The following is a 230,686-nucleotide window of genomic DNA, read 5'->3' on the forward strand; positions in this document are numbered from 1 at the left end:
ACCGCTTAGGTCAATTTTTATTATTTTCACTGTCTACTTGACAGGGTGCAGTTCAACCAAAGGGAGTTTGTCAGCATTAGGAATTTTTATAGAATAAATTTTAGAAGTTCTTATTGCAGCGAATCAGCATAAGAAGCATTATATAGCATTTTTATATTTGTTTAATCTTATGTGTTTTATTAGGATAAATGGTATAATTAGTATATAAAGAGCTGCAATTTTCTTATATTATGAATTAAAACAATAAATAATTTAAAGGAGTAGAAAATACGATGAATACATCAAGTATATTTTTACTGTTTATTTTTGCAATAACATTGCATAATGCAGAAGAAGCAATTTGGTTGCCAGAGTGGTCAAAATATGCACAAAAATTTCATAAACAAGTGAGCAGAGATGAATTTTGCTTTGCTGTATTAATAATTACAATATTAGCATATTTAGCAACGGGTTTATTTATGATTTTTCCTGAAATCGTAATATTAAAATATTTTTTCTTTGGTTTTATGGGATCAATGATAATTAATGTTATTTTTCCGCATTTGGTTTCATGTATTGTATTAAAAAAGTATTCCCCGGGATTGATTACAGGAGTTTCTCTTATAATACCATTCAATAGTTTAATCATAGCTTTTTCATTAAATAATAAGATTATTAATTTTAGTGAAATAATTATATCCACAGTTGTGGTTGGTGCATTCTTATTAATGTTAATATTTGTTTTACCAAAGGTAGGTAGAAAATTAATTGATTATAAATAAATTAGTAGGTAGTAGTTTATAGTTGAAACTTGATATGGAGGGAAATTCACATATGAAAAATATTGTAGTAACTGAAAGAAAACCATCAGTTGAAGAATATATTCAGTTAAGAAATTCTGTTGGCTGGAAAATATTACAGTATGATAAAATTGAAAAAGGGTTGGATAATTCAATTTACTGTGTTTGCGTGGAAGATCAAGGTAATATAATAGGATTGGGTAGAATTGTTGGAGATGGTGGAACAGTTTTTTACATACAAGACATAATGGTTTTACCATCATATCAGAAGCAAAAGATTGGTACATTAATTATGAGGAAACTGATGGATTATATTGATGATAATTGTATAGATGATGCCATTGTTGGTCTGATTGCAATAAGTGAACTTGATAAGTTCTATAAAGAATTTGGGTTTACACATAACCAGAATAATCGTTTTTACAGATATGATGCTTAAGGATTATGAATAGTTCGCACTTTATTTATTATAACTTAATTATGGGGGGAGATTATAATGGATGAATGGGAATCTTTTAAAGAAGGATTAAGAATTATAAAAGAGAAATTCAAACCAATATTTATAGGAATAATGGTTTTTGTTTTAGGTTTACTCATTAGTGTACTTATAACAGATTCATATAGTCATGATAGTAGTGATACTGAAATAATTTTATATGGAATTTTTTATCTAAGCAGCGTTATAGCTGTTTGTACATCAATAATAGTAAAAACAATAAAAAATAAAGATTCATAAATACTTCTTATTTGTTTATGATAAATAGTTTTTTCACTTATAAATTTCTAAAAAGATAATTTAGTTTCTCAAATGGAGAGCTAAGCATGCAGTGAAGCTGCTCCAGAAAAAGTCGCTATTTCACTACATACTTAGCTCTTTTATATCTTCTCAGAATTATATAAATGATGTTTATTTCACAATATATGAAAAGCACGTATTATTATCATTTATATAGTCTTAGCAAAAATTATTTCCAAAGGTTCATTTTCTAATAGTAAGCTGCCTGAGTCTTTATATCCTAATTTTCTATAAAAATGTTGTGCCTGTTCATTTGATAAAGTGGATGTCATAACTAAATCATAGCTTTTACTTTTCATTTCGCTTTCCCAAAAAGCAACTAACTTCTTTCCAAACCCCTTATACCTATAATCCTCATCAACATAAAGCATATTCATAAACGGAGTATTATCCCAAAAGTAATTATATCTTAGCCAGCCAATATTTTTATTATTATCTTTTATAATGATAATTTCTTTATTTTCTATTTTAGCTTGTATTAATTCTTTTGATATATGTTTATCATTATCAAATATATATTGAAAATGTATTCCTCTTGCATACTCAATTTCCATTCGTTCGCCTCACTTTTCATATTGTAATGTTACGCGAAAAATGATAGATATTAATGTTGCGTAATATCATACCAGTATGTACTAAATTATAGTTCGTTTTTATACTGATTATAACATTAACCTCAATGGAATTTGTATGATTAAGTAAAGATTGCTTATTTTCTCTAGATTACTATGTATAGCATCAATAGGTTGAAGTATGACATTAAAATATTGTGAACAAGGGAAGGAGTTATGGTACTATTAACGAATTGTCTAATTAGTATAATATTAATTAACAGTAAAGTATAGAAGGGGAAATGGAGGGGATTAGAATTAATATTTTTAAAAAAGTAGTCAGTGTATTTGTAATCATGCTTTTATTTGTCAGCATCACTGCTTGTCAAACAACTAAAAAGAATTCTGAGGATTCTATTGGAGGAATAGTTGAATTTAATGATGAAGAGTATATATATTATAAAATATTTGATGAAGTATTTGATAATGCTAAAAAAACTCAAGATGAATTAAGTGTTACATTGTCAAGCCTTAAAATTATTAATGGTAAAATTAATGGAAAATCAGAAGATATAATGGTTATAACTATGGTTATATATAATGATTCTGATTCTACTAAATATATAGAACCTAATAAGGGATTCATTGTTAATAGAGATAATGAGAAAATAAATGCTAGCTTGATTAATAGCGATAATATCAATGGGGGGATAAAATCAAAAGATTTAAAAGATGTAAATGTAGTATTCCCAATGGCTCCAGAAGTTTTAGATGGTGAAAATAGCTTTAAATACATTATAGATGCACCTAAAGATGAAAATATGAATAAATTAGGAGAAGCATTGGAGTTTGAGATAAAAAAAGCAATGCCAATTAAGTTTGATAGTAAAGGAAATGTTATAGGTGATTAGTATGGCGAAGTGGAATAAGAAGCAAAATTATGAATTGACATAGAAAATCCTTTCAAGGAGGATGTTTATAAATAATAAAAAGACTAATAAGGAAATTAATTTATTTGAGGAACAGTTAGATGAAATTAAGGAATATCAAAAGAACGCTTTTAATCCTGGTCATTATGTAGGAACAGGAAGAGTTAATTTAGCCACAAAAAATTTATTTAAATCATCTAAGGTACTTATAACCACAGGAATTATATTTTTAGTTCCAGCAATATACAATATAATAAAAAATTTTAATATAGTTACATTGTTAAGCCAAACTATGCAGATAATTATAGGATGTGCATTAATTTTTGGAGGCTTTATAAGGCTGCGTAGAAAAAAGCATTAAAATTTTTAATCTTTTATAATCCATAAATTTTCCTTACTTAGTTTATAGTAAAGTGTTTTTATATTTATATATTGTAGAAATTACTAGAGAAATTTCATCTAGCATGAAGATTGTCAAGAATACTACACAAATAAAACAGTTGATTTCTATGAACATTTTTTCAAAATTCATTTGGTGTTTTATATTGAGGCGATGAACGCATTTTATACTCCGACCTATTATTTTATGGAAAGTCACATTAATTATGCCACTTATATATAGCTTACCTTTATAGATTTTTATTTCGGTAATATCAGCACACGGAAATAATTAAACAAAAATACAGTTGGATAAAGATACTATGGAACTTAGATATAACCAAGGCCCTTATTCTTTATTATGTAAAAAAATGTATTTTGAATTTATATAGTGTATAATTAAATAAATGAATAATTGTAATTTAAATCTAAATTAATTTTAAACAAAGGGGGCAATTATTGTGGGAAGTTTTGGTATTGTAGGGTCTCTTGGTATTTTGGGGATTATTAAAGAACTATTAGAATGTTTAGTTTATATATCAGCAATTATTGTATTATTCAAAGCATCACAGGCATTAAGTATATATATTAATAAAAATTCAAGATAGATTTCCATGCTGCAATCCATTATTTTAAACTTCTAAATTTATATTGTTATTGTTATAAATCAGTTTTTAAATTTTTAATCTTCTCCACAAAAAAGAACTAAGTACATAGTTAAGTTGAGCGGGGGGTTGGGGGGGCCCTTCTTACCATGTACTTAGTTTCTTTATTTTTATAATTATTAACTATAAATAATTCATAGGGGGTATGAACTATTTACAGTAAAATTATCATTGTAATTTTATCCGATGACTACCATCCGTAATACTCCCATCGCACTCTGTGAAAGCGATTCACATAAAATCAAAGATTTTAGTTCTCTGCTTTTCTACAAGTGGGAGATATTAGAACTCTTGAGCTTCAGCGATTTAGAGTTCTTATGCTGTGCATAACGGATGCTACATCCCTGGATAAGTTCTTCTAAGTTTCAGTTGGAGTAAGTATTCCTTTTAAGCAAACTCCATCTGAAGCTAAGAATCACTTGATACTTAGATTTTATTTTGCTTCACTAGCAGCTTTTAGTATAGCATTATAGTTAGGTTGTTCGGTTATTTCATCTAAGTATTCTACATAAACTATTTTGTTAGTACTATCCACAACGAAAGCTGCTCTTGTAAGTAGTCCCAGTTCCTTTATATATGTTCCATAGCTTTTGCCAACTAATCTATCTTTATAATCAGATAATGTAGTTACATTTTTTATTCCATGAGCTGCGCACCATCTGGATTGTGCAAATGGTAAATCCATGGATATAGTATATATAGATACATTTGGAATTGAAGTAGCTTTTGAATTAAAAGTTCTTGTTTCCAAGTCACAAACAGGGGTGTCTATGGAAGGAACTGTTAAAATTATTCTAACTCCTTTTGTATCTTTAAAATAAACATCTTTTAAATCATTATTTGTAGCGGTAAAGTCTGGTGCAACATCACCAACTTTTACTTGTTCACCTACAAGGTTTAATGGATTGCCGTCAAATTTTATTGTCATGTTAATTACCTCCTAAAGTGAAATTGTTATTAATTAATAACAATTATTTATTAATATTATAATATCACATATAAATAATATTTTCAATAGCTTTGATAAATATACCATTTACGTATATAATGTTATTAAATATATAGGATAATATTAATATGTACATAGAACATTATTAATATGTGTGCGTAATATTAATAAAAGCTAATGAGAAGGTGGTAAAATTATGAAAAAATATATAGTGACTATATTATTGATAGTAGTTGTATCCTTAGGGATAACCTACAAATATATTAATAGCAAAGAAGTAAAGGTAAGTAAAAATTCTATAGAGTTAAGTGAAGATAAGAGGAAAGAGTTGAATAATTATTTCACTCTTTTTGTAAAATATAAATTAGAAGATTTTAAAGAGAATTCATTAACAGATGAAAATGCTATAAATTTCGCTGTAGCATATAATTTTGATAATAATTTTGAAAAGTTTTCTGTATATAAAGAAAAATGTTGTGCTTATATAGACCAAAAATATATCGAGGATACGGTAAATGAATTTTTCGGAAAAAAAGTAGAAAAACATTTCACCACTCCAAAGTATGAATTTATAGATAATAAATATATTGCTCCTCTTGCTAGTGGAGGGAGTTATAATTTTGTAAAAGTTAAAGAAATGGTAGAGGAAGATGGTAAGGTAACGGCGTATTTAGATATATATCATGCTGACGGAAGCTTTATCGGGGATATTAATGATACAGAAGAGGAATGGGAAAAAGGAGAAGGTGAAGTGCCAGAACTTATTGGGAAAAAGAAGGCCTTGATGAAAGATGGTAAATTGCTAGGATTTGAAAATTATTAATATAGGTTAGAATTGGATAGTGGAGAGTTGGTAATTATAATAAATGAAGAGTTAAAAGTAAAAAGTGAGGAGTAAAGGAAGGGATTTAGATGAGTAAGAGAATAGTTATAATAGGTGGTGTAGCAGGTGGAACCACAGCGGCAACTCAGGCTAGAAGAAATGATAGGGATGCAGAAATAATTATATATGATAGAGATAAAGACATTTCTTATTCAGGATGTAGTCTTCCATATTATATAGGAAAAATTGTTAATACAAGAAGAGAGATTGTACCAAGAGATAGCAAATACTTTAAAGAGAAATTTAATGTAGATGTGAAGATATTGCATGAAGTAACTTCTATAGACTCTAAAAATAAAAAGGTAAGTGTAAGGAATTTATCCACAGGGGAAGAGTTTGAAGATCACTATGATAAGCTTGTTATAGCTACAGGAGCTTCACCTTTTATACCTAACAAGGAATGGATGGAGAAAGACAATGTATTTATTTTAAGAAACGTCCAAAGTGCGGATAATATAAAAAAGTATATAGAAGAAAAAAATCCTAAGAAAGCTTTAATAATAGGTACGGGATTTATAGGCATGGAATTATGCGAAAACTTAACCGAAATAGGAATAGATGTAACCATGGTGGAGCTTAAGGATCAAGTCATGCCAGCCTTAGATAAAGATATGGCTCATAGAATAGAAGAGTATGTAAAAGAAAAGGGAGTAACAGTATATACAGGAGAAGAAGTAAAGAGCCTGCTTGGAGAAAAGTCAGTTAAAAAAGTTGTAACTGATAAAAGAGCTATAGATACAGACATGGTTATACTTTCAATTGGGATAAGAGCTAATGTGGACTTGGCACTTAATGCTGGAGTAGATATTGGAAAAACCAAAGGAATAATGGTAAATGAAAAAATGGAAACTAATGTGGAAGATATATATGCGGCAGGGGATTGTGCGGAAATTTATTCATTGATACATGAAGACTATGTTTACAGACCTCTTGGAACTACTGCAAATAAGATGGGAAGAATAGCAGGAAAAAATATCACAGGGGAAGACCTATCCTATGAAGGAATTCTTTCTACAGGTATATTTAAAATATTTGATAAGACAGTAGCTTTTCTTGGAATGAACCAAAGGGAAGCGGAGGCTTTAGGGAAAAAAGTAGATATTCATTATGTAAAGACCTATAATAAACCACCTTTTATGTCTGGAGCTTCCATTATGTATATAAAAATAATGGTGGAAAAAGAAAGTGAAAAGATATTAGGAATTCAAATAGTTGGAGGAGAGGGAGTAGATAAGACAATAGATACTTATGCAGCAGCTATAACCTTTGGAGCAAGAAAAAGAGATTTAGCGTTAATCGATTTATCCTATTCTCCACCCTATTCAACAGTTAACAGTCCAGTTATCCAATCAGGGGTAATTATGGAGGGAAGTTTAGAATAGCAGCAAAAACTCAACCAAATTAAAGAAGTTTAATTTAGTTGAGTTTTTTATTAATTGCACCTCAATAGAATCTTCTATAACATTAAATATTATTTATAACAATATATTCAATTGATGTAATAAAGTTTAAAGAGATTATTAACATTTACCATCCTTAAGCAATATAATTAACTATAGAAGCTTTTAGGAGGAGCATATGGTTACTACAAAAAGAATTATAATAGGGGCATTTCTTATCTGTTTATCAGTAATATTTCAACTTACACCGGTTTTGTTCTCGGAGATTTTTGTATTCCTCACTGTTTTAAGTGGATTTCCCATGTATGTAATCTCAAAGATTAGTCCTAAAGTTGGGGTGATGGCATATGCAATTTCTGCGCTCGTAATTTTATGTTTAAGTGTACATGAAAGCATATTCTTTTTATGTACAAATGGTATAGTAGGCCTTTCTCTTGGAGCCACCAGCTATTATACAAATAAAAAACTGCCCATAGTTGTTATAGCGTCTATTACATTAACATTCACATTGAGCATTATTAATTTCATAATAGGCGTTCCTGTATTTGGAGTGAAAATACCCTTTTCTATATTCATACAATTAGGAATTTTTTTCGCATTTGCTATAATATATAACAGTATTTACCTTCGTATTTCGAAGTTTTTATTTAAAATAATAAATAAGCATTATAAAGAGTAATAATAAAATAAAAAATAATTTTAAAATCATAAGTTCATAGAGCTAGGCTGAAATAGTATCGGCCTAGTTTTTTATGCGCTATAAACCCATAAGCCTAGCATTACATTCGATATTGTTAGAAAATTATAAAAATACTGAAAAAAATATTGAATTATCTTTAATAGGATGATATAATTTTATCAGGATGTTACAAAAGACAATATAGTGAGCATATGTAACAGGGAGGGATTGAATGGCGAATTATAACAATCGAGAGTTGATAAAAGTTGCATACTACTACTATAAAAAAGGATTAACACAGGCTGAAATAGCAGAAAAAATGGCTATGTCTAGACAAAGAGTAAATAGATTATTAAAAAAAGCCATCAATGAAAATATAGTTCAAATTCAAATTATAGATATAGACAAATATAATTTGGAGTTGGAGACTAAGTTAGAAGAAAAGTTTAATTTAACACAAAGTGTAGTTATTTCTGCTATGGATGAGAAAAACATAACTAGTAGCCTAGGGATAGCAGGAGCTGAATATTTAGAAAAGCTGATTGTAAAAGATGATGTTATAGGAGTAACCTGGGGCAAAACATTATCAGAGGTAGCTAATAGATTATCATATAATAATAAGTTAGAGACCCCAGTTGTTCAACTGATAGGAGGAATGGATATAGCATTTACTGCTCTACAGCCTGATGAAATCACTAGAACTATAGCAGAAAAGCTAGGAGGAAAACCTTATTTATTATATGCTCCAGCTATTGTAGAAAATAAAGAAACTAAATCTGCAATTATGTCTGATAAAAGTTTAAAAACTACTTTTGAAAATATGGAACAATGTAACATCATAATAGCGGGTATAGGAGAATTGAGCACAAATAATACTTTATATAAGCAAACACAATTCAATGAAAAATACATAGAGCATCTTCTATCACGCCAATGTGTTGGGGATATTGGATTTAGATGGTACAACGAAAATGGTGAAATTGTAGAGCATGACTATAAAGATAAAACTATAGGCTATGACATACTCGAAAATAAAAGCAATGCATTGGTCATAGGAATAGCAGGGGGAGAAAGTAAGTATAAAGCTATTTTAGGAGCACTGAAAGGAAACTATTTAGATGTGTTAATTACTGACAGTGATATGGCTAAGCGATTAATTGAAGAATAAATAATAAATAATATTAAGAGAGAAGGGATATATTTGATATTTAAAGAAGAAAGAGAACTGGTTATAGAATACGGTAAAAAATTAATTGAAAGTAATCTAACTAAAGGGACAGGAGGTAATATTAGCGTTTTCATAAGGGATAAAAAATTGATGGCTATAACTCCAAGTGGAATTGACTATTTTAAACTTAAGCCAGAGGATATTTTGATTATGGACCTTAATGGCAATGTAGTTGATGGAAGCAAAAAACCATCTAGCGAATACTCAATGCACAAAATTTTTTATGAAAAAAGAGAAGATATTAATGCAGTAGTCCATGTTCATTCAATGTATTCAGCGGTTTTATCTTGTATGAATTGGGAACTGCCAGCAGTGCATTATCTAGTTGCAATTTCAGGGGGACGAAATGTAAGATGTGCAGAATACGCAACTTTTGGAACTGAGGAGCTTGCTATAAATGCATTTGAAGGGATGAAAGATAGATATGCTGTTTTTCTAGCTAATCATGGGTTATTGACAGGGGCAAAAGATTTACCTAATGCTTTCAACAAAGCAGAAGAAATTGAATATTGTGCAGAAATATATTATAGAACAAAAACTTTAGGAGAGGCTAAAATACTTTCAGATAATGAGATGGACAAAATGTTAGGGTTGTTTCAAAATTATGGGCAAGTAAAACGATAAAAAATAAAGATTAAAATTTGGGGGTATACATAATGGATAAAAAAAGCAATTTTTTAGGGTTAGTACCTTTAGTATTTTTCTTGGCATTATTTATGGGGACGGGAATTACAACAGGGGATTTTACTAATATGCCTTTATTATTAGCACTTATTTTTGCATCGGGTTTTGCTTTATTATTTGATAAAAAAGGGGAAAAGACATCATTAAACGATAAGATTGATATATTTTCAAAAGCTGGAGGGGAACCGACTATCATATTAATGGTTGTGGTTTTCTTACTGGCAGGAGCTTTTTATTCAATTGCAGATGCAATGGGGGCTGTAAGTTCCATAGTAAATTTAGGGTTAAGTGTTTTACCAAGAAATATGCTATTACCAGGTATATTTATGGTTGGATGTACTCTTTCATTTGCCATGGGAACTTCCATGGGGACCATAAGTGCCTTAGCACCTATAGGTGTAGGGATAGCAGAACAGACAGGCATTGGCTTGCCTTTAGTTTTAGGAACTGTAATAGGTAGTGCAATGTTTGGGGACAATCTATCCTTCATCTCAGATACAACAATAGCAGCTATAAGAACTCAGGGAGTAGAACCAAGAGACAAATTTAAAGCTAATTTCTTAATTGTTTTACCTGCTGTTATTATCACTTTAATAACATTATCATTTTTGTCCACTGGAAATGCTGAATTAGCTACTTACGAATATTCATTAGTAAGAATAATTCCTTACGTAGCAATTATTGTTAGTGCGCTCATTGGTGTAAACGTTATGCTAGTTTTAGGAATAGGTATAGGTAGTGGAGCAATCATAGGACTAGCAATGGGTAGCTTTAATATGGTTGAACTTTTTCAAGTATTACATAGAGGAATGGTATGGATGGAGGACTTAGCTATAATCGCCATTGTAGTAGGAGGATTAGTTGGGCTTATGAGTCACTATGGCGGTCTTGACTACTTACTAGAAAAGGTTACATCTAAGGTAAAAACAAAAAAAGGAGCGGAGATGGGCATAGCTGCTTTAGTAAGTGTAATAGACGTAGCTACAACTAACAACACAATATCTATTATTACAGCAGGCCCATTAGCAAAAGATTTATCAAAAGAATATGATATAGACCCAAGAAGAACTGCAAGTATTTTAGATATATTCTCATCTGCTTTCCAAGGCTTAATTCCATATGGAGGACAATTATTATTAGCTGCAGGAATTGGGAAAATATCACCAATGGAAATTGTACCATTTTCAATATATTCATTTTTAATCATTATTTTTGGTCTATTAGCTATTATATTCGATCTTCCAAAATTAAAATCTAAAGATAATAAAAATGATTTAACCATAAAAGGTTAATACTAGGCATATAGAGCTAGAAGTCTTTGGGAGTTCTGGCTCTATAGTTTATAATATAATTGGTAGTTTAAAACAAATTAGAAAGGCGGAAATTTATGGACAGAGTAGATAAAGATTTAGCTTTCATGCTTAGATATGAAAACGTAGCTTGGTATGATGGCGGTAAAGTAAAAATATTAGATAGAAGGATTTATCCAACAGAAGTAAAATTTGTTACATGCAATACCTATGAAGAAGTTGCAAAGGCTATTAAAGACATGGTAACTCAAAGTGCCGGTCCTTATACAGCGGCAGGCATGGGGATGGCTTTAGCTGCATATGAATGTAGAGAACTATCATCTAAGGATCAAATTGATTATTTAGAAAAAGCTGCTTATAAATTGGCAAATGCAAGACCTACAACAGCAAATAGAATGACATTAGTGGTTGAAGGATGCTTAGAAGCTGCAAAAATAGCTATGCAAAATGGGCAAAAAGTTGATGAGGCAATTTTTCAGCATACTGTTAAATCCATGAACAATCGCTATTCAAGGATTGGTGAGGTAGCAAAATATCTAGTAGATATGTTCCCGCAAAATGGTAACATAATGACACAATGCTTTGGGGAAACTATCGTTGGTATGATGCTAAAAGAAGCAAAAAATCAAAATAAAAATATTAAACTGTTTTGCCCAGAAACTAGACCATATTTACAAGGAGCTAGACTTACTGCAAGTGTAGCATGTGACCAAGGTTTTGATGTCACTGTAATTACAGATAATATGCCTGCATTTACTATGCAAAATAAAAATATAGATGTATTTACATCAGCAGCGGACTCTATTTGTTTAGATGGTCATATAGTAAACAAGATAGGAACATTACAAATAGCTATAGTAGCTAAATATTTCGGTATTCCATACTTTGTAACAGGTATTCCTGATAGAGATCGTGAGAGTATTTCACAGGTTAAAATTGAGGAAAGAGATCCGAGTCTAGTATTAGAATTTAGGGGTATTAAGAATACTATGAAGGGAGTTAAGGGATATTATCCATCCTTTGATATTACTCCTCCTCATTTAGTAAGCGGTGTAGTTACAGATAAGGGAATATTTAATCCTTATGACTTGCATAGATACTTTCAGTCCAAGGTAGAAAACTATTATTAAATTATAAAATGCAATTATAAAATGAAGTATAAGGGGTTGATGTCTTGTCTAGATTTAATTCACATTTTAAAATGGAAACGGAAGATGCCATACTCTATGCAAGAGAAAAATTAGATATGTTCCATGAGGATGCTAAGCTTGAAGTAGAGGAGATAGGGGATGGAAATATAAATTATGTATTCAAAGTTTGGGATGTGGACACTAAAAAATCAGTTATAATAAAGCATGCTGATATTTTCCTTAGATCTTCAGGGCGTGAGTTAGATGTGGATAGAAATAGAATAGAAGCAGAAGTGTTGATGTTGCAAGGAGATTTAGCACCCACACTAGTTCCAAAAGTATATAAATATGATCCTACAATGTGTGCTCTATCAATGGAGGACATATCTGATCACGGCAATTTAAGAAAAGAACTATTACAAAGAAAAACATTTCCATTACTTGCAGATCACATAACTACTTTTATTGTGAACACACTTTTGCCAACAACAGATTTAGTTATGGATTCAGGAGAAAAGAAGGATAATGTTAAAAGATATATCAATAAAGATCTTTGCAAAATATCAGAGGATCTAGTATTTACAGAGCCCTTTATAGATTATAAAGGTAGAAATATTGTGTTAGAAGAAAATATGGAGTTTGTAAAAAAACAACTGTATGAAGATAAAGAGTTAATACTAGAGGCAGGAAAACTTAAAAACAATTTTATGAATAATTCACAAGCTTTAATCCATGGGGATTTACATTCAGGTTCTATTTTTGTAAAAGAAGATTCAACTAAAGTACTAGACCCGGAGTTTGCGTTTTATGGACCTATTGGTTATGATTTAGGAAATGTAATAGGAAATTTATTTTTCGCATGGGTAAATGCTTATGTAACTGAAGAAAAGAAGGAAACAGAAGAATTTATAACATGGATTGAAAAAACCATAGAGGATATTTTAGAGCTGTTTAAGGAAAAATTCATAAAAAAATATAAAGAAATAGTGGCAGATGTAATGGCAAAAGAAGAATATTATATGGATTGGTATTTGGATTCTATACTATCGGATACAGCAGGACAAGCTGGTCTTGAAATTATTAGAAGAGTGGTAGGAGATTCAAAGGTTTTGGATATTACAAGTATTGGTGATATAGATAAAAGAATTAGGGCTGAAAGAATATTAATACTTTCTGCTAAAACTTTTATAAAAGATAGAGAGAAATTTAAAACAGGTAAAAAATATGTAGAGATCTTTAATAGCAATATGTATTAAAGATATACACATATACACATATAAACATATGGATGAAGTAAGAAAAATATTTGAAATGGCAAAATGATATTTTAAAGCTAGATATTAATAAAACTTATTAATATCTAGCTTTTTTTATTTAAGCTTAACATTGACACAGCATAGTGGTGAAAGTACACTTTAGGTGAAAGTAAAAGAAAATGGCAGGAATAAATAATAATTAACCACTATAAAGGGAAAAATATTAAATATTACTAGGTAGCATTATAATGAAAGTTTGGAGGCTTTGGCATGAAGACGAGAGCTATGGAAAGAAACTTTAGGAAAATAAAAAATGAAGCAGCCCATATTGAAGGGTTAGTAAAGAATACAAAGAATATAAATGGATTATGGGAACAGGAAGCAGCAGTAAGAAAAAAGCTAAAGCATTTAAGAGAATTTAAAGGGCAAGGTTTAAGAGATTTTGATAAGGTATACAATAGATATTTAGAAATATTGGAGAATGTATCTGAAAAATTAATTCAGGATTACAATAGAAAAAACAAAACAGATTTTACTTTTCATGAAATAGTTAAGAGCAATTATGAGGGGTATATAAAATCAGGAGTTATGAGCATTTTAATAACTCATCATATACCTAAACTTATATTTAAGCAGTTTGATGAAATATTTCCTGAAAATCCTAAAGATGAATATGAAGAGGCTAGAAGACTTCAAAGAAAATTTTATCTTCATCTAGGGGAAACAAATACAGGAAAAACTTATAATGCAATGGAAAGACTAAAGGAAGTTAAAAAAGGAATATATCTTTCTCCACTTAGAATATTAGCCCTTGAGAATTTTGAAAAATTAAATAGGGAAGGGGTTAAGTGCAATTTAATCACTGGGGAAGAGGAGATATTAGTAGAAGATGCTACTCACATTTCATGTACAATAGAAAAATTGAATTTAAAAGAGGAATATGACTTAGCTATAATCGATGAGATACAAATGATAGATGATGATTCTAGAGGAGCTGCTTGGAGTAGAGCGGTTTTAGGATTAAAGTGTAAAGAAATACATATTTGTGGAGCTATAAATGCCAAAGAAATTTTAGAAGAAATAATGGAAGATTGTTATGATACCTATGAGATTAAAGAGTATAAAAGGAATGTACCTCTCCAAATTGAGGATAGAGGATTTTCCTATAGTGACGTACAATCAGGAGATGCCTTAGTAGTGTTTTCTAAAAAGAGAGTGCTACAGTTAGCCTATCATTATGCAGATTTAGGTATAAAGGCCAGCTTAATATATGGAGATTTACCTCCAGAAGTAAGAAGAAAGCAATATGAACAATTTATAAATAAAGAAACAAATATACTTATAACAACAGATGCCATAGGCATGGGAGTAAATCTTCCTATAAGAAGAATAGTCTTCATGGATATTAAAAAGTTTGATGGAGAACAGGTAAGGTATTTAACTTCTCAAGAAGTTAAGCAAATTGGAGGAAGAGCAGGTAGAAAGGGTATATATGAAGTTGGGTACTTAACTTCTTTTGGTAACGCTCAAAGTTTTATTGAAGACATGATAAATAGTGAGGACAAAGTTATTGACACAGGAGTGGTAGGCCCTAGCGAAGCCATATTAAAAATTGAAAATCTATCCTTAAGGGAAAAGTTAGCTCTATGGAGCACCAGAAAAGAAAAAACTCCTTATTATAGAAAAATGGATATAAGTGAGTATTTGATAATACTCGATAGCATAAAGTCATATAAATTGGATCAAAACACAGAATGGCAAACTTTAAGAATACCATTTGATGTGACTACTTCAGATATAATGGAACAGTTTTTGAATTATATGGATGAATTATTTATAGCTAAAAGAAAAGACATAACTAAGCCTAGAATAAAGTTTAAAGCCCTCTATGAACTAGAACTTTATTATCAAAAGATAAATCTTTACTATTCTTTTTCAAAAGTATTCAATCTTCCTTTTGATGAAGAATGGGTATATGATGAAAGGCTAAAGGTTAGTGAGGAGATAAATGAGATATTACTCACGATATAGTAAAAAGAAAATATAAACACTATGATATAATTTAAATTAAAAGCATAAATAAGGGGATGGATATACAGTGGGCATAATTGATTATATATTTAAGCTTGATGTTGAACTTCGACTAAAAGGGGTGTATTATCCTGGGGAGGATAATAATCTATTTTTGGATGATAGTTGGTGCGATTATATAGGAGAAAAAATTGACTATGTATTAGGTGACTCCATTAATCTTAGAGGAGGAACAGTAGAGATAAAAAATAAATATTATAAATATCAGTGGTTAAATGAAAAGGATGGTGTAAGTTTATACTTAAGTAAAGAACCAATATTAAGGGAATTTTATGAGGAGATAATCAATTATATACCAGAAGGAATTCAAATTTTTGATAAGAATGGATATTTTTTAAACTCCAATTCTGCTAGTGAGATATTGCAAAATTATAATAAGGATGAGTTTAAGGGAAAGCATTTATTAGACATTTATGATTTAACAGAGGATTTTAGTACAGTTTTATCCGTGTTACGGACTAACAAACCTGTTGTTAATCGTTGTGATCGATTTAAAATGAGAAATGGTAAGGTTTTAACTACTATTAATTCTGGTTATCCCGTAAAAGTACATAATAACTTATATGGTGCTGTTGTTATAGAGAGCGATTTATCTGTACTTAACAAAATTAGAAATCGTTCATTAAATCTAGAAGCTTATATAAAAGATGAGCAACCTATTTATGAATATGAATTGTATACTTTTGATGATATAATACATTCTTCTCAAAAAATTAGTGAACTTATTCACTTTTCTAAAAAGGTTTCGCTAACAAATTCTAGTATTTTGATTATAGGGGGAACGGGAACGGGAAAAGAGCTTGTGGCTCAAAGTATACATAGTTTTAGCCCTAGAAGGCATAAACCCTTTATTGATGTAAATTGCAGTGCTGTACCAAGTAATCTATTTGAGAGCATGTTCTTTGGAACTGAGAAAGGAGCTTTCACAGGGAGTATTAATAAAGAAGGATTTTTTGAGATGGCAGATGGAGGAACTCTTTTTTTAGATGAAATTAATTCTATTAGTGTTGATATGCAAGCTAAGCTTTTAAGAGTACTTCAAGAAAAAAGATTTCAAAGAGTTGGAGGAAGTAAATATATAAAATGCGATGTTAGAATAATTACCGCGGCAAATGAAAATCTTTCTGATCTAATGGAGAAACAACAATTTCGTAGGGATTTTTATTATAGAATTTCTACGATTAAAATAGATATTCCACCTTTGATGGAAAGAAAAGAAGATATACCTTCATTAGTTCAGCATTTTTTAAATATGCTATGTAAAGAATATGATGGGAAAAAAATATCTATTGATGAAAAAACCATAGATGTATTGATGGAATACAATTGGCCAGGAAATGTAAGAGAGCTTCAAAACGCAATTGAATATGCTTTTAATAAAGTTATAGAAGATAAAAATTATATAGAAATTGAAAATTTACCAGATTATCTTCATTCATCAGAAAAAGGAGTAAGCATAAAAAGCCAATATTATAATGAAAAATATACTAGAGAAGTAGTAACAGAAGTATTAGAAAAAAGAATGGAAAAATTAGAGAAAGAGATAATAAAGGAAGTTCTGAACTTTAACAATGGAAACATAACAAAAAGTGCAAAGGAACTAGGACTTAGTAGACAAAGCCTACAATATAGAATTAAAAAATTGAATATTTAAAATATAGGGAAACATGAAAATACAGAAAAATATAAGATAATATAGAAAAATATGAATAAAATATAAGAGAACATGATGAAAAATAAGATGAAATGCAAAAAGATTTTGCAGGTGCTAAATAATTTGGCACCTTTTTTCATGTTTTTAAAAGAGATTATTTACAAAAGTGCAAAATAATTTTGCAGAGTAATAATTTAAAATAGTTTAATTGTTCATGCATAACTGAAAATTGTGACTTTAAACGTTATATCTACCATCTATGAAGTTAATATTTATTTGGCATTAGATTTGCTATAGATATAAGTACCGTTAAGCAAAAATGTAAGGGGGAAGGTATATGTTAAAAGAAAGTTATGAAAAAAAGACACGTAATGGAAAAGAGATACGTAAAGGAGTGTTTTTACCATCTTTTATTGTGGTAGGAAGTGCAGCTTTATTAGGGATTGTTAACAATAAACTATTAACGGATGTCGCTAAAGGCACTTTTACATGGTCTCTTAGAAATTTTGGATGGTTATATCAGCTTATATCTATTGTGGCGGTTATATTTGCTGTAGCAGTTACATTTTCAAAGCTCGGAAATATACGTTTTGGAGGGGCAGATGCAAAACCAAAGTTTCCATTTTTAACATGGTTTGCTATGGCTCTTACTGGAGGAATTGCCACAGGTCTTGTTACTTACGGAGTTAATGAGCCTATAATTTATTTTGGCAATATATATGGTGAAATGGCACAAACAGGAGTAGAGCCAGGGACTGCATCGGCAGCACTTTATGCCATCGCTCGTTCTTTCTATAATTGGTCATTTATACCTTATGCCATGTATTCGTTATCAGGATTAGCGGTCGCTTATATGTATTTTAACAAAAAGAAACCATTATCTGTAACAGCTACACTAATCCCATTATTCGGAGAAAAGGTAACTAAAGGGATTTGGGCAAATATTATTGATACTTTATCACTTTTAGCCATAGCTTTAGGATTAGCTTCTTCCCTTGGAGCTGGACTTGCATTGGTTGGCTCTGGAATAGAGATTGCCTATGGAATTAAACAAGGGGTAGTTTTATGGTTAGTATTAGCAATAGTTATAACAGCTACATTTACGGTTGCTTCATTTCTAGGCATGGATAAAGGTATTAAATGGCTAGCGACCTTAAACTCAAAGATATTTTATGTATTGTTAGCATTTCTTTTCATTGTTGGACCTACAGTTTACATATGTAGAACTTCTACAGCTGGATTAGGATATTGGCTTCAGAACTTTTGGAACTGGGGACTTGACTCAGGTAATGTAGGTGGAGAAGCGCTAGTAATGTGGTGGACATTATATGACTGGGCTATATGGATCGCTTATGCACCATTGATGGGTATATTTTTAGCTATTATTTCATATGGAAGAACAATTCGTGAATATATGGTAATCAATTGGATACTTCCTTCAACTTTTGGATTTGTTTGGTTTGCAATTTGGGGTTCAACAGCACTGCACTGGCAACAAACAGGAGTAGTAGACTTAGTTTCCACCATAAAAGAAAGCGGAGCGGTAGCTGCATTATGGACATTCTTGCAGCATATGCCACTAGGAAAGTTGCTCATACCAATTGTTATGTTAACCCTTATAATTTCCTTTGCTACTTCTGCTGATGCCATGACCACTACTATTGCATCTTTATGTACAAGAAATATGGAGCATGATGAGGAACCTCCTACTTGGCAGAAAATTCTTTGGGGTGTTTCAATTGGAGCAATTTCATTTTTTATGGTAGCTTATGGTGGAGGAGCCCAAGGAGTTGATGGTGTTAAATATCTTGCAGCAGCAGGCGGCTTTATGGTGCTATTTATATTTGTGCTACAAGTAATATCTGCTATTAAAATGTTTTTCATTGATAAGATAGAGGAGTAATTTTTAAAAAGGGAGGAAGGAATGTTGTCAGATATAATATATGCTAAAAAAATAGAAAAAGTAATTTTAGGAGACAAAATAAGTATAGAAGAATTAGTTGCAGTTGCCCGTTTTGGTGCTAAGGTAGAGTTTTCAGAAGCCTATTATGAAAGGGTAAAAAGGTCAAGAAACTTGGTGGAGAAATGGATTGAAGAAGGACGTGTGATGTATGGAATCACTACAGGTTTTGGAGCACTTTGCACTGAAGTTATATCACCAGAAGATACGGCAAAGCTACAAAAAAACATTATTTTATCCCATTCAACCTCTGTAGGAGAACCTTTGTCTATTGAGCAAGTGCGTGCAACTATGTTGATGGTATTACAAAATGTGGGGCAAGGCTACTCAGGAGCATGCATTGAGACCATGGAGATGTATAAAGAGTTTTTAAATAGAGGGCTTACTCCCTTTGCACCAAAAGAAGGTTCGGTAGGGTACCTTTGTCCTGAAGCTCATATGGCATTAGTATTGATTGGAGAAGGTAGGGCATATGTTGATGGAGAATTAATGTCATCTAAAGAAGCTTTAAATAAGTGTTCTTTATCCCCAATATCATTGTCTGCTAAAGAGGGTTTAGTACTTGTTTCTGGAACAACTAGTGTTACGGCTATTGGATCATTAGCATTGTATGATATGATTAACTCATCGAAAACTGCGGATATAATTGGATCAATGGCTTTAGAGGTACTTAAAGGAACCACTAAAGCATTTGACAATCGTTTAATGAGTGTTAGACCACATGAAGAACAATGCAATACAGCTAAAAATACAAGAAAAATACTAGAGGATTCAGAAATAATAAGGCATTATGAAGGTTATCGCGTGCAAGATGCTCTATCATTAAGGTGCATACCACAGGTTCATGGAGCGGCAAAAAAGACTCTTAAGGATGCTTTAAAAGTTATTGAAATAGAAATGAACTCTTGCTGCGACAACCCAATAATATGGCAAGAAGATGATGATGGAGAGGCACTTTCAGGATGCAATGCAGACTCTGCCTATGTGGGTATAGAAATGGACTCTGCCTGCATTGCAGCTACAATGATTGCGAAAATGTCAGAACGCAGAAACAATAGAATGATAGATGGAAACCTTTCAGAATATCCTTGGTTTCTTATAAAGAAACCAGGACTTAATTCTGGATTAATGATACCTCAATATACACAAGTGGGACTTATAAACGATATGAAAATTTTATCACATCCAGCTACGGTGGACGGTATACCTACCTGTGGAAATCAAGAGGATTATGTGGCTATGGGATATAATGCCTGCAAAAAGTCTTCACAAATAGCAGATAAGCTTGAATATGTTTTAGCAATTGAACTTTTATCTGTATTTCAAGCTCACCAATTTGTTGAAGAAAATCTTTTGCCGAGTACTGCTACAAAATCAGTTTTAGATGAGATCGCTCTTACTGTGCCAATAATGGAAGAAGATATATATCTTTATCCACATATTAATACCTTAAAGGATTTAATACATTCAGGGAAAATTCTTGAATTAGTAGAAGAAAAGGTTGGGAGGTTAGAGTAAATTATGAGGGTGAAAATAGATATTGGAAAAATATTTTTAACACCTCCATACGAAATGGGTGAGCGCATTACATTATTTCTTATGTTAGTAATTACTTTCATAATATTTTTTACGCCGTTAAAATTTTCAAAGATGTCACCTTTTGAAGCAGCAATAATAGCAGCATTTCCATCCCTATCAATTTCTTGGGGTTGGATTGTACTCCTTAGATCCATTTTTAAGAAAAAGAAGTATTGCAAAGGTTAAAAATATAACATAAAGAGAGAAATAAGTTGTGTTATATATTACCCAGGAAATATCAAAATATTTAATGAATAAATATTATATTTTTTCGCAAAATAATATTACCTCAACAAAATAAAGGAAGGAGAGGTAATTATGGAGGAAAAAAATAAAATTGTAAAAGTAAAAAAGAACACAGATGGAGATATAACTGACGTAATGCTTAGTAATGGGTCAGTATATCCAATAAAGGAAGCCATATCTATGACTAGAAATGAAATGATTGAGGGAGTAAACGTAGGAAAAGCTAAGAATGGAAGAGAATTTTTGAGAAGCAATCCTAACGGAACAGAAAATGATAATTTAGATCAGCTTCCAACTTTTTAATAATAAATAACTTTTAGTAAAGTTAAATAATAGAAAAACTAGGTTAATTAATTAACAATATTAATTTGCCTAGTTTTTTATTTTTAACAAATTAATTTAAAAAACTAGCATTATTAAAGGCTCTTTTATGAAAATTTAATTTTGAAAAGTTAGTTTTTTAATGAAAAAATTAAAATTGCTAATAATTTTATATTAAAGCTAGTTATAGGGTGTAAAATTTAGAGAATCTACGAGCGAATAAGCTAAATTTTAATAATTAGTCGATACAATCCATAGTTGACATGGAGTTAATAATAGACTGCTTTATTTACTGAAATTCAGCTGTTAATATATATATCATGTCTAAATTTTATAATAGATGCTGTCATTAAATATTGAATTTTAAGGATAAGCTCATAGACATATTTTAGCTAAAATTAAGATGTTTTATTAAGGTTTACGTGAGGTATACCTAATGCTACATAAGTGTGGGAAAAGAGGTGGTGTGTTTGGAGAAAGCAATAGAAAGTTTAATAGCTTTAGATCAAGAAGTAGAAAGTTATTTAGAGATTAAGGAAAGAGAAATTGTTCAAAGAAGAGATGACATAAGTAAAAAAGCAGAACAAATGTGGAAAGATGCTGAAGAGGAATTGAAAACTTTAAAAAATAGTAAATTGGAAGAATATGAAAGAAGGACTAATGAAAGTAGATTGACTATAAAAAAAGAACTAGAAGAAAAATCTATGCAGGCTAAGAGTAAATATAAAGCCATTAAAAATTCATTAGTGGAGTATTCTATAAATTATATTATTAATTCCTCCAAGGGGGAATAGATATGGGAAGTATAACTAGATATGCTGCTATTAATTCTAAGTTAAAAGCTATGGAAAGAAGGTTTTTAACAAAGGAACAATATAAAAAAATTATTAAAAGTGCAAATTACGAAGAAACTATAAGTTACATAAAGGATGAAACTTTATATGGGAAAATAATAAATAGTTATAATTTGGAGAAAGTTGATGAAGAAAATATTCAGTATATTCTAACAAAAGATTATATTAAGAATTTTCATAGTATATCAAGTTTTTTCAATGGTGAATATAAAAAATTGTTTAATATTATTTTTATGAAGTTTCAATTTGAGGATTTAATATTGATCCTTAGAGGAAAGTACACAGGAAGAAAATATACAGATGAAAACTCGTTAATAACCTATGATAGTCCATTAAATAAGATGAACTTTGAAAAGATTATATCTTCAAAGGACATAAATGAAGCGATTTCAATGTTAAAAGACAATAGATGCTATAAATATCTTCATGGAGGATTGGATCCTTTAGATGAAGAATTTTTGTTTCGTCTAGAAGTTTCTTTAGATTATATATACTATGTTGAGCTTATGAAAGCCTTGGATAATGTTGATAAAGAGGACAAAGCTATAATAAATAAGATAATCGGAAGTTATATAGATTTATTAAACATTCAATTTATTTATAGAGCTAAAAAATATTATAAGTTGAGTTCAGAGGAGATATTAAACCACACAATACCTAATGGTTTTAATATAAATATAAATAAATTAAAAAGGCTATGCTATCATAAGAATCTTGAGGAGCTTCAAGATATACTATCAGATACAAAGTATAAAGATTTATTTAAATATGGAGTGGAAGAGGACTATTTAACAGAGAAATATATTTCATCTTATATTAAAAAGATGCTATTGAAATATAAAAAGGAGCATAAAAACAACATAGGGACGGTAATTGCATATTTAGAACTGTCATTATTTGAAATAAAAGACATTATATCTCTGTTAGAAGCTAAAAGATATTGTATAAAAGATGAAGAATTATTAAGCTATATAAGTTTTACTATTGATTGAGAGGTGAGTTTATGGCAATCGAAAAAATGATGATGATTAATATGGTAGCCCCCGTAAATAATATGGACGCGGTAACCAAAAATGTAGTGCTTACAGGAATGTTCCATCCAATTAACGCACTAGAAGAAATCAACAGTGGAAATTTTAAAATATCTACAACAGAAGATAATCTAGACACTTTAATAGATGTAAACTATGTAAGATCCTATTCTGAAAAAAGAGACTACTCAAAGATAAACAAAGAAATAAACAATATATCACAAATCCTTCAAAATCGTGATAATAAAGATGAGAAATTTAAAAATTTAATTTTTGATTATAGCCAATTACAAAATAGTGTAGAGGAAATATCAGATAAATATAGGGAATTGCATGAAGAACTTACAGCTATTAGAGTTAGAAATGAAGAGCTAGAACAATATAAAAATAATCTTAAATATATATCAGAACTGGACATCCCTATGGAGCATTTTTCAAAATTAAAGAATTTTGAAATGCAGCTATATAAAATCAATGATGAAAAGTTAAACATGATGAAAACTAATTATGAAAATATACCTGCCATAGTTAATAAGATTTATAAAGGTAATGGTTATACAGTAATAATGGTTTTAACTATAAAAGAATTGAAAATAGACTCAGATAGAATACTAAATTCTTTAAATTGTGAAAAGATATCTCTTCCTATGGATTACGAAGGAAATCCAAGTGAAGTAATGGAAAAGATAAATGAAGAATTAAAAGAAGTGAGCAGTAAGATGGCTATTTTAGAAAAAAATATAGATGAGTTTTACAATGAAAATCAACAAGACATAGAGGTTATGGTGGAAAGCTTCGATTTAGAAAAAAGCTCAGCTAAATTAAAAGAATATGTAGCCTATAGTAACGAATTTTTCTATTTATCTGGATGGGTTCCTAAGAGTTCATTAAAAAACTTTGAAGAAAAAATTAAAGGTGTGGATAAAAGAATAATTATATTAGAAAAAAAAACTGAAGATATGAAGGAAGACCTGAGACCGCCGACCAAATTAAAAAATAATTTTTTGGTAAAGCCCTTTGAAATGATGGTTAATATGTATGGTGTGCCTAGCTATGAGGAGTCAGACCCAACTACTTTTTTAGCCTTGACTTATATGATAATGTTCGGAGCTATGTTTGGGGATGTTGGACAAGGAGCTATATTGTTTTTAGCAGGCTTACTTATGAAATATAAGATGAATAATAATACTGCAGGAGGTATATTACAAAGATTAGGTATTACTTCTACAATATTTGGATTCTTATATGGAAGTATATTTGGATTTGAACATGTTATAAAACCTTTATTAATAAGCCCAATGGAAAATATTGAAACAGTGCTTATTGCTGCTATTATATTTGGTTGTGGAATCTTACTTGTAGGTTTTATATATGGAATTATAAATAGTTTTAAAAATAAGAACTTAGAAGAAGGTCTTTTTGGACATAATGGATTGGCAGGTATGGCTTTTTATGTGTTGCTTTTACTATTTGCTTATTCAACAATAACATCAAAGCACATTGTGAATAATGGAGTTTTGATAGTTTTATTAGTAATCTTAATGGCTGTAATGGTGTTAAAACAACCTTTAACAAATCTTCTAAGGAAAAAAGGTTTTACATTTTCAGAAAAAAAATCAGACTATTTTATTGAAAATGGATTTGGTGCTTTAGAGACTCTTTTAAGTATGTTTTCAAATACTTTATCTTTTATAAGAGTTGGCGCCTTTGTATTAAATCACGTAGGTTTGTTTATAGCTTTCTCAGCTTTGGCTAATATGATGAGTAACTCTGCTGGAAGTATATTTATGTATATACTAGGCAATGTGATAATAATAATTTTAGAAGGCCTTATAGTTCTCATACAGGGATTAAGACTTGAATACTACGAATTATTTAGTAAGTACTACGATGGCTCAGGATTAGAATTTAAACCTATAACTATTAATAATGGAGAGTATATTTAGGAGGTAATATAGATGATATATGTATTAATGATTACTTTTGTAATTGCAATTGGAACTATAACTTATGGATTTGTACAAAAATCAAAGGAAGATATAGAAGGAAAGATCAAGATTAAAAAGGCTTTGAAAATAAATTTATCTACGTTTATACCAGCAATAAGTGCAGCTTTAATATTTATGATTCCTAACATTGCACATGCAGCTGGAGAAGCAAGTTTAGGAACAGCTACTGGATTAGGATATATAGCAGCAGCACTATGTACAGGACTTGCAACAATTGGTGCAGGATATGCGGTTGGAGCCGTTGGTTCATCAGCATTAGGAGCGGTATCAGAAGATCCTTCAATACTTGGTAAAACTTTAATATATGTTGGACTTGCAGAAGGTATAGCTATTTACGGTCTTATAATTTCCATAATGATATTATCTAAGATTTAATCTTTATTCTAGATATTTAGATATTTAGATCTCAGATGTTAGATTTTTAGATGTTATATGGATATATATTAGATAACTAGATGATTAGAGGTAGATAATATGAAAATGTATTTAATAAGCGATAATGTAGACACTTTAGTTGGTCTTAAAATTGCAGGCATAGATGGAGAGATTGTACACAATAAAGAAGAAGCTATAAAATGTGTAGAAGAGGTTAGGAGTAACAAAGAGATTGGCATTATAGTAATCACAGAGAAGGCTATGGAAATGATGCCTGAAAAAATTAGTGAACTTAAACTTTCAAAATATTTGCCTCTAATAGTTGAAATTCCAGATAGAAATGGAAGCAAAAAAGAAAAGGATAGGATTTTAAACTATATAAAAGAGGCCATAGGTATAAAGATTTGAGGTGAGAATCAGTGGTTACTATAGAAGATAAAATTAATCTATTTTCAAAAATAATGCAGGATAAGGTTAATGAAAAAATTAATGCTAAACTTGAAGCGGTAAAAAAGGAAGAGGAAGAAGTATTCACAAAAGAAGAAAAATCTATAAAAGAATATAAAGAAAAAACTTCTAAAGATATACAAAGAAAATGCAATTCGATGTACGAGCAGGAAGTATCTAAGGCTACCTTTGATAAACAAGAAGAGTTGACAAATTTAAAAGAAGCTATGATAAGAGAAACCTTATATGAGATAAAAAATAGATTGAAGGAATTTATTAATTCCGATAACTATGAAGAGTATATATTTTCAAGACTTAATGAAACTTTAGAAGATATGAAGGATGGAGAGAGTGCATTCGTATATTTTAATAATGAGGATTTATTAAGATTTGAGGATAAGCTAGCTAAATATGCCCTAGGAAAAAATATTGAGATAAGTAATAGCTCTGTGAATATTTTAGGGGGATATATAGTAGAGGATAAATTAAAAAGATTTAGAGTGGATTGTAGTTTAGATAGTAGCATTGAAGAATGCATTGAGGAAATAGGAATTAAAATAACAGATATATTCATGTAGATAAAGGAGTGGTTCTATTGGATAGTCTAGTAGGAACTATTGTAAGTATAAACGGTCCTGTTATTAAAGGAAAGAACATGGCCAAGTTTAAAATGAGAGAAATGGTAATGGTAGGGCATAAAAAGCTCATAGGAGAAATAATTGCATTAGAAAAAGATTTGGCTATAGTACAGGTTTATGAAGAAACTTCAGGATTAAAAGTAGGAGAAGAAATCCTTTCTACTGGAATGCCACTTTCTTTAAAATTAGGGCCAGGAATTATTGGAAATATATTTGATGGTATACAAAGACCCCTAAATAAAATAAATGAGATTTCCTATGGATTTATAAAAGAAGGAATTGGACTTATATCCATAGATGAAAAAAAGGAATGGCATGTGGATGTAGTCGCTAAAATAGGAGATATCTTAAAAGAAGGGGACATTTATGGAGAAGTACAGGAAACAAATATAATAAAGCATAGATTAATGGTGCCTCCAGGAGTAAAGGGAGAAGTAATTAAAGTTAAGGAAAGCGGTTCATATAATATAGAAGAAAAAATTGTTACTCTAAAGGACGGAGAAATTACTCGTGAACTAAGCTTATATCAAAGATGGCCTGTTAGAACTCCAAGACCTATTAAGAAAAGAAAAATATTAAGTAAACCTCTTGTTACAGGACAAAGGATATTAGACATGTTCTTTCCTATAGCTAAAGGGGGAACCGTTGCTATACCAGGAGGATTTGGAACAGGTAAAACTATGACACAGCATCAGTTAGCAAAATGGTCTGATGCGGATATAATAGTTTACATTGGTTGCGGTGAAAGAGGAAATGAAATGACAGAGGTTTTAGAGGATTTCCCAAAACTTATAGACCCAAAGACCAATACTTCCTTGATGAATAGAACGGTTTTAATAGCTAATACTTCTGATATGCCTGTTGCAGCAAGAGAAGCTTCTATATATACGGGTATAACTATAGCAGAATATTTTAGAGATATGGGATATAACGTGGCTATTATGGCAGACTCCACTTCCCGTTGGGCAGAGGCTTTAAGAGAGATATCAGGAAGACTTGAAGAAATGCCTGCAGAAGAAGGATATCCAGCTTATTTACCTTCAAGGATAGCAGAATTTTATGAGAGAGCGGGATTTGTAGAAAATTTAAATGGTAGTGAAGGTTCTGTTACAGTTATTGGTGCTGTTTCCCCAGCAGGAGCGGATTTTTCTGAACCTGTAACTCAAAATACTAAAAGATTTGTTAGTGCCTTTCTAGGATTAGATAAAAAACTTGCCTATGCAAGACACTATCCTGCTATAAACTGGTTATCAAGCTATAGTGGCTATACACCAATGCTTAAGGATTGGTATGAAGAAAATGTATCCTCTGAATTTATAGATTTGAGAAGCAAGATGTTAAAAATATTATTTGAAGAAAATAAGCTTCAAGAAATTGTTAAGCTCGTTGGAGAAGACGTTTTGCCAGATGATCAGAGACTTATTTTAGAAGCTGCTAAAATATTAAAAGTAGGGTTCTTGCAGCAAAATGCTTATCACGATGTGGATACCTATGTGCCAATTGAAAAACAGTTTAAAATGTTAAAAGTAATAGAATTATTCTATGACAAGGCATATCAATGTGTAAAAATAGGAGTTCCTATCTCAAAAATTAGGGATGGAGAAATCTTCGGAGAAATGATTAAAATGAAATATAATATACCAAATGATGATTTTTCAGGCTTCGATAAAATAGAAGAAAAAATATCTTTATATTATGAAGAGCTAATGAAAAAATATAGACAATAGCAAGGGAGGGGAAAGTAGTGAAAAAGGAATATTTAGTATTAGACAGAGTACAAGGTCCCTTGATTGTGCTATCCGGGGTTGAAGGAGTTTCTTATGATGAAATTGTGCAGATAAAGGTGGAAAATGGAGAGAGTAAAAAAGGAAAAGTAGTTCAATTAGATGGAGATAAAGCTATAATCCAGATTTTTGAATCTACTGCAGGAATATCCCTTCACAATACTGCGGTTTCTTTCAGCGGAAGACCTTTAGAGATAAGTCTTTCAAAAGAAATTTTAGGTAGAGAATTTAGTGGTATAGGTAAACCTATAGATGGCAGAGGAGAAATATATAGCACTAAAAAATATAATGTAAATGGAAGGCCTATTAACCCCGTTGCTCGTAAATATCCAAGAAATTTCATTCAAACAGGAATTTCCTCTATAGATTGTTTATCTACATTAATAAGAGGACAAAAGCTTCCTATATTTTCGGGGAATGGTATTCCTCATAATGAATTAGCTGCTCAAATAGTAAGGCAAGCTCATATAGGAAGTGATTCAGAGGAGAAATTTGCAGTAGTTTTTGCTGCCATGGGTATAAAACATGATGACAAGGAGTTCTTTAGAAAAAGCTTTGAAGAGGCTGGGGTAATGGATAGATTAGTGATGTTTACTAATTTAGCAGATGACCCTATAGTAGAAAGAATAATAACTCCTAGAGCAGCTCTTACTGCAGCGGAATATTTAGCTTTTGAAGAAGGAATGCACATATTAGTTATAATGACGGACATAACTAACTATTGTGAAGCATTAAGAGAGTTATCCTCATCAAGAGAAGAAGTGCCTAGTAGAAAGGGTTATCCAGGATATCTTTATTCTGACTTAGCTTCTCTTTATGAAAGAGCAGGTATGATGAAGGATAGAAAAGGTTCTATAACTCAGTTGCCAATTTTAACTATGCCAAATGATGATATAACACATCCGATACCTGATTTAACTGGATATATAACTGAAGGACAGGTTGTTTTAAGCAAAGATATTTCTGGAAGAGGTATATATCCTCCTGTAGATATTCTTCCTTCTTTATCAAGATTGATGAAGGACGGTATAGGAGAAGGATACACTAGAGGGGACCATGCAGAGGTATCAAACCAGTTATTTGCTAGTTACTCTTATGTGCAAGATGTAATAGCCTTAGCTCAAGTTATAGGAGAGGATGAACTATCTTCTGTGGATAAGATATATATGGATTTTGGAAAAGAATTTGAAGGAAAGTTTTTAAATCAAGGATTTGATGAAAATAGAGATATAGTTAGAACTTTAGAGTTAGCATGGGAGATACTATCTATTCTACCTGAAAATGAATTAGATAGAATAAGCCCTGAAATTGTAAGAAAGTATTATAGGGGTGGTAAGTAATGCTTAACATCGCTCCAACTAAAGCAAACTTAATAAGTGCAAAAAGTTCTCTGGAGTTCTCCCAAAAAGGATTTGAACTCTTAGATAAAAAAAGAAATGTACTAATAAGAGAGCTAATGTCATATGTGGATTTGGCGAAGGAACTGCAGGATAAAATTAATGCTTCCTTTAACGAAGCCTATGAAGCCTTAAAAAAAGCCAACATAACCATGGGGCTAAAGGAAGTTCAAGAAGTAGCATCCACAATACCTGAGGCTATGGATTATGAAGTTATTTTTAAATCCGTTATGGGGGTTGAAGTTCCTATAATAAAATATGAAGAAAAAGATATAATACCAAGATACAGTATTTATAAAACCAATTCTACTATGGATGCAGCCTATATTAAGTTCAATGAAATTAGGTACTTGATTTATATGCTTGGTCAAGTTGAAAATGCCGTTTATAGATTGGCAATTGAGGTTAAAAAAACTCAAAAGAGAGCCAATGCATTAGAAAATATTCAAATACCTAAGTTTAAAGAAATAATTAAAGACATAAGTGGAGTGCTAGAAGAAAAGGAAAGAGAAGATTTCTTCAGACTTAAAGTAGTGAAAAAAAGAAAGCAAGAGTAAGCATTATTTACTATTTCAAAAATTATATAATTTAGAGTCTTATAAAAATATAAACTCTGTGTTATAATGAAAATGTAAAGAAATTATATTTTATCTAAGAATGAAAGCCGCATCGAGGTAATACTTGATGTGGTTTTTATTTTTTTGTAGAAATTTATAAATGTGAAAACAATTTAGATTTTGGATGAGGAAATCATAGAAGTATTATTAACTAAGATGGCTAAAAGAGAAAAAATAATATATGATTATTATATTGTGAAAATATCCAATATCTTGATAATAACTTTAAGGGGAGATATATCATGATTGCTAAAAAAGTACTTAATATTGATAATACAGATGTTTTCTTAAGTCCATTAAAGATATATAAAGATAAAGTTATATTATATTCTTCGGATAGCCTTTATTCATATTATGAAAAGAAACTTTATACGATATCAGAAAATGTACTTTCTGTTTTATATGATAATGATTTTGTAGAATTAAATACAATAATTTATACTGATATAAGTAAAATAAATGATAAATATACTTTGTTAATAAAGGAATATATGTGTGATACAGAAGAAGTAAAAGTTATTTCTCAAACGGGTATTTATACTAATACTATAGATGAACTATATGATTTAGAGAGTAGAGGGAAAATGTATTTTTATCATTTAAATGATAACTATATACTATTTGGATACAATATTTCTGATGATTATAATACATATGTAAATGTATTATATGACATAGAAAATAGTGAAAAGATTATTCTAAATAAAATTGATTTTAGAATAAGAAGAAGCTATTTAGTAGAATTTAATGATAAAAAACTTTTGGTATTAGAAAAAAATGATTTAGATAGATGGGACAGAAAGATTGCATTCTTTTATAGATCAGCTAATAATATGGATTTACAGGTACATGAATCATTATTAATGTTAATAGATTTAGATGATATCTTAATTAAGGACAAACTTATTAATGAAGAAATTATAGAGCGTTCATTTGTAAATAAAATGAGCAATTATATAGGCTATTGTGATATGAATATATTTTATGAATTGATTGATTTTAAAGCAGATACAAACAGGATAGTAAAATATAATATAATCAGTAAAGAAAAAGAATATATTAATATTAAATCACAATATGATGCGTATATACGATTTAATGGTAAGGATTTTTATATAATAGAAGATAATAAAATTCAATTTTTAAATTATAATAAAAATATTGAATTAGATACTGGACGCATTATATGGAACCAATTTATTGATAATGAACATTTTATAATTTCACAAGTTAAGCTAGATAACCATAATAACTGTAGTTATACTAGTTACATATATGACAACAAAAATTCCAAATCTAAATTATTTTCTGGATCTGTCTATTATATGGAACACAGTGATATATTAGTTAATATAAAAAATATAAATTTATGAATGAGGTTTTTTATTCTGGGGGAGATAAGTATATAATGGGAGGAGCGTATTTTTTTAACGCGACGTCATTATGTACTTAGCTCCCCTTTTGGATACTAAATTATTTCTCGATAAATTTACCATTGGGAAATGAATTTAGGGTTTCAACAAATCCAAAATGCTATGCAATGCTTTTTATGCTGATTCGCTGCAATAAGAACTTCTAAAATTTATTTTATTAATCAATTTCTAAGAATTTGCTAAAAGTGCAATTGAAGAAATAATGAGTAATAAAAAAATCCAGCCTATCCAATTATATTTTTCATTTTTTGAAATATATAAAAAGATAGACCCTATGAAACACAAAGGAATGCCTATTAAAATTACTTTACCAAAATTAGTATAAATACTTTGAATTACTATTAAAATAAAACCTATAAGACAAAGCATACTTAGTATAAAAAAGAATTTTTCTTTTTTTTTCATAATTTATTCTCCTTTTAAAAATTTTTCTATCTCTTTTAATTCCTCTATTATATTGTATAATAATTTCAATAATTAGGAAACCTATTTTGGAATTTTTAGGAAGTGGTAGATTTTATAAAACAAGTAATAAGTAAAATTTTAAAAACTATATTAAAATTTCAAAAGATAATGTTTATTATTTTGATCAAGAAGCGGCTTCGCTATATGCTTAGCTCCCCTTTGGTACATATAATTATCTTTGTAGAAACTTATAAATGTGAAAACAATTTACCATAATATATATTTGAAAATACATTTGTAAACAATAAAGGAACTGAGTATATAGTGGGAGGAGCGCCTTTTTTGAAGCGACGTCACTATGTACTTAGTTCCTATTTTGGATACTCATTGTTTTTGTAGAAACCTATAAATTGGAATCTAATGTGTCATAACTCAACTCTGAAAATATATTTGCAAAACTCAAAAGAGCTAAGTATGTAGTAAAAAAGCGACTTTTTCTGGAGCAGCTTTACTACGTACTTAGCTCTATGTTTGGAAACTAAATTCTAAATATATTAGTGAAACATTATAATTATCTAGAAGTCTCTTTATCAGACCTAGAAGAATTTAAACTTCCATCCCATTTTTCAACATTCGATCTCATTTTCAATAAAATATCATCTGCTTTTTCTTTAGGTATTTTACCTTCATCAACTTTTTTCTTAATTTTCTCAGTTTTATTTTTTATAATAATTTCTCTGACTTCTTTTTCGCTTAAACCTTTCTTTTCTTTAGCAATATCAAATAGTGTTTTACCTGATTCCTTTGCAGAACGAATATCTTCAATAGTTAGCCCTAATTCCTTCATAGTGGTTGGATCAATAAAGTTTCTGTGCTTATTTTTATATTTTGTTTCTTCGCAGTCTTTTTTATCTTTGCAATCCCTTTTATCTCTGGAATCTTCAATTTTTTTCTCAGGATTTTTTGTTTCATTTGAATCAGGGTTTGATAAAGCAAAGGTTGTGGAACTTATTCCAAGTGATATGCAAAGACCTAATGCTGCAAATTTTTTAAAGTTTTTTATAATCATTTTGCTGACCTCCCTAATATTTTTTTAGACCTTTAGCATTTATTATTATGTGCATAAAAGTAGATAAATAAATATGTAAAATTTGATAATCTTTTTGATTTTGTAACATAGGTTACCGATTTAAAGTAGATTAGTTTGGTATAATTTAAATTATGAAAGGGACAAGTTAACGAAAGAAAAGCAAACAAAGGTATAAATAAATAAAGTATAAATAAATAAGACAAAAATAATAAAATTATAAATATGGAGGAATGAATAATGAGTATGTTTTGTTATCAATGTCAAGAAGCAGCAGGATGTAAGGGCTGCACAATAAAAGGTGTTTGTGGAAAAGACGAAAATTTAGCAAAAGCTCAAGATTTATTAATATATGTAGTAAAAGGAATAGCAGTATATGCTTCAAAGGGAAGAGAAGTTGGAATAGTTAATGAAGAAGTAGATACTTTTGTAATGGAAAGTTTATTTGCTACAATAACTAATGCAAACTTTGACAGAAATGTATTTATTGAAAGAATCAAAGAAGGCTTAAAACTAAGAGAAGAGTTAAAGCAAGAGCTTATCAAAGTTGGTGTGAGCCTAGAAAACTCAAATGCCAATGAAAATTGGTTAAATAAGATGCTTTCATTTGTAGGATTCAAAAAAGAAGAAGAATCCAAGTTACCAGATGCGGCTACTTGGTTTGCTGATAATATAGAAGAATTTAATGCTAAAGCAGAAACAGTTGGAGTATTAGCAACTAAAAATGAAGATGTAAGATCATTAAGAGAACTTATAACATACGGATTAAAAGGATTAGCTGCATATGTTGAGCATGCTCACAATTTAGGATACAGAAATAATGAAATATTTGGATTTATGCATAAAGCATTAGCGGCAACGTTAGACGACACTTTAACAGTAGATGAGTTAGTAGCTCTAACTTTAGAAACAGGTAAATATGGAGTAGAAGGTATGGCTATACTTGATAAAGCTAATACTGAAAGCTACGGACATCCAGAACTTACAAAGGTTAATATTGGAGTTAGAAATAATCCAGCAATATTGATAAGTGGACATGATTTAAGAGATTTAGAACAATTATTAAAGCAAACAGAAGGAACTGGAGTAGACGTTTATACACACAGCGAAATGCTTCCAGCTCACTACTACCCAGCATTCAAGAAATATTCACACTTTGCAGGAAACTATGGAAATGCTTGGTGGAAACAAGCTGAAGAATTTGAAAAATTCAATGGACCAATCCTTATGACAACAAACTGTCTAGTTCCACCTAAGGCTTCATATAAAGATAGAGTTTACACAACAGGTGTAGTTGGATTTGATGGATTAAAGCATATAGATGCTAATGAAAAAGGTGAAAAAGACTTCTCAGTTATAATAGAACATGCAAAGAAATGTGCTTCTCCAATTGAAATAGAAAAAGGAGAGATCATAGGAGGATTTGCTCATAACCAAGTATTTGCATTAGCTGATAAGGTTGTAGATGCAGTTAAGAGTGGTGCTATAAAGAAATTCTTCGTTATGGCTGGATGTGATGGAAGAGCTAAGAGCAGAAACTACTACACAGAATTTGCTGAAAAACTTCCAAAGGATACAGTAATCCTAACAGCAGGATGTGCTAAGTATAAATACAATAAATTAAACTTAGGAGACATTGGAGGAATTCCAAGAGTATTGGATGCAGGTCAATGTAATGACTCATACTCCTTAGCTTTAATAGCGTTGAAATTAAAAGAAGTATTTGGATTAGATGATGTAAATGAGCTACCAATAGCTTACAATATAGCTTGGTATGAACAAAAGGCTGTTATAGTATTACTTGCATTACTACACTTAGGAGTAAAGAATATTCACCTAGGACCAACTCTACCAGCATTCCTATCTCCAAATGTGGCTAATGTTTTAGTAGAAAACTTTGGAATAGGCGGAATAACAAACGTAGAAGATGACATGAAGATGTTCTTAGGAGAATAATTATCAAGCTGTTAAAATCATATAGTAAATAGTAGACTATAGAAGAGAGTGCTTTGTAATATAAAGTCTTAAATAAGAGTCTTAGATAAAATTATTAAATAGAAGTATTAAATAAAAGGATGGGTGTAAAACCTATCCTTTTATTGCTATTTATTACTGGATAGTACAAATTAGCAACCACATTTAATGTTGTATTTTCAATGTCAGTATAGTAAAATGGTGTTTAAAAGTGAATTGTTGGCGTTAAAGAAAAATGATGAGAAAGAGGGTAGAAAAATGGGTATAACATTACAAAAAGGTCAAAAAGTGGATTTAACAAAGTCTAATCCTGGATTAAAAAAAGTTTTAGTAGGACTTGGTTGGGATGTAAATAAATATGATGGAGGTTCTGACTTTGATTTAGATGCTGCTGCTTTTCTGTTAGATAATTCAGGAAGAGTAAACAGTGATCAAGACTTTGTTTTCTATAATAATACTAATCACCCATCAGGAGGAGTTATACATATGGGAGATAATCTCACTGGACAAGGTGATGGTGATGATGAACAAATTAAAATTGAACTTAGCAATGTTCCAGCAGAAATTATGAAAATAGATTTTACTGTTACTATACATGATGCTGAAGCTAGAAAACAAAACTTCGGACAAGTTTCCAACGCGTACATAAGAGTTCTCAATGGTGAAACTGGAGAAGAGTTAATTAGATATGACCTTGGAGAAGATTTTAGTATTGAAACAGCAGTGGTTGTAGCTGAACTATATAGAAATGGTTCTGAATGGAAGTTTAATGCAATCGGTAGCGGATTTCAAGGTGGATTAGCTGCTCTTTGTAAAAACTTTGGAATAAATGTTTAAGTTTATAAATTAAGTGTACTTTATTAATAATGAGAAAGAGGGTTGAGTTGTATGGCGATTACTTTACAAAAGGGTCAAAAGGTTGATTTAACAAAAGGGAATGCTAACCTAGTAAAAGTTACGGTAGGATTAGGCTGGGATACTAATAAGTATGATGGCACTGCGGCTTTCGATTTAGATGCAGCTGCATTCTTACTTGGACCTTCTGGTAAGGTAAATAATGATGAAGACTTTGTTTTTTATAATAATTTAAAGCATCATAGTGATTCAGTTACTCACATGGGTGATAACTTAACTGGAGAAGGGGACGGAGATGATGAGCAGATCATCATAGATTTAAGCAAAGTACCTAGTAACATTGATAAAATAGCTTTTACAGTTACTATTCATGAAGCTGAGGCTAGAAGACAAAACTTTGGACAAGTATCAAACTCATATATAAGACTTTTTAGAGAAGAGACTGGTGAAGAGCTTATTAGATATGACTTGGGAGAAGATTTTAGTGTTGAAACAGCAGTGGTTGTAGGGGAACTATATAGATATGGTTCTGAGTGGAAATTCAATGCAATAGGAAGTGGATTTAAGGGAGGACTTAGAGCTCTTTGCTTAAATTTTGGAATTAACGTTTAATATGATTTGGAAATATAAGTAAGAAAGGGAGATTTAAGTGGGCATAAGTTTAGAAAAAGGACAAAGAGTTGACTTGGTGAAAAATGGTGACAGCATATCTAAAGTAATGGTAGGATTAGGTTGGGATCCAGTTTCTCAAAATAAAGGAAAAGGATTTTTTGCATCAATTTTCGGAGGCGGTAGCGGTAGCGGTTATAATATAGATTGTGATGCTTCCATACTTATGTTAGATGAAAATGATAAATTAAGGTCTATGGAGAACTTAATTTATTTTGGAAATTTAAAAAGCAAATGTGGAAGCGTTAGGCATACAGGAGATAACTTGACAGGAGAAGGGGACGGCGATGATGAACAAATACTTGTAGATTTATCAAGAATTCCTCAGCACATAAATAAGTTGGTTTTTGTAGTTAATATTTATGATTGTATAAAAAGAGCACAAGACTTTGGAATGATTAAAAATGCATACATTCGCGTGGTTAATTCTGCAAATAAGCAGGAGATGGTAAAATATAATTTATCAGATAATTATTCTGGAAAAACTGCTCTTATTACAGGGGAGATGTACAGACATAGTGGTGGATGGAAGTTTGTTGCTGTTGGAGAAGGAACAAATGATGCTTCTTTAAAAGCTATTTCTCAAAAATATATTTAATATAAATGTTTTAAGAAAGATATAATTATGCATTTGTAATTATATCTTCTTCTGTTTAAATTTACCATATATAAGTGTCAAAATAGTTTTTTGAAACCAATATATTACTGAAAGAGGTGAAGGACCTATGAAATATTTCAAAGAAAAACCTTCTGATGTATTAAAAAAATTAAATGTAAAAGAGGAAGAGGGTTTATCAAAAAAGGAAGCAAAAGATAGATTAGAAAAGTATGGGCCGAATGAATTTGCAAAACAAGAAGAGGGTTCCATATGGGACGATATTAAAGAGGCATTATCTGAGACTATGATGGTTATTCTTTTAATAGCAGCAGGAATAAGTGCTCTTGTTGGGGAAGTTCATGATGCCATCGGTATAGTATGTGCTGTGGCAATTGGAATTACAGTAGGAATTGTAACAGAAGGAAAATCTAAAAAAGCAGCAGACGCTTTATCAAAACTTACAGAAAATATATCTGTAAAGGTGCTTAGAGACGGAGAAATAGTTGAAATAACTAAAAGTGAGCTAGTACCTGGAGATATAGTTTTTGTTGAAACTGGAGATATGATACCAGCAGATGGTAGACTAATTGAAACTTTAGAATTAAAAGTAAGAGAAGACATGCTTACTGGTGAATCAGATGATGTAAGCAAAAATGCAGAAGCAATTGTTAAAATGGAGAATGTTAAAGGTAAGGATAATACTACTGTAGTTCAAGATCCTGTGCCCGCAAAACAAATCAATATGGTATTTGGTGGTACATTAGTTGCCTATGGAAGAGGTAAATTTGTAGTTACTGTAACTGGCGATAGTTCAGAAATGGGAAGAATTGCACAGAATCTAGAAGAAAGTGATTTAGAGACACCACTGCAAGCAAAGCTAGGTAAACTAGGTGGAACCATTTCAAAGTTATCTAGTGGTATATCACTAGCACTGTTCATAATAATGTTTGCAAAGATGGTTATAGGAAAGACTTTACAAGTTGATACTAGTGGAATATTGCCTTTCTTAAATTCAATAGATCCTGTTAAAAAGGCATTTATAGTTTGTATTGCATTGATCGTTGCAGCAGTACCTGAAGGGCTGCCAACTATGATCAATATAACATTAGCAATAACAATGCAAAAAATGGCTAAGATAAATGCTTTGGTAACAAAAAAAGAAGCATGTGAAACTATAGGTTCCGTTAGCGTAATATGTTCTGATAAAACAGGAACATTAACACAGAACAGAATGACAGTAGAAAAAGTATATATAAATGGTGATTATGTAAGCGAACATGAAATAGAACATACTAGCTACTTCCTTGAAAACTGTTTAATAAATTCCACTGCGGATTTAAAGTTTGAAGGAGAAGATGTTAAATATTTAGGTAGTGCTACTGAATGTGCGTTGCTTCTTCACCACAGAGACCATGATTATATAAAAAATAGAAAATCTGCACAAATCATTAATCAAATACCTTTTAGTTCAAAAACTAAGAAAATGGTTACTGTAGTAAATTCTGATGATGAAATGTGCACTGTACTAACTAAGGGAGCTCCTGAAATAATATTAGAGAACTGTCAGTATGAAATTATAAATAATGAGGGAGTAAGAATTACCACTGAAAGAAGAAAAGTAATATTAGAAGAAATAGAAAAGCTTCAAAAACAATCTATGCGTGTACTTGGTTTTGGCTATAAAATGGTTAACGAAGAAGTGGCTATGAGTACTGAAGCTGGTGTGATTGATAGCGGACTTATTTTTACTGGTTTTGTTGGAATTAGAGATCCATTAAGACAAGATGTTAAAGATGCTGTTTTAACTGCCAGAAAAGCAGGAGTAGAAACTAAGATGCTTACAGGTGACAATATAAATACAGCCATTGCAATAGGTGAGGATTTAGGATTGTTAAAAGACGGCAAAAGAGCTATTGAAGCAACTTATATTGATACTCTATCTGATGAGGAATTAAGAAAAGAAATAAAAGATATTTCTATTGTTGCAAGATCAAAACCTGATACTAAAATGAGAATAGTTGAAGCACTACAAGCTAATGGAGAAGTAATTGCAGTTACAGGAGACGGTATTAACGATGCTCCAGCACTTACTAAAGCAGATGTTGGTATTGCTATGGGTATAGCGGGAACAGAGGTTAGTAAAAATGCTGCAGACATAATATTAACCGACGATAGTTTCAGCACAATAGTTCAAGGTATTAAGTGGGGACGTGGAATCTATGAGAACTTCCAAAGATTTATACAGTTCCAGATTACAGTAAATATTGTAGCATTTTTAACTGCGATATTATCAGTTATATTTGACTTTGAAATGCCATTTACGACAATACAATTGCTATGGGTAAATATCATCATGGATGGACCACCAGCATTATCATTGGGATTAGAGGCAGTAAGAGAAAAGGTTCTTGATAGAAAACCTACAAACAGAGGTGCAAATATAATTACTAAATCTATGTTTACTACTATGATTTTAAATGCATCATATATTACTGCAATACTATTGATTCAAATGAAGTTTAATATCCTTGGTGCATCTACAGTTGTCAATGTTGAAGGTGCCAGTGAAATGGAGACAGTTTTATTTGGTATATTTGCTTTTAGCGCATTATTCAATGCCTTTAACTGTAGAGAATTTGGATTGGATAGCATAATACCAAACTTTACGAAGAATACTATTGCCCTTAAAGTAATAGCTGTTACAGCAATAGTTCAAATTGTTATTACAGAACTATTTTCAGGTTTCTTCAATGCAGTACCATTAAGTGCTGGTATGTGGATTAAGATAATTGGTTTATCTGCATTAGTGGTAGTTGTAAATGAAGTAGTAAAAGCTGTACTAAGATTATCTACAGGCTCAAAGAATAAAGATGCAGATGCTTCCGTTGGAATATAAATTAATATATTAATCTATAAAAAATAACCATGGGTTTTCCTATGGTTATTTTTTATAGATGTAAATTAAGATACTAGCTTAAGTATATTTTTAAGAAACTCTTCACTGGAAAGCAGCCCTTGCTCTTTAGTGAAGTAAATATTGTCATGCATAGCTAATTTATCTTTATATAAGTTTTGTAGTTCTCCATGAAAAGGAACAATTCCGTACATTGAATTATGGAGCATAGGTAAATCTAAAAATGAATCACCAGCAGAAATAATCTGATTTTCATTTTCTATGGTCATAATATACTCTAGAGGAGCCCACTTATTAATAAACTTAGGTATAATATATACCTTTTTATTATTTCTAGTTGCAATATAGCCATGTTCATTGGCTAAGGAAACAAGCCTATGGAAGTCTTCAGAATTTATAAAATCGCTTTTTAAAACCGCATATAAGAATAAGTCGTCACAACAACGATAAGATTTTATATAGTTACTATCTAGGAAGAAACTACATAGTTTAATCAAATCCTTTGGAGAAATTAGAGTCTTCATTTTAGAAGATATTATTTCCTTCCACTTTAAATCTATTTCACCATTTTTTAATATAATACCGCCGTTGGCTACTACAGCGTATTTTACAGGTATGGTTTCATGGAAAATTGATATTCTTTTATATTGTTCAAGAGATCTAGTAGTAGTGGGAATAAATAATAATTTTTCATTAATCAAACTTAATAATTTTATAGAGTTTATCGTCATATGAGAAATGTTTTTATCATCTTTCCTCTCCACAGGTATTACATTTATCATATGTGGCTCTAAAAAAAAGTTTGAATATATAAGAGTTCTATCTAAATCAGAAGCAAAAATCACTTAATCACATCCTTAAACATCCTTAGCTTAATTATAGGTCGCTTAAGCCTTTAGATTTTATTATACCACAGCAAGAATAGGACATATCTTTATAGACTTCTATAGGAACATTTCTTTCCTCAGCAAGCTTTATTATATGTTTTAAATTAGGGTTTGTAGTGGAATCTACCAGTACCTTCCAAGGAATTCTTCTTAATAGTACTCTAGTTGTTTCACCTACACCTGGCTTTATAAGATTTATATTATCTATTTTAAAGAGCTCTTGTATTTTAGCCACATCTTGGAGACCTCTATAATTAGCGGTTTCAACTTTATTATTTAGTAGGGTGATATGATTATGGAGTTCAGGGTTATTGCATACTGTGCCAAATTCTTCAGTTATGGTATCGATAAAGAAGTTGGATACATCTATGTCTGCCCAATCTTTGTAAAATTTAGCTCCATGAAAATCATCCTTTGAAATAATTTTTTCGCTGCAGACAGTTCTACTCATTAAGCCTGAAACCGTAGAATTTAAGCATGCACTTGGTATTAAGAAATCCTCCCTAGTTGCATAGGTAGTGGAACAATGGGCAGGATCTGAAAGTACTGCAAGGTCTCCATTAAGTTTTATTCCATACTCTTTATATAAATCTTCACAGGCATCTATTAAAGTGTTTTGTATGACACCTTTACCTGTCCAACCATCTATAAATTGAAGCTGAGCATCAGGGTGATTTTTAAATATATAGAAAAGAGCATTTTTATCTATGCCTTTATCTCTTATTATTGAGATACTGTAATGTGGAAGAGTTAAATTATATTTTAACTCAATATAGCGTTTAACAAGTATACCAATAGGAGTACCTGCTCTAGCAAGAGAAACTAATACAAGATTATTTCCTCTTTTATTAATTATTCTTTCACTTAATATAGCTACATATCCTGCAAGGACATTTTTGTTCTCTTCTAGAGTATTGTAGAATATATCCATATACTCCTTAGTAGGATGATATTCAATAGGAAGCATTTCAGAATAGTGTACTCCTCTTCCAATTGCATTTTCTCTAATTTCATTGCTTTGTTCAGTAATAAGTCCTGTAATTTCCTTTAATAAAAATATAACATCCTCACTAGAGTAACTTCCTGATAAAAAAACTTTATCTGTAATCAAATTACCAACTCCCCCTATCATATAGATTGCCAACTTACAAACACAATTTCTTTTATATTAAAATAGCTAAAAATCCTTTTAAACTCTTCTTTTTTTCTTTCATCTATAGGTTTTTCTGTAAAGAAAAAAACCTGGCTGTAAAAGTCTTTAGGTATATTATATAAATAATTTAATATATGATCATCATCAATACTATTAAATGAAACTTTATTTTCTATTGCATAGTTTGTGAAGTCTCTGGGGAAAATTGGGCTTCTAGTAGTGGAATGAAAATATACTTTTTCACCTAGCTCTGCACTTATCATGCAAGGAATGTAAATAAATTCTCCAGAACCTAGGCATAGGCATCTTCCATCTCCTCTTTCCTTTCTCAATAAAGTAGAAGCTTCTTTAATTTCCTCCATTAATGACATTTGATCATCATAATCTATGCTAAATCTTCCTGTGTAGGGATGAAAGCCTTCTATTAATTCAGAGTTTTTAAATATTATATCTTTATGTAAAATAGAATGACTCTTAGGAACTTCAATTGTTGGATCAACTTGGCTTATTTCACCTTTTTTTATGCAATTAACAGTACCTTTAATTAAAGAACATACCCTCACATCTAAATCCTTTAACTCCTCAAACATATTAATATGCTCTTCCGTTCTCCAATCTAATATGGAGATAATACCAAAGGACTTTTTTGGAAGATTTTTTATTAGATTTAATGAGGTTTTTCCTGTAGTCAGCTCATCATCAATCAATACGATATCATCAAATTCATTAAACAGGTTAGAGTTTTTAGGGAAAATAACATGATCTGTAGCATGAGAATGTTCTTCTTTAAATAAAAAACTAGATGGAATACTGGTTATATTCTCTCTAGTAGTGTGTATGTATGTGGCATTGGAAAAGTTATTAAATATAGCTTGCGCAATGCCAGTTGCTGTTTCTGCAAAACCAATAAATAGGGTTTTATTATTTAATTTTAGCTTTTCATCTGCAATTGATAATGCTGACTCTATTACAGCTAAGTTTGAAGGAGGTAGGGGCTTATCTAAACTACTTAAAGAGGATAATTCTTGCAAGTAGTTTAAAGCTTGTATCAAAATATCTGTATCAGGACTAACTACGCCCTCACGTTCTTCTAACCATAACCTCGCTAAAATTGCACCTGATAATTTAAGTGCATTTGGATGAATAGGTATATGTTTCCCTATAATTTTGCTAACAAATATAAAGTCTCTTTTTACATTTTTTCTTAAAGCCACTTTAAAAAGATTGTCCATTGAGATATTATACTTTGTTTTATGAATATTTAATAATATCTCTAAATTATTATCTATAGGAATTCTTATTTGCGTATCTGACAATGTCTTTGTATGATTTACCATCATTTAAAACCCCCATAACACTTGATGTTAATAATGTTTCTTGCGCCCATTTTAAGTGAGGCTTTACTTCATTCATTTTATTGGAATAAGAACTTTTTATAACACCATCACTAATAGAATTAGCGATGGATTGTGCATCAAGAAAATCTTCCTTAGATACAGCATATAAGGCATTTACAATATTTACTTGATTAGGATGGATTACTGTTTTGCCAAATAAACCATTTACTTTATCTAAGAGAACTTCTCGGACTAACCCGCTGCAATCTAAGTCCTGTGGAATATCATAATACTCATAAACAGGACCTGAAATAACATAATTGTCTCTTTTAAATATATTTAAAATATCAGATATACAATCTCTAATAACAGATAGGTCATAAATTGTACAATTTCTACTACGACGTAAACTAAATATACCCGAAAGATCTGTTCCACCCAAGCGTATATTTAGTATTAATTTTTTATAGAAATCTAAAAGAGTTTTTATTTTAAGCAATTCTAGCACTCTTTTTTCTGAAAATATTATATCTGGTGTTTCAAGAATAGGCATTATGTATAAATGTTTATTATTTTTATCATTGTATTTTTTTAGTGTTTGGAGATGCTTTTCACCTTCCACTATATCAAATTTAGGTAAAACGAAACCACAGAGTCCTAATAGGGCTGAACTGTTAAGTAGCATTAGGAATTGATTATAGCTCCTAGTTCGTATAAATATCATTGGAAGTTTGTCCATAAAATTTTCATCTGTTTTACTATAAGCTTCTATTTCTTCAAAAAGTTTTAGCACATTGTTTTCCGCCTCAGCTAAAAGATTGGTAGAAACGGAATCTTCTAAGCAAATTACTACAGTACGAGAGTTCGTAAAAAGAATATCTTTTAAAAGATTTTCTCTAATAGCTCCCATATATAAGGTAGCCCCCATAGCATGGGAAAGAAGTTCTTTACTTGAATATAATCCATATTCAATAGGTTGCCTAAAAAAAAATTCATTATTGTCATCTATAAAGCTAAAATACCTCATATTAAATTCCTCTCTAAAGTTATTTATGTATTAATTTATAGTTTCAGATGAAGTTTGCTTATAATGTAATATTATCAATAATTATTTTAGAGCAAATCTTGTAGAAATGGTTGTTAAAATAGTATATCATAGATCATTATATTTAATGTAATAACAATATTTGTATTAAAATAATGTTATTATACAATATTGGATATATATAGTCAAATAATTGCAAATACAATGAATTAAGCCTTAGAGATACATGAAATTATGTATCTTTTTTATCCGATGACTAGCATCCGTAATACTCCCATAACGGATGCTACGTCTGGATAAGTTCTTCCCCTAAAGGATAAGGATTTCTAAGAAGCAAAGCTTCTAAGAACTCTCTTAATAACCTTCAGTTGGAGTAAGTATTCCTTTTAAGCAAACTCCATCTGAAGCTAAGAATCACTTGATATCTAATAATTAATAATTCATTAATGAAATTTTAAGAAATCCCAAAGCTGAAATTAAGAAATATATATTAAGATTATTATTATAAAACAAAATTTAAAATAATAGGCGGGTAATCTAATGAAAAAAGCTAAAGAATTATTAAATAAGTATAAATCCATGATTATATTAATTATGTCACTTCTATTCTTCATGACGCTGGGATATATATTTAGGAAAGAATTGGAGTATATGTTTAATGTATTAAGAGACCAAAAACAAATTAAAGAATTTATTACTTCCTTTGGTTCAGGAGCTAAAATTGTATTTATTATATTACAAATAGCTCAAGTTGTAATATTCATAATACCTGGAGAAATTATACAAACTGCTGGAGGATATATTTTTGGAACTGTAAGGGGAACCATATTTTCTATAATTGGTATTAGCATAGGAGCTACAATTTTGTTTTTACTTACTAAGAAATATAAAGAAAAACTAGTGGATAAACTTATCCCCAATAGTATTAAAACAAAATTTGAAAAAATACTTAATTGTAAAAAGATAAATTTAATAGTGTTTTTAATATACTTATTGCCTGGTATACCCAAGGATGGATTAACTTTTTTATGTGCATTGACTAAAATGAATCTAAAGGATTTTATCTTATATTCAAGTTTGGGTAGGATGCCCGCCTTAGTAGTATCTTGTTATTATGGTCAAAGTTTAGCTTTAGGAAATAAATCTATGATAATCATAGGAACCATTATAATATTGATGATTTTTCTAATTGGAGTAATATTTAAAGAAGCCATATTTAAAAGCTTAGAAAAGGTGAATTAAAATCATATTAAACTCTAATTACATGTTCATATACTAAAGTTTCTAAAAGTACAAGTACCAAGTGGAGAGAAATTTTTATTTGTTAAAGACCCTAATGGAGTTGAAATTGAGGTTATAGAAGGTTAAGCTATTAGCTCAAAATTAAAGATTTTGGATTCCTGCTTAGGTGAGAAATAACAACTACTAAGTTTACAGATAAGTTCCAGTAATAAAAGAAATTTGCTACTATGGTAAATTTCTTTTACCATATATATTTGTATAATTTTACTAAAAGTTTTTTTAGATTTAATATAGTACTAATAATACAATGTAATATATAATGTAAATATGTTTATCCGATGACTACCATCCTTAATACTCCCATAACGGATGTTACGTCCCTGGATAAGTTCTTCTAAGTTTCAGTTGGAGTAAGTATTCCTTTTAAGCAAACGCCATCTGAAGCTAAGAATCACTTGATATTGAAGGAGGATTTTTAAATGGGAATATTTGATGGATTAATGGGTAATGCTTCAGAAGTAACTATAGAGAATGTAGAAAAGGAATATTCAAGAATATTATCTCCTAGTGAAAGAGTTGAAAAAGCATATAGATTGATTAGAGATATGTTTATATTTACAAATAAAAGATTGATTATAGTGGACAAGCAAGGTGTTACAGGAAAGAAAACTGAGTATCATTCAATTCCATATAGAGCTATAACTCATTTTAGCATAGAAACTGCAGGACATTTTGACTTGGATGCAGAGCTAAAAATATGGATATCAGGTACACAAATGCCAATAGAAAAGCAATTCAATAGAAGCTTAAATATTTATGAGCTTCAAAGCGTACTAGCGGAATATGTTTTAGGATAAATTAATAGAAATTTAAATTTATGGAATAAACAGCCTATGTAAGAGTAATGATTACATAGGCTGTTTTTATTTTTTTACTTTTAGAATAGATTACTAGCTTATATTTTTAGATAATGTAAAATTAAGGAATATATGCTACAATTTAAATGGGGTGATGAAGTGAGAATAACAGAAGGGATGCAAATTTTAATCTTTGGAAATATATTATTATTTTGCTCTATACTTACTGGTACATATGAAATAAATGCTAGAGGTAAAATGCTGTTAACAACAAAGCATAAGAAGTATCCTACTATTATGACTAGTTTTCTAATATTAATGAGTGTATTTTTAATGCGCCACTTTATACATTATTTAAAATATAGAGAAACAGATTGGGATGAATTAATGAAAATTATTCTTTATTTGCAAATAGGTATTTATAATATTATCATAAAAAAACATTCTTTGGGAATAAGAGAAGGAGGGATATCAATAGGAAATGATAGAACCTCTACTTTTTATAAATGGGATAAAATTAAAAATCATCAATGGATAGACGAAAATAAAATAAAATTTGAAATTTTAGGATTTAGAAACTCAGTTATTGATCAAGAATTTGAAGTGGAAGTTGAACAGAGAAAAGAGGTAGAAAAACTGATTGGGAGATATATCAGTGAGAATTAATAGCTATAAAAGTTAAGTAATATAAAAATTACTAAATTGTAAGATTGTAAAATTTATTGTAAGAGCCATGATATGGAGTGATAAATGAAAGATATGTATAATTTTACTATAATGATGAAAAGATATTTATAAAAGAGATATAAATAGATATCTTAATTATAGGGAGGATACATTCATGAATTATAGAAAATTATTCCTTTTATTCATGGGGTTTTCGGTAATAATGGTTGGGTTTTATGCTTTTTATGTTTCGTAAAATAGAAATTGGATAAAATTTTGTCGCAACTTTTAAAGCTTATAAAATTTTAGAATTACAATAAAAAATTTAAAATGCTATGCAATGCTTCTTATGCCGTCTTGCTGCAATAAGAACTTCTAAAATTTATTTTATAAAAATCCCTAATGCTGACAAACTCCCTTTGGTCAAACATGTGCAGCATCTTAATGGTATCTTTCTAAAATAAATTAAGAATTTCTAGATTTTGCTCAAATGCATAGGGCGCACCACATAGCATTTTTAAAGTTTCACACAATGAAATCATATATAGAAATATTTGATAAAAAAATTTGTTGCATATTATATTAAGGTTTAATATCTAAAAGAATTGATAATTTAGTTACAAATGTTTTATTTAAATACATCCTATGTTAAATATAAGATACTCTTCTACTACAAACTTTTTCTTTAAACATTTGTAAAATATAAAAGAGCTAAGTATGTAGTGAAATAGCGACTTTTTCTGGAGCGGCTTCACTACGTGCTTAGCTCTTTATTTGATAAACTAAATTATCATTGTAGAAATTTATAATTGAGAAATCAACTTGAGAGATTTAATTATTATTCTCTTCACTTTTTAAATAAATAGTTAAATGACTAAATATAATCATATACTTTACAAAAGAACATATGTTCGATATAATAAATACATAATATGCTAAAAGAGGAGATGCGTAATGTTAACTAAAAAGGAAGAGAGAGTATTGAATACTATAAAGAGATACATAGATGATAATAAAATACCACCAACTATTAGAGAATTAGCTTATATATTGGAATTAAAATCAACTTCTACTGTGAGTGATTATTTAGAACGATTAGAGAATAAGGGGTACATTGAAAGAATAGAGCGGTCACCTAGGTCCATTAAAATAATAGATTGGAACAAAAACCATTAAAAATGAAAAAACTACATAAAGAATATAATATATTCTACCAGAATACAAAATACACCCTCAACAAAGGGTGTATCCGATTGAGTTATGGATTTCAGATAAGAGACGGTAAAAAAACTATTATCTTCAGTAGAGAATGAAGGCATATATCTAGTATGTGCGATTTTATCAAAAATATACCTTGATTGGTAAACAGCTATCTAAAAGTTTAAGTATTTTCTTAAATTAATCAGCACTTGTACAACCACTTATATAGTGAATATGTCCATCTACAAGAGTTACTTTAGTTTGAAAGTAATGATAATGACATCCACCGGGTAAAGCGATTGCCGGACCTGTTTTAGTGGTATAACTATGCTCATGACCGTCATTAAAGGTTGTAATACCTTCCATGCAATGATTATGCGGTACTCCAGTTGCAGCTTTATTAGTGACTCCACCATAGTGATGAATATGGCCTTGATTGTATGTTGTTGCACCTGAGTAAGCGTGAGAATGTTGTGGCATTGAAATTCCTCCAAGTTTATTTATACATAAATAATATATGCTGTTTTAACTATAATGTTACTATTTGGAAAATGCAAGAGGTGTGAGGATATGAAGAATGATAGGAACTAAGCAAATAGAAGTAGATATATAAATAAATATAACTGCAGAAAAGACTGCAGTTATATTTGTGTACTTTATTATAAATGGTACTTATCTAAAGAATCATCATCTCATATGGTGAAAATGATGATGAACGTGATGATGGAAAATATGGCGACCACGGCGGCGACGGCGACCACGAGGATCATCGAAAGCTGGATCTAAAAATGATCTATACATATCGTTATCGTCACATTCCATACTACTATGCATCATGTGATGAGGTGATGGGTTAGAATGCATCATGTGATAAGGCATCATGTGTGGCCAACACATATGAGGACAAAAATTTATCATAAGACACTTTTTACATTTCTCATGTTTATGACCTTTATGGCCTTTACGATCTTCGTGATGTTTATGGCAATCACTGCGCATTTCAACAGAATCCTGATTTAAAATTTCGTCATTGTTTCTGAAATACATTTACATTCCTCCAGATAAATTAAATACATAGTAATATAGTATTCATGTGTAAGAAAATGGTTACCAATTTTTGAAACAAGGAAATAAAAATTATAAATTTCAATTTTATCCGATGACTACCATCCGTAATACTCCCATCGCACTCTATGAAAGCGATTCACATAAAATCAAAAATTTTGGTTCTCTGCTTTTCTATAAGTGGGAGATATTAGAACTTTTGAGCTTCAGCGATTTAGAGTTCTTATGCTGTGCATAACGGATGCTACGTCCCTGGATAAGTTCTTCCCCTAAAGGATAAGGATTTCTAAGAAGCAAAGCTTCTAAGAACTCTCTTAATAACCTTCAGTTGGAGTAAGTATTCCTTTTAAGCAAACTCCATATGAAGCTAAGAATCATTTGATATGATATAAGATGCATTTAATCTGAAGGTAATAAGAATTAGTAGGAAATGCAAAAGGCAACCTCTATTAATAGAAGTTGCCCTCCAGTCTACTTAAGCCAGGAGGATATTATCACTCCTAGCGTTAGACTAGCTATCCATACAACAATATCCCATGCATTTTTATGAAGAGGTTTTAGGTCTATTTTGACTATTTTATAATGCACAGAAAGTGTAAATATGGATAGTGCACAAAGACCTACTGTCAGATGCTTCATTATAATTCCCCCTTTTAAATAATTGCTTAATTATTTATCAGGCGTGTATAAATTAGCATCTTTTGCAAACGCATTTTTAATCTTTAGTAGGATATTTAAATTATTGACAAAGCTACATAGATTATTCACTTAAAATACAAGGCATTAATATTTTAATTTACAATCTAAAAAAATGAGAAGAAGGAATAAATTTTTTATAGAATGAATATAGATTTTATGGGAGGGGATATTTATGTATGGTGAATTACCAAATGTGACAATAGCATATATTTCGGGCAAAGAAGATAACTATAAAATGAATAAAGATGAGATCGAAGAACTTATTAAATGGTTAAGAGATACTGAAGATGAAAAATTATTTGAATATAAAATAGGTTTATATATGTTCTTTATTAATAAAAAAACTATAGCAAATGTTACTATAAGATGGTAAAAGATCGTAAAATATAAAAATTAGCTCCTAAATTAAATACTTAAATATATCTAATGCCGAAATGGTAGAAGGGTATCATATCACAAAAACATATTAAAAAAAGGTCATCATATGACAGTGAAAAATTTTAAAGCACTTACTAAATAAAACTAGTAGGTGCTTTTATTGTGCCTAAAAAATGTTAAAAGAATAGAAACTGCCAAAGCAGTTCCTATTCTTTATCTATCTATTTAGCTGGATTTATAAACATTTGAGTCCAATAGTATGTTCCATTAGAACTCTTAGCTAGTCCAACTCCTATTTCAGTGAAAGATTTATTTAATATGTTAGCTTTATGTCCTGGTGAATTCATCCATCCATCCATAACTTCTTTAGCTGTACGCTGTCCATAAGCTATGTTTTCACCTGCTGCAGAGTAGTTTATCCCAAACTTTTTCATCATGTCAAATGGTGATCCATAAGTTGGTGATGTATGTGAAAAATAGTTTTTATCAATCATATCTTGAGATTTAACTCTTGCTACTTTTGAAAGTTCTCCGTTAGCTTTAAGTGCTGGTAAATTAGCTTTTGCTCTTTCTGCATTAACAAGTGTAATTACTTCTTGTTCGAATGCACTTATGCTTGAATTATTGTTATTTGTCTCAGAATTTGTGTTTCCACTATTATTTGTATTGTTGTTATTGTTTGTGTTATTGTTGTTGTTTGCATTGTTGTTATTGTTTACGTTGTTATTTGAGTTTTGCTCTTTACAGTTAGTATTACCATTAGTAGTCTTGTTTACCTCTTTGCTACCGTTAGACTGATTCTTTGCACAATTAGCATTAATTTTGCTCAAGTCTATTTTGTATTTAGATGCAATTGAAGTAATGTTTTTAATTGCAGGAGTTGAGCGATTAAGACCTTGTGCAGATACGAATTGTATGTTAGACATTGTTATAACTGTAGTAAGCACTGAAGTAGCCATAAGTTTTCTTATGGAAGATTTATTCATTGTAACACCCACCTTAAAATATTTTTTTAAAAGTTAACAATTTGTATTATACGCCAGGTAGGGTGGACAAGTCCAAGGTATTGTTATGGGAAAAGGTCAAATTTCTCCCACCTCTTTTAAAAATTTAGAAAAGGAGGCATACATTTGAATCTTACATATTGGTAAGATTAGTCTTTCTCTTTGTAAGTAAAGTGACATGGAGTGGGCAATAAGAGTGAAGTATAATGGTAACATGGCATGCTAGAGCGAAACTTCATAAATAAGTAAAACTTTTTATACATAGAGCTTTATTTATAAGTTTATCTTACAGGAAAAACTAGATATGAAAAATAGTAAAATTTATGGAAGGTTTATGAGGATACAGTAAGGATTGGTAGATAGCTGTGTATGAAAATAAGTGTGTATATAAGATATTAAAGGGAGAGATAGGTATGGAAATATTAAAGGTGGAAAACTTAAGTAAAATATATGGTAAAGGAAGTAATAAAGTAGAGGCTCTTAAAAATGTAAATTTATCTGTTACAAAGGGAGAATTTGTGGCTATTGTTGGTGCATCTGGTTCAGGAAAAAGTACTTTACTTCACCTTTTAGGGGGACTAGATAGACCTACTAACGGAAAAGTAATTATAGATGGAGAAAGCATTTACAATTATAAAGAAGAAAAGCTTGCAATATTTAGAAGAAGAAAAATAGGCTTTGTATTTCAATTTTTCAATTTAATACCGGTTTTAGATGTAGAAGAGAATATAGCTCTTCCAGCCTTATTAGATAAAGATAAAATAGATAAGAAATATTTAGGTGAGCTTATAGAAATACTTGGGCTTAAAGATAGAAAAAAGCACTTACCTTCAGAGCTATCAGGGGGACAACAACAAAGAGTTTCAATAGGTAGAGCGCTACTTAATAAGCCATCTATAATACTTGCTGATGAACCCACTGGAAACCTAGATAGTAAAAATTCAAAAGAAGTTATTGAACTATTAAAGTTTACTGCAAGAAAATATAATCAAACATTAATACTTATAACCCATGATGTTAATTTAGCTTCTATGGCAGATAGAATAATTACTATTGCAGACGGGGAAATAACTTCGGATAAAAATTTGAAAAGTAACTAGGGGGTGAAGGCATGATAACTAATTATAACCAGCTTACAGGAAAATATTTAAAAGGGAATAAGAAAAGAACTATACTTACCATTATCGGAATAATTTTATCTATTGCATTGATATCTTCCATTGGACTTTTCTTGAAAGGGCTGCAGGATTTACAGATAGAAGACATGAAGAGAACATATGGCTCCTATCATGTAGCATATGAAGATGTAAATGAAAGCTTAGCTCTAAAGCTGAGGAATAACCCTAAGATTTCTAGGAGCGGAATGTATAGAATTGGTGAGGAAATGGCATTTAAAGATTTACCTATAGAGGAGGTAGTAGCAACAGATGCAGCCCTTGAACTAACACCATATAGAATTAAAGAAGGTAAGTTTCCAAATGGGCCTGAAGAAGTGGCAGCGGAAAAATGGGTATTAGATTTTATAGACAATAATATTAAAATTGGAGATAAAATTAAGATTGAAGATAAAGAGTATAAGCTAGTAGGTATACTTGAGGATGTTATGAAAAATCAAATGGATTTTAAAGGGATGCTGCTAAGGAAAGAAGATAAGGTGGAAACAGAGGGAGCTACTATGCTTGTGGAGATAAATCCAAAAGCAAACTTAAAAAAAGCAGTAAAAGAATTAAGAGAATTAGTACCAGAAGGAAAGGCTATAGAAAATGCATATCTACTAGAAATGCAGGGTGCTGGAGGATTTAACTCAAGCTTAGGAGGACTTTATATAACTGTTGCAATAATAATTGGAATAGTTGTAATAGCAACTATAGCTGTAATATATAATGCATTTTATATAAGCGTAGTAGAAAGAATAAAACAATTTGGCCTTTTAAGGGCAGTAGGTGCAACACCAAAACAAATTAGAAATATAGTATTTAGAGAAGCAACTATATTAGCATTGATTGGTATACCAATTGGATTATTATGTGGTGTCATAGCTATATATGGTATTGGTATAGCCTTTGATTTACTTGCTAAGGATATGTTTGGATCAGTACCATTAAAATTTTCAATATCACCTAAAGTCTTAGGAATAAGTGCATTATTAGGATTAGTAACCATATATATATCCGCATTTATACCAGCACATTTTGCAGGAAAGCTTTCACCACTTTTAGCCATAAGCAGTAGAAACTCAATAACTAAAGAAAATATTAAAAGAAGAAAAAGCTTAATTATAGGGACATTATTTGGTTTTGAAGGAGCACTAGCTTCTAAAAATATAAAAAGAAATAAAAAGAGATATAGAGCAACAATTTTTTCTATAGCAATCAGTGTGATTTTATTTATTACCTTTAAATCTTTCATGGATATGTCATTAAATGTAGGAAGTGATCTTAATGAATCTTCAAAAACTAGTTTTTCAATAGTAAGGGATGAAGAAGCCACTATAAATAATCTTGCCATTGATGAGGGAATAATAAAGGATTTAAAAGGGTTAAGTTCTGTAGATAAAGTTTACGGAGTTTATAGTAATTATGATTTTCTTTCTGTTATAGATAAAAATAAAGAGAATAAGGATGTTCAAAATATTGAGGGGATTTATGAAGATATAAAATTAGATGGTGTAGACAAAACCCTTATGAGATCTTCTATGGCAATTTATGATGATGAAGCATTAGAAGCGTCTAAAAAATATTTGAAAAGCGGAAGTATTGATAAAGAAAAATTAAATAAGGAAAATGGCGTAATATTGATTGACAAGAATAGAGTGTATAATAGTGAGACACAAAATAGCTTTTATGGCCCCGTTGCAAATATGAAGGTTGGGGATGAAATTGAACTTCAATATGTAAACCCAGATAAATATGATTTAGAGTTTGGAAAAGGTAAAGTAAAAAAGGTTAAGATAGTGGCAATTTTAGAAAATGATCCCTTTAATTTTAGAGGAAGCCAACAGGGATTAAAGATGGTAACTACAGAGGAAGTAGGTAAAAAATTAACGGAATTAAAAGAAATAAAGCCTATAAATTTAAATATAATATCAAAAAATGATAAAAGTGATAAAAATGTAGAAAAAGCCAAAGGGGAAATAGAAAGAGTCATAAAATCCAATCCTTCATTGAGAATGATAAATCATATAGACGCTAATGCAAAAGGTAATTCAGCAGTATTAATGGTAAAGATATTGCTATATGGATTTGTTATAGTGGTGTCTTTAATCAGCAGCGTAAATATTGTAAACACTTTAACTACAAATATCATATTGAGAAAAAGGGAGTTTGGTACTTTAAAAGCCATAGGATTAACCCAAAGTGGATTGAAGAAAATGATAATACTAGAAGGGTTTTTATATGGTATAGTGGGTACAATTTATGGATCTATCATAGGTTCTGGACTATCTTACGCAATGTTTGGGGGTATGTCTAGTGTAAGAGAGTTTGGTTGGAAAATACCTTGGAATGCAATAGGCATTGCAGGAATAGCAGCTTTGATAATTGGATATATATCAGTGCTTGCTCCACTTAGAAGAATAGAAAAAGAAAATGTAATTGAAGCTATAAGGGAAGAGTTTTAGATGAAAAATAGGATGCAAAACTATTTATATCAAATTGATTTCTCAATTGTAAGTTTCTAGAAAAGCAATTAGGTATCAAAAAATGGGAACTGAGATACATAGTAACGTCGCGTCACAAAAAGGCGCTCCTCCCACTATATACCTCATTTCCCTTGTGTTTTACAGATGTATTTTTAAAAGTTATAAGTTTTTACAAAAATAATTGGGGTTTCAAAATATAGAGCTAAGCACATAGTGAAACTGCTTCAATAAAAAGTCGTTATTTCACTACATGCTTAGCTCCTTTTGACTTACAAATATATTTTCAGGATTGTAAGTCTCTACAAGAATAATTTAATATCCAAAGGGGAGCTAAGTACATAATGATGTCGCGTCACAAAAGGTGCTCCTTCCATTATATACTTAGCTCCCTTATGTCTTAAAAATATTTAAAGAACTTAGTTGAACTTTAACATAGGATGTAAATAACTTATTTCTATGAATCTATTGTTTTAAACCTAAAAATGCTATCTTTTATCTAAGCAAGGGTTAATATATAATTAGTAAGAGGTGAAATATATGAATAGATTATTATTAGTTGAAGATGATGAATCCTTGGCCCTTGGAATAGAATTTACTTTAAAGGACGAAGGATATGAAGTTATAAGAACTTTTACTGTTGAGGATACAAAGAAGTTATTGAATAGTGAGGATTTTAGTTTAATTATATTAGATATAAATTTACCAGATGGCAGTGGGTACGACTTATGTAAATTTATAAGAAAAAGTAGTGATGTGCCCATAATATTTTTAACTGCTTGCGATGATGAAGTTAACATAGTTTTAGGGCTGGAAATAGGGGGAGATGACTACATAACAAAGCCCTTTAGGGTAAGGGAGTTGCTCTCTAGAATAAAGGCATTGATAAGAAGGAATTCTAAGAATATGGTGACTGGAACGAAGCTGAGAAGCGGTAATATATTAGTAGATACATCCACAGCAATAGTAAAGAAAAACGAAGAAAATATAACACTTACTTCCCAGGAATATAAATTACTGTTAGTTTTTATAAACAAACCACATATTTTAATGAAAAGAGAGCATATATTAACAGAATTATTAGAGGGAGAAGAGCCTTTTTTTGACGAAAATACTTTATCTGTTTATATAAAAAGAATAAGAGAAAAAATAGAAGATAATCCTAAAGAACCTGATTTCATAGTTACTCAAAGAGGGATGGGGTATAAGTGGAACATGGATGTAATTAAGGAGTAGATTATTATGAAGGAGTATTTTATTAATCCAGAGCTTAAAAAAAGCTCTGTTGTTTTAGTGTCTTTAATGAGTGTGTTTTTAATTATTTCATGCTTTGTGTTAAAATATCATCACCATCAGTTAAAAGAAGATTATGTGAAGAGCTTAGGGGCAATTGCTGCAAGGGTAATAGAAAAGGACCCTGATTTAGAAAAAGAGATTATGCCTCTTATTGTAAGGGAAGCATCAGAAGAAGAGATGGATAAAGGAAAGGCTATTTTAATTCAGTATGGAGTGAGCAAGAATTTAGAAAACCAGTTTTTCCCTTATATAAATAAAACTATACAGAAAAATAACTACTATACTATATTTATATTTATTGTCATGATAGCTACAATATTTATAATCAACTATTTTCAACATATATCCATTTATAAAAAAATTAGAAGATTAACATTAGGTGCAAAAAAAGTAATAGATGGAGAGTATGATATAGCCATTGAAGAAGATAAGGAAGGGGATTTTTCTAAACTTGCTACCTCCTTTAATTCTATGAGAGAAATAATTAGAAATAATTTAGAGCAATTACAAAATGAAAAAGAGTTTTTAGTAAATTTATTGTCGGATATATCCCATCAATTAAAAACTCCTCTTTCCTCTATGATAGTATATAATGATATAATGTTAAAAAAAGATTTGACTAAAGAACAAAGAGAAGTCTTTTTAGTGAATAATCAAAACCAACTTAATAGAATGGAATGGTTAATTAAAAGTATACTAAAACTAGCTAAGTTAGATGCCAATGCAATAGAGTTCCATAAAGAAAATTTAAGTTTAAATGATACATTAAATGATTCTTTAGAGGCTTTAGAAAGCAAGGCTTTAGAGAAGGAATTAACCATTAATATTATTGAAAAAGAAGATATGTTTTTTCTCCACGACAAACTATGGGTTGAGGAGGCTTTAATTAACATTATTAAAAACAGCATAGAACATAGTCCAAAGAGTGGAGAAATAACCATTGAGCTATCAGAAAATCTCGTTTACAGAAGAGTTGCAATAGCAGATAAGGGAGAAGGTATAAGAGAAGAGGATTTACCTAATATCTTCAAAAGGTTTTACAAAGGAAAAACTTCAAAGAAAACTGATTCTGTAGGTATTGGACTTGCTTTAGCAAAGTCTATCATAGAATCTCATAATGGAACTATAGAAGTAAAAAGTACCACGGACGTAGGAACTACTTTTATTGTGAGTTTTTTTAAATATTAGCAAAAAGTTTTTATAGGATAAATACATTTTATTCAAAATAATGATATAATTACTATATAAAACAAGTGTAATTTAGTAACTAATCCTTTTAGAGGATAAAGTAAAGATTATTGATATTTCATGTATATAGAAAGGCTTGAAATTTATATGGAAAATTATAAGATAACAAAATTAAGTGATTTAGATAAAACCTATATTGATAAAACAGTGGAACTTTTTGTTGATGGATTTCACAATGTAATAACTATCTCAGAGGATAAAGAAATATTGCGTCAACTATTTCGCTCTGCAATAATTCCCCATATGTTTTATGTTTGCCTTCATGGTGAAGAAGTAATAGGGCTTTTGGGATATGGGAATAATGAAAAGCGTGCTGTTTATTTCAATAAAGAAATATGTAAAAAGATTTTTGGGAAATTAAAGGGTAGTGTGGTTTGTTGGCAGATGAATATGATTATGGGGCGACCTGCGGTAAAAGGAGAAACAGAGGGTTATATCGACTTTCTTACTACTCATGTAAACTATAGAGGGAAAGGTATTGCTACACAACTTATCGCTTATATATGTAAAGACATGAATTATGAAAGCTATTCTTTGGAAGTTCTTAGTACTAATGTGAATGCAAAAAAACTCTATGAAAATCTTGGATTTGAAACAGAAAAAATTAATAAAAATATTTTTGTAAGGTTGGGTGGACTAGGTTCAGTGATAGAGATGAAAAAATATATAAATAAAAATTAAGGGAAGTCTAGAAAAAATAGACTTCCCTTAAAAATATCATATTATCAATATTGTTATAAAAAACATCCTAAAATAAATATATTAAATCTTGAATTTATTTAGTTCACTTTCTAACTCTTTTACTACTTCTTTAAGGTTATCGGCTTGGGATACAAATTGCTCCATAGTTGCCGCCACTTCTTCTGTTGAAGCTGTAACTTCTTCTGTTCCTGCAGCATTTTCTTCAGATATTGCAGATATATTTTCCATTTGGCTGATTATGTTTACTTTGTTCTCTTCTAAGTTCAATGTGAGATTTTTAATTCCAGAAACCTTCTCTGTAATAACTCGCATTGATTTAAGTATATCATTAAATATTTCTTCTGTTTCTTTAACAGAGGATTCTTGTGCTTGTACAGATTTCTCTGATTTATTCATAGCCATAACAGCCTCTTTTGATTTTTGTTGCATTTCATTTATTATTTCTTTTATTTCTTTGGCGGAATCTCTTGATTGCTCTGCTAGTTTTCTTATTTCTTCTGCTACTACGGAAAATCCTTTTCCAGATTCCCCTGCTCTTGCCGCTTCAATAGCTGCATTTAAAGCAAGTAGGTTGGTTTGCTCCGTTATATTTGTAATAGTTTCTGTGATGGCATTAATATGTTCTGCACTATTATTAACTTCCCCAACTATTTTACTAACTTCTAGAGAAGAATTAAGAGTTTCTTTTGACTTTTCAGTAAGATCCTCAACAATAACTAATCCAGTATTAGTAATATCATTAGTTTTACCTACTATTGAATCCACTTCTATAGTGTAGTGGTTTATATTACTTATTTTATCAGAAAGATCATTAATAGCGAGAGAACCTTCCTCTGTGCTTTTAGCCTGTTCAGAGGTGCCAGTAGAAATTTCTTGCATAGTTGAAGCCATGCCATTAATAGCTTCAGAAGTCTCATCAGCTATTTTGACAAAGCTATCTGAGGTTTCTAAAACTGCTATTGAAGATTTTTCAGCATTTCTTATTAAATTTGAAATACTAGCTATCATTTCATTAAAACTAGCTGCTAACATTGAAAATTCATCTTTAGTACTTATAAATACATTTGCAGTTAAATCTCCTCTAGAGGCCTTTTCCATTGAATCTTTAATTTTAACGATGTTCTTTACAAATCCTCTAGTTATGAATATAGAGACTAAAATACAAATTAAAGTGCAAAGTGTAACTAAAAATAAAGTAGTGTTTTTTAATGTGTTAACGTCAGATAAAAATTCACTTTCATCTAATGTACACATTAATCTCCAGCCTGTTTTTAGATTAGTATTGTAAATACCTATTTTATTTGAATTGTTGTATTCGTACTCTACAACACCATCAGTTTTATAAGAGACATCTTCCCAGAAACTTTGCTTAGTTACTTCATCTGTACCTATAATTTCAGTATCTGGATGAGCCAGCATAACTCCATCAGGATTAAAGATAAATACATACCCTTCTTTACCTATTTTAGTTTGAGAAAGCTTATTTGAAATTTTCTCCGCATCTAAATCTATAGAAATTACCCCAACAAGCTTGCCATCTTTTTCCACGGTTTTTGAAATAGATATTACTATTTTACCTGTTATCACATCATTATATGGTTCACAATAAGTTACTCTTCCTTTATTTTTCACAGCATCAGAATACCAGTGCCTTGATGTTGGGTCAAAATCTGCCGAGAGATTATCATTAGGATATTGGAAGAATTTTTTCGATACTGTTCCAAAATAAACTCCAATAATATCATCATTTGCTGTAGCTACATTTTCTAATAAATAATTTAGAAAGGGAGCATATTCTGGATTTTCCTCTATGCTCGTAAAATCTATATTCTCAGATAACATATTTAATTGAGTTTCAAATTTATCAAAATAATTATCTAATCCTCTATTTACCTCCGACAATGTTTGCTGAGAGGTGATTTTAAAATTATCTTCTAAAACAGAATAGGATTTTTTATAGGATAAAAACCCCGATATGTATAGAGGGACTATACATAATATAATTATAATTGATGTTAATTTAAATCCGATGTTGTTTAAATTAAATTTCGATTTGTTGCTATGTTTTTTTATCATACATTACCTCCTATGTTAAATATGGATACTAGGAAATTATACCATCATATAACAATTATGTTAATACGCTAGTATTAAATTAGCACATATAAAAATATATTTTCATATAATAAATTTAATAGTAATTAATGGGAATGTTTATGTTATGAATTATGAATATCACTTGGTAAATAAGGTGAAGAAACATATGCCTCCTAATGCTAAAATTCTATCCATATCCATGGAAGATGCTAGAGGTGATATGGGAAAAATAATAGTTATGTACCAATTGGACGGGGAGGATTATATTGCTATTTTAGAAAACCCTCTAAAGGAGTACTACAATAATGCTTTAGAGGTTAATATGGATAAGAAATATCAAAGAAATATAGAGGGGTTATATCCCGCATCAGTTAAAACATTAAGAGGTACAAAGTGGGGATATATAAGAGATAGTGGAAAATTAGCTATCAATCCTATATACGATAATGCTAATGCTTTTCAAGAAAATGGCCTTGCAGTTGTAGGTTTAAATGGTGTTTTTGGGATTATTAATAGAGCAGGTGACTATATTGTAGAGCCTAAATATGGTTTTATAGGAGAATTTCATGAGGGGCGCTCAGTGGTAATAGATAGAGAAGATTTTAAAGTAATTGATGAAAAAGGGAGAGTAATAACAAATAAAGCATATAATTACATGTCAAACTATAGAGAGGGAAGAGCTGTATTTGCAAATGCAGATAGCAGTGGTAAATACGTTTACGGATATTTAGATTTAGAAGGAAGGGAAGTAATTCCTGCTAAATATGAAGATGCTAGTGACTTTAATGATGGAAAGGCTGTAGTAAAATTAAGAGAAGGGGAATATGCCCTTATAAATAAATTTGGAAATATAATAAACACTTATAAGTATGCTTTTGTTGGTAATTTAGGAGATGGTCGGTTAGCTTTTCAAATTACTATGGGTGGTAATTATGGATATATAGATATAAATGGAAAAGTTGTAATAGAGCCTAAATATTCTATAGCACTTCCATTTCATGAGGGCAGAGCTATAGTAAATATTTCACAGGATTATGTTAATAAGTATGGGGTAATAGATAAGAGAGGGGATTATATAATCAAAGCTGAGCATAATGATATTATTGACTTGGGAGAAGACAGGTATGCCGTAGGAAAGGCAATCAATCCAGAAGAGCCTTTTATGGGATCAAAATACGCCATTGCTTGTGTTTATGGAAAATTCTTTACTAATTTTATTTATAATAGCGTTACACAATATAAGAGGGGAATAGCTTCTGCAACTAATGATCAATATACTTTCTTCATAGATAGAAGTGGGAATGTAGTAAGGACTTTACCAGGAGTAAGAGGAGCAGGGACTTTAGAACTGCTAAATGATTTAATAAAAGCTAATATAGACTATAGACTATTGTATTTAAATAGGGAAGGGAATATTATTTGGCAGCAAAATGAAATTATACAATTGAATGATCGATATAAAGTAAGAGAAGAAAAGTATAAACCAAATAAAGACTACCTAGTTTATTATCCACAGGTTATGGGGATGACAAATAAAGAAGCAGAGATTAAAGTAAATGACAAATTAAAAGAATTGTCAGCAGTTAAACCTATAGATGCAAATGTTCAGTTGGATTACACCTACTACGGTGACTTTGAAATTGAATTTTTTAAAAAGAATTTATTAGTTCTTCAACTTACAGGGTATATCTATCATTTTGGTGCTGCCCACGGAATGCCAAGCAAAAACTATCCACATATTGATTTAGTATCGGGAAGATTTTATGAATTAAAGGATTTATTCAAAAAAGATAGCGATTATGTAAAAGTATTGAGCGATATTATAGGTGAGCAAATAAAGAACAAGCCAGAGTATTCTTATGTATTTCCAGGGACTTACAAAGGAATAAGACCTGATCAACCTTTTTATGTAGATGAAAATTCATTATATATTTATTTTGAGCCCTATGAAATAGCACCATATGCAGCAGGATTTCCAACTTTTAAAATACCTTATAATGAAATAATGAATATTATCGATACTAATGGTGACTTTTGGAAATCATATCATTAAATTATAATTCAAGGATATATGAAATTTAATATAATATTTAAAGCATTGTATTTTAAATATTACATTAAAATATTAAAAGGACCAATTTCTTATAAAATAAGCAATTGGTCCTTTTAGTTGATTTGGGTAATGAGTGAGATCTATTTTACATTGTAATGATTTTAATCATCATCCATATCGCAGAAGGCTTTCATATTTGGCATTTCATGCATAGGTCTTGTTTCTTTCATAGGTTTCATTTCATGCATAGGTTTTGTTTCTTTCATAGGTTTCATTTCATGCATATGATGCATAGATTCCATATGGCCCGTGTGCATTGGGTGCATCATATTCATGCCGCCCATATGCATTGGGTGCATCATATTCATGCCGCCCATATGCATTGGGTGCATCATAGGCATGCAGCACATATGCATTGGGTGCATCATAGGCATGCAGCACATATGCATTGGATGCATCATATGCATACCGCCCATATGCATTGGGTGCATCATATGCATACCGCCCATATGCATTGGATGCATCATATTCATACCAGACATATGCATTGGGTCCTCAGGATCCATGCCCCACATACCCATTGGGTCCATTTCATCCATAGGATCCATACCCCACATATCCATTGGATCCATTTCATCCATAGGATCCATACCCCACATACTCATTGGATCCATGGATTCCATGCCCCACATGCTCATTGGGTCCATAGATTCCATGCCCCACATACTCATTGGGTCCATAGGATCCATTTCAGATAGAGGCATTATTTTATGCATACCACATACTGGGCACATAGGTCTCTTTTTATGCTCAGGTTTTACTTCCTTTTTTTCCTTTGGACACATAGATTCCATTCCGTGCATACCAGATTTTGCAGAGTCCCTAAAATAGTTATCATAATTATTCATTAATACACCTCGTGAATTTATTTACTACACTGTTATTTTATGCTGTTATTCCAGATTTTGTTACTTATCATTGCATTTAATTAAAATATAAATTTACAATAGAGAAATAAATTAAGAATTTCTAGATTTTGCTCAAATGCATAGTGCACATTATATAGCATTTTTAAGTTTTGACAATAAGTTAAGAAAAATAAGTATTTAGTTAAATAAATTATTTATATCCTATATTGAGTGTAACATTTTATTTTATCGCTAACTTTTCACTTAAATATTTGAAAACCATAAAAGAGCTAAACATATAGTGAAATAGCGACTTTTTCCGGAGCGGCTTCACTACATGCTTAGCTCTTTATTTGTGAAACTAAATTATATCTGTAGAAACTTACAATTGTAAAACCAATTTCATATAGATAATTTAGTGCCATAATTTTTTGAATTCATGTGCATCATATAACCCTAACTAAATTATTTGTCACACAAATCTTTGCAGAAAAGGTCTTTTCTAAACCATTATCAAACAATATAGTTATAAAATCTCCAGACTTTATTATTATTTTTCCTTCTCCAAAGGATTTATGATTTACAGTAACTCCTTCTTTCATAGACTTAATTATACTATCTCTTAGAGCTCTGTCTTCAATTCCTTCTAATATTTTTTCAGGAAGTATTTTTTTAAGCAGGCTTGGTTTTTCAAAGGTTGATACTATTTTAGATAACCTATAGATAAAGGGAGAGGGGTTACAATTCTTATTATTTCTATTTTGAGGACTTAATAAATATAGTTTTTTTCTTGCTCTAGTGATTCCCACATAAGCCAATCTAACCTCTTCATTATAAGAGGAGAAATCTCCTTCATTCTTTTTTATTATGCTCTCACTAGTGGGGATTATATCAGCAGACATATCAATACAATAACAGGTATCAAACTCTAATCCTTTAGCGGAGTGAAAGGTGGTTAAGGTTAGGGCATTTTTATATTTATTTTTATTAGAAGACTCCATATTTTCTCTTATAAAGTCTAATTTGCCCTCTATTTCATCGATGCTAGTTAATTCTGAACATAGAGATTTTAAGGTGTTTAGCAGGGTGTTTATAGTATCCATGCTATAATTAAATTTTTTAGCATAATCCTTTAAATATTCCATATAATTAAGGTCATATAATATAAAGTCTATAGCCTTTACTGGAGCTAAGGTTTTAAGGGTATTGAAATTTTCCTCTAAAGTCTTTAATCTTTGCTTATTATATTCAGTTGAGGCGTTTTCCATAAGGGATTGAAAGATATTTTTACCTAATAAGATATCTCTGTAGAGATTTTCAATCTGATCTTTTTTTACATAGCTTTTCATTTTAAAATATATTTTTTCAAAGCAGTCTACGTTCTGCAAGTCGTTGGATAGACTACAAAAGGTCAATATATCTTTTATAATCCAACTATTAAAAAATGTAGAAGCATTATCTTTTATATAATAAGGAATGCCTTCACCGATTAATCTATCTATTATTAAAATTGAAGATAGATTATTTCTATATAATAGCGCTACTTCTGTAAGAGTATTTTCTTTTTTTATTCTACTTATTATGTAATCCACTTGGTCAAATTCATCTTTAGGATAAGTAATTTTTATACTTATTCCTTCTTCGTTTTCAGTGTATAAATTTTTATTAAATCTTTTATGATTTTCTTTTATAAATTCATTAGCAACCTTGACGATTTTTTTAGTACTTCTAAAATTTTTGTTCATAAAAAGTATTTTAGATTCTTCGCCGAAATGAGTTTTAAAATTTAATAACTGATCAACTTCAGCTCCACGCCAACTATATATGCTTTGATCATCGTCACCTACGATACATATATTTTTGTTTTTATTTAGCATGAGTTTTAATATTTGAAATTGTAATACCGATGTATCTTGAGCCTCATCTAAGAGAATATAGTCATATTTACTTTTATAAAAATTCAATATTTTTTCATTGTTCTTTAGTATCTCATAGCATTTTAAAAGCATTAAATCAAAATCTATAAAATTATTTCTTTGAAGTGTTTTAATATAGTCTTTATATATTTCTAAAGCCTTTGGTACAGGAAGCTCATCTTCATTAATTGAATTTGTGTTTATCATTTTATTTATTAAAAAGCTAATGTAGCTACATAATTCTTCTAACTTATCTTCGTTTATATAGTCTTTGTTATGCTTAAAATATAAATTTCTAAGTAGTTTATTTTTACTTATGGGAGAATCATTGCTTTCGATAAGAGTATATTTAGTATTTATGTAACGAGAATAATCCATTATAACCCTATAAGCAAAGCTGTGGATAGTTGAAAAATTAACTTTTTCAGAAACCACATCTCCAAAAAACTTATGAAATCTTTCGTTCATATCCCTGGCAGAGGCTCTGCTAAAGCTTAATGCTAGTATTCTGTTTGGGGAAACTTTGTGATTTATTATTAAATTGCCTATTCTACTTATTAATGTAGCGGTTTTGCCTGCCCCTGGTACAGCTATTACGGCTACAGGGCCATCTATGTTAAAAACTACTTGTTTTTGTTCCTCAGTTAATTTCAAATTACAATTCTTTTCTAAAAAATTTACATAGCCTTCATTAATTATTTTTAAAACCTCCCTAGAATATGATAGGCTATATTATATCATAAAACAGTGGAGGGGCAAAATAAGGGACGGAATAATGGATAAAATAAAAAAATATTTTTTGAAACAATTTGTGGAGATAGTTTGTCTAATTAGTGAAATAAAAAAATACAGTCTAATTTTATAGATCTATAATTTAAGTTGCAAGGAAGTGATGAAGCTGGTAAAGATTTTTAACAAAACCATCGATGGAGATAAAGAAAATTTTAATATATTAATTCAGGATAGAAAAGAGCACATATATAAAATAGCTTATAGTTATGTAAATAATGTAGATGATGCCTTAGATATAGTTCAAGACGTAATCTATAAGGCACTAACATCTATGGATACCTTAAAAAATCCTCAGTATTGTAATACTTGGCTGACAAGAATTACAATAAATTGTTCCATAAATCATTTAAGAAAGTTTAAAAAAATTGTCTATATGGATGAAAGTAATATTGAAGGTATAGATACAGATTCAGCTAATAGAGAAGAAGTAATGGATCTGCGAAGGGAACTTGAAAAATTAGACGTAAAATATAAAACAGTAATAATATTAAAGTATTTTGAGGATATGACCTTAAATGAAATTTCACAAGTTTTAAATTTGCCTATAAATACAGTCAAGACCCGTTTATACCGTGCACTGGAGAAACTAAAAATAAATCTTAAGGAGGCAGATTTGGATGAACAATAAAATAGATGACTTAAAGAAAGTTTATGAAGAAATAGAAATCCCTAATAATCTAGATGAAGTGGTTAATAATGCTTTAAAAAATGGAGGAGATAAAATGAGTAAAGAAAAAGTAAATAGAAAATGGATAAAAGGGGCAGGAATTGCAGCCGCTGTAATAGTTATTTTCACAATAAGCGTAAACACTATGCCTGTATTTGCAAACTCATTAATAAATATACCTGGAGTAGGACAATTAGTTAAGGTGCTTCAGTTTAATGATGGAAAAGGAGCAGGCGGAAAAATAACAGATGGATCAGATGTGAATGCTATAAGGATTAAATCTAATAAAGATAGTGAAAGTATAATAATTAATTTTGCTCAAGATAAGGGAGCTTCCAGTACAGCACCAAGCTATGAAATAGACTATAAAAATAATCCGTATACTATGACATTTACAATAAGTGGAGCAAGAGAACTAAATGCTGAACAATATTTTGAGGGCTTGAAAGAAAGCAAATATATATATGATGTTTATAAACTTATGACACTTGATGATTCAATGGTTAGATTTACAGTGGTATTTAATAAACCTATTAAATATGAAGTAAAAGAATATAAAGACCCTGCTTATTTAGAAGTTGATTTAAAAGAGGATACACTTAAAGGCGAAACTATGTACTCTGTAAGAACTGAATCACAGCCTTTTGGTGAAGGAATTGGCATAACAGAAGAAATTTTATTTGAAGAAAACGGAAAGAGAATGTTAAAAGATTTAAATGGAACATTCTGCATAGAAGTAGGACTTTATAATTCTAAAGAAGAAGCAGAAAAGAGACTTGAAGAAGTTAAAGGCAAGTATGGCTCAAACTTAAATTTCTTTATAGAAGAAAGAATGGGAGAAGAAGCTCCAAATTCTCTTAACTAACTTATAGTTGAATTTTAACCTTAACTATAAAAAAAGATTCTAGTATGAACAAAGGCTACCAGAGTGGGGAACTGGTAGCCTTTATTTTAATTCTTTTTAATTTACAATAAACACAAATTATGGTGGAATTCATATTATACTACTAGTTATAAATATAAAGGAGACAAATATTTATGTTTTATTGTCCTTATGCATATAGGTGTAACAATCGGAATTATAGAGTCAACGGTACAAACTCTCACTTTAGAATATTCAATGCATCTCCAAATGCAGGACCTGTAGATGTTTATGTTAATGATAATCCCACTATAATGAATTTAGCGTATAAAGAGGTATCTAGGTATATTGCCGGTCCTCCAGGAAACTACAATATAAAAATATATCCTGCAGGACAGACTACAAGTCCAATAATAAATACAACTTTACCTATTCCACAAGATACTATTTTCAATGTAGCACTTATTGGAATGCCACCTAATATAACCCTTTATCCCATTCCAGAGCCACTTAGATCCGAAAATTTTGGAGTGCCCTGCATAAGATTCGTTCACTTATCTCCAAATGCACCTGGAATGGACGTAACATTTTCAGATGGTAGTAAAATATTTAGTGATGTTAATTATAAAGATTTTACACAATATGCCTGCATCCCATCAGGAACATATACCATACAATTAAGACCAAGCGGTACAAACAATATAGTTGCAACTATTCCTAATGTTAAATTAGATGCTAATAATTTTTATACTATTTATGCCGTTGGTCTGTCTGGAGGAACTCCACCTTTAGTAGGCATACTAGTTACAGAACCAAGATAATATATTTTAGTGAAGGTATTATTCAAAATACCTTCTTTTTTAAATTTTTAAAATTAACATTAACATACAGGCTTTACGTCCATTTCCACTTATTAATTAATTTATATAGGTAAAGATAAATAGTAAGATATAATTTATCTTTAAAATAAATAAAATTGAGGGTGGATGAATTGAAGAAGAAAAGATTATCTATAGTATTACTTTTTGTTATTATATTTAATTTTATATGTTCTTTAGCGGTTGAAGATGTAAAAGCTGCTGATGTGGATGCAAGCCAAAATAAAAAAGTTATATACTTAACCTTTGATGATGGACCTAGCGTTGTAACAGAAACAGTTTTAGACATATTAAAAGAAAATGATGTGAAGGCTACTTTTTTTCTAATAGGTAATCAAATTGAAGGCTATGAAGACATGGTAAGAAGAATAAATAAGGAAGGGCACAGTATAGGACTTCATTCATATACTCATAATTTTAAAAAAATATATTCTAATAAAGAGAATTTTATAAAAGAAATGCATGATAGTAGAGATGAAATAAAAAAGGTTGCAGATGTTTCCACTAATATATTAAGATTCCCTGGAGGTAGTAGCAAACGTCTAAATGATGAGATGTTAGAATTATTGCATAGCTGTAACTTCAAAATATATGACTGGAATATGTGTGTTTCTGACGGAATAAAACCCAAGACACCGCCAAATAAATTATTTGAAGAAGCTACAAAGGGGAAGACAAAACCTAATCCAATTATATTACTCATGCATTGTGATTATATGCATAAAAATACCTGTAAGGCATTACCTATGATAATAAATTATTATAAAAAACAAGGATATGAATTTAGAGTAATTGATGAAGACACTCCTGAATGTTATTTTCCTTATAAAAAGGCTGTTTCTTGATTGTTTTATGGAGTGAAGAGTTAAAAGTTAAAAGTGAAGAATAAAGGATAGAATTCCCTTGTAGGGAATTCTTAAATTTTATAATTTAGAAATTTCTAGTGGAATTTTATCCATAATTTTTCATTCTTAACTTTTCAATTTTCACTGAAGAAAAATTGCGTCGCAATTTTAATTTACGTTATACCATCCTCTAGAATGCATCGCATTAAATAGAGTTTCTGCATGTTCTTGCTCTTCTTTTTGAATATGTTGAAGCTGCCTTCTTATGTTAGGATCTACAGATTCTAATACTGCAGTGTTATAAGAACTTGATACATGTTTTTCTGTAGATAGTGCGTCGTTTAATAATTGAGCATCGGTAATTCCAAGATTTTGTTGAATAGCAGACTGATCTCCATTAGGAGGAGTGTAGCTATCAAATATGTTCTGAGGAGTTATGTTGCTTCCTTGTAGCATTCCTTTAAGAGTATTTGCATGCTCATGTTCTTTATTAGCTAAATCCGTAAACATTTGTTTTAACTGAGAATCGGTAGCCATAGAAGCATATTGCTCATATTTTCTTATACATAAATACTCCGCATTTAAGTTATCTTCTATTAGCATTTTTTCTTTATTAGTAAGTGCCATAATTTAAAACCCCTTTCTTTAATATAAATTAGTTATAGTATTCCTATAAATAGGAAATATATTTATATTTGTAAGGATTTTTTTATAATGAATATTGATGGCTAAAATAATTGTTTGGTAATTTTTATATGCACATTCCATCCACAATAATATCTATAACTCTATCTATTACAAAAGGATAGATTTCTTCGCCAATTTCTTCTTTGGAGTATACTAAAATAAAAAGGGAACGGAGTATTCCAACTATTACTTCAGGATTTTCATTTATTAGCTTTCCTTCATTTTGCCATTTCTCTATGAATAATAAACCAGATTCTTTATCTTTGCAAAAATGCTCTTCCACTCTTTCTTTTGGAAGTTTTCTTAGCAAAAGATCCATTTCCTGTCTTTCATTAAGTTGCTTAAGAAATTCATTGTCATCAACATATTTTAAACATTCTTTAAGAAAAGCTTTGAAACTTTCTTTAGAAGATTTATTTGATTGGAGCATTTTTTTAATTAATTCCTCTCTAAATCCTTCTTCTCTTTCTAAAATTTCAAAATACAGTTCTTCTTTTGACTTAAAAAAGCTATAAAAGGTTCCTTTACCTATGTCGCAGCTCTGGACAATATCATCTATGCTGGTCTTTTTTAAACCGTAAACAGTAAAAAGCTGTTTTCCCTTGGTTATAATATCTTCTTTTATTCTTTCTCTTTCTTCCAAAGTAAATCTTCCCATATTTCCTCCTTTATAATATTTTTATCCGATGACTACCATCCGTAATACTCCCATCTTCTACAAGTGAGAGATAACGGATGCTACGTCCCTGGATAAGTTCTTCTAAGTTTCAGCTGGAGTAAGTATTCCTTTTAAGCAAACTCCATCTGAACCTAAGAATCACTTGATTAAATTCTTAATACTGAATCATTCTTTAATGAGGGAGATCAATGTAAATCTTTGATTTCTTATTTATAGTTTACATTACGAAAAGAATATGTCAATAAAAATCACAACTATATGACTATATATATTGTTTTAGTCATATAGTTGTGATAATCTATTCATATAAAGTAATTATTAGGTCATGAGAAAAAATTTACGTGGACTTTAGTTTAAATAATTTAAGGGGGGAAAATTTATGATAGAGGTTAAGAATTTAAATTTCACCTATGGAAAGGGTTCTAAAAACTCTTCAATATTAAAGGATATAAACTTCACCATAAATAAAGGGGAGATATTTGGTTTTTTAGGACCTTCTGGTGCTGGGAAAAGTACTACTCAAAAAATAATAATAGGTATACTTAAGAATTATTTAGGAAGTGTAAAAGTAATGGGAAAAGAAGTGAGGGATGTGAAGGAGGATTATTACGAAAAGATAGGAGTTTCATTTGAACTTCCAAATCTTTATACTAAGTTCACAGCCAGTGAAAACCTATCTTATTTTAGGGGGATGTATAATGGGGAGACAGAAGATATAAATAAACTTTTAGCTATGGTGAATTTAGAGAATTATTCTAATAAAAAGGTTAGCGATTTTTCAAAAGGAATGAAAATGAGATTAAACTTTTGTAGAGCTTTTTTAAATAATCCAGAGATAATATTTTTAGATGAACCAACCTCAGGGCTAGATCCTCTCAATGCTAAAAATATTAAGGATATAGTCCTTCAAAAGAAAGAAGAAGGTAAGACTATATTTTTAACTACTCATAATATGAATGTGGCAGAGGAACTTTGTGATAGAATTGCATTTATAGTAGATGGGAGGATAAAGTTAATTGATTCTCCTAGAGAATTAAAAATTAAAAGAGGAAGCAAAAATATAAAAGTTGAGTATAAAGAAGATGGAATAATTAAAGAAGAAGTTTTTACTATGGATGACATAGGGTATAATAATGACTTTTTAAAAACTATTAAAGAAAAAAAGGTAGAGAGAATTTGTACCATGGAAGCTACCTTAGAGGATATTTTCATAGAAGTTACAGGGAGGAGCTTATCATGAGAATTCTAAATTCTATATTTTATGATATAAAATTTCAAATAAAGCATGGATTTTATTCTGCATACATTATTGTAAGTATTTTTTATATAGGTATTTTAAAATATATTCCTCAGATTATTAACAAAAGGGTAGGGACACTTATTATTTTTTCTGATCCCAGTGTTCTTGGAGCATTATTTATGGGAGGAATTTTCTTGCTTGAAAGAGATCAAAATACTCTAGAGAGTTTGTTTGTAACTCCTTTTAGAGTAGAGGAATATATAATATCTAAAGTTATTTCTCTTACTATAATATCTGTACTTTCTAGTAGCTTTATAGTTTTTACTACCTATGGATTTAATATGAATTTAATAGCTTTTTTCTTAGGAGTTATCATTACTTCTAGTTTTTATACTTTACTAGGATTGATTATTGTAGCTTATTCTAAAAACTTGAATAATTATCTTTTAAACTCATGTATTATTACAATTTTTATTCTTCCCGTAGTTGAGTATTTAGACCTATATTCAACTCCTATATTTTATTTACTTCCAGGGAAAGCATCTCTCCAACTTATAAATGGAGCTTTTTTTGGAATTTCAAATTTAAACTTTCTTTACTCCATAGTTTTACTAGTTTCATGGTCTGTTATAGCCTATTTAGTAGCCATAAGGGTATTTAATAGAAAAGTTATATTAAAAATAGGGGGATAAAATAATATGTATAGAATGAAAAAGTTAATTATAGGAGACATAAAAAATATAACAAGAGACTCCTTATTGATAGTAACTGTTCTAGCCCCCATATTGTTAGCTCTTTTTATTAAGTTTTTCGTACCATTAGTAAATTCAATGCTATATGAAAAGATGGGATTTAAACTATCCCCTTACTATAATATCATTATGGGCACAGCTCTTATGTTAATTCCTATGATTATAGGGTGTATGGCGGGATTTATTCTTTTAGAAGACAAAGATGAGAATATATTATCCTATTTTGAGGTTACTCCACTTAGAAAAAAAGGTTATTTAATATATAGATTGACTAGCCCCATAATATTAAGTGTATTTTTATCTGTTTTTCTATTTTACGTTTCAAATCTTATAAAGATAAATTTTATAAAAATTATTTTAATTATAGTTATAGCTTCCATGGAGGCTCCAATTATAACTCTCATATTGGGTAGCATTGCAGAGAATAGAGTGGAAGGACTGGCTTTATCGAAGCTAATTGGAATATTTTTTGCCTTGCCAATAATTTTTAGTTTAGTAAATATAAAATATAAATGGTTACTAGGATTTTTTCCAACCTATTGGATACCTAAAATGTTAAATGAAAATTTGTATAGCAGCCTAGATTTTGTTTTATATATGATGGCGGCATTTTTAATTCATGCAATATATATTTTAGTATTTGGGAATAAATTTATAAGGGAAAGATAATTATCATATAGTCTGAATGGAAAATAGTGTTGTTTAAAAAAGAAAAGGATAATAAAAAAGAGAAAGAACTGGTTATATAAATAATTGTGTTGAAAATAATCGAAAACTGTGATAGCATAACCATATTAATATTGTTAAAATGAAAATATTTATAACTTTCAAAAGAAAGGAAGTATTTAATGAGAGACTTTGATATATTTATCGACTCGTGTAGTGATTTACCAATAAAATATGTTGAAGAAAAACGATTACAATTTGCAAGATTAACTTGCAGCTACAATGGACAAACTTATTATGATGATTTTGGACAAAGTTTATCTCATAAACAGTTTTTTGATGATGTGAGAAATGGAGAAGTTCCATTGACTTCACAACCTAGCGTGAATGAATTTTATCAAAAGTTCAAAGAAATCGTAGACGCTGGGAAAGATATTTTATATATTTGTGTTTCAACAGGATTAAGTGGAACGGAAAATAGTGCTACCATAGCTAGAGATATGATATTAGATGAAAAACCTGAAGTTAGAATTTCTATTGTAAATGTATTAACTGCTTCTCTTGGACAAGGTATTATGGTAATGAAGGCCTTTCAAATGAAAGAAGAAGGAAAATCCATGGATGAAATTGTAGATTATATAGAATCAAACAAACAAAGACTTAACACTTTCATGACAGTAGATGATTTACACCACTTAAAAAGAGGGGGAAGGTTATCCTCAGCAGCTGCAATCATTGGAATAATTCTTCATGTGAAACCTATGCTTATGATAGATGTTGAAGGAAAAGTTTCAGTAATTGGGAAGGCAAGAGGAAGAAAAAAATCTATTAGTAAATTAGCGGAATTAGTAATAGAAAGAATAGAAAATCCAGAAGAACAAATCATAGGAATATGTCATGGCGATTCCATTGAGGAAGCATTGAAGTTAAAAGAAATTATTTTAGAAAAGATAAAAGTAAAAGATGTAATAATAAACTTTACAGGACCAGCAGTAGGAACCCATGGTGGACCAGGAAATTTAGCAGTGTTTTTTATGGGAAAAGATAGAAGCGACATATAAATATATTATATATAATATAAGAAATATATAAAAAATGTGGAACAAATCGTTCCACATTTTCTTATTTTCTACTTCTAGTAGAAACTTCTATATTAACTTTTCTTCCGCATAATTTCTTTCCAGAACATGTTCTAATTAAAGTATCCACATCATCTTCAACTATATCAACAAAGGAGAATTTATCTAACAAATCGATGTCTCCTACAGATTCCTTATAAATATTTGCTTCTTTATTAAAGAATTGAAGTAAAAGTTTTGGATTAAGTTTATCTTTACGTCCCACATTTATGAATAATCTAACATAGCTAGATTTAGCGCCAATGCTTTGTTCTGTATAGTCAAAGCTTACTTCGTTTTGATATACCATACTCATTAGTGCTGCAGCAACATCTACAAGATTATAATCGTCATCAAGTTCTGTAGCAAGTGGGATAAATCTTTTGAAAGTATCTCCTTCTAAAATATCTTTAACGTTATCTAATATGTGACCATATTTAACATTGAAGATATCGTCAATAGTAGGAATATCTTTTCTTTTAATTTTGCCTTTAGTAGCCTTCTCAATTTGTTTAAGTACAGAGTATTCTCTTGCAGTAACAAGGGTGTAAGCTGTACCAGTTTTATTAGCTCTTCCTGTTCTTCCTATTCTGTGAACATAGGATTCAGTATCCTGAGGAAGATCGTAGTTTATAACGTGAGTTACATTTTCAACATCTATACCTCTTGCTGCTACATCAGTTGCTACAAGGAAATCAAGGGCTTCATCTTTAAACTTCTTTAAAGTGTTAAGTCTTTGGCTCTGATTCATATCTCCATGCATACCTTCAACGTTGTAGCCTCTTCTTTGCATAGATTCAACTAATTCATCTACGCCTCTTTTAGTTTTACAGAAGATTATAGAAGTATCTGGTTCATCTACGTCAAGAATTCTGCATAAGGATTCAAATCTATCCTTTTGTTTTATTTCATAGTAGTATTGATCTACAGTAGAAACTGTCATAGTATTTTTCACAATAGATACATGTTTTGCATCAGGCTTCATGTATTTTGAAGCTATTTTCTTTATTGGGCCTGGCATAGTTGCAGAAAATAATAGAGTATGTCTGTCGCTATTACAGTTGTTTATTATCTCTTCAATATCTTCTACAAATCCCATATTTAGCATTTCATCTGCTTCATCTAATACAAGGAATTGAATTTCATCTAGGTCTAATACTCCACGTCTTATAAGGTCAAGCACTCTTCCAGGAGTACCAACTATTATATCAATACCTTTTTTTATTGCTCTAATCTGTCTATCGATGGACTGGCCACCGTATATAGGAAGCATTCTTATCCTTGTGTGTTTAGCAATACGTACTAATTCCTCGTTAACTTGAATAGCAAGCTCTCTTGTAGGAGTAAGTACAAGTCCTTTGATAACGTTGTTTTCTTTAATAAGACCATTTAACATTGGGGCACCAAAAGCAAGGGTTTTTCCTGTACCTGTCTGCGCCTGGCCGATTACATCATTTCCTTCTAAAACTACAGGAATAACCTGTGCTTGAATTTGTGATGGCTCCTCGAAGCCCATATCTTCTATTCCCTTAAGTATTTGTTCATTAAGTCCTAGTTCATAAAATTTAGTGTTGTTCATATATTTTTCTTCCTCCAATAGTAAATCAATTTATTTTAATATAGCATTATCCGTTTAACAATATATAAAATAAATATTATAATAATACGATAATCTCTTTTTTATTTTAACCATTTTTCATAAAGTGATTCCTAGTTTCAAATGAAGTTTGCTTATAATAGATATTTACCCCATTTGAAGCGTAGAAGACTTATACAAGAGTTTAGCAGTTATTGTCTCCCACTTAAGCAGTGAGCTAAAATCTTTGATTTTCTGCCAATCCCTTACTTTTCATTAGCGAAAAGTTTCGTTTTAATAGCTATGAGTTGTTAGAACTGCTTAGCTATCGAATAAAATAATTAAGTATTGATGTATTTTATAAGGCATGAAAAGAACATAAAAAGAGAGGGATACTATTGTAAAACCCTCTCTTTAATATATCGACTCTATATTTTGTTCTACAGATTTATCTATATTCAAAGTCTTTTAAATGATAGGGGATACCCTAATATAGGGCTTACTATATGTAATGATAATAATCCATTACATAGTTTACACTTTATTATAATACAATATGTCAATATTAACAAGCATAGATATAATAGTCCTACTTTTCTGAAAAATATTACTTTCTGTTAAAGCTACATAAAGAATGGTGGAACAAATAGAAAAATAGTGTAATATGGTATAATAGGAGATGTGTAAATAATATTATAAAATGTGGGGGAAGAGCATTGAAGAGATTTTTAAAATTATGTGTAGTTTTATTAATGATATTTTTAGTATGGTTGGTGTTTTATAAAAGGTCTTCTTCAGCAGTAACCTTAAATTTAAAAGAAAATGAAGAAAAAAATATGAATTTAGCTATATCTGAATATGTTTTAAATAGCTATTTTAACTGGTCTAATGTAGAGGATAAGACGAAATTTGAAGCTCATAAGATTTATGGATTAGAGGAAAAGGGAAAAGAAATATACGCTTATGGATATGTGATGTTTTTTGCCTATGATTTTTCTAAAGAGATAGATAAAAACAAAGAAATGGAAGAAGAGGCTGGAGGGTGTAACCCTATAGTCTTCATAATAGAAAAGAATGGGGAGGAATATTCCGTTAAAGGGCATTTAGAGCCGGAGGATGGCGTAGAGTATTTACCTTCCATAAAAAAAATATTTCCACCTAAATATGCAGATATAATATTAGATGAAGTGGTTATACAAAAAGAGTTGAAAGATAATATACTAGAGCAAGTAAGAAAGTATAAGAAGTAGGAAATATTAAATTATAATAGATAAAGCTTAAAGACCTGTGAAAAACTATCACAGGTCTTTGTATTTACTCTTTATAGGCAAATTTCATATGAAACTAGAAATCATTTCATTCTAAGGATCTATCAATATCTTCAAAGCCTTTCTTAAACCACAGTGGAATTCCTTTAAACAAGGCTTTAGATTCTTGTCCGCTTTCAACTACTAATCTTTTAAACCTTGTAACGCTCATGGACAAAGAATTAACGCTTAAGAGACCTATATTATTAATTGAAGGATTAAGCTTCACCACATGTTCTCCATCAATGCATTCCTCAGGAGAGGTAATGGTTAAAAATTTTCTACAATTGAAGGGTCTTACTGGATAAATGGTGCAAGTTTTTTCTTCAGATAAAAAAATACAAGGAAGTTTTTTATTTAAATAATGAAGAGCGTGCTCATTATTTTCTTCCATGTCCAAAGTGGTAGGCATTATAGGTGCTACCTTATTTATTTTATTTTTTAAAAGATCTATTTTATCCTCTGAAAAATTAGCCTGTACATATTCTCTTATAAGTTCAGCTTCAATGGCACTGCAATCTACATAAAGACAACAGCAATGACCACAACCTTTTTGGCAGGAGGCATATTTTTCAAACTGCTTGTTTCCTTCATCATAGATCTCGTAAATCTCTTTTAATAGTTTTTTCCCATTAGATAGGCTTAGTTCATTTTCATGTATTTCCTCAATTAATGTAGAAGCCATTTCATCATATATTTTATCATTCTCAGCCTCAGAGTATATCATGTTTTCCCCTAAATAATTTTTGCCGAGGCTTTTAAACTTTTGTTTAACCAAAAAAATCACCGCCTCGCAAGATTATATTATAAATCCAGTTTTTTTACAAGGCATTATTACCAAAATTGTATGATGAATTGAATAAATAGAAAATATTAGGAATTAAATGGTATGACGGGCATTAAATTGAAAGTTTATATTTTAATTGAAAGATTATATTTTAATTGCAAGTTTATATTTTAATGGCTAAAATTCTTAAAAAATTATTAAAGTTCTTCTTATATCAATACATTTATATAATTAAGTTGTAAAATGTAAATTACATGCTTATATCATAAAATAGGAGAAGGATTAATATATGAAGAAAATAATTATAGGTTTTATGGCAATTTCTACATTTATATATGGTCAATTTAATTGGCTAAAAGTAAGTCAATACAAAATAGCATCAGATAAAATAGGGGATGAATTTGATGGTTTTAAAATAGTGCAGTTATCGGATCTACATAGTAAAGAATTTGGAAAAAACAACAATAACCTTATAAGAAAAATTAAAAAACTAAATCCAGATATTGTAGTAACCACTGGGGATATGCACAATTCGAAAAATGATGATGGTGAAGTCTTTTATAACTTGGCTAAGGACTTGTCAAAAGACTATAAAATATATTATATTGTAGGCAACCATGAGCAAGTATCAAAGATTACAAGAAAAGAAAGTGAAGGCAATAAAGACAATAATTATTTAGGGAAATTAAAAGAGCTTGGGGTAATAGTATTAGATAATGATAAGGCTGAGATAGAAAGAAAGGGTAAAAAAATTAATCTTTATGGATTGGAGATCCCTCTAAGGTTTTATAAGAGCAAAGATACTGCTACTTATTCTGGGGATAAGCCCTATGAGAAATCAAATGTGGAAAAAGCCATAGGAAAAAGCAGCAAGGAGAATTTTAATATATTACTTGCCCATAATCCAATATATTTTCCTGTGTACAGCGATTGGGGAGCGGATTTAACTTTATCAGGGCACACTCATGGTGGCATTATTAGAATTCCTTTTAAAGGAGGACTTCTATCACCAGAAAGAACATTCTTCCCTGAATATGATGGAGGAGAATTTGAGTTAAATGGGTCTAAAATCATAGTAAACAGAGGACTTGGAAATGACACAATAAAACTAAGAATATTTAATAGACCAGAAATATCAGTTATAACTTTGAAATCTAGTAAAAATTAAAAATAAAAATCAACAAAGCATATGTTTAAAAGCATATGCTTTTAAACATAATTTTAATATTGAATTTATAACCTATCTGTTATATAATATATATAACAGATATAACATATCTGATAAATATAAGGAATTCAGAATTCAGAATTCAAAGGATGTGATATTTTGATTAAGATATTATCCGATAGTGAAACTCCCATATATCTTCAATTAAAAAATGAAATCATTAAAGCTATTGCAAGAGGTGAGCTAGAAGATGGAGAGGCTCTTCCATCTATTAGGGATTTAAGTGTAGATATTGGAGTAAATCTTCATACTATCAATAAGACTTATAATCTTTTAAAAGATGAAGGTTATTTGGTGATAGATAGAAGAAAAGGTGCTATGGTTAGCATTAATAAGGATAAAAAAGAGGATTTTATAAACTCCATAGATGAGGAGTTAGAGGTTTTTTTATCTAGATGTATTTGTAAAGAGCTTAGTAAAGAAGAACTAATCAAGCTAATCCATGATAAATATAATGATATTAAAGGGGAGGTGATTTTGTGAAATTAGAAATTTGGATATTTGTAAGTACGATGATATTAGTGTACATTCCTCTTTTGGTTATACAGAGTTTTTCTCAAAGAGCTGTTTTTTATGGAGTTAGAATTCCACTAGGTTTTGAGAAAAAAGAGGAATTGATAAAGGAAGATAAAAATTATAAAAGAAATTTAAATATATGCTTTTTAATAACTACTCTTTTAAGCATATTAATGATGATTAAAATAAGTGAAGAGTATTCTCCTATTGTACTTTTAGGTGGCACGTTCTTATTTATTCTTGAGAGCAGCTGGTGTTTTTATATAGCTAATAAAAGAGTAAAAGCTATTAAAAAAAGAGAAAATTGGGGAGAACTATTGACGAAGGAAAAAGTAGTAGTGGTAGATATAAAAGCTAAAACTAGAAGTTATGAAAAGTTGAGCAACTGGTATTTTGCCCCTCCAATTTTATTATTTCTAACAGTGCTTTTTATGGCCCTAAGAAACTGGAAAGAAGTAGATCTTGTGGGGCTGATAATATTCCCTTTCACGATAATTATAATGTTCTATAGTTTCTTATCTATTAACAAATCAAAGCAGAACTTAAACGGTGGAAATGTTGAGGATATAAGATTTCAAAATGTGAAGTTTAGAAGAGTAATGGGAATATTTATAATTATAATCACCTATGCTATATCCATACTTTTCACTGCGACAAGTTTAGGCAGTATGAATTTAATCTCTCCTATAAAAGAATCTATTATTATAATAAGCATGAGCGCATTTACCATAATTTTATCATTTGCGGTGATGATATATAGTTATAAAGTTGGTCAAGGAGGAAAGAATATTCCACTAGAGAAAGATGGACAGGATAAAGAAAAATTAATTATTAATAGAGAAGATGATGATAATTATATTTGGGGCATGATTTATTATAATCCTGAGGATCCAGCCCTTTTTATAGAAAAGAGAGCAGGAGTAGGTTGGACTATAAATGTTGCACGTCCTATGGGAAAGGTAGCTATGGCCATTACAACATTATTGATAGTAGGCTCTCTTGGAATGGTGATCTATACATCCACTTCCATGAATGTTAATTTACAAGTAAAAGAACAGGTTGTGTCTATTAAAGGTATGTACTCTGAAAATATAGATAGGGAAGATATAGTGGAATTAACCTTTGAAGAATCCCTTCCACCAATAACTATGAAGCAAAATGGAGGGGCAATTGGAAACAAAAAGGTAGGATACTTTAGAACAAAAGCTGGAGAAAAAGTTAAGCTATTTATAGAAGATGACAAAGATCCAGTGGTTAAAATAGTTACAAAGGAAAGAACTATTTATATAAACTATAAAGAGGGCAGCAGAACGGAAGAACTCTTTAACGGATTAAAAGATTTACAAAATGGAAAGTAAGAATTAAAAAACTATCCTCATCCATGGAATAAAACATTGATGAGGATAGTTTTTTTATATCTATTCTATTTAACTTTAACTAGTAGATAAAATTCAAAGCCTTTACTATTAATTTCTCCAATGGAATCATTTTTACTGCCGGAGATATGCTGAAAAACAATCTTAACCTTAATTTTATCGTTTTCCTCTATGAAGGCCATTTCATTCTCAGGTACCCTGATCTCTTTATCACTAGTATTATATTTAGAGACTAAATTATTTGCAAAATCCTCTAGGTTCTTTTTATAAATTTCATTACCTAAATAGGTCATCTTTATAGTAGAGCTTCCAAGATCATAAATGGCATCAATATCCTTAAATGATAGGATATCCCTGTCGTATAGACCATTCATATCAAAGATATAATCATAGCCTTTAATGTCTAAAACCCCTTGTGAACGGCTTCTAATATAAAAATATTGATCAGGAGACTCATTAAATGGACCTTCATAGGAAAAGCCAAAGACTTTGTCCATATCCTTTAGCTTAAAATTTTCAGGAAGATGTTTGAGATCTTTATAGCTATGGTTTCTATGAAAATAACTAAGAATACTACTTATATTGGCCTTATCTTCTTTTGAAACATTCTTAGAAGTATTTATATTTCCATCAGTTAACATATTGTTTTGCATAAGAATTTTTTCGAATCTATGTCTTTGACTGTATTTTGATAGTGAATAACTGCTAACTGGTCCAAAGACTGAAATAAGAGTAATGAACGCAAGGCTCACAGGGATTAATATATTTCTAAGTTTTTTGGAAAAAGAAAAATAAATCATAACAGAAAAAATCCAAAGGCCAAGTATAACTACAAAATATCTAGGTTCAGTAATTCCATAGGCATTTATTCTAATACCCATAGATATGAACATCATTACTATAAGAGGAAGCAAAATTTTAGGCGCAAGCTTTAAAAATTTATTAGCCCAGCTGCTTTCATCTTTTATTGGAGTTATGAAGAATAATGCTATGGTCACAATTACTGAATACCATAGAACAAGATGGGAAACTAGTCCTATTGGCCAGGTCACGGTGACTATAATTTTCCCGAAATAAATATAAAGTATTATGGTGTAGGCTGTGAGCAGTGGCATTACAATGTATAAAATAAGTATCCTTAAAAGTTTTGGATATGATTTTAAAGTAAGCTTACTATCCTTTAATGGTATCACTGAAAGAAAGTAGGATACTGCAAATATAAAAACTACAAAAAGCCAAGTGTAGTAATAAACCTTACCTAGAACTTTTATTCCAAGAAGCTTATCTATGGAAAATAAAATTGCTGAAAGTCCAGCGTAAAGAACCACAGAATATAATAGGGTGGTAAAAAATGCAGAAACTAAAACAATAACATACATTTCAAAGTCCGGTTTTTCAGGGAAATAAGGTATGAACAAAAATCCCATATACAAAGCCAAATTTACTGCAATATATCTTGTGGTAGGTACCATTCCCATAGCATTCGGCAGCAAAAATAAATAGTAAAGAACTAATAATAATGCGGAAGCTCCATAGCCAATAAAAAGCTTATAGGTATTTTCCTCATTCCTTTTTTCAAAGAATAACTTTATAAAAAGGGAAAGGGGAATACCTAGGGATAAAACCATTGCTATTCTGCTTAGAGTATTTTCAATAGGACTAAGCTCATGTATGGATATGAGCAAAGCTAAAATAGAAACTGAAAGCAATATGGTAAAAGGAAATCTTTTAATGCTTAAATACAGATTGGATAGCATGTTTCTAAAGTATTTCACAAGCTTCATAACTAATTTTCCTCCTTAATATAAATTTTACGTGGAAATTGATAATAGAGGCTGATAATACATTAATATAAGTCTTTAATATAAATTGATAATACAAATTTAATATCAATTTTAAATTAGATTTACTCTAGTAGATTAATTATAATCTGTACTATGTCATTGCTCAAGTTGAGATTTTTTATAGTTTGTCTTGAAGTTCAAATTGGGATGCTAAATAAAGTGTCTCGTTGACACCTTAATAAAGGAATGCTACTATTATGCTATACGATATATCGCGTAACATAATAGTTTTTGCGTAATAAATGGAAGGTGATAAAATGTCAGAAATTCAAAGAACACCAATGACTGAGGCTATGTATTATGTACTTCTTGCTTTATGTGAGCCACTTCATGGTTACGCAGTTATGGAGGAAGTTAAAAATATTTCTAATGGAAGAGTTGTTATGGGACCAGGTACACTTTATGGGATTTTAACCCGTATGGAAAAAGAAAAACTAATTACTCTTGAGGAATCCGATGGAAGGCGAAAAATATATGCACTTACTTCAAGTGGGTATGAAGCTTTAAAGCAAGAATATTTAAGGCTTTCTAAAATGGTGGATGATGGCAAAATATTATTTGAAAAGGGAGATAGCCATGAAACATAGAATAAAGAAAAAATTCTTATGGTTAGATGTATGGAATATTGAAGAGCAGGAGGCATGGTTTTCGGACATGGCCTCTCAAGGGTGGAAGCTAATTTCCACTGATGGATGGTATGCCAAGTTTGAAAAATGTGAACCAGAAAAAGTAAATTATCGTTGTGATGTGTTTAAGCTAAAGGATGGCGGCGAAAATAACCCCATTGAATTATACAAGGAAGCAGGATGGGAATACGTAGCTTCTCGTAGGCTAGTTCATATATTTAGAACCAATGAAGATGCAAACATAGTTGAAATTCATACTGACCCTAATGAACAAGCAGAAACCCTATCTATACTAAAGAAAAATATAACTAGAATGGGAATAGCTGTTATATTCTTATCAATGCTTATTATATTAATAACTCTAGCTAGCATACGAATCGATCCTGTAGATAATTATCTTAATAATAAATTTATAGAAGTTATAGCAGTGGTGCTTGCTTCCATGTATATAAGTATTAGCATGATTACTGGTATTGTTCACATGTATAAACTTATGAGAAAATTAAAATCTGGAAGCCTCTTTGAACACAGAATAGAATATAAAAGGAAAATAAATAAAAATAGAATTATTGGAATCATCGTTAACAGCATAATCTTGCTATGGGTGATTTCTAACTTTGGAATGCTTATAGGAGTAATAACAAAAGATAGATTTCCTGCTATACCAGAAAAGGAGATACCTGTTATTAAAATGTCAGATATAATGGATGAAACTACTTATATTAAGAAAGTAGATCCATATGAAAATAAAGGTGATGGATTAAATTATTATATAGTTAATAGCAGCTTACTTGTACCTAAGCAGTATGAACTAAATGAAAATGTTGAAGTTCCAGGTGTTATGTGGGAAGACGAGAGTGGTATATACAGCCCATCTATATACTCTTATGCTTATGAAACCAGAGGAGAATGGGTTGCTAAAGGGTTGGCAAAAGAATTATTAAAAAAATATGATTACTATTCAAAAGAAGGCTATAGATATGTACAAGATAGCGAATTTGATGATTTATGGATTGGAGAAGAAGAGTTTAGCTGCACTTTTATTGGAAGAAAGGGAAAAAATCTTTATCGTGTAGTATATTACGGCATAGAGCCTGTTGAAAAAATTATAGAATTAGTTTTAGATAAGGTAGAGAACCAATGAAAAGATTAAAAAAAATATGAATTAGTTAATATTGGTGAGTAGTATGTCAAGAGATAGTAAATTGGAGATAGCTGAATATTTATCTTAGGTTGTTGATAAACATTATTTATTAACAGCCTTTAATCTTTTATAGAATTATATATATAAAATTTAATAGCAGATCTACATCCAATATTTATAAAAGTTTAAATACTTTTTCAGCTTCAACTTCTAAACCTTTAAACATATATTATAATTAGAGTATAAAGTAAAATTTATTGCTTAAAAGTAAATTTTATACAGGGGGGGTTCTATGTTTGAAGAGCTGAATAAAAATATTGCCAGTGCAAAAGAGAAATTAAGAAGAAAAGAAGAATTAAAAGATCTTTTACAGGAAACTAAGGAAGATTTAAATATACAGATGACTAAAAAGAAGGAGCTTTATGAAATTTTACAAAAGGAAGAAAAAGAGGTTGAAAAGCCTGAATCATCAATCATTGTAGGATTGCGTTATTCTATGTTGGGGGGGGAACAACAGCAACTTGGAAAAGAAAGTCAGGAATGCCTAAGCGTTAGATATGATGAGTGCTGTAGTTTAATTGCTACCTTAGAAAAGAAAATAACCTCTTATAATGAAGAACTAAATGAGTATGTTAATCTAGAGTTAGAGTATGAGAAATTGATGGAAAATAAAAAAAGATTAATTCTACAAGGTGATGATCTAAAGGCTAAAGAATTAATAAAGCTTACAGAAAAAATTCAGGATTTAAAATCTAATATTGAAGAAACAAAGGAAGTCATAAATGCTGGAGAAAAAGTTAGAGAGGCATTAGAAAGGGTTGTATCATCTTTAAAGAGTGCGAAAGATCGGGAACAATGTGACATACTTGGTGGAGGAGTTATAGCTACAGCGGAGAAACACTCCAAAATAAATGACGCTAAAAGCCATGTTTATGAAGTACAAAGGCTTCTTGAAATATTCATAAGAGAGTTATCTGATGCAAAATTATCCTCGAATATGGATATAAACATAGTATTCTTTGAAAAATTTGCAGACTATTTCTTCGATAGAGTTATGTTTGATTGGGTTGTACAATCGAATATAAACGATTGTTTTAATAATGCATATGATACCTCTAATAATCTAAAAAGATTATTAAGCACATTAGAAGGAACCCTTAATAGTTTTGAGGGAGAGTTAAGGACTACGGAAGATGAGATTAAAAGAATTGTTGAAGAGAAGTGTTAAATGAATAAAAATTGTTTTGCTTCATGATTTAAAAATCCTGTACAATTACAATATGGTAAGGAGTATGTCAAGAGATAGTAAATTGGAGATAGATGAATATTTGTCCTAGGCTGTTGATAACCATTGTTTATTAGCAGCCTTTAATTTTTGTAGAATTATATATAAAGTTTAAAGGAGATCTACATCCAATATTTATAAAGGTTCAAATACTTTTTTTGAACTTCTAAGCCTTTAAATATATATATTATAATTAGAGTATAAAGTAAAACTTATTGCTTAAAAGTAAATTTTATATAAGGGGGACTTTCCGTGTTTGAAGAACTGAATAAAAATATTGCCGATGCAAAAGAAAAGCTGACAAGAAAAGAAAAGTTAAAAAATATTTTACAGAGAGCTAAGGAAAATTTAAATACACAAATGACTAAAAAGAAGGAGCTTCATAAAATTTTACAAAATGAAGAAAAAGATGCTAAAAGGCTTGAATCATTTTTAAAAGATATAGAACAGCAACTTGAAAAAAAAAGGCAGGAATACCTAAGGGCTAAACTTAGATATGATGAGTGCTGTAGTTTAATTGCTACTTTAGAAAAGGAAACAATCTCTTATAATGAAGAACTAAATGACTATGTTAATATAGAGTTAGAGTATAAGGAATTGATGAAAAAGAAGAAAAGATTAATTCTACAAGGTGATGATCTAGATTCTAAAGAATTAATAAAGCTTACAGACAAAGTTCAGGATTTAAAATCTAATATTAAAGAAACAAAGGAAGCCATAAATGCAGGAGAAAAAGTTAGAGAGGCATTAGAAAGGGTTTTATCTTCGTTAAAGAGTGCAAAGGGTTGGGAACAATGTGACATACTTGGTGGAGGATTTGTAGCTACAGCGGCGAAACACTCCAAAATAGATGATGCTAAAAGTCATGTTCATGAAGTTCAAAGGCTTTTTGAAATATTCAAAAGAGAGTTATCTAATGTAAAATTATCCTCAGATATGGATATAAATATAGGATCTTTTGAAAAATTTGCAGACTATTTCTTCGATGGACTTATATTCGATTGGGTTGTACAATCCAAAATAAATGATTCTTTAGATAATGTATATGATACCTCTAATAATCTAAAAGGATTATTAAGCACATTGGAAAGAAATCTTGATAGTTTTGAGGGAGAGTTAAAGACTGCGGAAGATGAGATTAAAAGAATTGTTGAGGAGAAGTGTTAAATGAATAAAAATTGTTTTGTTTCATGGAGTGGAGGAAAGGATTCTTGTCTTGCTTTGTATAAAGGTATGGAACAGGGATATAATGTTAAAAAAATGTTTACTATGTTCAGTATGGAAAATGATATAAGTTCAGCTCATAGGCTAAAGGAAAATGTTATTAAAGCACAAGCTTCAGCACTTGGAATTGAACATTCAGTAGGGAAAGCTCTATTTGATGATTATGAAGAAATATTTATTTCTAATCTTAGGTCATTTAAAGGACAGGGTATAGACTACGGAATTTTTGGTGACATTGATATAGATGAGCATAAGAAATGGGAAGACAAAGTATGTGAAAAAGCGTCCATTACTTCAATTTTACCCTTATGGCAAAGAAATAGAATAGATATAGTAAAGGAATTTTTAGATTTAGGATTTAAAGCAAAGATAGTAGTAGTTAATAAAACAATGATAGATGTTAAATTTTTAGGACAAGATTTAAGTTATTCGCTGATGAAAGAAATTCAGGAATGTGGTGCAGACCCCTGTGGCGAAAATGGCGAATATCATACAGTGGTATATGATGGTCCAATATTTAAAAATCCTGTGCATTTACAATATGGTGAGGAAATAGTACCCGTTGGGGAGCATTGGGTTCAAATTCAGGTAAGATAGTGGTGAGGAAAGAATTTTGCGAAGGTAAAATTCTTTCCTTATGAAATTATTAAGTTCAAACATAAATATAAAATTTTCGACAAAAGCTTGACAAAATAGTTTATTCCTAGTAAAATATAAATCGTTGCCACACATGTTGCTTTAACGACATGTTGCTATTATATTGGGATGTCGCCAAGCGGTAAGGCACGGGACTTTGACTCCCGCATTCGTAGGTTCGAATCCTGCCATCCCAGCCATGAGAACTATTATTTTAGATTTGAAATCTGAGATAATGGTTTTTTTATTTTTATAGAAATTTAATCTTGATATTTTGTTTTTTAAATAGAGAGCTAAGTATATAATGAAGCCGCTTCAAAAGAAGTGGTTATTTCACTAAATGCTTAGCTTTTTTAGTTTTTGCAAATATAATTGTGTATTCAAAATACTTATCTCCCTTATGTTTTACAAAAATATTTTTAGATTTTGGTTATGACATATTAGTTTTCGATTTATAAGTTTTTACAGAGATAAGTTGGTTTCACAAATGTGGATCCAGGTATGTAGTAAAGCCGCTCCGAAAAAAGTCGCTATTTTACTACATACCTGGATCTTTTATTTTTACAGTATCTAAAATTCCAAAAACTAAGTATCAAACATATAACCTGTTTTAGAGAAAAGATCAGAAGTTTTCTTAAGTGAATGAAAAAGTGTATTATATGCGAATTTAGATATATCAGTAGTTTAGACTAGATTTTATTTCGATATTTACAAATTAGGAAAATGCCTGGGAAAATTTTAAGAAAATGTAGCAAAATCAATAGTTTTAGTAATATAATGGAAATAGAATATAATTTTAGTACACATGTATAATGTGAAGTTAAAATATGGAGGTTGAATACAATGAATAATTTAAAGCTAAATAAAACGAATAAAACACTTTTTAGTAGCCAAGCATATAAGCGCCTAAGTAAAATTATTCTTATAATATATGGTTTATTCATGTTGATGTATGCGTTTAGAGAGAATTTATATAAATTAAATAATCAATATATTACTCTATTCGCATGGACAGCACCAAATCTTATTCCCAGTTTCATTTTTACATTAATAGGTATATTTTATGTAGTTCCTATGTTATTTAAAGCTACTGACGTAATTAATAATTCTAAGTTTATATGGTTAATTAATGTGCTTAATATGATTATTTTTGCACTTATAGAATATCTTCATGTAATTTTCAAAGTAGGTGTATGGGATAACAAAGATATGGTTGCTTCTTTAATTGGTATTGTAATTGCTACAATTGTTTACTTTAAATTCAGAAAGTTTTTTGTTAGTTAAGTGTAGGAAGTAAAAGGTTGAATCATAACATAGGATGTATTTAAATTACTTGAAATGAGCAGGGTTCATAAGGAAGTAACTACTGGAAACCAAAAAAATTAGATAGACAGCTAACGGATGGGTAATGTAAGTATAAGGATACCAAATTGTGGTATCCTTATTTTATGACAATTATACGCTTGACATCAGAATAAATGGTGATATAATTGTAACATAAAGTGATATAATTATCACACGGAAGGAGATAGATTATGCTATACAAAACCAGTGTTAAACCTTGGATGGGAGTATCGGGCTTGCTTGGGTTTTTAGGATTTTTATATTTTCCTCTTAACGAGCCAGTTTTTCTAGCGTTTTTTTCTTTCTTTGGATTCTTTTCATTTTACTGGGAAGGGAAGTTGGCAAAAGAATTACCAGATGAACGACTTTATGAAAATCAACAGAAGGCTTCAAAAATTGCATTCCGATTAGGATTTGCTATTATAGTTGTAAGTATGGTACTAATCGGGAATTTTTGGGGGAGCAAAGAACCAGCTAAAGCATATGCTTTACTCAACGCCGTCATAGCAGTCACGTTTGCAATTTCATTAAATCTCTCTACTTATCTTGCTTATAAATTTGACAAGGATGAGTGAGGGGATGAGTGAGTTCAGGTCTGAATTAAAAAAATATCGTCAACTGGCGGGGCTAACACAAGACGAGTTAGCGGCATTAGTGGACGTGCGTCGGGAAACCATAGTCCGATTGGAAAAAGGAAAGTACAATCCTTCTTTGAAATTGGCGGTTAGTATTTCAAGAGCAGTAAAAACACCTATTGAAGATATATTTATCTTTGAGGATTTAGAGTGATAAAGATTTTTTATTAACCTGCCAGACGGCAAAGAAAAAAACCGTCATTTGGCAGACGATACCTTGCAGTGGAATATAATAAATACACCCAAACGACGGGTTAATAAAGGCCGTCGTTTTCTATTTTCATGGAAGGATTAATAATAACATTTTTAACGCCATCATCGCCTCTGTTATACATATCTTTAATAAAATCAATGTATTTGCGTATCGAGTATTTAACATAGGATGTAAATAATTTATTTAACTAAATATTTATTTCTATGAGTTCATTATGCAAAACTTTAAAATGTTATGTAATGTGTCCTATGCATTTGAGTGAAATCTAGAAATTCTTAATTGATTTTAGAAATATACCGTTAAGATGCTGTACATGTTTGGACAAAAGAGTTAAGATTTAAAAGTTAAAAGTGAAGAGTAAAGGATGGAATTCCCACATTTCAACACGGCGATGAAAAAGGAATGTTTGAATTTGGTAGTTCTACTGTTGCTATGTTGTTTCAAAAAGACACAATAGCAATTGACGATGCTGTCTATAAGAGTATACAGCAAAATAAAGAAACCATTGTTAAAATGGGATATAAAATCGGAGAAAAAGCTGTGCATGGAAAGGAGAGAATGCAATGAGTATCGGAGGAATGGTTTTAGGTTTTATTTTTTTAGTTTCTTTTTACGGGGGCATGAACTTTTATATCGGGAGAAGGATATTTCAGGGGCTTACGTTTCTTTTCCCACATATAAATGGGTTAATATACGCTAGTGTATACATATTTATTGCGTTATCGCTGATATTGGGTTATTTGCCGTTACCCTCTAGCATTAAAGGAGTAATGAGTTGGATAGGATCGCATTGGATGGGTATTTTTGTATATCTGTTAATGCTATTTCTCGTGGCGGACTTACTTATATTGCTCGGAAGTATAATAAAGATAATTCCAAACCCGATAGCACAGAGCATCCGCTTTTATGCGGGATTGATTGTGATTTTGTTAACTACAGGCTTAGTTAGTTATGGTATATATAACGCAAATCAGATTAAATACGTTTCCTATGATGTTCAAATAAAAGAAACTACTTTATCAGATGACATGAAAATAGTCCTGATAAGCGATTTACATTTAGGAGCCATAAATTCAGAAAAACGTCTTGGTAGCATGGTTCAGGGTATCAATAATTTGGAACCTGATCTTGTGTGTATAGTAGGAGATATTTTTAACGATGATTATAATGCTATACATAATCCTGATGAAGCAATTGATTTGCTTAAAAGTATTACGGCAACATACGGCGTATATGCCTCTCTAGGAAATCATGACGGTGGAAACACATTCAACGAAATGCTTAGTTTCCTTGATCAAAGCAATATAAAGCTCCTTAATGATGAATACGTAATTATTGATGAGCGGCTGGTTCTTTTAGGACGGGTAGACCCGTCACCAATTGGAGGATTTGGAGAACTAACAAGGAAAGAGATTAAAGAAACCATTGCTTCGCTGGACGCAAATATGCCCATTGTCGTTATGGATCATAATCCTTCAAATATTGAACAGTACGGTGGAGAAGTTGATTTAATACTTGCCGGACATACGCACAGAGGTCAGATATTTCCGGGCAGCTTGATAACAAACGCCATGTTTGTTGTAGATTATGGACATTACCAAAAGGATGCCGACAGCCCCCATGTTATAGTTACGTCGGGCGTTAGTACTTGGGGGATGCCAATGCGGGTTGGTACGAATAATGAAATTGTAAGTATCTTGTTGCATTAGAACGGAAGACTGCTGTATATAGGCTGGTAACAATACTTGCCTATAGATGCTTATAATAAATATAAATAATACTTCCATGCGACAAATAAAAAAAGCCGCATTGTGGCAGAAATTCTTCTAGAGAGCTAAGTATATAGTGAAGTTGATTTTTCACTACATGCTCAGCTCTCTTATATTTTACAATAGAAAACATCCCAACCGATTTTAGTATCGAAGCTGCTTATAATCCAATAAAATCAATGGCTCTACTGCTATAATCAAAATAAGAAATGTTGATTTTGCAGTGGTTGAACCATAACATAGTATGTATTTAAATGAATTAATATAGGGTGTAATGTCTACTATCTATCTAATGCATCTGAATAATAAGTCTCGTCATATAGTATATCCCTTAAATATCCACTATTTGTGAAAGTTACATAAGCTTGTACTATTCCACCTATGCTTATTTCTACTCTCCTAGGTGAGTTCACCTTTCTGTGTTTATATGCGCTCCCTTGTATTGCTGTAGAAAATTCTCTACCTGAAACTAAATGATAGAACATTGTTCCATCAAAATTTACAGGGGAACCATTTTCAGTATAAACATGAGAATCTCCTAGTGATACAATTTTATAAGGAGAACTAGAACCTGAATATAAAAGACCTACTATAACTTGTGGTTGTATATGGTACGTTCTATAATACTTGCCTTTAAATTTAATTCCGTCCATTGCAAATATAGAGTACCTTATAGTTGGTCTATTTTCTTGTAATGACTGTAATTTTAAGTTTTCTTCATGATTTTTTTTGAATTCTTCAATATCTTTTATTTCATAGTCATTATTTTCTACATACATTAGTATTTCTTCGTATGAATAAGTTTTTTCAATTGGTAAAGTATCTAGTTCTTTAATCGGTATAGGTTGTATTGAAGTATTTACCTCCTGAGTAAAAGTTGAATTTGGTAATAATATCAAAACAATTAAAAACACTGAAGTAAATTTAATTACTCTTTTCATTTCTATTCTCCTTGTTTTTAAATTGATTAGTTATGTTTGTATATAGCATATCATAGGAGCAAATAATAAATTGTCAAATGTCGTCAAAATGTTTAAGAAAAATTATTTAAATGAAGTACTCAGAAGTTCTTATTGAAGCGAATCAGCATAAGAAACATTATGTAGCATTTTTTATTTGCTGAAATTCATATATTGGCTTAGCAGCTATAAGTTCTCTACAAAGATATTTTAGTTTTCAAAATATAGAGCTAAGCATATAGTGAACCGCTCCAATAAAGAGTCATTATTTCCCTACATACTTAGCTCTTTTATGTTTAACAAATCTATTCTAAAGTTTTTTATAAAATTAATCCCATTATTACATAGCATACTACTGCAATACCGCCACTAAGCAGTGCATAGGGAAATTGTGTTTTGAAGTGTGAATAAAGATCTGTTCCAGAAGACATTGCAGATAAAATTGTAGTATCTGACATTGGTGAGCAGTGATCACCAAAAATTCCTCCTGAAACTACTGCACCTATTGCTAACATTATGTTTGAGTCCATAGAAACTGCCATTGGAATTGCAATTGGCATCATTATTGAAAAAGTACCCCAACTTGTCCCCGTGCTAAATGCCATAATTGAACCAAGTACAAAGATGATTGCAGGACCAAAGGCACCGCTGATTTTTCCTTCAACAAGGCTTGCTAAATATGCGCCTGTACCCAGGGCAGAAATAGTTCTGCCGATTGTGAAAGCAAGGGCGAGAAGCATTACTAGTGGAAGCATGTCTCCAATGCCTCTATAAACATATTCACTAAATTGCTTTGAGGTCATAATCTTTTGCTTAGTATAGTATACCCACATAACAACAAGTGTTATTATTATGGAATAAAGAATAGAAGTAGTACCATCGCCCTTTGTTAGGTTCCCACCACCTGTTATTAAAAGTCCACAAATTGTGCCTGTAATTAAAACAAATAGGGGAACAATCATATTATTCTTGTTTTCTAAACCGTTTTGAATAATTGATTCGTCATCAGCATCATCTGGCAATAATGGAGTAACTCCATCATCATATAGCTTACCTGTTGTGCGTACACGTTCTTCAGCTTTTTTCATAGGACCCCAGTCCTTGCCTGTGATTATAAAGAATAGCACCATAATAAGAGAAACTATGCAATAGAACTGAAAAGGTAAACTTCCTATTAATAGTTGAAGTGGATCACCTGTGATGACACCTGCTGACACTTGAGCACCTATTAATCCCATTAGCATAGCACCCCATGAGTTAAGCGGAATAATGGCATTAATTGGTGCAGATGTAGAGTCGCAAATATAAGCTAATTTTTCTCTTGAAACCTTAAATTTATCTGTTATTGGTCTTGTAACCACACCCGTAAACATAATGCTTAATAAGCCATCAACGAAAATGATAATACCAATTACATAAGCTAAAAGCATGGCCATTGTTTTATTTTTAATCTTATTGTTTTGTTCAGTCAAGTAGTTAACAAAACCATCAACACCGCCCGTAACCTTGACTAATAGAACAAAAGCTCCCATAAGCGATGTAAATATAAAAATTTTAAGATTTCCCGCATCAGTACAAACGCCTATGATGCTATCTACTGTAACCGTTACAGCTAAAAGTGGATTCCAGTTGTTCATGATTAGATTTCCAACAAAAGCTCCTGTCAGCAATGCTAAAGGTACCTTTTTAAATTTAACAGCAATAAACATTGCGAGTATTGGTGTAATAATTGTTAAAATACCATACTCCATAGTAATTCCCCCTTATATTTTTAACATATTTATGGATGGTAAGTTTCAAATGATTAGAATTGGCTAAATAATGAAGCAAAGCCTCCTGTATGTAGATAGCAAACGCCACCTTTTACCTCTGCATTTTTAATAGCAGCTTCCATACCCACTAATACCTTACTGTTGTATATGTTTTCGATAAAAATTCCCTCCAGTTGAGCAAATCGGAACACTGCATTAGCGCTTTCTTTTGTGTTAATACCCCATCCTTCGCCACTATACTTGTCCGTAATATTGCATACATCTTCTAATTTATAGTTAAATGGTATTTGAGTTATAGCTACAAGCTCATCAATTGTTTTTAAAATATGATGGGTAAGACAATCTTTATCGTCCTCTACACTAATGATATTAACTTGGAATGGAAGGCCAAGCAGAGCATTTCCATATATTAACCCGGCAGCTACACCGCCGTTGCCACCGGGTGCAAAAATTGTTTTTATAGGTAGCTTTCCTTCAAGGCATTGTTTTTGCATTTCTATAGCTGCACTAACGTAGCCAAGTGCACCCATTCCTGTAGTAGCACCATTTTTAATTACATAGGGACGATTACCTTCATTCTTATATTTGATGAAAAGATTTTTCACATAAAGGTCACGCTCCTCTTTTGTAGCAATTCCTATGGTATGAATTTCGGCATTTAAAATGTGGTTCAGCAGAATATTTCCTTGAAGCTTATCAGGCTTTTCACCGTTGTTAACGATGACGCACTTAAGTCCCAATTTTGCACAGGCTGAAGCTGTTAAGGAGCATAAATTTGACTGAGGGGGGCCTGATACAATAATTAAATTGCAGTTTTTCTTAATTGCATCTCCTAAAATAAATTCAAGGCTTCTTATTTTATTTCCGCCAGCACCTAATCCTGTTAAATCATCTCTTTTGATATAAATTGGTCCATAATCAAGTTCCTTTTCCATTCTTTCAAGTCTGTGAAGGGGAGTTGGGAATGTTCCCAGATTCACTTTGTTTGCAGTTTTAATCCATTCAATTATATCTCTCATATTGTTAATATAATTCACTCCTTTCGATATTGGTGCTGTATTTATATAATTAGCAATTTGCATGCCAATCCTAAAGCTATATCAAGTGATTCTTAGCTTCAGATGGGATTTGCTTAAAAGGAATACTTACTACAACTGAAGCTTAGAAGAACTTATCCAGGGACGTAGCATCCGTTATCTCTCACTTGTAGAAGATGGGAGTATTACGGATGGTAGTCATCGGATAAATCATGTACTTTAAATTGAATTAAAGGCTTCAAAGGGCTGAATGGTAAGAATATTCAACCCTTTGAAGCCTTTTAGTTTAAATAATATTGTATTTTTCATCTAGAAGCTCACATGCTTTAATTCCAAATTCAGTGATTTCTGTACCGCTACGTCCTAAAAGTATGGTGACCATATTTAAGGATTCTAAGTTTTTAAGGATAGTTCGAACTTCTTGAGGAGAAATTATTAAACCTTCTTTTTGTAAAAGCTCAGAAATGCTTCTTCTACCAAGCTTTACACCCGTTTTTTTATTTGTTTCAAGTAATTTTAATATACTATAGTAATTTTTAAGATTAGTATGCTTCTGATTAATAAGACATAGAAACAGTTTGTTTTCTTCATCTTTAAGAATAGGTTGACAATACTCATCTTCATCAATAAATTGACGAGCAATATCAACATCAACTTCATCTACATCTAGGCAGGTTAATCGTTCTACAAAATTTCCTAGTTCACGGACATTACCTTCCCACTTGCAATTTTTAATTAGATCCATGGCTTCTTTGGTAATTTTAAAGCTTGAATGAAAACGCTCTTTAAGTTGTTCAATAAGTAGAGGAATATCATCTTTGCGCTGGCACAGTGGAGGTATATTGATAGAAAGAACATTAAGTCTGTAATACAAATCTTGACGAAATTTACCTTGCTTTATTAACGCTTTAAGATTTCTGTTTGTAGCGGAGATAATTCTAACGTCAACATTAATTACACTATCACCACCAATACGAATAACCTCTTTTTCTTGTAAAACACGGAGTAGCCTTGACTGTAAACGCAAGTCCATTTCACTAATTTCATCTAAGAACAATGTACCCTTATGAGCTTGTTCAAAATATCCTGGTTTTCCACCTTTTTTTGCCCCTGTAAATGCCCCTTCGCTATAACCAAAAAGCTCACTCTCAAGAAGATTTTCAGGAATTGAAGCACAATTTATAGCTATAAATGGTTCATCTCTACGATTAGAACTATTATGTATGGATTGTGCAAAAAGTTCTTTTCCTGTACCACTTTCACCACAGATCAGTACTGATGAATCAGATAATGCCATCTTTTTTGACGTTGCTTTAAGCATTTCCATCTGCTTACTTTTGCCTGCAATATCATTAAAGGAGTACTTAGCAACATGACCCTTTGCAATAATTTGCTTGCGAATTTTATGTTGTTCTTTTTCTATATCCGTAAATTCTCTGATAAGAATAATTGTTCCTAAGGCTTCAGCCCCATCAAATAGTGGATAAAAAGACACGCTTAAAAGCCGTGAGTTAAAGGTTATAATTTTATCCTTTTGTGCTATTTCTAAAGAAGTAACAAGGGAATTATAAAATTCAGATAGCACATCTTTAAGTTTCCAACCTATAACAAGCTTCTTATCTATACTTAGCATTTTTTCTGCTGACTTATTTATAAAGCTTATATTACCACCATAATTTAGAAGCAAAATTCCGCCATCAAAAATTTGCATTATTAAATCAAGTTTTTTCTCAAGTACGCTAACCTGTTCCCAAAGACGCTCTAAGCCAACATCACTTTGAGCAAGAAGTCCAAAACAGCTTTGAAACTCTTCGTTCTTAAGCATATCATCAAGATTTAAACGAACTGCAATATCAATAATAGTCCTCATGGAAAGTACCCTATTGCCAATGTCTATAATATTATTTACACCAGAAGGAACAAGGGAGGTTTCTCCAGGAGTAATAGCTAAATCATATGGAGGAATTGTTGAAATTGTAGGATAAACAGGGAACATATTGATATGAGTAATACCGGAATTATAAATTAATGCAATAGTTTCTACAGCCATTTCAAGAGTAGTATTAACAAGCATAGCACTAGTGCCAACAGGAATTTTTCTTAATTTTTCAAGAGAGTCCTTGGTTAAAGTAATATCTGCTATGACTATATCATCATAATTGCTTATGTAAGCTTTAACAATTTCATATATTGAATGTGTCGATGCAATGATAAGGTCACAAGCAATGCTAGTAAGATTGCTATCTTCCACAGAATAAACTTCTAGTGATATATTTTCCTTAAAAAGTTTTTTAAGCTGTGAGGCATAAAACTGTGCTGTCATTTTTGTATATGCAATAACCGCTACTTTCCCAACTTCATTGCTCCAATTCAATAAAATCACCACTTTCAATTTAACTTTATGGCAACATTTTAATATAATGGCTAGAATAATACAAGAAACAGAAGTGGCTAGTTATTCTACTAATAAAGGAAAATAATCTAAAAAGAGAAGAAGGATATGATATTACTCATATCCTCGCTGCTTATCAACAGCTTCATCTTTAATTTCTGCTCTCATACCGCTAAGTGCATCTAATCTTCTTTCGTTTTTTTCCTCCAAAGAATTTTTTGTTTTTTCATCATCTGTTTTTTCAATCATTTCTTCTGCAAGATTATAGTTTTGAATAGTTTTGTCGATATTGTATTGAATTTTTTCCACATTATCTCTTCTATCATCTGGTTTGTTTTTCATATATTTATCACCTCCTAGATATTTTGCGACGGAGGATAATATAATATACATTGTATTAGGTAAATCATATCCAATAGATATTATGTATTATTTAAGCCATTCCGGAGAATCTTTTATGTATGGGCGGATATTGTATTTATTTCTATAATCCTTTAAACAATCAATAACGGCATTTTTATTTCCATTAAAGCTTTCTATTTCGCTCATATCTATTCCTTGACTAAATGGACAGCTATTTATACATATACCACAATCGGTTCCAAGACTTCTCCATCTATCGTAGCAATTTTCCTGATTTATTTGCCACCTAGTAACTCCGTCAATGTTTTCTTTTTCACCTTTGGGTATTGATTTGCCAGGGCAAGTTATAGCGCAGTTATTACATAGTCTACAAAATTCTTCTAGGCCGAAATCTATAGGTGAATCTTCTGTTAGCTCTAAATCGGTAGTAACTACTCCAAGTCTTATACGAGAGCCATACTCTTTTGTGGTTAGTATACCATTTCTCCCTATTTGACCTAGTCCAGCATCTCTACCTACTAAAGAGGCTACAATAAGATAGTTTGCATCCATGTGATTTCTAGCGTTATAACCTAATTCTCTTATATAATAGGATAAAACCATGCCTATAATTGAAGTATTTACATAACCCTTAGAGGTTTCAATTATTTCTGATATTTGAGGAGATCTATTTATCATATCTTTATCCATTTCTACGGCAAAAACTATTCCATAAGGCATCAGATTATCTACTTTTTCTCCATATACTTCTTCATGCCTTCCTCTGTGGCTGTAGTAATGATAATCTTTCATTTTTAGAGTTCCCACTAATTTTGCTCCATAATAAGTTGCTAAGCCTTTTAATCTTTCTGTAGCTAATTCCTTATCTATTGGAGTTTTAACATTACTTACTTCTCCTTCAGAAAAGTTTTTAATATCTCCTAAAAATTTAAAACAAGCAGTTGCTATAGGAGAATTGATAGGATTATAAGACATGGTTCCAGGGCCACAAAGATTAGGTTTTTTTCTTATTTCATTATCAATATCTAATTTATCGGAATTTCTACTATAATATTCTTCATAAGGAAAGGTACCTTCAATGTAATTCATTCTTGCAAACATGGTATCTCTCTCATCAATTCTTTTCATGAAAATCATCCCCTTTTCATTAATAACTTTATAATATAGTAAAAAGTGTGTAGTGTGAAGTGAGAATAATATTTTATATAATTAAAAGGAATTATAATAAATATGTAGAAATTTTAAGTTATAATCGTCCACTGAAAGGATCATTAACGAAAATAATCATTGACCAAAGAGGAAAATAATCATTGGTTAAAAATAATTAAGAATAAAACTGAGGAGGGCAAATATGAATCCAGTTATTGATGTAATAAATAAAAGAGTGTCCCTTAGAAAATATGCACAAAAGGACATATCAAAGGAGCATTTAGATTTAATAATTGACTCTGCAATAAAGGCTCCTACAGCGGGAAATCAATGTCTATATTCTATTATTATGATTAAAGACAGTGAAACAAAGGAAATTTTAAGTAAATCCTGTGACAACCAACCTTTTATTGCAAAGGCACCATTAATCCTTATCTTTGCTGCAGATCAACAAAAGTGGTTTGACTATTATGAGCATAGAGGGGTTAAGGAATACGCAAAGAAGGAGAATATTCCATTTGAGGCACCTCAGGAATCGGACTTTATACTGGCTTGTGAGGATGCACTTATAGCTGCACAAAATGCTGTTATTGCAGCTGAGTCACTGGGCATAGGTTCTTGCTACATAGGGGATATAATTGAAAACTATGAATTCCATAAAGAACTTCTTAATTTAGAAGATTGGGTATTTCCAGTGTGCATGTTATGCTTTGGATACTATGAAGAAGATTTCAAAAGGGTTTATAGAAAGAGATTTGATAAGAAATTTATAGTATTTGAGGAGAAATATAAAAAACTTACTACAGATGAATTAGAGGAAATGTTTGAGGAAAAGGAAAAGCGTTATGTTGAAAATAATAAATATAATGCAGAGAATTTTGCTCAAATGTTTTATGCTAGAAAAACAGGAGCGGAATTTAGCAGGGAGATGGCTAGGTCTATGAGAGTAGCTCTTAAGAAATGGGACGGAAGAAAACTGTAGAACGTACATTTATATAATCTTTTATAGGGACAAATAGGGGACGGTTAATGACTTTTAAGCTTTTAGACAAGCATTATAGTGAAAAGTTGATAACTGTCCCTTTGTTTTAAATCCTTTAGTTTTAGAATTTTTTCATAATAAATGCCAATAAAAAAGCAAAAATAAAGGTAACAATAGATGTTAAAGCAAGGGTATTTATCCAAGTTTTCCCCAAAATTTTTTGCTTATATTGATATACTGTCATGATGAAACCACTTATGATAACTATCATAAGTAAATCAAAAGGTGCTTCATTGAACCTTATTCCCCTATACACAACATTAAGGAGTAATGCAAATGCAATGAAATTATATCCAAATTTGTAACTAGCATTTTCAATAAAAGTTGTTCTTTCATCTTTTTCTACTATCTTATTAATCATTATTTTTAACCTCCTCAAGATAAAATAAATCTTCGAATTTTTTATCAAGTACTGTTGAAAGGATTAATGCTAATTTTGCAGTAGGACAGTACTGACCTGTTTCAATAGAACTAATTGTTTGTCGGGTTACACCTGCAAGTACAGCCAGTTGTTCCTGTGAAAGGTTTTTTTCAGCACGAGCTACTTTTAATCGATTCATTAATTGTATATTTTCATTCAAATCATCACCTCCATTAATTGAACCATTAATTAAACCTTAGTTAAATGGTAACATATAGAAATATACATGTCAAGTACACTTTGCAAAATGACAAGTAAACTTATAATCCAATTGTGTTGAATAATATGAATTCAATACAATAGAGTAAGATATTCACTAAAAACTGAGGGGTTGAAATATAGAAAGACATTAATTCACAAAAAGATTCTCTTGACAAGCCCTAGAAATATGTGTAATATTAACTTTAAAATTAAATAAAAAATTAATCTTATCAAGAGTGGTTGAGGGACTGGCCCAATGAAACCCGGCAACAGCTAGTTTAAAGCGTTAAACTAGAAATGTGCTAATTCCTGCAGGAGATATCCTGAAAGATAAGAAGTGAAGTGGACTATTTAAATTAATAGTCTGTTTAGTAGACATATAACTGCTTCTTATCGAAAGATTTGAGCAGTTTTTTTATTTTTAAAAATGCTGACTAAATTACACTGTTAAACTGATAATGTATTAAATTCATTATCAAGTGATTCTTAGGTTCAGATGGAGTTTGCTTAAAAGGAATACTTACTCCAGCTGAAGCTTAGAAGAACTTATCCAGGGACGTAGCATCCGTTATGCACAGCATAAGAACTCTAAATCGCTGAAGCTCAAGAATTCTAATATCTCTCACTTGTAGAAGATGAGAGTGTTACGGATGGTAGTCATCGGATAAATAAATTTAAGGGGGAAAAATAAATGGCAAATAATTTGAATTTTAACAAGGGGACAATATGTGTACAAGGAGGATACAATCCAAAGTCAGGGGAGGCGAGAATTTTACCAATATACCAAAGCACGACGTATAAGTATGATGATCCAGATGAATTAGCTGCATTGTTTGACTTAAAGGCAGAAGGGCATATGTATTCAAGAATAAGCAATCCTACAGTGGCTGCCTTTGAAGAAAAGATTAATGAATTGGAAGGTGGAGTTGGGGCTCTTTCATTAGCATCAGGACAGAGCGCAGTAGCACTATCCATACTAAATGTCTGCAAAAATGGGGACCATATCGTAGCTGCCTCAACACTTTATGGTGGAACATTTTCGCTGTTATCAACAACCTTAAAGAGGTTTGGAATTAGTGTAACCTTTGTGAATCCTGACTCTAGTGAAGAGGAAATATTCAGCTGCTGTAATGACAACACTAGAGCAATCTTTGGAGAAACTATAGGAAATCCAGGATTAAATATATTGGACTTTGAAAAGTTCTCTAAAATTGCAAAGAAAGTAGAGGTACCATTTATCGTGGATAACACCCTAGCAACACCATATTTATGTAATCCACTTAAGCATGGAGCAGATATAGTTATTCATTCCACAACAAAATATATTGATGGTCATGCAACTAGCTTAGGAGGAATTATAGTAGATGGAGGAAATTTCAACTGGAAGAATGGAAAGTATCCTGACTTTACAGAGGCAGATTCAAGTTATCATGGAATTAAATATGCAGAAACTTTTCAAAATGCTGCCTATATAGTAAAAGCTCGTGTTCAGTTATTAAGAGATTTAGGACCATGTACCAGTCCTTTTAATGCATTCTTACTTAATCTAGGAGCTGAAACCCTTCATTTACGAATGGAAAGACACAGCTACAATGCTTTAAAATTAGGAGAATTCTTAGAACAGCATGACAAAGTTAATTGGGTAAACTATCCTCTTCTTGAAAGTCATGATAGCTACCTTTTAGCTAAAAAATATTTACCTAAAGGGGCTAGCGGTATTTTAACCTTTGGAGTAAAAGGAGGAATTGAGGCTGGAAAACAGTTTATTAGAAATTTAAAATTAGCTACCCTAGTTGTGCACTTAGGAGATGCTAGAACCACGGTAATTCACCCAGCTAGTACAACTCATAGGCAACTTAATGAAGAAGAACAGTTATCTTCAGGAGTTACATCAGATTTAATAAGAATCTCTGTAGGAATTGAAGATATTGAAGATATTATAAAGGACTTCGATGAAGCGTTAAAAAAATTAGATTAAAATTAATTTAAATAAAAAGGTCTTCTTATCTGCGGGTAAGAAGACCTTTTGTTATAATGAAGTTATATTCATACCGTATTAGAGAAATTTAGTGCGGTTTTTATTTTTTATTTTACTAAAGCCAAAATCCATTCTTCCACGTCTAATGAGTAGAGAGGGGGATAAAGATGAATATGTTTATTTGACTTTAGATGCAGTTTTATAAATCTTATATATAAGTTTTACATAATTATTTTTTTTATTATTGGTACATAAATATACATAGAAAGTTTTTTGCATTCCCAAGAGTGGCAGAGTTCATCGTAGAACTCAAAGTCTAGTTTTGAATCATCAATTTCATATCCAGAGATTGGGAACCACTCTTCAAGTATATACTTCCAAGTACCTTCGATTGAGCTTACAAAATCATCCTCATCTACAGGGGGAGTGGTAAATACTGCATAGGTAGCGGCAGGTACTTCAAGCTTATACATATCTTCTAAAGCATTATCGAAGTTTGAAACTTCTACTCCTAATACGTAGGAGAATTGGTCAGTTTCCATATTTGTATTTATGCAAATACCATATTCGCCATGTTTAGGTGGACTTTGAGTTTCATACAATTTAGCTTCCTTACCTTCAATATTGCATTGGTCCCAAAATCCAGGAATATCTCTAGTATGAGCATTGTTTCTCAAGGTAGTTTTAAATTGATATCCAACTATTTTAAAAGCATCTCTTTTAAGTATTTTAGGTTCCATTATAACCCCTCCGATTCTATTCTCTCTTAATTTTTTTAGATTAATTTTCTGTGGAAAACTTATGGACATATGCATTCGATAAAAGTTTGGTGCATATCCAAAGTGTTTTTTAAAGGCTTTTGTAAATCCAGAATGAGTCTCAAAGCCATAATTTAATGCTATATCAAGTATTTTTCCTCCATTGCTAAGCTCATAAAGGGCATATTGCAGTTTTCGTCTTGTAACATATTCCATTACAGGCAGTCCAACAAAGCTATTGAATACTCTGTAATAGTGGTAGGTTGAAAATCCTGCAATTTTAACTAACTCATTCACAGTTATTTTTTCAATAATATTATCATCGATATAGTCTATTGTTTTTTGTATTAAATCTATATAATCCACTAGAGGTACCTCCTACAATAAAGAAATTGCCGTACGATAATTATATATTAACATAGGTATGAAGAGACTTCTTTTCCTATTTTGCTAAGGTATGAAATTTCTACTATAATCTATAGCTCTTTAAGATTACCTTGCTGTATATTGGTCCATAAGTTGGAATTATGATAAAATTAATAGAGAATATTAATAATAGATGTGAGAGTTTTATCTGAATTTATCTCTTCTAAATTAAAATCATATAGCCAAGAGAAATTGAAGTAAGGTACAGAATATAAGAGAGGAAGAGAAGAAAGGAAGAATTATGCCAAAAAGAATTAAAAGTCGAAAAAGTAAAATTGGTACTGCTCCTGGTACACTTGTACATGTAGGTGAACATGTAGGTGAGGATGTGAAGATTACTCGTATAAGTTATAATGAAGAGGATTTTAATAAAGCTGTGTATGAAGATATAGAAAAATGCTTGTCTTCATGTAGAGATGATAGCATAAATTGGATAAATATTGATGGTTTAGAGTCTACTGAAATAATTAGTGATATAGGGAAAAGATTCAACGTTCACCCTCTTATATTAGAAGACATTTTAAATACAACACAGCGACCTAAAATAGATATAGATAACAACTATATATACATCGTTATTAAAATGCTCTATTACGATAAATCTATAAAAGAGATTAAATCTGAACAAGTTAGCTTTATAATCCTTGAAAACTATATTTTATCTTTCCAAGAATTTAGGGGAGATGTTTTTGATGACCTTAGAAGAAGACTTGAGCGGGATAAATCTAATATAAGAGCTAAAGGAACGGATTATCTGGCTTATTCTTTGATAGATTCTATAGTTGACAGTTATTTTGATATTATAGAAAGCATTGGGAATTCAATAGATACAATTGAAGATACTCTTATGAGTAATCCTAGCCAAAAAACACTTAATGATATTTACAAATTAAAGAGGGAATTGATTTTTTTAAGAAATTCTATTTGGCCTCTTAGAGAAGTTCTTGGAAAACTCGTGAAATCTGAATACGAGTTGATAGAAGATAAAACTGTAATGTTCTTAAGGGATGTATATGATCACACTATTGAGATTGTAGATATAATAGAAACTTATAGAGATATTTTATCTGGCATGCTGGATACATATCTATCTAGTGTAAGTAATAAAACAAATGAAATAATGAAGGTACTTACTATATTTTCAACCATATTTATTCCCCTTTCATTCTTAACAGGTATATATGGAATGAACTTTGAATACATGCCTGAACTCAAATTTAAACATGGGTATTTGATTTTCTGGGTAATAACTATTGCTTGCATATTATCTATGATCCATTATTTTAGAAAGAAAAGATGGTTTTAAGTTATTGACTATTATACTCATAGGAGAAAACTATGCTAAAATGTTTTATGGTAGAAAATATGATAGAAAATATGATAGAAAATTAAAACCTCTGAATAATATCACATATTAACTCAGAGGTTTTTTCACAAAATAATATATAGACTATTTAATTAGATAATATAGAATTTAATAAAACTTTTTACCAACCATTTCCCCAAAATAAATAGTCAGGAGCTTTAGAACCTTGCCCATATGGTTCGCTTTGTATCATTACAAGGATGGCATCCTTTGCCCCGTCTACCATTTTACTCTGCTGTGGTGGAGCAATTCCTACCATTTGTGCTCTTGAGGTTTTTCTAAACCATACATCCTTAACTCCATTCCAATCACCTTTATATATCCATTCATCTTCTGGTAATTCATTTCCCCATGCGCACTGATCTTCAATTGGACCATTTGGATTGGCTTTTCCGCCTCTATAAACTTCAATAGTGTATGAATGTATACCAAGTCTGCCATATGTCCAATCTATCATTTCAGCAGAAGTGGGATAATCATCATAGGATTGCTTTGTGTAAAAATTTCTACCAGTAGTATTTTTAAGTGCATTTGTCATATCAAGTGCTACTTTTTCCATGAATTTAGCATCCACTGGCTTTTCAGGAGTATTACACCATGGGGTTAATACACATTGTATACCTGTGTGAAGAGATGCTAAGGCATGAATTTTCTTTGTTAATAAGAAATTTTCAACAGCTTTTACTTCAGGTTCTATAGCAGGGTTGGAGCCTGCTCTTGCGTATGCATTTCCGCCTAATGCTGGTTTTGTATCTACATCTAAGTAATTCCACAAATAATCAAAGGTTCTATTTAAATCAATATTACTTTGTTTTGGGTCATCTCCAAATACTCCATTCTTATCCCAGTCAAGACTTTCCATACCAATTTTCTTTCTATCTTTTATAGCTGAATCTTTGGCGCCTACATATATATCAGATATTACTCCATCCCCGTCTGTATCTGTATATGGGTCGCTAAATACTATATTGTTGCCATTGCGGTCTGTAGGTCTTAAATTTTCTCTGATAGGATATATAAAGGATTGAGCATATCCATCAGGATTCATAACAGGTACGATATATACTATATAATTATCTAAAATATTCTTTGCTTTTTTATCAACATCATAATTTTTGGCTAGCCACCAAGCTGTGTAAGATGCACTTTCAGCGGATTCTTGTTCATTTCCATGAATATTCCCAATTACAGCAATGCCAGTTTTATTTTTTTCGTTCTTTACATTGCTAGTTAGCTCTATGGCATTTATTTTTCTTTCCCTCCAGGTGTGGCCGATTGGATAAGTTTTTGCTATTTTAGGATACTCTTTAGCTAAATTATTTAATAAATTATCATGGAATTCTAAAGTATGCCTTTCATCCCAATTAATATTTTTTAATTGATTATTTGTGCCTTTATCATTTTGAGCAAATGCATAGCCAGAAGATGTGATCAATAACACAAGAGTTAAAAATAATGAAGTAAGCTTTTTCATGATTATCCCCCTTTAAAATAATAAGTCATATATATTATTTTGTGATGCCATCAAGTGATTCTTAGCTTCAGATGAAGTTTATTTAAAAGAAATTATTATTTAATTTACTATTTTATTTAATTATATTCATCTTACTTGCAATATATTTCGGTTTAGTTGCAATATATTTCAGTAAACTACTAATTATCAAATGGTTAAGTTTTTCATTAATTGTCCCTTAATTGGAATCAAATGTATTTTTAAACTGTACATTACTCATTGACAAGTGTACATGTGGCGTAGTACACTATAAATCTAGATTTTTATACAGGATTTATATTTTATTTAGTTGTGACATTTATATTTTATTTAGTTGTGACATTTATATTTTATTTAATTGTGTATTTATATTTTACTTAATTGTGCATTTATATGTTATTTAGAGGAGGGAAAGCTCATGAAAAATCTAATGAAAAAATGGAATGAATTAAGCTTGGTAAAACGAATAATCATAGGTTTAGCTATTGGTATTATACTGGCTATAACAATTCCTGAAGTAGCAAAACCAATTGTTATTTTAGGTTCTTTATTTGTAGGTGCCTTAAAAGGGGTTGCACCTGTATTAGTATTCTTATTAGTAATGTCAGCCATTGCTCAACATAAGAGTGGCCATCAAACTAACATGAAATCCATTATAGTTCTTTATCTATTAGGAACATTATTAGCTGGAGTTTCAGCGGTTATTATAAGCTTTATATTCCCAGTAAGCTTAACACTTACAGCGGGTGCTGAGAACGTGACTGCTCCAGGAGGAATGTCAGAGGTTCTACAAGCATTACTTATGAACATTGTTGATAATCCAGTAAAAGCGCTTTATAATGCTAACTATATCGGTATATTATCTTGGGCAGTACTTCTTGGACTTGCTTTAAGAAGCGCATCTGATTCTACAAAAACCATGATTTCTAATTTTTCAGATGCAGCATCTCAAATAGTTAGATGGATCATAAATTTTGCACCATTAGGAATTATGGGGCTTGTATTTGATACTATTGCTACAAATGGAATTGAGTCCTTACTTAGCTATGGACAACTACTTGCAGTTTTGATTGGGTGTATGGCCTTTGTGGCTCTTGTTGTGAATCCAATCATTGTGTTCTTATATATTCGTAAAAACCCGTTTCCACTTGTGTTTAAGTGCTTAAAGGAGAGCGGTATTACAGCATTCTTTACACGTAGCTCAGCGGCAAATATTCCTGTAAATATGAGCTTATGTGAAGAATTAGGTTTAGATAAGGATACTTATTCTGTATCTATTCCATTAGGAGCTACCATTAATATGGCTGGTGCAGCTGTTACCATTGCTGTTTTAACTCTTGCAGCTGTTAATACTCTTGGTATTAAAGTGGACATAGGTACGGCCATAATCCTTAGTGTACTGTCAGCTGTATCTGCTTGCGGTGCTTCAGGCGTTGCTGGTGGATCACTATTACTGATTCCTCTAGCATGCAGCTTATTTGGTATTCCAAATGATGTTGCTATGAAGGTAGTGGGTGTAGGATTTATCGTAGGTGTACTGCAAGACTCTTGCGAAACAGCACTTAACTCATCTACAGACGTACTTTTTACAGCAATTGCTGAATTTGCAAAGTGGCGTAAAGAAGGAAAAGAAATAGTTATTAACAAATAGAAGAAAATATTCATATTGTTTACACATATTTAAGTCCCTAATGGCAGTTTATCATTGCCATAGGGGCTTTTGTTTTAGTAAAATTATAAAGAACATTTGTTTAATTAATTAAATTTAAAGGAGTTAAAAATATCATGGAGAAAAACATAGAAAAGGATTCAAAGTTTAATAATATGGATTTTTTAGATATGGATTTTATAAATTACTTTAGAAACATGTTAGACAAAAATTTAAAGAAGTTATTAAAAGAATTAGATCAGGAATATTCTTTAAAAGAATTAGATATTAAAGGGATACATTCCGCTTGGATAGAGACTTTAAATACTGATAAAAATAAAGGCGTTATAATATACCTTCATGGTGGATGCTATGTTTATGGAAATGTGAAAAATTATTGTACCATCCCCATTCAGCTTGCAAATGCTACAGGAATAAAGGTATTATCAGTTAATTATGGACTGGCTCCTGAAAATCCATTCCCTAAAGCATTAGAGGATGTGTTAAGCATATATGAATATTTGCTAGAAGAAGGATATAGCGGCAAGGATATTGCAATTGTAGGGGATTCAGCGGGAGCGGGCCTTGCCTTAGCAGTTGTTTCAAAGTTTAGAGATTTAAAAATAAACTTACCAGCTGCTTTAGGATTATTTTCACCTTGGATTGATTTGACATTAAAAGGGGATACAATAGAAACTTTAAAGGAATATGATACTATATTAAGTAGAAAACAATTAGAAGGGGCAGCAAAAATTTATGCCGGAGAAGAAGAATTGAGCAATCCTTTAATTTCTCCTATTTTTGGTGATTATAAAAATTTTCCACCTATGATGATTTTAACAGGAGGTCGTGAGATTTTGCTTAGCGATTCAATGAATTTAGCAAGAAAAGCATCAATTGGCAAGAGTGATGTAAAGCTTATTTTGTGGGATAACTTATATCATGTTTTTGCAGCAGATTCAAATTTGCCTGAAAGTAAAGAAGCAATAGAAGTACTAGGAAGATTTTTATTAGAAAAACTTATTCAGTGACGTAGCATCCGTTATGGGGGTATTACGGATGGTAGTCATCGGATAAAAAGGTTTAATTTTTTAGAGCTGAATATATTGTATTATCAATATAATATTGCTATAATACAATCAGTAAAGTTTATTATAAACTTTACTGATTGTTATAATTTGGGTTAATTTTATTTTTAAATTAAAGAATACTAATTCATTCATATCTTGATATTTTTTGAAATAGGAGAAAATGTATATGAAAGAATTTAGTATTAGCACAAATGTATATTTTGGAGAAGGGTCTTTAGATAGACTAAATGAAATTAATAATAAAAGAGTACTTATAGTATGTGATAAATTTATGGAAGTTTCAGGTATGGCTACAAAAGTGCAAGAAAAGCTTGTTGATTGTGAAGTAGCTATATATAGTGATATTGTGCCTGATCCATCTGTAGAAGTTATTGCTGCTGGTATTAAAAAGTTACAAAGTTGTAATGCACAGATTATCATAGCTCTTGGTGGAGGTTCATCAATTGATGGAGCTAAGGCAATTAGAGAATATGCAAAAAAAATTACTGGAGGGGTTTCTTCCATAGAAGAGTTTTACGCTATACCTACTACAAGTGGTACAGGCTCTGAAGTAACTGAATATGCAGTAATTACAAATAAACAAGAAGGATTAAAATATGCTCTTACAGATAAATCTCTTCTTCCAACAGTTGCTATTCTTGATCCTGAACTAGTTAAATCTGTACCTAAAGCTATAACTGCTGATACAGGAATGGATGTAATCACACATGCTATGGAGGCCTATGTTTCAAAGAATGCTACTGATTTTTCAGATGCTCTTGCAGAAAAGGCTTTTACTTTAGCATTTAGATTTTTACCACAAGCTTATGCTGATGGAAATGATATAGTAGCAAGAGAAAAGCTTCACAATGCATCATGCCTTGCGGGTATGGCATTTAACGCAGCTGGACTTGGAATTACTCATAGTTTAGCTCATGCTGTAGGTGGAAAATTGCATATTTCTCATGGAAGAAGCAATGCAATTATACTTCCTCATGTAATTGAATATAATGCTAATTTAAATAAAGATTCATTCCATGCTGAATATAGCATAGCAGCTAAGAAATACCAAAGACTTGCCAAATTATTGAAGTTACATGCGCCAAATGTAAATATTGGTGTTAATAATTTAGTTAGAAGCGTTGTAGAACTTCAAAAGACATTGATGATTCCAACAACATTAAAAGAACAAGGTGCTGATATGGATTTGGCTCAAGCATCGAGAGAAGATATTATTAATGCAGCTCTTAAGGATGTATGTACAACAGTAAATCCTAGAGAAGCTTCAAGAGAAGATTTATCAAAAATTTTAGAAAAAATATTTGAATAAAATATTATAAAATAAATCACCCATTAATGGGTGATTTATTTTATGTTCATTACTAGTCACCAAAATTGTTCAACTTTTTCCCTTCAGAGAAAGGTTGCCCAACGACGCTTTCTAAGTTGCAATAACTTAGTCCCATCATAATGATTGGGTCAATTTTGATCGGATCGGGCTTGCCCTGCGTCACACAATCTTCATTGACAAACGCAGCAACAATATCGCCAAAGAACATTGTAAAGCCTCGTATTTCCTTACTGTCGCAAACCTTGCAGAGAAAGTTCAGCGAACACTCTTCTATCATCGGCGCCTGACCTGCCATATCAAAAAAAGGCGTAAATAAACCCGATTTATCAACGTTCTTACCCGAAGCTATGCCACAGAAATCCAGTTCTTTTACCAATGCCGTTGAAGGAATATTGACGCTGAAATAGCCAGTCTCCACAATCCCTTCTGTAATATAGTGGGTATTTTTCAATGATACGCATAGCACAGGTTCAAGACAAGCGCACCCTCCCGCGCCTACAGTAGTATATGTCGGCTTTTCATTCATCATTGCACCAACAATCATAGCTGGAAATGGTCCAACCGGCTGGTTTTCAAGTTTAATTTTTTTCAATTTTAATTTCTCCTTTTTGCATAGCCCAAACCCACGACGCTATGTTTTTATATACAACCATATGGATCAAAGGGTATGACTATTCATTATGTAAATTTTCTGTACCTACTATATCACAACAATTAAAAAAAATCACCCATTTATGGGTGATTTTTTTTATGCTCATTTTTTTCAGAAAAGTTGAAAAAATATATATAATAAAATATAATTTAAATCATATTAAAAAAAGGAGGCTTTAATATGAAAGAAGAACTATATTCAATAGGGAAAGTTGGCGAAATATGTAGAATAACTCAAAAAGCACTTAGATTTTATGATAAAAAGAACATCTTATCTCCTGATAAAGTGTGTGATGAAAATGGTTATAGATATTACAGCAAGAAGACTTTATTATCTGTGCCAGTGATAAAATATTATAAGCAAAGTGGATTTACCCTTGATGAAATGAGAAGTTTTTTAAAAGGAACTACCTATGATTCTATTCATCTAAGCTTTGAAAGAAAAATTCATGAATTAAAAGAACTTCAAAATGAAATAAATTTAAAAATAAGATCCGTTAAAGATTGGAATGATCTTATAGTTGAGGCACAGATGGTAATTGAAAATGATGCCTGCGATGTGGCTATAAAATATATAGATAATCGCAGCTTAATCTACTTAAATCAAGATTTTGAATATGACTATATGGATTCTATAATTAATATAGAATTTACCAATTATATAGATAGTATAGATAATGCAATAACAGGTCCTGTAATTATATGCTTTCCGTCCTTTGAGGATAAAATTAATGGAAAATGCAATAAGATGAGGATAATGCAAGAGACAATTTCAGAATGTAAAGAAGAAGCAAGTATTGAATTCGGTGGGTGGATGGCAGCGTCTTGTTATCATATAGGATCCCATGAAACAATTAATGAAACATATAAAAAAATAGAAGAGTGGACAAAAAAACGTGGTTATATATGTTCTGAAGAATGCTATGAAAGATATGTAACAGATTATTGGACTACTAAAAATACTGATAAATTTGTAACAGAAATTTTGATCAAAGTCAGTAGGAAAAAATAATTTTATAACAATAAAAACGTTGACCCTAGGGTAAGGTATAAAAGCCTAATAGTACTCCGCTTATGAAGAATTAATATTAATAAATAAGGTGTATCCATTGATTTATAAGGCTAAAGTTAAATTTATATTAGTTGTAATTTAGGTATGATTCTGTTTGTTACTTAACAAACGCGCACTTTAAAGCTGACAGACTATTTGTAATTATGCATTAATTTTGAGGCGTAATTATGATTATAATATTTTAAGTCTTGTTAAAATATTCTTATAAAATACTTGTTGACTCTACCCCAAAGGGAAAGGAATATAATTTGTTTAAAGAATAAATACCTACAAGATGCAGATGAAAAGGTGTTCAATAGTTTAAAAATGGAATGTACCCAATTATAACAATCTTAAATCATATTAAAGTATACTCATCGTAAATTTTTATTTAACAATATAAATTTAAAAATTATTAATCGCATAAGCGAAAGGAGTTTTAATTTATGAATGGAGTTTCAGAAGCGGCAAATTTAGAAGCAATCGCTGCGAAAAAGAAATTAACAAGTAATTTCTTCAAAAAGGGTGTATCCCTGGCTTTATTTTCAGGACTTACCTATGGATTATACACGGCATTTCTAACTATGGGTATGACTAAGGGAGTTTGGGGTGACTGGTATGGCGCTAATACTGCTGGTTTATCAGCATTTGTTGTAGCATATTTGCTTGCAGCAATTGGTAATGCCATAAATGACACATGTAGTGCTATTTGGGCGCTTTTATATTCAGGAGTTAAAGGTAAATTTGGAGATTTCATAAGATGTATTAACACAAAGCCAGGACGTATTATGATATTAGCGGCTCTTATCGGAGGACCTATAGCTGGTACTGCTTATGTTATAGCTATTCAAATGGCTGGTTCAATAGTTGTTCCAATATCAGCTCTTTGTCCTGCTATTGCTGCTATATTAGGTAAAGTTTTATATAAGCAAGAATTAAACAAACGTATGGCTTTAGGTATTGGTGTGTGTGTATTTGCCAGCTTTTTAATTGGTAGTACAGGAATTAGTGGTGGTGCCTCAGCAGGTACTTTCGTTGGAATTGCAATAGCTATTATTGCTGCCATTGGATGGGGATTTGAAGGTTGTGTAGCTGGATATGGCTCAGCAATGATTGACCCTGAAATTGGTATTTGTATACGTCAAGTAACATCAGGTATAGCAAATCTATTCATTTTAGTTCCGATTTTTGGAATGATGGCTGGTGGACTTAATGTTTCTACTAATCTTGTTGTACAAGCATTTACAAGTGCTCCTGCGATGGGCTGGTTCGCTTTAAGTGGTTTGTTATCATTCATTACATTTATGACATGGTATGCTGGAAACAGTATGTGTGGAGCAGGACTTGGTACTGCATGTAATGCAACATATTCATTCTTTGGACCGCTATTCTGCTTATTAGTATTAGGTGTATATGGTGGAATGGACGGATGGGCATTACCTTCTGTTGCTTGGGTTGGAGCTGTAATAATGATGGTTGGTATCCTTACAATATCTATGAATCCACTTGATTTATTAAAAAGAAAGAAGATGGAGGTATAATAGATGAAGCCACTTAACTATGCAATTTTAAAATATTTTACTAAAGTTGAAGAAGCTTGTGCTGAGGATGTTATAGAGGCACTAAAGGGAGAATATGGAAATTTTAAGGCATTAAAAAAGGACGCTGTAATTAACGCTTTAATGACAGCAGAAGCAAATGGTCTTATTGAAGAAACAAGACTTGAATTAAATAAAAACAAAGAGTTGAAGGTTTATTATCACGCACATGAAGAGGGTGCGGCTACAATTAATAAATATATTGAGGATTAATTTTACTTGAAATAAGATACATCACAGTGAAAATTATTTGAAAATTATTATTATAAGAATATATTGATTTTTCACTAAAGAGAAAGAAATATAGCAAAACATATAATAAAAAATTAAAAATATATGCAAACATGTATCTAAGGATAAGAGTTATGTAATTGAAAAAAAGTATACTTAGCTAAAAATAGGAAGGAGAAATTATCAATGAGATATTATGGGGATGAGGCTTTAGGTCTTGTAGAAACAATAGGATTAGTTCCTGCACTTGAAGCTGCCGATAAAATGCTTAAGGCTGCCAATGTTGAATTAATTTCATATGAAAATATTGGTTCCACTCTTGTAACAATTATGATAAAAGGTGATGTTGGTGCAGTAAGAGCTGCTGTAGAAGCAGGCGCCGAAGCAGCTAAAGCTATTGGCAAACTAACAGCACACAATGTTATGCCACGTCCTATTAGAGAAGTTGGAGATATTGTGTCAGTACACGATATCGATTTATAAAAGAGAAAGGAAAGGATACACATATGGCAAGATATGAAGCTTTAGGATTAATTGAAACCTTTGGTCTGGTTTTTGCTTTAGAAGCAGCAGACGCTATGTGCAAATCAGCAAATGTTGAACTTATAGGATATGAAAATGTTGCATCAGGTTATATATCTGTATTAGTTAGCGGTGATGTTGGTGCTTGTAGAACAGCGGTAGAAGCTGGTGTTGCAGCAGTTGAAGGAATGGAAGGTGGAAACCTTTATAGTTCAATGGTTATACCAAGACCCCATCAAGATCTTGAAAAGATAATAAAACGATATGCCATTCCAAATCCTATAACGGAATAGGAAATGAAAATTTTTTCTAAGTAATAAATAAAAGGAGAGAGAAAAAATGAATATTATTGATAATGATTTACTCTCCATGCAGGAAGCTAGGATTCTTGTTGAAAACGCTCGTGAAGCACAAAGAAAATTAGCAACATTTCCACAAGAAAAACTTGATGAAATAGTTGCACGTATGATTGAAGAGATTGAAAAACATTTAAAGGAACTTGCAAAAATATCTAATGAAGAAACTGAATATGGGAAATGGGAAGATAAATATATCAAAAATCAATTTGTATGCCAGTATTTGAAAGATAGACTTGAAGGCATGAAGTGTGTAGGTAGCATTGATGAAGATAAAATAAACAGGACAAGAGATATTGGAGTACCAATGGGGGTTATTATAGCCTTCTCACCATCAACCAGTCCTGTATCTACAACCATATATAAGGCACTGATTGCAATTAAATCAGGAAATGCAATTGTGTTTTCACCTCATCCAAGAGCTAAAAAAGCAATTTGTAAAACACTTGATATTTTGATTAGAGCTGCAGAAGGAGTAGGGCTTCCAGAAGGTTCTCTTGCATATTTGCATATAGTAGCACAAAGGGGTTCATTAGAACTTATGGAACATAGAGATACTTCTCTTATAATGAATACAGGAGTTCCAGAAATGCTTGATGCAGCTTATAAATCCGGTAAGCCAGTAATTTATGGTGGCAACGGAAATGGACCAGCTTTCATAGAACGTACAGCTAATATAGAGCAGGCGGTTAAAGATATTATTGATAGCAAGAACTTTGATTATGGAGTTGTTTCTGCAGCTGAACAATCAGTTGTTGTTGATAGCTTAATTGCCGCTGAAGTGAAACAAGAATTTATTAAAAATGGTGGATACTTTATGACAGAAGAGGAAGCTGAAAATCTGGGATCAATACTTTCTAATAAAGATGGAAGCCTTGAACTAGAGATGATTGGTAAATCACCGCAATTTTTAGCTAAGCGTGCTGGTTTTACTGTTTCTCAGGATATAAAAGTTCTTATTTCAGAGCAAAAGTTTGTTTCTAAAGATAACCCTTACTCAAAAGAAAAGCTTTGTCCTGTTTTAGCCTTTTATATAGAAGAGGATTGGATGCATGCTTGTGAAAAGTGTATAGAATTGTTACTTACTGAGCGATATGGACATACACTTATTATACATTCAAAAGATGAAGAAGTTATTAATCAATTTGCATTGAAGAAACCAGTTGGAAGAATACTTGTTAATACTCCAGGAACTTTTGGAAGCATGGGAGCGACGACCAATTTATTTCCTTCAATGACTTTAGGTAGTGGTTCCGCAGGTGAAGGGATGACTTCAGACAATGTTTCACCTAGAAATTTAATATATGTCCGTAAAGTTGGATATGGGGTTCGCACAGTAGATGAAATTGTTAAAACAGTAAACAATGAAGAAGATTCTACTTGTACAGTTTCAAATGATAAATCAAATGCAAGTGATAAATTAAATGTAAATGAAATAGATAATTATAAGTTATTAGAGAGTATCTTAAAAGAAGTTCTAAATAACTTGAAATAAAAGATCATATCTAAAATATGAAATACATTAAAGACTGGGAGGTAACAAATTTGGATATTCGTGAATTTTCAAATATATTTAAGGAAGCTACTAAAAATATGTCTGATGAAGAACGTGACAGTTTAATGAAGATGTTTGAGAGTGTTTCCAAAGAAATAACAAAAGAAGAACCAGCTACTTGCAATGTTGCATGTGACAATAATGGTGAAATTCCTGATGGAATAACAGAGCGTTTAGTTAAGTTAAAGGAAACTTACCTAAAGCATGTTCCAACAATAACAACTCATAGAGCAAGAGCTATTACTAAAATAGCAAAAGAAAACCCTGGTACTCCTAAATCAGTTTTACGTGGTAAATGTTTTAAATATTGTTGCGAAACTGCACCACTTGTAATTCAAGACAATGAACTTATAGTTGGAGCACCAAATGGACAACCTCGTGCAGGAGCATTTTCTCCTGATATAGCTTGGAGATGGATGGTGGATGAAATTGATACAATAGGAAATCGTCCACAAGATCCATTCTACATCTCAGAAGAAGATAAGAAAATTATGCGTGATGAGTTATTCCCATATTGGCAGGGTAAATCCGTTGATGAATACTGCGAAGATCAATATCGTGAAGCAGGAGTATGGGAACTTTCAGGAGAATCTTTTGTTTCTGACTGTTCATATCACGCAGTAAATGGTGGAGGAGACTCTAACCCAGGATATGACGTTATCTTAATGAAAAAAGGTATGCTTGACATAAAGAGAGAATCAGAAGAAAAATTAGCTGAACTTAGCTATGAAAATCCAGAAGACATAGATAAAATCTATTTCTATAAATCATTAATTGATACTGCTGAAGGTGTTATGATATATGCTAAACGTATGTCAGACTATGCTGCAGAGTTAGCTTTAAAAGAAACTAACCCTAAGCGTAAAGCAGAACTTCAAAAGATTTCTGAAATAAATGCTAGAGTTCCAGCACATAAACCAAGTACTTACTGGGAAGCAATTCAAGCAGTTTGGACTATAGAATCACTACTTGTAGTTGAAGAAAATCAAACAGGTATGTCTATAGGACGTGTTGACCAGTACATGTACCCATTCTACAAAGCTGATATTGAAGCTGGACGTATGACTGATTTTGAAGCATTTGAATTATCAGGTTGTATGCTTATAAAAATGTCTGAGATGATGTGGATAACAAGTGAGGGCGGTTCTAAATTCTTCGCAGGTTATCAGCCATTTGTTAACATGTGTTTAGGTGGTGTTACTAGAGAAGGTCGTGATGCTACAAACGAATTAACATACCTTTTAATGGATGCAGTTCGTCACGTTAAGATATATCAACCATCTTTAGCTTGCCGTATACACAAAGGATCACCACAAAAGTATCTTAAAAAGATAGTTGACGTTATCCGTGCAGGTATGGGATTCCCAGCATGTCACTTTGATGATGTTCATATAAAAATGATGTTAGCCAAAGGTGTTTCTATAGAAGACGCAAGAGATTACTGCTTAATGGGATGCGTTGAGCCACAAAAATCAGGAAGATTATATCAATGGACTTCTACAGGATACACTCAATGGCCTATATGTATAGAACTTGTTCTTAACCATGGGGCACCACTATGGTATGGTAAGCAAGTATGCCCAGATGCGGGAGACTTAAGCCAGTTTAAAACTTATGAACAATTCGAAGCAGCTGTTAAAGATCAAATTAAATTCATTACTAAATGGACAAGTGTTGCTACAGTAATTTCTCAACGTGTTCACAAAGAACTTGCACCAAAACCACTTATGTCTATGATGTATGAAGGATGTATGGAAAATGGTAAAGGAGTAGAAGCAGGCGGAGCTATGTATAACTTCGGACCTGGAGTAGTATGGAGTGGTCTTGCTACTTATACAGATTCCATGGCAGCTATAAAGAAATTAGTATTTGAAGATAAAAAATATACACTACAAGAAATGAACGAAGCTTTAAAAGCTGATTTCGTTGGATATGAACAACTAAGAAAAGATTGTTTAGAAGCACCTAAGTATGGTAACGATGATGATTATGCAGATTTAATTGCTGCTGATTTAATTAACTTTACTGAACAAGAACATCGTAAATATAAGACATTATATTCAGTACTTAGCCATGGTACACTATCAATCTCAAATAACACTCCATTTGGACAAATGACTGGAGCTACAGCAAATGGACGTAGAGCATGGATGCCTTTATCAGATGGTATAAGTCCATCACAAGGATCTGATTTTAAAGGACCTACTTCTATAATAAAATCTGTTTCTAAAATGTCTTGTGAAGATATGAATATAGGTATGGTTCACAACTTCAAGTTAATAGCTGGCCTTCTTGATACACCAGAAGGTGAACAAGGAATCATTACATTATTACGTAGTGCATGCGCCCTTCAGCTTGGAGAAATGCAGTTTAACTATTTAAATAACGAGACTTTAATAGAGGCTCAGAAGCATCCAGAGCAATACCGTGATTTAATAGTTCGTGTTGCTGGATATAGTGCATTCTTCGTTGAGTTATGCAAAGACGTTCAAGATGAAATCATCAGCAGAACTATGCTTGAACATTTTTAATTAAAAACTTAAAAATTAAAAACAATATGTAACTTAAGAATTTTTAAATTAAATTTTAGAGTCTGTAATCTACAGAGCTGTTCTGTAGATTACAGATTACAATTAAGATATATATTAAAAATCAAAGTAAATGAAATTGGAGAATGAAAGATATGAGTAATGGAAATTTAGGTGTAATCGAACGAAAAGCGACGATTTTTAATATACAAAAATATAATATGTATGATGGAGAGGGAATAAGAACTTTAATATTTTTTCAAGGTTGCCCCCTTCGTTGTAAATGGTGTGCAAATCCTGAAGGATTGATTAAAATGCATAGAGTTATGTTTAAAAGCAATTTATGTGTTAACTGTGGAGCTTGCGTCTCTGTTTGTCCCGTTTCCATACATTCTATCTCTAATGAAACTTTAAAGCATGAAATTAATCGTGATATTGAGTGTATCGGATGCGGTAAGTGCAAGGAAGCTTGTCTTAAATCTGCTATATCAATAGTTGGAGAAGTAAAAACTATCTCTGAACTTTTAGAAATTGTAGAAGAGGATAGAACTTTTTATGAAATGTCTGGTGGCGGAGTTACATTAGGCGGTGGTGAAGTTTTGATGCAGCCTGAAGCAGCTTGCAGTTTATTAATGGCATGTAAGCAAGAAGGTATAAACACTGCAATTGAAACTTGTGGTTATGCAAAAATGGAAACAGTACTTAAGGTTGCAGAGTTCACAGACCTATTCCTATTTGATATTAAGCATATTGATTCTGATAGACACTTTCAGTTAACAGGAGTAAGAAATGAACAGATTTTAGAAAATCTTCAGGAATTACTTCGCAGAAAATACAATGTAAAGATTCGTATGCCTTTACTTAAAGGTATAAATGATTCTCAAGATGAAATAGAAAGAACTATGGAGTTTTTAAACCCATATAAAGAATATAAAAACTTTAAGGGAATTGATTTACTTCCATATCATAAGATGGGGGTAAATAAATATAACCAATTAGGAATGGAATATCCTATAAAAGATGATCCAAGTTTGAAAAGTGAAGATTTAGACAGAATAGAAGGATGGATTAAAAAATATGACTTACCTGTAAAAGTAATCCGTCATTAAGCAGAGAACCAAAATCTATGATTTTGTGTGAATCGCTTACTCATTCGACAAAGGAGAAGGAGTTTCATTAAATAATAAGATGGAAGGTAAAGCTTATGGGAGATTTTTTCGATAGAAATACGCAGCGTGTTGTACAAGAGTCAGTTCCAGGAAAGCAGATTACTATAGCTCACGTTATCGCATCTCCAATGTCTGATATATATGATCGTCTTGGAATCGATGAAAAAGGAGCAATAGGTATTTTAACTCTTTCACCCTGTGAAACTGCTATTATTGCCGCAGACATTGCTACAAAAGCTTCTGATGTTGAAATTGGATTTCTTGATCGTTTTACAGGGTCTGTTGTAATAAATGGTGATGTTCAAAGTGTGGAAACAGCACTTAGTGCAGTAAATGATACGTTAAAGAATATGCTTGGATTTACGACCGCTCCCATTACAAGGACATGAGAAAAAAGCGCATAATGGTGATTGGTCCTTCAAAATCTGGCAAAACTACAATAGTTAATGCATTAAACGATTATGATGGTCCATTAAAGGGAACACCAGAAGTGATTTATGGTAAGAATACCATTGATGTCCCAGGTCCCTATATAGAAAATTCATGGATGTATAAACATGTAATTGCAGTAGCTCAGGATGCATCCCATGTGCTTGTGGTAGTTGATCAGTCTAATTGCACTGAAATATATCCCCCTGGGTTTGCAAAGTCTTTTAGATGTCCGGTAATTGGGGTTATAACAAAATGCGACCTAATACCTGAAAATGAAGAAAAATGTTTAAGACAGCTAAAAGCCATAGGAGTATCAGAGCCATATTTTCATATTAGCTTTCCCATGGGAACAGGAATTGATGCTTTAAAGAAGTATCTATTTAAAAAAGGTGAGGAGTAAAGGGCAATGATGAAATTTATTACCGAAGAGTATTTAAGAGATTTATATAGAAAAGAACCTTTTAATGCCTACAAGTTACAAGAAGGACAGCGCCTTACCCCTGGAGCAGCTCAATATTTGTCTGATAAAAGAATAAAAATTAATAATGATGCTTCAAAAGCAGATAAGAATGTTTCTAAAAGCAGCCAGACAGAAACAATACAGGTAGAAACAGCACAGGTAGAAACAATAAAAGAAGCTGAAAACAGTAATTTAAATTTGAATAAGAAGCTTTGTTGTAAGTTGAAATCTATGGAGGCAGCATTTCTTGTTACTAGTAGTGAAATATTAAAAGAAGATATTATTTTAGCACAAAATATTATAAGTTTGGGTAGAAAAATATCAAACATCAGAAATGTTGTGGATGGAAAAGGTACTCTTGAACCTATTAATTGTAAAGAATGTACAGGAATGAATTCATTAAATTTCACAACTGAGCTTGAGGATTGTTTTGAAATAACAGAATTTCATATGCAGCTGAAAAAAAGTAATGAGATTTTAAAAATGCACACACTTCGTTGTGCAGTGCAAGAATTACAATTTGAAATAATTGAAACGTACAAAAGTGATGATGAGAGCTTAAAAGACGGAATTGTGAGGAATGTTAATTCAATAATTAATTCACTGTCTCAATTAATTTGTTTAGCAGTAGGAGGAAAAGAATGTCAAAGGAAAAATTAACTTTTGAATATTGCGATAATATGGTTCAGAAGTTTGAAGAAGTTATAGAAAAGCCAATTATTAATGAATCTTCTGTTTATTACACAGGTGTGGATTTAGGTACTGCTTGCGTGGTATTAGCTGTTTTAGATGAAAACTACAAGCCAGTTGCTGGTGCATATAGATATGCTGATGTAGTTCGTGACGGTATGATTGTGGACTATATTGGAGCAATAAAGCTTGTAAAAGAACTTAAGCAGGAAATTGAAGAAAAACTCAATAAAGAGCTTATTTATGCCGCTGCTGCAATTCCACCTGGAACCGATGCTCTAGATTCTGGAGCAATTAAAAATGTAGTTCAAGCAGCAGGATTTGAATTGACATGTCTTTTAGATGAACCTACTGCTGCAAATGCTCTACTTAAAATTGAAAATGGTGCAGTTGTGGATATCGGCGGAGGAACAACTGGAATATCCATTTTAAAAGATGGAAAGGTTGTTTCTGTTGTTGATGAACCTACAGGCGGTACTCATTTTTCATTAGTTATTTCAGGTGCATATAAAATGCCTTTTAAAGAAGCAGATAAATTTAAAAGAGATAGTAAAAATCACAAAGAAATTTTACCGTTGCTAAGACCAGTAATTGAAAAGGTATCATCAATTATTAACAATAATATTGAGAATTATAATGTTAATGAGATTTCTTTAGTAGGTGGTACTTGTTGCTTGACAGGAATTGAAGAAATTATTGAAAAGCAGACAAAAATATATACTCATAAACCTAAAAACCCTATGTTTGTTACACCACTTGGAATAGCATTAAATTGTACACAAGATATTATGGAATAAGGCACATTCAAATAAATTACTTGTTATTTATTTTCATATGCCTAATAAGGAGAGTGTTTAAAAGTGGATTTTAGAATTATAAAATCACCTTCTGATAGCACTAAAAATATTCTTAAAAGACGAATGGGTAGAGATTGCAAAGCGGATTTAGAAAATGCTGATGCAATAGGACTTGTTCAAGGTAAATTTATCGATATGATTTATGCCGCAGATATTGCTGAGAAGGCTGTTGGAGTTACCGTTGAAGATATTAGGGGATTATGTCCCCAGCATATGGTTCTAATTGGGATTTTAGGTGACACAGCATCAGTTGAAGCTGCATTAAATGAGATTAAGCTGAAGATGAAAGAGGAAAAAGGATATGATAGCAGCAAGACTTGTTGATAATGTATGGGCCACTAGAAAAGCAGAATCTCTTAACGGACTTAAATTTATGCTTGCTGAGGAAATTAGTGGAGTAAGTGAAGGGCGTAGATTTATTGTCGTTGATATTATAGGTGCGGGCATTGGTGATAAAGTTATCGTCAGTACTGGGGCATCTGCTTGCAGAATGTTAGGAGATAATAATGTTCCTGTAGATGCAATTGTTGTTGGAATAATTGATCATGATTGCAATTTTGATTAAGGCGCAAAGGATGTGAAAACATGAAAAAATTAATCTGTGCAAAAGATGTTGAAGCATTAATATTAAATAATGAAAAAATATTTTATATAGATGGCAGTGAAATAATCACACCATCAGCTCAAGATCTTGCAAAAAATAATGAAATAGTGTTTACTACAAAAGCTCCTGCACCTAAAGTACAGGATTTAGGAGTTAGCAAAGCTTCAAGCATAGATGGTATTGATAGCGAAATGCTGCTTAATTTCTTTAGAAAAATGATGGACAAGGGTCTTTTAGAAGAAATGCTTCAATGTTTAAAGCAAAAGAATCTTCCATTTGAAGCAGAAAGTGACCCTAATGGACTTAAAGTTGTTAGAGGAAATACAGTAAAAATGGATGTATTTGACACTGGTAATCCAAACGCAAAAGTTTATTTCCAAGAATTGGTAAGTAAAGAAGAATCAAAAATGAGTGCTGGATTTTTAATTATCGAAGACTCAAAATTTGACTGGGAATTAACTTACGAAGAGATTGATTATGTCATTGAGGGAACTTTAACAGTTGAAATCAATGGAAAGACATATACAGCTTACCCTGGAGATGTACTATTTGTACCATCAGGTTCTAAAGTGGTTTGGGGTTCACCAGATAAAGCTAGGGTGTTTTATACAACATATCCAGCAAACTGGGCGGATCTCTTATAGAAAATTAGGAGGATTAGCCTATGCAAGCGCTTGGTTTAATAGAAACAAAAGGATTACTTGCAGCTGTTGAGGCAGCTGATACAATGGTTAAATCAGCAGAAGTAAGTATTATTGAAAAGACTTATGTAGGTGGAGGACTTGTTACAATTTTAGTTACAGGTGATGTAGGTGCAGTAAAAGCATCTATAGAAGCTGGAGTAGCAGCTGTTAAAAAACTTAATGAAGAATTTTTAGTTTCTGATCATATAATTCCACGTCCTCATGAGGAATTGGAAAGTATAATTGGACCTAATACTCCACCAGAGGTTTTAGAAGTTCCATCATTTAATGAAGAAATAGAAGATGTAGAAGAAGTAGAACAAACTGAAGAAAAAAAAGAAGAAGCAGAAGATGTAGAAAAAAATGAACAAGTACATGTAGCAGAAACTGAAGAAGCAATAGAACAAGTTGAAGACCAGATTAAAGAAAATCAAGATCAAGATGCTTTAGAAGTGGATTCAGATAAACTGCATAAGTTAGATTTAGAGAATTTGCACAAAGAAGATGTAGATAATCTAGTAAGTAAAGACGGTATAGAAAAAGCCCTTTTAATACTAGCTAAATTAAAAGTTGTTAAGCTTAGAAATTTAGCTCGTGAATATAAAGATTTTGGAATTACAGGTAGAGCCACCTCAAAGGCAGGCAAGAACACATTAATTACTAAATTTAAATTATATTACGAGAAAAAATAGCTATTTTAAGGTTGATGAAAGGAAGTAAGGAATAATGGAAAACTTTGATAAAGATTTGCGTTCAATACAAGAAGCAAGAAATCTTGCCAGACTTGGAAAGGTAGCAGCTGATAAAATTGCTAATTATACTGAGGAGCAGATTGATAAAATTTTACGCAATATGGTTAGAGTAGCAGAAGAAAATGCTGCTTGCTTAGCACAAATGGCAGTTGAAGAGACAGGTTTTGGTAAAGCTGAAGATAAAACTTTCAAAAACCATTTAGCAGCTACTATATTATATGATTCAATTAAAGATATGAAAACAATAGGTGTAATTAAGGAAGATGAGACAAATAAGCTTATAGAGATTGCTGAACCAGTTGGTTTAGTTATGGGTATAGTACCTTCAACAAACCCAACTTCAACAGCGATTTTTAAATCTATAATTTCAATTAAATCTCGTAATGCTATAGTTTTCTCACCACATCCAGCTGCTGCAAAATGTACAATTAAAGCAGTTGAATTAATGAGAGATGCAGCTATCGAAGCTGGTGCACCAGAGAACATTATAAGTGCTGTAACTATGCCAACAATTGCAGCTACAAATGAGTTAATGAAAAGCAAAGAAATTTCTATAATAATAGCTACAGGTGGCCCAGGAATGGTTAAAGCTGCTTATAGTTCAGGAAAACCAGCTATTGGTGTTGGTGCAGGAAACTCTCCAGCATACATCGAAAGAACTGCTAATGTAGAAAAGGCTGTTAGAGATATTATTGCAAGTAAGACTTTTGATTATGGTACAATCTGTGCTTCAGAACAATCAATAATTTGTGAAGAATGCAATCAGGATGCAGTTGTTCAAGAGTTTAAAAAGCAAGGCGGATATTTTATGACAGAAGAAGAAACTGATAAAGTTTGTAAGCTGTTATTTAAGAATGGATACGCTATGAATGCTAAGTTTGTTGGAAGAAGTCCTCAAGTTATTGCAAGTGCTGCAGGATTTACAGTTCCAGCAGAAGTTAAAGTGCTTATAGGAAGACAAAATGGAGTAGGCGCAGGTTATCCATTGTCCTTTGAAAAACTTACAACAGTTCTTGGATTCTATACAGTAAAAGATTGGCATGAAGCATGTGAATTAAGTATTGAATTACTTCAAAATGGAATTGGCCACACAATGAGTATCCATACTGAAGATAGAGATATAGTTATGGAGTTTGCTAGAAAGCCAGCTTCCCGTATTCTTGTTAATACTGGTGGATCTCAAGGTGGAACAGGTGCAAGCACAGCTCTTAGCCCAGCATTTACTTTAGGCTGTGGTACATGGGGAGGAAGTTCAGTATCTGAAAATGTTACTCCAGAGCACCTTATAAACATCAAAAGAGTTGCTTATGGCTTAAAGGATTGTGCAACATTAGCATCTAATGACCCAACTTTCAACCGTATAAAAACTGCTGAAAATTGTCATGGAGTTCAAAATCAATTTATGAATATGAGCCCAGCTCAAATTGCAGCAGCTGCAGAAGCTTTAAATAAAGTTGCTAATTCTTCTAATAATGCTAATAGTTGTACTGAATCTAATAATGAAAGTGGAAAAAATGAAGACATTTTAGACTTAGTTAACCAAATAGTTGCCGCAATGAAGGGGGCAAACTAATGGATAACTGTGAAGAAATATTAAAGGTTTTGCTAGAAGCTATTAAAAGCAATGGAGCTAATAATGAAGTTCAGCAAAATTCATCTGAGATTCCAGTAGGAATTTCTAATAGACATATACACCTTTCACAAAAGGATTTAGAAAGTCTTTTTGGTAAAGATTATGAACTTACAAAGATTAAAGACCTATCTCAACCTGGACAATATGCTTGTAAGGAAGTTGTAACAATTTGCGGGCCAAAAGGTGCAATTGAGAAGGTTAGAATACTTGGTCCTGTAAGAAGCAAAACTCAAGTTGAAGTATTAGCTGGAGATTGCATTAAACTTGGAACAGTACCACATGTAAAATTGTCTGGAGATTTAAGCAGAACATCTGGAATCACAGTAGTTGGATCAAAGGGATCTGTTCAAATTGAAGAAGGGTTAATAGTTGCACAAAGACACATTCACATGACACCTGAAGATGCTAGAAATTTAGGAGTACATGATGGAGAAGTAGTATCAATAAAATTTGATGATTTGAGAGGCGGAATATATAGCAATGTGGCTATTAGAGCTAACGATTCATCAAAACTTGAATGTCACCTTGATATTGAGGAAGCTAATGCAATGGGCATTAACTCAAAATCAAAAATAACAATAGTAAAATAAAAAAATGTTTATAAATAAAAAAATATTTAGGAGGAATTTAATATGAAACAAGATGCATTAGGAATGATAGAAACAAAAGGATTAATAGGAGCAATAGAAGCTGCAGATGCTATGGTTAAAGCTGCAAACGTATATTTAATAGGTAAAGAATATGTTGGAGGCGGACTTGTAACTGTTATGGTTAGAGGTGACGTTGGAGCTGTTAAAGCTGCTACAGACGCTGGTGCTGCTGCTGCACAACGTGTTGGAGAATTAATATCAGTTCACGTAATTCCAAGACCACATAGTGAAGTTGAAGTAATTCTTCCAGCATCTAAAGAAGCTACAAAATAAGACTTTTAATTAAAGCATAACATAATAAAAAACGCTAATTAGGAGGATTTTAATATGAAACACGATGCATTAGGAATGATAGAAACAAAAGGCTTAATAGGAGCAATAGAAGCAGCAGATGCTATGGTTAAGGCAGCAAACGTATATTTAATAGGTAAAGAATATGTAGGAGGCGGACTTGTAACTGTTATGGTTAGAGGTGATGTTGGAGCTATTAAAGCTGCTACAGACGCTGGTGCCGCTGCTGCACAACGTGTTGGAGAATTAATATCAGTTCACGTAATTCCAAGACCACATAGTGAAGTTGAAGTAATTCTTCCAGCAACAAAAGAAGCTGCAAAATAAGATTTTTAATTAGAATGTAAAATATGAAAACGTCGCTAAAGATGATTTAGCGGCGTTTTTACTTGATGAAAAAATCTGTTGTTTTTATATTAACGAGAGAAAAAATGAATTTTATTTTTTATATTATTTTTAAAATTATATTGACATTATTAGAATGGCATGATATGATAAATAACATAAAATTACCAAGAGGGAGATTATTATGAATACTAAAATAAATATATTTGTTTCAAAATTGAATAATCTGCTCCTATTAGCTAACTTAAGATAGCGATTGCATAATAGATACGTTACATACTACTATAGATGCAATCGCCGAGACAGGCGTTTGCATCTATGGTGGCTAATTATTTGCATTGAAATAAATGGAGTCCCATAGATATACTATGGGACTTTTGTAATATCCTAGGTGAAAAAGTCTCATAGTATAAACTGTGGGGCTTTTTTATTTATAAATATCAATATTTGGAAGATTCAGATAAAACGTTTAGGAGGAATAGAAATGAAAAAATCTAGAGAACAATGGGGGACAAAAGCAGGGTTCCTACTTGCAGCTATTGGTTCTGCTGTAGGACTAGGTAATATATGGAGATTTCCTTATGTAGCTTATTCAAATGGAGGTGGAGCTTTTTTAATACCATATTTTTTCGCCATATTCACAGCAGGAATACCTTTATTAATTCTTGAGTATGGAATGGGACATAAATTTAGAGGCTCAACACCACTAGCAATAGCAAGAGCAAATAAAAAGTGGGAATGGCTTGGTTGGTGGCCTATAATTAGTGCAGTTATGATTTTATGCTATTATTCAATGATTTTGAGCTTGGCTATAAAGTACTTAACATTAAGCTTTAAAAAGGTATGGGGAACTGACACTAACAGTTATTTTTATAATGAAGTATTAAATTTATCATCATCACCCTTCGATTTTGGAGGTATAGTTGTTCCAATATTAATAGGAATAACTTTGGTTTGGTTAGTTAACTGGTTTATATGTTATAAAGGAATAAAAGCTGGAATTGAAAAATTAAGTAAAATACTATTACCAGCTCTATTAATAATAATGATAATTATAGTAATAAAAGGGGTAACTTTAGAAGGGGCTTCTGTAGGGTTAAACACACTGTTTACACCTGATTGGCAAAAAGTTAAAGATCCTAAAGTTTGGATTGCAGCATATGGACAAGTATTTTTTTCATTAAGTATAGCTACAGGAATTATGATGACCTATTCCAGTTATCTTCCTGAAAAAACAGATATAAATAATAGTGCATTTATGACTGCTTTTGCCAATTGTGGCTTTGAATTTTTATCTGCCATAGGGGTTTTTGCAATACTTGGATTTATGGCAACAAATCAAGGAGTATCTGTTGATAAAGTTGCATCTGATGGTATAGGACTTGCATTTATAGCATTTCCTAAAGTATTTTCAGTAATGGGCAGCTGGGGAAACATACTATCTGTATTATTCTTTACTTGTTTGGTATTTGCGGGGTTAACATCAGCAGTATCCTTAGTTGAAGCGATCTCTTCAGCCATAATAGATAAAACAGGATGGGAACGTAAAAAAGTAGTAACAGGAATTTTGTTAGTTGGATTTATTATAAGTATCTCCTTTGCAACTAGAGCAGGATTATACCTATTAGATATTATGGATAACTTTATTAATAATTATGGAATAGTTGTAGTTGGATTACTAGAAACTATCTTAGTAGGATGGATTGTAAAACCTAAAACAATTCGTGACCATACAAATTCAGTATCTTATTATGGAATAGGAAAATGGTGGGATATAATTATTAAATATATAAACCCAATTGTTTTAACTTTCATTCTAGTACAAAGTCTTATTACAGAAATGCGTACACCTTATGGTGGATACAATTTGAATGCATTGTTTGTTTATGGATGGGGAGTTATTTTAATGGGGATTACTGGAGCTATCTTAATAAGTAGACAGCCTTGGAGAGATAATATTAATTTAGAAAATGAATAAAGGTGTGGTGATAAAAATGACATTAAATGCAATGATATTCTTCGGTATAGGTGCAACAGTACTTTGGGGAGGATTATTGACTACTATAATAATTTCAATAAAAAAAGATAGCTATTCAGAGAATAGCGAAATACAAAATTAAAATTAATAGATTTGAAGTTTTAAATGAAAGCATAAGCTGCTTTATTACAAATTTATTACAAAAGAACTTAATGAGAGGGTCTGTCTCGCAATAGAAATATTTCTAGGTGTGACAGACCCTTTTTTATTTATTCTGCAAACCTTATTGGCATATAGGTTCCTCTTACCAATCAAATGCAATTCTGACTGAAGCTTCTGAATTTAGTTCTTCTGGGTTAGATAAGATGTAGAAAACTTGCAAGTTATAGGAATTCTCATAGCATGAATTAAACTATAAAAAATAAGTTTACTAATACATTACAACTTTGAAACATGTGATAAATAACTATGAGATACCTTCCCTCTATACTGTGTGTATAGAAAAGGGAGTGTGAAAAATATGAAGAAAAGATTAGTTATTTTGTTACTGGGGATAGGTTTAATTACCGCTAGAGGATTCAGCAAAAGATTTGATTTTACTCATTCTGCTAAACCACTAACTATACGAAATGATGAGTTAAAGATAGATAAGGTTAAAGGAGCTGAGAAGGAAAATCTAATTACTGAAAAAGATACTTCTAAAAATTATACAGCTCTTACCTCTTCTAAAAACACCTCAAAATCAAATATTTTATTAGTAAATAGAAGTAATAGATTAGAGAAAGACTATGTGCCCCAATCATTAACCATACCAAATGTAAGATTTATTTCATATGCTGATTCTAAAGTTAAAAAATGGATACTGCTGCGGCAAAAGCATTGGAAAACTTATTTAATGCCGCAGAAGAAGATGGTGTAAATCTTCTTGCTGTGTCGGGATATAGAGCTTATTCATATCAGGAAATGCTTTATAATAATAAATTAGCTACTGCTGGACGTGTAGAAGCGGATAAATATGTTGCACAACCTGGGGCAAGTGAGCACAACACAGGGCTAGCTATGGATGTATTATCAGATGAATATTCCTCTTTAGATGAAGGTTTTGAACAAACTCAAGCTTATAAATGGCTTGAAGATAACTGTTATAAGTATGGTTTTACAATTAGGTATCTAAAAGGAAAGGAAGATATTACTGGATACAATTATGAGCCTTGGCATTTAAGATATGTAGGTATTTCTGAAGCTACTGAGATGTCAGAAAAATATATTACATTGGAAGAATATCTTAATAAGGTGGAATAGAAGATTTTTGATGCAAGGATTTTACAACTTTGAAACAAGTAATATATAATTTTGATACCTCCAAAGGTTAATATTGTTTTAGGAATCGAAGGGAGGTTAGAAGATGAAAAAAAACGAAGAAAACATAGCAAAAGAAATAGAACAAGCTTATTAAAAAAACTTGCTTTATTTTTGATATTGGAAACTATATTTACTGCTATTACATTTCCCTTCTATGTTTTCTACGGTCCATTTAAAAGGGTAAGAAATACCATAGTAGGATTATCTATGTCCACAGGAAACCATACATATATAGCAAAAACCTTTTTTAATGATGATGATATTAAAAAAATAATACAAGAAAATAACGAAGAATTAAATTCAGCTCAGTCAAACTACGATATTTCAAAGGGTGAGAAAGTTAACTTAAAATATACTGATAGTTCTATAGAAAGATTAGATATAAGTACAAATAAATTTGATGGCATTGCCTTAATAGTAAAGGACCCTTTAAAGGTAAGGGTGGGATATTCTTCAAAACTTGGATATACAGGTGAAACTGTATCAGAAATGGCTAAAAATTATAATGCTGTTGCTGCAATAAACGGAGGGGGATTTTTAGATGTATCTCCAAATGGTAAAACAGGTAGTACAGGTGGAATACCCAGCGGTATTATGATTTCTAAAGGTAATGTAATGTATCCGAAAGAAAAAGAAAAATATGATATTAGAGAAAGCTGCGTATTTGCCATAGACGATAAAGGTAAAATGTACGTTGGACCAGCTACCACAAATGATCTTATAGATAAAAATATACAGGAGGCTATATCATTTTCACCAACTCTTGTTGTTGATGGCAATCCTTATATTTCAGAAAACTCTCTAGGTGGGCTTAACCCTAGAACAGCAATAGGTCAAAGAGAGGATGGAAGTATAATATTACTGGTTATTGATGGAAGACAAGGATTAAAATTAGGAGCTACACTAAAGGATGTACAAAATATTATGATTAAGCTTGATGCTGTCAATGCAATGTGCCTTGATGGAGGTGGCTCTACGGACATGTATTATAATAATGAAATAATAAATAATCCTTCAAGCATCACCGGAGAAAGAGCTATACCTAACATGGTATATGTGGAGCCTTAAGGAGAAAGATATATGAGGAAGAATATGAAAAAACTTAATAAATTATTTTGGGATGTAATATTATCATTTACAGTACAAACTCTAATATTATATTATTTGAATAATTTTTATTTCACAAATGATACACAGCTTACATTTAAAGAAGTGAACTTACAACCTGTTGTATCAGCTAATGTGGAAATTAAATTTGAATCAGATGCTAAAAATATTGCCTTATCGCCTAGTGGGAAATATTGCTCATATTATTCAGAGGGAAAATTAAATATAATAAATTTATATGATGGAAATAAAAACTCATTAAATTTAGAGGAAGATTTAGAGGATTATTTCAAATGGCATAATAGCGAAGATAAATTAATTATCTCTGAAAAGACAGTTGAAAATAATAAAAAAGGCATAAAAATATATACCTACAACACTAAAAATAACACTAAGCAAGAAGCTTTAAACTATAACAATGAAAGTGAAATTTACAAATTACCATCATCAAATGCGATTGTAGATGGAATTGAGTTAAATACAATGAATACTATTATGTATCTTAAGGTATCAAGCCTTACAGGGGTAGATTATCTTGAAAGACTTGATATATCAGGAGGTATGCACAAGCTTAACATTAATACAACAAGAGTGGGAAACTATTTTGTTTTAAAACAAAAGGATGAATTAATATATGAAGATCTTAATGATAACAAGATATATATGACGGATAAATCTAAAAATAGAGAAATAGAGATTGATGGCTGTGAAAACCTAAAGCTTCTCTATGTGGACAAAAGTGATACTGCATTTATTGGAGAATTAGAAAATAATATGATTACCAAAATTTTAAAAAAGACTTTTGATGAAACTTCAAATGAAGATACTTGGACTAGTTTAAGTATTGAAAATCCTGTCTCAGAAGATAATTTGCATATATTGAATTCAGGAAAGATATATGCAATTGATAATCTTAAAGGCATTGCGGAAAATCTTCAAAATAAAACTAAAGTAACTTTCAAAGGTAAATTTATAACTATGAATGATAGTGGTATACTTTCATCACACGAAGACAATCTTATTCTAAGTCCGTTAAAGTAAATTAGTAATATAATTAGGGGATAAAATAATTAAGATAAAGGTGAAAAAATGAAGTTTTGGAAGAGGATATTTATCTACTCAATGACATTATTTTTAATAATATTCAATGTTGCTGGAATATTTATCATAGAAAATATTCATAAAAGAAGTCTTGATAGGACTATAAAAGCTGCCATTGATGAGCACAAAGTAATAGAGGGTGTTATTTATCTTAATACAGATTCTACAAAATATACAGTTCTTGCTTCACAGAACCAACTTAAGGATTGGTTGACTATGGCTATGACAGGATACGTTACTAATGATGTTATAGCACAAGACGGATTGGAAATATATGATGATGATAATAATCTGCTTTTTTCTAGATCTATTGAAAGACTTAACATAGCAAAAGATGAAATAAATAAAGCTAAGCTAAATGAACGGCTTTTTACTATTAAGGAAGTAGATAAAAACCACTATTTATTAATTATGTCTAAATCTTACTTGCAAAATAATATAATAAAGATTGGACTAACCAAAGACATTAGTTTTGCTTACCAGGATTTAGAAAAAAACTACAAATTCTTTTTTATGCTGGATGGGATAGTTTTTGTTTTACTAGCCATTGGAATGTATTTAATTGCAAAAGGAACTACGAGACCTATATCCAAGCTAAGTGAAGCATCTAAAGAAATAGCCTATGGAAATTACTCAAAGCGAGTAGAGATTAAAAATAAAAAAGATGAGGTTGGTATTCTAGCGGATAATTTTAATATAATGGCTCAAGCTACAGAGGATACAATAGAAGAATTAAAAAATTTAAATAGTGCTAAACAAATGTTTATTGACAGCTTAACTCATGAGATTAAAACCCCTCTCACTTCTATAATTGGATATTCAGATTTGCTTATGAAGGGAAACATAAATGAAGATATTAGGTTTACAGCCTTAAATTATATTAATTCTGAATCTAAAAGGCTAGAGAAACTTAATACTACCCTATTAAAACTTATACTAATTAGGAAAGAGGACTTAAGTGCTGAAAAACTATCTTTAAAGGATTGTGTTATAAGTGCTTATACTAGTCTAAACTATAAAATAGAAAGTAAGAATTTAAAGGTTAAATTTGATGTAAAAGATATTAAAATATCTGGAGATAAGCAGCTTATTGTAGTTCTTTTTATAAACATTTTAGATAATGCCATAAAAGCTTCTGAGAAGGATGGGGTTATTAAAATAAAAGGAGATTTTTTAGAAGATTCATCTACCTATCAATTAATCTTTAAAGACCATGGTATTGGTATACCTAAAGAAGACTTAAATAAAATTAAGGAACCTTTTTACATGGTAGATAAGGCTAGAGATAGAGCTAAAAGTGGAGTTGGTTTAGGGTTAGCTATATGTGAGGAGATATGCATGTTGCATAAATTAGAGTTGTCTATTGAGAGTGAGCTTAACAAGGGTACAGAGGTGTTTATTAGTTTCTTTAAGGAGAGTATTATATCATGAAAAAGTCATTTGAAGTTCTTGTCATAACATTATTGATGGTTGTTTTCTTTACCGGCTGTACTAAAACCTTTAATCACTATGAAGATAAGCTATATTCTGAAAAGACTGTATTGGGTGATGAAGATTTAAATACTAAGACAACAAATGTATTTACAAGACAAGATGCTATAAAAAAGGCATTGGATATATTCGATAAAGGATTGAATATTAAAATTGATAGAACAGATTTCACGGAAGACGTAAATCTTGTTAAAAACGATAGATCTAGAAGTTTACAATGGCATATAAGCTGGTTTAAGGATGATGAAAAAATTTTTTATACATGCGTTTTAGACTCATCTACTGGGGAAATTGTAGAATTTCAATGGTTTAACGATTCAAACTCAGATTCAAACAAAGTTGAAGTATTTAAACTATCAGATTTGGAAATTAAAAATTTGATGGAACCTCTGCTTAAGGAATTAGATATTGATATTAATGAGTATTCAGTTTTGACAGATTTAGATCTTACTTACAATAAATATTTAGATGGTATTTATAATAACTATATAGATATTACATTATTGCATAATAAAAATAAAGCAGAAGGATATTATATAAGTATAGATTTAGCAAATAAAAAAGTTATGAGCTTTCGAAAATTATATAATAGATTACCTAAGTGAATAGGAGAAAAGCAATTATGAAAAGTATTCTATTAGTAGAAGATGATAAAGCGATAAGTGATTTAATATCCATAAATCTTGAGATGGTAGGATATAAAGTGTATAAGGCTAGTGATGGCTACATTGCAAAAAAGATTTTAGAAGAAAAAAGTCTTGATCTTATTCTACTTGATGTAATGCTTCCGAAGATTGATGGCTTTACTTTAATATCTCAAATTAAAAATAAAAACATACCAACCATATTTGTTACGGCTAAAGAATCAGTACTGGATAGAGTTACGGGACTACGGTTAGGTGCTGATGATTATATAGTGAAACCTTTTGAAATAATAGAACTTGTAGCTAGAATAGAGGCTGTGTTAAGAAGATATAATACATCACCACAAAACTTTACATTTAAAAATATAGAAGTATTTTATGATCAAAGAATAGTAAAGCTAGATGGGAAGCTAGTTGAATTAACTTATAAGGAATTTGATCTATTAATGCTATTTTTACAGAATAAAAATATTGCCCTTTCCAGAGATCAAATTATCGAGAAAGTATGGGGATTTGATTATGTAGGGGAGACTAGAACTGTGGATATTCACGTTCAAAGACTTAGGGATAAGCTTAACTTAAAAGATGATATAAAGACAATTTTTAAAGTAGGTTATAGGCTTGAAGAATAATATATAGAATTTAGGAGAATCCAAGGACAGTTAGCAACTTTTAAGCTTTTACATAAGCAGTAAAAGCAATTGGTGCTAACTGTCCATTTTTAATGTTTATATCACAACTATTATATATTTAGAAATATTTCTAGGTGTGACAGACCCTTTGCAATTTCCGTGAGATTATATCAGAAGAATAGAAATCTCACAGCCTTTAAATTTTCAATTGTTTCATAAATAAAGGAAAAAAAAGGATTATGGACTTAGAACAAGTTATCCGCAGGAAAAAAGCTCAAATCAGGGTTGAATTGTATACGCTTTAGGTATACAATAAAAAGTATATGGTTTAAGTATACTTTAAAGGAAGATGTTTCAGAATATGCTTAAATAAAATCATATTAATTAAAGCGGAGGTGTATTTATGTTTTTTAAAACTACAGAACAACATGAAAATTTGAGGATAAAAATCAGAGAGTTTGCTGAAGAGGAAGTTAAACCTATTGCGTTTATGTTGGATCAGGAAAATAAATTCCCTTCCGAAGCAATTCATAAATTGGCTGATATGGGTATGATGGGGATACCATATTCAAAAGAGCAGGGTGGAGCGGGCTTAGATGTAATAAGCTATGCAATCGCCGTTGAGGAATTATCAAGAGTGGACGGTGGTACAGGAGTAATTCTTTCCGCTCATACATCTTTAGGTGCATATCCAATTGCTGCCTATGGAACAGAGGAACAAAAGAAAAAATATTTAGTTCCATTGGCTAAAGGAGAAAAGCTTGGAGCTTTTGGTCTTACAGAAGAAAATGCTGGTAGTGATGCTGGGGGTACAGAAACCACTGCTGTGTTAGATGGGGATTATTACATCTTAAATGGTGAAAAGATTTTTATCACCAACGCAGGTGAAGCTGATATTTACATTATTTTTGCAGTTACTACACCAAACATAGGTACTCGCGGCATCAGTGCTTTCATTGTAGAAAAAGGCTGGGAAGGCTTTAGCTTTGGAAAACATTACGACAAGTTGGGTATTCGTTCTTCAGCTACTGGAGAGCTAGTTTTTAACGAAGTGAAAGTGCCTAAAGAAAATCTATTAGGCAAAGAGGGAGATGGTTTTAAGATTGCTATGTCCACCTTGGATGGCGGTCGTATCGGTATTGCAGCTCAGGCTCTAGGTATTGCTCAAGGTGCTTATGAACATGCATTAGAGTACTCAAAAGAAAGAATTCAGTTTGGTAAACCTATTTGCCAGCAGCAGATCATCTCTTTTAAGTTGGCGGATATGGCCACAAAGCTTAGAGCAGCTAGATTGCTTATTTACAGTGCAGCAGAGCTAAAAGAAAATCATGAACGCTACAGCATGGAAGCTGCTATGGCTAAACAATATGCTTCTGACGTCTGTCTTGAGATTGTAAACGACGCCCTTCAAATATTTGGAGGAAGCGGCTATATGAAAGGTATGGAAGTTGAACGTGCTTACAGAGATGCTAAGATTTGTACTATATATGAAGGAACTAATGAGATTCAGCGTATGGTTATAGCTTCTAGTATCATAGGAAAGATGCCGAAAACAGAGGGCACAGGTAAGATTTCTCAAAGTGGACCTGCTACAGGTTACCGTAAGAAAGTGATTTTTAAGGAAGGAACCCCAAAAGAAAGAGTTGATTCTCTTGTTGAAGCTCTTAAGACAGATGGCTATGATTTCACAGTTGGAATTCCATTGGATACTCCTATTACTAAAGCTGAAAGGGTAGTCAGTGTAGGTCTAGGCATAGGGGAAAAAGAAAACATGAAGCTTATAGAAGACTTGGCAGTTCAAGCTGGTGCAGCTATAGGTTCTTCTCGTCCAGTAGCTGAAACCCTTAAATATGTACCGCTGAATCGTTATGTCGGTATGTCTGGACAAAAATTTAAAGGAAATCTTTACATTGCCTGTGGTATTTCAGGTGCAGGGCAACATTTGAAAGGTATAAAGGATGCTTCTACAATTGTTGCTATAAATATTAATGCTAATGCAAAAATATTTAAGAACGCAGACTATGGTATCGTTGGAGATTTAATGGAAATATTGCCATTGCTCACTGCTGCTTTAGACAACGGAGAAGCAAAGAAGGAGGCTCCACCAATGAAGAAGATGAAGAGAGCTGTTCCTAAGAAGGTTGCTCCAACTTGGAAATATCATGTATGTAATGGATGTGGTTATGAATACGATCCTGGCGTAGGTGATCCAGAAGGTGAAGTAGTTCCAGGCACACTCTTTGAAAATCTACCTGAAGAATGGACTTGTCCTGCTTGTGGTGAAGAAAAAGATATGTTTATAGAAGTTTAATTCTTATAAGTGTGATTCTTATAAGTGTGATTCTTATAAGTAAGCAAACGTAATAATGTGCTTTTAGCGTAAAGGAGGATTAGATTTATGTATTGTGTTAGAAATATAACTGAGGATCTTTATTGGGTTGGTGGCAACGATCGCCGCCTAGCTCTATTTGAAAATGTTCATCCCATTGAAAGAGGGGTTTCATATAACTCTTATCTACTTTTAGATGAGAAGACAGTGCTCTTTGATACAGTAGACTGGTCAGTTTGCCGTCAATTCCTTGAAAATATTAAAGAGGTTCTAGGGGACAGACCTTTGGATTACATGGTAATCAACCATATGGAACCGGATCATGCAGCTTGCATTGAAGAAATTGTCCTTCGTTATCCGGGTGTAAAGATTGTATGTACTGAAAAAGCTTTCATGTTCATGAATCAGTTTGGTTTTAATATAGATGGCAAAATAATAGAAGTCAAAGAAGGGGACACTATGTCCTTTGGAAAACATAATGTTGTATTTGTGTCTGCTCCAATGGTACATTGGCCAGAAGCTATGGTGACATACGATACTACAAACGGTGTACTATTTTCCGCTGATGCCTTTGGATCTTTCGGCGCCTTGGACGGTAAGCTATTCAATGACGAGGTGAACTTTGATAGAGATTGGATCGATGATGCCAGAAGATATTATACAAACATTGTAGGTAAGTATGGTCCTCATGTTCAGTCTCTTTTAAAGAAGGCAAGCACTATCGACATCAAGATTATCTGTCCGCTACATGGACCAGTATGGCGTAATGATTTTGCATATTTGCTAGATAAATATGACAAGTGGAGTCGCTATGAACCTGAAGAAAAAGGCGTAATGATCGTTTATGGAACAATGTACGGCAATACAGAAGCCGCTGCCAACGATTTGGCAACAAGGTTAGTAAAAAAGGGAATGACTAATGTGGTTATGTATGACGTTTCAAAAACTCATGTGTCCTATTTGATTTCTGAAACATTTAAATACAGCCATGTGGTTCTTGCTTCCGTAACCTACAACTTAAATATTTATCCACCAATGTTAAATTATCTAATGGACATGAAGGCATTAAATCTTCAAAAACGTACCTTCGCTTTAATAGAAAATGGATCATGGGCTCCTCAATCGGGTAAGCTTATGCGTGAACTTTTAGATGATATGAAAGAAATGAATATTTTAGACGGCGATATATCAGTAAACTCCAGCATGAAAGAAGAGGATGGGGATTCAATGGATACCCTTGCTGATAGTATTATAGAGTCAATGAAATAATTAAAAAATAATGAAAAGCACATGTGTCTGATCCTGTAAGTTAGGGAGAGATGCATGTTATAACAATGAACCTTCTATCTATTTAATATATAGATAGGAGGTTTTTATTTTAGATAGTGTAAAGTGAGTTATGAAAAAATATAGTTCAAGGAATTTAAAATAATATTGTGCTTGTTGCATCCTCAATATGGTTTGCTGACCTGCAAGAGGATAAGCGCTGTAGCCATCTGCGATAAATTTTAGAGCCTTATTAGGAAATACTTTGAACTTTTCAAAAGCCATACGCATAGTAAGGATACATGGACCTACGGCTCGAGTATCGGACACTTGGTAGCTGAGAATGGACTTTTTACAGGCATCCATGATTATCCACACGTAATGCTTTATACCTTTTACCTTGATATAGGTTTCATCAGCAGAAAGAATATTAGATGGCTTGTAGTCAAATTTGAATAAAAGTAGGGGAACTTTTAAATAAGTATGTACAAATTATCATAAAATAAAAATTGTTATAAGCTATAATTTATGTATATATGGTTATATATAATAAGGTGTGTTAAAATTTATATAATAAGGAAAACTTGGCGGTGATTGCATATGGAAAATATAATTGATAAAGTGAAAGACTTTATTATTGAAATAAATAAAAAATATGAAGTGAAATTTGCATACATTTTTGGTTCCCAAGCAAGAGGTGTAGCTAGGGAAGATAGTGATATTGATATAGCTATATATTTAAAAGAAAATCATCCACCTATGGAAGAAGCTTTTATAAGAGGAGATATAATAGAAGATGGAAAAGCCTTTTTCAAAAAAGATGTGGATATAATTTCGTTAAATAATGCTTCATTGTTACTAAAATATGAGATAATCCATGATGGTATAGTAATTAAAGATGATGATGATAGAGCTGGTTTTGAATCCTTGTCTCTAAGAGAATACTTTGATTTTAAATATTATTCAGATATATATGATAATGCAATGATAGAAAGAATAAAAAAGGGAGAATTTTTTGGAGGATAAAACATGGTTAAAAGAGAAGTGGTGCTTTCAAGAATAAATAAATTAAATGAATATATAAACATACTTAATTCTGTAAGAAATTATAATAAAGAAGAATATATAAAGGATCCTTTTATATACGGTTCTGCAGAGAGATTTCTACATTTAAGTATCGAGTGCATTCTAGATATTGGAAATCACGTCATAGCTGATATGAAGTATAGAAAGCCAGAGAATAATAAAGATATATTTTTTGTTCTATATGAAAACAAAATAATTAATGAAGAACTAAAAAATAACTTATGTAACATGGCGGGATTTAGAAATATATTAGTTCATGACTATTTAAAATTAGATAGAGGATTAGTATATGATATAATAAACAACAATTTAAATGACTTAAAAACCTTTGTAGAAATAGTTATAGAATATGTGTAATTTAATTAGGATAGGTCAAATTATTTTTAAAGTTGTAAGTTTCTACAAAGATAATTTGTTGTACGAAACAGAGAGCTAAGTACGTAGTGAAGCCGCTCTAGAAAAAGTCGCTATTTCACTACATACTTAGCTTTTTTATGTTTTGCAAATAAATTTTTAGGCGGAAAAGATTTGGAAAAAGTAAAGGAGGAATTAAAAATGACTGAGCTTGGAAAAAGCTTAATACAAGAAGGAAAAAATGAAGGAAAAAAAGAAAAAATTAATAAAAAGCACATGTGTCTGATCCTGTAAGTTAGGGAGAGATACATGTGCTTTAATTTGCTCTTTATAAATGATGGGTGATTCAATCATTTTACCTTACATCAACTGTAAGTGTTTTTAGATTTCTACATTTGATATAATTTAAATAAATCAATGATCAACTCTAGGATCATTTCAGCAAAACTGTAAAATAGGAAACTAAAAAAGGGGAGTTATATAGTGATTAGACAGGGGAAATTATTAGAAGTTCAGGGCTTACAAAAAAACTATGGAAAGAATAATAACATAACCAAAGCTATACAAGGGATTAGTTTTGACGTTTTTCCAGGAGAATTCTTAGGAATAATGGGGCCAAGTGGATCTGGAAAAACTACATTATTAAACTGCATTGCAACAATAATAAAACCAACATCTGGGCGTATACTTTTAAATGGTAAAAACATAAGTGCTTTTGGTAGTAAAGATTTAGCTGAGTATCGTGGTAGTCGAATTGGATATTTGTTTCAAGACTTTGAATTACTGGATAACCTAACTGGACAAGAAAATATATTATTACCATTATCTATTCATGGGGTAGATTTTGCAAAAGCACAAGTTAAATTAGATGAGTTAGCAAATTTCTTAGAAATTACGGATATTCTTAACAAATTCCCATCTCAGATGTCTGGAGGACAGAAGCAAAGGGTAGCTGCTGCACGCAGTTTGATTTCTGATCCGGATATCGTTCTTGCGGATGAACCTACAGGAGCATTGGACACACGTTCTGCAAGGACTTTAATGAATAAGTTGGAAGGTATTAATAGAAGTAGCAAAAGAACTATATTGATGGTTACCCATGACGCTAATGCAGCAAGCTTTTGCTCAAGAATCCTTTTTATTCAAGATGGTGTAATATTTCATGAGCTGCGCTGCAAACAAGATGAGTCTCGTGAGGAGTTTTATGAAAGAATTTTAAAGTTATTATCTCAGTTTGGGGGAGGAAGTGCAAATGTTCTATAGGCTGATTTATCGTAATGCTAGACGAAGTCGTAAGGAGAATTTAATCTACTTTGCAACACTTGTAGCAGCAGTGACTTCGTTTTATATAATTCTCTCCCTTGGAAGACAGGATGTTATTTTATTTTTAAAGGAGTTTGAAAGTGATGCAATCGATAAATTTTTAGCTAGGATGCCAATTGTTTATATATTTGCATTGTTTTTATTATTTTTCTTAATTTTATTTGCTAATAGGTACCAATTAAATCGGAGAAGCAAAGAGTTTGGACTTTATCTTATGTTAGGAATGCGCAAAGAACGCCTTATTTTTCAACTTTTAGCAGAGGCATTAATTACTTCTATCTTAGCACTTATTGGAGGCATTTTAATAGGCGGATTTTTAGCAGAAATAATTAGCTTAACGGTTTCTAAATTGGTGGGGCAGGGAATTGTCGGTCATCAACTAACCTTGTCGGCAGATGCGATTTTCTTTACAATAATGGGTTTTTTATTTATCCAGTTTATAGCATTAATCATTCTTGGTGGAAGATTATTTAATCAGGACTTACATCAATTACTTTATGAGCAAATGGATAAGAAACAAGATATGGGGCAGTTAAAAGGCAATGCACTCAATATTTTAATAGGTTCTATATTACTAGGTATTGCATATTGGAGTGTTTTATATCATTTTATGGACTTTGCAGGAATTATTCCGTTTGCAGCAATAACTCTCGGAAGTTTAGGAACTATATTTTTTATGAATGGATTTGGAAAACTACTAGGTTTATTGGCAGGATTGTCTGGGCATAAATCTACTAAAGGGTTGCACACATTTACATTAAGACAGTTTCAAGAGAACATAGCTAATAGATCTACCTCTGTTGCGGTAACATCTATTTTAATCACGTTATCTATTATTTTGATAGCAAATGGCGCTTCAACTATTTTGAATTCAGGAAGTAGGTTATATAATAGAAAAGAATCCTCGTTATATGATTTTACTGTTAATGGAGATAACCCAAAAGTTAAGGATTATCTTAATTCAAAAAAAATGGCACCATACGTAGAGGACTTAAATCTATTGAAGCTTGGAAAAATGAAACATCAAGGTGTTCATAGGGAAGATGGGATGGTGTTGTCATTAGTTGATTGGTCCAAGTTAAGAGAGCAAATTATTATGGCTCTGCCAAGTGATTATAAAGATGAAGTTTTATCCGGAGAAATTCAGAGTTATGAGATTGGTAAAGAAAATCCTGAAGCAGTTAATCTGTTTGGTGTCCTAGATACAGGCACAACAACACCTTATCTCATTCCTGAATCATCTTATAATGGAATTTTAGAAGCTATAGGGGAAAAACCATTGAACCTACATTCAGATGAAATTGTCTTATACTTTAATCCAGACTTTATGCCTATGGATAATTTAGATAAAATACCTGTACTAGATAACATTTTAAAAAAGGCTGCAAAAGAAGAGCAAAGTTTGATGAGTATTAATAATAAGGAAGTATTTATACGTCCATCAATTCCAATGAGGGGATTAGTAGCAGACCGTTCAGTAGAAATTTTTTCAGCATTTATAGTTCCTGATTATATGTTTGAACAATTAATAAATACAGAAACCTATGTGTCATATTGGAATTTTCGAATCCCACAAAAGATGCAAGATCAGCAAGGTTTACTGAAACCAATGATGGAGACTAGAGATTTATTAAAATTTTCAGGATTTAGGTTTGAAAGTTATTTACAAAACTTTGGACGCCAGCTCTTCGGTGTTGTTACTGCGACTTATACGCTTTTATATATGGGAATTTTATTTTTGATTATTGCTTGTACAGTATTATCTTTACAATTTTTGACACAGATGAAACAGACTGGACAACGCTATTTAACACTTTCAATACTAGGTGCAAAATGTAATCAAATGAAAAGATCTATGTATAGACAGGTGTTGTGGACCTTTTTGTTACCTATGTCTCTTGCATGCATCAGTGGAGCTGTTGGTATAAGGGCTATGATTTTATTTGTTGATATTTACATTGAAAATCAAGCATCACTTTATCCTATTGCATTTATCTTTGCGTGTATTGTGATTGTAACAGTAGCGATTTATGGAGTAGCAGTTGCCCGTTCAGCAGATCATGAGATTGATAAGTTACGCTGGAAGCCCAATATGGATTAATTTTACATGGAAGGAGGTGCTGAAGTGGCTAGGATTACAGTTGTTGAAGACGATTTATTAATGAGAGAAGAACTAATGGATGTACTGCAAAAGGCTGGTTATGAAGTAATAGCAATTACAGACTTCCATGATATGGTTGATCAAATAGCTACTTTGACACCAGATTTAGTATTGTTAGACATTAATTTACCAGAACAATCAGGATTTGAAGTATGCAAAAATCTAAAATTAAAAGGGATTGGTCCAATATTGATTCTTACATCTAGAGATAAGTTACAAGATGAATTACATGGTCTTAATTTAGGTGCAGATGATTATCTCACAAAACCATGCAATCGAGATAGGTTCTTAGCGCGTATTCAGAACCTGCTAAGAAGATTTGAAGGACAACCAGAATTGATAGATGCTGGCAGTTTTTTGATAGATCCCAATACTTTTACTTTGTATAAGAGATCTCAATCCTTATTATTATCAGCTAATGAAGGAAGAATTTTACTGGCTTTAGCGCAGAATAGACCTGAAATTGTATCCAAATCAACATTGAGTGAACTTTTATGGGGAATGGACCAATATATAGACGAAAATGCACTCCAAGTGAATATCACTCGCTTACGAAAAACATTGCGTCAATTAGACTTAGATCATCAAATTGAAACAATAAGGGGTAAAGGGTATAGACTTAGGGGGTATATGAAGCCATGAAATGGATAAAGCAAATATATGATTGTTTGTATTCTTATAAACAATGGTTTCTTATGTTGATGGCTACCACTATCCTATTTAGTTTTTTAGCTTGGCTGGCTTATCCAGAAACCTTTAAGGTGTTAGTAGGATTAATGATTGTTTTTACTTTAGCGATGATATCGGTATCTGTATTTATTATAATTAGAAAGCAAAAAATAATAGAAGAAGCTTTTCAAGATTTTTTATTAGAAGCCAATGAGACGAATGAAGAAATATTATGCCGTGCATCTCCTAAGAGTCATTGGTCGTATATCCATAGGATGGGAAGCGTTATAAGAGCATATCAATCGGAACTTAATGATCAAGTCATTGAATTGGGCGATTATGAAAATTATATAGAGGGATGGGTTCATGAAATTAAAAAGCCTCTATCATTAATGACATTGGTATTGGATAATCGTACCGACGAAATGTCTCCCCTTGTTAGACAGCGTATGCTTCATATTAAAGAGCAAATGCTTGGAGACGTAGAGCAAATTTTGTATTTTGCAAGACTTGGGGCTATTCATAAAGATTATATTTTTGATTCTATAAACTTACTAGCATTTTGTAAACAAACAATTGAAGACTATCAAACATTACTAGATGAATCTAGCTTTCAAATACAATTCATAGGTGAAGAAATGGAAGTTTTTTCTGACCGCAAAGGATTAGCTTTTATATTAGGACAAATAATCACTAATAGTACGAAACACATTTCACAGAATGAGGATATTTCAATTTTGAAGTTTGAAACATTTTATGACAAAGTGAGAGATAAAGCTATATTAAATATTAGTGATAATGGACCTGGTGTATCTGAAGAAGATTTACCATTTATTTTTGATAAGGGATTTACTGGAATGAGAGGTGCTTATACCAGACAAGCAACAGGCATGGGACTTTTCTTAGTGAGCAAGATGGCTTATGATTTAGCAATTCAGTTGGATGTAAAATCAGAGTTCGGCTCGGGGTTGATTATATCGCTAATATTTCCAAATGTGAAACAATAATCTATCAATTCGCAAAGGGGTCAGACCCTACCCGAAACAGTAGCTATCGGATAAATAGAGATTTATATACAAAATGAATAGCTGTGAAAAAGTGGATTCTTGAGAATTCACTTTTTTCTTTGTTATGTGTAATATACATAGCTAGTGCATGTATTATTAAGTAGATAGAAGTTATCGAGGATAATTTATGGTAAAATATGGTTGAAGGAAATTGTAGTAAGGAGTACAATACTAATTACAATCATACTAAAATATATTAGCATCTTAGTAGATGCAGGAGAGGGGGAATATTAGAAATGTCAAATACTACACCAACTAAACAAACTGGAATGAAGAAAACTCTTTCTCTATGGAACTTTTTTACCATAGGATTTGGGGCTATTATTGGAACAGGATGGGTTTTATTGGTTGGAGACTGGATGATTATAGGAGGAGGGCCTTTAGCTGCAATAATTGCATTTGTTATAGGTTCAATATTTTTACTTCCTATAGGAGCAGTTTTTGGTGAATTGACAGCTGCTATTCCTGTTTCAGGTGGTATAGTGGAATATGTTTCACGTACTTTTGGAAACAAGGCATCATATTTTACTGGATGGTTTCTTGCTTTAGGAAATGGTATTCTTTGTCCTTGGGAAGCTATTGCTATTTCATCTTTAGCTGGAGAGTTTATTCCTGCACTTAAGGTCTTCCCGTTGTATGAAATTATGGGAGCTACAGTATATCTTCCTACTTTACTTATAGCAATTATATTTGCATTTTATGTTATTCGATTAAATTTTAAAGGTGCTTCTGCGGCTGCAAAGCTTCAAGGGTTTTTAACCAAGCTATTACTTGCAGGTATGGCAATTGCTATGGGGGTTTCTTTATTTAGAGGAGGTCCTAGCAACATGCAACCTATATATAAGGGAGCAGCTTCAGGTAAAAGTATATGGATGGGTATTCTTCCGGTTTTAGTTATGACACCATTTTTTTATGCAGGATTTGATACTATACCACAACAAGCTGAGGAAGCAGCAGAGGGATTGGATTGGAATAAATTTGGTAAAGTTATTAGTATGGCATTGCTTGCTGCTGGTGTATTTTATCTAATTTGTATATATTCCTTTGGTACAATAGTTCCTTGGGAACAATTTGTTACTTATAATATACCTGCTTTAACTATTTTATCAGTAATTGGTCTTAGAGTATTTTCAAAAGTAATGATGTTTATTGCTATTATGGGACCATTAGGCCCTATGAATTCTTTCTTTGGAGCTACTACTAGGATTTTACTAGCAATGGGACGTAAAGGACAGTTGCCGGAAAAGTTTGGACAATTAGATAAAAAGAACGGAACACCCAAAGCTGCTAATACTTTAATGGCAATGCTTACTATAATAGGTCCATTTTTAGGTAAGAATATGTTAGTACCATTAACTAATGTTAGTTCATTAGCATTTATATTTGCTTGTTTTATGGTTAGTGCTGCTTGTCTACGTATGAGAAGAACAGAACCTGATATTCCAAGACCTTATAAGGTTCCAGGAGGCAAAATTGGAATATCATTAGCCTGTGTTACATCGTTTATAATTATAGCGCTATTGGTTACTCCTGGTAGCCCTGCATCTTTAAATACTGTTGAATGGATTCTTGTAGTTGCTTGGTTTTTAATAGGGCTTACATTTATGCTATTTAGAAATAAGAAAGTAGAAAAGATAGAAAACAAAAGCAGTACCTTAAGTTAGTTATTAAAATAGCTTACAATATTTAAATTTAAATAATTTTAATGTTAGGGGGACATGTTATGAGTAAAATTGCTTTTATGGGTGGTTTATTAATTGATGGCACTGGTAAGGAACCAATAGAAAATTCACTATTGCTTGTGAATGATAAGAAAATTGAATATGCTGGTTCAATGATAGATGTAGGCGAAGATTATGAAAAAATTCATATTACAGGAAAAACAATTATGCCTGGCTTAATTGACAGCCATCTTCATTTTAGTGGAAATAGAACTGATGATGATTCTGACTGGATACTTGAACCTGTTATACAAAAGACAATTGTTGCTGTGGCACAAGCTCGTGAAGCATTAGAACATGGATTAACCTCTGTAGGCGAAATTTCACGTTCGGGTATATATATCCGTGACATGATTGAAGAGGGTGTTATTCCTGGACCTCGTGTAGTTACATCTGGACTTGGTTTCTGTAGAACGGCAGGACATGGTGACTCTCATAGATTACCATTAGATTATAATAATGCTTCCCATCCTTGGGCTGAACGTGTTGATGGTCCTTGGGATTTACGTAAAGCAGTAAGAAGAAGACTTCGTGAAAATCCAGATGCTATCAAAATATGGTCAACAGGAGGAGGGATATGGAGGCATGATGCAAAGGCTGACTCTCATTATTGCTTAGAGGAGATTCAAGCAGTTGTTGATGAGTGCAATATGGTAGGACTGCCTGTTTGGTCGCATGCTGAAGGTTATGGTGGTGCATTAGATTCCTGTAAAGCAGGAGTATCTGCAATAATTCATGGGCAAGAGCTAAATGAAGAATGTTTGGAAATAATGAAGGAAAAAGATATTACTTTCTGCCCAACTCTTCAGTTCTTTTATGAATGGTTTACAGTATATGAGCCACCATATAGGGCGATTCATGATCAGTATCCAGGTAATACAACTGCAGAAAAAGAGCTTAATCGTATAGTTAGCAACCTACAAAATGCAAATAAAAAGGGAATCAGAATTACCGTTGGATCAGATTCTTTCTGCAGTAGCTTAACCCCATACGGAAAATATGCGATTACTGAGATGTATACACTTAACAAATCAGGATTAACAGAAATGGAAACAATTTTAGCTGCTACTAAAAATGGTGCTGAAATGCTTAGAATAGATGATGTTACAGGTACTCTTGAAAAAGGTAAATTTGCTGATCTTCTTGTTATTGGTGGTAATCCATTAAAAGATATTCATAATATTGCTACTGAAAAAATGGAAGTTATTATGAAGGAAGGTAAGTTTGTTAAAAGAAAATAATAATGTAATAGCTAAAGAAAAGGTAAGGATTAATTTTAAAGTTAACAAGGATAAGTGAAAGATAAGAGCTTCAGGTGAAGAAATAATCATCTGAAGTTTTTTTCTTCGCTTATATTTTACTAACAAAAAATGTTCAAGTTTTTGCAAGAGGCCTGGCACCTAGACAGTATTATAAAGATGGGGTACAATCAATATGGCAATATGAAATAGGGGTGTGATATATTGATTAATGATATGGAATTATTAATACAGCAGCGACAGATGAAAACAAAGCAAAAACAAAAAAATCAAATTCCATACGCAATTAGCATTTTTATAGCTGCATTAGCTATCTGCATATTTCTTTGGAAATATAATCATAACTATGTTTGTTACTGGGTTATAGGTATTGGATTAGGTATTGTATTAAGATATTCTAGATTTTGCTTTTCAGCAGCACTTAGGGATTTTATTGTTTTGCGAAATACAAAGCTTTTAAAAGGTTTACTATTGGCTATGATGGTAAGCACTGTAGGTTTTGGGGTAATTCAATATACCTATCTTAGAAATAATCCCATAGATTATATACGTATTCCAGGCTCTATAACTTCAGTAGGTCCTCATATTGCAATAGGAGCATTTATATTTGGAATTGGGATGACTATTGCTGGAGGCTGTAGTTCAGCAGTTCTTGTGAGAATTGGAGAGGGACATGCCTTTCCATGGGTAGTTTCATTAGGATTTATAATAGGGAATCTTTTAGGGGCCAAGAATTATTCAGTTTGGTATGACAAAATTATTAGTAATTCAAAAGTAATTTACTTTCCAGAATATGTAGATTTTAAAATTGTAGTTATACTTCAATTAGTTGTTTTAATGATTTTATATAAGATAGCAAGTCGGTATGAAAATAAAAAATTTTAAAAAACATGAGGGAGGAGTATATATGGCAGTAAGAGAACTTGATTGCCTATATGAACCGTGTCCAATTCCGCTAATTAAGGCAGTTAAGGAATTAAAAACAATGCAATGTGGAGATATTTTAGTTTTGCGTTCAGATCAAAGTTGTATTGAAGTTATCGTAGAAGAATGGGGACAGCAAAATAATCACTTAGTAAGAGTAGTGGATTTAGAGGATGGAGAATGGGAAGTTTATATTCAAAAGCCATGATAATATAGGAGATGATTAAAAATATGATTGAATGGTTAAAAAAACCCTGGCCATACTGGGTTGGAGGTACATTATTAGGCATTTTCAATGTGATTTTATTGGCAATAAGTGGAATTCCATGGCATATAAACACTGGTTTTCTTACATGGGGTATAGGAATATTAGATCTCATTGGTATTAAGGCATATAAATGGGAGTTTTTTAAAATATTTGATTATACATATGAAGATATAATTTTAAATCATAATTTATTTATTAATAAGTATACTATTTTAAATATTGGTATAATTATAGGGGCTTTAATTGCAACATTGTTATCATCTCAATTTAAGTTAAAAAGGTTAAAGGGGAAAAAGCAGACTATTCTTGCACTTGTGGGTGGAATTATTATGGGCTATGGAGCTAGACTTACTTGTGGCTGCAATATTGGAAGTTTTTTCAGTGGAATACCATCCTTTTCTTTACATGCGTGGGTTTATTGGATTTTTGTTGTTTTAGGATCTATAGCAGGAACTAAAATTTTATCTAAATATTTAATTTAGGAGGAAGTTATATCCTCCTATTTTTTTAACAAAATGTTCTTTTATTAGAAGTTATAAAATCTACAAACATCTGCTCATATCTGTCAAATGCATAATTTTTTCTATAGGCAAGGTAGTAATTAAATTCTATTTTAATCTCATCCATGGTAATATGTTTAAGAAGACCTTTTTTTAATTCATTTTTAACTATTATTTTAGGTAAAAATGACACTCCTTTCCCGGCTAGTATAGAAGATTTAATAGCCTCTGGAGAATTTAGAGAATAAATAACATTTAAGTCTTCTAATAAAACACCTTTTTCTTGAAAAGCATTTTTTACTAAGTATCTTGCATTGGAGCTTTCCTCTCTCAATATAAGAGGCAATTTCTTTAATTCTTCTATAGTAATATGCTCTATGTCTTCATTATTATTTCCAACTAAAATCAACTCATCTGAAGTTATATATTCAATATCTAGGCTATTTTCTTTTGGATCATCTTGAATAATTCCTATGTTAATGGAATGGTCACATAATTTTTTTATAACTTCATATGAATTATTAACTTCCATATTTATATCTAATTCCTTATGGAGTTTTTTAAAGACAAATATAGTGCAAGGAAGAGCATACTCTCCTATGCTTTTACAGGAACCAATAAGTAACTTTGGCCTATCCTGTTGTAAATTTTTAAGATCCCTTTCTATATTGTCTTTAATAGATAATAGAGTATCGGCATAGTTAAATACAATCTTTCCTTCCTCTGTTAGTTTAACACCTTTGTTACTTCTTATTAAAAGACTTGTCCCAAGCTCTTTTTCTAAATTTTTAAGTTGCATACTAAGTCCAGGTTGAGTAAGGTGAAGATGAAAAGCAGCTTTTGATATACTATTATAATTTACGGTTGTATAAAATGACTGAAGATACTCAAGATTCACATTGTCACATCCTTAAACTTAAAATAATCCATATTCTTTAATAAACTATATTGTATCATTAGTTCTAATAAAAATGAATACAAGTAGCTATTTTTATTAGTAATTTTATAACTTAAGGATTTGTTATGCAGTGTAACATAATTATTTGTTATGTAGTATAACGAATAATTATAATAAAAACCTATATCGATATATTATAATTAATATGAAGATTGGGATAAAATTAACAATGTTATATTTGTTTTACTGTGAAAAGATTTAGTGAATTGATATTGTAGTTTTTGTAAGATTAAATTAAAATATGAAAACTTAATAAGAAAGGGGGAGTAATGGTGAAGAAAAAAACAATAGGTGAAAGGATGTTAACTGGTGTAACAGTAATTATTATTTTAGTAATATGGTTCATTACCACAAAATTAGGATTGGTTGATGAAAAACTAGTACCATCTCCTCAATTGGTATGGGATGCATTAGTTGATATTATGCAAAATGGATATAAAAACTATACACTGCTTGAGCATCTAGGGGCAAGTATGAATAGACTTATTAGTGCCTTTTTTTCTGCTGTGATAATTGCTATTCCCTTAGGACTTGCAAGTGGGTATAGTTCAAAGCTTAGAGCAATTTTTGAGCCTATTATAGAATTTTATAGACCGCTTCCACCATTAGCCTATTATACACTTTTAGTTCTATGGATGGGAATTGAAAATGAATCTAAGATTGCACTTCTATTTTTAGCTTGTTTTGCACCAATTTATATTTCATGTGTATCAGCGGTTATAAAAATAAAAGAGGATTACATAAATAGTGCTTATACAGTAGGTGCAAATAAAATGCAAATATTTATGCATGTAATATTTCCGGCATGTTTACCTGATATTTTTACAGGATTAAGAACAGCTTTAGGTGTTGCTTACACTACTTTGGTATCTGCTGAAATGGTTGCGGCAAACTCTGGTATAGGTTGGATGGTATTGGATTCAAGCCGTTATCTGAGAAGCGATATTATATTTTTGGGAATTATTATAATGGGGATTACAGGTATTTTATTAGACAAAAGTATACAGTTTATTGAAAATAAAATTGTTCCTTGGAAAGGAAAAGAATGAAAATATAATTCAGGAGTGATAAAAATGAATTTTAAAAAGATCTTAGCTAATGTGGCAATGGTAGTTATAACGGCAACATTATTTGCAGGATGTGCAGCATCAGAAAAGCCTGTAGACAGTGCAAAAAATGATGGAACTTCATCAAACTTACCTAAGGTAGTAAAGATAGGTACGCAGCAAATGCCTAATGATGAAAAAATCGCCATAGCAAAAGACTTCTTTGAAGAAGAGCTTGGAGTTAAGGTTAAGGTTATTGAATTTCAAGCAGGGGATATAAGAAACGCTCTTGTTTCAAAAGATATTGACTTTGCCTTACTTGGTTCAGCTTCCGCAACACAGGGTATTGCAAGTGGCATTGACATAGAAACAATTTGGATACATGAAGTTCTTGGAGATGCAGAACAATTAGTTGTTAAAAAGAATTCAAATATTAATTCTATAAAGGATCTTAAAGGGAAAAAAATTGGAACACCATATACTACAACAACACATTATAGCTTATTAAAGGCTTTAGAGTTAAATGGTATGTCTGAAAAAGATATAACACTACTTGATATGCAAATGCCTGATATATATGCAGCATGGCAAAGAGGCGATATTGATGCAGCTTACGCATGGGAGCCAACACTTTCTAGTCTTTTAAAAGATGGGAAAAGTTTAATTTCAAGTAAAGACATGGCGGAAAAAGGCGTTATTACATCTAATGTAGAAGTGGTTAGAAGAGAGTTTGCTGAAAAATATCCAGATCTTGTAACAAAGTATATAAAGGCTGTAAATAAAGCTGTGAAGCTATATAATGAAAATCAAGAAGATGTTATTAAAATACTTTCAGATTCTTTAGAAATTACACCAGAAGAAGCATTAAAGCAAACAAAAGGTTCTATTTGGCTTACTGCTGAACAGCAATTAGATCCTGCTTATTTTGGGACAAGCGATAAAAAGGGTAACTTAGTAAAATCATTAAAAGATACAGCTGATTTCCTATACAAACAAAAGAATCTTAAAACAGAACCTCAGCTGGATACTTTTGAAAAAGCGGTAAACCCATCATTTATAGAAAATGCTTTAAAATAATTTATAGATGAGTTTAACAAAGCTTAAAGCAATGTGATAGAAATGGAGAGTTTTGCATGGGTGAAATAGCAAAAGATAAAACAGACTATGTGGTAACAATAAGAGATATAGACTTAAGATATAGTGGTGAAAAAGGTGATGTTACTGCTCTTCAAGATATAAATTTAAATATTAAAGAAGGGGAATTTATATGTGTACTTGGGCCATCTGGCTGCGGTAAAAGTACCTTATTAAAGATTATTGCAGGTTTTCTTCAGCCATCAGAGGGAGAGGCTAGAATGGATAACAGCCCTATTAGTGGACCGGATTGGCATAGAGGAGTTGTTTTTCAAAGCCCTACCTTATATCCATGGCTGAATGTTTATGATAATGTTGCTTTTGGCTTAAAGATGAGGAAATTTTCAAAAGGGGAAATTAAAGAATTAACCAATAAATATCTAGAGCTTGTTGGTTTAAAGGGATTTGAAAAACATAAGCCCTATGAACTTTCTGGAGGTATGAAACAAAGAGCTTCTCTTGCAAGGGTTTTAGTAAATGAACCTAGAATGATTTTAATGGATGAACCCTTTGGAGCATTAGACGCTTTAACAAGGCAAAATATGCAAAACTTAACAAGAACTGTTTGGACTAAGACAAAGAATACTGTTTTCCTCATTACCCATGATGTTGATGAAGCTTTAGCGCTTGCAACAAGGGTTATTGTAATGTCAAACAGACCAGGTAGAATAATTAAGGAATTTAATACAGACTTTACATATGATATTTCAGGGGAAAATTATGAAGAGACAAGATATACACCTGAATATATGAATGTTAGAGAAGAAATCTTAAAAATTATTAATAGTCAAAGTTGATAAATAAGATTTCCCTAAAAATATACAAAGTATTTATGAAGTAACATATTAGGATTGATAAAAATTCTACTATATGTTGCTTTATTTTTTGGATTAAAAATACTTTTATTACCAATTGACCGGTGGTATACATAGGTTGAAAATATGCATTGAAAGAATGGCTTTTACTGCTTTATTGCTTGATTTAAAAAATATTCTTGAACATTAACCTATAAACATGTCTTATGTTGTATAACACTTATTTATTATGAAAATGTATAAATCCGTATTATAATTAGCATAGAGATTGAGATAAATTTAACGAGTTACATAAAAGCTGAGTTATAAATAAAAATTAAACTATGGAGGGGTAAAAATGAGTAAAAAGTATTTAATAGTAGGTGGAGTTGCAGGTGGTGCATCTACAGCAGCAAGATTAAGAAGATTAGGGGAAGAAGATCAAATAATAATGTTCGAAAGAGATCCCCACGTATCCTTTTCAAACTGTTGTCTACCATATCATTTAAGTGGAACAGTAGAGAAGGCAGAAAGTCTAGTACTTATGCACCCAGATAAGTTTTTAGCACAATACAATATAGATGCTAGAGTTCATAATGAGGTTATAGCTATAGATAGAGCAAAAAAAGAAGTGACAGTTAAAAATACATTAACTGGAGAAGAGTACACTGAAAGCTATGACAAATTAATATTATCTCCAGGTGCAAATGCTATAGTTCCTCCTATAAAAGGAATTGAAGATGTAAAATTATTTACAGTAAGAAATGTTGTAGATATAGACAAGCTAAACAAATCTGTAAAAGCAATGGGAATAAGCAATATTTCAGTAATTGGAGGAGGATTTATAGGAGTTGAAGTTGCTGAGAATTTAAGAGAAGCAGGACATAATGTAACTCTAATTGAAGCGCTTCCTCATATTATGAAACCTTTTGACTATGATATGGCTCAGATTCTTCACAAAGAAATGCATGATAAGGGTGTAAATCTAATTGTTGGAGATAAAGTAAGTGCCTTTGAAAAAGATATTGTTGTTTTAGAATCTGGTAAGAAAATAGAAGCAGGGGCAGTAGTTATGGCTATTGGTGTAACTCCAGAAACTTCACTAGCAGCTAAAGCTGGTCTTGAACTTGGAGAAACTGGAGCTATAAAGGTAGATCAAAATTATATAACTAGCGACAAGGATATATATGCAGTTGGAGATGCTATTGAAGTATACCATGCTTTAACTGGAAAGATAACTAGATTACCATTAGCTGGACCTGCTCAAAAACAAGCAAGACAAGTTGCTGACCATATTCATGGAAGAATTATAAGAAATACAGGCTTTATAGGATCATCAGTAGTAAAATGTTTTGATTATAATGCAGCTTCAGTAGGTTTAAATGAAGAAATGATAGAATCACTTAAATTAGATATTAATTATGAAGTAGCTAAAGTAATTCCAGGAGATAAGGTTGGCCTAATGCCAGGATGTGAACCACTTCACTTTAAGCTGATTTTCGAAGTAACAACAGGAAAAGTATTAGGTGCTCAAGCAATTGGTAGAGGAAGTGTAGATAAGAGAGTAGATATAATTGCTACAGCTATTAAATTTGGAGCAACAGTGGACGATTTAAGAGATTTAGAATTATGCTATGCTCCACCATTTGGAACTGCTAAGGACGTAGTTAATTTCTCAGGGTATGTTGCTACTAACCTATTACATGGTGAATTCAAACAAGTAAGAGAAAAGGATATAAGAGGCTTAGTTGAAAAAGGAGCTTGCATAATAGATGTAAGAGAAAAAGATGAGTATGAATTAAGTCATATAATTGGAGCTAAAAACATACCACTTAGTGAAATAAGACAAAGAATAAATGAAATACCTAAAGATGAACCAGTATATCTACACTGCAGAAGTGCTCAAAGAAGCTATAATGCATTAATGGCACTTAAACACTTAGGATACGAAAATGTTTATAATGTTTCTGGTGGATTTATGGGAATATCCTTCTATGAGTATTTCAATGATGAGACAAAAGGAAGAGAAAAAATAGTTACAGATTATAATTTCCTATAGGATAAACTTAAGTGCAAGTCTAATTACAGTTTAACTAACAGGGTTAGGCTTGCACAAAAAATTAAAAATTAGAAATAAGGAAGTGGAAGGAATATGAGTAACCCAACAGAAATAGTAACTAAATCAAGTCCTGCCAAGGGAAGGGCTACAAAGGCAACTATAAATAAGACACAGGCATTTGTTGGATTTGCAATTTTAATAGCTATGCTTGCTTTTGCTGCATTGCAATCTGAAAAGAATCCAAAATTAGGATTGTTTTTAATAACTGGACTAGCAATTGGATATTTAATGCAAAGATCAAGATTTGGATTTGCAGGGGGGATAAGAAGGCTATATGTAACTGGAGAATCAAGCTTAACAAAAGCATTACTGTTTTTGCTTACCATCTCATTAATAATGACAGCAGCATACCACTATGGTTCATACCTTAATGGTGCTCAGGTTGCCTATAAAGCTGCAGAGGGAGCTAAGATAATAGCAGGAACTCAAAATGTTGAACCCATTAGTCTTTTAGCTATATTAGGTGGAATAGTATTTGGTATAGGTATGATGCTAGGTGGAGGATGTGCTTCTGGAACGCTTACAGACGTAGGTGAAGGTGAAGGAAGAGCATTAATAGTTTTATTCTTTTTTGTAACAGGATCAGTATGGGGAGCACATGATTTGGCTTGGTGGAAAAGTACTTTCCTTAATTCATGGAATACAAGGGTTTATTTACCAGAGGTTTTTGGTTATATGGGAGCTATAATAATTTCATTATTAGGATTTTTAGGAATTTATATTTTTGCAAAATGGTATGAAAATAAGAGAAAAAGAGAAAATACGCTTATTCCATTAGAATACGCAGAGTGGGAAAAAGAATTAGAAGAACCAGCTACATACAAGTTTTTTAGCAAAGAAACTTATCACAAGTTCTTTGTAAAAAGATGGTCTTTTTATACTGGAGCAGTACTTTTATCAGTTATGTTTATGGTAGTATTACTTTCATCAGGTAAGAGCTGGGGAGTAACTTCTACTTTTGTACACTGGGGAGCTTGGATATATGAATCAGTAGGATTAATTGATGTTTCAAAATGGTCTTATTTTGCAAAAGATATGAAGACTATAAACGCAGGGTTTATGAACGATCCAGGTTCAATGAGAAACTTAGGAATAATTGTAGGTGCTTTAATATCTCCATTATTAGCAGGACACTTCTCATTTAAGAGAGGCTTTAAATTTAAAGATATTATTTTCTATGCAATAGGTGGAATACTTATGGGATACGGTGCAAGGCTTTCAACTGGATGTAATATAGGGGCGTTGTATTCAGCAATATGTAATTTATCCTTATCAGGATGGACATTTATGATAGCTTTAACTATTGGAGGAATAATTGGAGTGGACTTAGTTAAAAAGTTTAATATTTCAATGTAATTTTATATTGAAATTATATAGTAGATTTTTATGATAGGAATAACAAAGCTAAGTAAAGACAAAGCTTCAGGTGAAAAAATAATTCATCTGAAGCTTTTATTTTTATATATTTTTCATCAGATAACATCATTAGATAAAGAAAGAATTAAATTCATAAGTTTTTATCCGATGACTATCCGCTCTAATACTCCCATCGCACTCTGTGAAAGCGATTCACGTAAAATCAAAGATTTTGGTTCTCTGCTTTTCTTCAAAGTGGGAGCTAAGAGCGGCTACGTCCCTGGATAACGATTTCCCCTAAAGGATAACGACTTCTAAGGAGTAAAACTCCTAAGAATTCTGTTAATAAGAATCAGGTGGAGTAAAAACTCCATCTGATTCAAGAACTCTGTTTACGCAGATAAGGGAAAATAAATGTGATTATGGGTAACAGGTAGCATAATACTGCATAAGGCGCATATGCTGCAGTTGGAATCCCAGTTGTTATAAAAATAAATAACGAATTTACATTCCATGGAATAAGAGGAGCAATAACCATTCCAGTATCTGTTATAGTTCTAGCTAAAGTGGTATTTTCAATTTCTAATTCGCTATACTTGTCCTTTAAAAGTTTTCCAGGCAGTATTATACTAACACTTTGGTCACTGATAGCTGTTAATACACTACTTATAAATCCCGTCTTTAAAATAAGTTCTTCCTTTGACTTAATTTTTAGTGTTATTCTTTTAATTATAGGTATTATAAGTCCTGTTTCTTGAAACAGACTACTTAGACTGATTGCACCTGCTATTATAAGCAATACGGATATCATAGATATCATACCACCACTAACTAGCACTGTGTTTAAGTCAACAGAATTGGTGTTTACCCTGTAACCAGTAAATATGGCAATAATAATATCATTAAAGTTTGCTTTCTGTAAACCAATTGAAATAATTATTCCAGAAATTAAGGCTATAGATACTGATTTTACCATATTCATTCCTAAAAATGACATAATTATAATGCTTAAAGGTAAAAGTAATAATAATGGTGAGACAACAAAGTTTTCATTAATAGCTGAGGCAAGGTTATCTATATTAGAATTTACAAGAACTATACTATATTTTTTTCCTATAAAATAATATAGTAATCCTGATACAAAATAAGCTGGAAGTAAAGTCTTTAGTATGGGTATGAAAGCTTCTTTGTAACTTATTTTTACAGTTTCAAGTGTGAGATTAAAAAGAATTGATATTGGCGAAATTTTATCTGCGATAAAGGCTCCTGAAACTATAGCCCCTAAAAGAATATGGTTGGGAATTCCAAATATTTTTGACAATCCGAGTAATGCAATTCCTATACTACTAATAGTTCCAAATGCTGTGCCCATAAATACTGAAACTATGGATGTAAGAACAAAAGCGGCAAATAGAAAATTCGTTCCCTGCATATATTTAAGTCCATAGTATAACATAGTTGGTACAACTCCTGAAGCCATCCATATAGAAATCATAGCACCAATTAAGGCCATTAAAATGAACAGTGATTTATACTCACAAAAACCTTTTTTTATCATGTTAAAAAGTTCAGTTATGGAAAAACCACTTTTTATAAATAAGAATGAAGCAACAATTATACTTGAAAGGAAACTGTAAAATAGAAATATTCCCGATATAACACAGGTGATAATTGAAATAAGTGTAAATATTAAAATAATATAAGTATATTTTTCAGAAATTTTATTTTCTCTCATATACCCTCCCATATTTTATTAAATTAAATTTTAAACACTTTAGTCATTTAATAAACCATTCCAATATATTTCCCAAGAGATTTGAAATTTTTGATTAAATCTTTCAATGCCACCATATATTAATGCTACTAATAGACCATCTAATAAGGTCATAAAAGAAAGAGTAGCTCTTTTGGCCTTATCTGAAAGAACTTTTGTATTTAAAAATAATTCATTTAGTAAGTTTTCAAGTTCTAAAAAATATAACTTAAAATTCTTAAGAACTTTTTCTTTCAAATGGAATGGGGGCATATAACACATACGTAACACAAATTTCATATTGTATTCCTCATTGTTTACATATCGTTCTTTGAATTCTAAAATAAAATCTTCTAAATAACTCTTTAAGTTAGGTTTGTAATGAGTAAAAAAATGGTGTAAGAAATTCATTTCTTCATTAATAACCTCATCCATGACTGTAAGAAACAATTCATCTTTATTTTTGAAATGAGAATAAATTGATTGTTTTTTAATTCCAACTTCTTCAGCAATATCAAAAAGTGAAGTACCGTCATACCCTTTCTCGGTGAAATTTAATAATGCAGCTTTTTTTATTTGTGTAATAGTCATCCAACCATCTCCTTACGACCGTTCGTAAGTTTATTGTATAATGACTGTTTTATAAAGTCAAGCTTTGGTTAATTTGTAAAAATGTTGTATAAACATAGATCGTTTTACTATTATTGTTACATTAATGGAATCATTGTATAATATTGTACAAAGGTATATACTTTCAATTATGTAATTTACTGAATAAGGAGATTTATGGATAATAAAAATATTTTAAATAATAAAAACACGTATAACAAAGAGAGAAAATCTATTAGTAATAAACAAAATTTATGGGGAATTCTACGAATTATAACTCCCTTACTTTTGACTATGATATACTTCACAGGTTTTCTAATAGTTTTAGAATTACCACCTAGTATGACAAAATATATACATTTAGATAAACTGGGGGAAGCAGGGGTTATTCTGAGGGTAACTTACTGGAGTAATCTGATTATGTTAATATGGTTAACCCTTGGTACAGGCATATTTTGCATACTATTAGTTATGCATTGTTTAAAAGAAAATAAAAGAAAAGATAAATTAGACCCATTTAAAATACTACGTAGAAAAATTATTTTATGTGTAATCCTGGGTAGTTTTACGATATTTATTTCTTTTGCGTATTTGAAATATGAGAAAGTGCTAGATATAGTAAAAAGATATGATTCTGATATTATTTTGTTAGAGGGTGGAAAAACAGAAATACATGAGGGTATGATAGAAGAAGGAGTAGAACAAGAGATAGAAGGGGGATATTATGAAGAAAAACCTACACCATTAAAAATACTTAATAGTTATGAATTCACTACAAATGAAGAGGGTAGAGAGTTTTTATGTCCTAAGACTTTACTAAGGAATATAGAGTTTGAAGAGAATAAATACTATAGAATACATTATCTTCCCCATAGTAGAATTGTAGTTTCTATTGAAGGTATAAATGAAATGTAATTTAATACATAAAGTAAATATTTGGAAATAAATACTATTGATTTTGTGTCTTTCTTACTCAACACATCAAAAAGACGCTTTTGTCCTGTGGGGAAACACAAAAGGCCACCATTTTTGCAGTCAAAACTGATGACCTTTAATCTTTCCTCACACTTCGGACCAATTTACCATGAAATAAATTATTTTGTTTACCGTGACGAGCATATCATTATATTCACTTCCACCTTGCCAATTCGGGGATTGTCTATGTGGTATTGTGTGGCCCGACGTGTTTTCGGCTTCGCTTGATGCGATCACGGTGGTGTTATTCACCAGCTAAGGAAATCAGAAAATCCATCACATCATCAGAAACTTCATAATAGTAGGTCAAATATTCGGAGGGAACTGGAAAATTCTTTACAGTATCAGGCGACACCTGCATCATAATCATATGCGTATCTTTGTAAACCGTAATATCGAATATTTTTTCCAGTGACCCGTTGTTATACATTGCTGCAGGCGTTTTATAGGATGTGATAATGTATTGTGGTTCATATTCTTTCAATTTTTCTTGTATTTCTTCCTGCTGGTCTGTGTATTCCATAGGATCAATACACAACTTATTGAACTGAAACAATGTTTCTTCATTCTCAATGGTGTTAATCAATGTTTTATCTGCCGCATATACCTCTAGTCGCGCAAGCCGTTGTAAATCTTCGGTGGTATATTCTTTATTGTTTGTGGAGGTTCCAGTGGTATATTCTTTATTGGAACACCCACTCAAAATCCCAATCAATAATGATAAAACCACAAGCATAATTATCCTTTTATTCCTTTTATTCATTTTGGATTCCTACCTTCCATCAATAATTTGCAAACAGTTACCAGTAAAGCACAGAACAATGCTATAATTGGCATAACTGGGCTCCAAGCGTTTGCGACAATACCTATTACCACAGCAATGGCGGTTACAGGCAATGCAACATAAACCCAAGCAAACCTACCTCTACTGTTTTTCTTTGCTATATACTCTGCGTTCCGAGCAATCATGTTTTCCGCCTTCATAAACAAACCAGCCAAAATGAAAAGTGCTATCCATAACGCATTGATAACCCATGACAAAGCGATACCAATATTACTGCCAAAAAAGTTCATTGTTACCAACGTAATTACTGGACCGAGAACCAAGAGGATAACACCTGCGATAATCATTACAACATATCGCTTACGGTTTTTTTCATATTCCATCCGAAAATCTTTGATGATTGCATCATCAAAGAGTAGTTGTTTTGTTGCAATCTCTTTGTAACGTTTGGGCTGAAATATATGCCATACCAATACAGCAATACCTAAAACCATAGTAATCCAATATGGTAATAGTGCGATTTCTTTATCAGGAATAACACTGATGAATAGATTAGATAGAATAATCAGACTAACGCCTATTGCAATCCGCTTTGCTCCCTGTCGCTTATAGGATAGAAAGCCATTTATCATTTCACGGCTAACATAATGTCCTATATCCTGTTGGCTTTCATCAGTAGAACCCTCTTTTAACAGGTAGTCTAAGGTAACACCGAATATAGTGCTAATCTGCAATAGCTTATCTGTTTCCGGCATCCCTTTATCACTTTCCCATTTGCTGACAGCTTGTCGTGAAACATCTAAGTGTTGAGCAAATTCCTCTTGAGAATACCCATGCTCTTTTCTAAGAGATTTTAACTTTTGACCAAATGTCAATAACCTCACCCCTTTCTGTCTCTCATTATAAATAACATATCGGAAGTATACAACCAACTTGGCGTTTCTTCGTGTCAACCTGAAGTTGCATTATAAAAATATAAAAGAAATGACTATCTTAAACAATGAAATGGATGAAAAGCACATGTATTTTTTATTAATTTATAGGATTAAATACATGTGCTTTATTTTAATATTTACTATATATATTTTTCTATATTCTATCTATACTTGTATTTTTAAAATACAATTTATTCATATCTAAAGTATTGCTAGTCCTTGCGCACCAACCTTTGGTAATCTTGTATCTTGAAATATCTGTAATAGAACTAAATGTCCATTTTTCTCAATTTCAAACACACTTATTGAACCTTCACCACCATTTAAAACGTAGAAGTTTTGGCCACATCTGTCTATTCCACTATCAATTGGAGAACCTGTTCTATTAGGGGTACTTGGTATACTCTCAACAAGAGTCAAAGTTCCTCCTAGATTAATACGATAGAAGCTTATTGTGCCGCTACCAGCGTTAGAGGTATAAGCAAAATTCTCCTTAGGATTAACTGAAACCCAACAAGTTGCTGATTGATTATTCACGACAGAACCACTAATAACATTAAGTTTACCATTGTTCATAACATCATAGGATGATAAGGCGTTTGTAGTAACCTCACTAACTACCAAAAGATTATTAGTGAGATAGGCTGAGCCAAAAGGACCCATACCATTAGAAGGATTTACAATAGGATCGCTTAGACTTCCATCTCGGTTTATTTTGTAAACACTGAGGTTATTAGTTACATTTTCGCTTACAACAAGGTTATTACTACAAGGACTTGAAACAATACATCTTGATTGAGCATTGTTTGAACTTAATGGTTTTTGAGAACCTCTTATCATATTAAGGCGTCCATCCAATCCAATATAAAAACCGGTAACATTGGCAGGGGATTGCGGTGGGTTACCGGAATTAGTTACATAAAGATTGTGGTTGAATACAGTTAAACTGTTAGGGAAAATACCACCAGAGGGTACTATATCAACAAGAACAAGCTCTCCTTGGCACAAACGAAAACTACTTATATTGTTACTGCCAGCGTTAACAACAAAGAGAAATCTACCATCATGTGATATGGCAATGGAGCCTTGAGATCCTAGTGGATCTGCTTGTTGTACGCCTGTCCCATTTCCTCCTGTTCTATAAACTTTTGGACAAGATAGAGTTCCTGTACCATGGCGCATAAAAGCAACGATACTGTTATTAAATTCATTAGTCATAGAAAATACCATGCTAGTGGAATTGTTTATATTATAAGGCATTTTTATCAATCTCCTTTAAAATTAAGTTATTACTATTCAACTTAATTTATAATATGTGTCCTTATTTTTTATGATACTCTATTGACATAACACTACTTTGGATTTGCTTCAAAGGCTAATGGCAAGCTGGTATACGCCTTGAAGATTATAAACCATTATTTATAGATAAAATACTTAGAAAGAAAGAGAAAAATGGCTCATGGGCTCCTCAATCCGGCAAATTGATGCGTGAACTTTTGAATGATATGAAAGTTCTTGCCCCCATTTTCTATGATTTGCGGAAATAAAATAAATATCTGAATCTTCCTAGTCAATTAGTATATAATACTAAAAATGAAGAATTAATAATAAAATTAGTGAAGCATGTAGGTATAAGAAGGAGTGTATAATATGTTTCATTAGACCGTTTATTTTGTTTTATGGCTACTGGATTTTAATAGAATATGTTAACAAGAAAAGATGCTGATCTTTGAAAGACAGAGCATCTTTTTTGCTTTTAATTTCAATTTGTTGATGAGGATGGTATCTGGGGAATGGGTAATTTCGAGAATAATGCTAAAAAGCGTACAGTGTGTATTCTGTAGAATAACACTGCAAGGAGATGTGTTGCCTTCTATCAGAGGGTTTGCCAACGATTTGAAGGTCAGTGTATTAACGATCAGAAGGGTATATGAGGAATATTTTATACGAGAATGTGGAAGCATGATTATATTTCTGCCCCAGAATCTGCTAAGAAATGGGGAGTTTGCGAGTGACAATTACAAAAACTTTGTGTGGAAAATTGCATACGAGCATGATACACTTTAGCTGTATGTGGTTAATTCCCAAAGATGTGGAAAAACCTAAAGATGGACGATATAAAGACAACCAGCCAAAGGAGGATGATAGAGATGAAACAAATATTGATAGTTGAAGATGATCTGTCCTTAGCGAACGGCATAGCGCTCGCCTTAAAAAACAGTGAATTTATATTTGTACAGGTGCAGAATCTGCGTTCCGCACGGCTGGAGACTGAAAACACGGTCTTTGACCTCATCATTCTAGACATCAATCTACCTGACGGAAACGGGCTGGATTTCTTGAAAGAACTACGCAGGCACTCCGTTGTTCCGGTAATCATCCTCACCGCCAATGATCTGGAAACAGATGTGGTCACAGGTCTTGAACTGGGGGCGGACGATTATATCACCAAGCCATTCAGCCTGATGATCCTGCGTGCAAGAGTGGGCGCTCGACTCCGAGGCGCTGCTTCCGTTCCTACCGATCCGATACAGATTGATGGTTTTCGGTTCTGCTTTGCAAAAATAGAGTTTCTCAAAAACAGCGTTCCCATTGATCTGAGCAAAACCGAACAAAAGCTGCTTCGTATTTTGCTTGAAAATAGAGGTCATACTCTGACAAGAGCGCAACTGGTGGATGCCATCTGGACGGACGGTGCCGTATATGTGGACGAAAACGCCCTCTCAGTTACAGTTAAGCGTTTGCGTGATAAATTGGAGGACATCCCCTCCTCGCCAGTATATATTAAAACAGTGTACGGCATTGGCTACACCTGGGCGGTGATGTAATGGACAAGTGGATTTTAATAATCGGGATTGCCGTAGTTATCACAATGGCCGCCGTAATTCCTGTCATCCTTCTATATCGCAGAAGAATGCGGCGGCTCATGGATTCCTTGAACGCCATGCTGGACAGTGCCATAGACGGCGGTTTTACCGAGAATACCTTTGACGAGTCCGCTCTGTCTGCTGTGGAAGCGAAAATGGCCCGGTTTTTATCCTCCTGTGCGGTGTCCTCCAAAAACCTGACTGTAGAAAAGGAAAATATCCAGCGCCTGATCTCGGACATCTCCCATCAAACTAAGACGCCCGTCGCAAATCTTTTGCTATACTCACAAATTCTTTCGGAGCATGAACTGAGGTCAGACAGTGCCGTATGTGTAAAAGCGCTGTCTGCCCAGGCTGAAAAACTGGATTTCCTTATGGTAACTCTTGTGAAAGCCTCCCGTCTGGAAAGCGGGATTATTGCAATCAATCCGCAAAGGGGCACCAGGCAAATGTTGCTTGATGCTGTTATTACCCAAATCCGTCCCAAAGCGGAAGAAAAAGAGATTACCATTGAAACTGAATTGGTGGATGGCATAGCCTATTACGATCCTAAATGGACAATTGAAGCGGTGTATAATGTCCTCGATAACGCAGTGAAATATTCCCCTCGACAAAGCACCGTCAAAATCCGTGCCATATCCTATGATCTGTTTTTCCGGATTGATGTCACCGATCAAGGTATCGGCATTGCGGAGGATGAGCGGGGAAAAATATTCACCCGTTTTTACCGTTCTGCCAAGGTCAGTCAACATGAAGGTGTAGGGCTAGGCTTATTTCTGGCGCGGGAGATTATCTCAGACGGAGGTGGGTATATCAAGGTTTCTGGAACAACGGGACGAGGCTCCACCTTTTCCATTTTCCTTCCCACTGAGAAAAGATAAATCTTTCAAAACTGATAGATTTCAGAAAGAATGTGGAAAGAATGTTTTGTTATTCTGTCTGTATCGCAAAAAAATGTGATACGGATTTTTTTATGGAGGACGCTATGATGACTATATTAAAAACAATAAACCTAAAGAAATATTACGGCAGCGGTGAAACGACTGTCCATGCGCTGGACGGCGTAAATCTTTCAGTAGAAAACGGGGAATTTGTCGCAGTGATCGGCACGTCGGGCAGTGGAAAATCTACTCTCCTTCACATGCTCGGAGGTCTTGACCGTCCCACCAGCGGAAGTGTGATGGTAGACGGTAAGGAAATTTTCAAGCTGAAAGAGAAAGAACTGACAATTTTCCGCCGACGAAAAATTGGTTTTGTGTTCCAGAACTTTAATCTTGTGCCAGTGCTGAATATATATGAGAACATTATCCTGCCCATCCAGTTAGATGGTAACAAGCCGGATAAAAGCTATATAAAGCAAATCATACAAACACTGGGACTTGAAAGTAAATTGCAAAATCTGCCAAACCAACTTTCCGGTGGACAGCAGCAACGGGTTGCCATCGCAAGGGCATTGGCCACGAAACCTGCTATCGTACTCGCCGATGAGCCCACCGGCAATCTGGATAGCAAGACCAGTCAGGATGTGATCGGGCTTTTGAAGGTGACCGCGAGGAAATTCAATCAGACCATTGTCATGATTACCCATAATGAAGAACTCGCACAGCTTGCAGACCGTATTATCCGTATCGAGGATGGAAAAATATCAGGTGGTGATGCGATATGATTCGAGTGAGAAACAGAAAAATAATCCGCAAATTGGCAGTCAGAAGCTTTCATGCTGCCAGAACACGCAACATCATCGCTGTAATCGCAATTGCCCTAACTGCGCTTTTATTCACCAGCCTGTTTACCATGGGGTCCGGTATGGTGAAAAGTATGCAGCGCGCCAATATGATTCTGTCCGGAGGTGAAGGACACGCACTTATTAATTATATGACCGAATCAGAATATAGCACCATAAGCAGTCATCCTTTGATAACTGAAATCGCCTATTGTCGTAAACTTGCCGACAGCGTGGATAATGACTCCCTTATCAAGCGGCATACAGAATTTTGGTATTATGATGATCTTGGTTTGAAATATGCGTTTATTGAGCCGACGAGTGGGCATAAGCCGCAGGCAGAAAACGAGATAATCACCGATACGACGACACTAGAGATGCTTGGTGTTCCACAAAAACTGGGCGCTCATATAAAATTAGACTTCACCGTCCACAATAAAAAAGTTACACGTGATTTCGTGCTTGCCGGTTGGTGGAAGAGTTACCCTGGTGTGCAGACTGGCACGATTCTTGCCTCTGAGGCTTATGTGAAAGCTCATTTGGATGAATTGAAAAGCACCTACCGCCAGGACCGGGCAGAAACCGGAACCATCTCCGGAATTATAAAATTTGCAGGTACACAAAACATTGAAAAAGATCTGGAGAAGGTAGTGGCAGACAGCGGATTTTCCATGGATACGAACGCACCCAACTATATAAATACAGGAATTAATCCTCTGTATTTGTCGAAGCAGACAACAATAGGAGCTGGAACGGTCGTCGCACTTTCCTGTGCCTTGCTGTTATTTGTATTCACAGGCTATCTGATTATCTATAATATTTTTCAGATTTCCGTTTTGCGCGATATGCACTTTTATGGACTGCTGAAAACCATCGGCACTACAGGACGGCAACTTTACGACATCATTGGCCGACAGGCGTGGATGCTTTCGTTGATCGGCATTCCATTGGGGCTTTGTGGCGGCTTTTTTGTGGGTAAGGCGCTGCTACCGACGCTGCTGGCGCGATCCAGCTTCCAGGGGAACGCGGCAATTGTATCACCTAATCCTCTTATCTTTGTAGTGGCCGCTACATTCACACTAATTACCGTATTTATCAGCACCCAAAAGCCAGCAAAAATGGCGGCAAAAGTATCCCCAATCGAAGCCGTTCGCTATACGGATGCCGATTTAATCAGTGGTAAGAAAAGAAAGAAAAAGACAAAGAATGGAACCCCTCAAAAAAGGATGGCATGGGCTAATCTTGGGCGAAATAAGAAGCGTACTGTTCTGGTGATTATAAGTCTTTCGCTTAGCATCGTTCTAACCAATACGGTTTTCAATTTCTCGCAGAGCGTGGATGCGGAGAATGCTCTTAGAAATGCCAGTGTTTCTGATTTTAGTATCGGTCAGGCCAACCTATTTTTTCAGTACCAAGTCAATGCAGAAAGTGCGCTTAGCGAAAGTTTTATCAGCGTTGTAGAAAAACAGGATGGATTTAAAACAGGTGGTCGCCAATACGGCCATAAAGCCACATACACAAGCAAAACCACCAGGCAGACCTCCAATCAGCAGCAGGACGGTTCATTTTCCACACATATATATGGTATGGATGAATTTCCATTTTCGCGTCTGAAATTAGTGGATGGTGAAATAGATACAGAGAAACTTGCAACAGGGAAGTACATCCTAGAGGGTGTCTGGGTAGATTCCCGCGGTAATATGGATATGGACAGTATGAATCATAGTATTGGAGATAAAGTCGAATTGAATTATAACGGTAATATTCATGAAGTAACTGTACTTGGCCATGTCATCGCAAACGAGGCAAATACTTATGACTGGGTCGACTCCTGCTTCTTTCTTCCGGGGGATGTTTATAAAGAATTTACCGGCAATACCTATGCCATGAGCTATGTATTTGATGTTACGCAAGATAAAGAAACTGACATGGAGCACTTTCTAAAACAGTATACAAACAGTGTTGAGCCAACAATGAGTTATAAATCCAAACTTACTACCTTAGCAGGTGTTACGGATATTAAGAATACCATCGTATCGATTGGCGGCACCATTGCATTCATTATTGGAATCATTGGTATTTTGAATTTTATCAATACCATTTTAACCAGTATACTGATTCGCCGCAGAGAACTGGCCATACTTCAAAGTATCGGCATGACTAGAAAGCAGCTTGTCGTAATGCTATGCCTGGAGGGATGCTATTATGCCACATTTACTGCGGTAATTTCCGTCTTGTTAAGCCTTGGAAGTTCACTATTTATCGTGCGCCCACTATGTGATCAAATTTGGTTTTTAAACTTCAAATTTAATTTCTGGCCACTGGTAATCATCTTCCCGCTATTATTTGTGCTAGGTTTTTTGGTTCCATATGTTGCCTATCACTTTACAGGTAGACAAAGTGTTGTAGAGCGTCTAAGGATTGATTGGTTATAAAATGGGTGGAACTTAATATTGGTTAATCAAGATATGTTCGATAATGCCAGGAAAGATGGCGTATATCCAGTAGTGGGAGCTGGATTCAGGACACAGGAGAAGCAACAAGCCCTTTTTGAATAAAAATCTGATATGATTGGAATGACGCCGAAAAGGTTTCGTGTAAGATGTTATCAGATGCTGTGGAAATTGATATAGATGGTTATAATTATATCTATAAAACCATACTTTGCCATAGAAAAAAATGTGATGGAAAATTGCTGCCCGTCACTTATCAGGCAATGAATTTATATCTTTCCTATCGAGAAGAAAACAGCAATATCATACGCTATATCAAAAAGAATCTTAATAAAGAAAATATCCTAGAAGAATTACTTACACTATTTCCTCAGTACGGACTTGGAGATTTACAATATCGGTGGATGATTGAAGAAGTAAAGAAGGTGAGTGCAGTTAAGCATGACAACTCATGATTTTTTATGATAAAAATAAACTAAGTAATATAATTTATAAAATTTAAATAGGTATCAGGTGAAGTAAAAAATAGTAGCAGCTAATTACGAATTGAGGCTACTATTTATTTTTTGAGATTTTTTCTATAAGAAATACTAAGAATTAGGAAGTAATGATTTGGTTCTACAATTTAAAAGGAGTGTTGACCCTAACACCACGTCATAGTGTAATATAAAAATGAGCTTGAATATATTAACAAAAACTCACAGCCGGCGGAGTGTCAGATAGTATTAATAGCTTTAAAATTAAATTTAGAGGTGTAGCAATGAGAACAGTAAAACAAGTTTCGGATTTGACAGGGATAAGTGTGCGCGCACTACATTATTACGATGAAATAGGATTATTAAAACCAAGTGAAATCACAGAAGCAGGTTACAGACTTTATGATGATGAAGCCCTTAAAACCTTGCAGCAGATTTTATTTTTTAAGGAACTTGATATACCTTTAAAAGATGTTAAAGAAATCATGGATAGTCCCAAGTTTGATAAAATGCAAGCACTAAAAAACCAGAAAAAGCTGCTTATGTTAAAACGGAAAAGGTTGAATGGTTTAATAGAGCTTATAAATAAAACACTAAAAGGAGAAAGCACGATGAATTTTAAAGAATTTGATATGAGCGAATATTATAATGTATTGGAAGAATTTAAAACAGAGCACGAGGATAAGGTAATTAAATATTATGGTAGTGTAGATAAATATAATGAACTTATTGAAAAGTTTAAATCTAAGGAAGATGAAATTGCTAAAATGGCTATAAAGCAATATGGAAGTATTGAAAAATATGCTGAAGCCGTAAAGAAAAATCTTAATAGTGATATTTTAACTTTAGGAGAAAAATGTGATAAGTTTAAAAAAGATTTTTTAGAAGATAAGCATCCTAAATTAAAAGAATTATATAAAAAGCTTACATCTGACTTAAGTAAAGATCCTTCTTCAAAGGAAATTCAACAAATTGCTGAAGAAATAATCAATATAGCTAAAAAAGATTATGAGGCTTTCAAAATGGATAATGGAGATGATCATTGGTACTATATGGTACAAATTTATTTGGTATATCCTGAATGGATAGAAGCAGTTGATAAGAAATATGGCCATGGTGCATCTAAATTTATTGGAGAAGCTCTAAAAAGTTGTTCAGAAACTAAGCAGCCTAAAGTAGAAGAATTATATGAAAAGCTAGTATCTGACTTAAGTAAAGATCCTTCTTCGCAGGAGATTCAACAAATTGTTGAAGAAATGTCAGATGCAACTAAAAAAAGTAATGAATTTTACAAATTAGATGAGGGGGAGAATCATTGGGGTTATATGGGAGAACTTTATTTATCAAATTCTACTTTTATAAAAGTAATTGATAAGAAATATGGCAGTGGTGCATCTAAATTTATTGGAGAAGCTTTAAAATTTTATTCTGAAAATAGTAAGTAAAGTCTTTTGAGAAAGTTTTTCCACGGTAACAAAATGGCAATAAGTTCGTTAACTTTGGCAAAATCAAAGTGTTAATATTTAAGTATACTAGATATAAGGAGTGGTAAGGCATGAGAAAAAAAGCAATACTTTTATTATTAACATTAACAGTTGCATTAAATGTTTCAGCATGTGGAAACAAAGAGAAAAGGAGTGTATTATCAGAGGATGTAAAACAAGAAGTAGCCATGCAAGAAAATGAAACAAAAAAATTGATTGATGCTGGAATTGATTTTTTAAACAAAGGAGAATACGACGATGCTAAAAGCAGTTTTGAAAAAGCAATTTCTATGGACAAATCTAATAAGGGTGCATATATAGAAATAAAAAATAGATATGTGGAAAAACAAAGGATGGACGATGCCTATTATATTATAAAATTAGCTATAAGTAACGATGTTGATACTGAGAATATGAAAGAGATATTAAATGATATAAAATCCAAATTTGAAGTTACCAAATTATCTGAATCTGCATATCAAAATGCTGAGTACAAATTGCCAACTAAAATCAAAGCGAAGATAAACAATGAAGATAAAGAAGTCAATGTAGCTTGGAATGATAATAAGGTAGACACAAGCAAATTAGGAAATATAAAGTATGAGGGTAAAATAGAGCAATATGACAGAAGTGCGGAGTTAAATTTAGAAATAATAAAGGTTGAGAAAGTAAAGAAAATAGGCGGAATAAGCAAAGTATATGAGGAAAATGGCAAAAGATATTTAAAGTTTGATGAGGTAGAATTTTATAAGAACAAAGATGGTAATGATAGCACTGCTGAAAACGAAGCTAGAAAAGACGGGGCAGATGCTGCTCTTTTTGATGAGGGAAATGTAGAGGGTCGTCTAACTAATGGTTATTATATTAGAAATAAAGATAAGAGTTTAAAAACCTATGAAATATCTCCAAATGTAGAAATATCCGTTTGTGGATATAGCGTTAATTTAAATACTATAGACCAACAAAATATAAGTTATGAAAAGTTTAAAACTTTGGATATGGGTGATAGATTTAGATTTAAAGGGGTTTTGTGTCATATATATCTAGAAAACAATGTAGTAGTTAAAATAGAAGAACAATATATTCCTTAAAAGATGTATAATGATAAGTAAGTTATAGATGAGTTACATTAAATAATTATTATTAGAATGTAATTAAAGTAATGTTGTGTTAAGGAGACTTTTTAATGGAGTTCAAGGTTTTAGTAGTGGAAGATGAAATATCTATAAATGATATTTTAGTATCTGCTTTGAGGGCAGATGGCTATGTAGTTAAGGGTGTATTTTTAGCAAAGGATGCAAAAGAGGTACTGGATTCATTTAACCCAGATTTAGTGTTGCTGGACGTAAATTTACCAGATGAAAGCGGTTTTGAATTATGTAGGCATATAAACAGCAAATGTACTATTCCAATAATAATGTTAACTGCACGAAATGATATTGTGGATAAGGTTTTAGGATTGGAATTAGGGGCTGATGATTATATCACTAAACCATTTAATATAAAAGAGGTGCTAACCAGGGTAAAGGTTGCAATTAGAAGAGTTAATAAGTATAAAGAGAAGCCAGAGGAATCATTTATAGAGATAAATAAATTTGTTAAAGTCAATTTAGAAGCTAGAATGGTATTTAAGGATAATGAAGAAGTTAAACTTAAACCTCAGGAATATGAACTACTTGAGTTTTTTATTACAAACAGAAATAAAGTTTTTTCAAGAGAACAAATTTTAGATGAAGTTTGGGGAATGGACTATGATGGGGATTTTAGAACGGTGGATGTTCATGTTAGAAGACTAAGGAGCAAGCTGGATAAAGAAAATGCAGCCTCTATTATAGATACTGTTTTTGGCATAGGATATGTAATGAGGTAGCTTATGAAAATAAGAGATAAATTTATAATTGGATTGACATTTATATTGATAGTTTCATTGGTAGTTATGAATGTGGCAACAACAAATGTTTTAAAGGCAAATATGGAAAAGGGTATAAATAATTCTTTAAAACAAGTAATGAATGGCACTCATGAGTATATAAAGTACAAGCTTTTGGCTAATGGTTCTAAAGATAAGAAAGAATCCTTAGTGGAGGAAGGAAATTATATAATAAAATATATATCCTTAAATTATCAATGCAAATGTGACATAAGGGATATGAATTATAAATTAATAGAGGGAAATGTTGAAGAAGAATTTAGAGATATAATAAAGAGCAGTAATGAAATGGCCATGCAGGGTAAAGCGGTGGTGGATTTAAAATATAAAGGTGATGGAATAACTGCCATGCTAACTTACCCCATATATATTAATGATAATTATATAGGAATTATAAGTATAGTAAGAGGATATGACTCAGAATATAGTACCTATAAAAGAACTATTAATATTATAAATATTATAGAAGTTGGAATATTTATAGCTATATTTATATTTCTATTTTTAAGAACAACTAAAATCACCAATCCGATCAGTAAATTAACAGATGCTATAAAAAAGTTAGGAAATGGTGAATATAGCATTTCAATTGATGAACATGGAAAAGATGAGGTTGCAATATTAGCAAGAGAATTTATAAACATGAGGGATAAAATAAAAGAGCAAATAGAAACCATTGAAGGGGAAAAAGAGAAGGTTTATAAGCTGGAAAAAGGGAGAAGGGAATTTTTCAATAGTGTAACTCATGAATTAAAAACACCATTAACAGCTATATCAGGATATGCTGAATTATTGCTTAGTGGAATGGTTGATGATAAGGAATTTGACAAAAGGGCTATCGAAAGAATATATTCAGAAAGTGATAGACTTCATAAATTAGTATTACAACTTATAGAGGTTTCAAAGGATATGTACATTGTAAAAGAAGAGTTTAAAGAAGTGGATATGAAAAAGCTTATTACTCAAATTTGTAATGATATGAGTATAAAGGCTAATAAGTATTCTTTAAAAATACTACAAAACATGAGTGAAGGAAGGGTTTTTGCACAAGAGGATAAGATTAGACAAGTGATGATTAACGTAATTGACAATGCAATAAAGTATTCCTGGGGCGGAGAGGAAATACAGGTTAATTCACATGTGTTGAATGATAAATATCATATTGAAGTAATAAATAATAGCAACCCAATTTCAGATGAAATATTTAATAATATATTTGAACCCTTTATAAAATCCAATGACAGCATGAGCAAAGATAGCAGAGGGCTAGGCTTATATCTATGCAGTGAAATAATCAAAGAGCACGAAGGGCAAATAACCATGGAAAATGGATTTGTAATAAAAGTAAAGATTTCACTGAAAAATTATAAAAAAGCTTAAGGTTTAGAAAATAAATCTTAGGCTTTTTATTATTTTATCGAAATAAAAGTTTTTTTACATAATCCTGGGGAATATGTTAAAATTAAATTAAAATATTAAGGTTTGCAATATGAAAATATGTATTATCTTATATAAAATCTAACATTTTATAAGTTGTATTAATAAGTATATAGTATTGTAATATAATTGTATTATCATTCCAATTTATCCTATAGGTAAACCTAAATGGTAGATAGAAAATTATAAAATAAAATTAATGATATAACAATATAAATATTTAGGAGGTCAGGCATGGCAATCGTAGAAGTAGTAAAGTATAATGGTAATCCAGATGTTTTTGCATGGAAATATCCCAGTGAAGAATTGGGGACGTGGACTCAACTTATTGTTAATGAGTCACAGGAGGCCATTTTATTCAAAGGTGGAAAAGCCTTAGATGTATTTCAAAGTGGAAGACACACACTTGATACGGCTAATATCCCAATTGTGAATAAAATAATCAACTTACCATTTGGTGGTAGGTCTCCATTTACCGCTGAAGTATGGTATATTAACAAGGCTCACTCCTTGGATGTGAAATGGGGTACAGCCTCACCTATACAATTACAAGATCCAAAATACGACGTTTTTGTACCAATTAGAGCTTTTGGTCAGTTTGGTATAAAAGTTGACAATTCAAAGAAGTTTCTTATTAAATTAGTTGGTACATTACCTGTATTTGATAAAGCCAGTATTGTAAAATATTTCAGAGGTTTATATCTAACCAAGGTAAAGGATGCTATCTCATCTTATTTTGTGCATAAGAAGATAAGCATTATGGAAATAAATGCTTATATCGATGATATTTCTATGTATTTACAAAGTCAAATGGCGCCAATGCTTGATGAATACGGCATAAAGCTAGTTAATTTTTATGTAAATGATATTAGCGTTCCTGAAGACGATCCAGCAGTTGTACAACTAAAGAGTGCTTTGGCAAAGAAAGCTGCAATGAACATTATCGGATATAATTATCAGCAGGAGCGTTCTTTTGATACACTAGAAGGTGCTGCAAAAAACAAAGGTTCATCTTCAAATTTGATGGGCGCTGGTATGGGACTTGGTATGGGAACCACAATGGGTGGCGTTTTAGGGGATCAATTTGGAGGTATTGTAAGAAATATCAACACAAAAGCTGAAGATACAAAAACATGTCCAAACTGTAGTGCTTTAATGCCAAAATCCAAACGTTTTTGTGCTGACTGTGGTTTTGATACATTAAATACAGAAAAAGAGGAAGATGATAAGAAAGGAAAAACGGGTTTTATAATTTGCAATAATTGTGGAAAATCATATAAAAACACAGTGAAATTTTGTCCGGAATGCGGGGATAAATACAATCCATGTCCAAAGTGTGGTGCAGATTTAGAAGAGGGTTCTGTTACTTGCAGTAAATGTAATTACGAATTGCCTACTCCATGCCCACATTGTAAAGCTCCATTACCTAGTGCAAACACTAAGTTTTGCCCAGAATGTGGGAAATCATTAATTAAAAATTGTTCTTCATGTAATAATCCAATTATCGGAAATCCAAAATTTTGTCCTGAGTGCGGGAATAAATTATAAGAGGAAGTGGCGAAATGAATTTATTTAAAAAAAGCTCTCTTACAATTTCTATAGGATTAATTACTTTAATTACAACAATTATGATTTATTTTTTACTTCCATATACAAAGGAAGGGATAGATACGTTAACCTTTGGCGGTATAGTTATTGCCGAAATATTATCCTTACTTTTTATGTTAGTTTTAAATATGAAAACCAATAGAAATAAGTTAATTATATTTGCTGGTGTATACACTACGATATTTTTATACTTGATTGCTTCTATTGGGGCAGCAATTATTTTCCCTATATTTTTTAGAACAGCGCTAACAGCATATATTGTTATTCAAATTATACTCACAGCAGCTATGTTGGTTATTTTAATAACAACATTTGTTATGGGTTCAAGAGTAATTTTAAATGACAAGAATACAATGGAACAAGTTGCTGCATTTAAAACTATAGAAAATAATATTTTATTGATAAAAGATAATCCAAAAAATATAGAATACAGTGATTCTTTAAGACAAATATATGATGAAATTGCATATTGCGACCAAAGCACATATGTAAAGACAGATAATATTATCGCAGAAAAGATTGATGATTTAAATCAATTGTTGCAATCTGAAGAAGTAGACAAGCAAAAAACTACTTATTTAATTAGTCATATTTTACAGCTGATTAAACAAAGAAATATTGAAGTGAAAAAGATTAAAATGGGAGGAATTTAACAATGGCAAATAATTCTGCACAGTCTGCTATAACAAAAGATAAAGTTAAAATCGTATTTCAGTCAATTATTGGCTGGGCACTTGCTATTATGTTTGGATTAATGTCTTTAGTTGGTCTTACACAACTTAAAGAAGGAAACGCTGTGGTAGTTTTAATATTTTGTTTAGCTCTTACTACTTATGGAATTTCATTAATTAAAAAAGCAAATAAATGTAAAAAGTTAATCAATTTATTCAGAAATTATTCTACTCGTTTAGCCTCTGATCCAATAAAATCTATTGATTTATTAGCAAGATCAACAGGCTCCACGGTTGACGCTGTTAAGAAAAATATTGTTGAAATGATAAATAGGGGTTATTTTACAAATGCATATATTGATATTAATAGAAATTGCATAGTGTTTCAAGGAGAAACACAACCAGCACAGCAGCAGACAAGTGCAAATACTATGAAGACTCCTAATAACCAACCACAGCAGGAATATATAACAGTAGCATGTGGCGGATGTGGAGCAACAAATAAAATAATCAAAGGAAGAGTAGGAGAGTGTGAATATTGTGGTTCTCAAATGTCGGGAAAGTAGAGATCAAGATCAATATTATATAAATATAATTATTTAGAAAGTAAAGTTGATGGGATTATAAAAAAGCTTAAAGTTGAAGAAATCAATTTTAGGCTTTTTACTATCTTGTTGAAATAAATTAAAAATTAAAATGAGAGGAATTTAATAATGGCAAGTAATTCTGCACAGACCGCTATATCAAGAGATAAAGTCAAAATAGTACTTCAGTCAATTGCTGGCTGGATACTTGTTATTATGTTTGGATCAATAACTTTGTTTAGTCTTACACAAGCTAAAGAAGGAAACAATGATGGGGGAGTTTTAAGCTTTTGTTTGATTCTTACTATTTGTGGATTTTTATTAGTGAAAAAAGCATATAAACATAAACATCTAATCAAACTATTTAAAAATTACTCCACTCGTCTTGCGTCTGATCCAACAAGATCTATTGATTTGTTAGCGAGATCAACAGATACTACGGTTGACGTTGTTAGAAAAAATATTACTGAAATGATAAACAAGGGTTATTTTACAAATGCGTATATTGATGTTAATAGAAATTGTCTCGTATTTGTAGGAGAAACACAACCAGCACAGCAGCAGGCAAGTGCAAATACCATAAAAACTCCTAATAATAAACCACAGCAAGAATATATAGCAGTAAAATGCGGCGGATGTGGAGCAACAAATAAAATAATCAAAGGAAGGGTAGGAGAGTGTGAGTATTGCGGTTCTCAAATATCAGGAGAGTAGATAAAAATGGATTTACTAAAATAGTAAGTCCATTTTTTATGTAGAATGATAAAATATTTTAACATAATCTTGGGAAATATGTTAAAATTAAAGTAAAATATTTAAGATTTGTTGATGTTGAAAGTGAACGATAGGGTATATTTATTAGTTTGAATATCAAAATGATACTTATATTTTAGAAAGAAGTTTGCTAAATATGATAGGGTATAAACAATAAAATGTTAATAGTATACTTGTATAAGTTTGAAATTTTTACACTAATATTTTTAACTTATTCATTGTTCTTCCACTTCTATTAGGGATTAATTCATTCGTCAAAGTTATCTTATTTTTTAGGTTTGAGAAGAGCAATGTTCATATAACTTTTTTATAGAAAGTAAGAAAATAATTTATTATGGAGACGAATAGGGGGATAATAAATTGAAACCACCAAAAATATTGGATAATAAATTAAATGGAAAAGTTTTTGATGAATTAAAGAAGAATCTAAGGAAAGATTCAAAGCTTTCAATTATATCTGCTTACTTTACTATTTATGCTTATAAAGAATTGAGTAAAGAATTAAGTAAAATTGATAACCTAAGATTTTTATTTACTGAACCAACTTTTGTGAAAAGAGATAAAGAATTAGTTAGAGAATATTTTATAGACAGAACACCTGAACATAAGATATCAGGAAATGAATTTGAGATTAAAATTAGAAATGAAATGAATCAAGCAAGTATAGCTAAAGAGTGTTCTGAATGGATTAAAAATAAGGCTGAGTTTAAATCACTTATAAAGCCAAACCCAGCACAACAAAGGCTTATATATATAGAAAATGAAGATGATAATATATCTATAAATGGAACGGTGGATTTTACCACAGATGGTTTAGGATTTTCTCCATCTAATAGAATGGACATGAATACATGCATGTATGGAAAAGAGTATACTAGTCAATTCCTTACAATGTTCAATAATATATGGGAAGATGAGAGTTTAGTTGAGGATGTAAAAACAAAGGTTTTAGAACAAATGCAACTCATATATAAAGAAAATACTCCTGAGTTTATATACTTTGTAACTTTATATAATATATTTAAAAACTATCTAGGTGAGATAACAGAAGAAAATATAGTTAAAACTAAAATAGGATTTAAAGAAACTGAGGTTTGGAATAAATTATATAAGTTTCAAAAGGATGGAATTATAGGGGTAATAGATAAAATTGAAAAGCATGGTGGATGTATAATTGCTGATTCAGTAGGCCTCGGAAAAACCTTTTCAGCACTAGCAGTTATAAAATATTATGAACTTAGAAATTACAGAGTATTAGTATTAGTACCTAAAAAATTAAGAGAAAACTGGACAATCTATACCTTAAATGATAAAAGAAATATCTTATTAAAGGATAGGCTTAATTATGATGTATTAAATCATACTGATTTAAGTAGAGAATCAGGTTATTCAGGTGAGATTAACTTAGAGACTATAAATTGGAGTAATTATGATTTAGTAGTTATAGATGAATCACATAACTTTAGAAATAATAATGCTAGAAATGAAAAGGTGACAAGATATTCTAAGTTATTAAATGATGTTATTAAAAGTGGAGCTGAAACAAAAATATTGATGCTATCGGCTACACCAGTAAATAATAGGATGAATGATCTTAAGAATCAAATCAACTTTATTACAGAGGGAAGAGATAATGCATTTGAATCAGAGGGAATAACTAGTGTTGAGTTAACCTTAAGGAAAGCACAGCTTGTATTTAATAAATGGACAGAATTAGAAGAAAATGAAAGAACATTAGATATTTTCATGGAAATGATGAATATGGATTATTTTAAACTACTTGATACAGTAACCATAGCAAGGTCAAGAAAACACATTGAAAAGTATTATGACGTAGCTGAAATTGGAAAATTCCCCAAAAGATTAAAACCTATCAATATTAAATCAAATATTGATGAAATGGATGAGTTTCCAAGTTTGGAGCATGTAAATAAAGTTATTAGAAATCTTAATCTAAGCACCTATGCTCCGTTAAAATATGTATTGCCAGAAAAGAGAGGTGAATATGATAAGAAATACGATACTTATGTAAAAGGTGGACAATCTGTATTTAGACAAGTTGATAGGGAACAGAGTTTGGTTAGTTTAATGAGAGTTAATATTTTAAAAAGAATGGAGAGCTCAATTAACTCTTTTGGTATAACTATAGCTAAACTTTTAAAGCAAATAGATTATACTTTAGAAAAAATTGAAAGAAAACAAATGGATTTTGATACATCACTAAATATATCAGATATTGAAATTGATGATGTACAACTTGAGGATTCATTAATAGGAAATAAAGTTAAAGTTCTTATTCAAGATATGGATTTAATAAAGTGGAAACAGGATTTAGAAGATGATAAGAAGAAGTTAGAAGAACTTATTGTAGAGGCAGCTAAGGTAGTTAAAAACAGAGATGCTAAATTAAACAGCTTAAAAGAAATGATAATAACAAAAATAAATAAGCCTTTAAATGAAGGTAATAAAAAGATTATAATTTTCTCAGCTTTTGCAGATACAGCTAATTATCTATATGAAAGTTTATCCCCATGGATTAGAGAAGAATTTAATCTTCACACTGCATTAGTTACAGGAGCAGGAGAGAATAAGTGCACACTTGCTGGTGTAAATAAAAAAGATTTAAATGCAGTATTAACTAATTTCTCACCTAAATCAAAGGAAAGGGAAAAAATTTATACTGATATGAAAGAGGAAATAGATATATTAATAGCTACAGATTGTATATCAGAAGGACAGAATTTACAGGATTGTGACTATTTAATAAACTATGATATACACTGGAATCCAGTTAGAATAATACAGAGATTTGGTAGAATAGATAGATTAGGTTCAAAAAATGATGTCATACAGCTAGTTAACTTTTGGCCTAATATGGAATTAGATGAATATATAAACCTTGAGGCTAGAGTTACAGGTAGGATGATGCTTTTAGATATTTCAGCTACTGGAGAAGAAAACATAATTGACAATAATGGTAAATCTAAAATGAATGACTTAGAATATAGAAAGAAGCAATTAAAACAACTGCAAGATGAAGTTGTAGACCTTGAAGATATTTCAGGGGGAATCTCTATTACAGACCTTACAATGAATGATTTTAAAATGGATTTAATGGGATATATGAAGGCTCATGAAGTAGAGTTAGAAAAACCTCCATTAGGTATGTATGCGATTTCTACTATTAATGAGGAAGAATTAAAAGATCAAATAAGACCAGGAGTTATATTTACATTAAAACAAGTGAATCACAATGCAAAACCAGAAGAAAGTAATTCTCTATATCCTTATTACATGGTTTATATTTATCAGGATGGAACTATTAGGTATAATTACATTCACACAAAGAAGATACTGGATTTTTATAGAAAATTATGTTCAGGAAAAAAAGAAGTATTAACACAAATAGTTAAAGCTTTTAATAGTGAAACCAATGATGGAAGAGATATGAAGAGATATTCAAGTCTTTTAGAAGCTGCTATTGATAATATAATTGGTAAAAAAGAAGAGAAAGGAGTAGCCTCCTTATTTAGCAAAGGAGGAACGACTATACAAAAGAGCTTATTTAAAGGTATTGATGACTTTGAGCTAGTATCATTTTTAGTGATTAAATAGGGGGAACTATGGTAAGTAAACTATATGAAAAAATGAATATACCAGCAGCTTGTGAAGTAGGTAACACTATATTTAAAAAGTTATTTTACGAAAATGCCAATATGAGTAGTGGAGATAGAGAGATATTCACTACTCATATTGAGAAGATAGTTTGGAAATATTCATTTAAAGAAGAAACCTTAAATATAAAAGCATATAAAACAGAGGAATTAGATTATGAAGAAATAGCTGTTATTGAGATATCATTAAAGGAGGATAAAAAGTATAAAAGAATAGCTGAAATTGTACAAAATGCCATGCCATATCCTTTAATATTGATATTTGTTAAAGAAGATGAAATTCTTTTAAATACAGCTAATAAAAGAGTTAATAAAGTAGATGTTAGCAAAAATACCGTTGAAGATTATATTTATAGTTCATGGATAAATCTTTCAAACTTAAAGAATAATGAGGAGAAATTCTTACAATCATTAAATATAAAAGAGTTTTCCTTTGTAAATATATATAAATTTTATTGCAGCTTTTTAGATAGAATTAATATCTTTAATGCATCGACTATTACAGGTGATTTTGACAATTTGAAAAATAAAGATATAGAAGAGGTAAATGTTTTAAATACTGAAATAGAAAGTTTAAATAGTGAAATTGAAAGATTAAGAGGAGATTTAAAAAAGGAACAACATTTTAATAAAAGGGTGGATATAAATATAAAGATAAAGAGAATAGAATCAAAAATAAATAATTTAATTGAAAAATTAAAAGCATAAATAAGACTCTACTTATAATTTTAGGGGGAAAACAAAATGGAAAAAATGAATGGATACAGCTTAGATATAGTTAAAGAAAATGTATCAAAACTAAAAGAAATATTCCCAGAGGTGTTCTGTGAAGATAAAGTAGATTTTGAAAGATTACAAGAGGTTCTGGGAGAGTATATAGAAGATAAAGAAGAAAGATATAGATTTGAATGGCATGGGAAATCACAGGCTATAAGGATGGCACAAACACCATCAAGAGGAACATTAAGACCATGCAAAGAAGAAAGTAAGAATTGGGATACAACAGAGAATTTATATATCGAAGGGGATAACCTAGAGGTTTTAAAATTACTTCAAAAGAGTTATCAAAATAAAATAAAAATGATATACATAGACCCTCCATATAACACAGGAAATGACTTTGTATATAAAGATGATTACAAAGATAACCTTAAAAATTACTTAGAAATAACAGGACAAGTTGATGAAGAAGGAAATAAAACATCCACAAATTCAGAAAAAAGTGGAAGATATCATACTAATTGGTTAAATATGATGTATCCAAGATTAAGATTAGCTAAAAATTTATTAACTGAGGATGGGGTAATATTTATTAGTATTGATGAAAAAGAGGTTACATCTTTGACAAGTATATGTAATGAGATTTTTGGTGAATTAAATCATTTAGAAACTTTTCATATCAAAGTTCGTTATGAAAACAAATCATTAAATGAAGATAGTGACTTTCAACCAGTTATGGAATATGTACTTATTTATGCAAAAAACAGATTATCTTATATACCACAAAAACCCTCTGAATCATATGATTTGTCTAAGTTTATATATTCTTTTTCAGAGTTAACTGAAGGTGAAACATTACAAATAGCCAATAAGACTGTTACTATTTTTAAAAATGGAGAATGGAAAATTTCCAAAAGTGACGAAGGAAAAATTGGTTTATTAAAAGAAACATGGGCATCTGGAAGTATTGTTAAACAAAGTGGAACAGCTGCTGAATTTTTAGCAAAATACTTGATTGATAGGAAGCCATTAGATGGACTTGGTGTATTATATAAAATTCATAACATGGGTGAAGATGGTTTAGGATATCGTTATGTTACTGGGCCCTTAAAAGAAGATGCCATTAGAGGCAAGTTTTATTCAGGTGTACCGTTGGAGAGAACTAGAGAGATAGAAGCTGGTATTTCTTTAAAATATAAACCTATTGTGAATTTCTATGATTATAGTGGAGGTTTTGGAAACATAAGGCATGAAGGTGGAGTTGCATTCAATAGTGGTAAAAAGCCTATAAAAATGCTTCAGCACTTAATGTTTACTGCAAACTTAAAGCCTTGTGATATAGTACTGGATTTCTTCAGTGGTAGTGCAAGCACTGCTCACGCATTAATGGACTACAACCAAAGCAAAAATATGAATTTTAAATTTATAATGGTTCAGTTACCTGAACCAATAGATGAAAAATCAGAAGCTTTTAAAGCTGGCTATAAAAACATATGGGAAATAGGAAAAGAGCGTATAAGACGTGCTGGGGATAAAATTGTTGAAGAAAACAAAGATAAAGAAGGCATTAAGGATTTAGATATTGGATTTAAGGTGTTTAAGTTAGATTCTTCTAATATTAAGCCTTGGAATCCAAGTTATGAAAATATAGCAAACAGATTAGACGAAATGGTTGATAATTTTGTGGAAGATAGAATAGAGGAAGATGTAGTTTATGAAATAATGCTTAAGTATGGCATTGATTTAACCTATCCTATTGAAGTTAGAGAAATTAGTGGAAAAAAAGTATTTAGTATAGGCTTTGGAGCTTTAATTATTTGTCTGGATAATGAGATTACTTTAGATGTGGTTAATGGTATTGTGGATTTAAAAAATGAGCTATCCCCTGAAATTACTAGAATAGTATTTAAGGATAATGGATTTAAAACGGATTCTGTAAAAACTAATGCTATAGAAATATTGAAGAGAAATAATATAAATGAAGTAATGAGCATATAGGAGGGAAACTTAAATGAAACTACAATTTAATCCAGATTTAGACTATCAAAAGGAAAGTATCTCTTCTATAGTTAATATTTTTAAGGGGCAAACCCCAGCACAATCAAATTTTACGGTATCCGCTTTAATGGACAAAGCAGGAACAGAAGGTAAGCTTATAACTAATACAGGTATAGGTAATAGATTAGAGCTAGATGAGGAGGATCTCTTAAAAAATGTAAGAGATATTCAACTTAAAAATGGACTTAAACCTTCAACTTTAAAGGAGTTAGGTAAAAATAATTTTAAATTTACAGTGGAAATGGAAACAGGCACAGGAAAGACTTATGTTTATTTAAGAACCATATTTGAGCTTAATGCTAAATACGGCTTTACAAAGTTTGTGATAGTAGTTCCCTCCGTTGCCATTAAAGAGGGTGTTGTTAAGTCTATAGATATTATGACAGAACATTTTAAAGGACTTTATAATAATGTAATATTTAAATCTTATGAATATAAAGCAAAACAATTAGATATTATAAGAGATTTTGCAACCAGTGACAATATAAGAATAATGGTTATGACCATTCAATCCTTTAACAAGGATAGTAATGTAATTAATATAGACAATGAAAAAACTAATGGGGTTAAGCCTATTGAATTTATAAAAGAAACTAATCCTATTGTAATTATAGATGAACCCCAAAGTTCAGCTAGTACAGAGAAAGCCATGGATGCGATTAATTCATTAAATCCATTATGTACAGTGGGGTATTCTGCTACCCATAAACATAAACATAATTTAATGTTTAGACTAGATGCTGTAGATGCCTATGAAAGACAATTAGTAAAACAAATAGAGGCTGCCAGTGTTATTTCAAAGGATAACAATAATGCAGCCTATATAAAGCTTATAAGCGTAAATAATAAAAAATCACCAATTAAAGCAAAAATTGAAATAGATAAATGGGATGATAAAAAAGGAACAATAGTTAGAAGTGCAAAAGAATGCAAAGTAGGAAATGATTTATATGATCTCTCTGGAGAAAGAGCGGTATATAAGGGGTATCAAATCACAGAGATAAATGCCAAAGAAGGAGATGAATATGTTTCTTTTGTAGGACATGAACCTATAAGATTGGGAGAAATTCGTGGTGAAATTGATGATGATATAATGAAAAGAACTCAAATAAGAAAAACTATTGAAGAGCATTTAAACAAAGAGCTTAGACTTAAAAAAGAAGGAATAAAGGTCCTTAGTTTATTTTTTATAGATAAAGTTGCAAACTATAGAACTATAGACAAAGAAGGAAATCCGCAAAAAGGAAAGTATGCCCTTTGGTTTGAAGAGGAATATAAAAAATCTATACAAAACCCTAAGTATAAAGCTCTATTTAATGATGTGGATACAGAAACAGCGGCAGAATTAGTTCATAATGGATATTTTGCACAGGATAAAAAGGGAGCATTAAAAGATACAAGTGGTTCAACAGCAGCGGATGAGGATGCATATAGCTTAATAATGAAAGATAAAGAAAAATTGCTGAGTTTCGATACAAAATTAAAATTTATATTCTCGCATTCAGCATTAAAAGAAGGTTGGGATAACCCAAATGTATTCCAAATATGTACTTTAAATGAAACAAAGTCAGAATCAAAAAAGAGGCAAGAAATAGGTAGAGGTTTAAGACTAGCAGTTAACCAAGAAGGTGAAAGAGTATACGGTTTTGCTGTAAACACATTAACTGTAATGGCTAATGAAAGTTATGAAGACTTTGCTAGAAAGCTACAAAATGAATATGAAGAAGATGAAGGCATTAAATTTGGTGTTGTTGAGAAGCATAGCTTTGCTAATATTATAATATCAAAAGATGGAGAATCTACATATTTAGAACAAGAAGGTTCTCAAAAGATATTCAACTATCTAAAAGAAGTTAGATATATAGATGATAAAGGGAAAATAACAGATGAACTAAGAACAGCTTTAAAACAGCAAAAGGTAGATATACCTGAAGAATTTAAAGCAATAGAAACTCAAATAGTTGCTAATCTTAAAAGGTTAGCTGGTAGCTTAAATGTAAAGAATGGAGAAGATAAAAAGCCTGTACACTTAAATAAAATAAGATATTTAAGTCCAGAATTTAAGGAGTTATGGGATAGAATAAAATACAAGACAACATATTCAGTTGAATTTGATTCTAATGAACTTATAAGTAAATGTGCTAAAGAAATAAAAAACACTCTTAGTATTAATAAAGCTAAGTTAGTTTATTCAAAAGCAGAAATAGATATAACTAAAGCTGGAACAACAACTGAAGAAAATAATAGATACAGTATTGATATAGAAGAGCCTAATTTTATATTACCAGATATAATCACTTTCTTACAAAATGGAACAAATTTGACTAGAAGAACATTAGTAGAAATACTAAAAAAATCGGAAAGATTAAGTGATTTTAAAAAGAATCCTCAAAAGTTTATGGATGAAGTAGCTAGTATTATTAAAAGAAAAATGAGATTAATGATAGTTGATGGTATTAAGTATGAAAAGATAGGTGATGGTGAGTATTATGCTCAGGAACTATTTGAAACTGAGGAGCTCAGTGGATATTTATCTAAGAACATGATTGAAAGTAAAAAGTCTGTTTATGATTATATTATTTATGATTCAGATGTAGAGGCAGAGTTCGCTAAAAAGTTCGAAAAAAATGATAGTGTAAAAATGTATATTAAATTGCCAGATTGGTTTAAAGTAGAAACACCACTAGGAAGTTACAATCCAGACTGGGCAGTATTAATAGAAAAGGATAATACAGAAAAACTCTATTTTGTAGTTGAAACCAAAGGAAACATTTTAGCGGAAGAGCTAAGAGAAAGAGAATATAAAAAAATTCAATGTGGATATAAGCATTTCGCAGCACTGGGTAATAAAATTAGATTTAAAGAAACAGATAATTTTGAGAAGTTCATTGAGAATGTATAAAGGAAGAAGGAATTAAATTTAATTTCTTCGAATGAGAAAGAACCTAAGTCATGACATTAGATAATGGGACGCTGTAGACGAAAAGATGGGCAAGAGTATAAAACATTTACTATGGAGAAATTGAAAAAGCTTAAGTATGTGCTAAGTGGGATGGAATTTTAATTAAGTACATTTATATTAAAGAAAATACAAATCCTGCAAGTCTTAGTGGGCCTAAAAGACTTGCAAGATTTGTACTATTTTATTGGCACGGAAGTAATACGCTTGAAGTTAATATATTTTTCATAGTTTTAATCTAGTGTTTAAAGGAAATTAGATAAAATTTAGGAGAGTATTTACAACTGTCGAAGAAGTTGTGTTATAGAATAATAATGTCCATGTGCTATTATTAAAATTACTGAGAGGTGGTAACAATATGGATCACAAGTTAATTTACAAAAAAATTGAGGATTTAATACCTAAAGATAAGGTTGATGCTTTATATTTATTTGGATCTTATGCTGATGGTACTTTTACAGAGAATAGTGATATTGATCTTGCAATTTTTAGTGATAATTTAAGTTATATAGAATTAGTTGATTTAGAGGATAAAATAAGTGAAAGACTTAATAAAGAAGTAGACCTTGTATTACCAGAAAAAAGTGATTTTTTATTATCAAAAGAGATATTTTAAGGTAAGTCTTTAATTGAGACATCAGAAGCTTTTGATATGTGGTTTGAAAGATTTGAGGAATGGTTAGTTTCTGAATGGTGGTTTATAGAAATGTGTGGTTTAAATGATTAGCTTAAATTATTATATTAATTGACCAATTTGCAGCACAAAAGGATATGAAAATTATATTCATGAAAAATATTGTAAAAAGAATAAGTAAAAATAAAAGCTTTAGATAGAACATTTTATCATCTGAAGTTTCTATCATCAAAAATTATATTTAATAAAAAACTACACCTGTTTATGATAATCTAAAAGTACCCTCAATAATAATTGAAAAGTTCCCCTGAAAATAATACAATTCCCTTGTAGTGAAGTTACAGGGGGAGTGTTCTAGGGGTGATAAATTTGAGCAAAAAAGCTGAAATAATTTCATTTAGTAATTATAACAGGACTGAGTGTGTAATTTATATTAATTTATTGATAAGGACAGTTTGAGATTAACAAAGAACATACGGTGTATGGCTTACAATTATGCGCATAATAACTCCATAAACAACCCTAAAACCGACAGGTTTCAACACCCTGTCGGTTTTTATTATATCCCCACCTTTATTATCATATTTTCCACTAAAGTTACGTCAAGTACGTAAATTAACGTACCTTACGTTAATGTGTCGATGAAACCTTGATAATTTACACTAAAGACAGAAAATACAGAATAATCAATACAAATAAGGGAATTTACGCCATAATATGGTTGAATATGGAAATGGATGATGTTATAGTAATATTAATACTAATACAAACAGATGTTCTTGTAATTTGAAAGGGGGCCATTTAATGAAAAAATTAATTAATGACTTGCCTTGGAATACAAAGCTTAAAATTTTAAGAATTGCTAAAGGGTGGACTCAATCGGAAGCAGCAAAGCGGTGCTGTACTAATCAAAAGATGTATTGGAGCTGGGAGAATGGAAAAAGTTATCCCCGGATGAATAGTCAGGTTTTAATTAGTCAAGTTTATGATGTGAAAAGGATGGAAATCTTTACTCAAAGCGAAATGAATTTTGATTGTTAAAAGGGAGGGGTCTTTGTGAAGTATACAATACTTGGATTTAAGCAAAGTGAGCTAGTGAAGTTTGGCTTGGACACTGTAGATGCACTGATATTAAGGTATTTTGTTGACTTTAAAGATAGCGGACGTATGGTAAAAGAAGAGATAGATAATGGAATTTATTATTGGGTGAAATATGAAGGGATAATAGAAAGTCTGCCTATATTAAAACTAAAAAAAGATGCTGTATATAGAAGGTTGAAAAAGATGTCGAATGTTAATATACTTGAGCATAAAACTATAATTGAGAATGGAATGTTTTCTTACTACGGTATTGGTTCTAAATTTATAGAGCTGATATCGGATTTTAAAACCAATCCTACGGTTTTAAATACTGAGCCCTATGTAAATAAAACCATAACCCCTACGGTTTTAAAACCTGAACAAAAGATTAATCTATTAAAAGACTCATCTATTAAAGATATTAATAATATATATACCTCAATTGTGAACTACTTGAATGAAAAGGCTAGTAAGAACTACAGAGTGAGCAGTAAAAAAACACAGCAGCTTATACGGGGGAGAGTGAAGGAAGGTTTTGCTTTAGAGGATTTTTATAAAGTGGTGGATAACAAAGTGGAGGAATGGCTAGGAACGGAAATGGAGAAATACTTAAGACCTGAAACTTTGTTTGGAACTAAATTTGAGGGATATTTAAACCAAAAGAGTCAAGAAAGAGATTTTGAAGAAGTGGAGGATGAGGGACTTGGATTTAGCATATAGGGATAAAATTGAAACTTGCGAAGTTTGCAAAGAACCCATAGGCATAGTGGTGGATTTATATTTTGGCTCTAGACTATATCCAAGGGCCTGCAAATGTAGAAGGGAAATCTATAGGCGAGAAAGATTTGAAGAGGAAAATAGAGAAAAGCAAATAAGGCTTAAAAGGGTTATAGCCAACAGCATGATGGATGAGAATTTTAGGACATGCACCCTTAAAAATTGGGATCATAGAGTAGGCAATAAAAGCTTATATAAAATAGCCCTTGAGTACATAGAAAAATTTCACCATATGAAAAATAAAAATCAAGGCATGTTGATTTACGGAGAACCTGGAAATGGAAAGACCTACTTTTCTTCCTGTATAGCTAATGCACTTATGGATAGATCCATTCCCGTAATAGCAGTAGGAGCTATAGGATTGACGGAGAGGATAAGTCAAAGCAAGAGAACTTGGGGAGATGAAGGAGTGTTTACGGTTTTAAATAGTTTAGAAAATGCAGATTTGCTTATAATTGATGATTTAGGTGCAGAGGAGGATAATAAGTGGACAAGGGCTATGATATATCAAGTTATAGAAAAGAGAAATAGCTCAAGATTGCCAGCGATTATAACCACAAATATAAGCATCAATGAATTAAAGGAACGGTATAATGACAGAACCTATAGCAGGCTTGTGGAGATGTGCAGCTTTATTAGGAACACTGGAGGGGATATAAGAAAAATTAGAGGTAAAGGAAAAACAGAAAAATTTTTAGGGGAGGTATTAAATTAAACATGAAAAACCATGTTGTTTTAAATGAGTTTCTTATAAAAGCCAAGCAGGATGACAAGGAAGCCTTAGGAAAAATAATAGAGTATTTCATGCCTCTCATACTAAAAGAATCTTCAAGATACATAATAAAGTGTTACGATTATGAGGACTTAGTACAGCATGGATATCTCTCCGTAATAAAGGCTGTAAATATGTATAAAGGAGAGCCAGACTACTTCATCCCATACTGCATAAGAGCTGTTCAACTAAACTACAAGGCTCTCTTAAAAAAAGAGATTAAGCATCATAGAGAAATACCAGATGAGTTCGTTCACTTAAATGAGGATTACTATTTTACCATAGAAGATGAAATCTTAGCCTTCGAAAAAACAAAAGAATTATATGAAGCTATAGATAAGCTTTCTGAGGAAGAAAAAATGGTGGTAAGTAGTTTTTATATAAACAATAATACCTTAGAGGAAATAGCAGTAGGAGGAGAAAAAAGCTATAACAATGTAAGGTACATAAAAGATAAAGCCATTAAAAAACTGCAGAAGATGCTTAAGGAACATATATATTAATTGATAGTTGAGAGTTGAGAATTGAGATTCTCCATTCTCAACTCTCAATTTTAAAAAGGGTGGTGGGAATATGTATGACGAATTAGTTAAGCTTATTAGTAACCTAGGATTCCCAGTAGCAGTTAGTATATATCTATTAGTAAAACTGGATACAAGGTTGGAGGAATTGACCAAAGCCTTTTTAAAGTTTTCTAACATATTGCTTTCTGCTATGGAACACCATGAAGAAGAGAGGCTACCTTGAAAAAAGAGGGAGCCTCTCTTTTTTATATGATTAGAAAACTAAAAATATTTTTTGCAGTTATCTTTTTAAAGTCATATATATAGGTGAAAACAAAAATAAAGGAGGGATAGAGATGGCTGTAGTTGCTGATAGGTATGATTCCGACTTAGTGTTACAGGTAGTAACAGGGGTAGGAGATGACGGTAAGGAGAAAACTAAAAACAAGACCATATCCAAGATTAGTTTAACTGCAACAGATGAGGATCTTTACGCTGTGGCGGTTGCTATGGCAGATGTATTGAAATATGAAACAATTTCAATACGTAGAATCAACAAAAACATACTATTAGGGTAAATTCCTAAAGTGAATTATTAAGGTAAGGAGGGGTGAACATGGATAAGACTTTAAGCATGAAGTTCACTGATAGCGAAGGGAAAAAGATTTCTATTTCTTTAAGTGAAATAAAAGAGGATTTAACTGGACAAGAAGTAGAAGCTCTTATGGATGTAGTCTTGGCAAAACACACAGTATTCGATTTGAAAAATCCTTTAGTTTCAAAGGACTCAGCTCAAATAGTTGCAAGAACTACAACAGAAGTATATAAGGCTTAGAAAAAAAGGCTCTTTGAGCCTTTTTTTAGTTAGAAGTTAAGGGAGAAATAAAGAGTAAAAATATTAGATTTTTATAGGGAGGGGTATTATGAATATAATAAATTCCAACTTGGTATTTAAGGGACTTGACTATGGCAATGTTCCTAGGATGATTATTTTACATCATGCAGCGGCATTAAAATGCAGCATAGAGGACATTCATAGATGGCATTTAAACCATGGGTGGTCAGGCTGTGGCTATCATTATTTTATTAGGAAAGATGGAAGGATTTATGTAGGCAGAAATGGAAAAGCTATAGGTGCTCACTGCATAAATTATAATGCTATATCCATAGGAATTTGCTTAGAGGGAAACTTTGATACAGAGAAGATGGGAGAAGTTCAGTATAAAGCTTTGGTGAAATTATCCCGCTATATTTGTAGTAAATACAATATTAATAAAATACATGGCCATGGCGAGCTTAATGCTACTAATTGCCCAGGGAGGAATTTTCCTTTGGAGAGATTAGGGGATGATTTGTAAAAATAGGGGCTATGTATAGAATATTAAAACGCAGTAGGTTTTAGCGCTTACTGCGTTTTATGATTAAATGACGAAGTAATTAATAAAGAGTGTTCTTTGAAAATTGAATAGTGCGGTATTTACAAAATATGCTATAATTAATTCATGATAGTAAATTATTACGCTACAATTATTGAACATATTATCATAAATATATTAATTTTTAATGGAAGGTTACTTTAATATGAGCAAAATAGTGAAAACACCTAAACCACCTTATTATGCAGTTATTTTTACATCCATAAGAACTTCAGATGATAATGGATATGGGAAAGTAGCTGATGAGATAGTTAATATTGTTTCTAAACAAAAGGGCTTTTTAGGAGCGGAAAGTGTTAGAGATGAAGAAGGATTTGGGACAACAATATCATACTGGGATTCTTTAGAGAGTATTAATGAATGGAAATGCAATGTTTCGCACATGAAAGCAAAGGAAATGGGAAAGAAAATGTGGTATTCAAAATATATGATACGAATTTGTAAGGTAGAAAATGACAATTATTTTGATAGTACTTTTTAATTACTATAATTCTTATTTAACGACTAAAATTAAAAATCGAATATTTTATGCAAATACCGTACTATTCGAATGAATTCTACGGTATTTTTATCGTCGTAGTTCAAATAAATTACAACATAAATATGATATTTAAAATACAAATAATGCTCTTTGAGAATTGTTTGAATAGCAAAAAAGCGAATTTCTTTTTAAGAATTCAAATTGAAAGGAAGAAATCATGGAAGTAGGGGTACAGCAACGATTGGTGCAAAAACAGCCCTAAGACAATATTTTCTAAACCCGATACGTTGCCGTTCTTTCTAATGTAGTAAATTACTCATCTATACAATATCTAATGATAAATCATAGTCTATATTTGGAGGCTTGCCCCAGAAGACTCTTCATATTTGCCCCCACCTCTATCGTAACTTGTGCTCTCGCAATTTTTCAATTAGCTTCGAATAAATGGTGATGTTTAATTTCTATGTTGTCTAATCCATTGTGACCATGTAGTTTTAAAGTTGTCATTATTTTCAACACAATACCTATAAAATCTTTTTATTAATTCAGCTCTTTTTTTGGAGCGGTTCATTGGGTGCAATTCATCTCTAAGTAGATCCTTTCCTCCTAGTAAGACCTGCCTATTCATTATATCTTGGAGACTGACATTTTTAGCGTTTTTCATCATATCATACATTACCATAAAAGTAGTTGTTCTTCCTGCCCCAGCTTTACAATGAAAATGTAGCCAGGTATTTGGAAGCAATGAATTAACGAATTTTATAAAATAATCAATCATAGCATTAGTAGGCCTTTCTTTATCTGTTACCGGTATACGCATATATGAGATACCGTAGCTTCGAACTAAATTTTCTTCATCTTCAACTTTTTTCGGTATTAGTGTTCTATTGCCAATAGATATTGGTCTGTTTAATAAGATGCTTTGTAATCTCGCATTTTCATCAGATAAAACTTCTTCTTTAGTCAAGCCTTTATTGGCCTTGTTATGGCTATCTACCCAACTTATCGCTATACCGTTGATAAATCCATGTGATTCTTCCCTTAAGTCAACTATAATTATTGGCATAGCATTGCCCAGGGATTGTTTAACTAATATAAGACCATTTTCAGAGAATTGAGAACTACCAGATATATTTAAATTAGCTAATCCATTTAAGTTTATAGAGTTATTACCTTTAAGATTATTTAAATCAGTAGTTTTGCGAAAGTGGCTAGGTAATCTGTTTGTATTATCAGAGTTTATAACAAGGCGTAAATTATTATTTCGAGGTTCATAATAGGGTTCTTGTATCATTCTATCATTCATATTCCATCCATATTCATATAAAAATGGATGTCGATAAGTAGGTGCTTTATATGGGAAACGGTATAAATAATAAAGATAGGGACATTTATGGCAATAAGCACGCCAGCCATGATGACCATTTCTAAGACTATCCTCAATTGAATTGTAATTTGTAGAGTGATTTAAAGTTATTTCATTTTGCTCCATATATAATTCTCCATAAAAATTTTTCACATTATATTATATGATATTAACTCATATTGTTCTTGCTATTATTACCAATTTTATAGTCTAATTATGGAATTAATGTTTTTTTCATTAATAGTTCAAATATAAACAATAAAGACTATGTTCTTTAGGATGCATATACGCTATAATTAGGTTTTTAAAATTTAATATTTGCAAGTGTTTCAATTGATAATATTCCTAATTAATAAAATAAATGGCCATTAAGTGTAATTTTAAAAAGTTAGGAGTAGCTTTCTGTGTAGGTTTAAATAAAGAAGCAAAAATATTATGTTCAATATTAAAAAATAATGGGTTTGAGGTTAATTCAGTTGCATGTAAAAATGGAAGCATACCTAAAGAATTTTTAAATATTAAAGAATATCTTTTTCTTAAAGCTTCAATCCATACTCTCTTGTAATTTCGTTACACTGAATTATGTCATTAAAAACTTGTTTTTCTAGTAAATTGCTTTGAAATAAATCAAATATATTTTATAACGCGTTAAAAGAGTATCTTAGCCAAATGTACATTAAGCTTGTATTATTGACTTAAGCAATGTTATTTAGTTAAAATGTTATTGGAGGTGAAATACATGAAAAAGTTAATTAAAGTTGTTGGTGCTATTATTGAAAATGAAAATAATGAAATCTTATGTGCCTTAAGGTCAACTAAAATGTCTCTTCCTAACCTATGGGAATTTCCTGGTGGTAAAATCGAAAAAGGTGAATCTTTAGATAATGCTATAGTTCGTGAAATTAAAGAAGAGCTTGATTGTACTATAAGCTTTATAGATGTTTTTAATGAAAATACTCATGAATATGATAAATTTATAGTTAATTTAACAACTGCTAGATGTAAATTAATAGAAGGGGAACCTACTGCTAATGAACACGATAAACTTATTTGGATTCCTAAAGAAAATTTAATTTCTTTAAATTGGGCTCCTGCTGATATTCCTGCTGTAGAGCAATTAGTTAAAGAAAAAGTGTAGCACCGCTAATAATAGTGCTACATCTTTTGCTTTATATTCCTATGATATTATATAATCATAAATGTCTTCTCTTACTGGTGTAATTAATTTATATCTTATTTCTACAGCTGTTTTTGTAGTATTTTTCATTGTAAATTGATGTGGCTTTCCTACTGCTTTTATTTTTCCTAGAAAGTAAAACTCTTTTGAAATTTTATCATCTTTATTTTTTCTTACAAACAAAGTCATTTCTACTCCATCTGCTTCTGCATTATATGCTTGAACAATATCTTGAGATTCTATAGTTCTACCTGACTTTGAAATTGCTATTAATTGTGATTCTGATTCAAATCTATCCTCATAATTTATAGTGTTTTCTATATCATCTGACTTATCATAGTTAATAAATACAGGATAAGTTTTAGTAATTTTATCATATTTATAACCACCAATATTTAAAGCTACTTCCCCCTGCTCCCATTCTAACAGTCTGCACACATCTTCATATGTATACTTTTGATATAATTGAAAGTTGGTATTCATATACCTATTACTATAATTTTTATTATATCTACTTAATCCAAACTCTATTAATTCCACAACCATTTCTTTAAAATAGCTATTTTCAATACATTCTTTGAACTTAGATGAAGTTATATAATAGTTATCTTGTCTTTCTAAAAAGATACATTTTGAATAAGTTTTTTTAGCTGATCCCGTCGGAAATTCATTCGTTAATACATTAATTACATTTGCTTCAGTAATTTCTTTAAAATCTATATTATAAATTTCCTTAAGCTCATGTTTTAACTCACCTATTAAGTCTACTTTGTTATGTATTATATTTTTAATCATTATAAGTTCGTGCGGTCTTTTACCTGAAGCTAACTTTTTAGAAATAAACTCAATAAATAAAGCTTGTAAATCATTAAGCTCTACAGTATATTCTTTATCATACTTTTTTAAGAAATTATAATAGGACCCTAATTCAGTCGCAAAAATTCTTAATGGATCTATAGAATCAAATTTATCAAAATCACTTAAACTAGGTATTCTACCAATTTTTTGTTTAAGATTAAAATAACTTTCTTTAATTAACTTTATATTATTAAAATTTGCTAAATCTATTGATTCAAATATTTTCTTTTTTGATATTTCATCGAAATTAATAGTAGAACAACCTGGTATAACTCTTGTACCTTCCATAACATACTTTCTAATAGTATCTTTATTAAAAGTTCTATCCCCTGATAAAGCTATTGGGATTAAAAAGTTACTGTTATAATTACCTACAAAATCTATTATTACAACATACTCTTTAAATTTATTTTTTCTAAGCCCTCTACCTAATTGTTGTACAAATATTATTGAGGAGTTAGTTGGTCTTAACATTACAACTTGATTTACAGAAGGAATATCTACTCCCTCATTAAATATATCTACTGTAAAAATATAATCTAATGAATTTAAAGTTTCATCTTGCTCTAATCTTTCAATAGCTTTTTCTCTTTCCTCTTGTGAGCTTTCTCCTGTTAAGGCAACAGTTTTATATCCCTTTATATTAAATATATTTGAAAGCTCTTTAGCTTCTTTTTTATCACTACAAAATATTAATCCCTTTACTCTTTCACCACAATATCCATAAAAATTTATTTTATCAATAATATGCTTTACCCTTTCCTCTGCCACTAAATATTTAAAGTCAGTCTTATCATCTAACTCAATTCCGTCAATTGTAACATCAGAAACTCCAAAGTAATGGAATGGACAAAGTAAATCCTCTTCTAAGGCTTGCTGCAATCGTATTTCATATGCAATATTGTAATTAAACATTTTGAATATATCAAAATCATCACTTCTTTCAGGTGTTGCTGTCATGCCTAAAAGAAATTTAGGATTAAAATAGTTAACTATCTTTTGATAGCTATTTGCACCTGCTTTATGAACTTCATCTATTATAATGTAATCAAATTTATTTTTATCAAAAGATTGTAATACTTCATCCTTTGACAATGTTTGGATTGTACAAAAAATAAAATCCTTGTCCACATCCTTGCTAGTACCTGATAATATTCCCATGCTTCTTGTATCACCAAAGACATTTCTAAAACTATTTAAAGCCTGTTTTGCTATTTGCTCTCTGTGTACAATAAATAATGCTCTTTTAGGATTATAATTTCTAAGTTCAAAGGCAGATAAATAAGTCTTACCTGTTCCAGTTGCAGAAATTAAAAGACCTCTGTCTTGTCCATTTTCTCTAAGTCTTTCTAACCCTTGTATTGCTTCTACTTGCATCTTGTTAGGCTTTAGCTTATATTGAGAAAGTCTAGGAACTTTACTTTTTCTAGCAAACTCAACTTGCTTTCTATATATATCCTCATAAGTCTGAATCCATTCAAGAGTTAGCTTATCAGCCTCATTCCAAAGTTGATTAAACTCTGAAATAACTCCTTCTGTTAATGAACCTTCTTCTAAAGATGAAACCTTTAAATTCCACTCCTTATTTTTAGTTAAGGCTGTTTGTGTTAAATTTGAGCTACCTACTATTAATTTATAGTGATCCCTATATCTAAAAATATATCCTTTTGTATGAAAATTCTCTTTGCTGTATAACTTAATTTCTATATTAGGAAATTCTAAAAGCTTTTTTAAGGCCTTTGGTTCACTAAAATTCAAATAATCAGTAGTTAAAATTTTACCTTTAATTTCTTTTTTATTTAAAAATTTTAAAGTTTCTAATAAAGGAAGTATTCCACTATTAGTAATAAAAGCAACAGATATAAAAAATTCTTCACACTTATTAAGTTCAGATATTAGTTCACTTAACACTTTACTCCCTTTAGAATAGTCATTAACAATTAACTTTGGAGTTAAAGCTAAATTTGAATCTATTGATTTATTAACAAATCCTGTTCCACTAGCTTTTAATATTTCATTTCTTATTAAATTATCATTAGTAATTTCAATGGATTTATATTCAATATTATCTCTGATTGTGTCACTTTTATCATATACGCTTATCGATTCATTCTTTAGTTTTTTTAAATCTGTACATACCCTTGAATCCATATTAATCCCCCTCGTAATCTTTAGCAACAGGTTAAGTTATATAATCATATCCTGTAAATTTCAAACAAAAAGCATTCTCCCTATAAGGTTAAATGCTTTTTATTATAATTATAATTTTTTATAGTTCTGCAGTATAAATATCTTTTTTTCCTACCACAAGAATTAATACCTTCTTTAAATCATCCTCTCCAAGTTCTTCTTGAACCATTTTACTTTCAGCATATCCTTGAAGCTGCTTTAGTCCCTCTTCTTTTACCTTTTCTAAGGTATCTCTTTCGCTTTCTTTTATGTATTTTAACTCTATAATCCACTGGAATTTAGTTATATTTTTAAACTGAATCTTTTTCTTAAGCATTATATCCACATAACCTTTGTTATTTTCATCTTCACTTTTTATAAAATATGTACTATCTACACCTAATAGTGTAAGAAGCATCATTTTTATATTTTTTTCATCCATTTTTATTAAATCTCTATTAGATAAATCCTCTAATGTGCTACCTATAAGTTCTACTAAGGACTGAATATTTCCATTCATTCTCATTTCATTAACAGCTATTCTTACCTTTTGTATTTGTATATTATAATCTTCATTTATTCTTTGGAAATGTTGTTCCCAATATATTGTTTTTATAACATAATTGGGTATATTTAAAACTGTGCCTAATGGACCGTGCTCTTTTATTGTAAGCATTCCAAGATAAAATAATAAGGATTTAAAATTTTCTTTCACACTATACATAGTATGAATATTAAATCTATCTACTAATATAGTAGAGGTTTCTCCTGTAGTCATTATTTCTTCTAAAGCTTCTCTATCGTTAAAATTATAAGCTAACTGATTAACTTTCCCATAATCAGTTTTTACATTATTATCTATCATTTCTTTAGGATACTCATTATAAGCCAAATAATTATCTAAAAAATACATGGACATGTCTGGATTAAAAACTGATTTACTGTCTTCATTAAATTTATACCCATTATAATACTCAGTCATATCAATACATATCTTTTCCTTAAGGGATTTATCTTTTATTCCAACCTCATCCATAATAGAGGAAATCTCATTTCTTGTAAATCCCATCATAGCATTAAGATTTTTATCTAAGGTATAGTTCCTTGTTATATTAAATCCACTGGTTAAATCATCAAGCATTATAGGACTTACCCCAGTCATAAATATTCTATTAAAATTATCTGCTGTTGCATCTTTTATAGCTTTATAAAATACCTTAATAAAACCTTCGCCATGAAGTATGCCACTATAAGTACTTTGTCTTCCTCCTGTAATAAGTTCATTAGCAAAATTATCATATTCATCTATTAAAACAAATACAGGTATTTTTATTTTACTAGCTAATAAAGATATATACTGCACTATTATTTCTGCACTTTCCATTCCCTTTGGAATAGTATCAACATCTAATAAATTTGAGTATTTGTTTAGAAATTTTATTGCAGATAAAAAAACTTTTGAATTAAAACTATTTCTTAATTCTTCTTCACCATGTCCTGCATCTACCCCTGCAAAACTTATTTTCCAAACAAGAAAGCTATTCCTCTCTTCTGTAGGGTTTTTACCTATATGTAGATCAGCAAATAATTCCTCAAATTTATCCTTCTTATTTATATCATAATAATTCTCAAGCATTGATATAAAAAGGCTTTTGCCAAACCTTCTAGGTCTTATAAAAAAATTATAGGGGGCATATCTATCTAATAGTTCTATGTAAGAGGTTTTATCTACATAAAGATAATTTTTTTCTCTTAACACTTCAAAGTTAGAAATCCCATAAGGTATTCTTTTCATTTACTCTCACTCCTAACTTAATTTAATCTATTCTTTATTAATCTATTTTTTCTAGCGTTTAAATCAATATTTAACTTATTTATAGTATACCCTATATTTAATAACATTTGAATAAAAGGTAGAATTTTACCCCATTGACTATTTAACGGAAGAAAAGAATGATTATATGGAAATTGCAGAATTTATTAAGAAGCTCATAGAATTACACATTCCTGTAGCCGCTATTTGTGGAGCAACTACTTTCTTATGTAAGCATGGATTGCTTGACAATGTAAAGCATACAGGAGACAGCCTAGAATTATTTCAAGAACAAAAAGGATATAAGGGAGAAGCGTTTTATATCCCTGCACAGGTAGTTGTTGACAATAAAATCATTACTGCAAATGAAACTGCTGCCGTTCAATTTGCTTATGAAATTTTTAAAATATTAAAGATTGACAGTGACGAAGAAATGGCGCAATGGTATGATAACTTTAAAAATGGTGCAATTCGCTAGAATGTGAGTAAAATCATATCAACAAATTTGAATTTATTTAAGAAATTAGATAAAATTTAATATAAACAATATCCTTATTTGAAGTCATAACTGAAAAAACGAATAATTTAATTAAACACCGTATTATTCAAGTCTGAATTTTACGGTGTTTTTGTTACGCAATATGATTATTTGCGAATTAATTAATAGAAATAGATCTTTGAAAATTGAATAGCACGGTATTTATAAAATATGTTATAATATGGATAAAGCAATTAAAAAAAATTGGTATTGGTATAGAATATGCCATAAGTAAATAGGAATTTGTGAAGGAGTATAAGATAATGAAATCTATTTTAGCAAAGATTCTATTTGGTATTGCTATTGTGCTATTGATATGTTTTTTTGGAGATCTAATCTATTTACGTTATGATTATTATACTAATACAATTCCGTCATACGCTTCTACACCATTGTATGTTTATAATATAATTCATGGAATAATATTTTTAGTGCCAAGTATTATATGTTTTATAGTGGCTCTGTTATTGCGTTCAAAATCAAAAAAATAAGATTAGTTATATGCATATTCTTAATATTTAACAACTAAACTATAAAATCGAATAATTTTTCTAAATGCCGTATTATTCAAAAGAATAAGCGGTATTTTTTATTTCACAATTTGAAAATTAGGCGACATAACTATTGAAATTTGAAAGATGAACAATGTTCTTTGAAAATTGAATAATACGGTGTTAGGAAGTAAAATTACCTTGTATTTATTATCAAATCAACCATGAATTAGTGTATAAATATGATATAATTACTATTAGTTAAGTAACAATAGTAATATATTACGTAATAAATTACACACAAGGAGGGTGAATAGTGAATTATGTTTTTCTTCCTATGAATAAAGAATATGCAAATGAGATTGCGTATAATTGGAGGTACAATGGAATATATTCATTCTATGACATGACGGCTGATGAAGAGGATTTAAAGGAATTTCTTAACGAGGATAATTGGACAGGACATTATTTCGCAGTTCTTAATGATAAAAGTGAATTAGTTGCTTTTTACTCATATATCTTTGAATATGGAGTTATGTGGATAGGTTTTGGTATAAAACCTGAATTAACAGGAAGAGGAATTGGAACTGAATTTGTAGTCGCAGGTATTAACTTTGGAGTGGAAAAGTTTGAATATAAACAAAATTGCATTATGTTGGCAGTTGCTTCATTTAATAAACGAGCAATAAAAGTATATGAGAAGATAGGATTTCAGTTTGTAGAGAAGTATATGCAAAAAACAAATGGTGGAGAATATGAATTTATTAAGATGAAGAAAGTAATATAAATGGCAAATTTCTTATTTAACGTCATAACTGAAAAAACGAATAATTTAGTAAGACACCGTAAAGTTCAAGTCTGAATTTTACGGTGTTTTTGCGTCGCAATACAAATAAATTACAACATAAATATGATATTTAAAATACGAACAATGTTCTTTGAAAATTGAATAATGCGGTGTTTACAAAATATGCTATAATGAATTCATAATGGTAATTTATGACGACTTAACTATAGTTAGTATTAGTTTATATATTATGAAGAAAAAGAACTGTCCCCATTGATTCCCTTTAACAAACAAAGGGTGTCAAAGATACTAACTTAAATATGAGAAAAATATGTCTTGGCAATGAGGTGCATTACATTTATTTATAAATGATACTATTAAAAATCTAGGGAAGTGGGGTGCATTATGCCAAAAAATGATAATATGCTAGCAATTTTATGGATGCTGAATTCAGGTACAAAAATAACTGCAAAGCAAATATCCGAAAGGTTAGAAATAAACATAAGGTCAGTTTATCGTTATATGGATGCATTGTGTGTTAGTGGAGTGCCAATAATATCGGAGCCTGGTCATAACGGCGGATATAGTTTGCTTAACAATTTTATCCGAACACCCCTGTTTTTTGACCTTGAAGAGAAAAAATCACTTTTACATGCTTCCATTTTTGCAATGGAAGCAGGATATCCTTTTATGGAAGCACTAAATAGTGCAACATCAAAGTTAAAGATGTTCTCGAATCAAGAACAAGAAAAAGTTCTTAATCGTCATTTAGTCGGATTTGAAGTAGTGAGTCGTACTTGCGATCCAGCTGTCAAACCTATATTAAGGGAGATTGAGCAAGCTGTTGCTAATGAATGCTCTATGGAAATTGAATACTGTGCAGGTTATGAAGGGCATCCCCAGCATAGGGTTGTTGACCCCTATGGGATGCTTTACTGGAACAATAAATGGTATGCTATTGCATTTTGCCATCTTAGGAATGAAATTCGTAGTTTTAGGGTAGATAGAATAGTAAATATTATAAGCACTAAAAATTCATTTAAGCGTCCTGAAGCTTTTTCGGCACGTGAGTTTTTTACAAAAAACTTATTATCGAATGTAGAAAGCAAAGTAGGACTTTGCACTTTAGTAATTGAGGGCAAATCAGAAGCATTGAATGACCTTTGTGCACATTGGTTTTTAGGATATCATCTGATAGAACGAACTGAATGCAGAGCTAATTTTTTAATGGATGAAGACTCAATCCATACCTATGTTCCTCATATTCTACTTCAATATGGTAAATCAATAAAGGTGCTTGAACCAAATAGTTTTAAAGATGCTATGGCAGCAATTCTTAGAGATTTGATGGCCCATTATCTTCACTGACTTAATTTGTCAGTGAAGATAATATATAATAGATCGAGATGGAGTTTGAGACCATCCTGTAACAAATAGCAACAATAAAATGAATGTGGAGGAATAGAAAATGAAGAATACAGTATATCTTTATGTATTTGATACAATGGCAGACTGGGAAATAGGTTATTTAAGCACTGAAATCAATTCGGGAAGGTACTACAAAAAGGGATTAATGCCGCTAAAAGTAGTAACTGTAGGAATTACCAAGACCCCTATTACTACAATGGGAGGTCTGAAAATATTGCCAGAAATTGAACTTAAGGAGTGTAGTGTTAAAGATACTGCTGCTTTGATTCTACCTGGTGGGAATACATGGACAGAAGCAATTCATGCTCCCATTATAAGAATGGCTGAAAAATATTTAGAGAAAGGTATTGTTGTAGGGGCAATTTGTGGTGCTACAATAGGACTTGCTATGGGGGGAGTATTGGATCAACGAGCTCATACAAGCAATGACTTGGGGTATCTTAAAATGGTCTGCCCAAGCTATGATGGAGAAAAGTATTATAAGCAGGAATGTGTAGTAACTGATGGAAGTTTGATTACTGCTTCTGGAATAGCTCCCCTTGAATTTGCTTTACATATATTGAAAATTCTAGATGTATTCTTACCGCAAACCCTAGATTCCTGGTACAATCTTTATAAAACCCAAGAGTCAAAATATTTCTTTGAGTTGATGAACTCAATTCAATAAAATGGCTTAAAGTGGGTAAGATAGCTACTTTTCACCACCTTTTACTTTAGCGTGGGTTTTGTCGGCAATGTCGGCGACACCCCTCCAAGGAATCAAGAGTATCTCATTGTTTATGATTATAATACTCCGATAATCAGCTATGGTGCCGAAGGAAGAATCCATTAATCTTTGGAACTGCTTGGAGGAGAAGATGCAATGACTAAAGTTAATAAGTATAATTATTAGTACGCATTCTTCTTATTTAACGACTAAAATTAAAAATCGAATATTTTATGCAAATACCGTATTATTCGAATGAATTCTACGGTATTTTTACGTCGCAATTCAAATAGATTGTAATGTAACTATTGAAATTGGGAATATGGTATAATTTTCTTGTTGGACAAGTATTATATTTCCATACAAAGATTATTTGTATAATCTATAAGTAATTTTGATAGAGGTGTTGAGATGAAAAAGTGCCTCCATCCTTATGAAACGAAAACCTTGGGTGACGGTGATGATTGCTGTAATTGTCGATATATTATCGGTGGAAGTTGTGAGTGGTCTCCCGAAAAAGGATTTGTAGATAGAAAATAAAAAACTCAAAGAACAATTAGAAGTTCTTAGAGGTAAGTTATATGGAGAAATGTAATGTACACAATTTTAATATAATGTGTAGCAAGGATTATTTATATAACTAGAAGAGGTAAATATTAAATGATAAAAGATAAACCTATTTTAAAGTCTATAATATGGACATTTGTAATCTTGATTTTTCCAGTAGTATCTGGAGTAATAACACAAGTGTTAATGATGAATAATATTCAAACAATGTTTATTCAAGGATGTTTTATGTTAATCTCATTAATAGTTCCAATAGTATATATGTGCAAATTTAAAATTAGTTTTAAAAAAATTGGATTAATAAAAATAGAAAATGGAAGTGCAAAGAAAGTTTTATTTTTTTTGCCGTTAGTAATTGCTGAGGCTTCTTTCTTGTTAGTTGGAATTCGTCTAAATAGTATAAAATATATTATTACACTTTTATTTTTTACAATAGCAGTAGGAATCTCAGAAGAAATCTATTTTAGAGGAATTATTTTAAAATTATTAGAAGAAAAATATCCTAAAAAAAATCTATTATTATTTCTGCTTTAGTATTTGGAATAGGTCATATTGCTAGTGTATTTGCAGATAGAAGTATTTTAATAATAGTATTCCAAATATTAAATGCTTTAGTATTTGGGATAATTGCTGCTGAAATTGTTACTATTACAAAAAGTTTAATTCCAATAATTATATGGCATTTTGTATTTAATTTTGTAAATTATATTACATTAGCAACTGGAGTAAATGAGATATTTGTGATTGGATTTCAAGAAAGTATTATGATTATTTATGCTTATAACTTATGGAGTAAAATATAGTTAAAAAATAAGGATATAGTGAAGTTATGAAACTATAAGTTATGGGCATAGTCTGTATTTGCAGTTAATACGCAATCTGATTATTAGACGACATAACTATTGAAATCTGAAATAAGAATAATGTTCTTTGAAAATTGAATAATGCGGTGAAAAAATTGCTTGAAAATCTTCTCTCATATATGGCTTATCTAGGATTAAATGGTTATACATGATATAGTTACTAGTGATAAAGTTAGAATAGTAAGATATTACGCCCTAGTAGTAAACAAGAAAGATAAATGATACATAAAACAGAATGGAGTTGTTAAGATGAAAATACCTAATGTTTCTCTTAGTGAATTTGGATATGAGGGAACCATTGAGTTACAGTCATGGAATGAATTTTTAACTGATTTAAATGGAGTGTATAGTTTAGATATTGGTGGCGACATGGTTGAAGAAAACCCGACAATCTCTCAGGAACACATAGCCGCTTATAATTATGCTATAAAGAATCAGAACATTATTAGGGATTCTATTATTACAGTCTTAATGGAAAAATATCCAGGACTGCAAAGTGAATATGGCTATGATGAGGATGAAGCAGTAGAGCTTATGCCTGATATAAAGGATAAAGAAGACTTTAAAGATTTGATAGGACTATCAAGGATTCATATAATGAATATTTTTAAAGATGGTATAGCATATACTGGCTACGAGTTTACATGTACATGGGATGAGGAGCATGGCTTAGGAGTGATGATGTATCAAAATAAGGTGATTGCTATGGGGGGCGCAGACACGTCATTTTTAACATGGGTCGCCAAAGAGGATGCAGAAAAATGATATCTTAATAATTTATAAATCAATAGTGGAGCATTAGTACGCAATCTTCTAATTTAGCGTCACAACAATAAAAATCGAATAATTATTTTAAACACCGCATTATTCAGAATTGAATTTTACGGTGTTTTTGCGTCGCAATACAAATAAATTACAACATAAATATGATATTTAAAATACAAATAATGTTCTTTGAAAACTGAACAATACGGTATTTACAATATATGTTATAATTAATTCATAATAGGCAGAAAAGGCGAATGAAATTTATAGAAGATGGTAGGTGAGAAAATGCTTAATGCTGGAAGCCGGATTGTAAATAGTTGGCTATACCCTATTCAAGATGGTTATGTTTTGATTGATACAGGATACGAAAACGGGTTTGTGCACTTTAAAAGACGATTATCCAGATTAAATATAGAATTGGAAAGCATTCGATACGTATTTCTAACACATGCACATGACGACCATGCAGGTTTTTTGAATCAGCTTTTAACGGAACTGCCTGATACAAAGGTAGTGATGAGTAAAAAAGCCTTAGAAATTCTATATAAAGGACAAAACTCTTTTATTGGCGGCTGTACTAGCCGTATAGCTCTTCTTTTCTGTAAGATCATGGAGTTTTTAGGAAAAGGAGAACATCGTTTTCCACCGCTAAACCAGGAGTTTGAAAAAAGATGTTTTTGTGTATCTGAGGGTAACCTTAAAGAAATTGAAGGAGAGCTATGCGGAAAAATCATCAACACACCAGGGCATACTACTGATTCCATTTCACTCCTGCTTGATAATGGCGTCTTATTTTGTGGTGATGCTGCTATGAACGGTCTACCGAGTATTCACAAAGTAACAATCTGGGCAGAAGATAAAATCGAATTTGCCCGATCTTGGGAAGTAATCATCGGTACAAGACCCCAAAAGATTTATCCTGGACACGGATCACCATTTGTATATCAGGAGTTAGAAAAAAATTTGCCCTATGCCCGTAAAATGAATTTATACCCTTTAGGCATTGCAAAATAAATACTATTTACAGTACATCTTATTCTTAAATAATGAAACCAATATACAATCAAATAATTTATTCATAATACCGTATAAAAAAGAAATTATTTTCCATATTAAATAAGTATAATTATGTATTAATATGAAAATTGTATTATAATTTTTACATAAGTTAGTTTACAATAGTAAAAATGACGAATCAATTATATATCTTAGGTTTGATAGACCACAAGCTTTTATAAGTTTAAATGAGGTGGAATTTATGAAAACAATCTTCAGACACATGAGGATACTTATTCTATTAATCCTATCAATAACCTTGATAGCCTGTAACAAACAAAAATCTAACATCGAAGAGTTCATTCAGGAAAATCAGCTTGAAAGCATAGTATCTAAATCCATATCTGACTTTGCTTCCTCAAATCGAAATAATAAAGCTGTTTTTGAATCTCATAAAATAGTTGGCAAAGAACTAAAAAGGGATATTCTAAGTGTTTATGTAATCGGATATGTCATAGGAGTTTACGACAATAATCAGGGTTTTGGAGGGGAATTTCCTGCACATATAAAAATACAAAAGACTGAAGATAACTATAAAGTAGTTAGCTATAAGGATGCCTTGGCAAGCGCGGATGTGTATGATATTATGCCTAAAAAATATGCAAAGGATATCTTTAATTATGACACTTCAAGTTTATCTCAAGTAGTGAAGGAACAAATGGAGGATTGGGAGAAGAATAACAAATCAAATTGATAGCTTAGGAAAATAGAGCAATAATAGAAATACATAGATTACTTCAGAATCTTCTTATAAGGCGTAACACATTATATAATTAAAGACTTTATTCATAATACCGTATTATTCAACGTGAATATGCGGTATTTTTTATGCCGCAATACAAATATATTACAACAGAAATATGATATAGTTATCATTAGTTAACTAAAAATGGTAATTTGTGATGACATATTTTTAATATTAATGGGAGGGTTAAACATGTATACTTGTGCTATGTGTAGTGAAAATTATTGTAAAAAAGGAGAACTTGAAAAATTACCTCGTAATTGTCCATGCAGTGAAAAAGAAGAACAAGAAAAAATAAAGAAGTTATATAATGAAGAGGAAAATTATAAATTAGCATATAACTCAGCATTAGTTGAAGCAGAAGGATATTGTAAAAACACAAGACTTGAAGAGATAATGGATTTTGCAAATAAGTGTAATTTTAAAAAGTTAGGAGTAGCTTTCTGTGTAGGTTTAAATAAAGAAGCAAAAATATTATGTTCAATATTAAAAAATAATGGGTTTGAGGTTAATTCAGTTGCATGTAAAAATGGAAGCATACCTAAAGAATTTTTAAATATTAAAGATAGTGAAAAAGTAAGCCCAGATACTTACGAGTCAATGTGTAATCCTATAGGACAAGCAATATTTTTAAATGAATCTAAAACAGAACTTAATATAATTTTAGGTTTATGCGTAGGGCATGATAGTTTATTTATTAAGTATTCCAATGCACCTATAACTGTTTTTGCAGTAAAGGATAGAGTTTTAGGTCATAATCCATTAGCTGTAATTTATCAAGCAGAAGCGTACTATAAAAATAAATTATTTCCACAAAAATAATAAGTCGTATTTACCTCAAAACTTGATACTGAAACAGATGAATATAATAAAAGCTTCGGAATATTCTCGTTTGAGGTAACAATCGAAAAATGAACAATTTATAAAGACACCGCACTATTCAGAATTGAATTTTGCGGTGTTTTTACGTCGTATTTCAAATATATTATGAAAAAACAGATGTCTTTTATAGTTAAACGAAATGGTAAGTATGATAATGCGGATAAACTTAATTTATTGCTTAATGATGGTTGGCCAGTTAGCATGATAAACCAAATGAGTGATACTGATAGCCTTAATTGCTATGCTTTGGTTATTCTTGAAAAGGAAGCATAGCATTCTCGTGTTGTTGAGCAATATTCTTATTTAACGTCACAACTGAAAAATGCACAATTTACTAAAACACTGTATTATTCAGGTTAGAATTTTATGATGTTTTTTCGTCACAATACAAATAAAGCAGAAACAATCAAGGGCGTAGGACAACCTTGCATCCTTATATAAATTGTTCTTTGAAAATTGAATAGTCCGGTGTAAAAAAATAAAAGATAGTTACTATTCTCTATGAATAGTATACCAAAAATTTTCCTGAATTATAAGACTGTAAATTAATGTAGTTATTTACTATAATTGTTTATAGATTAGAAGGATGGTGTTTAATATGAAAATTGTAGCTATTAACGGAAGTCACAAAGGTAAATCAGGAAATACTGATATAATAGTAACTGCATTTTTGAAGGGAGCGCAAGAGGCAGGCGCAGAAATTGTTAATATTTTTTTGGCGGAAAAAGAGATTAAGCATTGTAAAGCTTGTAAAGCCTGCTGGTTCAATAGTCCAGGGCAATGTGTAATTAAAGATGATATGTCTGAAATAATGTCTCTTATGGAAGGAGCAGATATTCGTATATTGGCTACTCCTCTATATTTTGATAATATCTCCAGTAGACTAAAAGTCTTTATGGATCGATTAATGGTGACAGTCAGTCCTTATTGGGAGAAAGATAAAGATGGAGAATGCCGACATTTAACAACACACTTATCGCCTAAACTAATCATGATATCAAACTGTGGTTATCCTGAAAGGTCCAATTTTCAAGTAATTTCTCACTGGATTAAAAGAGTTGCACGTAACGCGGATACTGAGGTGATTGGTGAAATATATGCTTCACAAGGTGCTCTCTTGAGTACCCAAGTAGAAGAACTGCGCCCTATAATTTTTAATTATCTTCAGGCTTTAGAAAAAGCTGGCAAAGAGATTGTTAGCGATATGAGATTGTCAGAGGGAACAAAGAAGTTACTAGAACAAAACTTTATTTCTGATGAAATTTACATTCAAGAAGCTAAAAAATACGTTGATAGTATGTTGAAAAATAGTTTTAAAATAGCCTCAAATATATTATAAATGATTAAGTTTTAAATAAAATTTGATTATAAAACAGAGAAGGGACTTCTCATATTGCATTTTTATGCATTATGAGACAGCCCCAGATTTATCGGTGTCCAATCATAGAAAGCATATGCTACTAGATTGCTCTATAATAAAGCTTTATTCCACTTAGGAGAAACTACCCCTCGAGAATAAGCGATAATAGTATTAATTGATGACGAATTGAACCATAACAGGAGTACCGCCGTCTAGAACGTCTCCTCCAGGAATAGTTATTGCTGTTGTAGTAACAGTAGACGTATCAGCTGTTTGCATTATTCCGTTAATAAACAAATTGTAATAAGCGAATGAGCTCGGAAATGCTGTGGCTGTAGCGCCAGTATCGTCTGTAGAAGCTGTAGCAGCAATTGCAAATGTTGCTCCAGTTCCTGTACCGGCACTAATTGTTGAATAATATCTTTTGCTGTTTAGATAGGGTTTAATGATTGCCATTTCTCTCCCCCCTTTCAGTATCAGTATATTCGGTATTTAAGAATTGGTGAAATCCAAAAGATAAATTCGCTACATCACTGTTAAGAGATCGAAGCAGAGAACTGAATGATTTCTAAAATTATCGTTGTACCTTTATAGATAGTAGTACCTTCGGTGTCTAAAGTCAATATATTCGGACTTACACTGTATATTTTGCCTATTTGTAATATTCCATTTATAAATAAATTATTATAACTATTCGGGCCGAGACCTACAAAAAGGTTAGTTAAATTTCCTGAATCATTTATGAATAAATTAGCAGGGATATTTATTGGGTCCGGTGAAGACAAATCAGATTCTACAATATAATAATACCTATTAGCCAAAGGGATAATGTTTATTTCGGAGGGCTGTCCTGGTATACCATATTGAATATTTAAGAATGGTCTTTGTCCTGTAATTGTCCATTCATTAGACCTATAACCTATGATAGTATCAATTGTGTTTTCTATTCCAGCTAAAGTGATACCATTGTTTGGAATTACACCATAGAACCAACCAATTACTATATTTGTTATATCAATGCTAATATAATTATTGACATCAGCATCAGTTACATTTATCGAATATGGGGTTGGATTTAATGCAGGGGCATTATTCCAGGTAACTGTGTTCTGTGAAAAGTTACTTGCATTTGTAAATACACTAACTGTTTGTGGCGATAATTGAGCGTCGGTTTTATCTTTTCTATAAACGAATAGATTTAACGTAGCTCCTAATATGATGTTTCCGGGAAGAATAACGCCAGCTAAATTAAATTTTAATAAACTCCTAAAAGCATCTGGTTGATTATTGTACTTTAAATATTCTCCAGTAAATAAAGCTGTATCATTACCAAAGTTATTATTGGGATAATATTCTGTAATAAAGACATCATCAGTAGGGTTTACTTGTACAAATGGCATAACAATTTCCTCCTAAACTTACCATATACTAAAAAATGTGCTGTACATTTTTTCAGTATATTATATGCTTTTTATAATAAAATGTTATGTAAGACTTATATAATGTGTAACAATTATATAATTAAATGATTTATAGAAACATCGTATTATTCAACGTGAACGTTTGATGTTTTTGTTTCGCAATATAAATAAATTAAGATTTCTTTGAACGTGCTTTATCTCTATAAAATAAGCGAAAGACTTAATAAAGAAGTAGAACTTGTATTACCAGAAAAAAGTGATTTTTTATTATTAAGAGAGATATTTCAAGGTAAGTGCTTAATAGAAGCATCAGAAAGTTTTGATATGTGGTTTGAATGATTAGCTTAAATTATCATATTAACTGACCAATTTGCAGCACAAAAGGATATGAAAATTATATTTAATAAAAATAGGTGATTTCTTACCCATTATTGTAAAAATTACATATATTATGATTTTTAAGAAGGAATTTTAAATTATTGTAAGAATATATAAGAAGAAATAACAAGTTCAATAGTACTAGCTATATATTAAAAAAGGATATTGGGGGAAAGAAATATGTCAAACCGAAAGCACAAAAGGTTACTGGTGATGATATTCACAGTAGTATTAAATTTCACTATAGTTGCTAATAGTGTATATGCTCATTCCGGAAGGACAGACTCTTCTGGTGGACATAGAGATAATAAAAATGCTTCAGGGCTTGGGTCATATCATTATCATCATGGATATGATGCTCATTTGCATAGTAATGGTGTATGTCCATATGAGAGTAATTCCAATTCATTAACCACATCTCCAGAAAAAGAAACAATTAGTAAGGCGAAAGTAAGAGAGAGTGGATATGAGAAGGGATATGATGATGGGTATAACCAAAAACAGATTAGTAGTTCTTCTTACTCAGGTGAGCATGCTGAGGAGTACAAGTCAGAGTATAATTTAGGCTATGAAAGGGGAAAGAAGCAAATAGAAAATCAAATAGCTGAAGCACATGATAAAGGTTATAAAGATGGTAAAAATGCTGATAAGTCTAATAATTATAAGATTGAATTGTTAACAAAATCTTATAATGAAGGATATGAAAAAGGGTATAAAGATTATAAGGATAATAAAATAAAAGAGTATAGTCTTTTAGGTGAAAAAGATGGGAAAGCTGAGAAAGAAATTTTAGCTTTTGAAGATAATATAGACAGTGATTTTAAAAATGCATATATGGAAGGATATAAGAAAGGACAAGCTGTATTGGAAGATACTTATGTACAATATGGCTTCAATAAAGTATTTACAGGAAAAGAAGATAAAAATTTGAGTTTGGAAAAAGAAAAATGTCTTCAATGGTTTAATAAAGGACAGAAAGAAGGGAATAAGAAACTAGAGGAGCTAAAGAAAAACTTTTATGAACTTGGCTACAATTCAGAGGAGTATAATGTACCAGAAGAGCTTACCATAGCATCTGATATATGCAAAGAATATTATGAAAAAGGAAAGGCTGATAAAAGAAAAAAGAATATTTTATCAGGATCTATTGTAGGAGGAGGCATTTTAGGAGCTATATTTATAAAAAGAAAACGCTAATGAAGTATTTAAATCTAGTAACACTTTCAAATACTTCTGCATACTCTGCTAGTAGTTAGCAAGTTTGTAGGAGAGTTATATGGAGAAGGAGAATAATAAAAGATTAACAGTAAACTTAGAGGAATATGTAATCCAAGTAGCTGAAGAAAAAGCAAGAGCTAATTTTAAAGGAAGCCTAGATTACTATATTAACTGGCTAATTTGTAGGGATAATGCATCAAAAATCCATAATTATATAAGAAAAAGAGATGAGGATTTAGAAAAGAAAAAGCCAAAATTAATTCCAAATTCATTGAAAACTGCAATGTTTAATAACGACTGTGATTTTTGTAAAGAGCCTATATATCAAGGAGAAGAAATTTGTAAGGCTGAAGGATATGAAAATTATATTCATAAAAAATGTTGTAAATCAGAATAATTAAAAAATAAAAGCTTAAAAAGAATAGAGATTTAGTTTATAAAATAAACCTATTCATTTCATAGGAGATGAATAGGTTTATTATATTTTAATATAGTATTTATGGAAATAAACATATTCATTTAGCATCAAATGAATATGTTTATTTAATTTTGGACATATTTATGATAGAATTTTATTGAAATAGTTATTAAGAGGTGAAATAATGAAATCATTAACATCAGAAAGATTAAGGAACATGACTGTTCCATTAAGGATAGTTAAGCTAATATCTTTGATAAATGAGTATAAAGGAAAAGAAGAACTATATATGAAGCAAAGCCCTCAAATACTAAAAACGCTAAAAGAAGTATCTATAATACAAAGTGCTGAGTCATCAAACAGAATAGAAGGAATATATACAAGCGATAAGAGATTAAGAGATATAGTGAATAATAAGATTACTCCTAAGGATATAAGTGAAGTTGAAATCGCAGGATATAGGGATGTTTTAGATACCATACATAATGGACATAACGCTATACCTTTAACAGAAGGAGTTATACTTCAACTTCATAGAGATTTATATAAATACAGTCCAGGGAGAGGTGGGATATGGAAAACCCAAGATAATATAATAGAAGAGATTTTGCCTGATGGTAGTAAATATATAAGATTTAAGCCAGTAGATGCCTTTAGTACACCAATATATATGAGCGATTTGTGTGCAAGGTATAGAGAAGAGATAATAAATGAAGAAGTTGACGATTTAATTTTAATTAGTTCTTTTATTTTAGATTTTTTATGCATACATCCATTTAATGATGGTAATGGAAGAATGGCAAGGCTACTGACGTTACTTTTACTTTATAAAAGTAGATACAATGTAGGACAATTTATAAGTTTAGAAAAGATAATAGAGGACTCAAAGGAAAGTTATTATGAAACGTTAAATAAATCCTCTATGCTTTGGCATGAAGGACAACATAATGAGTTAATTTGGATGGAATATTTTTTAGGGACTATATTAGCAGCATATAGAGAATTTGAGAGCAGAGTTGGATTTATAGAACAGGCAAGAGGAAGTAAATCCAATAGAGTTGAAAAAGCAATAGAAAACACTTTAGGGTATTTTACAAAAGAAGACATAAGAAAAAAATGCCCAGATATTGGAGAGTCTACTATAAATCGAGTGTTTAATAATTTGAAAAGAGAGGAAAAAATTGAATCCATAGGATAGGGAAGAAATGCCAAGTGGAGAAGATTGAAATAATGCCAATTGACAAATAGCAAGAAGCAAATCACTCGCCTTGTTTAAGCATTACATTGCTAACATATGTTAGTATAATTAAATTATACAGAAAAATATGATTATAGGTAACAAAATGCGCTAGTTCATAGAATTAATATTCTTAAACTAACGCATTTTCACCTTATATAACTATCAACTATTCTAATATCTCCAAATAAAATATAACAGAGGAATTATTCCTAATAAATAAATAGAAGAAAAAGCAAACAAATATTTTAAAGACTTCTTTTTGGGTGTATCTCTTGTACTACATTTATAATTAACTATACCTATAGGAATGCATAGCATAATTCCAATAGATCTTAAAACCTTTATAGTTATCCAATTTGCTCCCTTATTATCAAAATGAATTGCTATAAAATTCATTGCTATAAAAATAAAAGTACATATAGCTAAAGTAAAATTATATTTTCTTTTACACTCTTTATTCATTATAAAACCACCCTATCACTAAATATGATTTCTCTCTAAAGTCTAATCCATATATTTCCTAATTTACTTATAACTATAACATGAAAAATATTATAATCAATAGGGCATGTACTAATTTAAATTTTATGATTCTATGATGAAACTTTAAGGCATGTCTTTATCATCGTGATTAATGTAAATTCATGGTAAGATTAATCTGGTAGATTATTGTAATATAAAGAGACAATAATATGTTAGTAGACCGCATTGGATTTATAGTTTTTTTATGAAACCTTATTAAGAGTAGGACAAGGATGCAAAAGGTAAAGTGAAAAGACTAAAAAGGAAATTTGATAATATTTATAGAATAGTGTAAAGATGAATAAAGTTTCCATCCTTAATTAAATGGGCAAAATGGGTTAAATAGGTTAGATGAATACAATTCAACCATTTTTTTCTGGTTGTAAACTAGAATACCATAGGCTTTGCTTTGCCTAATTTATTGGCACATAAATTGCTTCATATTATATGAAAGAGGGAATGATATTTTGTATAGAAGTACCTATGTATATTAGGGGAATTGGTGGGTTCAATATAGAAGATATGGTTTTAGTTACAAAGGATGGGGATGAAATAAGATAGAAAAGGAGAGATGAATTATGAAAGTAGTAGTAATTGGTGGAGTTGCTGGAGGCGCTGGAGTTTGCGCAAGGCTTAGAAGAAATAGAGAAGATTTAGAAATAATTATGATTGAAAAAGGTGACTTTATATCCTATGCAAACTGTGGGTTACCTTACTATATTGGAAATGTAATTGAGAACCAAGAAGAGCTTTTATTACAAACTCCAGAGGGCTTTGGAAAGAGATTTAATGTTGAAGTAAGAGTAAGAAATGAAGTTTTAAGTGTTGATACGGATAAAAAAGAAGTGACAGTTTTAAATCATAAAAGCGGCGAAAGTTATGTAGAAAGTTATGATGTTTTAGTGCTATCACCTGGTGCAAAGCCTATAGTTCCAAATCTAAAGCGCATAGATAAAGACCATGTATATACCCTAAGAACAGTTCCAGATACACTAAAGATTAAAGAGTATATAAATAGAGAAAAACCATCAAGTGCCATTGTAGTTGGTGGAGGTTTTATTGGAATTGAGATGGCGGAAAACTTAAAGCACTTAGGAATAAATGTTTCTATCATAGAAGCGGCAGACCACGTTATTGCCTCTATTGATAGTGATATGTCCCATGAAATTCATAATCATATAAGAGAAAATGGAGTTTCCTTATACCTAAATAGCAAAGTAGTAGAAATTAGTGATAACTACGTGCTTTTAGAGGATGGCCGTGAAATAAAAGGGGATTTAGTAATAATGAGCGTAGGCGTAAGGCCTGAAACAGAATTTTTAAAGGATAGCGGAATTAAGCTTGGGGGAAGAGGAGAAATAGTAGTTGATGAGTTTATGAAGACTTCTCAAAGTAACATATATGCCCTTGGAGATGCTGTTGCTGTTAAAAGCTTTGGTAGCGGCAAGGAAAATATAATTCCCCTTGCAGGTCCTGCAAATAAACAAGGAAGAATAGTTGCGGACAATATAGCTTCAAAGAAAGTGGGATATAACGGAACTCAAGGCACTGCCATAGCAAAGGTATTTGACATGACCACAGCCGTTACAGGGGAAAGTGAAAGAACCTTAAAGCAAAACGGTACTAGTTATAAAAAGGTTATCACTTATTCTGCTTCCAATGCTACATACTATCCTGGAGCTCAGTTCATGACGATAAAACTCCTATTTACTCCAGACACAGGGAAAATTTTAGGGGGACAAATCGCAGGATATAAAGGAGTAGACAAAAGAATTGATACCATAGCAAGTAGCATGAGATCAGGGCTTACTGTTCACGATGTTCAGGAGTTAGAACTAGCATATGCACCACCTTTTTCTTCTGCAAAGGACCCTCTCAACATGGCTGCATATGTGGCGGGTAATGTATTAGATGGAACCATGAAGCCATTTTACATTGAAGATGTAGAAAATATCCCTAAAGAAGATATTATTTTAGATGTGCGCACGGAAATGGAAAATGAGCAAGGAAGAATAGAAGGCTCTATAAACATTCCAGTGGATGAGTTGCGTGATAGAATTGATGAATTAGATAAAGATAAAAAATATTATATATATTGCCGAGTTGGTCAAAGGGGTTATATAGCTCAAAGGATTTTAGAGCAAAGAGGATTTAATACTTTAAACTTAAGTGGAGGATATAAGTTTTATGAGCAATTATTGCTAGATGAAAGGAATAAGTAGTCTTTAGCGTAATTGGCTCATTATTAGGGGGGGCGACGATGGAAAAGTACAAGATTATAATCTATATTTTAATTGCTATGCAAATTGTGTGGATACTTCTCACTGTTTTTTTAACAAGGCAGCTGAGAGAAAAGTCTAACAAAGTTAATAATTTACTATTTAATATTTCACAGGGTGATCTTACACAAAAAATAGATGTGGAGAAGAAGGGGTTTTTACATTCATTACATTCAAATTTAAACAATCTTGTTGCCAAATTTAGAAATTTGGTGGCGCAAATCATCACCCTCACAGATAAAACTATTAACTATACCAGTGAATTAAATATGGATACCATGAAGATTAATGCATCAACAAAAGAGACGGTTAAGGTTATAAATGAAATTGCTAAATCCATGGAGGGTCAAATTGCTTCTATAAAAGATGCAGAAAAGTATTCCTGTGAAGCCATGGATACTGCAAGAAAGATAGTAAAAAAATCTGAAGAAGTAAGTCAGAGGGCTAATATAACTATAGAAACAATTGATGCAAGCTACGAAAACTTTGAGTCGCTTATTGAAAAATTGGACGAATCAGCCAAAGCCAGTGCCGAAACCGCTAATAGGATAAAGCAGCTTGAAAATCAGACTATACTAATACAAAGCATAGCGGATAAGGTTAGCAAGATCAGTAAGAGCACTAACCTTCTGGCCCTCAATGCTTCCATAGAAGCAGCTCGTGCTGGAGAGGCGGGTAAAGGCTTTGCAGTGGTAGCTGATGAGGTAAGAAAACTTGCGGAAGACTCCACCGTGCAATCAAAGCAAATACAGCAGGTTGTTGATGGAATAAAAGAGGAAATACATAGTATTACTAATTATATGGAAGAGGAAATACATTCAATTAAAGAATATGTGAATTTTTCATACACCACTAGAGAGTATTTAAAAAAGATAAATACTGAAACTAAAGGTACCTTTGATGTATTTAGTGAAATAAGCAGCCAAATAGATGAACAAGAAAATAAGATAGATAAGGTTGTAGATATTATTAAAAATACATCCTATACTTTTGAAAGTATCGCAGCTTCTACTGAAGAAATGGCAGCCTCCGCCGAAGAACAAGCTAATACTACGGAAGAAACCTTTAAACGATTGTCCAATCTTTTGGATATGAATAAGGAGATAGAACAGTACATAGCTGCCTTTGTAAAAAATTATAAAATAGATGGTAATACTCAAAGATATATAGAAAATGGTATAAAGATATTGAGGGAAATATCTAAAGCACCCTGCTTATCAGCTATGGAATACTCTAGTTCTACTGCTTATCTAAAGGAAGAGCTAATAAAATATCCTGAATTTGAATTGCTTGCAACCATGCAAGAGGATGGCATGAGAAAGGCTATAACCTTGGATTATAAGGAACAAGAGGTGTACGTAAACTTTGCACACCGACCATATTTTAAAGAAGCCATTACAGGCAAGGAATTTATGTCAAAACCGTATATTTCAGTAGATACTAATAATTACTGCATTGCCATGGCAGTGCCTGTTAAAGATAATCTAGGGAAAGTTACTGGAATATTGATGGCAGATTTAAGGCTATGAGGTTGACCTCATGGCCTTTTTAATTCATCAAAATAAGTCAAAGACTTATTTTTTTCTTTGCAATAATTCATCAAAGGATGTATTATAATTATATTAAAATTTATGATTTATAAAGGAGCTACTATGAGAACAGTATATAAAAATCCTAAAGAACTAGGACATAAAATTAAGGATTTAGTTGATACATATAATGATGGACTAATTTCTTATGAAAAGTTTGAGGAAATAATTATTGAAATGATAGAAAAGAATGAGGATAGAATTTATAAAAATGGATTCATGCCATCGAAATTAATTAGTATTATAGGTGAAGACGGAAAATCAATAATAGATGAAATAAAAAGTAAAATAAATAACCAGTAGTTTAGATGGAGTAAAAAATGTTGTAAATAAGGAAATTGAAAAAATAAAAGCTTCAGGTAAAAATATTATCTGAAGCTTTAAGGCATGTCTTTATTATTGTGAACAATGTAAATCCATGGTAAAATTAATTTGGCAAATCATTGTAAGATAAGGAGATAGTAATATGTTAGTAAACCGTATAGGATTTATAGTTTTTACTTTTTCGTTGATGCTTATATTATCAGTGTTAACGAAGAATGTTATTATATCAGGAAGCATTACATTTGTTACTGTAATAATTGGCTATATAATTATTGCAAATGTGCGAAATAAAAAAAGGGTTAATTTATTAGAAGAAAATTGTGATCCACAAGCATTTTTAGAAGCTACAGAAAAACAAAGGGATATGATAGGTAAAAAAGATAAATATAATACTTATTTGAATATTGATAAGGCAGTAGGACTTATTACCATGGGGGAATTTGAAGAAGCAAAAGAACTTTTAATGTCAATTGACAAAACTTATTTGTCAGCTAAAAATGGAATGCTACTCATATATACGATAGATTTATTATATTGCTTATATGAACTTGGAGAAATTTCTCATGCCGAGGAAATATTTGAGACGCAAATTCCTTTATTACCACCTGTGAATTCAAGAATGATTTTATCTATGAAATTACTAGTGGCAGAAAGACTTTTGTTTTTAAATAGATATGAGGAAAGTAGAGAAAAATTTCAAGAATTATTGAACGAAAAAATGACCAAGCGTATGAGGATAGGTGTATTATATGATTTAGCAAAAATAGATGAAAACACTGGAGATATTGATTCGGCACAGAATAAATATAAAGAAGTAGCAGAGTCAGGAAATAAACTATGGATAGCAAAGGAAGCTAAGAAGCATTTAAATTAGTAGTAATTAAAAAAACTTAAAGAATCATAAGTATGAAATAGGAGAATTTTAAATTAGCAAACGTGGTATAATTTATATTATAGGAGTGTGAGACTATGGCAGATATAAAATATGAAATAAAAGAGAGTCTAGGAACTATTTCAGAATCATCAAAGGGCTGGGTAAAGGAATTAAACCTTATAAGTTGGAATGAAAAAGAAGCTAAATATGATATTAGAGATTGGGACCAAGAACATAAAAAGATGGGTAAGGGAGTTACCTTAACAGTTGAAGAATTAAAAAAGCTTAAAGAAATATTAAATGAAATGGATTTGTAAAATAGGATATAACTTAATATTAACCCTCTCTTTATGCTTTAAATATTATGTATTATAGTAATTTAAGGGAGTAATTTATGGTAAATGGCATACCAATTTATATAAACCAAGACTTAATGTTAGACTTAGCTGCGTTAATGTGTGGGGGATTTGAAGAAAGTAGAAATGTTAGGAATAGGAAAGAGTTAGAAGTCCATTTTAGAAATACACAAGAAAGTAGATTGCAAAAAACTATACCAAAAATATATGCTGTTAATAATGAAAAGGATTTGGGAAAATTACATGGTGAAGTAGAGTTTGTAAATGATGTTACTTCGACAATAATATTTACCAATTTCTCCAGATTTAATACCGTTAGATCTATGATGCTTGAGAGAAATATGATTAAACCGATAATAGAGAAAGATATATTTGAAGGTGAAATAAAGAGCGGGGATTATGTAGAATTTACTGCAAATATGATAACAACTTCCCTCTTGCCAACCATTAATACATTGATAGGCGTAATAGAGTCTTATGATATTAAACTTTTAGATAATTTAATAAGGGAAAAGTTATCTGGTCTAAATAATATTACATTTATATTAGGCCAATTAAAATTTTTAAGTGATTCCTTAAGTATGAATAACACCACTGATATGGTTCTAAATATAGATGAGAGTAAAGTGGTGTTAACTGTAAATTTAGATTATTTTTCAAACAAAAATGCTTATGTATATGATTTAGCATATTCAGAAGTGAGGATTTTGGGGAAAATTTCTAGAATCGTAGATGAAGACAATTATTTTGACTTGCTAAGGAAAACAGCTACAAGCGATTATTATAATAGATTCTTAGATTCCTTAGCTCCTTACTTAATGATACTAAATAGTAATGGGATATTGGTGCCAGATAATTTTACTACGAAGGTAAATGGACCAGGGATTAATGTTATACCTGTTGCAATTTATGTTTAAAAACTACATATGATTGTGCAAAAATCAAATTGATAAAATAAGAAAATCCAGTCCAAATAATCAAAGGGTATGTGGAGAGATAAAGATAATTTGGAATAATCTTCAGAACTGTTTTATAATATAATAAGTGTAGTAATTAAGTGATTATAGGAGGGGTTATATGAACAATTTTACATTTTATAGTCCAACATATTTTGTTTTTGGAAAAGATACCGAAAATGAGGCAGGTAAATATGTTAAGCGTTTTGGTGGAAGTAATGTTTTAATCCATTATGGTGGAGGCTCTGTTGTTAAAAGTGGTTTGCTTGAAAGAGTTGAAAAATCTCTTGTAGAAAGTGGTATAACATATAAAACTCTAGGCGGAGTAAAGCCTAACCCAAGAAGCGGCTTGGTTTATGAAGGTATTAAGCTTTGCAAGGAAGAAAATATAGATTTCATCCTAGCTGTTGGTGGAGGAAGCGTTATAGATTCCGCAAAAGCTATAGCAGCAGGTGCAAAGTATGATGGAGACTTTTGGGACTTTTATCAGGGAAAAGCAGTAAGAAAAGCAATTCCTGTGGGTACTATATTAACTATTGCTGCAGCAGGAAGTGAGGGATCTGGTGATTCTGTTATAACTCATGAAAATGGCATGTTAAAACGTGGTGCCAGTGGAGATGCACTTAGACCTGTATTCTCCATATTAAACCCACAATTAACTACTACTTTATCTGACTATCAAACAGCTTGTGGTGCTACAGACATTATGGCTCACGTATTTGAAAGATATTTTACAAACACCAAAGATGTTGAAATAACAGATAGGCTTTGCGAAGGTGTACTGCTCACCATGATTAAGGAAGTACCGAAGGCTTTAGAAAATCCTAATGACTACAATGCTAGAGCAAATATAATGTGGGCAGGAATGGTAGCTCATAATGATATTTGTGGAGTAGGACGTGTTCAAGATTGGAGCAGTCATCAAATAGAACATGAACTGTCAGCACTATACGACGTAGCTCATGGAGCAGGTCTTGCGGTTATATTCCCTGCATGGATGAAACATGTTATGAAAAATGCAGTGGACAAATTTGCTCAAATGGCAGTTAGAGTATGGGGATGCCAAATGGACTTTGAAAACCCTGAAAAAACTGCATTAGAAGGAATCCACAGATTTGAGAACTTCTTAAAATCCATTGGTATGCCTCTAACTTTTGAGGAGATTGGTGCAAAGGAAAGTGACATTCCAGAGATGGTAAAAAAATTAATGGATGGCAGAGATAAAGTAGGTAGTTTAGTAGGACTAACTGCTGAAGATGTAGAAAAAATATATCGTTTAGCTCTGTAAAACTGTAAAATAGAAGATAAGAAAGCTATGGGTGAAATACTCATAGCTTTTTTTATAATATCTGCAAGATAATAAGCCAATGATATTAAAAGTATCCTTGGCTTATGTTATAATTTTTAGTAAAGTATAGTGAAAAAGTCTATTTGACTAATAGACAAATATGACTTGATGGAGGAAATATGATTATTTTAATTACGGGTTGTTCGCATTCAGGAAAAACATTACTGGCACAAAAATTACTTGAAAAATACAAGTTTCCGTATATGTCTATTGACCATCTGAAAATGGGACTTATTAGGAGTGGAAATACAACGTTGACACCAGAAGATGATGACGATTTAACGAATTATCTTTGGCCTATTATTAGGGAGATTATCAAAACAAATATTGAAAACAATCAAAATCTTATCATTGAAGGCTGCTATATTCCTTTTGATTGGAAAAACAGTTTTAGTGAAGCGTACCTTAATGAAATCAAGTATTTTTGCCTTATTATGACGAAGAAATATATTGATAATCATTTTTTTGAAATAAAAAATTATGCGAATGTTATAGAACAGCGTGTAGATGATTCATTTTGTACAAAAGAAATGCTTATAGAAGAGAACTTACTAAATCTTAATATGTGTCAAAAACATAAGTGCAATTATGTACTAATAGACGAATATTATAACATTGATATAGAGTTGTAAATTCTAGCTTGGGTTGGAGGTTGAAGTATGAATTTGTGGATATTATTAATAGAAACTGTAATTATAACAATGATTTTTAATTTGGTTATATTCATTCCTTTATGTAAAAATCCAGTCTGGTGGATTCATGATTATCCAAAAGATATTCAAGAAGAATATTTTAAAACCCATGAAAGAATACCAGCAGAACCATTAAGCAAAACAGCTATAATTAAGAAGGGAATATTTCTTTTCTTTAGCATTATAGTACTTGTTGGACTAATGAGTTTAGCTCAGGCAAAAACTTTTTTAGAAGGTTTTTTAGGAAGCTTTTTTATTTGGTTTATAATTAATGTTTGGGATTGTTTCTTTATGGATTGGATTTTATTTGCTAATATTAAAGTAATAAGATTACCTGGTACTGAACATATGGACAAAGAATATCATCAAAAAAAGTATCATTTTATTCATGGATTAATAGGAATATTAATAGGAATATTTCCATGCTTATTTGTGGGAGTAAGCATTTTATTGATTAACTCATAAATTCCAATTTGTCTCATTGAACAAAACGAGCATAATGCTTGGCTTAGTTAATATATATTTTTCTTATTTAACGTAACAACTAAAAAATGAATAATTTACCTGAACACCGTATTATTCAAGCTTGAATTTTACGGTGTTTTTACGTCGTAATTTGATTAAAAGGCGACGTAACTTTTGAAAATGGAGATACGAATAATGTTCTTTGAAAATTGAATAATACGGTATTAAGAAGTAAAAACATTTTATATTTACTACCAAAATAACCATTAGTTGGTGTATAAATATGATATAATTACTATTAGTTAAATCACAATAGTAATTTATTACGAATAGTTAAGGGGAATAAAGTAATGAAAATATATTTTCAAGAATTTAAGGATGAAATTGATACGCTTATCGAGTTTTTAACATCAGATACCTGGGAATTTCATGGAATACCAAATCCAAAGCCAGAAAGTATTCGAGCAAGTTATGAAAACCAATATTATAACGGAGATGATTGCAAAACATTTTGGATTGCTTTAGATCAAGATACTAAAGTAGGAATGATAAGGATTTATGACTTATATGATGATACTCCTTTGTTTGATATAAGAATTTTAAACAACTACAAAGGCATGGGAATTGGGACAATTGCTGTTAAATGGATTAGTAGTTATATATTTAATAATTTCCCTAACACAGAGAGAATAGAGGGAAATACAAGAGAAGATAATTATGCTATGAGATGCGTTTTTCATAAGTGTGCTTTTGTTAAAGAAGCACATTTTCGGAAAGCATGGCCAAGTAAAGATGGAAAATTATATGATGCAATTGGTTATGGCATAATAAAAGTTGATTGGGCAAGTGGACAAGTTACTCCAGTAAACTGGAATGACTTTAAGTATTAAGTATATAAATACCAATATTCTTATTTAACGTCAAACAATAAAAAACGAATAATTGTTTTAAACACCGTATTATTTATAATTGAATTTTACGGTGTTTTTACGCCGCAATACAAAAATTTTGCGACTTTATATTAACTTTAATAAGTAGCTTATAGTATATAAGTGAAAAGAAATCTAAATATGCAAAGGAAAACTGGTCAACACTGTTTGCACATATGATATCATAGATAATAAAACAGATGAAAGAATATGTTATAAAATAAGTTGGTTCTCCAATTTAGTGAAGATTATATCATGATAATAATATTTACAAAGTTAATACTATTATCTATAAATATATTATTTCTCTATATAATGATGCATACTGATTAAAGAATAAATTAAAATATATAAATATTAAATAGAAAAAGAATGTTATTTAAAAGTTGAATAATATGGTAAATAGAATTAAAATTTTTATCTATCTAAAAATAATAATAAACACTATTATATGCTATAATTACTAATTAATTTAGCTGGAATTGTAATTCATAACTAATAAAGAGATGGTGATAAAATGGAAAAATGTAATATATTAATTAATTTAGAAATTCAAAATCATGAGATTCCAGATCTTAGACAAGCTGTAGGGTGGGAACGAAGAGATAGCGACTATCCTGTTTTATTTGAGCATTGTTTATTTTGGGCAGGGTTACGGGATAAGAATTATAATCTGATCGCATTTGGATATATGGTAGGTCCAGGCATAGAACACGGATATCTTGAGGATATTATTGTTCATCCAGATTATCAAGGAAAAGGTATTGGCAATGCACTTGTAAAAAGGTTAATGCAAGAGGCTGAAAATAGGGGAATTTCTATTGTAACAGTAACATTTGAAGAAAATAATCGCGACTTTTATGAAGGTTGTGGTTTTACTTCATGTCCTGGAGGACTATGGAGAAAAAATGATTAAGTTTTAAGTAAATCAATTCGGAATCTGAAATAAAGGCGACGTAACTATTAAAATCTGAAATAAGAATAATGTTCTTTGGAAATTGAATAATGTGGTGTTTGAAAATTTTTATACTTTTATACAAATATAAAAGTATCCAGAAAATGTGGTATAATTCTAAGTGGATTAAATCATACTTGTAATTTTTTATGAATTAGTCTAATACCAATAAAAATTATTTATACTAGGAAGTGATTACATGAGCGCATATTCTTTTATTGCAACTGATTATGAATTGCCAGAGTTAGATAACTCAAAAGAGAAAATTATTACTGTGAGAGAAGCAATTAAATTAGGTATAAAACCGCATGAACTAGTTCCTTGGGAAAGAATGAATCCAGATGATAAAGTAACGATTGTTGATAACGAGGATGATTTAGGTGAATTAGTTATTGCAAAGGGTACTGCATATGAAAAAAATGTAAGGTGGTATACAAATAAGCCATTTATATACTCAGTATATTTCAGGTATAAAAAATCTCGTGCAAATCAACTTCTAGAATACTTAAAAGAAAACATTATAGAAGGACAAAAACTTGAATTGTGGTCAATATGGCTTGATGATAAGCAGAGAATTAAGCCTATTCCTTGTGATTATGAAGAAATTGATTTAGACAACATAAAGCGAATGTATGATTGGAAAAGTAAGAATCATGTAATTTATAACTGTATTATAATAAAAAGATAAAATGATATGGGATTTTCATATTTAATATTTTGAATTAAAAAATGAATGATTTATGATAACACTGCATTATTCAAACTTGAATTTTACGGTGTTTTTGCGTCGCAATACAAATATAAAGTGACGTATTTTGATTATTTTGCGAGTTAATTAATAGAAATAGATCTTTGAAAATTGAATAGCACGGTATTTATAAAATATGTTATAATTAAATAATAATTGTAAATAAATACGAATAATTAAATATTTAACATAAGGGAGTTAGGATGAAGAGGCTTGAAAGCAGTAGATTAATTTTAAGAGCATGGACAAAATATGATTTAAATGATTTGCATGAAATTATGTCCAATAAGAAAGTAGCCGATTTAGCAGGATTTAGGGTAAGGGCAAATATTAGCGAAATCAATGAAATTTTAAAAAAGTTTATTCAAGAACCGTATAACTCACTATGGGCAATTGAACTTAAAGAAATTAATAAGGTAGTAGGATGGATTGAATTACATGAACCTATGGATAATGTTTGTGTAGGTTCT

General features: G+C 31.2%; 228 protein-coding genes, 1 tRNA gene, 1 pseudogene and 1 riboswitch (1 of these 231 cut by a window edge). Of the genes and pseudogenes, 186 read left to right on the forward strand and 44 right to left on the reverse strand.

From position 1 onward, the window contains the following. The first annotated feature begins 272 nt into the window (after positions 1 to 272). Genes RYO54_RS02060 through RYO54_RS02070 form a run of 3 tightly spaced genes read left to right on the forward strand, consistent with a single transcriptional unit; the run spans position 273 to position 1,515 of the window. Positions 273 to 761: an HXXEE domain-containing protein gene (locus RYO54_RS02060; protein ID WP_315115083.1), complete on the forward strand. Its 489-nt coding sequence runs from the start codon at positions 273 to 275 to the stop codon at positions 759 to 761. A 52-nt stretch (positions 762 to 813) separates the two neighbouring features. Continuing rightward, entirely contained in the window at positions 814 to 1,218 is a 405-nt protein-coding gene (locus tag RYO54_RS02065) for a GNAT family N-acetyltransferase (RefSeq protein WP_315115084.1), read from the forward strand. 57 nt (positions 1,219 to 1,275) lie between these two features. Further along, the gene (locus RYO54_RS02070) at positions 1,276 to 1,515 is read left to right on the forward strand and encodes a hypothetical protein (protein WP_315115087.1); all 240 of its coding nucleotides are present in this window, start codon (positions 1,276 to 1,278) and stop codon (positions 1,513 to 1,515) included. Between the two features lie 209 nt (positions 1,516 to 1,724). Here the strand turns inward: RYO54_RS02070 and RYO54_RS02075 are convergent, their stop codons facing one another. Continuing rightward, positions 1,725 to 2,129 carry a GNAT family N-acetyltransferase gene (locus RYO54_RS02075; protein ID WP_315115089.1) on the reverse strand — a complete coding sequence of 135 codons (405 nt, stop codon included), beginning with the start codon at positions 2,127 to 2,129 and terminating at the stop codon, positions 1,725 to 1,727. 299 nt (positions 2,130 to 2,428) lie between these two features. On the opposite strand from RYO54_RS02075, the gene RYO54_RS02080 reads away from it, so the two are divergent. From RYO54_RS02080 to RYO54_RS02090, 3 genes are all read left to right on the forward strand, one after another. Next, positions 2,429 to 3,037 carry a hypothetical protein gene (locus RYO54_RS02080; protein WP_315115091.1) on the forward strand — a complete coding sequence of 203 codons (609 nt, stop codon included), beginning with the start codon at positions 2,429 to 2,431 and terminating at the stop codon, positions 3,035 to 3,037. A gap of 61 nt (positions 3,038 to 3,098) precedes the next feature. Next, positions 3,099 to 3,416, forward strand: coding sequence for a hypothetical protein (locus RYO54_RS02085; RefSeq protein WP_315115093.1), 318 nt, complete (start codon positions 3,099 to 3,101; stop codon positions 3,414 to 3,416). Between the two features lie 478 nt (positions 3,417 to 3,894). Continuing rightward, positions 3,895 to 4,041 carry a hypothetical protein gene (locus tag RYO54_RS02090; RefSeq protein WP_315115095.1) on the forward strand — a complete coding sequence of 49 codons (147 nt, stop codon included), beginning with the start codon at positions 3,895 to 3,897 and terminating at the stop codon, positions 4,039 to 4,041. Positions 4,042 to 4,531: 490 nt separating this feature from the next. Here RYO54_RS02090 and tpx read toward each other — a convergent pair whose 3' ends face one another. Next, entirely contained in the window at positions 4,532 to 5,026 is a 495-nt protein-coding gene (gene tpx, locus RYO54_RS02095; RefSeq protein ID WP_315115098.1) for a thiol peroxidase, read from the reverse strand. A 217-nt stretch (positions 5,027 to 5,243) separates the two neighbouring features. Here tpx and RYO54_RS02100 point away from each other — a divergent pair, with 217 nt between their 5' ends. The 24 genes from RYO54_RS02100 to RYO54_RS02215 all read left to right on the forward strand — a co-directional run bounded on the left by RYO54_RS02100 (position 5,244) and on the right by RYO54_RS02215 (position 31,992). Next, positions 5,244 to 5,870 carry a hypothetical protein gene (locus tag RYO54_RS02100; protein ID WP_315115100.1) on the forward strand — a complete coding sequence of 209 codons (627 nt, stop codon included), beginning with the start codon at positions 5,244 to 5,246 and terminating at the stop codon, positions 5,868 to 5,870. A gap of 89 nt (positions 5,871 to 5,959) precedes the next feature. Further along, positions 5,960 to 7,312 carry an FAD-dependent oxidoreductase gene (locus RYO54_RS02105; RefSeq protein WP_315115102.1) on the forward strand — a complete coding sequence of 451 codons (1,353 nt, stop codon included), beginning with the start codon at positions 5,960 to 5,962 and terminating at the stop codon, positions 7,310 to 7,312. A 196-nt stretch (positions 7,313 to 7,508) separates the two neighbouring features. Then, on the forward strand, positions 7,509 to 8,009 hold the full coding sequence (locus tag RYO54_RS02110) for a hypothetical protein (protein ID WP_315115105.1): 501 nt from the start codon (positions 7,509 to 7,511) through the stop codon (positions 8,007 to 8,009). A gap of 232 nt (positions 8,010 to 8,241) precedes the next feature. Continuing rightward, entirely contained in the window at positions 8,242 to 9,177 is a 936-nt protein-coding gene (locus tag RYO54_RS02115; RefSeq protein ID WP_315115108.1) for a sugar-binding transcriptional regulator, read from the forward strand. Between the two features lie 33 nt (positions 9,178 to 9,210). Then, complete coding sequence (locus tag RYO54_RS02120) at positions 9,211 to 9,861, forward strand: L-fuculose-phosphate aldolase (RefSeq protein ID WP_315115110.1); 651 nt, start codon at positions 9,211 to 9,213, stop codon at positions 9,859 to 9,861. Between the two features lie 32 nt (positions 9,862 to 9,893). Continuing rightward, positions 9,894 to 11,213, forward strand: coding sequence for a Na+/H+ antiporter NhaC family protein (locus RYO54_RS02125; RefSeq protein ID WP_315115113.1), 1,320 nt, complete (start codon positions 9,894 to 9,896; stop codon positions 11,211 to 11,213). 95 nt (positions 11,214 to 11,308) lie between these two features. Beyond that, positions 11,309 to 12,361, forward strand: coding sequence for an S-methyl-5-thioribose-1-phosphate isomerase (locus RYO54_RS02130; protein ID WP_315115116.1), 1,053 nt, complete (start codon positions 11,309 to 11,311; stop codon positions 12,359 to 12,361). 44 nt (positions 12,362 to 12,405) lie between these two features. Then, positions 12,406 to 13,617, forward strand: coding sequence for an S-methyl-5-thioribose kinase (gene mtnK / locus RYO54_RS02135; RefSeq protein ID WP_399548915.1), 1,212 nt, complete (start codon positions 12,406 to 12,408; stop codon positions 13,615 to 13,617). 270 nt (positions 13,618 to 13,887) lie between these two features. After that, a complete protein-coding gene (locus RYO54_RS02140) occupies positions 13,888 to 15,648 on the forward strand; it encodes a helicase-related protein (RefSeq protein ID WP_315115119.1) in 1,761 nt (586 codons plus the stop codon). A 67-nt stretch (positions 15,649 to 15,715) separates the two neighbouring features. Further along, on the forward strand, positions 15,716 to 17,362 hold the full coding sequence (locus RYO54_RS02145) for a sigma 54-interacting transcriptional regulator (RefSeq protein ID WP_315115121.1): 1,647 nt from the start codon (positions 15,716 to 15,718) through the stop codon (positions 17,360 to 17,362). 337 nt (positions 17,363 to 17,699) lie between these two features. Then, positions 17,700 to 19,265, forward strand: a complete 1,566-nt coding sequence (locus RYO54_RS02150) for a BCCT family transporter (protein ID WP_315115124.1) — start codon at positions 17,700 to 17,702, stop codon at positions 19,263 to 19,265. A gap of 24 nt (positions 19,266 to 19,289) precedes the next feature. Further along, positions 19,290 to 20,840: a histidine ammonia-lyase gene (gene hutH, locus RYO54_RS02155; RefSeq protein WP_399548916.1), complete on the forward strand. Its 1,551-nt coding sequence runs from the start codon at positions 19,290 to 19,292 to the stop codon at positions 20,838 to 20,840. Positions 20,841 to 20,843: 3 nt separating this feature from the next. Next, the gene (locus RYO54_RS02160; RefSeq protein ID WP_315115129.1) at positions 20,844 to 21,086 is read left to right on the forward strand and encodes a hypothetical protein; all 243 of its coding nucleotides are present in this window, start codon (positions 20,844 to 20,846) and stop codon (positions 21,084 to 21,086) included. A 132-nt stretch (positions 21,087 to 21,218) separates the two neighbouring features. Further along, positions 21,219 to 21,449, forward strand: coding sequence for a DUF3892 domain-containing protein (locus RYO54_RS02165; RefSeq protein ID WP_315115131.1), 231 nt, complete (start codon positions 21,219 to 21,221; stop codon positions 21,447 to 21,449). A 488-nt stretch (positions 21,450 to 21,937) separates the two neighbouring features. Continuing rightward, positions 21,938 to 22,261 carry a hypothetical protein gene (locus tag RYO54_RS02170; RefSeq protein WP_315115133.1) on the forward strand — a complete coding sequence of 108 codons (324 nt, stop codon included), beginning with the start codon at positions 21,938 to 21,940 and terminating at the stop codon, positions 22,259 to 22,261. Positions 22,262 to 22,263: 2 nt separating this feature from the next. Further along, on the forward strand, positions 22,264 to 23,313 hold the full coding sequence (locus RYO54_RS02175) for a V-type ATPase subunit (RefSeq protein ID WP_315115135.1): 1,050 nt from the start codon (positions 22,264 to 22,266) through the stop codon (positions 23,311 to 23,313). Positions 23,314 to 23,324: 11 nt separating this feature from the next. Further along, positions 23,325 to 25,298: a V-type ATPase 116kDa subunit family protein gene (locus RYO54_RS02180; protein ID WP_315115137.1), complete on the forward strand. Its 1,974-nt coding sequence runs from the start codon at positions 23,325 to 23,327 to the stop codon at positions 25,296 to 25,298. A gap of 12 nt (positions 25,299 to 25,310) precedes the next feature. Beyond that, positions 25,311 to 25,736 (forward strand): ATP synthase subunit C, encoded by a 426-nt coding sequence (locus RYO54_RS02185; RefSeq protein ID WP_315115138.1) that lies wholly within the window; start codon positions 25,311 to 25,313, stop codon positions 25,734 to 25,736. A gap of 99 nt (positions 25,737 to 25,835) precedes the next feature. Then, a complete protein-coding gene (locus tag RYO54_RS02190; RefSeq protein ID WP_315115141.1) occupies positions 25,836 to 26,144 on the forward strand; it encodes a V-type ATP synthase subunit F in 309 nt (102 codons plus the stop codon). A gap of 11 nt (positions 26,145 to 26,155) precedes the next feature. Continuing rightward, complete coding sequence (locus tag RYO54_RS02195; RefSeq protein ID WP_315115144.1) at positions 26,156 to 26,761, forward strand: V-type ATP synthase subunit E family protein; 606 nt, start codon at positions 26,156 to 26,158, stop codon at positions 26,759 to 26,761. 8 nt (positions 26,762 to 26,769) lie between these two features. Next, entirely contained in the window at positions 26,770 to 28,548 is a 1,779-nt protein-coding gene (locus RYO54_RS02200) for a V-type ATP synthase subunit A (protein ID WP_315115146.1), read from the forward strand. A 17-nt stretch (positions 28,549 to 28,565) separates the two neighbouring features. After that, on the forward strand, positions 28,566 to 29,945 hold the full coding sequence (locus RYO54_RS02205) for a V-type ATP synthase subunit B (protein WP_315115149.1): 1,380 nt from the start codon (positions 28,566 to 28,568) through the stop codon (positions 29,943 to 29,945). After that, the gene (locus RYO54_RS02210; RefSeq protein WP_315115152.1) at positions 29,945 to 30,559 is read left to right on the forward strand and encodes a V-type ATP synthase subunit D; all 615 of its coding nucleotides are present in this window, start codon (positions 29,945 to 29,947) and stop codon (positions 30,557 to 30,559) included. Before RYO54_RS02205 ends, RYO54_RS02210 begins: the two co-directional genes overlap by 1 nt. A gap of 302 nt (positions 30,560 to 30,861) precedes the next feature. Next, a complete protein-coding gene (locus RYO54_RS02215; protein ID WP_315115155.1) occupies positions 30,862 to 31,992 on the forward strand; it encodes a hypothetical protein in 1,131 nt (376 codons plus the stop codon). Positions 31,993 to 32,220: 228 nt separating this feature from the next. Here the strand turns inward: RYO54_RS02215 and RYO54_RS02220 are convergent, their stop codons facing one another. Both RYO54_RS02220 and RYO54_RS02225 read right to left on the reverse strand, forming a co-directional pair. Further along, on the reverse strand, positions 32,221 to 32,457 hold the full coding sequence (locus RYO54_RS02220; RefSeq protein ID WP_315115158.1) for a hypothetical protein: 237 nt from the start codon (positions 32,455 to 32,457) through the stop codon (positions 32,221 to 32,223). Between the two features lie 571 nt (positions 32,458 to 33,028). After that, positions 33,029 to 33,526 carry a hypothetical protein gene (locus tag RYO54_RS02225; RefSeq protein WP_315115161.1) on the reverse strand — a complete coding sequence of 166 codons (498 nt, stop codon included), beginning with the start codon at positions 33,524 to 33,526 and terminating at the stop codon, positions 33,029 to 33,031. Between the two features lie 258 nt (positions 33,527 to 33,784). Here RYO54_RS02225 and hcp point away from each other — a divergent pair, with 258 nt between their 5' ends. The 5 genes from hcp to RYO54_RS02250 all read left to right on the forward strand — a co-directional run bounded on the left by hcp (position 33,785) and on the right by RYO54_RS02250 (position 40,536). Then, on the forward strand, positions 33,785 to 35,500 hold the full coding sequence (gene hcp / locus RYO54_RS02230) for a hydroxylamine reductase (RefSeq protein ID WP_315115164.1): 1,716 nt from the start codon (positions 33,785 to 33,787) through the stop codon (positions 35,498 to 35,500). A 276-nt stretch (positions 35,501 to 35,776) separates the two neighbouring features. Next, entirely contained in the window at positions 35,777 to 36,355 is a 579-nt protein-coding gene (locus tag RYO54_RS02235) for a TerD family protein (RefSeq protein ID WP_315115798.1), read from the forward strand. A 51-nt stretch (positions 36,356 to 36,406) separates the two neighbouring features. Further along, on the forward strand, positions 36,407 to 36,985 hold the full coding sequence (locus tag RYO54_RS02240; protein ID WP_315115166.1) for a TerD family protein: 579 nt from the start codon (positions 36,407 to 36,409) through the stop codon (positions 36,983 to 36,985). A gap of 37 nt (positions 36,986 to 37,022) precedes the next feature. After that, entirely contained in the window at positions 37,023 to 37,640 is a 618-nt protein-coding gene (locus RYO54_RS02245) for a TerD family protein (RefSeq protein WP_315115168.1), read from the forward strand. 127 nt (positions 37,641 to 37,767) lie between these two features. Beyond that, entirely contained in the window at positions 37,768 to 40,536 is a 2,769-nt protein-coding gene (locus RYO54_RS02250) for a calcium-translocating P-type ATPase, PMCA-type (RefSeq protein WP_315115169.1), read from the forward strand. A 65-nt stretch (positions 40,537 to 40,601) separates the two neighbouring features. Here the strand turns inward: RYO54_RS02250 and RYO54_RS02255 are convergent, their stop codons facing one another. Genes RYO54_RS02255 through RYO54_RS02270 form a run of 4 tightly spaced genes read right to left on the reverse strand, consistent with a single transcriptional unit; the run spans position 40,602 to position 44,958 of the window. Further along, on the reverse strand, positions 40,602 to 41,399 hold the full coding sequence (locus RYO54_RS02255) for an HAD family hydrolase (protein ID WP_315115171.1): 798 nt from the start codon (positions 41,397 to 41,399) through the stop codon (positions 40,602 to 40,604). 31 nt (positions 41,400 to 41,430) lie between these two features. After that, entirely contained in the window at positions 41,431 to 42,552 is a 1,122-nt protein-coding gene (locus RYO54_RS02260; protein ID WP_315115174.1) for a cysteine protease StiP family protein, read from the reverse strand. Between the two features lie 17 nt (positions 42,553 to 42,569). Continuing rightward, complete coding sequence (locus tag RYO54_RS02265; protein ID WP_315115177.1) at positions 42,570 to 43,934, reverse strand: phosphoribosyltransferase family protein; 1,365 nt, start codon at positions 43,932 to 43,934, stop codon at positions 42,570 to 42,572. After that, entirely contained in the window at positions 43,876 to 44,958 is a 1,083-nt protein-coding gene (locus RYO54_RS02270; RefSeq protein ID WP_315115180.1) for an HpcH/HpaI aldolase/citrate lyase family protein, read from the reverse strand. The genes RYO54_RS02265 and RYO54_RS02270 overlap by 59 nt, the downstream gene beginning before the upstream one ends. 558 nt (positions 44,959 to 45,516) lie before the next feature. On the opposite strand from RYO54_RS02270, the gene RYO54_RS02275 reads away from it, so the two are divergent. The 4 genes from RYO54_RS02275 to RYO54_RS02290 all read left to right on the forward strand — a co-directional run bounded on the left by RYO54_RS02275 (position 45,517) and on the right by RYO54_RS02290 (position 48,917). After that, positions 45,517 to 46,218, forward strand: coding sequence for a VTT domain-containing protein (locus RYO54_RS02275; protein ID WP_315115183.1), 702 nt, complete (start codon positions 45,517 to 45,519; stop codon positions 46,216 to 46,218). A gap of 479 nt (positions 46,219 to 46,697) precedes the next feature. Beyond that, positions 46,698 to 47,075 carry a PH domain-containing protein gene (locus tag RYO54_RS02280; RefSeq protein WP_315115186.1) on the forward strand — a complete coding sequence of 126 codons (378 nt, stop codon included), beginning with the start codon at positions 46,698 to 46,700 and terminating at the stop codon, positions 47,073 to 47,075. 159 nt (positions 47,076 to 47,234) lie between these two features. Beyond that, positions 47,235 to 47,741: a hypothetical protein gene (locus RYO54_RS02285; RefSeq protein WP_315115188.1), complete on the forward strand. Its 507-nt coding sequence runs from the start codon at positions 47,235 to 47,237 to the stop codon at positions 47,739 to 47,741. 954 nt (positions 47,742 to 48,695) lie between these two features. Then, positions 48,696 to 48,917, forward strand: coding sequence for a helix-turn-helix domain-containing protein (locus RYO54_RS02290; RefSeq protein ID WP_315115190.1), 222 nt, complete (start codon positions 48,696 to 48,698; stop codon positions 48,915 to 48,917). Positions 48,918 to 49,139: 222 nt separating this feature from the next. On the opposite strand, the gene RYO54_RS02295 is transcribed toward RYO54_RS02290, so the two are convergent. The 3 genes from RYO54_RS02295 to RYO54_RS02305 all read right to left on the reverse strand — a co-directional run bounded on the left by RYO54_RS02295 (position 49,140) and on the right by RYO54_RS02305 (position 50,645). Then, entirely contained in the window at positions 49,140 to 49,421 is a 282-nt protein-coding gene (locus RYO54_RS02295; protein ID WP_315115192.1) for a YmaF family protein, read from the reverse strand. Between the two features lie 207 nt (positions 49,422 to 49,628). Next, on the reverse strand, positions 49,629 to 49,838 hold the full coding sequence (locus tag RYO54_RS02300; protein WP_315115195.1) for a hypothetical protein: 210 nt from the start codon (positions 49,836 to 49,838) through the stop codon (positions 49,629 to 49,631). Positions 49,839 to 50,477: 639 nt separating this feature from the next. Then, complete coding sequence (locus tag RYO54_RS02305) at positions 50,478 to 50,645, reverse strand: hypothetical protein (protein WP_315115197.1); 168 nt, start codon at positions 50,643 to 50,645, stop codon at positions 50,478 to 50,480. 232 nt (positions 50,646 to 50,877) lie between these two features. Here RYO54_RS02305 and RYO54_RS02310 point away from each other — a divergent pair, with 232 nt between their 5' ends. After that, positions 50,878 to 51,078 carry a hypothetical protein gene (locus RYO54_RS02310; protein ID WP_315115199.1) on the forward strand — a complete coding sequence of 67 codons (201 nt, stop codon included), beginning with the start codon at positions 50,878 to 50,880 and terminating at the stop codon, positions 51,076 to 51,078. A 226-nt stretch (positions 51,079 to 51,304) separates the two neighbouring features. Here the strand turns inward: RYO54_RS02310 and RYO54_RS02315 are convergent, their stop codons facing one another. Then, positions 51,305 to 52,069 (reverse strand): CAP domain-containing protein, encoded by a 765-nt coding sequence (locus RYO54_RS02315; protein WP_315115201.1) that lies wholly within the window; start codon positions 52,067 to 52,069, stop codon positions 51,305 to 51,307. Between the two features lie 431 nt (positions 52,070 to 52,500). Between RYO54_RS02315 and RYO54_RS02320 the strand changes: the two genes are divergently transcribed. From RYO54_RS02320 to RYO54_RS02340, 5 genes are all read left to right on the forward strand, one after another. Continuing rightward, positions 52,501 to 53,187 carry an ABC transporter ATP-binding protein gene (locus RYO54_RS02320; RefSeq protein WP_315115203.1) on the forward strand — a complete coding sequence of 229 codons (687 nt, stop codon included), beginning with the start codon at positions 52,501 to 52,503 and terminating at the stop codon, positions 53,185 to 53,187. Positions 53,188 to 53,198: 11 nt separating this feature from the next. Further along, positions 53,199 to 55,706: an FtsX-like permease family protein gene (locus tag RYO54_RS02325; RefSeq protein WP_315115205.1), complete on the forward strand. Its 2,508-nt coding sequence runs from the start codon at positions 53,199 to 53,201 to the stop codon at positions 55,704 to 55,706. 558 nt (positions 55,707 to 56,264) lie between these two features. Then, positions 56,265 to 56,960: a response regulator transcription factor gene (locus RYO54_RS02330; RefSeq protein WP_315115208.1), complete on the forward strand. Its 696-nt coding sequence runs from the start codon at positions 56,265 to 56,267 to the stop codon at positions 56,958 to 56,960. Positions 56,961 to 56,966: 6 nt separating this feature from the next. Continuing rightward, positions 56,967 to 58,208 (forward strand): HAMP domain-containing sensor histidine kinase, encoded by a 1,242-nt coding sequence (locus RYO54_RS02335; protein ID WP_315115211.1) that lies wholly within the window; start codon positions 56,967 to 56,969, stop codon positions 58,206 to 58,208. A gap of 120 nt (positions 58,209 to 58,328) precedes the next feature. Then, a complete protein-coding gene (locus tag RYO54_RS02340) occupies positions 58,329 to 58,949 on the forward strand; it encodes an N-acetyltransferase (protein WP_315115215.1) in 621 nt (206 codons plus the stop codon). A gap of 81 nt (positions 58,950 to 59,030) precedes the next feature. Here RYO54_RS02340 and RYO54_RS02345 read toward each other — a convergent pair whose 3' ends face one another. Continuing rightward, positions 59,031 to 61,046, reverse strand: a complete 2,016-nt coding sequence (locus RYO54_RS02345) for a methyl-accepting chemotaxis protein (protein ID WP_315115219.1) — start codon at positions 61,044 to 61,046, stop codon at positions 59,031 to 59,033. Positions 61,047 to 61,191: 145 nt separating this feature from the next. Here RYO54_RS02345 and RYO54_RS02350 point away from each other — a divergent pair, with 145 nt between their 5' ends. Continuing rightward, a complete protein-coding gene (locus RYO54_RS02350; RefSeq protein WP_315115222.1) occupies positions 61,192 to 63,120 on the forward strand; it encodes a WG repeat-containing protein in 1,929 nt (642 codons plus the stop codon). A 161-nt stretch (positions 63,121 to 63,281) separates the two neighbouring features. Here RYO54_RS02350 and RYO54_RS02355 read toward each other — a convergent pair whose 3' ends face one another. Beyond that, on the reverse strand, positions 63,282 to 64,028 hold the full coding sequence (locus RYO54_RS02355) for a hypothetical protein (RefSeq protein ID WP_315115225.1): 747 nt from the start codon (positions 64,026 to 64,028) through the stop codon (positions 63,282 to 63,284). A gap of 446 nt (positions 64,029 to 64,474) precedes the next feature. Further along, on the reverse strand, positions 64,475 to 66,598 hold the full coding sequence (locus RYO54_RS02360) for an ATP-dependent helicase (RefSeq protein WP_315115228.1): 2,124 nt from the start codon (positions 66,596 to 66,598) through the stop codon (positions 64,475 to 64,477). A gap of 238 nt (positions 66,599 to 66,836) precedes the next feature. On the opposite strand from RYO54_RS02360, the gene RYO54_RS02365 reads away from it, so the two are divergent. The 4 genes from RYO54_RS02365 (at position 66,837) to RYO54_RS02380 (ending at position 69,988) form a co-directional block, all read left to right on the forward strand. After that, entirely contained in the window at positions 66,837 to 67,364 is a 528-nt protein-coding gene (locus RYO54_RS02365; RefSeq protein WP_315115229.1) for a sigma-70 family RNA polymerase sigma factor, read from the forward strand. Beyond that, positions 67,354 to 68,268 carry a DUF4179 domain-containing protein gene (locus RYO54_RS02370; RefSeq protein ID WP_315115231.1) on the forward strand — a complete coding sequence of 305 codons (915 nt, stop codon included), beginning with the start codon at positions 67,354 to 67,356 and terminating at the stop codon, positions 68,266 to 68,268. The genes RYO54_RS02365 and RYO54_RS02370 overlap by 11 nt, the downstream gene beginning before the upstream one ends. 173 nt (positions 68,269 to 68,441) lie before the next feature. Continuing rightward, a complete protein-coding gene (locus RYO54_RS02375) occupies positions 68,442 to 69,086 on the forward strand; it encodes a DUF4397 domain-containing protein (RefSeq protein ID WP_315115233.1) in 645 nt (214 codons plus the stop codon). A 161-nt stretch (positions 69,087 to 69,247) separates the two neighbouring features. Next, the gene (locus RYO54_RS02380) at positions 69,248 to 69,988 is read left to right on the forward strand and encodes a polysaccharide deacetylase family protein (RefSeq protein ID WP_399548929.1); all 741 of its coding nucleotides are present in this window, start codon (positions 69,248 to 69,250) and stop codon (positions 69,986 to 69,988) included. Between the two features lie 168 nt (positions 69,989 to 70,156). Here the strand turns inward: RYO54_RS02380 and RYO54_RS02385 are convergent, their stop codons facing one another. After that, entirely contained in the window at positions 70,157 to 70,615 is a 459-nt protein-coding gene (locus RYO54_RS02385; protein WP_315115237.1) for a spore coat protein, read from the reverse strand. Positions 70,616 to 70,739: 124 nt separating this feature from the next. Next, positions 70,740 to 71,333, reverse strand: coding sequence for a TetR/AcrR family transcriptional regulator (locus tag RYO54_RS02390; RefSeq protein ID WP_315115239.1), 594 nt, complete (start codon positions 71,331 to 71,333; stop codon positions 70,740 to 70,742). Positions 71,334 to 71,733: 400 nt separating this feature from the next. On the opposite strand from RYO54_RS02390, the gene RYO54_RS02395 reads away from it, so the two are divergent. The 4 genes from RYO54_RS02395 (at position 71,734) to RYO54_RS02410 (ending at position 75,073) form a co-directional block, all read left to right on the forward strand. Next, positions 71,734 to 72,594, forward strand: coding sequence for an ABC transporter ATP-binding protein (locus RYO54_RS02395; protein WP_315115242.1), 861 nt, complete (start codon positions 71,734 to 71,736; stop codon positions 72,592 to 72,594). Beyond that, a complete protein-coding gene (locus RYO54_RS02400; RefSeq protein ID WP_315115245.1) occupies positions 72,591 to 73,286 on the forward strand; it encodes a hypothetical protein in 696 nt (231 codons plus the stop codon). Before RYO54_RS02395 ends, RYO54_RS02400 begins: the two co-directional genes overlap by 4 nt. Before the next feature lie 6 nt (positions 73,287 to 73,292). After that, a complete protein-coding gene (locus tag RYO54_RS02405) occupies positions 73,293 to 74,015 on the forward strand; it encodes a hypothetical protein (RefSeq protein ID WP_315115248.1) in 723 nt (240 codons plus the stop codon). A gap of 179 nt (positions 74,016 to 74,194) precedes the next feature. Further along, entirely contained in the window at positions 74,195 to 75,073 is an 879-nt protein-coding gene (locus RYO54_RS02410) for a DegV family protein (protein ID WP_315115251.1), read from the forward strand. A 61-nt stretch (positions 75,074 to 75,134) separates the two neighbouring features. Here RYO54_RS02410 and RYO54_RS02415 read toward each other — a convergent pair whose 3' ends face one another. Continuing rightward, positions 75,135 to 76,709 (reverse strand): DEAD/DEAH box helicase, encoded by a 1,575-nt coding sequence (locus RYO54_RS02415; RefSeq protein WP_315115254.1) that lies wholly within the window; start codon positions 76,707 to 76,709, stop codon positions 75,135 to 75,137. Between the two features lie 713 nt (positions 76,710 to 77,422). Between RYO54_RS02415 and RYO54_RS02420 the strand changes: the two genes are divergently transcribed. Continuing rightward, positions 77,423 to 77,956: a hypothetical protein gene (locus tag RYO54_RS02420; protein ID WP_315115257.1), complete on the forward strand. Its 534-nt coding sequence runs from the start codon at positions 77,423 to 77,425 to the stop codon at positions 77,954 to 77,956. 106 nt (positions 77,957 to 78,062) lie between these two features. Here the strand turns inward: RYO54_RS02420 and RYO54_RS02425 are convergent, their stop codons facing one another. Beyond that, positions 78,063 to 78,791 carry a YkgJ family cysteine cluster protein gene (locus RYO54_RS02425; protein WP_315115260.1) on the reverse strand — a complete coding sequence of 243 codons (729 nt, stop codon included), beginning with the start codon at positions 78,789 to 78,791 and terminating at the stop codon, positions 78,063 to 78,065. A 298-nt stretch (positions 78,792 to 79,089) separates the two neighbouring features. On the opposite strand from RYO54_RS02425, the gene RYO54_RS02430 reads away from it, so the two are divergent. From RYO54_RS02430 to RYO54_RS02440, 3 genes are all read left to right on the forward strand, one after another. Further along, positions 79,090 to 79,968, forward strand: a complete 879-nt coding sequence (locus RYO54_RS02430) for a metallophosphoesterase (RefSeq protein WP_315115262.1) — start codon at positions 79,090 to 79,092, stop codon at positions 79,966 to 79,968. 156 nt (positions 79,969 to 80,124) lie between these two features. Further along, positions 80,125 to 80,511, forward strand: a complete 387-nt coding sequence (locus tag RYO54_RS02435; RefSeq protein ID WP_315115801.1) for a GntR family transcriptional regulator — start codon at positions 80,125 to 80,127, stop codon at positions 80,509 to 80,511. Next, positions 80,508 to 81,902 carry a DUF5808 domain-containing protein gene (locus RYO54_RS02440; protein WP_315115264.1) on the forward strand — a complete coding sequence of 465 codons (1,395 nt, stop codon included), beginning with the start codon at positions 80,508 to 80,510 and terminating at the stop codon, positions 81,900 to 81,902. Before RYO54_RS02435 ends, RYO54_RS02440 begins: the two co-directional genes overlap by 4 nt. 65 nt (positions 81,903 to 81,967) lie before the next feature. On the opposite strand, the gene RYO54_RS02445 is transcribed toward RYO54_RS02440, so the two are convergent. Continuing rightward, positions 81,968 to 83,704, reverse strand: a complete 1,737-nt coding sequence (locus RYO54_RS02445) for a DUF4153 domain-containing protein (RefSeq protein WP_315115267.1) — start codon at positions 83,702 to 83,704, stop codon at positions 81,968 to 81,970. Between the two features lie 317 nt (positions 83,705 to 84,021). Between RYO54_RS02445 and RYO54_RS02450 the strand changes: the two genes are divergently transcribed. From RYO54_RS02450 to RYO54_RS02500, 11 genes are all read left to right on the forward strand, one after another. Then, a complete protein-coding gene (locus tag RYO54_RS02450; RefSeq protein WP_315115270.1) occupies positions 84,022 to 84,351 on the forward strand; it encodes a PadR family transcriptional regulator in 330 nt (109 codons plus the stop codon). Further along, positions 84,341 to 85,534 carry a DUF2812 domain-containing protein gene (locus RYO54_RS02455; protein ID WP_315115273.1) on the forward strand — a complete coding sequence of 398 codons (1,194 nt, stop codon included), beginning with the start codon at positions 84,341 to 84,343 and terminating at the stop codon, positions 85,532 to 85,534. Before RYO54_RS02450 ends, RYO54_RS02455 begins: the two co-directional genes overlap by 11 nt. A gap of 292 nt (positions 85,535 to 85,826) precedes the next feature. After that, positions 85,827 to 86,762 (forward strand): hypothetical protein, encoded by a 936-nt coding sequence (locus RYO54_RS02460; RefSeq protein ID WP_315115276.1) that lies wholly within the window; start codon positions 85,827 to 85,829, stop codon positions 86,760 to 86,762. Positions 86,763 to 87,071: 309 nt separating this feature from the next. After that, positions 87,072 to 87,986: a hypothetical protein gene (locus tag RYO54_RS02465; protein ID WP_315115277.1), complete on the forward strand. Its 915-nt coding sequence runs from the start codon at positions 87,072 to 87,074 to the stop codon at positions 87,984 to 87,986. Beyond that, the gene (locus RYO54_RS02470; protein ID WP_315115280.1) at positions 87,987 to 88,640 is read left to right on the forward strand and encodes a diphthine--ammonia ligase; all 654 of its coding nucleotides are present in this window, start codon (positions 87,987 to 87,989) and stop codon (positions 88,638 to 88,640) included. A gap of 164 nt (positions 88,641 to 88,804) precedes the next feature. Continuing rightward, positions 88,805 to 88,879, forward strand: a tRNA-Gln gene (locus tag RYO54_RS02475). A gap of 643 nt (positions 88,880 to 89,522) precedes the next feature. Further along, complete coding sequence (locus RYO54_RS02480; protein ID WP_315115283.1) at positions 89,523 to 89,963, forward strand: hypothetical protein; 441 nt, start codon at positions 89,523 to 89,525, stop codon at positions 89,961 to 89,963. Between the two features lie 251 nt (positions 89,964 to 90,214). After that, the gene (locus RYO54_RS02485; RefSeq protein WP_315115286.1) at positions 90,215 to 90,598 is read left to right on the forward strand and encodes a DUF3796 domain-containing protein; all 384 of its coding nucleotides are present in this window, start codon (positions 90,215 to 90,217) and stop codon (positions 90,596 to 90,598) included. A gap of 4 nt (positions 90,599 to 90,602) precedes the next feature. Then, positions 90,603 to 90,812 carry a helix-turn-helix transcriptional regulator gene (locus RYO54_RS02490; protein WP_315115288.1) on the forward strand — a complete coding sequence of 70 codons (210 nt, stop codon included), beginning with the start codon at positions 90,603 to 90,605 and terminating at the stop codon, positions 90,810 to 90,812. A gap of 429 nt (positions 90,813 to 91,241) precedes the next feature. Continuing rightward, on the forward strand, positions 91,242 to 91,439 hold the full coding sequence (locus RYO54_RS02495; protein WP_315115804.1) for a phosphatidylserine decarboxylase: 198 nt from the start codon (positions 91,242 to 91,244) through the stop codon (positions 91,437 to 91,439). Next, positions 91,436 to 92,581, forward strand: a complete 1,146-nt coding sequence (locus tag RYO54_RS02500; protein WP_315115292.1) for a metallophosphoesterase — start codon at positions 91,436 to 91,438, stop codon at positions 92,579 to 92,581. Before RYO54_RS02495 ends, RYO54_RS02500 begins: the two co-directional genes overlap by 4 nt. A 341-nt stretch (positions 92,582 to 92,922) precedes the next feature. On the opposite strand, the gene RYO54_RS02505 is transcribed toward RYO54_RS02500, so the two are convergent. The 6 genes from RYO54_RS02505 to RYO54_RS02530 all read right to left on the reverse strand — a co-directional run bounded on the left by RYO54_RS02505 (position 92,923) and on the right by RYO54_RS02530 (position 100,292). After that, on the reverse strand, positions 92,923 to 93,582 hold the full coding sequence (locus tag RYO54_RS02505) for a hypothetical protein (protein ID WP_315115293.1): 660 nt from the start codon (positions 93,580 to 93,582) through the stop codon (positions 92,923 to 92,925). A 338-nt stretch (positions 93,583 to 93,920) separates the two neighbouring features. Further along, complete coding sequence (locus RYO54_RS02510; RefSeq protein WP_315115294.1) at positions 93,921 to 95,351, reverse strand: Na+/H+ antiporter NhaC family protein; 1,431 nt, start codon at positions 95,349 to 95,351, stop codon at positions 93,921 to 93,923. Positions 95,352 to 95,404: 53 nt separating this feature from the next. After that, positions 95,405 to 96,391 carry a pyridoxal-phosphate dependent enzyme gene (locus RYO54_RS02515; RefSeq protein ID WP_315115297.1) on the reverse strand — a complete coding sequence of 329 codons (987 nt, stop codon included), beginning with the start codon at positions 96,389 to 96,391 and terminating at the stop codon, positions 95,405 to 95,407. 304 nt (positions 96,392 to 96,695) lie between these two features. Then, entirely contained in the window at positions 96,696 to 98,783 is a 2,088-nt protein-coding gene (locus tag RYO54_RS02520) for a sigma 54-interacting transcriptional regulator (RefSeq protein WP_315115299.1), read from the reverse strand. Between the two features lie 132 nt (positions 98,784 to 98,915). Further along, a complete protein-coding gene (gene tlp, locus RYO54_RS02525) occupies positions 98,916 to 99,143 on the reverse strand; it encodes a small acid-soluble spore protein Tlp (protein WP_315115302.1) in 228 nt (75 codons plus the stop codon). A gap of 87 nt (positions 99,144 to 99,230) precedes the next feature. After that, a complete protein-coding gene (locus tag RYO54_RS02530; RefSeq protein ID WP_315115304.1) occupies positions 99,231 to 100,292 on the reverse strand; it encodes a 4Fe-4S dicluster domain-containing protein in 1,062 nt (353 codons plus the stop codon). Between the two features lie 223 nt (positions 100,293 to 100,515). Between RYO54_RS02530 and RYO54_RS02535 the strand changes: the two genes are divergently transcribed. Then, complete coding sequence (locus RYO54_RS02535; protein WP_315115306.1) at positions 100,516 to 101,295, forward strand: nitroreductase family protein; 780 nt, start codon at positions 100,516 to 100,518, stop codon at positions 101,293 to 101,295. Between the two features lie 121 nt (positions 101,296 to 101,416). On the opposite strand, the gene RYO54_RS02540 is transcribed toward RYO54_RS02535, so the two are convergent. Both RYO54_RS02540 and RYO54_RS02545 read right to left on the reverse strand, forming a co-directional pair. Then, positions 101,417 to 101,716: a hypothetical protein gene (locus tag RYO54_RS02540; RefSeq protein ID WP_315115309.1), complete on the reverse strand. Its 300-nt coding sequence runs from the start codon at positions 101,714 to 101,716 to the stop codon at positions 101,417 to 101,419. Next, complete coding sequence (locus RYO54_RS02545) at positions 101,709 to 101,915, reverse strand: helix-turn-helix transcriptional regulator (protein WP_399548990.1); 207 nt, start codon at positions 101,913 to 101,915, stop codon at positions 101,709 to 101,711. Before RYO54_RS02545 ends, RYO54_RS02540 begins: the two co-directional genes overlap by 8 nt. Positions 101,916 to 102,201: 286 nt before the next feature. Continuing rightward, positions 102,202 to 102,314, forward strand: a riboswitch (SAM riboswitch). A gap of 354 nt (positions 102,315 to 102,668) precedes the next feature. Here RYO54_RS02545 and RYO54_RS02550 point away from each other — a divergent pair. Continuing rightward, entirely contained in the window at positions 102,669 to 103,955 is a 1,287-nt protein-coding gene (locus tag RYO54_RS02550) for an O-acetylhomoserine aminocarboxypropyltransferase/cysteine synthase family protein (RefSeq protein WP_315115315.1), read from the forward strand. Positions 103,956 to 104,176: 221 nt separating this feature from the next. Here the strand turns inward: RYO54_RS02550 and RYO54_RS02555 are convergent, their stop codons facing one another. After that, positions 104,177 to 105,079 (reverse strand): effector binding domain-containing protein, encoded by a 903-nt coding sequence (locus tag RYO54_RS02555; RefSeq protein WP_315115317.1) that lies wholly within the window; start codon positions 105,077 to 105,079, stop codon positions 104,177 to 104,179. 301 nt (positions 105,080 to 105,380) lie between these two features. Between RYO54_RS02555 and corA the strand changes: the two genes are divergently transcribed. Then, positions 105,381 to 106,445, forward strand: a complete 1,065-nt coding sequence (gene corA / locus RYO54_RS02560; protein ID WP_315115320.1) for a magnesium/cobalt transporter CorA — start codon at positions 105,381 to 105,383, stop codon at positions 106,443 to 106,445. Between the two features lie 181 nt (positions 106,446 to 106,626). Here the strand turns inward: corA and RYO54_RS02565 are convergent, their stop codons facing one another. Continuing rightward, a complete protein-coding gene (locus RYO54_RS02565; RefSeq protein WP_315115323.1) occupies positions 106,627 to 107,979 on the reverse strand; it encodes a M14 family zinc carboxypeptidase in 1,353 nt (450 codons plus the stop codon). A 436-nt stretch (positions 107,980 to 108,415) separates the two neighbouring features. On the opposite strand from RYO54_RS02565, the gene sstT reads away from it, so the two are divergent. The 3 genes from sstT to RYO54_RS02580 all read left to right on the forward strand — a co-directional run bounded on the left by sstT (position 108,416) and on the right by RYO54_RS02580 (position 112,045). Next, entirely contained in the window at positions 108,416 to 109,648 is a 1,233-nt protein-coding gene (sstT, locus tag RYO54_RS02570) for a serine/threonine transporter SstT (RefSeq protein WP_315115326.1), read from the forward strand. A gap of 134 nt (positions 109,649 to 109,782) precedes the next feature. Further along, positions 109,783 to 110,676 (forward strand): alpha/beta hydrolase, encoded by an 894-nt coding sequence (locus RYO54_RS02575; protein ID WP_315115328.1) that lies wholly within the window; start codon positions 109,783 to 109,785, stop codon positions 110,674 to 110,676. Positions 110,677 to 110,902: 226 nt separating this feature from the next. Next, positions 110,903 to 112,045, forward strand: coding sequence for a 1-propanol dehydrogenase PduQ (locus RYO54_RS02580; RefSeq protein WP_315115330.1), 1,143 nt, complete (start codon positions 110,903 to 110,905; stop codon positions 112,043 to 112,045). Between the two features lie 52 nt (positions 112,046 to 112,097). On the opposite strand, the gene RYO54_RS02585 is transcribed toward RYO54_RS02580, so the two are convergent. After that, entirely contained in the window at positions 112,098 to 112,658 is a 561-nt protein-coding gene (locus RYO54_RS02585; RefSeq protein ID WP_315115333.1) for a flavin reductase family protein, read from the reverse strand. A gap of 240 nt (positions 112,659 to 112,898) precedes the next feature. On the opposite strand from RYO54_RS02585, the gene RYO54_RS02590 reads away from it, so the two are divergent. The 31 genes from RYO54_RS02590 (at position 112,899) to RYO54_RS02740 (ending at position 141,037) form a co-directional block, all read left to right on the forward strand. Continuing rightward, positions 112,899 to 113,729: a MerR family transcriptional regulator gene (locus RYO54_RS02590; RefSeq protein ID WP_315115335.1), complete on the forward strand. Its 831-nt coding sequence runs from the start codon at positions 112,899 to 112,901 to the stop codon at positions 113,727 to 113,729. Between the two features lie 485 nt (positions 113,730 to 114,214). Continuing rightward, a complete protein-coding gene (locus tag RYO54_RS02595) occupies positions 114,215 to 115,309 on the forward strand; it encodes a hypothetical protein (RefSeq protein WP_315115336.1) in 1,095 nt (364 codons plus the stop codon). 3 nt (positions 115,310 to 115,312) lie between these two features. Next, positions 115,313 to 115,579, forward strand: coding sequence for a hypothetical protein (locus RYO54_RS02600; RefSeq protein WP_315115338.1), 267 nt, complete (start codon positions 115,313 to 115,315; stop codon positions 115,577 to 115,579). Between the two features lie 204 nt (positions 115,580 to 115,783). Then, positions 115,784 to 116,080, forward strand: a complete 297-nt coding sequence (locus tag RYO54_RS02605; RefSeq protein ID WP_315115340.1) for a BMC domain-containing protein — start codon at positions 115,784 to 115,786, stop codon at positions 116,078 to 116,080. 23 nt (positions 116,081 to 116,103) lie between these two features. After that, entirely contained in the window at positions 116,104 to 116,412 is a 309-nt protein-coding gene (locus RYO54_RS02610; protein ID WP_315115342.1) for a BMC domain-containing protein, read from the forward strand. A gap of 46 nt (positions 116,413 to 116,458) precedes the next feature. Then, positions 116,459 to 117,970: an aldehyde dehydrogenase family protein gene (locus RYO54_RS02615; RefSeq protein WP_315115345.1), complete on the forward strand. Its 1,512-nt coding sequence runs from the start codon at positions 116,459 to 116,461 to the stop codon at positions 117,968 to 117,970. 50 nt (positions 117,971 to 118,020) lie between these two features. Beyond that, complete coding sequence (gene cutC / locus RYO54_RS02620) at positions 118,021 to 120,561, forward strand: choline trimethylamine-lyase (RefSeq protein ID WP_315115347.1); 2,541 nt, start codon at positions 118,021 to 118,023, stop codon at positions 120,559 to 120,561. Between the two features lie 152 nt (positions 120,562 to 120,713). Next, positions 120,714 to 121,667, forward strand: a complete 954-nt coding sequence (gene cutD, locus RYO54_RS02625) for a choline TMA-lyase-activating enzyme (protein ID WP_315115350.1) — start codon at positions 120,714 to 120,716, stop codon at positions 121,665 to 121,667. Between the two features lie 95 nt (positions 121,668 to 121,762). Next, positions 121,763 to 122,116: a BMC domain-containing protein gene (locus RYO54_RS02630; RefSeq protein WP_315115352.1), complete on the forward strand. Its 354-nt coding sequence runs from the start codon at positions 121,763 to 121,765 to the stop codon at positions 122,114 to 122,116. Continuing rightward, positions 122,113 to 122,559 carry a EutP/PduV family microcompartment system protein gene (locus RYO54_RS02635; RefSeq protein ID WP_315115355.1) on the forward strand — a complete coding sequence of 149 codons (447 nt, stop codon included), beginning with the start codon at positions 122,113 to 122,115 and terminating at the stop codon, positions 122,557 to 122,559. Before RYO54_RS02630 ends, RYO54_RS02635 begins: the two co-directional genes overlap by 4 nt. Positions 122,560 to 122,565: 6 nt before the next feature. Beyond that, positions 122,566 to 123,279, forward strand: a complete 714-nt coding sequence (locus RYO54_RS02640; RefSeq protein ID WP_315115357.1) for a cobalamin adenosyltransferase — start codon at positions 122,566 to 122,568, stop codon at positions 123,277 to 123,279. After that, complete coding sequence (eutJ, locus tag RYO54_RS02645) at positions 123,261 to 124,106, forward strand: ethanolamine utilization protein EutJ (RefSeq protein WP_315115360.1); 846 nt, start codon at positions 123,261 to 123,263, stop codon at positions 124,104 to 124,106. Before RYO54_RS02640 ends, eutJ begins: the two co-directional genes overlap by 19 nt. A gap of 63 nt (positions 124,107 to 124,169) precedes the next feature. Continuing rightward, positions 124,170 to 124,490: a BMC domain-containing protein gene (locus tag RYO54_RS02650; RefSeq protein ID WP_315115362.1), complete on the forward strand. Its 321-nt coding sequence runs from the start codon at positions 124,170 to 124,172 to the stop codon at positions 124,488 to 124,490. Next, complete coding sequence (locus RYO54_RS02655) at positions 124,468 to 124,731, forward strand: EutN/CcmL family microcompartment protein (RefSeq protein ID WP_315115364.1); 264 nt, start codon at positions 124,468 to 124,470, stop codon at positions 124,729 to 124,731. Before RYO54_RS02650 ends, RYO54_RS02655 begins: the two co-directional genes overlap by 23 nt. Before the next feature lie 20 nt (positions 124,732 to 124,751). Continuing rightward, the gene (locus tag RYO54_RS02660; protein WP_315115367.1) at positions 124,752 to 125,414 is read left to right on the forward strand and encodes a cupin domain-containing protein; all 663 of its coding nucleotides are present in this window, start codon (positions 124,752 to 124,754) and stop codon (positions 125,412 to 125,414) included. 20 nt (positions 125,415 to 125,434) lie between these two features. Further along, entirely contained in the window at positions 125,435 to 126,145 is a 711-nt protein-coding gene (locus RYO54_RS02665; RefSeq protein ID WP_315115369.1) for a BMC domain-containing protein, read from the forward strand. A 34-nt stretch (positions 126,146 to 126,179) separates the two neighbouring features. Then, on the forward strand, positions 126,180 to 127,778 hold the full coding sequence (locus RYO54_RS02670; protein WP_315115372.1) for an acetaldehyde dehydrogenase (acetylating): 1,599 nt from the start codon (positions 126,180 to 126,182) through the stop codon (positions 127,776 to 127,778). Continuing rightward, on the forward strand, positions 127,778 to 128,428 hold the full coding sequence (locus RYO54_RS02675; protein ID WP_315115374.1) for a phosphate propanoyltransferase: 651 nt from the start codon (positions 127,778 to 127,780) through the stop codon (positions 128,426 to 128,428). The genes RYO54_RS02670 and RYO54_RS02675 overlap by 1 nt, the downstream gene beginning before the upstream one ends. 42 nt (positions 128,429 to 128,470) lie before the next feature. Continuing rightward, positions 128,471 to 128,761: an ethanolamine utilization microcompartment protein EutM gene (eutM, locus tag RYO54_RS02680; protein ID WP_315115377.1), complete on the forward strand. Its 291-nt coding sequence runs from the start codon at positions 128,471 to 128,473 to the stop codon at positions 128,759 to 128,761. Between the two features lie 54 nt (positions 128,762 to 128,815). Beyond that, positions 128,816 to 129,106 carry an ethanolamine utilization microcompartment protein EutM gene (gene eutM, locus RYO54_RS02685; RefSeq protein WP_315115379.1) on the forward strand — a complete coding sequence of 97 codons (291 nt, stop codon included), beginning with the start codon at positions 128,816 to 128,818 and terminating at the stop codon, positions 129,104 to 129,106. A gap of 502 nt (positions 129,107 to 129,608) precedes the next feature. Continuing rightward, positions 129,609 to 131,102 carry a sodium-dependent transporter gene (locus tag RYO54_RS02690; RefSeq protein WP_315115381.1) on the forward strand — a complete coding sequence of 498 codons (1,494 nt, stop codon included), beginning with the start codon at positions 129,609 to 129,611 and terminating at the stop codon, positions 131,100 to 131,102. Positions 131,103 to 131,118: 16 nt separating this feature from the next. After that, on the forward strand, positions 131,119 to 131,244 hold the full coding sequence (locus RYO54_RS02695; protein ID WP_315115806.1) for a MetS family NSS transporter small subunit: 126 nt from the start codon (positions 131,119 to 131,121) through the stop codon (positions 131,242 to 131,244). Positions 131,245 to 131,622: 378 nt separating this feature from the next. After that, on the forward strand, positions 131,623 to 132,021 hold the full coding sequence (locus tag RYO54_RS02700; protein WP_315115384.1) for a hypothetical protein: 399 nt from the start codon (positions 131,623 to 131,625) through the stop codon (positions 132,019 to 132,021). Further along, positions 131,958 to 132,404 carry a M15 family metallopeptidase gene (locus RYO54_RS02705; protein ID WP_315115386.1) on the forward strand — a complete coding sequence of 149 codons (447 nt, stop codon included), beginning with the start codon at positions 131,958 to 131,960 and terminating at the stop codon, positions 132,402 to 132,404. Before RYO54_RS02700 ends, RYO54_RS02705 begins: the two co-directional genes overlap by 64 nt. 51 nt (positions 132,405 to 132,455) lie before the next feature. Then, a complete protein-coding gene (locus RYO54_RS02710) occupies positions 132,456 to 133,532 on the forward strand; it encodes a phosphodiester glycosidase family protein (RefSeq protein WP_315115388.1) in 1,077 nt (358 codons plus the stop codon). Positions 133,533 to 133,544: 12 nt separating this feature from the next. Then, entirely contained in the window at positions 133,545 to 134,612 is a 1,068-nt protein-coding gene (locus RYO54_RS02715) for a hypothetical protein (protein ID WP_315115390.1), read from the forward strand. Between the two features lie 48 nt (positions 134,613 to 134,660). Next, positions 134,661 to 136,103 (forward strand): HAMP domain-containing sensor histidine kinase, encoded by a 1,443-nt coding sequence (locus RYO54_RS02720; RefSeq protein ID WP_315115394.1) that lies wholly within the window; start codon positions 134,661 to 134,663, stop codon positions 136,101 to 136,103. Beyond that, positions 136,100 to 136,768 (forward strand): hypothetical protein, encoded by a 669-nt coding sequence (locus tag RYO54_RS02725; protein ID WP_315115396.1) that lies wholly within the window; start codon positions 136,100 to 136,102, stop codon positions 136,766 to 136,768. Before RYO54_RS02720 ends, RYO54_RS02725 begins: the two co-directional genes overlap by 4 nt. 17 nt (positions 136,769 to 136,785) lie before the next feature. Beyond that, on the forward strand, positions 136,786 to 137,439 hold the full coding sequence (locus RYO54_RS02730; RefSeq protein ID WP_315115399.1) for a response regulator transcription factor: 654 nt from the start codon (positions 136,786 to 136,788) through the stop codon (positions 137,437 to 137,439). Positions 137,440 to 137,842: 403 nt separating this feature from the next. Beyond that, positions 137,843 to 139,750, forward strand: a complete 1,908-nt coding sequence (locus RYO54_RS02735) for an acyl-CoA dehydrogenase family protein (protein WP_315115402.1) — start codon at positions 137,843 to 137,845, stop codon at positions 139,748 to 139,750. Between the two features lie 87 nt (positions 139,751 to 139,837). After that, positions 139,838 to 141,037, forward strand: a complete 1,200-nt coding sequence (locus tag RYO54_RS02740; protein WP_315115403.1) for an FprA family A-type flavoprotein — start codon at positions 139,838 to 139,840, stop codon at positions 141,035 to 141,037. A gap of 78 nt (positions 141,038 to 141,115) precedes the next feature. On the opposite strand, the gene RYO54_RS02745 is transcribed toward RYO54_RS02740, so the two are convergent. After that, positions 141,116 to 141,463 (reverse strand): DDE-type integrase/transposase/recombinase, encoded by a 348-nt coding sequence (locus RYO54_RS02745; protein WP_399548993.1) that lies wholly within the window; start codon positions 141,461 to 141,463, stop codon positions 141,116 to 141,118. A 171-nt stretch (positions 141,464 to 141,634) separates the two neighbouring features. Between RYO54_RS02745 and RYO54_RS02750 the strand changes: the two genes are divergently transcribed. The 11 genes from RYO54_RS02750 to RYO54_RS02800 all read left to right on the forward strand — a co-directional run bounded on the left by RYO54_RS02750 (position 141,635) and on the right by RYO54_RS02800 (position 152,348). After that, the gene (locus RYO54_RS02750; RefSeq protein ID WP_315115405.1) at positions 141,635 to 142,060 is read left to right on the forward strand and encodes a type VII toxin-antitoxin system MntA family adenylyltransferase antitoxin; all 426 of its coding nucleotides are present in this window, start codon (positions 141,635 to 141,637) and stop codon (positions 142,058 to 142,060) included. Positions 142,061 to 142,063: 3 nt separating this feature from the next. Next, positions 142,064 to 142,477, forward strand: a complete 414-nt coding sequence (locus tag RYO54_RS02755) for a type VII toxin-antitoxin system HepT family RNase toxin (RefSeq protein WP_315115407.1) — start codon at positions 142,064 to 142,066, stop codon at positions 142,475 to 142,477. 483 nt (positions 142,478 to 142,960) lie between these two features. Further along, positions 142,961 to 143,737, forward strand: coding sequence for an ABC transporter ATP-binding protein (locus tag RYO54_RS02760; RefSeq protein ID WP_399548995.1), 777 nt, complete (start codon positions 142,961 to 142,963; stop codon positions 143,735 to 143,737). Beyond that, positions 143,727 to 145,898 (forward strand): ABC transporter permease, encoded by a 2,172-nt coding sequence (locus RYO54_RS02765; RefSeq protein WP_315115413.1) that lies wholly within the window; start codon positions 143,727 to 143,729, stop codon positions 145,896 to 145,898. The genes RYO54_RS02760 and RYO54_RS02765 overlap by 11 nt, the downstream gene beginning before the upstream one ends. A 24-nt stretch (positions 145,899 to 145,922) precedes the next feature. Then, complete coding sequence (locus RYO54_RS02770; RefSeq protein WP_315115415.1) at positions 145,923 to 146,600, forward strand: response regulator transcription factor; 678 nt, start codon at positions 145,923 to 145,925, stop codon at positions 146,598 to 146,600. Then, positions 146,597 to 147,634, forward strand: coding sequence for a sensor histidine kinase (locus tag RYO54_RS02775; protein WP_315115418.1), 1,038 nt, complete (start codon positions 146,597 to 146,599; stop codon positions 147,632 to 147,634). Before RYO54_RS02770 ends, RYO54_RS02775 begins: the two co-directional genes overlap by 4 nt. A gap of 296 nt (positions 147,635 to 147,930) precedes the next feature. After that, positions 147,931 to 149,358, forward strand: a complete 1,428-nt coding sequence (locus RYO54_RS02780; protein ID WP_315115421.1) for an APC family permease — start codon at positions 147,931 to 147,933, stop codon at positions 149,356 to 149,358. Positions 149,359 to 149,417: 59 nt separating this feature from the next. Further along, positions 149,418 to 150,656, forward strand: coding sequence for an amidohydrolase family protein (locus tag RYO54_RS02785; RefSeq protein ID WP_315115423.1), 1,239 nt, complete (start codon positions 149,418 to 149,420; stop codon positions 150,654 to 150,656). 222 nt (positions 150,657 to 150,878) lie between these two features. Beyond that, positions 150,879 to 151,559, forward strand: coding sequence for a YeeE/YedE thiosulfate transporter family protein (locus RYO54_RS02790; RefSeq protein WP_315115426.1), 681 nt, complete (start codon positions 150,879 to 150,881; stop codon positions 151,557 to 151,559). 22 nt (positions 151,560 to 151,581) lie between these two features. Then, positions 151,582 to 151,806 carry a sulfurtransferase TusA family protein gene (locus RYO54_RS02795; protein ID WP_216438610.1) on the forward strand — a complete coding sequence of 75 codons (225 nt, stop codon included), beginning with the start codon at positions 151,582 to 151,584 and terminating at the stop codon, positions 151,804 to 151,806. 14 nt (positions 151,807 to 151,820) lie between these two features. Next, a complete protein-coding gene (locus tag RYO54_RS02800; protein WP_315115808.1) occupies positions 151,821 to 152,348 on the forward strand; it encodes a YeeE/YedE thiosulfate transporter family protein in 528 nt (175 codons plus the stop codon). A gap of 25 nt (positions 152,349 to 152,373) precedes the next feature. Here RYO54_RS02800 and RYO54_RS02805 read toward each other — a convergent pair whose 3' ends face one another. Beyond that, positions 152,374 to 153,264 carry a LysR family transcriptional regulator gene (locus tag RYO54_RS02805; RefSeq protein ID WP_315115432.1) on the reverse strand — a complete coding sequence of 297 codons (891 nt, stop codon included), beginning with the start codon at positions 153,262 to 153,264 and terminating at the stop codon, positions 152,374 to 152,376. 329 nt (positions 153,265 to 153,593) lie between these two features. On the opposite strand from RYO54_RS02805, the gene RYO54_RS02810 reads away from it, so the two are divergent. The 6 genes from RYO54_RS02810 to RYO54_RS02835 all read left to right on the forward strand — a co-directional run bounded on the left by RYO54_RS02810 (position 153,594) and on the right by RYO54_RS02835 (position 160,061). Further along, the gene (locus RYO54_RS02810; RefSeq protein WP_315115434.1) at positions 153,594 to 154,373 is read left to right on the forward strand and encodes an ABC transporter permease subunit; all 780 of its coding nucleotides are present in this window, start codon (positions 153,594 to 153,596) and stop codon (positions 154,371 to 154,373) included. A gap of 24 nt (positions 154,374 to 154,397) precedes the next feature. Beyond that, positions 154,398 to 155,447 (forward strand): aliphatic sulfonate ABC transporter substrate-binding protein, encoded by a 1,050-nt coding sequence (locus RYO54_RS02815; RefSeq protein ID WP_315115436.1) that lies wholly within the window; start codon positions 154,398 to 154,400, stop codon positions 155,445 to 155,447. 56 nt (positions 155,448 to 155,503) lie between these two features. After that, on the forward strand, positions 155,504 to 156,301 hold the full coding sequence (locus RYO54_RS02820; RefSeq protein ID WP_315115439.1) for an ABC transporter ATP-binding protein: 798 nt from the start codon (positions 155,504 to 155,506) through the stop codon (positions 156,299 to 156,301). Positions 156,302 to 156,656: 355 nt separating this feature from the next. After that, a complete protein-coding gene (locus tag RYO54_RS02825; RefSeq protein ID WP_315115442.1) occupies positions 156,657 to 158,357 on the forward strand; it encodes an FAD-dependent oxidoreductase in 1,701 nt (566 codons plus the stop codon). A gap of 159 nt (positions 158,358 to 158,516) precedes the next feature. Then, positions 158,517 to 159,773 carry a YeeE/YedE family protein gene (locus RYO54_RS02830; protein ID WP_315115810.1) on the forward strand — a complete coding sequence of 419 codons (1,257 nt, stop codon included), beginning with the start codon at positions 158,517 to 158,519 and terminating at the stop codon, positions 159,771 to 159,773. A gap of 30 nt (positions 159,774 to 159,803) precedes the next feature. Further along, positions 159,804 to 160,061, forward strand: coding sequence for a hypothetical protein (locus RYO54_RS02835; RefSeq protein ID WP_315115444.1), 258 nt, complete (start codon positions 159,804 to 159,806; stop codon positions 160,059 to 160,061). 91 nt (positions 160,062 to 160,152) lie between these two features. On the opposite strand, the gene RYO54_RS02840 is transcribed toward RYO54_RS02835, so the two are convergent. Together RYO54_RS02840 and RYO54_RS02845 are read right to left on the reverse strand one after the other, a co-directional pair. Then, a complete protein-coding gene (locus tag RYO54_RS02840; RefSeq protein WP_315115446.1) occupies positions 160,153 to 161,508 on the reverse strand; it encodes a Na+/H+ antiporter NhaC family protein in 1,356 nt (451 codons plus the stop codon). Positions 161,509 to 161,547: 39 nt separating this feature from the next. Then, a complete protein-coding gene (locus RYO54_RS02845) occupies positions 161,548 to 162,117 on the reverse strand; it encodes a TetR/AcrR family transcriptional regulator (protein WP_315115448.1) in 570 nt (189 codons plus the stop codon). Positions 162,118 to 162,555: 438 nt separating this feature from the next. Between RYO54_RS02845 and RYO54_RS02850 the strand changes: the two genes are divergently transcribed. Continuing rightward, positions 162,556 to 163,050 (forward strand): hypothetical protein, encoded by a 495-nt coding sequence (locus RYO54_RS02850; RefSeq protein WP_315115450.1) that lies wholly within the window; start codon positions 162,556 to 162,558, stop codon positions 163,048 to 163,050. A gap of 304 nt (positions 163,051 to 163,354) precedes the next feature. Here the strand turns inward: RYO54_RS02850 and RYO54_RS02855 are convergent, their stop codons facing one another. From RYO54_RS02855 to RYO54_RS02865, 3 genes are all read right to left on the reverse strand, one after another. Next, positions 163,355 to 163,813 carry a hypothetical protein gene (locus RYO54_RS02855; protein ID WP_315115453.1) on the reverse strand — a complete coding sequence of 153 codons (459 nt, stop codon included), beginning with the start codon at positions 163,811 to 163,813 and terminating at the stop codon, positions 163,355 to 163,357. A gap of 56 nt (positions 163,814 to 163,869) precedes the next feature. After that, positions 163,870 to 164,769 (reverse strand): helix-turn-helix transcriptional regulator, encoded by a 900-nt coding sequence (locus RYO54_RS02860; protein ID WP_315115455.1) that lies wholly within the window; start codon positions 164,767 to 164,769, stop codon positions 163,870 to 163,872. Positions 164,770 to 165,030: 261 nt separating this feature from the next. Further along, the gene (locus RYO54_RS02865) at positions 165,031 to 166,089 is read right to left on the reverse strand and encodes a beta-propeller fold lactonase family protein (RefSeq protein ID WP_315115457.1); all 1,059 of its coding nucleotides are present in this window, start codon (positions 166,087 to 166,089) and stop codon (positions 165,031 to 165,033) included. A gap of 751 nt (positions 166,090 to 166,840) precedes the next feature. On the opposite strand from RYO54_RS02865, the gene RYO54_RS02875 reads away from it, so the two are divergent. The 29 genes and pseudogenes from RYO54_RS02875 to RYO54_RS03010 all read left to right on the forward strand — a co-directional run bounded on the left by RYO54_RS02875 (position 166,841) and on the right by RYO54_RS03010 (position 195,930). Further along, a complete protein-coding gene (locus tag RYO54_RS02875; protein ID WP_315115820.1) occupies positions 166,841 to 167,002 on the forward strand; it encodes a hypothetical protein in 162 nt (53 codons plus the stop codon). Beyond that, on the forward strand, positions 166,980 to 167,657 hold the full coding sequence (locus tag RYO54_RS02880; RefSeq protein ID WP_399548953.1) for a response regulator transcription factor: 678 nt from the start codon (positions 166,980 to 166,982) through the stop codon (positions 167,655 to 167,657). Before RYO54_RS02875 ends, RYO54_RS02880 begins: the two co-directional genes overlap by 23 nt. Further along, entirely contained in the window at positions 167,657 to 168,577 is a 921-nt protein-coding gene (locus tag RYO54_RS02885; protein WP_315115462.1) for a HAMP domain-containing sensor histidine kinase, read from the forward strand. Before RYO54_RS02880 ends, RYO54_RS02885 begins: the two co-directional genes overlap by 1 nt. Positions 168,578 to 168,684: 107 nt before the next feature. Beyond that, complete coding sequence (locus RYO54_RS02890; protein WP_315115464.1) at positions 168,685 to 169,362, forward strand: ABC transporter ATP-binding protein; 678 nt, start codon at positions 168,685 to 168,687, stop codon at positions 169,360 to 169,362. After that, positions 169,359 to 171,854 (forward strand): ABC transporter permease, encoded by a 2,496-nt coding sequence (locus tag RYO54_RS02895; protein ID WP_315115466.1) that lies wholly within the window; start codon positions 169,359 to 169,361, stop codon positions 171,852 to 171,854. Before RYO54_RS02890 ends, RYO54_RS02895 begins: the two co-directional genes overlap by 4 nt. 27 nt (positions 171,855 to 171,881) lie before the next feature. Next, positions 171,882 to 171,974, forward strand: a pseudogene (locus RYO54_RS20180) (peptidase M15); the annotation flags it as partial. Between the two features lie 47 nt (positions 171,975 to 172,021). Continuing rightward, positions 172,022 to 172,327, forward strand: a complete 306-nt coding sequence (locus RYO54_RS02900; protein WP_315115467.1) for a hypothetical protein — start codon at positions 172,022 to 172,024, stop codon at positions 172,325 to 172,327. A gap of 305 nt (positions 172,328 to 172,632) precedes the next feature. Beyond that, entirely contained in the window at positions 172,633 to 173,793 is a 1,161-nt protein-coding gene (locus tag RYO54_RS02905) for a MerR family transcriptional regulator (protein ID WP_315115468.1), read from the forward strand. Positions 173,794 to 173,903: 110 nt separating this feature from the next. Further along, positions 173,904 to 174,923: an Ig-like domain-containing protein gene (locus RYO54_RS02910; protein ID WP_315115469.1), complete on the forward strand. Its 1,020-nt coding sequence runs from the start codon at positions 173,904 to 173,906 to the stop codon at positions 174,921 to 174,923. Positions 174,924 to 175,018: 95 nt separating this feature from the next. After that, positions 175,019 to 175,702 (forward strand): response regulator transcription factor, encoded by a 684-nt coding sequence (locus RYO54_RS02915; RefSeq protein WP_315115470.1) that lies wholly within the window; start codon positions 175,019 to 175,021, stop codon positions 175,700 to 175,702. Positions 175,703 to 175,705: 3 nt separating this feature from the next. Further along, complete coding sequence (locus RYO54_RS02920) at positions 175,706 to 177,142, forward strand: HAMP domain-containing sensor histidine kinase (protein WP_315115471.1); 1,437 nt, start codon at positions 175,706 to 175,708, stop codon at positions 177,140 to 177,142. Positions 177,143 to 177,433: 291 nt separating this feature from the next. Beyond that, complete coding sequence (locus tag RYO54_RS02925; RefSeq protein ID WP_315115473.1) at positions 177,434 to 178,747, forward strand: SPFH domain-containing protein; 1,314 nt, start codon at positions 177,434 to 177,436, stop codon at positions 178,745 to 178,747. A 14-nt stretch (positions 178,748 to 178,761) separates the two neighbouring features. Then, positions 178,762 to 179,460: a hypothetical protein gene (locus RYO54_RS02930; protein WP_315115475.1), complete on the forward strand. Its 699-nt coding sequence runs from the start codon at positions 178,762 to 178,764 to the stop codon at positions 179,458 to 179,460. A gap of 2 nt (positions 179,461 to 179,462) precedes the next feature. Continuing rightward, complete coding sequence (locus RYO54_RS02935) at positions 179,463 to 180,044, forward strand: hypothetical protein (protein ID WP_315115477.1); 582 nt, start codon at positions 179,463 to 179,465, stop codon at positions 180,042 to 180,044. A gap of 147 nt (positions 180,045 to 180,191) precedes the next feature. After that, on the forward strand, positions 180,192 to 180,776 hold the full coding sequence (locus tag RYO54_RS02940) for a hypothetical protein (RefSeq protein ID WP_315115480.1): 585 nt from the start codon (positions 180,192 to 180,194) through the stop codon (positions 180,774 to 180,776). Between the two features lie 420 nt (positions 180,777 to 181,196). Continuing rightward, the gene (locus tag RYO54_RS02945) at positions 181,197 to 184,451 is read left to right on the forward strand and encodes a helicase-related protein (protein ID WP_315115483.1); all 3,255 of its coding nucleotides are present in this window, start codon (positions 181,197 to 181,199) and stop codon (positions 184,449 to 184,451) included. 8 nt (positions 184,452 to 184,459) lie between these two features. Continuing rightward, on the forward strand, positions 184,460 to 185,218 hold the full coding sequence (locus tag RYO54_RS02950) for a DUF4391 domain-containing protein (RefSeq protein ID WP_315115486.1): 759 nt from the start codon (positions 184,460 to 184,462) through the stop codon (positions 185,216 to 185,218). 36 nt (positions 185,219 to 185,254) lie between these two features. Continuing rightward, positions 185,255 to 187,228: a site-specific DNA-methyltransferase gene (locus RYO54_RS02955; protein WP_315115489.1), complete on the forward strand. Its 1,974-nt coding sequence runs from the start codon at positions 185,255 to 185,257 to the stop codon at positions 187,226 to 187,228. Positions 187,229 to 187,241: 13 nt separating this feature from the next. Next, a complete protein-coding gene (locus tag RYO54_RS02960) occupies positions 187,242 to 190,190 on the forward strand; it encodes a DEAD/DEAH box helicase family protein (RefSeq protein WP_315115492.1) in 2,949 nt (982 codons plus the stop codon). 415 nt (positions 190,191 to 190,605) lie between these two features. Further along, complete coding sequence (locus tag RYO54_RS02965) at positions 190,606 to 190,863, forward strand: type VII toxin-antitoxin system MntA family adenylyltransferase antitoxin (protein ID WP_315115495.1); 258 nt, start codon at positions 190,606 to 190,608, stop codon at positions 190,861 to 190,863. 822 nt (positions 190,864 to 191,685) lie between these two features. After that, the gene (locus RYO54_RS02970) at positions 191,686 to 191,922 is read left to right on the forward strand and encodes a helix-turn-helix transcriptional regulator (RefSeq protein ID WP_315115498.1); all 237 of its coding nucleotides are present in this window, start codon (positions 191,686 to 191,688) and stop codon (positions 191,920 to 191,922) included. Between the two features lie 15 nt (positions 191,923 to 191,937). Next, positions 191,938 to 192,681, forward strand: coding sequence for a conserved phage C-terminal domain-containing protein (locus RYO54_RS02975; protein ID WP_315115501.1), 744 nt, complete (start codon positions 191,938 to 191,940; stop codon positions 192,679 to 192,681). Then, a complete protein-coding gene (locus RYO54_RS02980) occupies positions 192,656 to 193,453 on the forward strand; it encodes an ATP-binding protein (RefSeq protein ID WP_315115812.1) in 798 nt (265 codons plus the stop codon). Before RYO54_RS02975 ends, RYO54_RS02980 begins: the two co-directional genes overlap by 26 nt. Before the next feature lie 2 nt (positions 193,454 to 193,455). Further along, complete coding sequence (locus tag RYO54_RS02985) at positions 193,456 to 194,013, forward strand: sigma-70 family RNA polymerase sigma factor (protein ID WP_315115503.1); 558 nt, start codon at positions 193,456 to 193,458, stop codon at positions 194,011 to 194,013. Positions 194,014 to 194,083: 70 nt separating this feature from the next. Then, the gene (locus RYO54_RS02990) at positions 194,084 to 194,257 is read left to right on the forward strand and encodes a YvrJ family protein (RefSeq protein WP_315115505.1); all 174 of its coding nucleotides are present in this window, start codon (positions 194,084 to 194,086) and stop codon (positions 194,255 to 194,257) included. Positions 194,258 to 194,369: 112 nt separating this feature from the next. Beyond that, positions 194,370 to 194,591, forward strand: coding sequence for a DUF1659 domain-containing protein (locus RYO54_RS02995; RefSeq protein WP_315115508.1), 222 nt, complete (start codon positions 194,370 to 194,372; stop codon positions 194,589 to 194,591). Between the two features lie 38 nt (positions 194,592 to 194,629). Continuing rightward, positions 194,630 to 194,848, forward strand: a complete 219-nt coding sequence (locus tag RYO54_RS03000; RefSeq protein WP_315115511.1) for a DUF2922 domain-containing protein — start codon at positions 194,630 to 194,632, stop codon at positions 194,846 to 194,848. Positions 194,849 to 194,936: 88 nt separating this feature from the next. After that, positions 194,937 to 195,371, forward strand: a complete 435-nt coding sequence (locus RYO54_RS03005) for a peptidoglycan recognition family protein (RefSeq protein WP_315115513.1) — start codon at positions 194,937 to 194,939, stop codon at positions 195,369 to 195,371. Positions 195,372 to 195,594: 223 nt separating this feature from the next. Continuing rightward, a complete protein-coding gene (locus RYO54_RS03010) occupies positions 195,595 to 195,930 on the forward strand; it encodes an antibiotic biosynthesis monooxygenase (protein WP_315115516.1) in 336 nt (111 codons plus the stop codon). Positions 195,931 to 196,384: 454 nt separating this feature from the next. Here the strand turns inward: RYO54_RS03010 and RYO54_RS03015 are convergent, their stop codons facing one another. Further along, positions 196,385 to 197,422 (reverse strand): fused DSP-PTPase phosphatase/NAD kinase-like protein, encoded by a 1,038-nt coding sequence (locus RYO54_RS03015; RefSeq protein WP_315115518.1) that lies wholly within the window; start codon positions 197,420 to 197,422, stop codon positions 196,385 to 196,387. A 235-nt stretch (positions 197,423 to 197,657) separates the two neighbouring features. Here RYO54_RS03015 and RYO54_RS03020 point away from each other — a divergent pair, with 235 nt between their 5' ends. Further along, entirely contained in the window at positions 197,658 to 197,861 is a 204-nt protein-coding gene (locus RYO54_RS03020; RefSeq protein WP_315115521.1) for a DUF1847 domain-containing protein, read from the forward strand. A 174-nt stretch (positions 197,862 to 198,035) separates the two neighbouring features. Further along, positions 198,036 to 198,434 carry a (deoxy)nucleoside triphosphate pyrophosphohydrolase gene (locus RYO54_RS03025; protein ID WP_315115523.1) on the forward strand — a complete coding sequence of 133 codons (399 nt, stop codon included), beginning with the start codon at positions 198,036 to 198,038 and terminating at the stop codon, positions 198,432 to 198,434. 39 nt (positions 198,435 to 198,473) lie between these two features. Here the strand turns inward: RYO54_RS03025 and RYO54_RS03030 are convergent, their stop codons facing one another. Next, positions 198,474 to 201,482 (reverse strand): DEAD/DEAH box helicase, encoded by a 3,009-nt coding sequence (locus tag RYO54_RS03030; RefSeq protein WP_315115526.1) that lies wholly within the window; start codon positions 201,480 to 201,482, stop codon positions 198,474 to 198,476. 118 nt (positions 201,483 to 201,600) lie between these two features. Then, positions 201,601 to 203,295: an AAA family ATPase gene (locus RYO54_RS03035; protein WP_315115529.1), complete on the reverse strand. Its 1,695-nt coding sequence runs from the start codon at positions 203,293 to 203,295 to the stop codon at positions 201,601 to 201,603. A gap of 166 nt (positions 203,296 to 203,461) precedes the next feature. On the opposite strand from RYO54_RS03035, the gene RYO54_RS03040 reads away from it, so the two are divergent. The 13 genes from RYO54_RS03040 (at position 203,462) to RYO54_RS03095 (ending at position 213,483) form a co-directional block, all read left to right on the forward strand. Beyond that, a complete protein-coding gene (locus RYO54_RS03040) occupies positions 203,462 to 203,791 on the forward strand; it encodes a DJ-1/PfpI family protein (protein ID WP_315115531.1) in 330 nt (109 codons plus the stop codon). Positions 203,792 to 204,658: 867 nt separating this feature from the next. After that, positions 204,659 to 205,129: a GNAT family protein gene (locus tag RYO54_RS03045; RefSeq protein ID WP_315115534.1), complete on the forward strand. Its 471-nt coding sequence runs from the start codon at positions 204,659 to 204,661 to the stop codon at positions 205,127 to 205,129. Between the two features lie 405 nt (positions 205,130 to 205,534). After that, the gene (locus RYO54_RS03050) at positions 205,535 to 206,497 is read left to right on the forward strand and encodes a WYL domain-containing protein (protein ID WP_315115816.1); all 963 of its coding nucleotides are present in this window, start codon (positions 205,535 to 205,537) and stop codon (positions 206,495 to 206,497) included. A gap of 100 nt (positions 206,498 to 206,597) precedes the next feature. Further along, a complete protein-coding gene (locus RYO54_RS03055) occupies positions 206,598 to 207,224 on the forward strand; it encodes a type 1 glutamine amidotransferase family protein (protein WP_315115537.1) in 627 nt (208 codons plus the stop codon). 450 nt (positions 207,225 to 207,674) lie between these two features. After that, complete coding sequence (locus RYO54_RS03060; RefSeq protein WP_315115539.1) at positions 207,675 to 207,803, forward strand: hypothetical protein; 129 nt, start codon at positions 207,675 to 207,677, stop codon at positions 207,801 to 207,803. A 120-nt stretch (positions 207,804 to 207,923) separates the two neighbouring features. Then, positions 207,924 to 208,364 (forward strand): type II CAAX prenyl endopeptidase Rce1 family protein, encoded by a 441-nt coding sequence (locus tag RYO54_RS03065; RefSeq protein WP_315115541.1) that lies wholly within the window; start codon positions 207,924 to 207,926, stop codon positions 208,362 to 208,364. Between the two features lie 17 nt (positions 208,365 to 208,381). Continuing rightward, positions 208,382 to 208,633, forward strand: coding sequence for a hypothetical protein (locus RYO54_RS20185; protein WP_399548997.1), 252 nt, complete (start codon positions 208,382 to 208,384; stop codon positions 208,631 to 208,633). A 309-nt stretch (positions 208,634 to 208,942) separates the two neighbouring features. Beyond that, positions 208,943 to 209,458: a DUF6985 domain-containing protein gene (locus RYO54_RS03070; protein WP_315115543.1), complete on the forward strand. Its 516-nt coding sequence runs from the start codon at positions 208,943 to 208,945 to the stop codon at positions 209,456 to 209,458. A 273-nt stretch (positions 209,459 to 209,731) separates the two neighbouring features. After that, positions 209,732 to 210,475, forward strand: coding sequence for an MBL fold metallo-hydrolase (locus tag RYO54_RS03075; RefSeq protein ID WP_315115544.1), 744 nt, complete (start codon positions 209,732 to 209,734; stop codon positions 210,473 to 210,475). A gap of 244 nt (positions 210,476 to 210,719) precedes the next feature. Beyond that, positions 210,720 to 211,211, forward strand: a complete 492-nt coding sequence (locus RYO54_RS03080) for a hypothetical protein (RefSeq protein ID WP_315115546.1) — start codon at positions 210,720 to 210,722, stop codon at positions 211,209 to 211,211. Positions 211,212 to 211,454: 243 nt separating this feature from the next. Then, the gene (locus RYO54_RS03085) at positions 211,455 to 212,084 is read left to right on the forward strand and encodes a DUF1847 domain-containing protein (protein ID WP_315115549.1); all 630 of its coding nucleotides are present in this window, start codon (positions 211,455 to 211,457) and stop codon (positions 212,082 to 212,084) included. 165 nt (positions 212,085 to 212,249) lie between these two features. Further along, a complete protein-coding gene (locus RYO54_RS03090) occupies positions 212,250 to 212,417 on the forward strand; it encodes a hypothetical protein (RefSeq protein ID WP_315115551.1) in 168 nt (55 codons plus the stop codon). Positions 212,418 to 212,742: 325 nt separating this feature from the next. Then, the gene (locus RYO54_RS03095) at positions 212,743 to 213,483 is read left to right on the forward strand and encodes a flavodoxin family protein (RefSeq protein WP_315115553.1); all 741 of its coding nucleotides are present in this window, start codon (positions 212,743 to 212,745) and stop codon (positions 213,481 to 213,483) included. A gap of 192 nt (positions 213,484 to 213,675) precedes the next feature. On the opposite strand, the gene RYO54_RS03100 is transcribed toward RYO54_RS03095, so the two are convergent. Together RYO54_RS03100 and RYO54_RS03105 are read right to left on the reverse strand one after the other, a co-directional pair. Then, the gene (locus RYO54_RS03100) at positions 213,676 to 213,960 is read right to left on the reverse strand and encodes a DUF4183 domain-containing protein (RefSeq protein ID WP_315115556.1); all 285 of its coding nucleotides are present in this window, start codon (positions 213,958 to 213,960) and stop codon (positions 213,676 to 213,678) included. An 80-nt stretch (positions 213,961 to 214,040) separates the two neighbouring features. Further along, on the reverse strand, positions 214,041 to 214,904 hold the full coding sequence (locus tag RYO54_RS03105; protein WP_315115558.1) for a DNRLRE domain-containing protein: 864 nt from the start codon (positions 214,902 to 214,904) through the stop codon (positions 214,041 to 214,043). A 204-nt stretch (positions 214,905 to 215,108) separates the two neighbouring features. Between RYO54_RS03105 and RYO54_RS03110 the strand changes: the two genes are divergently transcribed. From RYO54_RS03110 to RYO54_RS03125, 4 genes are all read left to right on the forward strand, one after another. After that, positions 215,109 to 215,264, forward strand: coding sequence for a hypothetical protein (locus RYO54_RS03110; protein WP_315115560.1), 156 nt, complete (start codon positions 215,109 to 215,111; stop codon positions 215,262 to 215,264). Positions 215,265 to 215,483: 219 nt separating this feature from the next. After that, complete coding sequence (locus RYO54_RS20190; protein WP_399548967.1) at positions 215,484 to 216,500, forward strand: YHYH domain-containing protein; 1,017 nt, start codon at positions 215,484 to 215,486, stop codon at positions 216,498 to 216,500. Positions 216,501 to 216,579: 79 nt separating this feature from the next. Next, positions 216,580 to 216,918 carry a hypothetical protein gene (locus RYO54_RS03120; RefSeq protein ID WP_315115562.1) on the forward strand — a complete coding sequence of 113 codons (339 nt, stop codon included), beginning with the start codon at positions 216,580 to 216,582 and terminating at the stop codon, positions 216,916 to 216,918. A gap of 205 nt (positions 216,919 to 217,123) precedes the next feature. Then, the gene (locus RYO54_RS03125) at positions 217,124 to 218,137 is read left to right on the forward strand and encodes a Fic family protein (protein ID WP_315115565.1); all 1,014 of its coding nucleotides are present in this window, start codon (positions 217,124 to 217,126) and stop codon (positions 218,135 to 218,137) included. Between the two features lie 213 nt (positions 218,138 to 218,350). On the opposite strand, the gene RYO54_RS03130 is transcribed toward RYO54_RS03125, so the two are convergent. After that, on the reverse strand, positions 218,351 to 218,641 hold the full coding sequence (locus RYO54_RS03130) for a hypothetical protein (protein ID WP_315115567.1): 291 nt from the start codon (positions 218,639 to 218,641) through the stop codon (positions 218,351 to 218,353). Between the two features lie 519 nt (positions 218,642 to 219,160). Here RYO54_RS03130 and RYO54_RS03135 point away from each other — a divergent pair. From RYO54_RS03135 to RYO54_RS03200, 14 genes are all read left to right on the forward strand, one after another. Further along, positions 219,161 to 219,262: a hypothetical protein gene (locus tag RYO54_RS03135; RefSeq protein WP_315115570.1), complete on the forward strand. Its 102-nt coding sequence runs from the start codon at positions 219,161 to 219,163 to the stop codon at positions 219,260 to 219,262. Between the two features lie 17 nt (positions 219,263 to 219,279). Continuing rightward, on the forward strand, positions 219,280 to 220,923 hold the full coding sequence (locus RYO54_RS03140; RefSeq protein WP_315115573.1) for an FAD-dependent oxidoreductase: 1,644 nt from the start codon (positions 219,280 to 219,282) through the stop codon (positions 220,921 to 220,923). 38 nt (positions 220,924 to 220,961) lie between these two features. Then, a complete protein-coding gene (locus RYO54_RS03145; RefSeq protein WP_315115575.1) occupies positions 220,962 to 222,509 on the forward strand; it encodes a methyl-accepting chemotaxis protein in 1,548 nt (515 codons plus the stop codon). A gap of 102 nt (positions 222,510 to 222,611) precedes the next feature. Further along, positions 222,612 to 222,872, forward strand: a complete 261-nt coding sequence (locus RYO54_RS03150; protein WP_315115577.1) for a TIGR04540 family protein — start codon at positions 222,612 to 222,614, stop codon at positions 222,870 to 222,872. A 163-nt stretch (positions 222,873 to 223,035) separates the two neighbouring features. Then, positions 223,036 to 223,767: a hypothetical protein gene (locus tag RYO54_RS03155; protein WP_315115580.1), complete on the forward strand. Its 732-nt coding sequence runs from the start codon at positions 223,036 to 223,038 to the stop codon at positions 223,765 to 223,767. Positions 223,768 to 223,862: 95 nt separating this feature from the next. Beyond that, a complete protein-coding gene (locus RYO54_RS03160) occupies positions 223,863 to 224,084 on the forward strand; it encodes a PC4/YdbC family ssDNA-binding protein (RefSeq protein ID WP_315115583.1) in 222 nt (73 codons plus the stop codon). 77 nt (positions 224,085 to 224,161) lie between these two features. Further along, entirely contained in the window at positions 224,162 to 225,040 is an 879-nt protein-coding gene (locus RYO54_RS03165; RefSeq protein ID WP_315115586.1) for a hypothetical protein, read from the forward strand. Between the two features lie 160 nt (positions 225,041 to 225,200). Then, on the forward strand, positions 225,201 to 226,367 hold the full coding sequence (locus RYO54_RS03170) for an iron-containing alcohol dehydrogenase (protein ID WP_315115589.1): 1,167 nt from the start codon (positions 225,201 to 225,203) through the stop codon (positions 226,365 to 226,367). A 179-nt stretch (positions 226,368 to 226,546) separates the two neighbouring features. Continuing rightward, complete coding sequence (locus tag RYO54_RS03175; RefSeq protein WP_315115591.1) at positions 226,547 to 227,059, forward strand: adenylate kinase; 513 nt, start codon at positions 226,547 to 226,549, stop codon at positions 227,057 to 227,059. Between the two features lie 27 nt (positions 227,060 to 227,086). Further along, on the forward strand, positions 227,087 to 227,584 hold the full coding sequence (locus RYO54_RS03180; RefSeq protein ID WP_315115593.1) for a hypothetical protein: 498 nt from the start codon (positions 227,087 to 227,089) through the stop codon (positions 227,582 to 227,584). Between the two features lie 350 nt (positions 227,585 to 227,934). Further along, positions 227,935 to 228,474, forward strand: coding sequence for a GNAT family N-acetyltransferase (locus RYO54_RS03185; protein ID WP_315115595.1), 540 nt, complete (start codon positions 227,935 to 227,937; stop codon positions 228,472 to 228,474). Positions 228,475 to 229,030: 556 nt separating this feature from the next. Continuing rightward, on the forward strand, positions 229,031 to 229,429 hold the full coding sequence (locus RYO54_RS03190) for a GNAT family N-acetyltransferase (protein ID WP_315115597.1): 399 nt from the start codon (positions 229,031 to 229,033) through the stop codon (positions 229,427 to 229,429). A gap of 238 nt (positions 229,430 to 229,667) precedes the next feature. Beyond that, complete coding sequence (locus RYO54_RS03195) at positions 229,668 to 230,156, forward strand: hypothetical protein (RefSeq protein ID WP_315115598.1); 489 nt, start codon at positions 229,668 to 229,670, stop codon at positions 230,154 to 230,156. 263 nt (positions 230,157 to 230,419) lie between these two features. After that, on the forward strand, positions 230,420 to 230,686 hold the 5' portion of the coding sequence (locus RYO54_RS03200; RefSeq protein ID WP_315115601.1) for a GNAT family N-acetyltransferase. It continues 240 nt past the right edge of the window; the window shows 267 of its 507 coding nt (coding positions 1-267); the start codon lies at positions 230,420 to 230,422; the stop codon falls past the right edge of the window.

This window comes from uncultured Clostridium sp. (genome assembly GCF_963515715.1).
GTDB lineage: Bacteria > Bacillota > Clostridia > Clostridiales > Clostridiaceae > Clostridium_AW.

What these genes read in the sequence shown, in the direction of transcription:
- RYO54_RS02060 (WP_315115083.1), top strand. Translation starts at nt 273, where the DNA reads ATGAATACATCAAGTATATTTTTACTGTTTATTTTTGCAATAACATTG.
- RYO54_RS02065 (WP_315115084.1), top strand. Translation starts at nt 814, where the DNA reads ATGAAAAATATTGTAGTAACTGAAAGAAAACCATCAGTTGAAGAATAT.
- RYO54_RS02070 (WP_315115087.1), top strand. Translation starts at nt 1,276, where the DNA reads ATGGATGAATGGGAATCTTTTAAAGAAGGATTAAGAATTATAAAAGAG.
- RYO54_RS02075 (WP_315115089.1), bottom strand. Translation starts at nt 2,129, where the DNA reads ATGGAAATTGAGTATGCAAGAGGAATACATTTTCAATATATATTTGAT.
- RYO54_RS02080 (WP_315115091.1), top strand. Translation starts at nt 2,429, where the DNA reads ATGGAGGGGATTAGAATTAATATTTTTAAAAAAGTAGTCAGTGTATTT.
- RYO54_RS02085 (WP_315115093.1), top strand. Translation starts at nt 3,099, where the DNA reads ATGTTTATAAATAATAAAAAGACTAATAAGGAAATTAATTTATTTGAG.
- tpx (WP_315115098.1), bottom strand. Translation starts at nt 5,026, where the DNA reads ATGACAATAAAATTTGACGGCAATCCATTAAACCTTGTAGGTGAACAA.
- RYO54_RS02100 (WP_315115100.1), top strand. Translation starts at nt 5,244, where the DNA reads ATGAAAAAATATATAGTGACTATATTATTGATAGTAGTTGTATCCTTA.
- RYO54_RS02105 (WP_315115102.1), top strand. Translation starts at nt 5,960, where the DNA reads ATGAGTAAGAGAATAGTTATAATAGGTGGTGTAGCAGGTGGAACCACA.
- RYO54_RS02110 (WP_315115105.1), top strand. Translation starts at nt 7,509, where the DNA reads ATGGTTACTACAAAAAGAATTATAATAGGGGCATTTCTTATCTGTTTA.
- RYO54_RS02115 (WP_315115108.1), top strand. Translation starts at nt 8,242, where the DNA reads ATGGCGAATTATAACAATCGAGAGTTGATAAAAGTTGCATACTACTAC.
- RYO54_RS02125 (WP_315115113.1), top strand. Translation starts at nt 9,894, where the DNA reads ATGGATAAAAAAAGCAATTTTTTAGGGTTAGTACCTTTAGTATTTTTC.
- RYO54_RS02130 (WP_315115116.1), top strand. Translation starts at nt 11,309, where the DNA reads ATGGACAGAGTAGATAAAGATTTAGCTTTCATGCTTAGATATGAAAAC.
- RYO54_RS02140 (WP_315115119.1), top strand. Translation starts at nt 13,888, where the DNA reads ATGAAGACGAGAGCTATGGAAAGAAACTTTAGGAAAATAAAAAATGAA.
- RYO54_RS02150 (WP_315115124.1), top strand. Translation starts at nt 17,700, where the DNA reads ATGTTAAAAGAAAGTTATGAAAAAAAGACACGTAATGGAAAAGAGATA.
- RYO54_RS02160 (WP_315115129.1), top strand. Translation starts at nt 20,844, where the DNA reads ATGAGGGTGAAAATAGATATTGGAAAAATATTTTTAACACCTCCATAC.
- RYO54_RS02165 (WP_315115131.1), top strand. Translation starts at nt 21,219, where the DNA reads ATGGAGGAAAAAAATAAAATTGTAAAAGTAAAAAAGAACACAGATGGA.
- RYO54_RS02175 (WP_315115135.1), top strand. Translation starts at nt 22,264, where the DNA reads ATGGGAAGTATAACTAGATATGCTGCTATTAATTCTAAGTTAAAAGCT.
- RYO54_RS02180 (WP_315115137.1), top strand. Translation starts at nt 23,325, where the DNA reads ATGGCAATCGAAAAAATGATGATGATTAATATGGTAGCCCCCGTAAAT.
- RYO54_RS02185 (WP_315115138.1), top strand. Translation starts at nt 25,311, where the DNA reads ATGATATATGTATTAATGATTACTTTTGTAATTGCAATTGGAACTATA.
- RYO54_RS02190 (WP_315115141.1), top strand. Translation starts at nt 25,836, where the DNA reads ATGAAAATGTATTTAATAAGCGATAATGTAGACACTTTAGTTGGTCTT.
- RYO54_RS02210 (WP_315115152.1), top strand. Translation starts at nt 29,945, where the DNA reads ATGCTTAACATCGCTCCAACTAAAGCAAACTTAATAAGTGCAAAAAGT.
- RYO54_RS02215 (WP_315115155.1), top strand. Translation starts at nt 30,862, where the DNA reads ATGATTGCTAAAAAAGTACTTAATATTGATAATACAGATGTTTTCTTA.
- RYO54_RS02220 (WP_315115158.1), bottom strand. Translation starts at nt 32,457, where the DNA reads ATGAAAAAAAAAGAAAAATTCTTTTTTATACTAAGTATGCTTTGTCTT.
- RYO54_RS02225 (WP_315115161.1), bottom strand. Translation starts at nt 33,526, where the DNA reads ATGATTATAAAAAACTTTAAAAAATTTGCAGCATTAGGTCTTTGCATA.
- hcp (WP_315115164.1), top strand. Translation starts at nt 33,785, where the DNA reads ATGAGTATGTTTTGTTATCAATGTCAAGAAGCAGCAGGATGTAAGGGC.
- RYO54_RS02235 (WP_315115798.1), top strand. Translation starts at nt 35,777, where the DNA reads ATGGGTATAACATTACAAAAAGGTCAAAAAGTGGATTTAACAAAGTCT.
- RYO54_RS02240 (WP_315115166.1), top strand. Translation starts at nt 36,407, where the DNA reads ATGGCGATTACTTTACAAAAGGGTCAAAAGGTTGATTTAACAAAAGGG.
- RYO54_RS02250 (WP_315115169.1), top strand. Translation starts at nt 37,768, where the DNA reads ATGAAATATTTCAAAGAAAAACCTTCTGATGTATTAAAAAAATTAAAT.
- RYO54_RS02265 (WP_315115177.1), bottom strand. Translation starts at nt 43,934, where the DNA reads ATGATGGTAAATCATACAAAGACATTGTCAGATACGCAAATAAGAATT.
- RYO54_RS02270 (WP_315115180.1), bottom strand. Translation starts at nt 44,958, where the DNA reads ATGAGGTATTTTAGCTTTATAGATGACAATAATGAATTTTTTTTTAGG.
- RYO54_RS02275 (WP_315115183.1), top strand. Translation starts at nt 45,517, where the DNA reads ATGAAAAAAGCTAAAGAATTATTAAATAAGTATAAATCCATGATTATA.
- RYO54_RS02280 (WP_315115186.1), top strand. Translation starts at nt 46,698, where the DNA reads ATGGGAATATTTGATGGATTAATGGGTAATGCTTCAGAAGTAACTATA.
- RYO54_RS02290 (WP_315115190.1), top strand. Translation starts at nt 48,696, where the DNA reads ATGTTAACTAAAAAGGAAGAGAGAGTATTGAATACTATAAAGAGATAC.
- RYO54_RS02295 (WP_315115192.1), bottom strand. Translation starts at nt 49,421, where the DNA reads ATGCCACAACATTCTCACGCTTACTCAGGTGCAACAACATACAATCAA.
- RYO54_RS02300 (WP_315115195.1), bottom strand. Translation starts at nt 49,838, where the DNA reads ATGTGTTGGCCACACATGATGCCTTATCACATGATGCATTCTAACCCA.
- RYO54_RS02305 (WP_315115197.1), bottom strand. Translation starts at nt 50,645, where the DNA reads ATGAAGCATCTGACAGTAGGTCTTTGTGCACTATCCATATTTACACTT.
- RYO54_RS02310 (WP_315115199.1), top strand. Translation starts at nt 50,878, where the DNA reads ATGTATGGTGAATTACCAAATGTGACAATAGCATATATTTCGGGCAAA.
- RYO54_RS02315 (WP_315115201.1), bottom strand. Translation starts at nt 52,069, where the DNA reads ATGAATAAATCTTCCATAAGAAAACTTATGGCTACTTCAGTGCTTACT.
- RYO54_RS02320 (WP_315115203.1), top strand. Translation starts at nt 52,501, where the DNA reads ATGGAAATATTAAAGGTGGAAAACTTAAGTAAAATATATGGTAAAGGA.
- RYO54_RS02325 (WP_315115205.1), top strand. Translation starts at nt 53,199, where the DNA reads ATGATAACTAATTATAACCAGCTTACAGGAAAATATTTAAAAGGGAAT.
- RYO54_RS02330 (WP_315115208.1), top strand. Translation starts at nt 56,265, where the DNA reads ATGAATAGATTATTATTAGTTGAAGATGATGAATCCTTGGCCCTTGGA.
- RYO54_RS02335 (WP_315115211.1), top strand. Translation starts at nt 56,967, where the DNA reads ATGAAGGAGTATTTTATTAATCCAGAGCTTAAAAAAAGCTCTGTTGTT.
- RYO54_RS02340 (WP_315115215.1), top strand. Translation starts at nt 58,329, where the DNA reads ATGTATATAGAAAGGCTTGAAATTTATATGGAAAATTATAAGATAACA.
- RYO54_RS02345 (WP_315115219.1), bottom strand. Translation starts at nt 61,046, where the DNA reads ATGATAAAAAAACATAGCAACAAATCGAAATTTAATTTAAACAACATC.
- RYO54_RS02350 (WP_315115222.1), top strand. Translation starts at nt 61,192, where the DNA reads ATGAATTATGAATATCACTTGGTAAATAAGGTGAAGAAACATATGCCT.
- RYO54_RS02355 (WP_315115225.1), bottom strand. Translation starts at nt 64,028, where the DNA reads ATGAATAATTATGATAACTATTTTAGGGACTCTGCAAAATCTGGTATG.
- RYO54_RS02365 (WP_315115229.1), top strand. Translation starts at nt 66,837, where the DNA reads ATGAAGCTGGTAAAGATTTTTAACAAAACCATCGATGGAGATAAAGAA.
- RYO54_RS02370 (WP_315115231.1), top strand. Translation starts at nt 67,354, where the DNA reads ATGAACAATAAAATAGATGACTTAAAGAAAGTTTATGAAGAAATAGAA.
- RYO54_RS02375 (WP_315115233.1), top strand. Translation starts at nt 68,442, where the DNA reads ATGTTTTATTGTCCTTATGCATATAGGTGTAACAATCGGAATTATAGA.
- RYO54_RS02385 (WP_315115237.1), bottom strand. Translation starts at nt 70,615, where the DNA reads ATGGCACTTACTAATAAAGAAAAAATGCTAATAGAAGATAACTTAAAT.
- RYO54_RS02390 (WP_315115239.1), bottom strand. Translation starts at nt 71,333, where the DNA reads ATGGGAAGATTTACTTTGGAAGAAAGAGAAAGAATAAAAGAAGATATT.
- RYO54_RS02395 (WP_315115242.1), top strand. Translation starts at nt 71,734, where the DNA reads ATGATAGAGGTTAAGAATTTAAATTTCACCTATGGAAAGGGTTCTAAA.
- RYO54_RS02400 (WP_315115245.1), top strand. Translation starts at nt 72,591, where the DNA reads ATGAGAATTCTAAATTCTATATTTTATGATATAAAATTTCAAATAAAG.
- RYO54_RS02405 (WP_315115248.1), top strand. Translation starts at nt 73,293, where the DNA reads ATGTATAGAATGAAAAAGTTAATTATAGGAGACATAAAAAATATAACA.
- RYO54_RS02410 (WP_315115251.1), top strand. Translation starts at nt 74,195, where the DNA reads ATGAGAGACTTTGATATATTTATCGACTCGTGTAGTGATTTACCAATA.
- RYO54_RS02415 (WP_315115254.1), bottom strand. Translation starts at nt 76,709, where the DNA reads ATGAACAACACTAAATTTTATGAACTAGGACTTAATGAACAAATACTT.
- RYO54_RS02430 (WP_315115262.1), top strand. Translation starts at nt 79,090, where the DNA reads ATGAAGAAAATAATTATAGGTTTTATGGCAATTTCTACATTTATATAT.
- RYO54_RS02445 (WP_315115267.1), bottom strand. Translation starts at nt 83,704, where the DNA reads ATGAAGCTTGTGAAATACTTTAGAAACATGCTATCCAATCTGTATTTA.
- RYO54_RS02450 (WP_315115270.1), top strand. Translation starts at nt 84,022, where the DNA reads ATGTCAGAAATTCAAAGAACACCAATGACTGAGGCTATGTATTATGTA.
- RYO54_RS02455 (WP_315115273.1), top strand. Translation starts at nt 84,341, where the DNA reads ATGAAACATAGAATAAAGAAAAAATTCTTATGGTTAGATGTATGGAAT.
- RYO54_RS02460 (WP_315115276.1), top strand. Translation starts at nt 85,827, where the DNA reads ATGTTTGAAGAGCTGAATAAAAATATTGCCAGTGCAAAAGAGAAATTA.
- RYO54_RS02470 (WP_315115280.1), top strand. Translation starts at nt 87,987, where the DNA reads ATGAATAAAAATTGTTTTGTTTCATGGAGTGGAGGAAAGGATTCTTGT.
- RYO54_RS02480 (WP_315115283.1), top strand. Translation starts at nt 89,523, where the DNA reads ATGAATAATTTAAAGCTAAATAAAACGAATAAAACACTTTTTAGTAGC.
- RYO54_RS02485 (WP_315115286.1), top strand. Translation starts at nt 90,215, where the DNA reads ATGCTATACAAAACCAGTGTTAAACCTTGGATGGGAGTATCGGGCTTG.
- RYO54_RS02490 (WP_315115288.1), top strand. Translation starts at nt 90,603, where the DNA reads ATGAGTGAGTTCAGGTCTGAATTAAAAAAATATCGTCAACTGGCGGGG.
- RYO54_RS02500 (WP_315115292.1), top strand. Translation starts at nt 91,436, where the DNA reads ATGAGTATCGGAGGAATGGTTTTAGGTTTTATTTTTTTAGTTTCTTTT.
- RYO54_RS02505 (WP_315115293.1), bottom strand. Translation starts at nt 93,582, where the DNA reads ATGAAAAGAGTAATTAAATTTACTTCAGTGTTTTTAATTGTTTTGATA.
- RYO54_RS02510 (WP_315115294.1), bottom strand. Translation starts at nt 95,351, where the DNA reads ATGGAGTATGGTATTTTAACAATTATTACACCAATACTCGCAATGTTT.
- RYO54_RS02515 (WP_315115297.1), bottom strand. Translation starts at nt 96,391, where the DNA reads ATGAGAGATATAATTGAATGGATTAAAACTGCAAACAAAGTGAATCTG.
- tlp (WP_315115302.1), bottom strand. Translation starts at nt 99,143, where the DNA reads ATGAAAAACAAACCAGATGATAGAAGAGATAATGTGGAAAAAATTCAA.
- RYO54_RS02530 (WP_315115304.1), bottom strand. Translation starts at nt 100,292, where the DNA reads ATGAAAAGAATTGATGAGAGAGATACCATGTTTGCAAGAATGAATTAC.
- RYO54_RS02535 (WP_315115306.1), top strand. Translation starts at nt 100,516, where the DNA reads ATGAATCCAGTTATTGATGTAATAAATAAAAGAGTGTCCCTTAGAAAA.
- RYO54_RS02540 (WP_315115309.1), bottom strand. Translation starts at nt 101,716, where the DNA reads ATGATTAATAAGATAGTAGAAAAAGATGAAAGAACAACTTTTATTGAA.
- RYO54_RS02545 (WP_399548990.1), bottom strand. Translation starts at nt 101,915, where the DNA reads ATGAATCGATTAAAAGTAGCTCGTGCTGAAAAAAACCTTTCACAGGAA.
- RYO54_RS02550 (WP_315115315.1), top strand. Translation starts at nt 102,669, where the DNA reads ATGGCAAATAATTTGAATTTTAACAAGGGGACAATATGTGTACAAGGA.
- corA (WP_315115320.1), top strand. Translation starts at nt 105,381, where the DNA reads ATGCCAAAAAGAATTAAAAGTCGAAAAAGTAAAATTGGTACTGCTCCT.
- RYO54_RS02565 (WP_315115323.1), bottom strand. Translation starts at nt 107,979, where the DNA reads ATGAAAAAGCTTACTTCATTATTTTTAACTCTTGTGTTATTGATCACA.
- sstT (WP_315115326.1), top strand. Translation starts at nt 108,416, where the DNA reads ATGAAAAATCTAATGAAAAAATGGAATGAATTAAGCTTGGTAAAACGA.
- RYO54_RS02575 (WP_315115328.1), top strand. Translation starts at nt 109,783, where the DNA reads ATGGAGAAAAACATAGAAAAGGATTCAAAGTTTAATAATATGGATTTT.
- RYO54_RS02580 (WP_315115330.1), top strand. Translation starts at nt 110,903, where the DNA reads ATGAAAGAATTTAGTATTAGCACAAATGTATATTTTGGAGAAGGGTCT.
- RYO54_RS02590 (WP_315115335.1), top strand. Translation starts at nt 112,899, where the DNA reads ATGAAAGAAGAACTATATTCAATAGGGAAAGTTGGCGAAATATGTAGA.
- RYO54_RS02595 (WP_315115336.1), top strand. Translation starts at nt 114,215, where the DNA reads ATGAATGGAGTTTCAGAAGCGGCAAATTTAGAAGCAATCGCTGCGAAA.
- RYO54_RS02600 (WP_315115338.1), top strand. Translation starts at nt 115,313, where the DNA reads ATGAAGCCACTTAACTATGCAATTTTAAAATATTTTACTAAAGTTGAA.
- RYO54_RS02605 (WP_315115340.1), top strand. Translation starts at nt 115,784, where the DNA reads ATGAGATATTATGGGGATGAGGCTTTAGGTCTTGTAGAAACAATAGGA.
- RYO54_RS02610 (WP_315115342.1), top strand. Translation starts at nt 116,104, where the DNA reads ATGGCAAGATATGAAGCTTTAGGATTAATTGAAACCTTTGGTCTGGTT.
- RYO54_RS02615 (WP_315115345.1), top strand. Translation starts at nt 116,459, where the DNA reads ATGAATATTATTGATAATGATTTACTCTCCATGCAGGAAGCTAGGATT.
- cutD (WP_315115350.1), top strand. Translation starts at nt 120,714, where the DNA reads ATGAGTAATGGAAATTTAGGTGTAATCGAACGAAAAGCGACGATTTTT.
- RYO54_RS02630 (WP_315115352.1), top strand. Translation starts at nt 121,763, where the DNA reads ATGGGAGATTTTTTCGATAGAAATACGCAGCGTGTTGTACAAGAGTCA.
- RYO54_RS02635 (WP_315115355.1), top strand. Translation starts at nt 122,113, where the DNA reads ATGAGAAAAAAGCGCATAATGGTGATTGGTCCTTCAAAATCTGGCAAA.
- RYO54_RS02640 (WP_315115357.1), top strand. Translation starts at nt 122,566, where the DNA reads ATGATGAAATTTATTACCGAAGAGTATTTAAGAGATTTATATAGAAAA.
- eutJ (WP_315115360.1), top strand. Translation starts at nt 123,261, where the DNA reads ATGTCAAAGGAAAAATTAACTTTTGAATATTGCGATAATATGGTTCAG.
- RYO54_RS02655 (WP_315115364.1), top strand. Translation starts at nt 124,468, where the DNA reads ATGATAGCAGCAAGACTTGTTGATAATGTATGGGCCACTAGAAAAGCA.
- RYO54_RS02660 (WP_315115367.1), top strand. Translation starts at nt 124,752, where the DNA reads ATGAAAAAATTAATCTGTGCAAAAGATGTTGAAGCATTAATATTAAAT.
- RYO54_RS02665 (WP_315115369.1), top strand. Translation starts at nt 125,435, where the DNA reads ATGCAAGCGCTTGGTTTAATAGAAACAAAAGGATTACTTGCAGCTGTT.
- RYO54_RS02670 (WP_315115372.1), top strand. Translation starts at nt 126,180, where the DNA reads ATGGAAAACTTTGATAAAGATTTGCGTTCAATACAAGAAGCAAGAAAT.
- RYO54_RS02675 (WP_315115374.1), top strand. Translation starts at nt 127,778, where the DNA reads ATGGATAACTGTGAAGAAATATTAAAGGTTTTGCTAGAAGCTATTAAA.
- eutM (WP_315115377.1), top strand. Translation starts at nt 128,471, where the DNA reads ATGAAACAAGATGCATTAGGAATGATAGAAACAAAAGGATTAATAGGA.
- eutM (WP_315115379.1), top strand. Translation starts at nt 128,816, where the DNA reads ATGAAACACGATGCATTAGGAATGATAGAAACAAAAGGCTTAATAGGA.
- RYO54_RS02690 (WP_315115381.1), top strand. Translation starts at nt 129,609, where the DNA reads ATGAAAAAATCTAGAGAACAATGGGGGACAAAAGCAGGGTTCCTACTT.
- RYO54_RS02695 (WP_315115806.1), top strand. Translation starts at nt 131,119, where the DNA reads ATGACATTAAATGCAATGATATTCTTCGGTATAGGTGCAACAGTACTT.
- RYO54_RS02700 (WP_315115384.1), top strand. Translation starts at nt 131,623, where the DNA reads ATGAAGAAAAGATTAGTTATTTTGTTACTGGGGATAGGTTTAATTACC.
- RYO54_RS02705 (WP_315115386.1), top strand. Translation starts at nt 131,958, where the DNA reads ATGGATACTGCTGCGGCAAAAGCATTGGAAAACTTATTTAATGCCGCA.
- RYO54_RS02715 (WP_315115390.1), top strand. Translation starts at nt 133,545, where the DNA reads ATGAGGAAGAATATGAAAAAACTTAATAAATTATTTTGGGATGTAATA.
- RYO54_RS02720 (WP_315115394.1), top strand. Translation starts at nt 134,661, where the DNA reads ATGAAGTTTTGGAAGAGGATATTTATCTACTCAATGACATTATTTTTA.
- RYO54_RS02725 (WP_315115396.1), top strand. Translation starts at nt 136,100, where the DNA reads ATGAAAAAGTCATTTGAAGTTCTTGTCATAACATTATTGATGGTTGTT.
- RYO54_RS02730 (WP_315115399.1), top strand. Translation starts at nt 136,786, where the DNA reads ATGAAAAGTATTCTATTAGTAGAAGATGATAAAGCGATAAGTGATTTA.
- RYO54_RS02735 (WP_315115402.1), top strand. Translation starts at nt 137,843, where the DNA reads ATGTTTTTTAAAACTACAGAACAACATGAAAATTTGAGGATAAAAATC.
- RYO54_RS02740 (WP_315115403.1), top strand. Translation starts at nt 139,838, where the DNA reads ATGTATTGTGTTAGAAATATAACTGAGGATCTTTATTGGGTTGGTGGC.
- RYO54_RS02750 (WP_315115405.1), top strand. Translation starts at nt 141,635, where the DNA reads ATGGAAAATATAATTGATAAAGTGAAAGACTTTATTATTGAAATAAAT.
- RYO54_RS02755 (WP_315115407.1), top strand. Translation starts at nt 142,064, where the DNA reads ATGGTTAAAAGAGAAGTGGTGCTTTCAAGAATAAATAAATTAAATGAA.
- RYO54_RS02765 (WP_315115413.1), top strand. Translation starts at nt 143,727, where the DNA reads ATGTTCTATAGGCTGATTTATCGTAATGCTAGACGAAGTCGTAAGGAG.
- RYO54_RS02775 (WP_315115418.1), top strand. Translation starts at nt 146,597, where the DNA reads ATGAAATGGATAAAGCAAATATATGATTGTTTGTATTCTTATAAACAA.
- RYO54_RS02780 (WP_315115421.1), top strand. Translation starts at nt 147,931, where the DNA reads ATGTCAAATACTACACCAACTAAACAAACTGGAATGAAGAAAACTCTT.
- RYO54_RS02785 (WP_315115423.1), top strand. Translation starts at nt 149,418, where the DNA reads ATGAGTAAAATTGCTTTTATGGGTGGTTTATTAATTGATGGCACTGGT.
- RYO54_RS02795 (WP_216438610.1), top strand. Translation starts at nt 151,582, where the DNA reads ATGGCAGTAAGAGAACTTGATTGCCTATATGAACCGTGTCCAATTCCG.
- RYO54_RS02810 (WP_315115434.1), top strand. Translation starts at nt 153,594, where the DNA reads ATGGTGAAGAAAAAAACAATAGGTGAAAGGATGTTAACTGGTGTAACA.
- RYO54_RS02815 (WP_315115436.1), top strand. Translation starts at nt 154,398, where the DNA reads ATGAATTTTAAAAAGATCTTAGCTAATGTGGCAATGGTAGTTATAACG.
- RYO54_RS02820 (WP_315115439.1), top strand. Translation starts at nt 155,504, where the DNA reads ATGGGTGAAATAGCAAAAGATAAAACAGACTATGTGGTAACAATAAGA.
- RYO54_RS02825 (WP_315115442.1), top strand. Translation starts at nt 156,657, where the DNA reads ATGAGTAAAAAGTATTTAATAGTAGGTGGAGTTGCAGGTGGTGCATCT.
- RYO54_RS02835 (WP_315115444.1), top strand. Translation starts at nt 159,804, where the DNA reads ATGATAGGAATAACAAAGCTAAGTAAAGACAAAGCTTCAGGTGAAAAA.
- RYO54_RS02840 (WP_315115446.1), bottom strand. Translation starts at nt 161,508, where the DNA reads ATGAGAGAAAATAAAATTTCTGAAAAATATACTTATATTATTTTAATA.
- RYO54_RS02845 (WP_315115448.1), bottom strand. Translation starts at nt 162,117, where the DNA reads ATGACTATTACACAAATAAAAAAAGCTGCATTATTAAATTTCACCGAG.
- RYO54_RS02850 (WP_315115450.1), top strand. Translation starts at nt 162,556, where the DNA reads ATGTTAATATGGTTAACCCTTGGTACAGGCATATTTTGCATACTATTA.
- RYO54_RS02865 (WP_315115457.1), bottom strand. Translation starts at nt 166,089, where the DNA reads ATGCCTTATAATATAAACAATTCCACTAGCATGGTATTTTCTATGACT.
- RYO54_RS02880 (WP_399548953.1), top strand. Translation starts at nt 166,980, where the DNA reads ATGAAACAAATATTGATAGTTGAAGATGATCTGTCCTTAGCGAACGGC.
- RYO54_RS02885 (WP_315115462.1), top strand. Translation starts at nt 167,657, where the DNA reads ATGGACAAGTGGATTTTAATAATCGGGATTGCCGTAGTTATCACAATG.
- RYO54_RS02890 (WP_315115464.1), top strand. Translation starts at nt 168,685, where the DNA reads ATGACTATATTAAAAACAATAAACCTAAAGAAATATTACGGCAGCGGT.
- RYO54_RS02895 (WP_315115466.1), top strand. Translation starts at nt 169,359, where the DNA reads ATGATTCGAGTGAGAAACAGAAAAATAATCCGCAAATTGGCAGTCAGA.
- RYO54_RS02900 (WP_315115467.1), top strand. Translation starts at nt 172,022, where the DNA reads ATGTTATCAGATGCTGTGGAAATTGATATAGATGGTTATAATTATATC.
- RYO54_RS02905 (WP_315115468.1), top strand. Translation starts at nt 172,633, where the DNA reads ATGAGAACAGTAAAACAAGTTTCGGATTTGACAGGGATAAGTGTGCGC.
- RYO54_RS02910 (WP_315115469.1), top strand. Translation starts at nt 173,904, where the DNA reads ATGAGAAAAAAAGCAATACTTTTATTATTAACATTAACAGTTGCATTA.
- RYO54_RS02915 (WP_315115470.1), top strand. Translation starts at nt 175,019, where the DNA reads ATGGAGTTCAAGGTTTTAGTAGTGGAAGATGAAATATCTATAAATGAT.
- RYO54_RS02920 (WP_315115471.1), top strand. Translation starts at nt 175,706, where the DNA reads ATGAAAATAAGAGATAAATTTATAATTGGATTGACATTTATATTGATA.
- RYO54_RS02925 (WP_315115473.1), top strand. Translation starts at nt 177,434, where the DNA reads ATGGCAATCGTAGAAGTAGTAAAGTATAATGGTAATCCAGATGTTTTT.
- RYO54_RS02930 (WP_315115475.1), top strand. Translation starts at nt 178,762, where the DNA reads ATGAATTTATTTAAAAAAAGCTCTCTTACAATTTCTATAGGATTAATT.
- RYO54_RS02935 (WP_315115477.1), top strand. Translation starts at nt 179,463, where the DNA reads ATGGCAAATAATTCTGCACAGTCTGCTATAACAAAAGATAAAGTTAAA.
- RYO54_RS02940 (WP_315115480.1), top strand. Translation starts at nt 180,192, where the DNA reads ATGGCAAGTAATTCTGCACAGACCGCTATATCAAGAGATAAAGTCAAA.
- RYO54_RS02950 (WP_315115486.1), top strand. Translation starts at nt 184,460, where the DNA reads ATGGTAAGTAAACTATATGAAAAAATGAATATACCAGCAGCTTGTGAA.
- RYO54_RS02955 (WP_315115489.1), top strand. Translation starts at nt 185,255, where the DNA reads ATGGAAAAAATGAATGGATACAGCTTAGATATAGTTAAAGAAAATGTA.
- RYO54_RS02960 (WP_315115492.1), top strand. Translation starts at nt 187,242, where the DNA reads ATGAAACTACAATTTAATCCAGATTTAGACTATCAAAAGGAAAGTATC.
- RYO54_RS02965 (WP_315115495.1), top strand. Translation starts at nt 190,606, where the DNA reads ATGGATCACAAGTTAATTTACAAAAAAATTGAGGATTTAATACCTAAA.
- RYO54_RS02970 (WP_315115498.1), top strand. Translation starts at nt 191,686, where the DNA reads ATGAAAAAATTAATTAATGACTTGCCTTGGAATACAAAGCTTAAAATT.
- RYO54_RS02980 (WP_315115812.1), top strand. Translation starts at nt 192,656, where the DNA reads ATGAGGGACTTGGATTTAGCATATAGGGATAAAATTGAAACTTGCGAA.
- RYO54_RS02985 (WP_315115503.1), top strand. Translation starts at nt 193,456, where the DNA reads ATGAAAAACCATGTTGTTTTAAATGAGTTTCTTATAAAAGCCAAGCAG.
- RYO54_RS02990 (WP_315115505.1), top strand. Translation starts at nt 194,084, where the DNA reads ATGTATGACGAATTAGTTAAGCTTATTAGTAACCTAGGATTCCCAGTA.
- RYO54_RS02995 (WP_315115508.1), top strand. Translation starts at nt 194,370, where the DNA reads ATGGCTGTAGTTGCTGATAGGTATGATTCCGACTTAGTGTTACAGGTA.
- RYO54_RS03000 (WP_315115511.1), top strand. Translation starts at nt 194,630, where the DNA reads ATGGATAAGACTTTAAGCATGAAGTTCACTGATAGCGAAGGGAAAAAG.
- RYO54_RS03005 (WP_315115513.1), top strand. Translation starts at nt 194,937, where the DNA reads ATGAATATAATAAATTCCAACTTGGTATTTAAGGGACTTGACTATGGC.
- RYO54_RS03010 (WP_315115516.1), top strand. Translation starts at nt 195,595, where the DNA reads ATGAGCAAAATAGTGAAAACACCTAAACCACCTTATTATGCAGTTATT.
- RYO54_RS03015 (WP_315115518.1), bottom strand. Translation starts at nt 197,422, where the DNA reads ATGGAGCAAAATGAAATAACTTTAAATCACTCTACAAATTACAATTCA.
- RYO54_RS03020 (WP_315115521.1), top strand. Translation starts at nt 197,658, where the DNA reads ATGGCCATTAAGTGTAATTTTAAAAAGTTAGGAGTAGCTTTCTGTGTA.
- RYO54_RS03025 (WP_315115523.1), top strand. Translation starts at nt 198,036, where the DNA reads ATGAAAAAGTTAATTAAAGTTGTTGGTGCTATTATTGAAAATGAAAAT.
- RYO54_RS03030 (WP_315115526.1), bottom strand. Translation starts at nt 201,482, where the DNA reads ATGGATTCAAGGGTATGTACAGATTTAAAAAAACTAAAGAATGAATCG.
- RYO54_RS03035 (WP_315115529.1), bottom strand. Translation starts at nt 203,295, where the DNA reads ATGAAAAGAATACCTTATGGGATTTCTAACTTTGAAGTGTTAAGAGAA.
- RYO54_RS03040 (WP_315115531.1), top strand. Translation starts at nt 203,462, where the DNA reads ATGGAAATTGCAGAATTTATTAAGAAGCTCATAGAATTACACATTCCT.
- RYO54_RS03050 (WP_315115816.1), top strand. Translation starts at nt 205,535, where the DNA reads ATGCCAAAAAATGATAATATGCTAGCAATTTTATGGATGCTGAATTCA.
- RYO54_RS03055 (WP_315115537.1), top strand. Translation starts at nt 206,598, where the DNA reads ATGAAGAATACAGTATATCTTTATGTATTTGATACAATGGCAGACTGG.
- RYO54_RS03060 (WP_315115539.1), top strand. Translation starts at nt 207,675, where the DNA reads ATGAAAAAGTGCCTCCATCCTTATGAAACGAAAACCTTGGGTGACGGT.
- RYO54_RS03065 (WP_315115541.1), top strand. Translation starts at nt 207,924, where the DNA reads ATGATAAAAGATAAACCTATTTTAAAGTCTATAATATGGACATTTGTA.
- RYO54_RS03070 (WP_315115543.1), top strand. Translation starts at nt 208,943, where the DNA reads ATGAAAATACCTAATGTTTCTCTTAGTGAATTTGGATATGAGGGAACC.
- RYO54_RS03075 (WP_315115544.1), top strand. Translation starts at nt 209,732, where the DNA reads ATGGTAGGTGAGAAAATGCTTAATGCTGGAAGCCGGATTGTAAATAGT.
- RYO54_RS03080 (WP_315115546.1), top strand. Translation starts at nt 210,720, where the DNA reads ATGAAAACAATCTTCAGACACATGAGGATACTTATTCTATTAATCCTA.
- RYO54_RS03085 (WP_315115549.1), top strand. Translation starts at nt 211,455, where the DNA reads ATGTATACTTGTGCTATGTGTAGTGAAAATTATTGTAAAAAAGGAGAA.
- RYO54_RS03090 (WP_315115551.1), top strand. Translation starts at nt 212,250, where the DNA reads ATGAAAAAACAGATGTCTTTTATAGTTAAACGAAATGGTAAGTATGAT.
- RYO54_RS03095 (WP_315115553.1), top strand. Translation starts at nt 212,743, where the DNA reads ATGAAAATTGTAGCTATTAACGGAAGTCACAAAGGTAAATCAGGAAAT.
- RYO54_RS03100 (WP_315115556.1), bottom strand. Translation starts at nt 213,960, where the DNA reads ATGGCAATCATTAAACCCTATCTAAACAGCAAAAGATATTATTCAACA.
- RYO54_RS03105 (WP_315115558.1), bottom strand. Translation starts at nt 214,904, where the DNA reads ATGCCATTTGTACAAGTAAACCCTACTGATGATGTCTTTATTACAGAA.
- RYO54_RS20190 (WP_399548967.1), top strand. Translation starts at nt 215,484, where the DNA reads ATGTCAAACCGAAAGCACAAAAGGTTACTGGTGATGATATTCACAGTA.
- RYO54_RS03120 (WP_315115562.1), top strand. Translation starts at nt 216,580, where the DNA reads ATGGAGAAGGAGAATAATAAAAGATTAACAGTAAACTTAGAGGAATAT.
- RYO54_RS03125 (WP_315115565.1), top strand. Translation starts at nt 217,124, where the DNA reads ATGAAATCATTAACATCAGAAAGATTAAGGAACATGACTGTTCCATTA.
- RYO54_RS03130 (WP_315115567.1), bottom strand. Translation starts at nt 218,641, where the DNA reads ATGAATAAAGAGTGTAAAAGAAAATATAATTTTACTTTAGCTATATGT.
- RYO54_RS03135 (WP_315115570.1), top strand. Translation starts at nt 219,161, where the DNA reads ATGATATTTTGTATAGAAGTACCTATGTATATTAGGGGAATTGGTGGG.
- RYO54_RS03140 (WP_315115573.1), top strand. Translation starts at nt 219,280, where the DNA reads ATGAAAGTAGTAGTAATTGGTGGAGTTGCTGGAGGCGCTGGAGTTTGC.
- RYO54_RS03145 (WP_315115575.1), top strand. Translation starts at nt 220,962, where the DNA reads ATGGAAAAGTACAAGATTATAATCTATATTTTAATTGCTATGCAAATT.
- RYO54_RS03150 (WP_315115577.1), top strand. Translation starts at nt 222,612, where the DNA reads ATGATTTATAAAGGAGCTACTATGAGAACAGTATATAAAAATCCTAAA.
- RYO54_RS03155 (WP_315115580.1), top strand. Translation starts at nt 223,036, where the DNA reads ATGTTAGTAAACCGTATAGGATTTATAGTTTTTACTTTTTCGTTGATG.
- RYO54_RS03160 (WP_315115583.1), top strand. Translation starts at nt 223,863, where the DNA reads ATGGCAGATATAAAATATGAAATAAAAGAGAGTCTAGGAACTATTTCA.
- RYO54_RS03165 (WP_315115586.1), top strand. Translation starts at nt 224,162, where the DNA reads ATGGTAAATGGCATACCAATTTATATAAACCAAGACTTAATGTTAGAC.
- RYO54_RS03170 (WP_315115589.1), top strand. Translation starts at nt 225,201, where the DNA reads ATGAACAATTTTACATTTTATAGTCCAACATATTTTGTTTTTGGAAAA.
- RYO54_RS03175 (WP_315115591.1), top strand. Translation starts at nt 226,547, where the DNA reads ATGATTATTTTAATTACGGGTTGTTCGCATTCAGGAAAAACATTACTG.
- RYO54_RS03180 (WP_315115593.1), top strand. Translation starts at nt 227,087, where the DNA reads ATGAATTTGTGGATATTATTAATAGAAACTGTAATTATAACAATGATT.
- RYO54_RS03185 (WP_315115595.1), top strand. Translation starts at nt 227,935, where the DNA reads ATGAAAATATATTTTCAAGAATTTAAGGATGAAATTGATACGCTTATC.
- RYO54_RS03190 (WP_315115597.1), top strand. Translation starts at nt 229,031, where the DNA reads ATGGAAAAATGTAATATATTAATTAATTTAGAAATTCAAAATCATGAG.
- RYO54_RS03195 (WP_315115598.1), top strand. Translation starts at nt 229,668, where the DNA reads ATGAGCGCATATTCTTTTATTGCAACTGATTATGAATTGCCAGAGTTA.